Origin of the sequence: Neolewinella xylanilytica (genome assembly GCF_002934605.1) — a bacterium.
Lineage (GTDB): Bacteria > Bacteroidota > Bacteroidia > Chitinophagales > Saprospiraceae > Neolewinella > Neolewinella xylanilytica.
Genome location: NZ_PTJC01000007.1, coordinates 173,014 through 400,643 on the forward strand (window position 1 = coordinate 173,014; position 227,630 = coordinate 400,643).

183 protein-coding genes and 1 tRNA gene (1 of these 184 running past the window's edge) are annotated in these 227,630 nt (G+C 58.2%); 114 read left to right on the forward strand and 70 right to left on the reverse strand.

Annotation, left to right across the window (positions count from 1 at the left end):
• Window positions 1-2,373, forward strand: the 3' portion of a protein-coding gene (locus CLV84_RS18685) for a DUF5686 and carboxypeptidase regulatory-like domain-containing protein (RefSeq protein WP_104421354.1). The gene continues 258 nt to the left of window position 1, outside the view; 2,373 of the gene's 2,631 nt are visible here — the last part of the coding sequence; the start codon falls outside the window, past its left edge; its stop codon occupies window positions 2,371-2,373.
• Window positions 2,374-2,639: 266 nt separating this feature from the next.
• On the opposite strand, the gene hisH is transcribed toward CLV84_RS18685, so the two are convergent.
• Both hisH and mnmG read right to left on the reverse strand, forming a co-directional pair.
• Window positions 2,640-3,230: an imidazole glycerol phosphate synthase subunit HisH gene (hisH, locus tag CLV84_RS18690; protein ID WP_104421355.1), complete on the reverse strand. Its 591-nt coding sequence runs from the start codon at window positions 3,228-3,230 to the stop codon at window positions 2,640-2,642.
• A gap of 122 nt (window positions 3,231-3,352) precedes the next feature.
• Window positions 3,353-5,218, reverse strand: a complete 1,866-nt coding sequence (gene mnmG / locus CLV84_RS18695; RefSeq protein WP_104421356.1) for a tRNA uridine-5-carboxymethylaminomethyl(34) synthesis enzyme MnmG — start codon at window positions 5,216-5,218, stop codon at window positions 3,353-3,355.
• Between the two features lie 351 nt (window positions 5,219-5,569).
• Between mnmG and CLV84_RS18700 the strand changes: the two genes are divergently transcribed.
• From CLV84_RS18700 to nqrF, 6 genes are read left to right on the forward strand one after another with little or no spacing between them, the layout of a single operon-like run.
• Window positions 5,570-7,186, forward strand: coding sequence for a Na(+)-translocating NADH-quinone reductase subunit A (locus CLV84_RS18700; protein ID WP_104421357.1), 1,617 nt, complete (start codon window positions 5,570-5,572; stop codon window positions 7,184-7,186).
• Between the two features lie 53 nt (window positions 7,187-7,239).
• Window positions 7,240-8,643: an NADH:ubiquinone reductase (Na(+)-transporting) subunit B gene (locus CLV84_RS18705; protein WP_104421358.1), complete on the forward strand. Its 1,404-nt coding sequence runs from the start codon at window positions 7,240-7,242 to the stop codon at window positions 8,641-8,643.
• 18 nt (window positions 8,644-8,661) lie between these two features.
• Window positions 8,662-9,405 (forward strand): FMN-binding protein, encoded by a 744-nt coding sequence (locus CLV84_RS18710; protein WP_104421359.1) that lies wholly within the window; start codon window positions 8,662-8,664, stop codon window positions 9,403-9,405.
• Window positions 9,406-9,413: 8 nt separating this feature from the next.
• Window positions 9,414-10,178: an NADH:ubiquinone reductase (Na(+)-transporting) subunit D gene (locus tag CLV84_RS18715; protein WP_104421360.1), complete on the forward strand. Its 765-nt coding sequence runs from the start codon at window positions 9,414-9,416 to the stop codon at window positions 10,176-10,178.
• Window positions 10,179-10,234: 56 nt separating this feature from the next.
• On the forward strand, window positions 10,235-10,849 hold the full coding sequence (gene nqrE, locus CLV84_RS18720; RefSeq protein WP_104421361.1) for an NADH:ubiquinone reductase (Na(+)-transporting) subunit E: 615 nt from the start codon (window positions 10,235-10,237) through the stop codon (window positions 10,847-10,849).
• A 59-nt stretch (window positions 10,850-10,908) separates the two neighbouring features.
• On the forward strand, window positions 10,909-12,183 hold the full coding sequence (gene nqrF / locus CLV84_RS18725) for an NADH:ubiquinone reductase (Na(+)-transporting) subunit F (RefSeq protein WP_104421362.1): 1,275 nt from the start codon (window positions 10,909-10,911) through the stop codon (window positions 12,181-12,183).
• A gap of 357 nt (window positions 12,184-12,540) precedes the next feature.
• Here nqrF and CLV84_RS18730 read toward each other — a convergent pair whose 3' ends face one another.
• The 3 genes from CLV84_RS18730 to fabG are packed head-to-tail and all read right to left on the reverse strand — an operon-like array spanning window position 12,541 to window position 15,626.
• The gene (locus tag CLV84_RS18730) at window positions 12,541-14,142 is read right to left on the reverse strand and encodes a cellulose synthase family protein (protein ID WP_104421363.1); all 1,602 of its coding nucleotides are present in this window, start codon (window positions 14,140-14,142) and stop codon (window positions 12,541-12,543) included.
• Window positions 14,139-14,849, reverse strand: a complete 711-nt coding sequence (locus CLV84_RS18735; protein ID WP_211295304.1) for a glycosyltransferase family 2 protein — start codon at window positions 14,847-14,849, stop codon at window positions 14,139-14,141. Before CLV84_RS18735 ends, CLV84_RS18730 begins: the two co-directional genes overlap by 4 nt.
• Window positions 14,850-14,894: 45 nt before the next feature.
• Complete coding sequence (gene fabG, locus CLV84_RS18740; protein WP_104421365.1) at window positions 14,895-15,626, reverse strand: 3-oxoacyl-[acyl-carrier-protein] reductase; 732 nt, start codon at window positions 15,624-15,626, stop codon at window positions 14,895-14,897.
• Window positions 15,627-15,713: 87 nt separating this feature from the next.
• On the opposite strand from fabG, the gene CLV84_RS18745 reads away from it, so the two are divergent.
• From CLV84_RS18745 to CLV84_RS18765, 5 genes are all read left to right on the forward strand, one after another.
• A complete protein-coding gene (locus CLV84_RS18745) occupies window positions 15,714-16,025 on the forward strand; it encodes a YbaB/EbfC family nucleoid-associated protein (protein WP_104421366.1) in 312 nt (103 codons plus the stop codon).
• A gap of 38 nt (window positions 16,026-16,063) precedes the next feature.
• Window positions 16,064-17,956 carry a cation:proton antiporter gene (locus tag CLV84_RS18750; RefSeq protein WP_104421367.1) on the forward strand — a complete coding sequence of 631 codons (1,893 nt, stop codon included), beginning with the start codon at window positions 16,064-16,066 and terminating at the stop codon, window positions 17,954-17,956.
• Window positions 17,957-18,050: 94 nt separating this feature from the next.
• On the forward strand, window positions 18,051-18,470 hold the full coding sequence (locus CLV84_RS18755; protein ID WP_104421368.1) for a hypothetical protein: 420 nt from the start codon (window positions 18,051-18,053) through the stop codon (window positions 18,468-18,470).
• Window positions 18,471-18,506: 36 nt separating this feature from the next.
• Window positions 18,507-20,078 (forward strand): NAD(P)/FAD-dependent oxidoreductase, encoded by a 1,572-nt coding sequence (locus CLV84_RS18760; RefSeq protein WP_104421369.1) that lies wholly within the window; start codon window positions 18,507-18,509, stop codon window positions 20,076-20,078.
• The gene (locus CLV84_RS18765) at window positions 20,078-21,412 is read left to right on the forward strand and encodes a hypothetical protein (protein ID WP_104421370.1); all 1,335 of its coding nucleotides are present in this window, start codon (window positions 20,078-20,080) and stop codon (window positions 21,410-21,412) included. The genes CLV84_RS18760 and CLV84_RS18765 overlap by 1 nt, the downstream gene beginning before the upstream one ends.
• A 255-nt stretch (window positions 21,413-21,667) precedes the next feature.
• On the opposite strand, the gene CLV84_RS18770 is transcribed toward CLV84_RS18765, so the two are convergent.
• The gene (locus CLV84_RS18770; protein ID WP_104421371.1) at window positions 21,668-23,086 is read right to left on the reverse strand and encodes a CCA tRNA nucleotidyltransferase; all 1,419 of its coding nucleotides are present in this window, start codon (window positions 23,084-23,086) and stop codon (window positions 21,668-21,670) included.
• A 71-nt stretch (window positions 23,087-23,157) separates the two neighbouring features.
• Between CLV84_RS18770 and CLV84_RS18775 the strand changes: the two genes are divergently transcribed.
• Entirely contained in the window at window positions 23,158-25,014 is a 1,857-nt protein-coding gene (locus CLV84_RS18775) for a lamin tail domain-containing protein (RefSeq protein WP_104421372.1), read from the forward strand.
• On the opposite strand, the gene CLV84_RS18780 is transcribed toward CLV84_RS18775, so the two are convergent.
• Both CLV84_RS18780 and CLV84_RS18785 read right to left on the reverse strand, forming a co-directional pair.
• Window positions 24,957-26,276 (reverse strand): serine hydrolase domain-containing protein, encoded by a 1,320-nt coding sequence (locus CLV84_RS18780; RefSeq protein ID WP_170067775.1) that lies wholly within the window; start codon window positions 26,274-26,276, stop codon window positions 24,957-24,959. The two genes, CLV84_RS18775 and CLV84_RS18780, sit on opposite strands and share 58 nt — an antisense overlap.
• Before the next feature lie 49 nt (window positions 26,277-26,325).
• Window positions 26,326-27,147, reverse strand: coding sequence for an acyl-[acyl-carrier-protein] thioesterase (locus tag CLV84_RS18785; protein ID WP_104421374.1), 822 nt, complete (start codon window positions 27,145-27,147; stop codon window positions 26,326-26,328).
• An 84-nt stretch (window positions 27,148-27,231) separates the two neighbouring features.
• Between CLV84_RS18785 and CLV84_RS18790 the strand changes: the two genes are divergently transcribed.
• The 8 genes from CLV84_RS18790 (at window position 27,232) to htpG (ending at window position 37,044) form a co-directional block, all read left to right on the forward strand.
• A complete protein-coding gene (locus CLV84_RS18790; RefSeq protein ID WP_245911562.1) occupies window positions 27,232-27,636 on the forward strand; it encodes a hypothetical protein in 405 nt (134 codons plus the stop codon).
• A 209-nt stretch (window positions 27,637-27,845) separates the two neighbouring features.
• Window positions 27,846-29,525: a DUF6089 family protein gene (locus CLV84_RS18795; protein ID WP_104421375.1), complete on the forward strand. Its 1,680-nt coding sequence runs from the start codon at window positions 27,846-27,848 to the stop codon at window positions 29,523-29,525.
• Between the two features lie 293 nt (window positions 29,526-29,818).
• Window positions 29,819-30,763, forward strand: a complete 945-nt coding sequence (locus CLV84_RS18800; protein ID WP_104421376.1) for a tetratricopeptide repeat protein — start codon at window positions 29,819-29,821, stop codon at window positions 30,761-30,763.
• Between the two features lie 96 nt (window positions 30,764-30,859).
• Window positions 30,860-32,770, forward strand: coding sequence for an OmpA family protein (locus CLV84_RS18805; protein ID WP_170067776.1), 1,911 nt, complete (start codon window positions 30,860-30,862; stop codon window positions 32,768-32,770).
• A gap of 16 nt (window positions 32,771-32,786) precedes the next feature.
• Window positions 32,787-33,476, forward strand: a complete 690-nt coding sequence (locus CLV84_RS18810) for a hypothetical protein (RefSeq protein WP_104421378.1) — start codon at window positions 32,787-32,789, stop codon at window positions 33,474-33,476.
• Complete coding sequence (locus CLV84_RS18815) at window positions 33,476-34,465, forward strand: succinylglutamate desuccinylase/aspartoacylase family protein (RefSeq protein ID WP_104421379.1); 990 nt, start codon at window positions 33,476-33,478, stop codon at window positions 34,463-34,465. The genes CLV84_RS18810 and CLV84_RS18815 overlap by 1 nt, the downstream gene beginning before the upstream one ends.
• Before the next feature lie 9 nt (window positions 34,466-34,474).
• Window positions 34,475-35,056, forward strand: coding sequence for a nicotinate (nicotinamide) nucleotide adenylyltransferase (nadD, locus tag CLV84_RS18820; protein WP_104421380.1), 582 nt, complete (start codon window positions 34,475-34,477; stop codon window positions 35,054-35,056).
• Window positions 35,057-35,157: 101 nt separating this feature from the next.
• The gene (gene htpG, locus CLV84_RS18825; protein ID WP_104421381.1) at window positions 35,158-37,044 is read left to right on the forward strand and encodes a molecular chaperone HtpG; all 1,887 of its coding nucleotides are present in this window, start codon (window positions 35,158-35,160) and stop codon (window positions 37,042-37,044) included.
• Between the two features lie 13 nt (window positions 37,045-37,057).
• Here the strand turns inward: htpG and CLV84_RS18830 are convergent, their stop codons facing one another.
• Window positions 37,058-37,639 (reverse strand): VOC family protein, encoded by a 582-nt coding sequence (locus CLV84_RS18830; protein WP_104421382.1) that lies wholly within the window; start codon window positions 37,637-37,639, stop codon window positions 37,058-37,060.
• 91 nt (window positions 37,640-37,730) lie between these two features.
• Between CLV84_RS18830 and CLV84_RS18835 the strand changes: the two genes are divergently transcribed.
• From CLV84_RS18835 to CLV84_RS18845, 3 genes are all read left to right on the forward strand, one after another.
• Window positions 37,731-38,318 carry a hypothetical protein gene (locus CLV84_RS18835; RefSeq protein ID WP_146088875.1) on the forward strand — a complete coding sequence of 196 codons (588 nt, stop codon included), beginning with the start codon at window positions 37,731-37,733 and terminating at the stop codon, window positions 38,316-38,318.
• A 207-nt stretch (window positions 38,319-38,525) separates the two neighbouring features.
• Window positions 38,526-40,037, forward strand: coding sequence for an SUMF1/EgtB/PvdO family nonheme iron enzyme (locus CLV84_RS18840; protein WP_104421384.1), 1,512 nt, complete (start codon window positions 38,526-38,528; stop codon window positions 40,035-40,037).
• 156 nt (window positions 40,038-40,193) lie between these two features.
• Entirely contained in the window at window positions 40,194-41,513 is a 1,320-nt protein-coding gene (locus CLV84_RS18845; RefSeq protein WP_104421385.1) for a UDP-N-acetylmuramoyl-tripeptide--D-alanyl-D-alanine ligase, read from the forward strand.
• Window positions 41,514-41,516: 3 nt separating this feature from the next.
• Here the strand turns inward: CLV84_RS18845 and CLV84_RS18850 are convergent, their stop codons facing one another.
• Complete coding sequence (locus CLV84_RS18850; protein ID WP_104421386.1) at window positions 41,517-43,385, reverse strand: cation:proton antiporter; 1,869 nt, start codon at window positions 43,383-43,385, stop codon at window positions 41,517-41,519.
• A gap of 82 nt (window positions 43,386-43,467) precedes the next feature.
• Between CLV84_RS18850 and CLV84_RS18855 the strand changes: the two genes are divergently transcribed.
• The 3 genes from CLV84_RS18855 to ppgK all read left to right on the forward strand — a co-directional run bounded on the left by CLV84_RS18855 (window position 43,468) and on the right by ppgK (window position 45,539).
• Window positions 43,468-43,758, forward strand: a complete 291-nt coding sequence (locus tag CLV84_RS18855; RefSeq protein ID WP_104421387.1) for a hypothetical protein — start codon at window positions 43,468-43,470, stop codon at window positions 43,756-43,758.
• A gap of 34 nt (window positions 43,759-43,792) precedes the next feature.
• The gene (locus CLV84_RS18860) at window positions 43,793-44,668 is read left to right on the forward strand and encodes a peptidylprolyl isomerase (protein WP_104421388.1); all 876 of its coding nucleotides are present in this window, start codon (window positions 43,793-43,795) and stop codon (window positions 44,666-44,668) included.
• 73 nt (window positions 44,669-44,741) lie between these two features.
• Complete coding sequence (ppgK, locus tag CLV84_RS18865; RefSeq protein ID WP_104421389.1) at window positions 44,742-45,539, forward strand: polyphosphate--glucose phosphotransferase; 798 nt, start codon at window positions 44,742-44,744, stop codon at window positions 45,537-45,539.
• Between the two features lie 93 nt (window positions 45,540-45,632).
• Here the strand turns inward: ppgK and cysS are convergent, their stop codons facing one another.
• From cysS to CLV84_RS18880, 3 genes are all read right to left on the reverse strand, one after another.
• Window positions 45,633-47,123 carry a cysteine--tRNA ligase gene (cysS, locus tag CLV84_RS18870; protein WP_104421390.1) on the reverse strand — a complete coding sequence of 497 codons (1,491 nt, stop codon included), beginning with the start codon at window positions 47,121-47,123 and terminating at the stop codon, window positions 45,633-45,635.
• 128 nt (window positions 47,124-47,251) lie between these two features.
• Window positions 47,252-47,866 (reverse strand): DNA-3-methyladenine glycosylase family protein, encoded by a 615-nt coding sequence (locus CLV84_RS18875; protein WP_104421391.1) that lies wholly within the window; start codon window positions 47,864-47,866, stop codon window positions 47,252-47,254.
• 118 nt (window positions 47,867-47,984) lie between these two features.
• Window positions 47,985-48,521, reverse strand: a complete 537-nt coding sequence (locus CLV84_RS18880) for a flavin reductase family protein (protein ID WP_104421392.1) — start codon at window positions 48,519-48,521, stop codon at window positions 47,985-47,987.
• Window positions 48,522-48,704: 183 nt separating this feature from the next.
• Here CLV84_RS18880 and CLV84_RS18885 point away from each other — a divergent pair, with 183 nt between their 5' ends.
• From CLV84_RS18885 to CLV84_RS18905, 5 genes are all read left to right on the forward strand, one after another.
• On the forward strand, window positions 48,705-49,463 hold the full coding sequence (locus CLV84_RS18885) for an MbnP family protein (RefSeq protein WP_104421393.1): 759 nt from the start codon (window positions 48,705-48,707) through the stop codon (window positions 49,461-49,463).
• Window positions 49,464-50,510: a cytochrome-c peroxidase gene (locus CLV84_RS18890; protein WP_245911563.1), complete on the forward strand. Its 1,047-nt coding sequence runs from the start codon at window positions 49,464-49,466 to the stop codon at window positions 50,508-50,510.
• 20 nt (window positions 50,511-50,530) lie between these two features.
• Window positions 50,531-51,646, forward strand: a complete 1,116-nt coding sequence (locus CLV84_RS18895; RefSeq protein WP_170067777.1) for a cytochrome-c peroxidase — start codon at window positions 50,531-50,533, stop codon at window positions 51,644-51,646.
• 571 nt (window positions 51,647-52,217) lie between these two features.
• Complete coding sequence (locus CLV84_RS18900) at window positions 52,218-55,781, forward strand: T9SS type A sorting domain-containing protein (protein WP_170067778.1); 3,564 nt, start codon at window positions 52,218-52,220, stop codon at window positions 55,779-55,781.
• Window positions 55,782-55,933: 152 nt separating this feature from the next.
• Window positions 55,934-56,536 carry an LURP-one-related/scramblase family protein gene (locus CLV84_RS18905; protein WP_104421396.1) on the forward strand — a complete coding sequence of 201 codons (603 nt, stop codon included), beginning with the start codon at window positions 55,934-55,936 and terminating at the stop codon, window positions 56,534-56,536.
• A gap of 1,063 nt (window positions 56,537-57,599) precedes the next feature.
• Here the strand turns inward: CLV84_RS18905 and CLV84_RS18910 are convergent.
• Window positions 57,600-58,523, reverse strand: coding sequence for a DUF2167 domain-containing protein (locus tag CLV84_RS18910; protein WP_104421397.1), 924 nt, complete (start codon window positions 58,521-58,523; stop codon window positions 57,600-57,602).
• Between the two features lie 300 nt (window positions 58,524-58,823).
• Here CLV84_RS18910 and CLV84_RS18915 point away from each other — a divergent pair, with 300 nt between their 5' ends.
• Entirely contained in the window at window positions 58,824-60,554 is a 1,731-nt protein-coding gene (locus CLV84_RS18915; RefSeq protein ID WP_104421398.1) for a glycoside hydrolase family 13 protein, read from the forward strand.
• A 60-nt stretch (window positions 60,555-60,614) separates the two neighbouring features.
• On the opposite strand, the gene CLV84_RS18920 is transcribed toward CLV84_RS18915, so the two are convergent.
• A complete protein-coding gene (locus CLV84_RS18920; RefSeq protein WP_104421399.1) occupies window positions 60,615-61,784 on the reverse strand; it encodes a hypothetical protein in 1,170 nt (389 codons plus the stop codon).
• Window positions 61,785-62,012: 228 nt separating this feature from the next.
• On the opposite strand from CLV84_RS18920, the gene CLV84_RS18925 reads away from it, so the two are divergent.
• From CLV84_RS18925 to CLV84_RS18935, 3 genes are all read left to right on the forward strand, one after another.
• Entirely contained in the window at window positions 62,013-65,114 is a 3,102-nt protein-coding gene (locus CLV84_RS18925) for a SusC/RagA family TonB-linked outer membrane protein (protein ID WP_104421400.1), read from the forward strand.
• A gap of 40 nt (window positions 65,115-65,154) precedes the next feature.
• The gene (locus tag CLV84_RS18930; protein ID WP_104421401.1) at window positions 65,155-66,555 is read left to right on the forward strand and encodes a SusD/RagB family nutrient-binding outer membrane lipoprotein; all 1,401 of its coding nucleotides are present in this window, start codon (window positions 65,155-65,157) and stop codon (window positions 66,553-66,555) included.
• Window positions 66,556-66,744: 189 nt separating this feature from the next.
• Window positions 66,745-67,884, forward strand: a complete 1,140-nt coding sequence (locus CLV84_RS18935; RefSeq protein ID WP_104421402.1) for an Sb-PDE family phosphodiesterase — start codon at window positions 66,745-66,747, stop codon at window positions 67,882-67,884.
• Window positions 67,885-67,905: 21 nt separating this feature from the next.
• On the opposite strand, the gene CLV84_RS18940 is transcribed toward CLV84_RS18935, so the two are convergent.
• The 3 genes from CLV84_RS18940 to CLV84_RS18950 form a co-directional block, all read right to left on the reverse strand.
• Window positions 67,906-69,108 carry a hypothetical protein gene (locus tag CLV84_RS18940; protein WP_104421403.1) on the reverse strand — a complete coding sequence of 401 codons (1,203 nt, stop codon included), beginning with the start codon at window positions 69,106-69,108 and terminating at the stop codon, window positions 67,906-67,908.
• 272 nt (window positions 69,109-69,380) lie between these two features.
• A complete protein-coding gene (locus tag CLV84_RS18945; RefSeq protein WP_406603346.1) occupies window positions 69,381-70,526 on the reverse strand; it encodes an ATP-binding protein in 1,146 nt (381 codons plus the stop codon).
• Between the two features lie 332 nt (window positions 70,527-70,858).
• Complete coding sequence (locus CLV84_RS18950; protein WP_104421405.1) at window positions 70,859-74,149, reverse strand: VPS10 domain-containing protein; 3,291 nt, start codon at window positions 74,147-74,149, stop codon at window positions 70,859-70,861.
• 386 nt (window positions 74,150-74,535) lie between these two features.
• Between CLV84_RS18950 and CLV84_RS18960 the strand changes: the two genes are divergently transcribed.
• The 5 genes from CLV84_RS18960 to CLV84_RS18980 all read left to right on the forward strand — a co-directional run bounded on the left by CLV84_RS18960 (window position 74,536) and on the right by CLV84_RS18980 (window position 80,990).
• Entirely contained in the window at window positions 74,536-75,795 is a 1,260-nt protein-coding gene (locus CLV84_RS18960) for a hypothetical protein (protein WP_104421407.1), read from the forward strand.
• Between the two features lie 638 nt (window positions 75,796-76,433).
• The gene (locus CLV84_RS18965) at window positions 76,434-77,546 is read left to right on the forward strand and encodes a pentapeptide repeat-containing protein (protein ID WP_104421408.1); all 1,113 of its coding nucleotides are present in this window, start codon (window positions 76,434-76,436) and stop codon (window positions 77,544-77,546) included.
• Window positions 77,547-77,617: 71 nt separating this feature from the next.
• Window positions 77,618-79,132: a class I SAM-dependent DNA methyltransferase gene (locus CLV84_RS18970; protein ID WP_104421409.1), complete on the forward strand. Its 1,515-nt coding sequence runs from the start codon at window positions 77,618-77,620 to the stop codon at window positions 79,130-79,132.
• On the forward strand, window positions 79,129-80,385 hold the full coding sequence (locus CLV84_RS18975) for a restriction endonuclease subunit S (protein ID WP_104421410.1): 1,257 nt from the start codon (window positions 79,129-79,131) through the stop codon (window positions 80,383-80,385). The genes CLV84_RS18970 and CLV84_RS18975 overlap by 4 nt, the downstream gene beginning before the upstream one ends.
• On the forward strand, window positions 80,382-80,990 hold the full coding sequence (locus CLV84_RS18980; protein ID WP_104421411.1) for a GIY-YIG nuclease family protein: 609 nt from the start codon (window positions 80,382-80,384) through the stop codon (window positions 80,988-80,990). Before CLV84_RS18975 ends, CLV84_RS18980 begins: the two co-directional genes overlap by 4 nt.
• A 231-nt stretch (window positions 80,991-81,221) precedes the next feature.
• Here CLV84_RS18980 and CLV84_RS18985 read toward each other — a convergent pair whose 3' ends face one another.
• From CLV84_RS18985 to CLV84_RS18995, 3 genes are all read right to left on the reverse strand, one after another.
• Complete coding sequence (locus CLV84_RS18985; RefSeq protein WP_104421412.1) at window positions 81,222-81,818, reverse strand: helix-turn-helix domain-containing protein; 597 nt, start codon at window positions 81,816-81,818, stop codon at window positions 81,222-81,224.
• A complete protein-coding gene (locus CLV84_RS18990; protein WP_104421413.1) occupies window positions 81,815-82,054 on the reverse strand; it encodes a DUF4160 domain-containing protein in 240 nt (79 codons plus the stop codon). The genes CLV84_RS18985 and CLV84_RS18990 overlap by 4 nt, the downstream gene beginning before the upstream one ends.
• Window positions 82,055-82,147: 93 nt before the next feature.
• Window positions 82,148-83,266 carry an ATP-binding protein gene (locus tag CLV84_RS18995; protein WP_104421414.1) on the reverse strand — a complete coding sequence of 373 codons (1,119 nt, stop codon included), beginning with the start codon at window positions 83,264-83,266 and terminating at the stop codon, window positions 82,148-82,150.
• A gap of 293 nt (window positions 83,267-83,559) precedes the next feature.
• Here CLV84_RS18995 and CLV84_RS19000 point away from each other — a divergent pair, with 293 nt between their 5' ends.
• Window positions 83,560-86,997, forward strand: a complete 3,438-nt coding sequence (locus CLV84_RS19000) for a DEAD/DEAH box helicase family protein (RefSeq protein ID WP_104421415.1) — start codon at window positions 83,560-83,562, stop codon at window positions 86,995-86,997.
• Window positions 86,998-87,162: 165 nt separating this feature from the next.
• Here CLV84_RS19000 and CLV84_RS19005 read toward each other — a convergent pair whose 3' ends face one another.
• Both CLV84_RS19005 and CLV84_RS19010 read right to left on the reverse strand, forming a co-directional pair.
• Window positions 87,163-88,281 carry a hypothetical protein gene (locus tag CLV84_RS19005; RefSeq protein WP_104421416.1) on the reverse strand — a complete coding sequence of 373 codons (1,119 nt, stop codon included), beginning with the start codon at window positions 88,279-88,281 and terminating at the stop codon, window positions 87,163-87,165.
• Window positions 88,282-88,572: 291 nt separating this feature from the next.
• Complete coding sequence (locus tag CLV84_RS19010; protein ID WP_104421417.1) at window positions 88,573-89,340, reverse strand: helix-turn-helix transcriptional regulator; 768 nt, start codon at window positions 89,338-89,340, stop codon at window positions 88,573-88,575.
• Between the two features lie 629 nt (window positions 89,341-89,969).
• Between CLV84_RS19010 and CLV84_RS19015 the strand changes: the two genes are divergently transcribed.
• Complete coding sequence (locus tag CLV84_RS19015; protein ID WP_104421418.1) at window positions 89,970-90,830, forward strand: hypothetical protein; 861 nt, start codon at window positions 89,970-89,972, stop codon at window positions 90,828-90,830.
• Here CLV84_RS19015 and CLV84_RS19020 read toward each other — a convergent pair.
• Together CLV84_RS19020 and CLV84_RS21555 are read right to left on the reverse strand one after the other, a co-directional pair.
• Window positions 90,827-93,376, reverse strand: a complete 2,550-nt coding sequence (locus tag CLV84_RS19020; protein ID WP_104421419.1) for a CHAT domain-containing protein — start codon at window positions 93,374-93,376, stop codon at window positions 90,827-90,829. The two genes, CLV84_RS19015 and CLV84_RS19020, sit on opposite strands and share 4 nt — an antisense overlap.
• A gap of 246 nt (window positions 93,377-93,622) precedes the next feature.
• Window positions 93,623-94,264 (reverse strand): carboxypeptidase-like regulatory domain-containing protein, encoded by a 642-nt coding sequence (locus CLV84_RS21555; protein WP_146088876.1) that lies wholly within the window; start codon window positions 94,262-94,264, stop codon window positions 93,623-93,625.
• Between the two features lie 693 nt (window positions 94,265-94,957).
• Here CLV84_RS21555 and CLV84_RS19030 point away from each other — a divergent pair.
• The 3 genes from CLV84_RS19030 (at window position 94,958) to CLV84_RS19040 (ending at window position 101,121) form a co-directional block, all read left to right on the forward strand.
• A complete protein-coding gene (locus CLV84_RS19030) occupies window positions 94,958-95,146 on the forward strand; it encodes a hypothetical protein (RefSeq protein WP_104421421.1) in 189 nt (62 codons plus the stop codon).
• A gap of 122 nt (window positions 95,147-95,268) precedes the next feature.
• Window positions 95,269-97,101 carry a T9SS type A sorting domain-containing protein gene (locus tag CLV84_RS19035; protein WP_104421422.1) on the forward strand — a complete coding sequence of 611 codons (1,833 nt, stop codon included), beginning with the start codon at window positions 95,269-95,271 and terminating at the stop codon, window positions 97,099-97,101.
• A 147-nt stretch (window positions 97,102-97,248) separates the two neighbouring features.
• Entirely contained in the window at window positions 97,249-101,121 is a 3,873-nt protein-coding gene (locus CLV84_RS19040; RefSeq protein WP_104421423.1) for a DUF7619 domain-containing protein, read from the forward strand.
• Between the two features lie 98 nt (window positions 101,122-101,219).
• Here the strand turns inward: CLV84_RS19040 and CLV84_RS19045 are convergent, their stop codons facing one another.
• Window positions 101,220-102,587: an apiosidase-like domain-containing protein gene (locus CLV84_RS19045; RefSeq protein WP_104421424.1), complete on the reverse strand. Its 1,368-nt coding sequence runs from the start codon at window positions 102,585-102,587 to the stop codon at window positions 101,220-101,222.
• A 228-nt stretch (window positions 102,588-102,815) separates the two neighbouring features.
• Here CLV84_RS19045 and CLV84_RS19050 point away from each other — a divergent pair, with 228 nt between their 5' ends.
• Window positions 102,816-103,580 (forward strand): hypothetical protein, encoded by a 765-nt coding sequence (locus CLV84_RS19050; RefSeq protein ID WP_104421425.1) that lies wholly within the window; start codon window positions 102,816-102,818, stop codon window positions 103,578-103,580.
• Between the two features lie 8 nt (window positions 103,581-103,588).
• On the opposite strand, the gene CLV84_RS19055 is transcribed toward CLV84_RS19050, so the two are convergent.
• Window positions 103,589-104,059 (reverse strand): tryptophan-rich sensory protein, encoded by a 471-nt coding sequence (locus CLV84_RS19055; RefSeq protein WP_170067779.1) that lies wholly within the window; start codon window positions 104,057-104,059, stop codon window positions 103,589-103,591.
• A gap of 257 nt (window positions 104,060-104,316) precedes the next feature.
• On the opposite strand from CLV84_RS19055, the gene CLV84_RS19060 reads away from it, so the two are divergent.
• The 13 genes from CLV84_RS19060 to CLV84_RS19120 all read left to right on the forward strand — a co-directional run bounded on the left by CLV84_RS19060 (window position 104,317) and on the right by CLV84_RS19120 (window position 121,228).
• Window positions 104,317-105,951: an ABC-F family ATP-binding cassette domain-containing protein gene (locus CLV84_RS19060; protein WP_104421427.1), complete on the forward strand. Its 1,635-nt coding sequence runs from the start codon at window positions 104,317-104,319 to the stop codon at window positions 105,949-105,951.
• Between the two features lie 580 nt (window positions 105,952-106,531).
• Window positions 106,532-107,437: a hypothetical protein gene (locus tag CLV84_RS19065; RefSeq protein ID WP_104421428.1), complete on the forward strand. Its 906-nt coding sequence runs from the start codon at window positions 106,532-106,534 to the stop codon at window positions 107,435-107,437.
• 284 nt (window positions 107,438-107,721) lie between these two features.
• The gene (purH, locus tag CLV84_RS19070; protein WP_104421429.1) at window positions 107,722-109,248 is read left to right on the forward strand and encodes a bifunctional phosphoribosylaminoimidazolecarboxamide formyltransferase/IMP cyclohydrolase; all 1,527 of its coding nucleotides are present in this window, start codon (window positions 107,722-107,724) and stop codon (window positions 109,246-109,248) included.
• A gap of 80 nt (window positions 109,249-109,328) precedes the next feature.
• Window positions 109,329-110,081 carry a type III pantothenate kinase gene (locus CLV84_RS19075; RefSeq protein WP_170067780.1) on the forward strand — a complete coding sequence of 251 codons (753 nt, stop codon included), beginning with the start codon at window positions 109,329-109,331 and terminating at the stop codon, window positions 110,079-110,081.
• The gene (locus CLV84_RS19080; protein ID WP_104421431.1) at window positions 110,062-111,447 is read left to right on the forward strand and encodes a hypothetical protein; all 1,386 of its coding nucleotides are present in this window, start codon (window positions 110,062-110,064) and stop codon (window positions 111,445-111,447) included. The genes CLV84_RS19075 and CLV84_RS19080 overlap by 20 nt, the downstream gene beginning before the upstream one ends.
• Before the next feature lie 6 nt (window positions 111,448-111,453).
• Window positions 111,454-112,848 (forward strand): tetratricopeptide repeat protein, encoded by a 1,395-nt coding sequence (locus CLV84_RS19085; RefSeq protein WP_104421432.1) that lies wholly within the window; start codon window positions 111,454-111,456, stop codon window positions 112,846-112,848.
• Window positions 112,849-113,191: 343 nt separating this feature from the next.
• Window positions 113,192-114,217 carry an AAA family ATPase gene (locus CLV84_RS19090; RefSeq protein WP_104421433.1) on the forward strand — a complete coding sequence of 342 codons (1,026 nt, stop codon included), beginning with the start codon at window positions 113,192-113,194 and terminating at the stop codon, window positions 114,215-114,217.
• Between the two features lie 196 nt (window positions 114,218-114,413).
• Complete coding sequence (locus CLV84_RS19095; RefSeq protein WP_104421434.1) at window positions 114,414-115,406, forward strand: sensor histidine kinase; 993 nt, start codon at window positions 114,414-114,416, stop codon at window positions 115,404-115,406.
• Between the two features lie 5 nt (window positions 115,407-115,411).
• Window positions 115,412-116,512, forward strand: coding sequence for a glycine cleavage system aminomethyltransferase GcvT (gene gcvT, locus CLV84_RS19100; RefSeq protein ID WP_104421435.1), 1,101 nt, complete (start codon window positions 115,412-115,414; stop codon window positions 116,510-116,512).
• 10 nt (window positions 116,513-116,522) lie between these two features.
• Window positions 116,523-117,449, forward strand: coding sequence for a bestrophin family protein (locus CLV84_RS19105; RefSeq protein WP_104421436.1), 927 nt, complete (start codon window positions 116,523-116,525; stop codon window positions 117,447-117,449).
• A 623-nt stretch (window positions 117,450-118,072) separates the two neighbouring features.
• Window positions 118,073-119,044: a hypothetical protein gene (locus CLV84_RS19110; RefSeq protein ID WP_104421437.1), complete on the forward strand. Its 972-nt coding sequence runs from the start codon at window positions 118,073-118,075 to the stop codon at window positions 119,042-119,044.
• Window positions 119,045-119,061: 17 nt separating this feature from the next.
• Window positions 119,062-119,835 (forward strand): hypothetical protein, encoded by a 774-nt coding sequence (locus tag CLV84_RS19115; RefSeq protein ID WP_104421438.1) that lies wholly within the window; start codon window positions 119,062-119,064, stop codon window positions 119,833-119,835.
• Window positions 119,836-119,875: 40 nt separating this feature from the next.
• Window positions 119,876-121,228 carry a Gfo/Idh/MocA family protein gene (locus tag CLV84_RS19120; protein ID WP_104421439.1) on the forward strand — a complete coding sequence of 451 codons (1,353 nt, stop codon included), beginning with the start codon at window positions 119,876-119,878 and terminating at the stop codon, window positions 121,226-121,228.
• Here the strand turns inward: CLV84_RS19120 and CLV84_RS19125 are convergent.
• A complete protein-coding gene (locus CLV84_RS19125; RefSeq protein WP_104421440.1) occupies window positions 121,215-122,450 on the reverse strand; it encodes a LamG-like jellyroll fold domain-containing protein in 1,236 nt (411 codons plus the stop codon). The two genes, CLV84_RS19120 and CLV84_RS19125, sit on opposite strands and share 14 nt — an antisense overlap.
• A gap of 149 nt (window positions 122,451-122,599) precedes the next feature.
• Between CLV84_RS19125 and CLV84_RS19130 the strand changes: the two genes are divergently transcribed.
• The 14 genes from CLV84_RS19130 to CLV84_RS19195 all read left to right on the forward strand — a co-directional run bounded on the left by CLV84_RS19130 (window position 122,600) and on the right by CLV84_RS19195 (window position 137,246).
• On the forward strand, window positions 122,600-122,845 hold the full coding sequence (locus CLV84_RS19130; protein ID WP_104421441.1) for a GlsB/YeaQ/YmgE family stress response membrane protein: 246 nt from the start codon (window positions 122,600-122,602) through the stop codon (window positions 122,843-122,845).
• Between the two features lie 82 nt (window positions 122,846-122,927).
• Window positions 122,928-123,665 (forward strand): metallophosphoesterase, encoded by a 738-nt coding sequence (locus CLV84_RS19135; RefSeq protein ID WP_170067781.1) that lies wholly within the window; start codon window positions 122,928-122,930, stop codon window positions 123,663-123,665.
• Window positions 123,666-123,764: 99 nt separating this feature from the next.
• Window positions 123,765-123,836: transfer RNA gene (locus CLV84_RS19140), tRNA-Gln, on the forward strand.
• Between the two features lie 511 nt (window positions 123,837-124,347).
• Window positions 124,348-127,287, forward strand: coding sequence for a T9SS type A sorting domain-containing protein (locus tag CLV84_RS19145; protein WP_104421443.1), 2,940 nt, complete (start codon window positions 124,348-124,350; stop codon window positions 127,285-127,287).
• A gap of 333 nt (window positions 127,288-127,620) precedes the next feature.
• Complete coding sequence (locus CLV84_RS19150; protein WP_104421444.1) at window positions 127,621-128,199, forward strand: GNAT family N-acetyltransferase; 579 nt, start codon at window positions 127,621-127,623, stop codon at window positions 128,197-128,199.
• An 82-nt stretch (window positions 128,200-128,281) separates the two neighbouring features.
• The gene (locus CLV84_RS19155) at window positions 128,282-129,469 is read left to right on the forward strand and encodes an argininosuccinate synthase (RefSeq protein ID WP_211295305.1); all 1,188 of its coding nucleotides are present in this window, start codon (window positions 128,282-128,284) and stop codon (window positions 129,467-129,469) included.
• Window positions 129,466-130,431, forward strand: a complete 966-nt coding sequence (argC, locus tag CLV84_RS19160) for an N-acetyl-gamma-glutamyl-phosphate reductase (RefSeq protein WP_104421446.1) — start codon at window positions 129,466-129,468, stop codon at window positions 130,429-130,431. Before CLV84_RS19155 ends, argC begins: the two co-directional genes overlap by 4 nt.
• A gap of 107 nt (window positions 130,432-130,538) precedes the next feature.
• Window positions 130,539-131,681 (forward strand): aspartate aminotransferase family protein, encoded by a 1,143-nt coding sequence (locus CLV84_RS19165; protein WP_104421447.1) that lies wholly within the window; start codon window positions 130,539-130,541, stop codon window positions 131,679-131,681.
• A gap of 93 nt (window positions 131,682-131,774) precedes the next feature.
• Window positions 131,775-132,716 carry an N-acetylornithine carbamoyltransferase gene (locus CLV84_RS19170; protein WP_104421448.1) on the forward strand — a complete coding sequence of 314 codons (942 nt, stop codon included), beginning with the start codon at window positions 131,775-131,777 and terminating at the stop codon, window positions 132,714-132,716.
• 221 nt (window positions 132,717-132,937) lie between these two features.
• The gene (locus tag CLV84_RS19175) at window positions 132,938-133,780 is read left to right on the forward strand and encodes a hypothetical protein (protein ID WP_104421449.1); all 843 of its coding nucleotides are present in this window, start codon (window positions 132,938-132,940) and stop codon (window positions 133,778-133,780) included.
• Between the two features lie 127 nt (window positions 133,781-133,907).
• Window positions 133,908-135,326, forward strand: a complete 1,419-nt coding sequence (locus CLV84_RS19180; protein ID WP_104421450.1) for a nicotinate-nucleotide adenylyltransferase — start codon at window positions 133,908-133,910, stop codon at window positions 135,324-135,326.
• A 154-nt stretch (window positions 135,327-135,480) separates the two neighbouring features.
• Window positions 135,481-135,897, forward strand: a complete 417-nt coding sequence (locus CLV84_RS19185) for a BrxA/BrxB family bacilliredoxin (RefSeq protein WP_104421451.1) — start codon at window positions 135,481-135,483, stop codon at window positions 135,895-135,897.
• 92 nt (window positions 135,898-135,989) lie between these two features.
• Entirely contained in the window at window positions 135,990-136,412 is a 423-nt protein-coding gene (locus CLV84_RS19190; protein ID WP_170067782.1) for a DUF2141 domain-containing protein, read from the forward strand.
• Window positions 136,413-136,427: 15 nt separating this feature from the next.
• On the forward strand, window positions 136,428-137,246 hold the full coding sequence (locus tag CLV84_RS19195) for a sulfurtransferase (protein WP_104421453.1): 819 nt from the start codon (window positions 136,428-136,430) through the stop codon (window positions 137,244-137,246).
• Here CLV84_RS19195 and CLV84_RS19200 read toward each other — a convergent pair.
• Window positions 137,235-138,146, reverse strand: a complete 912-nt coding sequence (locus CLV84_RS19200) for a nucleotidyltransferase family protein (RefSeq protein ID WP_104421454.1) — start codon at window positions 138,144-138,146, stop codon at window positions 137,235-137,237. The genes CLV84_RS19195 and CLV84_RS19200 overlap by 12 nt on opposite strands.
• Before the next feature lie 28 nt (window positions 138,147-138,174).
• Window positions 138,175-138,840 (reverse strand): hypothetical protein, encoded by a 666-nt coding sequence (locus tag CLV84_RS19205; RefSeq protein ID WP_104421455.1) that lies wholly within the window; start codon window positions 138,838-138,840, stop codon window positions 138,175-138,177.
• Window positions 138,841-139,078: 238 nt separating this feature from the next.
• On the opposite strand from CLV84_RS19205, the gene CLV84_RS19210 reads away from it, so the two are divergent.
• From CLV84_RS19210 to apaG, 6 genes are all read left to right on the forward strand, one after another.
• A complete protein-coding gene (locus CLV84_RS19210) occupies window positions 139,079-139,708 on the forward strand; it encodes an SH3 domain-containing protein (RefSeq protein WP_170067783.1) in 630 nt (209 codons plus the stop codon).
• A gap of 20 nt (window positions 139,709-139,728) precedes the next feature.
• Window positions 139,729-140,646 (forward strand): LpxD N-terminal domain-containing protein, encoded by a 918-nt coding sequence (locus tag CLV84_RS19215; protein WP_104421457.1) that lies wholly within the window; start codon window positions 139,729-139,731, stop codon window positions 140,644-140,646.
• 63 nt (window positions 140,647-140,709) lie between these two features.
• Window positions 140,710-142,932, forward strand: coding sequence for a RelA/SpoT family protein (locus CLV84_RS19220; RefSeq protein ID WP_104421458.1), 2,223 nt, complete (start codon window positions 140,710-140,712; stop codon window positions 142,930-142,932).
• Between the two features lie 18 nt (window positions 142,933-142,950).
• The gene (locus tag CLV84_RS19225) at window positions 142,951-143,412 is read left to right on the forward strand and encodes a Fur family transcriptional regulator (protein ID WP_104421459.1); all 462 of its coding nucleotides are present in this window, start codon (window positions 142,951-142,953) and stop codon (window positions 143,410-143,412) included.
• A gap of 96 nt (window positions 143,413-143,508) precedes the next feature.
• The gene (locus CLV84_RS19230; protein ID WP_104421460.1) at window positions 143,509-143,886 is read left to right on the forward strand and encodes a DUF3127 domain-containing protein; all 378 of its coding nucleotides are present in this window, start codon (window positions 143,509-143,511) and stop codon (window positions 143,884-143,886) included.
• A 119-nt stretch (window positions 143,887-144,005) separates the two neighbouring features.
• The gene (apaG, locus tag CLV84_RS19235; protein ID WP_104421461.1) at window positions 144,006-144,398 is read left to right on the forward strand and encodes a Co2+/Mg2+ efflux protein ApaG; all 393 of its coding nucleotides are present in this window, start codon (window positions 144,006-144,008) and stop codon (window positions 144,396-144,398) included.
• Window positions 144,399-144,419: 21 nt separating this feature from the next.
• On the opposite strand, the gene CLV84_RS19240 is transcribed toward apaG, so the two are convergent.
• Window positions 144,420-145,181: a segregation and condensation protein A gene (locus CLV84_RS19240; protein WP_170067784.1), complete on the reverse strand. Its 762-nt coding sequence runs from the start codon at window positions 145,179-145,181 to the stop codon at window positions 144,420-144,422.
• Window positions 145,182-145,584: 403 nt separating this feature from the next.
• Window positions 145,585-146,100 carry a GAF domain-containing protein gene (locus CLV84_RS19245; RefSeq protein WP_104421463.1) on the reverse strand — a complete coding sequence of 172 codons (516 nt, stop codon included), beginning with the start codon at window positions 146,098-146,100 and terminating at the stop codon, window positions 145,585-145,587.
• 65 nt (window positions 146,101-146,165) lie between these two features.
• On the opposite strand from CLV84_RS19245, the gene CLV84_RS19250 reads away from it, so the two are divergent.
• Window positions 146,166-147,179 (forward strand): SDR family oxidoreductase, encoded by a 1,014-nt coding sequence (locus CLV84_RS19250; protein WP_104421464.1) that lies wholly within the window; start codon window positions 146,166-146,168, stop codon window positions 147,177-147,179.
• A gap of 177 nt (window positions 147,180-147,356) precedes the next feature.
• On the opposite strand, the gene CLV84_RS19255 is transcribed toward CLV84_RS19250, so the two are convergent.
• The 6 genes from CLV84_RS19255 to CLV84_RS19280 form a co-directional block, all read right to left on the reverse strand.
• Window positions 147,357-148,199 carry a DUF2911 domain-containing protein gene (locus CLV84_RS19255; protein ID WP_104421465.1) on the reverse strand — a complete coding sequence of 281 codons (843 nt, stop codon included), beginning with the start codon at window positions 148,197-148,199 and terminating at the stop codon, window positions 147,357-147,359.
• Between the two features lie 404 nt (window positions 148,200-148,603).
• Window positions 148,604-149,803, reverse strand: coding sequence for an ATP-grasp domain-containing protein (locus CLV84_RS19260; protein WP_104421466.1), 1,200 nt, complete (start codon window positions 149,801-149,803; stop codon window positions 148,604-148,606).
• Window positions 149,804-149,886: 83 nt separating this feature from the next.
• Window positions 149,887-150,321 (reverse strand): pyridoxamine 5'-phosphate oxidase family protein, encoded by a 435-nt coding sequence (locus tag CLV84_RS19265; protein ID WP_104421467.1) that lies wholly within the window; start codon window positions 150,319-150,321, stop codon window positions 149,887-149,889.
• 106 nt (window positions 150,322-150,427) lie between these two features.
• Window positions 150,428-151,702: a TRAP transporter large permease gene (locus tag CLV84_RS19270; RefSeq protein WP_104421468.1), complete on the reverse strand. Its 1,275-nt coding sequence runs from the start codon at window positions 151,700-151,702 to the stop codon at window positions 150,428-150,430.
• Window positions 151,699-152,175: a TRAP transporter small permease gene (locus tag CLV84_RS19275; protein WP_104421469.1), complete on the reverse strand. Its 477-nt coding sequence runs from the start codon at window positions 152,173-152,175 to the stop codon at window positions 151,699-151,701. Before CLV84_RS19275 ends, CLV84_RS19270 begins: the two co-directional genes overlap by 4 nt.
• Entirely contained in the window at window positions 152,172-153,155 is a 984-nt protein-coding gene (locus CLV84_RS19280) for a TRAP transporter substrate-binding protein (RefSeq protein ID WP_104421470.1), read from the reverse strand. Before CLV84_RS19280 ends, CLV84_RS19275 begins: the two co-directional genes overlap by 4 nt.
• 825 nt (window positions 153,156-153,980) lie before the next feature.
• Here CLV84_RS19280 and CLV84_RS19285 point away from each other — a divergent pair.
• The 3 genes from CLV84_RS19285 (at window position 153,981) to CLV84_RS19295 (ending at window position 156,125) form a co-directional block, all read left to right on the forward strand.
• Entirely contained in the window at window positions 153,981-154,790 is an 810-nt protein-coding gene (locus tag CLV84_RS19285) for a helix-turn-helix domain-containing protein (protein WP_104421471.1), read from the forward strand.
• Window positions 154,791-154,878: 88 nt separating this feature from the next.
• Window positions 154,879-155,268 (forward strand): ester cyclase, encoded by a 390-nt coding sequence (locus CLV84_RS19290; RefSeq protein ID WP_104421472.1) that lies wholly within the window; start codon window positions 154,879-154,881, stop codon window positions 155,266-155,268.
• Between the two features lie 302 nt (window positions 155,269-155,570).
• A complete protein-coding gene (locus tag CLV84_RS19295; protein WP_104421473.1) occupies window positions 155,571-156,125 on the forward strand; it encodes a thioredoxin family protein in 555 nt (184 codons plus the stop codon).
• Between the two features lie 68 nt (window positions 156,126-156,193).
• On the opposite strand, the gene CLV84_RS19300 is transcribed toward CLV84_RS19295, so the two are convergent.
• Window positions 156,194-156,766 (reverse strand): Crp/Fnr family transcriptional regulator, encoded by a 573-nt coding sequence (locus CLV84_RS19300; RefSeq protein ID WP_104421474.1) that lies wholly within the window; start codon window positions 156,764-156,766, stop codon window positions 156,194-156,196.
• Window positions 156,767-156,852: 86 nt separating this feature from the next.
• Between CLV84_RS19300 and CLV84_RS19305 the strand changes: the two genes are divergently transcribed.
• Window positions 156,853-158,163, forward strand: coding sequence for an NAD(P)/FAD-dependent oxidoreductase (locus tag CLV84_RS19305; RefSeq protein WP_104421475.1), 1,311 nt, complete (start codon window positions 156,853-156,855; stop codon window positions 158,161-158,163).
• A gap of 126 nt (window positions 158,164-158,289) precedes the next feature.
• Here the strand turns inward: CLV84_RS19305 and CLV84_RS19310 are convergent, their stop codons facing one another.
• A complete protein-coding gene (locus CLV84_RS19310) occupies window positions 158,290-158,742 on the reverse strand; it encodes an SRPBCC family protein (protein WP_170067786.1) in 453 nt (150 codons plus the stop codon).
• 172 nt (window positions 158,743-158,914) lie between these two features.
• Between CLV84_RS19310 and CLV84_RS19315 the strand changes: the two genes are divergently transcribed.
• Together CLV84_RS19315 and CLV84_RS19320 are read left to right on the forward strand one after the other, a co-directional pair.
• On the forward strand, window positions 158,915-159,769 hold the full coding sequence (locus CLV84_RS19315) for a helix-turn-helix domain-containing protein (protein ID WP_104421477.1): 855 nt from the start codon (window positions 158,915-158,917) through the stop codon (window positions 159,767-159,769).
• An 88-nt stretch (window positions 159,770-159,857) separates the two neighbouring features.
• On the forward strand, window positions 159,858-160,592 hold the full coding sequence (locus CLV84_RS19320) for an SDR family oxidoreductase (RefSeq protein ID WP_104421478.1): 735 nt from the start codon (window positions 159,858-159,860) through the stop codon (window positions 160,590-160,592).
• Between the two features lie 212 nt (window positions 160,593-160,804).
• Here the strand turns inward: CLV84_RS19320 and CLV84_RS19325 are convergent, their stop codons facing one another.
• A complete protein-coding gene (locus tag CLV84_RS19325; protein ID WP_104421479.1) occupies window positions 160,805-161,578 on the reverse strand; it encodes a DUF6584 family protein in 774 nt (257 codons plus the stop codon).
• A gap of 262 nt (window positions 161,579-161,840) precedes the next feature.
• On the opposite strand from CLV84_RS19325, the gene CLV84_RS21560 reads away from it, so the two are divergent.
• Window positions 161,841-162,032 (forward strand): hypothetical protein, encoded by a 192-nt coding sequence (locus CLV84_RS21560; protein WP_146088877.1) that lies wholly within the window; start codon window positions 161,841-161,843, stop codon window positions 162,030-162,032.
• Window positions 162,033-162,220: 188 nt separating this feature from the next.
• On the opposite strand, the gene CLV84_RS19330 is transcribed toward CLV84_RS21560, so the two are convergent.
• The 7 genes from CLV84_RS19330 to rpoN all read right to left on the reverse strand — a co-directional run bounded on the left by CLV84_RS19330 (window position 162,221) and on the right by rpoN (window position 169,362).
• Window positions 162,221-163,525 carry a DNA cytosine methyltransferase gene (locus CLV84_RS19330; RefSeq protein WP_104421480.1) on the reverse strand — a complete coding sequence of 435 codons (1,305 nt, stop codon included), beginning with the start codon at window positions 163,523-163,525 and terminating at the stop codon, window positions 162,221-162,223.
• On the reverse strand, window positions 163,522-164,319 hold the full coding sequence (locus CLV84_RS19335) for a hypothetical protein (RefSeq protein ID WP_104421481.1): 798 nt from the start codon (window positions 164,317-164,319) through the stop codon (window positions 163,522-163,524). The genes CLV84_RS19330 and CLV84_RS19335 overlap by 4 nt, the downstream gene beginning before the upstream one ends.
• Window positions 164,320-164,322: 3 nt before the next feature.
• Window positions 164,323-165,513, reverse strand: a complete 1,191-nt coding sequence (locus tag CLV84_RS19340; protein ID WP_146088878.1) for a hypothetical protein — start codon at window positions 165,511-165,513, stop codon at window positions 164,323-164,325.
• A 338-nt stretch (window positions 165,514-165,851) separates the two neighbouring features.
• The gene (locus tag CLV84_RS19345; RefSeq protein ID WP_104421483.1) at window positions 165,852-166,391 is read right to left on the reverse strand and encodes a PepSY-associated TM helix domain-containing protein; all 540 of its coding nucleotides are present in this window, start codon (window positions 166,389-166,391) and stop codon (window positions 165,852-165,854) included.
• Between the two features lie 34 nt (window positions 166,392-166,425).
• Window positions 166,426-167,520, reverse strand: coding sequence for a glycosyltransferase (locus CLV84_RS19350; protein WP_104421484.1), 1,095 nt, complete (start codon window positions 167,518-167,520; stop codon window positions 166,426-166,428).
• Window positions 167,521-167,811 (reverse strand): GNAT family N-acetyltransferase, encoded by a 291-nt coding sequence (locus CLV84_RS19355; protein WP_104421485.1) that lies wholly within the window; start codon window positions 167,809-167,811, stop codon window positions 167,521-167,523.
• 54 nt (window positions 167,812-167,865) lie between these two features.
• Window positions 167,866-169,362 carry an RNA polymerase factor sigma-54 gene (rpoN, locus tag CLV84_RS19360; RefSeq protein WP_104421486.1) on the reverse strand — a complete coding sequence of 499 codons (1,497 nt, stop codon included), beginning with the start codon at window positions 169,360-169,362 and terminating at the stop codon, window positions 167,866-167,868.
• An 85-nt stretch (window positions 169,363-169,447) separates the two neighbouring features.
• On the opposite strand from rpoN, the gene CLV84_RS19365 reads away from it, so the two are divergent.
• Both CLV84_RS19365 and CLV84_RS19370 read left to right on the forward strand, forming a co-directional pair.
• Complete coding sequence (locus CLV84_RS19365) at window positions 169,448-171,133, forward strand: M3 family oligoendopeptidase (RefSeq protein ID WP_211295306.1); 1,686 nt, start codon at window positions 169,448-169,450, stop codon at window positions 171,131-171,133.
• Window positions 171,134-171,183: 50 nt separating this feature from the next.
• A complete protein-coding gene (locus CLV84_RS19370) occupies window positions 171,184-172,395 on the forward strand; it encodes an MFS transporter (RefSeq protein ID WP_104421487.1) in 1,212 nt (403 codons plus the stop codon).
• A gap of 100 nt (window positions 172,396-172,495) precedes the next feature.
• Here the strand turns inward: CLV84_RS19370 and CLV84_RS19375 are convergent, their stop codons facing one another.
• The 3 genes from CLV84_RS19375 to CLV84_RS19385 form a co-directional block, all read right to left on the reverse strand.
• The gene (locus CLV84_RS19375; RefSeq protein ID WP_104421488.1) at window positions 172,496-172,876 is read right to left on the reverse strand and encodes a helix-turn-helix domain-containing protein; all 381 of its coding nucleotides are present in this window, start codon (window positions 172,874-172,876) and stop codon (window positions 172,496-172,498) included.
• 197 nt (window positions 172,877-173,073) lie between these two features.
• The gene (locus tag CLV84_RS19380; RefSeq protein WP_170067787.1) at window positions 173,074-174,069 is read right to left on the reverse strand and encodes a helix-turn-helix domain-containing protein; all 996 of its coding nucleotides are present in this window, start codon (window positions 174,067-174,069) and stop codon (window positions 173,074-173,076) included.
• 405 nt (window positions 174,070-174,474) lie between these two features.
• Window positions 174,475-176,991, reverse strand: a complete 2,517-nt coding sequence (locus tag CLV84_RS19385) for a TonB-dependent receptor (protein WP_245911564.1) — start codon at window positions 176,989-176,991, stop codon at window positions 174,475-174,477.
• 193 nt (window positions 176,992-177,184) lie between these two features.
• Here CLV84_RS19385 and CLV84_RS19390 point away from each other — a divergent pair, with 193 nt between their 5' ends.
• Together CLV84_RS19390 and CLV84_RS19395 are read left to right on the forward strand one after the other, a co-directional pair.
• Window positions 177,185-177,784 (forward strand): Crp/Fnr family transcriptional regulator, encoded by a 600-nt coding sequence (locus CLV84_RS19390; protein ID WP_104421491.1) that lies wholly within the window; start codon window positions 177,185-177,187, stop codon window positions 177,782-177,784.
• 64 nt (window positions 177,785-177,848) lie between these two features.
• Window positions 177,849-178,586: an SDR family oxidoreductase gene (locus tag CLV84_RS19395; RefSeq protein WP_104421492.1), complete on the forward strand. Its 738-nt coding sequence runs from the start codon at window positions 177,849-177,851 to the stop codon at window positions 178,584-178,586.
• A gap of 77 nt (window positions 178,587-178,663) precedes the next feature.
• Here CLV84_RS19395 and CLV84_RS19400 read toward each other — a convergent pair whose 3' ends face one another.
• From CLV84_RS19400 to CLV84_RS19410, 3 genes are all read right to left on the reverse strand, one after another.
• Window positions 178,664-179,365 carry a Sir2 family NAD-dependent protein deacetylase gene (locus CLV84_RS19400; protein WP_104421493.1) on the reverse strand — a complete coding sequence of 234 codons (702 nt, stop codon included), beginning with the start codon at window positions 179,363-179,365 and terminating at the stop codon, window positions 178,664-178,666.
• 14 nt (window positions 179,366-179,379) lie between these two features.
• Window positions 179,380-180,138, reverse strand: a complete 759-nt coding sequence (locus tag CLV84_RS19405) for an enoyl-CoA hydratase/isomerase family protein (protein WP_104421494.1) — start codon at window positions 180,136-180,138, stop codon at window positions 179,380-179,382.
• A gap of 261 nt (window positions 180,139-180,399) precedes the next feature.
• Window positions 180,400-181,464 carry an L-dopachrome tautomerase-related protein gene (locus CLV84_RS19410; RefSeq protein WP_170067788.1) on the reverse strand — a complete coding sequence of 355 codons (1,065 nt, stop codon included), beginning with the start codon at window positions 181,462-181,464 and terminating at the stop codon, window positions 180,400-180,402.
• Window positions 181,465-181,623: 159 nt separating this feature from the next.
• Between CLV84_RS19410 and dusB the strand changes: the two genes are divergently transcribed.
• Window positions 181,624-182,613 (forward strand): tRNA dihydrouridine synthase DusB, encoded by a 990-nt coding sequence (gene dusB / locus CLV84_RS19415; RefSeq protein WP_104421496.1) that lies wholly within the window; start codon window positions 181,624-181,626, stop codon window positions 182,611-182,613.
• Here dusB and ypfJ read toward each other — a convergent pair.
• The 5 genes from ypfJ to CLV84_RS19440 form a co-directional block, all read right to left on the reverse strand.
• The gene (ypfJ, locus tag CLV84_RS19420) at window positions 182,610-183,500 is read right to left on the reverse strand and encodes a KPN_02809 family neutral zinc metallopeptidase (protein ID WP_104421497.1); all 891 of its coding nucleotides are present in this window, start codon (window positions 183,498-183,500) and stop codon (window positions 182,610-182,612) included. The genes dusB and ypfJ overlap by 4 nt on opposite strands.
• 20 nt (window positions 183,501-183,520) lie before the next feature.
• Complete coding sequence (locus tag CLV84_RS19425; protein ID WP_104421498.1) at window positions 183,521-184,243, reverse strand: DUF4197 domain-containing protein; 723 nt, start codon at window positions 184,241-184,243, stop codon at window positions 183,521-183,523.
• An 82-nt stretch (window positions 184,244-184,325) separates the two neighbouring features.
• Window positions 184,326-184,796, reverse strand: coding sequence for a dihydroneopterin aldolase (gene folB / locus CLV84_RS19430; protein ID WP_104421499.1), 471 nt, complete (start codon window positions 184,794-184,796; stop codon window positions 184,326-184,328).
• 9 nt (window positions 184,797-184,805) lie between these two features.
• Entirely contained in the window at window positions 184,806-185,561 is a 756-nt protein-coding gene (locus tag CLV84_RS19435; protein ID WP_104421500.1) for an anti-sigma factor, read from the reverse strand.
• A 5-nt stretch (window positions 185,562-185,566) separates the two neighbouring features.
• Entirely contained in the window at window positions 185,567-186,127 is a 561-nt protein-coding gene (locus CLV84_RS19440; protein ID WP_104421501.1) for an RNA polymerase sigma factor, read from the reverse strand.
• A 167-nt stretch (window positions 186,128-186,294) separates the two neighbouring features.
• On the opposite strand from CLV84_RS19440, the gene CLV84_RS19445 reads away from it, so the two are divergent.
• Window positions 186,295-187,110: a septal ring lytic transglycosylase RlpA family protein gene (locus CLV84_RS19445; protein WP_170067789.1), complete on the forward strand. Its 816-nt coding sequence runs from the start codon at window positions 186,295-186,297 to the stop codon at window positions 187,108-187,110.
• 3 nt (window positions 187,111-187,113) lie between these two features.
• On the opposite strand, the gene CLV84_RS19450 is transcribed toward CLV84_RS19445, so the two are convergent.
• The gene (locus CLV84_RS19450) at window positions 187,114-187,575 is read right to left on the reverse strand and encodes a DMT family transporter (protein ID WP_170067790.1); all 462 of its coding nucleotides are present in this window, start codon (window positions 187,573-187,575) and stop codon (window positions 187,114-187,116) included.
• A gap of 38 nt (window positions 187,576-187,613) precedes the next feature.
• Window positions 187,614-188,864: an ABC transporter permease gene (locus CLV84_RS19455; protein WP_104421504.1), complete on the reverse strand. Its 1,251-nt coding sequence runs from the start codon at window positions 188,862-188,864 to the stop codon at window positions 187,614-187,616.
• A gap of 303 nt (window positions 188,865-189,167) precedes the next feature.
• Here CLV84_RS19455 and queA point away from each other — a divergent pair, with 303 nt between their 5' ends.
• The gene (queA, locus tag CLV84_RS19460; RefSeq protein WP_104421505.1) at window positions 189,168-190,232 is read left to right on the forward strand and encodes a tRNA preQ1(34) S-adenosylmethionine ribosyltransferase-isomerase QueA; all 1,065 of its coding nucleotides are present in this window, start codon (window positions 189,168-189,170) and stop codon (window positions 190,230-190,232) included.
• 91 nt (window positions 190,233-190,323) lie between these two features.
• Here the strand turns inward: queA and CLV84_RS19465 are convergent, their stop codons facing one another.
• Genes CLV84_RS19465 through CLV84_RS19475 form a run of 3 tightly spaced genes read right to left on the reverse strand, consistent with a single transcriptional unit; the run spans window position 190,324 to window position 192,778 of the window.
• A complete protein-coding gene (locus CLV84_RS19465) occupies window positions 190,324-191,178 on the reverse strand; it encodes a mevalonate kinase family protein (RefSeq protein WP_104421506.1) in 855 nt (284 codons plus the stop codon).
• On the reverse strand, window positions 191,175-192,191 hold the full coding sequence (locus CLV84_RS19470; RefSeq protein ID WP_104421507.1) for a Kelch repeat-containing protein: 1,017 nt from the start codon (window positions 192,189-192,191) through the stop codon (window positions 191,175-191,177). Before CLV84_RS19470 ends, CLV84_RS19465 begins: the two co-directional genes overlap by 4 nt.
• Window positions 192,192-192,241: 50 nt before the next feature.
• Window positions 192,242-192,778 (reverse strand): class IV adenylate cyclase, encoded by a 537-nt coding sequence (locus CLV84_RS19475; RefSeq protein WP_104421508.1) that lies wholly within the window; start codon window positions 192,776-192,778, stop codon window positions 192,242-192,244.
• 352 nt (window positions 192,779-193,130) lie between these two features.
• On the opposite strand from CLV84_RS19475, the gene CLV84_RS19480 reads away from it, so the two are divergent.
• Window positions 193,131-193,691: a hypothetical protein gene (locus tag CLV84_RS19480; protein WP_104421509.1), complete on the forward strand. Its 561-nt coding sequence runs from the start codon at window positions 193,131-193,133 to the stop codon at window positions 193,689-193,691.
• Window positions 193,692-193,693: 2 nt separating this feature from the next.
• On the opposite strand, the gene proS is transcribed toward CLV84_RS19480, so the two are convergent.
• Window positions 193,694-195,163 (reverse strand): proline--tRNA ligase, encoded by a 1,470-nt coding sequence (proS, locus tag CLV84_RS19485; RefSeq protein WP_104421510.1) that lies wholly within the window; start codon window positions 195,161-195,163, stop codon window positions 193,694-193,696.
• 177 nt (window positions 195,164-195,340) lie between these two features.
• Here proS and CLV84_RS19490 point away from each other — a divergent pair, with 177 nt between their 5' ends.
• The 13 genes from CLV84_RS19490 (at window position 195,341) to CLV84_RS19555 (ending at window position 217,322) form a co-directional block, all read left to right on the forward strand.
• Window positions 195,341-196,522 (forward strand): hypothetical protein, encoded by a 1,182-nt coding sequence (locus CLV84_RS19490; RefSeq protein WP_146088879.1) that lies wholly within the window; start codon window positions 195,341-195,343, stop codon window positions 196,520-196,522.
• Between the two features lie 146 nt (window positions 196,523-196,668).
• Window positions 196,669-198,165, forward strand: coding sequence for a hypothetical protein (locus CLV84_RS19495; protein WP_104421512.1), 1,497 nt, complete (start codon window positions 196,669-196,671; stop codon window positions 198,163-198,165).
• Between the two features lie 6 nt (window positions 198,166-198,171).
• Window positions 198,172-199,395, forward strand: coding sequence for a metal-dependent hydrolase (locus CLV84_RS19500; RefSeq protein WP_104421513.1), 1,224 nt, complete (start codon window positions 198,172-198,174; stop codon window positions 199,393-199,395).
• A gap of 578 nt (window positions 199,396-199,973) precedes the next feature.
• The gene (locus CLV84_RS19510) at window positions 199,974-203,051 is read left to right on the forward strand and encodes a SusC/RagA family TonB-linked outer membrane protein (RefSeq protein ID WP_104421515.1); all 3,078 of its coding nucleotides are present in this window, start codon (window positions 199,974-199,976) and stop codon (window positions 203,049-203,051) included.
• An 11-nt stretch (window positions 203,052-203,062) separates the two neighbouring features.
• Complete coding sequence (locus CLV84_RS19515) at window positions 203,063-205,009, forward strand: RagB/SusD family nutrient uptake outer membrane protein (protein WP_104421516.1); 1,947 nt, start codon at window positions 203,063-203,065, stop codon at window positions 205,007-205,009.
• Window positions 205,010-205,130: 121 nt separating this feature from the next.
• Entirely contained in the window at window positions 205,131-206,804 is a 1,674-nt protein-coding gene (locus CLV84_RS19520) for a glycoside hydrolase family 43 protein (protein WP_211295307.1), read from the forward strand.
• A gap of 157 nt (window positions 206,805-206,961) precedes the next feature.
• Window positions 206,962-208,206, forward strand: coding sequence for a serine hydrolase (locus CLV84_RS19525; RefSeq protein WP_245911565.1), 1,245 nt, complete (start codon window positions 206,962-206,964; stop codon window positions 208,204-208,206).
• 63 nt (window positions 208,207-208,269) lie between these two features.
• The gene (locus CLV84_RS19530; protein WP_104421519.1) at window positions 208,270-209,421 is read left to right on the forward strand and encodes an endo-1,4-beta-xylanase; all 1,152 of its coding nucleotides are present in this window, start codon (window positions 208,270-208,272) and stop codon (window positions 209,419-209,421) included.
• 38 nt (window positions 209,422-209,459) lie between these two features.
• Window positions 209,460-211,184, forward strand: coding sequence for an IlvD/Edd family dehydratase (locus CLV84_RS19535; protein ID WP_104421520.1), 1,725 nt, complete (start codon window positions 209,460-209,462; stop codon window positions 211,182-211,184).
• A 5-nt stretch (window positions 211,185-211,189) separates the two neighbouring features.
• Window positions 211,190-212,542, forward strand: a complete 1,353-nt coding sequence (locus CLV84_RS19540) for a GntP family permease (RefSeq protein WP_104421521.1) — start codon at window positions 211,190-211,192, stop codon at window positions 212,540-212,542.
• A 24-nt stretch (window positions 212,543-212,566) separates the two neighbouring features.
• Window positions 212,567-213,394 (forward strand): fumarylacetoacetate hydrolase family protein, encoded by an 828-nt coding sequence (locus CLV84_RS19545; protein WP_104421522.1) that lies wholly within the window; start codon window positions 212,567-212,569, stop codon window positions 213,392-213,394.
• A complete protein-coding gene (locus CLV84_RS19550) occupies window positions 213,391-214,971 on the forward strand; it encodes an aldehyde dehydrogenase (NADP(+)) (RefSeq protein WP_104421523.1) in 1,581 nt (526 codons plus the stop codon). Before CLV84_RS19545 ends, CLV84_RS19550 begins: the two co-directional genes overlap by 4 nt.
• An 80-nt stretch (window positions 214,972-215,051) precedes the next feature.
• Entirely contained in the window at window positions 215,052-217,322 is a 2,271-nt protein-coding gene (locus CLV84_RS19555; protein ID WP_104421524.1) for a PKD domain-containing protein, read from the forward strand.
• 83 nt (window positions 217,323-217,405) lie between these two features.
• On the opposite strand, the gene pyrH is transcribed toward CLV84_RS19555, so the two are convergent.
• From pyrH to CLV84_RS19570, 3 genes are all read right to left on the reverse strand, one after another.
• Window positions 217,406-218,122 carry a UMP kinase gene (pyrH, locus tag CLV84_RS19560; protein WP_104421547.1) on the reverse strand — a complete coding sequence of 239 codons (717 nt, stop codon included), beginning with the start codon at window positions 218,120-218,122 and terminating at the stop codon, window positions 217,406-217,408.
• 183 nt (window positions 218,123-218,305) lie between these two features.
• Window positions 218,306-219,439 (reverse strand): tRNA guanosine(34) transglycosylase Tgt, encoded by a 1,134-nt coding sequence (gene tgt, locus CLV84_RS19565; RefSeq protein WP_104421525.1) that lies wholly within the window; start codon window positions 219,437-219,439, stop codon window positions 218,306-218,308.
• A gap of 33 nt (window positions 219,440-219,472) precedes the next feature.
• Entirely contained in the window at window positions 219,473-220,720 is a 1,248-nt protein-coding gene (locus CLV84_RS19570) for a T9SS type A sorting domain-containing protein (RefSeq protein WP_104421526.1), read from the reverse strand.
• 99 nt (window positions 220,721-220,819) lie between these two features.
• Between CLV84_RS19570 and pth the strand changes: the two genes are divergently transcribed.
• The 3 genes from pth to CLV84_RS19585 are packed head-to-tail and all read left to right on the forward strand — an operon-like array spanning window position 220,820 to window position 223,731.
• Window positions 220,820-221,368 (forward strand): aminoacyl-tRNA hydrolase, encoded by a 549-nt coding sequence (gene pth / locus CLV84_RS19575; protein WP_104421527.1) that lies wholly within the window; start codon window positions 220,820-220,822, stop codon window positions 221,366-221,368.
• A 49-nt stretch (window positions 221,369-221,417) separates the two neighbouring features.
• Complete coding sequence (locus tag CLV84_RS19580) at window positions 221,418-222,902, forward strand: phytoene desaturase family protein (RefSeq protein WP_104421528.1); 1,485 nt, start codon at window positions 221,418-221,420, stop codon at window positions 222,900-222,902.
• Window positions 222,895-223,731: a phytoene/squalene synthase family protein gene (locus CLV84_RS19585; RefSeq protein WP_104421529.1), complete on the forward strand. Its 837-nt coding sequence runs from the start codon at window positions 222,895-222,897 to the stop codon at window positions 223,729-223,731. The genes CLV84_RS19580 and CLV84_RS19585 overlap by 8 nt, the downstream gene beginning before the upstream one ends.
• Before the next feature lie 156 nt (window positions 223,732-223,887).
• Here the strand turns inward: CLV84_RS19585 and CLV84_RS19590 are convergent, their stop codons facing one another.
• Entirely contained in the window at window positions 223,888-224,856 is a 969-nt protein-coding gene (locus CLV84_RS19590; protein ID WP_104421530.1) for an amidohydrolase family protein, read from the reverse strand.
• 119 nt (window positions 224,857-224,975) lie between these two features.
• Here CLV84_RS19590 and CLV84_RS19595 point away from each other — a divergent pair, with 119 nt between their 5' ends.
• Window positions 224,976-225,656: a carotenoid biosynthesis protein gene (locus tag CLV84_RS19595; RefSeq protein ID WP_245911567.1), complete on the forward strand. Its 681-nt coding sequence runs from the start codon at window positions 224,976-224,978 to the stop codon at window positions 225,654-225,656.
• The gene (locus CLV84_RS19600; protein ID WP_104421532.1) at window positions 225,653-226,786 is read left to right on the forward strand and encodes a lycopene cyclase family protein; all 1,134 of its coding nucleotides are present in this window, start codon (window positions 225,653-225,655) and stop codon (window positions 226,784-226,786) included. The genes CLV84_RS19595 and CLV84_RS19600 overlap by 4 nt, the downstream gene beginning before the upstream one ends.
• Before the next feature lie 529 nt (window positions 226,787-227,315).
• Here the strand turns inward: CLV84_RS19600 and CLV84_RS21920 are convergent.
• Window positions 227,316-227,630, reverse strand: a 315-nt coding sequence (locus CLV84_RS21920) for a hypothetical protein (RefSeq protein WP_170067791.1), incomplete at its 5' end; no start/stop codon positions are given.

Consider the following 227,630-nt stretch of genomic DNA (forward strand, 5'->3'; position numbering starts at 1 on the left):
GGCCGAGATAATCTGGACGTCTCCTTACTTCCCGAGGCGCTGCAACTGGACGAGGTTCAGGTAATCAGCGGCGCGGAGGATCTGAGTTACAGCGTCATTCGCCGGGCTATCGCCAAGGCCGACTACCACCGCAATCAGCTGGACCGCTATTCGGCCGACGTCTACCTGAAGGGTATCGGCAAGGTGGATAAGATCCCCGGCCTCCTGAAAAAGCTGGCCCCGAAGGAGGAGCGGCAGGAGATCGAGGAGGTGGTCGGACGCAGCTTCACCAGTGAAACCACCAGCAAAATCACTTACGAACGACCGAATACCTTCACGGAGGAGGTCGTATCGCGTTACGTCGTCGGCGAGGAAAACTTCGCCGTGAGCGGGTACGTATTCTCGAGCTTCTACCAGCCGGAGGTGGCGGGCATGGTCAGTCCGCTAAGCCCGAAGGCCTTTGGCTACTACAAATTCGAACACGACGGTGTCTTCGCCGACCAGGGCGAACTGATCAATAAGATCCGGGTAATCCCCCGGAGTAAGGGAGAAGGCGTTTTCGAAGGCGACATCTACATCGTCCAGGACGACTGGTCCTTGCACAGCCTCGATCTGCGGACCTACAGTACGGGCTTTACCATCGATCTGAAGATCAATTACAACGAGGTGGAGGATCATATCTGGCTGCCGACTACCACCGCCATTGCGGCTAGCGGAGGCCTTTTGGGCATCAAGCTGTCGATACAGTACATCGCCAATACCAGCAATTACGACATTGAGCTCAATCCCGACCTGGGCGGCTACATCGAAGTGATCGACGAAAAGACCCAGCCGGACGTCGCCGCCGCGACCCGCCGCGAAAACCGTACCCAGGGATACGAAAACACCCTGGAGGAAGGCGGCGAACTAACGCGGAAGGAATTGCGGCAGTTGCTCCGGTCGTACGAGGAGGAGGAACAGGAAAAGCAGGAGGAACCCGAGGTCGTGTCGAATTACACCTTTACGGACGACAGCGTGAAGACCATCCGCGACTCCGCGGCCTGGGAAGCGGTACGGCCCATACCGCTTACGGCGGAAGAGATCGCGGGCTATCGCTACCAGGATAGCGTGGCGCAGGTGGAGAAGCTGGATTCGATCGCGGAATCCCGGGGGCAGCCCACGGTAGCGGAAAACTACAAAAGAAAAAAGCCGGTTCCCGGATGGCTACGCTGGGACTGGATGCCCGATGCGGTCTTTAATCCCGTAGAGGGCTACGCCGTCGGGGTCAAACTGACCAAGCGGATCAACCGGACGGTCCGGGAAGACACCAGCGAGCATAAAGTGCGGATGGGGGATTTCAGTATCCGCAGCCGCTACGGCTTCGCCTGGGATCGCCTGAGCTGGGAGTTGGGCTACAGCAACTGGAGCAACGAGTCGAACAAGGGGCGTTACACCCTGACCGGTGGCCGCTACCTCAGCCAGTTCAACAACAGCCCCGCCATCGATCCGATTATCAACAGCTTCACCGCCCTGGTCTTTGGCGACAACTACGCCCGGCTCTACGAGCGCGCCTACGGGGAGGCTACCTACCGCAAGCGCTATAGCGACGCGCTCAGCCTCGGCGGCCGCCTTCGTTACGAAGACCGGCGACTGGTCACCAACCAAACCAATCACCGCTGGGGTGGAGACGAGGAATTCACCTACGCCGACAACAACCCCTTCAACGAGGAAACGGGTGAGATCACCCAGGTGCGCAACGCCGCGCTGGTCACCGTGAGTGCCGCCTGGCGGCCGGGACTGAAGTACATCGTCCGCAACGGCCGCCGGCAACTGGTGGACGGCTCCGCGCCGACGGTGGGCCTGCTGGTGGAGTCCGGTATCCCCTCCATCGGGGAGAGCGCCTCCGATTTTACGCGGCTCCAGGCCAGCTACCGCCATAAATTCGAGGCGGGGCCACGGGGCTCCGTGCATCTCCTGCTACGGGGCGGTGCCTTCATCGACAAGACTTACGTCGATTTTCCCGATTACCGGCACTTTGCTACCTCGGAGATATTCCTGACCCGGCTGGATCCCATCGGAAGCTACCGGCTCTTGCCCTACTACCGGAACAGCACGGCCGAGGAGTACGCGGAAGTATATGCCCACTACCAGTTCCGCAAGTTTTTGCTGACACAGATCTTCGAGCTCCACCTGATGGGGTTGAAGGAAGATCTTTTCGTTAACTACCTCTATACGCCGAGCTCCGATCACTATACCGAGGTGGGATACTCCCTCGACAACATCCTGCGGGTGCTCCGCCTGGAATTCGTGGCGGCCTTCCGCGATGGGGCCTACGATGATTTCGGGGTCCGGCTGAGCGTTACGACCACCTTCTTCGGAAATGACAACGCAGGTACGGAGACGGTGGAATTTTAGGGAGCGGGGGAAGTACGATGGTTAAAGTCGAAAGTACGAAGGTCAAGGGGCTGCCGTCCTGATCGCTATCGGGACTCGCCTTCGGCCCGTTTTCTCAACACGGATCGGCTTCGCCTTCACGGATCGCTTTGCCAGGGCACGGATGGACGCGGATTGGCTGCGCCGCTACTTCGTGGTCTTCCACGGCATTCCGTAAGAGTTAGCGTTTCGCTGCGCCTTTGCGGTACCCCTCCCGTCGCGCAGCGACTCCTTCGTTTCCTCCCCCCTTAAACCGCCAAAAAATCCCGAATAATCCGTTCCCCAACGGCCGCCGACTTTTCCGGGTGAAATTGGGCGGCATAGAAGTTATCCCGACGCATCATCGCCGCGAAGTCCGTGCCGCAGTAATTGGTGGTGGCGACCGTATCCGGGCCGGACTCGACGAAGTAACTATGGACGTAATAGCAATACCCACCGTCCACCTCGTCACTAAGCCAACCATTGCCATGCTTTACCTGCACGTCGTTCCAACCCATGTGCGGGACTTTTTCCCCGTTGACCGGTCGGAACTGCCGGACTTTTTCCGGGAAAATGCCCAGACAATCCACATCCCCCTCCTCGCTGTGGCTACAGAGCAGTTGCATCCCCACGCAAACGCCGAAAACCGGCTGGGTGAGGGAGCGGATGACGTCGGCCAACCCCGTATCGTTCAGGTGGGCCATGGTAGAGGCGGCGTGGCCGACCCCGGGGAAGATAACCTTATCGGCGGCGCGGATCTTGGTGGGGTCGGCGGTCAGTTCGTGGTCGACGCCGATGCGCTCGAGGGCGTAGAGGACGGAGCGGATGTTGCCGGCGTTGTAGTTGATGATGGCTACCATGGGTAAGATGCGGCCTCCGGCCGCGGGAGTAGGAAGCGCTCTCCGAGCGCGCGGGTGATAAATATTTCTGTGCAGCCGGAGGCTGCATTTTACTATCGCCCCGATAGCTATCGGGGCGCATTCTACCGGCCTAGGTGCACCAGCAGCACGCTCACATCCGCCGGGCTGACCCCACTGATGCGGCTCGCCTGACCGATGGTAACGGGCTTCAGGTTGTTGAGTTTTTGCCGGGCCTCCTTGCTGAGGCTGGTCAGCTGCTCGTAGTCGAAGCTCTTGCCGAGCTTGATCCCTTCCAGGCGGCTCATCTTCTCCACGGCCTGCCGCTCCCGCTCGATGTACCCTTCGTACTTGAGGGTGACTTCGGCCAGATTGATGATTTCTCCGTCGTACGGAACCAGAAAATCCTGAAGCGCGGGCACGGCGGAGGCCAATCCTTCCAGGCTGACGCCGGGGCGGGACAGGATGGAATCGAGCTTTACGCCTTGCTTCAGGGCGGCGGTGCCTACGCTTTCCAGGTAGCCGTTCATCTGGTCGGGAGTGACGCTGTGGGCGCGCAGTTCGCGGGAAATGGTTTCCACGGCCTCCCGTTTTTCGTGTACCCGGGCCATACGATCTTCGGTGCCGCGGACGCCCAGGGCGTGGGCCATCGGGGTTAGCCGCAGGTCGGCGTCGTCTTGGCGCAGGAGGATGCGGTACTCGGCCCGGCTGGTGAACATGCGGTAAGGCTCCTCCGTGCCCTTATTAATCAGGTCGTCGATGAGCACCCCGATGTAGGCATCGCTGCGCTTCAGGATGAAGGGATCGCGCTCCTGTACGGCCAGGGCGGCGTTCATGCCCGCGATCAGTCCCTGGCAGCCGGCTTCCTCGTAGCCTGTGGTGCCGTTGATCTGTCCGGCAAAGAACAGCCCGGGGATTAGCCGGGTCTCCAATGTCGGTCCGAGTTGGGTGGGGGGGAAGAAGTCGTACTCAATGGCATAGCCCGGGCGAAACATCTTCATGTTCTCGAAGCCGCGGACCTTGCGTAGGGCTTTGTACTGCACATCCTCCGGCAGACTGGAGCTGAAGCCGTTGACGTAAATCTCACAGGTGTTGCGTCCCTCCGGTTCCACGAAGAGCTGGTGCTGGTCGCGGCCGGCGAAGCGGTCGATCTTGTCCTCGATACTGGGGCAGTAGCGCGGGCCCAGTCCGCGGATACGTCCGTTAAACATGGGGCTGCGGTCGAAGCCCTCCCGTAGCGTCTCGTGTACTTCCGGGCTGGTGTAAGTGACGTGGCAGGGAAGCTGATCGGTCAGCGGCGGGGTATCGGTGTAGCTGAAGCGGCCGGGATCCTCGTCGCCGGGCTGCTCGGTCATGACGCTGTAGTCGAGGGTGCGGCCGTCGAGGCGGGCGGGGGTGCCGGTTTTCATGCGGCCGGCCTCGAAGCCGAGTTCCTGTAGCTGGGCGGTGAGGCCCGTGGCGGCCCGTTCGCCGGCCCGGCCCCCGCCGAACTGCTTCTCCCCGATGTGGATCGTCCCGTTGAGGAAGGTGCCGTTGGTCAGCACGACCGATTTGGCGGGAATCTCCATCCCGAGCCCGGTCTGTACGCCTTTGCACCGTCCGTCTTTAACCATGATGCCGGTGACCATCTCTTGCCAGAAATCGATATTCGGGTGGGCTTCGAGCATTTCCCGCCAGCGCAGGGCGAAGGCCATCCGGTCGCTCTGGGCGCGGGGGCTCCACATCGCGGGACCCTTGCTGCGGTTGAGGAGCCGGAATTGCACCATGGTCTCGTCGGTAACGATCCCGGAGTAGCCCCCGAGCGCATCGATCTCCCGCACGATCTGCCCCTTGCCGACCCCACCCATGGCGGGGTTACAGCTCATTTGGGCGATGGTCTGCATATTCATGGTGGCGAGCAGCACTTTCGCGCCGAGATTGGCGGCGGCTACGGCGGCCTCACAGCCGGCGTGACCGGCACCGACCACTATCACGTCGTAGGTTGGAAACATAGGGCTATCAACGTTTTACGAACGCGCAAAGTTACGCAATGTCATGGGTTACGGGATAGGCTTCCCGCAGCGGGTACGCTTTGCTCCCGCGCTCCGGCGCCATACAATCAGGTAGGAGGGTGGCGCCGGAGCGCAGGTGAAGGGGGATTACGGCGACAAGGCGATACGCATTTAAAATGGAATAGGTCTAAATAAGCTCCCAATTTTAACAAGCTAATGCGAGGGTGGCCCAGATGTCGTTGATGTCGTAACTTTGCGCCCAATCACGAAGTCCGTTCGAAATGAGCGGCTTTTATCCTCGTGTCGGTCACCGTTGACCGAGTCAATTGTTCTTAACGCACGCCTCCGCGTATGAAAATTTTACTAAGACCGGTCGGACTTACGTTCTTCTTCCTGGCCACGCATTTGCTCCAGTCACAGGCTAGCGCACCGGGCGGTAGTAACCTGCTCTTCTACGGTGTTGCGGCCCTCGCCCTGATCATCTTCTTCTTTATCGTAGTGAGCGTAGCCGATAACTTTATGGTTATCGAGTCGAAGCAGATGGGAATTAAGGACTCCTCCACGATGGGGCTATTCCCCAATATCCGGGAGTTCTTCCGCGGTAAGAAGCCCGGCTATTTGGATACGGCGCACGTCTACACCCTCACCAAGGGATACGACATCCCGATGGCCGGGGCGCCGCAGGACGTCATTCGCGAGCCCAACGTAACCCGCTTCGCCGTAACGCCGCCGGATTACTTCGGTCTGCGGCCCATCCCGAAGATGCTGGTCGAGGAAGGCGACGTCGTCAAAGCGGGCGACCCCCTGTTTTTCGACAAGAATATGCCCCGGATCAAGTTCGTGGCCCCGGTCAGCGGAGAGGTCATCGGTATCAACCGCGGACTGAAGCGCTCGATCTCCGAGGTAGTCATCCTGGCCGATAAGGAACAGGTGAGCCGTACCTACACCCTGCCCGGCCGGGAGGCTTCGCGGGAAGAACTGGTGGAGTTCCTGCTCGAAAGCGGCGTTTGGCCCGCGATCCGCCAACGTCCCTACAATCGCGTGGCGGATCCCGACATCGAGCCTCGTGACATCTTCGTCTCCACCTTCGACACGGCTCCGCTGGCCCCCGACCTGAAACTGGCACTCCGGGGTCGGATGGACGTATTCCAGGCCGGTATCGACGTGCTGCGCCGCCTCACCCCCGGTCTGGTCTACCTGGGCCTCGACGGACGTGGCGAAAAGGACAGCCCCTACAGTGTTACCCGTGGCGTGGAGAAACGCTACTTCCGGGGTGCGCACCCGGCCGGTAACGTCGGCACCCAGATTCACCACATTCACCCCTGCGGCCGCGGCGAGAATACCGTCTGGACACTTGGCGTCGAGGACGTTCTCCTCTTCGGTGAGCTCTTCCAGAACGGACGGTTCGACACCAGCCGCCTGGTGGCCCTCAGCGGCGACTCCTTCAGTGAGCCCTGCTACGTACGGACCTACGCCGGTGCCAACATCGGCGAACTGATCGCCGGCGAAAACGTACGCGAACACAGCCGGATCATCAGCGGCGACGTGCTTTCGGGCACCAAAAAGAGCACGGACAATTACCTGAGCTACTTCGATAACCAGATCACCGCCATCGAGGAAGGCGACCACGCCGAAGTCTTCGGCTGGCTGATCCCGAACAGCGCGAAAGCGTCCGTCTCGCCTACCGTGCCGGTACTGAGCAACGATCTCCACCTTACCACCCGTACGAACGGGGAAAAACGGGCCTTCGTGGTCAACAACGACTACGAGCAGGTACTGCCCATGGATATCTACATGACCCAACTGATGAAATCCATCATCGTCAACGATCTGGAGAGCATGGAAGGACTGGGCATTTACGAGCTGGTACCCGAAGACGTGGCCCTGTGTGAGTTCGCCTGCGTAAGCAAACAGCCGCTGCAACAGCTATTGCGTCAGGGTCACGACACCATGATTGCACAAGGATAACTATAGAAAACACGGGGTGTTACTTCTGGATAGCCCGTACTGATAAAGCCTACATGAAAGCCATACACGATTTTGTCACCAAGTTCGAGCCGGATCACAGCAAATCGCCCTTCCTGGCCACGACCTACGACGCTTTCTATACATTTCTTTTTCAGCCCCCTACGGTAACGAATGGCGGCGTGCACGTGCGCGATGCCATGGACCTGAAGCGGCAGATGGTGTGGGTGGTACTCGCGCTGCAACTGCTGTACGTCTTCGGCACCTGGAACATCGGCCAGCAGCACTTCGCGGCTCTCGGTGAGTTTACGGGGTACCTGGAAGGCTTCCACCTGAAGATCGTTTACGGCCTCATTCAGATCATTCCGATCTTCATCGTGACCCACCTGGTCGGGCTGGGCATCGAGTTCATCTACGCCGCAAAGAAGGGGCACTCCGTAGAGGAGGGCTTCCTGGTGTCCGGCGCCCTGATCCCGCTCATCATGCCCCCGGATATCCCCCTGTGGATCCTGGCGGTTTCTGTTGCCTTCGCCGTTGTTCTCGGTAAGGAGGCCTTTGGCGGTACGGGCATGAACATCTGGAACATCGCGCTCCTAGCCCGGGTATTCATCTTCTTCGCTTATCCGACCACCATTTCCGGTGACGAAGTCTGGGTAAGCGGTATAGAAAAAGTGGACGTCGGCCTGTACGCCAGCGAGGCCTATAACTGGGCTCACCACGCCTTCGACTGGGTCTTTGCCGGATTCGGATGGGCGCAGTTTGGTGCCGGCGGCCAGTTCGTGGTCGATGGCTGGACCGGTGCTACCCCCCTCGGCATTGCGGCTAAGGAAGGTTGGGAAGGCGTTTCCGCCGTCTACGACCAGAGCAGCATCTTCTGGGGCACCATTCCCGGCTCGATCGGCGAGTCGAGCGTACCGCTGATCCTGATCGGCATGGCCTTCATCATGTTCACCCGCATCGCCGACTACCGCATCATCGTAGGCGGCCTGATCGGCTTCATCGTGGCCGGTCTGATGCTTAACGCCATCGCTCCCGCCGAGCTGACGGACTCTACGCCGGGCATTTTCAAATTCATGGCCATCCACCCCCTGCGGCAGATGATCATGGGCAGCTTCCTGTTTGCGATCGTCTTCATGGCTACCGACCCCGTCAGTAGTGCCGATACGCCCACCGGAAAGTGGATTTACGGTTTTCTGATCGCCTTCATCGGGCTGATTATCCGGGTGCTGAACCCGGCCTATCCGGAAGGCTGGATGCTATCTATTCTCTTGCTCAACACCTTTGCTCCCCTCATCGACCACTACGTCTACCAGGCCAACATTAAGCGCCGGGCCAAGCGGACGGCCTCGATGGCCAAGACCCGCGACGAACTGATTACCAAGCGGAACGAGAATGTCGAGGTTTTCACCCCCCAGAATGCCGAAGGCTACCGACCCGTCGGAAACCTCGGTAATTATTAATTCAAACTTCACTCGATTATGAGTACGAAATACATCTATACCTTCGGTCTTATCATGACCGTGGTCGTAGCCTTGGTACTTGCGGGCTTCCGTACCCTTACGGCTGAATCTGCTGCGCTGAACGAGGACATCTTCAACAAGCGGGAAATACTGGCCACCGTAGCCGAACCCATGGCCGAGGCCGGATCTCCGATCGCTGAACTCAGCGACGCGGAGGTGCTGAACATCTTCTCGGAACGGGTGGATCAGATCGTCGTGAATTCCGCCGGTGAGCCGGTGGACGACGTGGATTTCGCTTCCATCGACCTGGCGAAGGAGTACAAAAAACCGGAAGGCCAGCGCGTCTATCCCGTATACAAGTTCAACCTGGATGACGAATACTATGTCTTCAGCGTACGGGGCAACGGACTATGGGATGCTATTTGGGGCAACATCGCGCTCGCATCCGATCTTAACACCGTTACCGGAGCCAGTTTCGACCACGCCGGCGAAACCCCCGGCCTCGGCGCCGAGATCAAGGACAATGCCGGCTGGAAGTCCCAGTTTAAAGGCAAGAAGATCTACGACGGTGACCAGTTCGTCAGCATAATCGTTCGCAAGGGCGGTGCCGTCGATATGGACCACGAGGTCGACGGCCTGAGTGGAGCCACCGTTACGGGCGACGGCGTCACCAAGATGCTGTACAACGGGCTCAAAGCCTACCAACCCTATATTGAAGAGCAGCGTGCCGGCGGGGAAACCACCGGTATGAACATGAAATAATTCGCACCATGGCAGAATCAACTGAAATCAGAACCGGCGTCGTAGCGGAACCTAAGAAGCCGGAATCCGAAAAGGAGCCGATATTCGGTAAGAAGGAAAAGATCCTCATTACCGACCCCTTGCTCGATAATAACCCGATCACTATTCAGGTGCTCGGGGTCTGTTCGGCACTGGCCGTTACCTCCCTCGTTTACCCCTCCCTCGTAATGGCGGTGGCGGTGGTTTTCGTTACCGCTTTCTCCAGCCTGTTTACCTCGCTGATGCGGAACATCATTCCGAAGCCGGTCCGCCTCATCGTACAGCTCGTCATCATCGCTACCCTGGTGACGCTGGTCAACGAAGCACTCAAGGTGCTGGCTTTCCCGGTGTACAAGCAGCTTTCGGTTTACATCGGACTGATCATTACCAACTGTATCGTCATGGGGCGTTTGGAAGCCTTCGCTATGGCTAACAAGCCCTGGCGGTCCTTCCTCGACGGCGTAGGGAACGGATTGGGTTACGGCTTGATTCTCGTAGCAGTCGGGGTCGTCCGCGAGCTCTTCGGAAAGGGAAGCCTGTTTGCCGGCTCGCCGATCGCCATGAACATCATCGGCCCCAGCAACGACACCACCCAGTACTGGATCAATACGGCCGCCGACAGTGGCGTAGGCACCTGGTTCGGATGGTACGCCAACAATAACCTCATGGTGCTGCCCGCGGCGGCCATGTTCGTGATCGCCGTATTCATCTGGATCCAGCGGAGCTACAACACCAAGCTCGTCGACGCTTCCTGATCGTAGGACCGTTAGCTATTTTCCGCTCTTCCTCAAGACTTTAAAATCACCCAATCATGGGAGAATTTCTGAATATCTTCATCAAGTCGGCCTTCATCGAGAATATGGTGCTGGCTTACTTTCTCGGCATGTGTTCCTTCCTGGCCGTATCGAAGACGCTTTCCACGGCCACCGGTCTGGGACTGGCGGTCATCTTCGTGCTCGGAATTACGATGCCGATCAACTGGGTCATCAACGAGCTGGTCCTGATTCCCGCGGAACTGGAGTTCCTGCGCTTCATTCTGTTCATCGCGGTAATCGCATCGACCGTTCAGCTGGTGGAAATGCTGGTAGAAAAGTTCAGCCCCGGCCTCTACGCCGCGCTGGGTATCTTCCTTCCGCTCATCACCGTCAACTGTGCCATCCTCGGGGGTAGCCTCTTCATGGTGAGCCGGGAATACAACCTGACGGAATCCATCGCTTTCGGCCTGGGTGGCGGTTTTGGCTGGTTCCTAGCCATTATCGCGCTGGCTGCTATCCGGGAGCGGATCCGGTACAGTAACGTCCCGCCAGCAATGCGTGGACTGGGCATGGCCTTCCTCATCACCGGACTGATGGGGATTGCCTTCCTCAGCCTTACCGGCATCGATCCGGCCGTTTTTGCCGGTTGGAGCGAGACGGTAGCCGAATAATTACCCCGAACTGATAAACCGGCCGGGGACTTCCCGGCTTACCTATAAAACACGGTACCATGATTACCATAGGATTAGCGATCGTCGTTTTCACCCTCATCGTGCTGGCACTCATCACGATGTTGTTGGTTGCGCGTCGCAGACTCGTCCCCCAGGGGGAGGTAAGTATCATTGTCAACGGTGACAAGGAGAACCCCCTCCGCGTTCAGCCCGGCAACTCCCTGCTTTCCGCCCTCTCCGATAAGAGTGTATTTCTGCCTTCCGCCTGTGGCGGTGGCGGAACCTGCGCCATGTGCGAGTGCCACATCACCAAAGGCGGTGGCGATGTTCTGCCCACGGAGCTCAACCACCTTACCCGCCGCGAGGTCGCTGAAAACAAGCGACTGGCCTGTCAGGTGAAAGTGCGCCAGGACATGGAGATCCAGATCCCCGAGGAAATCTTCGGTATCAAGAAATGGGAGTGTACCGTCGACCGGAACTACAACGTCGCTACCTTCATCAAGGAGTTCGTCGTGCGGTTGCCGGAAGGCGAAACCCTCGATTTTGAGTCAGGAGGCTATATCCAGGTGGACGTGCCGAAATGTGAAGTCCACTTCAAAAATTTCGATATCACGCCCCACCCGGTGTTCCACAAAGGAGCCCCCAAGGATAAATTCAAGGCCGACTGGGACAAATTCGGCATGTGGGATTTCGTCATGAAGAACGACGAAGAACAGTTCCGCGCCTATTCCATGGCCAACCACCCGGGAGAAGGTGACATCATCATGCTCAACATCCGGATCGCCCCACCGCCCTTCGACCGCCAGAAGAACGCCTATATGGACGTGAACCCCGGCGTCTGTTCGAGCTATGTGTTCAATCAGACCCCCGGCGATAAGGTGACGATCTCCGGCCCCTACGGCGAGTTCTTCATCAAGCCGACCGACAAAGAAATGGTCTACATCGGCGGTGGTGCCGGTATGGCGCCCCTCCGCAGCCACATCTTCCACCTTTTCCACACCATGAAGACCGACCGGAAGGTCAGCTACTGGTACGGTGGACGTTCGAAGGCCGAGCTGTTCTACACCGAGGAATTCCGCGAGATCGAGGAGAACTTCCCCAATTTTAGCTACCACATCGCCCTCAGCGACGCGCTGGAAGAAGATAAGTGGGACGGTATGACCGGATTCATTCACACGGCGGTGCTCGAGAACTATCTCAAGGATCACCCCGAGCCCGAAGAGATCGAGTACTACCTCTGTGGTCCTCCGCTGATGCTTCAGGCCGTCCAGAATATGCTCGACGAACTGGGCGTTCCCGAAGAAAATATCGCATTCGACGACTTCGGTTCCTAGTACGAAGCTGCCTCCGGCAGCGCCAGTAAGAAGCAGTCTCTGACTGCGCCTAGAGCCCGGTGAGATGAAATCTCACCGGGCTCTTCTGTGTGTAGGCTCTAGTGCCTAGTCAGGTCGATTATGTCGCAGTAGGTGCTGGTGTATTTACGTGGGTGACGAGGCGGAAAAAAGATTGCATACCCATAGCTACGGAAGCGTTTTTTCAACGAAGTCAAACGCGGAAAGGCGCCGCAGATACGGTGACAATTATTGCTTGAATAGGCTCTAGTAATATGACAGAATAGGGCCTCCTTTCAGGTGGAATTTTACCAGCGCTGCCGGAGGCAGCCTCTTGCTTGCGCTGCCGGAGGCAGCTTCCTACTTAGTAAGCCCCAAATGCTTCACGCTGTAAAAAAAGATCGCCCCGTACCCGATTGCCAGCAGGGCATGAAATACCACGAAGGTGGTATTTCCCACATAGAAGGCACCGGCTACGGCGAGCAGGAAGTACAGACTCAGCACGCCTTCCCCCAGCGTGATGCCGTTCAGGCGCCCGGAGAAATACTTTTTGGAGCGGAATTTGTCCCGCACCGAGCTAATATTGAACTTCGGCGTCCGTACGAAGGGGCTCTTTTGACCCCGGTAGCCCTGTAACACGGCAATGGAGTTATGCAGCGATAGCCCCATGCTGAGGGCCAGAAAAAGGGGGAAGAGGATAAAGAACTTTATCAGTGATTTACCGAAGCGTTTCTCCCGGTTGGCCACACTCCGCACGTTGGCCACGAAGTACACGGTCACTACGGATAGCAAGCCCGTGAGAAAGAGTGCGAAGAAATGCTTGCTGAAACCGAATTTCTCCAACTCTCCCAACAGGAATAGCAGGGGGACGCTGATCACGCCGCAAACGAATACAAAGAGGAAGATCGATGAGGCCAGCAGGTGAACCGTAGCGTGGATCTTGGTACCCAGCGCAAGCCCGCTGCGCCAGATGTCGGGCAGCATTTTCCGCGCCGTTTCCGCGCCGCCCTTCATCCACCGGTGCTGCTGGCTTTTGAAGCCGTTCATATCCACCGGTAATTCGGCCGGGCTGCCTTCACCTTCCAGGTAGCGGATTCGGTAGCCGGCCAGTTGGCTGCGGATGCTCAGGTCGAGGTCTTCGGTGAGGGTATCCGGTTGCCAGCCCCCACCGGCGTCGATCGCCTCCCGCCGCCAGATCCCCGCCGTACCGTTGAATTGGAGCAGATGCCCCCCCTTCATTCGTCCGACTTGCTCGACGGTGAAGTGTACGTTCAGTTGAAGTGCCTGCAGGCGGGTAATGAGGCTGTAATTCTCGTTCAAGTGTTCCCACCGGGTTTGTACCACGCCGATCCGCGGGTCGGCAAAGTGGGGAACCGTGCGGCACAAGAACGTAGGTGGCGGTACGAAGTCGGCATCGAAGATCGCGATAAACTCCCCTTTCGCCTCCCGCATCCCGTCGCGGAGGGCACCGGCCTTGAAGCCTTCCCGGTTGGGGCGGATAATCTGCCGGATACGGTACCCCCGGGCCCGGTATTCCGCTACCTTTTTCGCTACCAGATCGACCGTTTCATCGTCGCTGTCGTCGAGCACGTGGATCTCGTAGCGGTCCTTCGGGTAATCGAAGGCGGCTACGGCATCGATCAACCGACCGATGACGTAATATTCGTTGTAGATCGGCAGCTGCACCGTAACGAAGGGTAAGGGGGGCGCCGCCGGCGCAGGAGCAACGGCTACGTCGTCGGGGTAACGATCCGGCGGAGCCGAAGCCACCCGAGTGGAAGCCGAGCGGCAACCGGGGGTCGTCCACAGGGACTCGGAGCGGGTCACCGTCGCAGCGGGCGTCCATGGGCTCTCGCCGTACCGGTAGTGGTATAACAGGTTAAATTGTAGTAAGCAGTAAACCGTGATGTAAAGCAGGCTGATCGAATAAATGGCCAACACCAGGAAAGCGAGTATGGTCATGATCGGATCAGTTTGAAGATGGTCCAGAGGATTTTATGCCCGGCCAGCACCGTCCCCCTCACGGTTCCGGAAATCTTGGAAACCCCGATGCGGCGACGGTAGCCAACCGGTACCTCCGTACACTTCAGGCCGGCCTTGGCGGCGCGGACCTGCATTTCCACGGTCCAGCCAAAGTCGGGATCTTCCATCCGCAAAGCTACGAGGGCCGGGTAGCGGATGGCGCGAAACGGACCGAGGTCGGTAAACTCATAACCATAAAACACCCGAATAAGGTTTGTCGCCAACCAGTTGCCGAAGATCTGGGGGAAGGTCATGCTGCCCCTTTCGGCTTTTCCCAGCGCCCTTGACCCGATGACCAGATCGTAACCGAACCGCTCGATTGGAGCAAGGAGTTCCGGCAGCTGCCCGGGATAATCGCTATGGTCCCCGTCGATAAAAACCACCACGTCGGGTTGTTCCGCGGCGGGTCGGGTGGCGATATGCGACATTCCCCGTAGGCAGGCCGAGCCGTACCCTGGCCGGTTTTCCCGGACTACCGTTGCTCCTGCGTCCGCGCCCACCTGCGCCGTCCGATCCGTGCTGTTGTTGTCGCACACGATGACCTCCCGAATGAGGTGGCGCGGCAGCTCGTCGATCACCAAACCGATACTCCGCTCCTCGTTAAACGCGGGAATAATTACGTCGATGACCAAGGGACCGGCAGGCAAAGCGAGGGTTTACGGTAAAGATACGCCGGGGGCGGCCGCGTGTTGTTAGCTCAGTCCGCCGTCGACACTTAGCACCTGACCGTTGACGTAGCTGCTCATGTCGGACGCCAGGAAAATGCAGGCATCGGCGATCTCCTCTGGCCGGCCCAGTCGCTTAAGCGGAATGGTGGCCAGATAGGATTGTTTCACCTGTTCCGGCAGTTCGTCGGTCATATCGGTTTCGATGAATCCGGGAGCGATCACGTTGCACCGGAGGTTCCGGCTCCCCATTTCCTTGGCGATGGATTTGCTGAAGCCGATGATCCCGGCCTTGCTCGCCGCGTAATTGGCCTGGCCGGCGTTGCCCTGGATGCCGACGATACTGGACATATTGATAATGCTGCCGCCGCCGCGCATCATGCCGCGCATGGCGTGCTTGGTGAGATTGAAGACCGACTTTAGGTTGTTGTCCAGCACCGAGTCCCACTGCTCTTCATTCATCCGCAGCATCAGGGTATCGCGGGTGATACCGGCGTTATTGACCAGGACGTTCAGGCCACCCATTTCTTCCGTGACCGTTTTGATCAGTTGCTCGGCTCCGGCGTAATCGGAGGCGTCGCTCTGGTAGGCGCGTACGTTCTCGCCGAGTTCGCCGACCAGGGCTTCGGCGGGGCCGGCCGAGCTGCGGTAGGTGAAGGCGACTTTCGCGCCGGCCCCGTGAAAGGCGCGGACGAGCGCGGCACCGATGCCGCGGGAACCTCCGGTGATAAGTGCGATTTTTCCGTCGAGTAGTGCCATGGATGACTTATTTTTTGGTAGGCGGCCAAAGGTAGGGTAAACTTAAAAGCCCGCCCCCGCCTTTTATTCCCTCAAAACTACCTAGCCATGTTCGGAGATATGATGAAGCAAATGGAAGAGATGCAGGCCAAAATGCAGCAGCAATTGGCCCAGGAATCCTTCGAGGCGGAAGCCGGTGGCGGTGCCGTCAAGGTCACCTGCGACGGTACCCGTACCGTACAGAACATCAGCATCGATCCGGATCAGGTCGACCCCTCGGACGTAGAGGCACTCGAAGACCTGCTGGTGGTGGCCACCAACCGCGCCCTGGAAAAGGCGGCCGAATTCGAAGCCAAGCAGGCCGGTGGCATGATGGACAATATGCTTCCCGGCGGATTGGGGGGGCTTCTCGGCGGATAATGCTACTTTATCGCCTGATTTAGGCCATTCAATTTTTTATGGAAGAACTCGCAGGGATCATTATCCTGGGAATTTTCGCCCAGTGGTTCGCCTGGCGGGTGAAGATCCCCGCTATTCTCCCCCTGATCGTGATCGGCCTGCTGGTCGGCCCTATTTCCGCGCTTTTCACCGCGGACGGGGAGAAACTGATCAGCCCGATCTACCACTTGGTGGGGGAAGACGGGGAGGGGCGGGGGCTCTTTCCGGGGCAGTCGCTATTCTACTTCGTAAGTCTGGCCATCGGCGTCATACTCTTCGAGGGAGGGTTGACGCTGCAGTTCCGGGAGGTCCGGGAAACCCAACGATCGATCCTACGGCTTATCTCCATCGGGAGTCTGGTCACGTTCGTGGGGGCGGGCTTAGCCGCGCACTTTATCATGGGGCTGGGGTGGAGCATCAGTTTTTTGTTCGCCGCCCTGATCATCGTAACCGGTCCGACGGTGATCGCGCCGATCTTGCAGAACATTCCGCTCAACCGGAACGTGAGTACCGTCCTTAAATGGGAGGGAATCCTGATCGATCCGCTGGGTGCGCTGGTGGCGGTACTGGTTTTCGAATTTATTCGCTCGACGGACCACGGAATCGGCTTTACGGGGGAGGCATTGCGCACCTTCGTTCAGATCATCATCTACGGCGGTACCCTGGGGTTCCTAATGGGGTACGCCCTTTTCCACATCATCAAACGTGAGCTGGTGCCCCACTACCTGCTCAACGTATTTATCCTGGCTTACGTCCTGTTCATCTTTGTCGTGAGCGATCAGTTAGCCCACGAATCGGGCCTGCTTGCGGTGGTGGTCATGGGGTTGGTACTGGCTAATAAAGACGTGCCCCGGATCAAGGAGATATTGTCATTCAAGGAATCGCTCAGCGTCCTCCTGATCTCCATTCTGTTTATCCTGCTGGCCGCTAATATGAATATGGATGAGCTGCGCCTGCTGACGGAAGACTGGCGCCCCCTCGCGTTGTTCGGATTCGTCATTCTGGTCCTTCGTCCCCTCAGCGTTTTCCTGAGCACCGCCCGAGGCAACCTGAGCGTGAACGAGAAAGTGTTTATCAGCTGGGTAGGGCCGCGGGGCATCGTTGCGGCGGGTATCGCCTCGCTTTTTGGCTTGAACCTGGTGGCCGACGGCGTGCCTGGGGCAGAATACATTACGCCGCTGGTTTTCATGATCGTTCTCGGTACGGTGCTGATTAACGCGACTACCGCACGCCTGGTGGCGCGCTTACTCGGGGTTATCCAGGATACTTCCAGTGGCGTATTGATCCTGGGAGCGAACGACTTCGCCGTAACCATCGGAAAGTACCTGAAGGAACAGGGTCGAGAAGTCTTCATGGTCGACAGTAACGGCAGCAACATTCGCCGCGCCCAGGATCAGGGTTTGCGGGGCATCGTCGCAAACATTTACAACTCCGACCTCAGCGATGAATACGATCTCCTGGATGTCGGGTACATGCTGGCCCTTACGGGGAGCAACGACGTGAACGCTTACGCCATTCGCCGCTACGAAGACATCTTCGGCGAACGCGGCGCCTTCCGCCTCATTACCGCCGAGGAAATGAAATCCCGGGGTGCCACCGAAGACAGTGCGCACATATTCAGTCACGCCGACGACTTCATCAACCTCAGCGAGGCCCACCGGGAAGCCGCCAAAATTCACGAGCACGAATTGTACAGCCAGCGGGAATTGCTGGACCTGCTCGTTATCGCTCGGGAAGAAAAGTACTCCATTCCGTTGTTCATCAAATCGCCCGACGGGCAGTTGAACCCCATACCCTACGATGTGGAATCCATTGACGTAGACAGTGGTAATTATTCCCTGGTCTATCTGGGTGTCGAACTCCCGGAAACGGCCTCCCAGCCGCAGGTGGAGGAGGGGAAGAAAGCATTGTAAACGCTATCTTCGTCCCGAATACGCAAACTTTCAGCGGGAGGCACGATTAGGCCCCCGATTTTCGTTTCGGGAATAACTTTGGAATCTATACACCATGAAATTTTTCTTCACGCTGGCCCTATTGGGCTGGGCAGTAACGTCCTTTGCACAGGACCCTGCCGACATTTTTCACAAGACGGTTGACGTAGATCGCGTAAACGCGATTTCTTTCGACATCTACAACAAAGACCAGGTGGAATACCGTACCTGGCCGGGCGATGACCTGCTCATCGAGACGTCCGTGGAAATAAAGAACGTCCAGCAGGATATTCTCGATTTCTACATGAAACAGAATCGTTATGTACTCGAACCCCAGGTCAGCGGCGACCAGATGGCCCTCGTGAGCTACGACAAGACCCGCCGTACCGTAAAGGGGACCGAGGGTAGCGCCTTCGAGGATGTGATGATTGTCGTTTACATGCCAGAAGATTTCGCCGCCACTGGCGATGGCCGGTATACGCGTACCAGCCGATAAGCCAAGCTCCCGCCGGAGTGCCTACCTTTGCACTCCATGCCGACTACCCTGGAAATCAAGCTTGCCCCCTCTGAGCTGCACGATGCGGCCGCCCTTCGTCGTGCCGTCAGCCGCAAAGGAAAAATCGCCGAGGAAGACATCGGTATGCTTACCGTTAGCCGGCGCAGCATCGATGCCCGTGGCGGCCGGCCGGTATATCGGTTACGCGTAGAAGTTACCGACAGGAACGACCCCCCCGAAGCGGAAGCCCCCCCGGCTTTTCAGCTTCAGGACGTATCCGATGCGCCGACGGTGGCCATCGTCGGCTGTGGTCCGGCGGGGATGTTTGCCGCCCTGGAACTGATCGAGCTCGGTCTGCGTCCGGTGATCATCGAACGGGGGAAAGACGTTCGGGCGCGGAGACGTAGCCTGCGGGCCATCCAACAAGCGGGAGAGGTCGATCCGGACAGCAACTATTGCTTCGGAGAAGGCGGAGCCGGCACCTATAGCGATGGCAAACTGTATACCCGGAGCCTGAAGCGGGGCAATTACCTTAAGGCCTTGCAAACCCTGGTGGCCCACGGTGCGCAGGAGGATATCCTGATCGACGCCCACCCGCACATCGGATCCAACAAGTTACCGGGGGTCGTGGGTAATATGCGGGAAACCATTCTGGCCTACGGTGGCGAGATCCGCTTCGGCCACCGCTTGGAGGACGTGGAGCTTTCCGGCGACCTCCGCGCCCTGATCGTTCGGGACGAGCAAGGGCGGGAATACCGGCTGGCGGCCGAAGCGTATATTCTCGCTACCGGTCATTCGGCGCGGGACGTTTACCAACTCCTCCACCAGCGGGGCGTACGCCTGGAAGCCAAACCTTTTGCCCTGGGCGTGCGGATCGAGCATCCGCAGCCCCTGATCGACCAGATCCAGTACGGACAGTCTCAGCGGGAAGCGAACCTGCCGGCCAGCAGCTATAAGCTCGTCACCCAGGTAAAGGGTAGGGGCGTCTTCAGTTTCTGTATGTGCCCCGGCGGTTTGGTCGTGCCGGCGGCGACCGCCCCCGGCGAGATCGTCGTCAACGGGATGAGCCTGAGCCGCCGCGACAGTCCGTTCGCCAACTCCGGCACGGTAGTGGCCGTCGAACTCGAAGACCTCGCCCCCTTCGGCGCCCACGGGGTGTTTGCCGGACTGGCCCTGCAGCAGCGTATTGAGCAAACCATGTTCGCCAGTGGAGACGGTACCCAACGCGCGCCCGCCCAGCGGCTTACGGACTTCGTCGACCGGCGACTATCCACCGACCTGCCCGCGACCAGCTACATTCCCGGCCTGCACTCCGCCGCCCTCCATACCTTACTCCCCGACAGCATCTATTCACGACTCCAGCAGGGCGTACGTGATTTCAGCCGGAAGATGAAGGGCTATTACACGGGCGAGGCCAACGTGATCGGCACGGAAAGCCGGACCTCCTCCCCCGTTCGGATTCCCCGGGACCGGAAGACCTACGCCCATCCGGAGTTGCCCTCCCTCTATCCCTGCGGGGAGGGGGCAGGCTTCGCCGGCGGAATCCTCAGTGCGGCGATGGACGGCCAAAACGTAGCCCGGGCGGTGGCGGCAAAGGTGCTCGGGTAGTGCGGTCCGGATCCCGGATCGTGGGCGCGCTCTTGCTTTCCGGCGGCGTTCTCTATCTGGGCTTCGGTGTCGACCGCACGGAATTCTGGTCGCTCTTCACGGCCTTCACCGTTGCCTTTGCCGGGTACGCGCTCCTTATCGGTTCGCCCACCGACCGGCTGCTCCGACCCTTGCTCGTATTTGGCTTGTTACTCCGCCTGGCGCTGGTGTTTGCCTTCCCCCGCCTTAGCGACGATGTTTACCGCTTCATTTGGGACGGTGACCTTATCCTGGCGGGGGATAACCCTTACGTGCACACACCCGAAGATTACCTTATCGGTGGAGCGGACTTTGTCGATCCGCAACTGTTCGAAAAACTCAATTCTCCCACTTACCATTCCATTTATCCCCCGGTGGCTCAGGGCGTATTTACGCTGGCAGCATTCGTGAGCCCGGGTAGTTGGTACGGTGCCGCCGTGGTAATGAAACTTTTCCTGCTGATTACCGAACTCGGCTCCGTATACCTGCTTTATCGCCTGCTACGGGGTTTCGGGCTACCTCCCGGGAGAAGTTTGTTGTACTGGCTCAACCCCCTCGTCTTAGTGGAGGTGGTGGGCAACATCCACTTCGAAGGAGCGATGGTGTGCTTCCTCCTGCTCGCCCTCTTTTGGCTGAACCGGAGCGCCTACGGCCGGGCCGGATTTGCCATGGCCTACTCCGTAGCCAGCAAATTGCTGCCACTGATGCTGCTTCCCTTTTTACTGGGACGACTCTGGCGGCGCGCTTTCTGGCGATTCGTGGGGGCACTGGCCGTTAGTCTGGGCTTGTTGTTTCTGCCGGCGTTGGTGGGGAGCGGAGTGGTGGAGGGCTTTGGGGGGAGCCTGGAGCTATACTTCCGCAAATTCGAGTTCAATGCCAGTCTGTACTACCTCCTTCGTAGTTACGGTTACTATGCGGTGGGGTACAATCAGATTGCCGAATACGGGCCCCTCCTGGCCCGCGTTGCGGCCATGACCATATTCATCGTGGCCCTGTCCGACGAGCGAACGGACTGGAAGTCCCTGCCCGGTCGCTGGCTGGGTGCTTTCGTGATTTATCTCCTGTGTGCCACGACGGTCCACCCCTGGTACCTTACCGTTCCCATTGCGCTGTGTTGCCTTACGGATTGGCGGTATCCGTTGGTGTGGTCTTATCTCATTATGCTGACGTATACCAGCTACACGACCGTACCCTACCGGGAAGATCTTTTTTTGGTTGGTTTGGAATATTTCGCCGTCTTGGTTTATTTTGTAGCCGAACGACGCGGGAAAATTAAAAAAGGCCCGCACGGTGTACGTGCGGACCTTGTATTGTAGCTTTCAGACTACCGAAATAACTGGAATCTAGTGCGCCCTGGGGCGCAGGGATTATAATATAAACCTTCAAAAGTGCGGGAGGGAAAACCAACAATCCCATCCGCTATAGTGAACACGCTTTTTGGAAAGAATCGAGGAGATGTTGCACCACCTCCTTGCGATATGACAAAGATAGGCGTGGGGGTAGGGGGTGTCATACCCCACGATCGTGGGGTGGGCCTCAGAAAGTACGTTAATTTTAGTTAAAACCCGGCCTCACTTGGCTTGGGGGTGAAGGGAAAGCGCCGCCGCTACTTCCACCATCTTGTTGTAGGCCGCGTCGTACTCATTAGGGATGTCGCCGTCGAGGATGGCTTCGCGCACCCCATCCTTGATTTGGCCTACTTGCCGGCTGGGGGGGATGCCGAATGTCTCCATGATCAATTCTCCGGTGATGGGGGGCTGCCAGTTCCGCAGGTGGTCTTTTTCCTCGATCTCCTGCATGCGTTCCCGCAGGCGGCCGTAATTATCGAGGTACCGCTGCACCTTATTGGGGTTCTTGCTGGTAATATCGCTCTCGCAAAGCGTCATGAGGTCGTCGATGTCTTCACCCGCGTCGAAGAGGATGCGTCGCACGGCCGAGTCGCTGATTTCCTCCTGGGTGAGGGAAATGGGGCGCTGGTGGAGTGCCACCATTTTCTGGACGTACTTCTGTCGGTCGTTGGGAAGCCGGAGGCGGCGGAAGATCTTGGGCACCATACGTTCTCCAACGGCGTCGTGGGCGTGGAAGGTCCAGCCGGCATCGGCCTCCCAGCGCTTCGTCTTGGCTTTGCCGATGTCGTGCAGCAGGGCCGCCCAACGAAGCCAGAGATCATTGCTGCGATCGGCCAGGTTGTCGACTACTTTCGTCGTGTGGATGAAATTATCCTTGTGCTTCCGGCCATTCCGGCTTTCGACGCCGCGCAGGGCGGCCAGTTCGGGGAGAACGTAAGCAAGTAGGCCGCTGGCGTCCAACAGCCGCAGGCCAACGCTCGGCGCGGAAGACAGCATGATTTTATTCAGCTCGGTGGCGATGCGTTCCCAGCTGATAATCTTAATGCGCTCGCGGTGGTCCTTGATGGCCTGAAAGGTGACCGGGTCGATGCGAAAGCCGAGCTGGCTGGCGAACCGGATGGCGCGCAGCATCCGCAGGGGATCGTCACTGAAGGTCTTACCCGGCTCGAGGGGGGTGACGATCCGTTTGGCTTCCAGGTCTTCCAGTCCGTTAAAGGGGTCGATGATGGTGCCGTAGTCCCGGTCGTTGAGGCTGATGGCCAGGGCGTTGATCGTGAAGTCGCGGCGGTGCTGGTCGTCGCTGAGGGTGCCGGACTCTACCGTCGGCTTCCGGCTATCGCTGCGGTAACTTTCCTTGCGGGCACCGACGAACTCGATTTCCAGATCGCGGTGCTTGAGGGCGGCCGTGCCGAACCGCTTGTACACCGTCACTCGGCTGCGGGGGTGGAGGTTATCCCCTACGCGCTTGGCGAGTTCGATGCCGCTGCCTACGCAAACGATATCCAAGTCCTTACTCGGCCGGGCCAGCAAGCGGTCCCGGACGTACCCCCCCACCACGTAAGTCGGGAAGCCCAACGCGCCCGCCGCCTGGCCGATCACCTCAAAAATTTTGCGCTCGTCGTCGCGGATCTGAAAAATCATAGGGGCGCGAAGATAATTAACACGACTCTCACCACAGTAGAGTGACCAACTCTACCTATGCGGGAAAAAGTATGCGACGTATTTACTCCTTATTCCCGTGGTCCCTGTTCGTGGTTCTAATCCCTTGCACCCGCGCTCCGGCGCAAACCATATACTTACAGCAGGGCTTCGAGGAGGCGGCGGAGGAAAATTTACCCTACGCACCCGATATCACTCCCTACGGCTCGGGCGCCGTGCCCACCTGGAATCGGGTGGAGCAACTACCCGGTATCACCGCCCCCGCCAACGGCAATTTCTTCTGGGCGGCCCGGGACGTAGACAACGCCACCTCCGGCCGGGAGGTCGCCAGGTTGCGGTTCGAGGCCGGAAACATCTGTTCCCTGACGAGTGCCCGCTTTGTCTTCGCCTATAACGTGCAAGGTTACGATGCCGGCGACGACTTTGGCTACGAGCTCTTCCTCGATGGGTTTCCCGCCCAAAAAGAAGTCCTGATCGACGGCAAGAACGGCGGCGGCATCAGCACCGACGGCTGGGTGTACCATGCCGTTGCCATCCCCGGCACCGCCCAGACCGCGGCGCTGGAAATTTTCTTCGACCAGAACGGCGACGACGTGGCCGCCGTAGATCACGTACAGGTAATCGCCAGTGGTGACGACGGAAACTGCCAGCCGGTATGCGGTATCCGGCTCGGACAGCCACGCCTCAACTGCCTCAGTTTTACGGACGACCCGGATGTGATCCGATTGAGTCTGCCCTATTCCGGCGCGGAAATCGGCGCGGTAGTCTACTCCAGCGCGGGCACGGTAGGCGGTGACGATCCGGCCGTTCAGCCCGACGGAACCATTATAGTTGATGGCTACACCGAGGGCGGCTATGCGTTGCTCCGTATCCGCGGGGGCGATTGCGAAATCGACCTGCCCCTCGAGTTCCTCACGGATCAGTGCCTGCCCAGCGACGTCGTGATCAACGAGGTGCTTGCCGCTCCGGCCCACGACGCGAACGGTGACGGGGTAGTGGACGGCGGCGACGAATTCGTGGAAATCTATAACACGGGGGCGGGGCCCTTCGACCTGTCGGGGCATACGGTCCATGACGGGTCGAACAGCGGCCCGCGCTTCACCTTTCCTGCGTCGACTGAATTGGGAGCGGGCGAAAGCTTCGTCATTTTCGCCTCGGCCGCCGACGCGGGCAGCCTGCAGGACGGGTGCCGTTTCGGCACGGCCAGCGGGTTCCTCGGACTCAACGATGACGGCCCGGAGTCCGTGATCCTGCGCGACGCAGACGGCCGGGTCGTCGCCCAGGTGGATTTCGACGACGCTCCCGACGGAGAATCGCTGACGCTGTCGCCCGACGGCAATCTCGCCGGGGGGTACCACCCGCACGGCGCTATCGATGGGGGTGCCGCTTCGGCATGTGGCAGCTTCTCCGGACTGCCGGTGGTCCTGAAACGATTCTCCGCCACGCCACTCTACGACGCGGTGCGCCTCGACTGGGAAACGGCGGTCGAGGTCGATAACTGGCACTTCGTCGTCGAACGCAGCAAAGCGGGGGTTGCCTTCGAAGCGATCGGCCGCGTACCGGCCGGCAAGGGAAGCTACGTCTACGTAGACGAGAACCCCTACCCCGGTCAAAACTACTATCGGCTCCGGCAGCTGGATATGGACGGCCAGGAAACCCTGTACGGGCCGGTCAGCGTGCGGTTGGACAGTGGCCTGATCCGGCTGTTCCCCAATCCGACCAGTGGACGGATGCGCATTAGCGGAGACATCGACGAGGCGCAGGTATACGAGGTGTTCTACGCCGACGGGCGGCGTGCTCTGACCGGACGGGGTAACGTCCTCGAGGTTGCCCACCTGCCAGCGGGGGTGTACTACCTGCGTTTGCCCCGTAGGTCGGACGTAGCTTCCTTGCGGTTTATGAAGGAATAGATCAGCGAATGGATGCGGGGGCGAATGTTGAGCGTATAAATGGCCCGGCGGTCGCGGCTGGGGTGCACCCGGTTGCTCAGGAAGATGTAGAGCAGGTCGGCCTCCGGATCGGCCCACACGAAGGTTCCGGTGTACCCGCTGTGCCCGAAGCTGGCCGGAGAGGCCGCCTCGGCCACCGAGCTGCTGGCCGCGTCGTAGGTCAGCAGGGGCTTGTCGAAGCCGAGGCCCCGGTGGCTGCCTTCTTCCGGATACTGGTAGCTGGTAAAGGTGTCTACGGCCGCCTGCGTCAGATAGCGCCGGCCGCCGTACTCGCCGCCGTTGAGCAGCATCTGATATAGTTTCGCCAGGTCTTCGGCGGTGGAGAACAGGCCGGCATTAGCACTCACGCCGTCCATCATGGCCGCGCCTTCGTCGTGGACCACCCCGTGCAGGGTATCCATACGGAAGAAGGTGTCTACCTCGGTAGGTACGATGCGATCGAGGGGGATACCGCGGTCGAGCGGCCGGTAGCCCAGTTCGTCGGCGCCTAGGGGATCGTAAAAGTGTTCCCGCAGGTAAGTGCGGTAGTCCATTCCGGTGGTGCGCTCGACGTAGTCGGGGAGGAGGTAAAACAGCAGGCCCGAATAGACGTAGTCCCCCGGAGCTTTCACCGGCGATTTACGGATGGCCCGGTAAATGCTCCGCTCCCGAAACTTGCGGTGCAGCCACAGGTCGTCGGTGAGTTTGATGGGAAAGCGGCCGGTGCTGTCCCGTCGGATCGTGCGGTTTCGAAAGCGATAGTCGTTGATTCTGCCGGCGTCCCAGCGTTCCTGCCAGGGGTAACGGCCGTGGCCCCGGAGGGTGGTTTGCCAGTAGGGTACCCAAGGTAGCAATCCGGCCCGGTGGGCCAGGGCCGACCGGAGCGGGATCCGCTGTTTATCCGTACGCTTGAGTTCGGTGAACAGCAGGCCGAGGGGGGTATCCAGGTCTAGGTCACCTTCCCCGTATTGCTTCATCAGTACGAGCAGGGCGGAGGTGGTTTTCGTCACCGAGGCGAGGTCGTAGACATCGTCGGGACGCGTAGGCCGTAAGCGGTCGTAGGTGTGGTAGCCGGCGGTGACGTGTACCAACGGTTCCCCCTTGTGCCATACGAGCACCTGGCCGCCCGGGAAGGCACCGCCCTCGATACCTTTATTCAGCACCGACAAAATGGAGTCTTGGAGGTCCTGTTGAGCGTTAAGCGGGGCGGTCAGGAACAGCAGTAGCGGGAGCAGCAATCGCATGGGGTACATTTGGGCGCCGGAGCGCGGGAGCAACGAAAATACGCCAGCGTTAAACGATCGGGGTCCACCGGGTAGCCATGGAGGCCAGCAGCTCGCCTTCGCCCCGGTAGAGGCCATGGGCAAAGTGGCCGGAATGGGCGGCTTTGGCAGTAACGGCGGTGAGCAAGTCGCCATAGCGGGCCTCGCGGTGGTAGATCATATCGGCCCGAACCGGCAGGTGGGTGCTCAGGAAGGGCAGGTCCAGCGGTTCGAGCATCAGCTCGGGAAAGGCGGGGTTGGTCAGGTGATTGTTGAAGTCGAGGTGGGCGAACTGCACGCGGAACGTTCGCTCCGCCGTGGGAGATTCCGGCGGGGCGGGTTTCTCGCCGGGCACTGCCAGTCCGCTGCCGGCCGGTGGCAGATCCTGCAATTTGTCCGTAACCCGTTGCGGGATCGGTCGGATGCGCCGGCTGTTGAGGTCCATCACCGACCAGGTGGATGACGAGCAGGCCATGACCCGCTTCGCCGCGTCGAGGAGGTAGAAGTCGCGGTAGGTGATGAGTCCTCGTTGGATAAAGGTGGGGAGGGTAACGACGGAGACGGCATCGCCTAGCGCCGGCCATTCGGTAGCCTGGATGGATTGGCGGTGCAGTACCCAGGTAAGACCGAGGTCACGGGAGAGTGCATGACTGGAAATACCGAGGCGGTCGGTATTGCGCAGGGCCGCCTCCTGGAATAGCCGGATGAGGTGGGGGAGGGTTAGCCGGCCGTGCGGACCGACGGTAGCGGCGGCCACCCGGTCGTGCAGCGTCTCCGAAAGGGGTGAGGTCGGGGGAGCGGGCAGGGTATCAATGGTACGGGGGTTGTGGGGATCTTCCTGGCCGGCAATCATGATTTTCTAAACTTTTTGTTTAGTTTTGCATAACTCAAAACATACGACATGGCGCTAAGGGCGGTTTCACGACGACCGGTGTTCTTGGCATCTTACGACGATCCTGCTCCGGCGGAGGTGGAAAAGGTAAGGTTAAGGCAGGACTTTCCGGAAACGGGCAGCGATCGGTACGGCGGTTTGTCCGACGGTTACTGTTTTCGCATCGTATTTGCCGCCGGGCGGTTGGAGCGGAGTTACGACCTGCTTCGGCAGTTTTTACAGGAAGAAGGTTACGAAGCCGTACCGGTGCCGGCCGACGCCGACGAACTGAAAAAGTTCCGGCTGCCGCCTAAGCTCAGGCACCAGCTATCCTTATTCGGGGAGGACGGATACGTGCATAACCCCCTCAAGATCCTTTTTCCCCCCCAGGGCGGTAAGCGCGGAGCGGTCATCCTGGAGATCTACAACGAGGCGGAAGCGGGGCATTTGCTCAAATTTCACCGTCGGTAATCGGAAAATACGCGCGAAAAGCCGAGTATTTTCAACATGTTTGGACCAAAAGTTAGCTACAATACGGGATTAAGCCCTAAAATTGCACCTTGAAACTTACCGCCCTGAACAAATCGCTTTGCTAAGCGATAAAGCGGTAGACATCTCCGAGCCATCTGGCTGGGAGGAAACCAACTAATGTAAAACAACCACACGTCAAACCCGAAAATATGCTCAAGCAGTTATTACTCTTTTTCGTGGTACTCACTTGTATCAATGTATATGGGCAGGATATGCCTGCCAGTACGGAAATGCCCGAAAGTGCTTATCCGTGGGAATTCGGTCTCAAATTGGGAGGAACTTCCATGGGAGGCGATCTCAACGACAATAGTTTCCCGCTCATCGATCAGATCAGCCCCGCCGGAGGTATCTACCTGCGTCGCCGCCTTGGCAACGTGATCGCGCTGCGCCTCCAGCTGATGTACGGTTTTCTGCAGAACAATACGGACAAAGCCGACGACGCCGAGCTCACCGCCCTGGATGCTTCGATCGAGACGACGGTCTTCGAGCCCAGCCTGAGCTTCGACATCGAGCCCTTCTTCGCTAGCCGTTTTAACGACGACTATACCTTTAAGCCCGGCTTTTCTCCCTACATCAGCGCCGGTGTCGGCTACGGTCTGTGGGGCGACGATGAAGCTGAGTACGGTGCAGGCACCAGTGCCGTCCAAACCGACATCAACACGGACATCGAGGATCGCGCCGACGAAAGCGGTGGGCTCGTGATTCCCGTAGGTGTAGGTCTTCGTTACTACTTCTCCCCGAAATCCTCGCTCGGGCTGGACTATCGCTTCCGGTTCTCTAGCTCCGACCTGATCGACGGTGTCTCCGCCGCTTACGGTGATCCGGAAGAGAACGATCAGTACGCATTTCTCGGCCTGACCTACTCGGTCGGGTTCGGAGCCCGCGATGCTGACGGCGACGGCGTGAAAGACATGGAAGATGCATGTCCTACCGAAGCCGGCCCCGCCGCTACTAACGGTTGCCCCGATTCCGACGGTGACGGCGTTGCCGACCGCGACGACGAGTGCCCCAATGAAGCCGGTGTTGCTAACCTGAACGGTTGCCCCGACGGTGACAGCGATGGCGTAGCTGACAAAGACGACGATTGTCCTACCGAACCGGGTACTGCTGCCACGAACGGTTGCCCCGATGGCGACGGTGACGGTGTTGCCGATAAAGACGACGAGTGCCCCAACGAAGCCGGACTGGCGAGCCTGAACGGCTGTCCCGATGGTGACGGTGACGGTGTGGCCGACAAAGACGACGAATGCCCCGCCGAAGCAGGCCCCGCGGCTACCAATGGTTGCCCCGACCGCGACGGTGACGGTATCGCCGACAAAGACGACGAATGTCCCGATGAAGCCGGTGTTGCCGAGCGTAACGGTTGCCCCGTTCCCAACGACCGCCCCGAGAACCTCGAAGAGCGGATTGCCCGCTACGGCCAGCTGCTCGAAGGTCAAGACTTCCAGCACATCCGGATCGACAGCATCAACGGTACGATCGAAATCGATCGGATTTACTTCCCCACCGATATCTCTAGCCTGAACCGCCCCGATCGCATGGTCCTGGAAGAAATCGATCGCTTCCTTGCCCTCGATGGTGCTTCGGACTTCGATATCCGTTTCGAAGGTCACGCTGACCGCCGTGCTTCCGACGAATACAACCAGGCACTCTCCGAGCGTCGCGCCAGTTCCGCCATGGAGTACACTGCCGACCAGGAAGGCGCTAAGGCCGAAAACCTGACCATGATCGGATTCGGTGAAAACCAACCGGTGGGTAACACCCTCCGCGAGAACCGCGTAGTTATCCCGGTTGCTACCGAGCCTACCCGCATGATTGAACTGGACTAAGCCGTCCACGACCATCTGCCCATCGACAGGGGGTGCTTCCCAGCGGGGAGCACCCCCTGTCTTTTAGAATTCCTTAACTTTCCTCCCCGGCCGGCGCACTTTTTATCCTTTACGGTGTTCCAAATAACTGATTAGAAGCAAATCCGGGGGGATTCTTACCTTTTAATTGGTAATACTATTACGTTTGCACTCCTTCTACCGGGTACCTCATTCGGTCGGGTTGGCGTGTGATCTGGCGTAACACGCGGAGGTCGGGTACGCGTAACTGAAATTTTGCAAAAGCACTTCGGGAAATGTCTGAGTATAAGGTCATCATTGCGGGACAGCTCGAGTTCGGGTCTGAACGAGCGTATAATCAGGTTATGGAGCAGTACGCGCACCGCATGGAGAACTACTATAAAAACGACATTTTACTCAAACCCGAATCCATTTTTAAGGAGGACGAGATGACCCTCGACGTACCCCGCACCGTGATGCCGAGTACCGAGCGGTTGTGGTTGAACACCCTGAATTTACTCGAGCGCGTAGTCACCTTCAGTATCGCTGGCTCGCTCAATCTGTGGCGGCTGGATGCCGGCGTGATGATCGACCACTATAAGCTAGAGCCTAAGAGCGATCGCACCACGGTCCAGCTATTCAATCGCGGTAGAGAACTGGTCGACCAGCAAGACAACGAGGAAGAAGCCTTGAAAATGATGACCAAGGTCGTCTCCCGCTTCGAACGACACGCCCAGGCTTACGAACGGAGAGGCTTCGTCAATTACCGATTGGGAAATGACGAGGATGCTTACTACGACTACACGAAAAGCATCTCCATCAACCCGCTGATGCCGGAAAGTTTCTACGGTCGCGGACTGGTTAACGTCCGGCGTGGCGACGCGGTCAAGGCATCCGAGGATTTTGAGGCGGTGACCCGCAACAGCATTCCCCACCAGGCGATTTACTGGATGGCGCAGGTAGCCCTGGGCGATGCCTATATGGAAATCGGCCGGCCGAACGACGCCATGCGCATCTTCAGCATGTTTACCAAGCGCAAACAACGGATCGCCAGCCTCGAGCGCTACGATCGCCGGGTTGCCTACCAACTCGGTCAACTCTACATCAAGGCCGGTAGGCCCAACGACGCGGCACGGGCCTTCGAACTCTCCCTGAATGCGGCCACCGATCCGAAGGCGCCGAAGAAAGAGCAGATAGAAAGTGCGTTGGAGAGCTTACGGGCGACTCCTTCCAGCGGATAACCCGCCATCCCTAACGAACACTAAGGAGGGAATGGTAGCGTTATAGTAGCTACACTAATCATGCCGGTCATGCGCTTTATGGGACCGTTGCTGTGTATGCTCCTACTTTTGGGCACCACGGTTGGCTACGGACAATCCGCTCAGCGGGAAATGAAGAAGAGCGAGCTCAAGGAATTGGCCGCTACCCAATCCCTCATGACGTTGCGGAAGTATCCGGAAGCAAAAGAGAAGCTGGCTAAACTGATTAAGAAGTACGATGAGGTAGCGGAATTGTACTACCTCGATTCGGAAATCAGCCGGGGCCAGGAAAACTACCCGGAGGCCATCGCGTCCCTAGAACGGGGGCTGGAGCTGGAGGGGCGTAATGCCTCTGTTGCCTATCGCAAAGTCGCGGAGCTCTACACCCTCAACCAGGAGTACGAAACGGCTCTGACCTACTACGAAAGGTATCTGGATGCCCTTCAACAAGCGGGACGGAATGATCAATTGGTGGATAAGGCCCGAAACCTGGTCGAATCCGCCCGGGTGGTCTCCGATTTGGCCGCCAACCCCTATCCCTACGAACCTACTCCGCTCGGGCCCGGCGTCAACACCACCCACAGCCTGGAATACTTTCCGAGCCTGAGCGTGGATGGCCAGCGCCTCATCTTCACCCGCCGGGTCAACAAACAACAGGAAGACTTTTACCAGAGTGACCGGCAGCCCGACGGCTCCTGGTCGACCGCCGTGCCGCTTACCGGCGTCAACACCCCCATGAACGAAGGTGCCCAAACCATCACGGCGGACGGCAACTACCTCATCTTTACGGGTTGCGGGCGCCGGGATGGTATCGGATCCTGTGACCTGTACTATAGCGAACGGATTGGCGACCGGTGGGGCGAAGCGCAAAACATGGGTCCCACGGTCAACACCCGGGCTTCCGAGAGCCAACCGAGTTTGTCACAAGACGGCTCCCTACTCTTTTTCGCCAGCAATCGGGAAGGCGGGCTCGGCGGCGACGATATTTACGTTTCCGGCCGTCGCCCCGATGGGCAGTGGAGCCGGCCGATCAATCTAGGCAAGACGGTAAATACCAACGGTAACGATCGCTATCCCTTCTGGGCGGCGGACAATAAGACGCTCTACTTCACCTCCACCGGCTGGCCGGGAATGGGGGGAGCCGACCTGTTCATGACCTCGGTTGACGAGAACAACAACTGGCAACAACCGAAAAACCTGGGGTATCCCATCAACACGCCCGGCGAGGAAACGAACCTGTTTATCGGCCTTGATGGCCGTTCCGCCTACTTTAGTAAGGGTATCGCAGACGGTATCGATATCTACACCTTCGAACTGCCGGAGGAAGCCCGGCCGGCCCCCGCCACGTACGTCGAAGTACAGGTAGTCGACGATGAAACCGACCGGCCGCTGACCGCTAAGGTGCGCTTACAAGCGCAACAACGCGGGAGCCCCGTTACCGTCCGCAATACGGACACCCGTGGCCGGTACCTGACCGTCCTCCCTACGGGCCTGGATTACGGGTTCAGCGTCGAGAAAGAGGGGTATCTCTTTTACTCCGACCGCTTCATACTCGCCGGCGAACACTCCGCCAGTGAACCCTTCCAGTTGCGGATCCGCCTGCAGCCCATCGAGGAGCACGCCCTAGCGGAAGAGGCGGAAGCAGACGGGGCGATCGTACTCAGGAACGTCTTTTTTGAAACGGGCAGCGATGAGCTCCTCGAGTTCTCCACCGAGGAGCTGGATCGACTGGTTACTCTCCTGGAAAGCCAGCCAACGGTCGGGGTGGAGATTGCCGGACATACGGACGACGTCGGCTCCGACGTCGACAACCAGCGGCTCAGTGAACGACGGGCCGCATCGGTAAAACGCTACCTGGAATCCCAGGGCATAGCCGCCGACCGCATCCGTTCGGTGGGGTACGGGGAGAGCCGCCCGGTGGCCTCCAACGACAGCGCGGAGGGCCGGGCCAGCAACCGGCGGACAACCTTCCGGCTGCTCTTCGAATAGTCCTTATTTTTGCGGGATGTCCGCAGATATTCAGGTACCCGAATTATCCTCTTCCCGGCACTGGCCCGCGTTGGCCATCAGTGGGCTGTTCCATCCCCTGCTGATCCCTACCTATAGCTTTCTGATTTTGGCGGGCGTTAATCCCTATCTGTTCGGTACCTCCGACCTGGGCGAACCGAAGGCCATGAGCCACCTCATCCTGATCTTTCTCGACACCTTCGTCATCCCGGTCATCGCCGTGCTGATTATGGCTAAACTGAACATGATCAACAGCGTCATGATGCACGAGAAGTCCGAGCGCATCGGCCCGCTGCTGCTGGTCATGGTGCTCTACTTCTGGATTTTCTGGAATTTTAATAAGAGCAGCCAGACCCCGACGATATTTTCATCCTTTCTGCTGGGCGTGGTCATCGCCCTCATCCTCGTCTTCGTAATCAATCTGGTTGATAAGATCAGCCTGCACGCCACGGGGATGGGGGGACTGTTGGGCGTATGCATCATCATGCTCGGTCTTTTCGGGCCCAACGGCATCGCTATCGGTAGCCTGACCCTGGGCCTTCCCCTGCTGGTGGCCACCGTCCTCATCATTGCCGGCCTGGTCGGATCGGCGCGTCTGGCGCTCGGCGGGCACTCGCCCATGCAACTCTACGCCGGATACATGGTCGGATTCGTGGCCCAGTTCGTCGCCCTGAAATTTTACTTCTGATGCAGAGCAAACCCGAACCTTCCGCTCCCGACCCGCTGGGGGAAAGTCCCCGCGTAATCGGTCACTACATCGGTGAGGAACCCGGTCCGTTGGTCGTGGCCATCGGCGGTATTCACGGGAACGAGCCGGCCGGCGTCCAGGCGCTGGAGCAACTATTCGATCTGCTTAAAGAAGAGCCCCGCCTCAACCCCGGATTTACCTTCCGGGGTGAACTGCTGGCCCTGCGCGGCAACCTGGAGGCCCTACGGGTGGGCCGGCGTTACGTGGACATCGACCTTAATCGGATCTGGAAGCCCTACGTCCGGGGTACCGACAACACCTTTCCCACCGTGGAGGCCCGCGAACTGGACGGCATGCTTGCCGCCATCGAAAACGCCCTGGAAGATTCTTCCGCCCAGGAGCTCGTACTGATCGACCTGCATACCACCACCGCCACCGGGGGAATTTTCGCCATCACGGGCGATGACGCGCCGAGCCTCCTGCTGGCCGCCGAACTCGGGGTGCCGGTGATCAAGGGAATGTTAAGCGGATTGCAGGGGACGACCCTCAGTTACTTCCGGTCGGGCGAATACGACTTCGAGCATCCCTGCCGGGCCATCACTTTCGAGGCCGGTGCGCACACGGATGAGGAGTCCGTCGACCGGGCCCTGGCCGCCACCGTCAACCTGCTCCGATCCGTAGGATGCGTGCGGGAAGAAGACGTCAGTACGCACCACGAGGAGACGCTACGACGGGCGGCTGTGCCGGTACCCACCCTACTGGAACTCACCTACGTACACCACATCGACCCGGATGACCGGGCCGGCTTCACCATGCGACCGGGTTACCGCAATTTTCAGTCGGTCGAGGAGGGAACCATCATTGCCGAAGACGCCAACGGACCCATCGCGGCGCCCTGCTCCGGCTACATCCTCATGCCACTTTATCAGGACCAGGGGGACGAGGGATTCTTCATCGTTGCGGCCTACGAGGGCGGTACCGCTTATTAAAGGAAGCACATGAGCAGGCGTCAAGTGGGGCTATTTTTCGGATCGTTCAACCCCGTCCACATCGGACACATGATCCTGGCCAATTTCATGGCCACGCGCACCGAGTTGGACGAGGTGTGGATGGTCGTCAGTCCGCAAAATCCCCTCAAGCAACGGGGCAGCCTGGCCCGCGACCACGATCGGCTCCACCTAGTGGAATTGGCGATCGGTGACAACCCGAATCTGCGGGTGAGCCGCGTCGAGTTCGACCTGCCTAAGCCTTCCTACACCGTCGATACCCTGGCCGTGCTGCGGGAAAAGCACCCCAACTACGATTTCGCGCTCATCATGGGGAGCGACAATCTGGTATCCTTCGCGAAGTGGAAAAACCACGATATCATCTTGCGCGATTTCCGTATTCTCGTTTACCGGCGGCCCGGTTATGCCGACGGTCCTTTTGCCGAACACCCCTCCGTGCTCATCTACGACGCGCCGCTGATGCAGTTGTCGGCAACATACGTCCGCGACTGCCTGAAAAACGGCACCAGCGTTCGCTACCTGGTTCCTGCGGCGGTGGAGGAAGAACTGCTAAAATCGGGGATGTACCGCTAAGCAAAACCGCCGGTGCAACCGACATTCTGACAGGCGGCAGTAGGTGGAACAAAACTTGTCCTTTGCATGGGGGGCGGATCACGTCCGTAAAATTAACAAGTATGCAAAAAGGCAACATATCCGTACAGACGGAGAACATCTTTCCGATCATCAAGAAGTTTCTCTATTCCGACCAAGAGATCTTTTTGCGGGAGCTCGTATCCAACGCCACCGACGCTACCAGTAAGTTAGCCACGCTGGCTCGCAAGGGGGAAGCGAAGGGTGACTACACCGACAAGACCATCGATATCGTGGTGGATAAGGAAGCCGGAACGCTCACCATTCGCGACCGGGGCATCGGCATGACCGAGGAGGAAGTAAAAAAATACCTCAACCAGGTAGCCCTGTCCAGCGCCCAGGAGTTCGTGGATAAGTACCAGGATGATGCGTCCATCATCGGCCATTTCGGACTCGGGTTTTACTCCGCGTTTATGGTTGCCGAAAAGGTGGAGGTCGTAACCAAGTCTTATAAAGAGGATACGGCGGCGGTGCGCTGGATCTGTGAAGGCGATCCGAGTTACGAAATCGGAGAAGCCGAACGGCCCATGCAGGGTACCGACGTCATTCTCCACATTGGCGCCGATAGCAAGCAATACCTGGAAGAAGACGAGATCGAAGGGCTACTGATGAAGTACTGCCGCTTCTTGCCATACCCCATCCGTTTTGGTACGAAAACCGAAACCACCTACGAAGAAGTAGAGGACAGTGCGGAAGAGGGAGAAGAAAAGCCGAAACCCAAGAAGATCGAAACCGAGGTCGACAACTTCATCAATAACACCGACCCGCTCTGGAAAAAGGCGCCCGCCGACCTCACCGACGAGGACTATCGCGCTTTCTACCGCGAACTCTACCCGATGGGGGAACCCCCGATGTTCTGGATCCACCTCAATATCGACTATCCGTTTAATCTTACCGGCATTCTGTACTTCCCCAAGGTGAGTGGAAAGCTGGAGCTACAGCGGAATAAGATTCAGTTGTACAGCAACCAGGTGTACGTTACGGACAACGTCACCGATATCGTACCGGAATTCCTCACGCTGCTGCACGGGGTGATCGACTCGCCCGACATTCCGTTGAACGTTTCCCGGAGTTACCTCCAGGCGGATACGAACGTGAAGAAGATCACGGGATACATTACGAAAAAAGTCGCGGAAAAACTTAACAGCCTTTTTAAGGACGATCGCGAAGCTTACGAACAAAAGTGGCCCGACTTGGGAGTTTTCGTTAAGTACGGTATGGTCTCCGAGGAGAAATTCTACGATCGCGCCACGAAGTTTGCCCTGCTGGAAAATACCGACGGGAAGTTCTTTACCATTGAAGAGTACCGCGAGCGGATCAAGGATACCCAGACGGATAAATACGATCGGTTAGTGGCGATCTATACCGCGGATGCCGACCGCCAGCATACCCTGATCGAATCGGTGCGGGAACGCGGTTACGACGTCCTGCGGTTCGAGCACGCCATCGATGCGCCTACCATGCAGACGTTGGAGCAGAAGGAGGACAAACTCAACTTCGTACGGGTAGATTCGGCCACCCCGGACCAACTCGTTCAGAAAGACGAGGAAAAGGAAAACCTGCTGAGCGAGGAACAACAAGAAGTGGTCACGAACCTCTTCACCGGCGTCGTGCATCCCGGCAACAACGTCGAGCTGAAGCCCCTGGCCGTTCAGGATGCCCCCGTACAGATCGTGCGCAACGAATTCATGCGCCGCATGAAGGAAATGCAGATGATGCAGGGAATGGACGCCAATATGTTCCCCGACAGCTATCAGGTTGTGGTGAATGCCAACAGCCCGGTCGTGAAGGAGCGCCTTTTGGAGGTGGAAGATGAGACCAAGCGTACCGAAAACGCCAAATATCTGTACCAACTGGCACAGCTCAGCCAGCAGATGCTGAGTGGCAAGGAGCTAAAGGAATTCATCGACCGGTCCATGAAACTGATGTAATCAGCGGCAGGCATCACAGGGTGAATTCCCCTTTCGGTCCGCGGATCACGGCCTCGATTTTCGGGGCGGGTCCGCGGATCACTTTTTGGGGCAGTCCCAGTGCTGCGAGTTCGGCGTTGATACCGTCGGGAGCCGGGTGGTAGAGCCGCAGGGCGCCGAGCTGCAGCCCGAGATCGGGGAGGCCGTCGGCGGGATGTAGCCCATCCGTTCCCCAGTCGATAAGGAAGGGAAGGACGGCTACCGGAGGATCGGTTCCCGGATCGGTGAGGGTCCAGCGAAGGGTTGTTCCACCGGGCAATTCGCGGCTTCCGGACACCACCGGTCGCCCGTCGTGTATGGCACCCGCGCTCGCCGCCCACCTGCTGATGCGCGATTTTGTCGTGCGATCGACACCCATCCACCTGGGTGGAGGGATATCCGTTACCGGATCCACGGCCAACAGCTCCAGGTATTGGCGGTTGCCGAGGCGGAGTAGGGCGTTGTAGGTACCCCGCGAAAGGTGGCGCCCGCCTGGGGAAGGGGGGTAGCCGAGCGCGGTAAATCGGGTTACGGCAGCGGGAAGGTCGGGGACCAGGTAAACCAGGTGATCTAACATTTCCGAAAGGTAAGTGCTAACTTAGCGCCGCTTTCCGTTGATCTTCTTACTACGGGTCAGCGGGCGGCGGACTACCCCATAATCTCACATTATGCGTTGTATTCTTTATTTGTTCTTCTTGTTTCTCTGTGTCAACGTTTCCGCTCAGCGGCGTGGTAATCCGGCGGCCGCTACCGAAGCTCCCCTGCAACAGCAGTTTGACGAGATGCTCGATGCCTCCAATCGCTATCAGGAATTTAAGGTGGTACGCCAGGAATTCCTGGATGCGTTCATGGTCAACGTGAGTGACTCCATCAGCGGCTACACCGAGCGCATTTCCCAGCTAGAAGGTGAAATGGCCGAGTTGCGGAACGAAATCGACGCCAACTCCAACGAAGTCGCCGAACGCGATGCGACGATCGCGGAGCTGAACGACGAGCTGGACACGGTGAGCCTGCTGGGGATCCAACTTAGCAAAGGAACCTACAGCTTGATCATGTGGTCGCTGGTCATCGGTTTGCTGATTGCCCTGCTGGTCGCTTTGGCCAGTACCCGGATCGCGGCCGCCAACAATACCGAATTGAAGCGGGAGCGCGATAAGCTGGCCGCCGAACTCGAACAAAGCCGGAAGAGCCGCTTAACGGTGGAGCAGGATTTGCGCCGGCAGCTCCAGGATGAGATCAACCGCCGCAACGACTAATTTGTACCTTAATAGAGCGGATAAGTCCGCGGAGCGCAAGGAAGCCGACAAGGTTGGTTCAACCCCGGACCGGGCGCAAATATTAAGATTTCGAACACAATAGTTCGTCTGGCGATTCGGTTTAGTTAGCCGTAGGTCGGTGATGCACGCCGTATCCGACCGGACCGCCTCCACAAACCGACTTTAATTCAGGACGACCACCGCAATATGAAAATATTTTTCAAGACGCTTCCCTACCTCTGCCTCGTGCTGCTGGTAGCGAGCTGTAACCGCAACAACGACCGTTCCCGTACGACCAACTGGAAGTACAACGACGAGAAATGGGGCGGCTACGAACGGAACAATGACTTCGAGGGACAGGAAACTCCGCCCAACATGGTGCTGATTCCGGGCGGAACGTTCGTAATGGGATTCACCGAAGAGGACGTTCCCTACGACTGGGATAACATTCCCCGCCGCGTTACGGTCTCCAGTTTCTACATGGACCAGACCGAGATCAGCAACGAGGATTATCTGCTTTATCTCCACCACACGGCAGACGTTTACGCCGATTATCCCGAGGTACTTCAGGCCGCCTTGCCCGACACCCTCGTTTGGCGGGACGAGTTGTCCTACAACGAGCCCTACGTGACCGGTTACCTCCGGCACCCCGCCTACGCACAGCACCCCGTCGTGGGAGTAAGCTGGGTACAGGCCCGTGAATACAGCCGGTGGCGGACCGACCGCGTGAACGAAGCTATTCTAATCGACCGTGGCTACCAGGAGCAACGCCCCGACCAGTCCGGATCCGACGTATTCGTCACCGATGCCTATCTCGCCGGACAATACGAAGGCGTAGAGCGTAAGGGAATGAAGGACCTCCAGACCGGAGAAACCCGCCCGATCCGTCTCGAAGACGGTATCCTGCAGCCTGATTTCCGCCTGCCGACCGAAGCCGAGTGGGAATACGCGGCACTGGCACTCGAAGGCCTGCAGTCCAACGAGAAGGACGAGAACTACACCGACCGCCGCATTTACCCCTGGAGCGGTACCAGCATGCGCTACCGGGTGCACGACAAGAATCAGGGCAAGATGTACGCTAACTTCAAGCGTCGGGGTGGTGACTACAGCGGTCTGTCCGGTAAGCCGAACGACGAGAACATGATCACCAGTAACATCTGGGACAACTACCCGAACGACTTCGGTCTCTACAACATGGCGGGCAACGTCAACGAATGGGTACTGGACCTGTACCGCCCATTGACCACCCAAACGCTGGTGGACGTGGAGAACCACGACCTCAACAGCTTCCGGGGTAACGACTTCCAGGACCTGAAGCGCGACCAAGACGGTCGCCCGGTAGAAAAGGACAGCCTGGGTCGCCTGGTATACGTACCCGTCAACGACGCTGACGTAGCCGAGCGGGACAACTACAACCGCGGTCGGGTATACGACTACCTCGACGGCGATGAAGAGAGTGGTGCGGATTACGCCACCAACGAGCACACCCTGATCAGCGACAAAGCACGCGTATACAAAGGAGGAAGCTGGGCCGACCGTGCCTACTGGCTCAGCCCTGGAACCCGCCGCTACCTCGACCAGGATCGCGCCTCCCGTACCATCGGTTTCCGCTGCGCTATGGTTCGCGTGGGCAACAGCCAGGGTATCGACGATCCGCAAGCCAACCGTTTCGGCATGAAGCCTGGAAAAGACAAAAACCGTCGCCGTTCGCGTCGGTAGGACGTAAGCACCTACGATCAGAAATGCCCCGGCCCGTTTATCGGTGCGGGGCATTTCGTTTTGGGTGTCCCCGGATCCTGTTACTTGCCCCGGCCACCGCTTACTTCCCCGGCGGGATGCATCCGAAAAATTCAAACAAGCATGTAGCTTTGTAGCATGGAGATACCCCAGGCAAGCCTACCGGAGATATACCGGATTTACCTCGATCACCCTACGGTGGTCATCGATAGCCGGAAGGCTACAGCGGGTTGTCTGTTTTTTGCCCTTCGGGGAAGTACGGACGGAAACCGCTACGCCGCTTCCGCCCTCCGGGCGGGGGCGGCGTATGCGGTAGTAGACGACGCCAGCGTGGTGGAAGCCGGCGATGGCCGGTATCTGCTCGTAGCTGATTCACTGGCGACGCTACAGGCCCTCGCCAAGCGACACCGCGACGACTTCCGCATGCCGGTGCTGGCCATTACCGGTAGCAACGGTAAGACCACTACGAAGGAACTGATCACGGCGGTGATGTCGCGGCAGTATCGAGTACACGCTACACCGGGGAATTACAACAACCACATCGGCTTACCGCTGACCATCCTTTCGATGCCGCAGGGTACGGAATTGCTGGTACTCGAAATGGGGGCTAACCACGTCGGCGAGATAGCCCAACTCTGTGAGATCGGTCGGCCGACCCACGGTATCGTGACCAATATCGGGGAGGCACACCTGGAAGGCTTCGGCGGGAAAGCCGGTATCATCAAGGGAAAAGGGGAGTTGTACGATTTTCTCGGACTCACCGGTGGGGTGGCTTTCGTTAATACGGACGAGGACCATCTAGTCGATATGGCAGCGCGGGTGAAGCGGGTGATTCCTTACCTAACCAGTGAGCAACCTTCGCCCCTGGTACCGGGCCTGGAAATCAAGACGGTAGCCGTCCACCCACGGGTGGAGGTGGTATTTCTTTCCTCCGGCGAGCCGTTTCCGGCGGTAACCCAACTCAGCGGCCGCCACAATTTACAAAACATCAAATCCGCCATCGCGGTAGGTAAATACTTCAAGGTGCCGGGTAGCGCCATTGCCGAGGCGCTGGCCGCTTACCAACCGGCCAACCACCGCAGCCAGTGGCTCACCCACCGCTCCGTCGATTTTTACTGGGACGCTTACAACGCCAATCCGAGTAGCGTTCTGGCAGCTCTGGACGCGTTTGCCAGTTCCCATTCGGCGAACGACAGCGTGGTCGTGCTGGGGGAAATGCTGGAACTGGGAGTGGATAGCCAAGCAGCCCACCGTCGGGTGGTGCTGCGTGCCGGACAGGTGGCCCGTATTGTACTGCTGGTGGGAGAAGAAATGAAACCGGTCGCGCTGGAACTCGGCCGGCCTCATTTTGCTGACGTCCGAGCACTGGCCGAATGGTTTTGGGCACAGGACTGGTCGGGAAAAAAGATCTTCGTCAAAGGGAGCCGCGGTAATAAGCTGGAAGGACTGCTGGCCTAGCGGTTAGGCTTCCACCTCCCTGGCTACCTGCCGGGCGGAGCGCTCGTCCAGGTGCGTCAGCGGTTCCCCGATGTAATAGAGGGTATCGCCGGCTGAGACCGAAAGGGGGCGATCCTCCCGGGCCGTTACGAAAGTGATGTCACCGTGCTCGGTGCAGCGCAGGTAGAGGGGAATGGCCCGCTCTTCCCGCAGGCGTCCGAGCAGGCTGAGGAGATCCTCGGGTTTGAGGAGTTCGATGGCGTTTACGTTGCCGAAGTTGCGGGCGGCCCGGTTGAAGAGCAAATAACTGACGTAGTGCCCGAAGAGTGCCTCCTTACTGTAGCGCTGTACTTGAATCTCCTTGCGGGAGGGTAAGCGGTAAGCACCGCGGATGCCCTTGCGGCCCCGATAGTTATTGAGCAGGTAAAAGTTGTCCTCGTCGTTGCCGGTCATTGCCAGGATGTATCCGATATCGGTGAAGTCGAGCTTACTGTCTATTTCATCCGAGTCGAGCTGGGCCTGCACGGCGGTGAGGTTGTTTTCCTCGGCGATGTCGCATTCCGCGCGGTTGGCGGATACCAGGACGACTTCGCGGCCGGAATCTACCAGGGAGTGGGCCAACTGCCGCGACCCCTCGGAGGCGCCGAAGATGAGTACGCCGCTACCCTTGGGCAGGCTGACCTTCAATTTGTGGGCGATCAGGCCGGCTAGCGTCGCGTTAAGTAGTACGGTACCCAGCACGATGAGAAACACCAGGGGCGTAATGTATTCGGCGTAGGCTACGTTTTGTTCCGCGAGCTGAATCCCGAACAGGGAAGCGACCCCCGCGGCGACGATACCCCGCGGCCCCACCCAGCTGATGAAGGCTTTATCGCGCCAGGTCAGGTCAGAGGTGGCCAGGCTCCAAAACACGCCCAGGGGCCTAGCCACGAATACCACGATGAGAAACACCCAGAGGCTTTGCTCGTTCAGGACGAGCAGAATCTGGTCTACCGTCATATTCGCCGACAACAGGATGAACAGCAGGGAAATCAATAACAGGGTCAGGCTTTCCTTGAAGTCAAGAATGTCGTGAATGAAGGGCACTTCCCGATTAGCTAGGTAAGCACCCATGACGACCGTGGTCAGCAAGCCGCTTTCGTGGGCGATGGTGTCGGAGATGAGGAAGCCCGCGACAACGAATCCGAGAGTTACGATATTCAGAAGGAAACGGGGAACATAAAATCGGGAAATCAGGATAAACAAGAGGTGCCCCAGCACGAAGCCGAGGCCGATACCCACCAGCCCGGACTGAAAGAACTTGATCAACGAGTTATACACGGTGGCCGCCGGATCGTAGTAGGCGATGATGAAGTTGTAAAACAGCACCGCGAGAAAGGCCCCGACGGGGTCGATGATGATGCTTTCCCACTTCAATACGGTGGCTACCTGGCGCTTGACGTTGATCTGCCGCATGATCGGCGTAATGACCGTCGGGCCGGTGACCACGATGAGGGTAGAGAACAGAAAGGCGATCTGCCAGCTCAGCCCCATGATGAAGTGGGCGGCCAATCCGGCGATGATCGTGGTGGTGAAGGCCCCGTAGGTGGTGAGGCGCAGGATACTGTCCGCCATACCGCGGATCTCCTTCAGCTTGAGCGTCAGCCCCCCTTCGAAGAGAATGAGTCCGATAGAAAGGGAAACGAAACTATACAGCAGGTTGCCGGGAAAGAGGCCGGTGCCGGATTCTCCGTCGAAGCGGGGATTAAGCAGGCGGTGTCCGGAATACCATTCCCAACCGGGGCCGATAAGAATGCCCGCCAGGATAAGCGGTAAAATGGCCGGTACCCGCAGCCGCCATGCGATCCACTGCGCTAGCACGCCGATGATTATCAGGCTTCCGATTTCGTACATGGAAGTAAATCGCCTGGGTCGGGAAGTTGTTTTATGCCCGTGGCGCTATCTTCGCCGGAATCCGTTTGAAAACCCTCCACCTTTGACCCGCGCCGAATTCGATGCTTCCCTAACCGCCGCAGCGCCCCCCGAGGGCCTCTCCTTACAGCTTCAGGCCCTGTGGTGGATCGGAAAAAACAAATGGGACCACGCCCACGAACTCATCGATTCCGCCCCGGGATCGGACAACGCCTGGGTGCACGCCCACCTCCACCGCATTGAAGGCGACGAGAGCAACGCCGGGTACTGGTACCGTCGCGCGGGGCGGGATAAACCGAACTACGGACTGAGCAAGGAACGCGACGTACTTCTGGCATACTTTTTAGACAAGTAAGCTCCCTGCTGCGTTAGACCAAAAATACCCGACGATGCGTCTTCTTTACCTTCTGCTTCCCCTGCTGTGCTTCTCCTACTGTGCCCGACCGGTAGCTAGCTTCGCGGCACCCGAAAAAGCCGTGGAAGCGGCGGATACCGTTTCCTTCACCAATACCTCCGAAAAGGCTACCACCTACTTTTGGGAATTCGGTAACGGACAAACGAGTACGGAAGCCGAGCCCGCTATCCGCTACTTCCAGTCAGGCGACTACGCGGTACGCCTTACGGCGACCAATGAAAAAGGAAAATCCAGAACCACCACTCAAACTATCAACGTGACTCCACCCGAAGAATGCCTCATCCGTATCGAAACACCCCAGGGCGACATGCTCGCCCGGCTGTACGATGCTACGCCGCAGCACCAGGACAATTTCGTCAAGCTGGTACAGGAAAATTTCTACGATAGCCTCCTGTTCCACCGCGTCATCGAAGGCTTCATGGTCCAGGGCGGCGACCCCGACAGCCGCGGTGCCGGACCGAACGACCGTCTCGGAAGCGGCGGCCCGGGCCACCAGGTGCCGGCTGAATTCGATCCCACCCTGGCCCACGTCAAGGGTGCCCTCGCCGCCGCCCGGACCAACAACCCCCAGAAGCTCAGCAGTGGCTCGCAGTTCTACATCGTGCAGGGAAAGCCCGTCACGGAAGCGGAGCTTAACCGCCAGGAAGGGCAAACCGGCGTTCGCTACCCGAGCGAGGTGCGGGAGGCTTACCTCGACCGGGGGGGCGTACCCTTCCTGGATCAAAATTATACCGTTTTCGGTATGGTGATCGAAGGGCTCGACGTCATCGACAAAATCGCCGCCGTAGCCACGGGAGCCGGTGACCGCCCCAAGGAAGACGTGCCCATGAAGATTTCGCTCGTTCGCTAAGTCAGCGGCCGGGCTTCGGCGAAGGTTTTTTCACCGACCCCGGAAAAGCAAACAAGCCCTTATATTCACCCCCATGGGAAAAGACAGCGGACCACAGAGCACGACCATCCTAGGCGTGGACGTAGGAGCTACGGGATTCAAGGGAGGACTGGTAGACGTAAAAACCGGCACGATGCTTACCGAACGGCATCGCTTCGATACCCCGCAGCCGGCTACCCCCGCCGCAATGGCCTACACCTTTCGTAGCCTGGTGGATCACTTCGAGTACAGCGGCATCGTCGGCGTCGGGTTTCCGGCGGTCGTCACCCGCAACGTCGCGAAAACGGCCGCCAACATCGACAAGGGGTGGATCGGTACCTCCATTTCCGAAACCTTCGGACGGATGCGGGACGTGTCCATTTACGCCCTCAACGACGCGGACGCCGCCGGCATCGCCACGATGAACTACGGTACCGGCCGTTCCCACAAGGAAGAGGGAACGGTGGTCATGATCACCATCGGTACCGGCCTGGGGGGCGCTATGTTTCTCGATGGGGAACTGGTACCCAACTTCGAGCTGGGATCCCTCTATTTGAAGGGGATGGACATCATCGCCGAGAAGTTTATCTCCAACAAGATCCGGAAGGATAACGAGATGGACTGGAAGACCTTCGGTAAGCGGCTCAACAAGTACCTCAAGCACGTCAATGCCATCCTGAATCCGGATCTGATCATCCTCGGCGGCGGGGGCAGTAAGTATTTCCTCGACTACAAGAAGTATTTAAAAATCGACTGTGAGGTCAAGCCAGCGGAAATGCGGAACACCGCCGGCACCGTCGGTGCGGCTGTTTACGCCTACCAACGCCACCAACGGAAGTTGGGGCCGGGGTAGGGGAAACGAAGCGCATAAATCGTAACTAAAAGAACAAGCGTTCACGGTAGCCCATGACCGCTGAGGGAATCATCCGTATTCCGCCGGTTATCCTTATACCGACCAGGTAGCCCCGTCCTTACCGTCCTTGACCGTAACACCGGCATCCTGTAACGCATCCCGTAGCTTATCGGAGAGGGCCCAATCCTTATCGGCCCGCGCCTGTTGCCGCAGGTCCAGTACAATCTGCATCACTTTGTCGAGGGCTTCCCGGTCGGCCCCGTTGGCGGAGGCGCGGTTTTGTAGGCCGAGAATGTCGAAGAGTAGTTTCCCCAATCCGTCCCGGAATTCGGTGAGCTGCCGGGCGGTGATTTCATCCAGGCTGAGCTGCCCGCCCTGGAGGGCATTGATCCGGCTGACCAGTTCGAATACCCGCGCCAGAGCCTTGGGCGTATTGAAGTCGTCGTCCATTTCGGCGTAGGCGGCTTCCAGGCCGGCCGTCAATTCCTTTCCGACGGTGCCGTTCTGGGCGGATCCGCTCGCTTGCATCTCTTGCAGGCTATTCCAGGCTTCGAGCAGTCGCTGGTATCCTTTCTTAGCGGCCTGCAGTGCCTCGTCGCTCAGGTCGAGCGTACTGCGGTAGTGGCTCTGGAGCATGAAGAAGCGAATGACCATCGGGTCGTAGCCTTCGGAAACGTGGATACTGTCGCCGGTGAAAAGCTCCTCCGGGGAAATCGTGTTGCCGTCCGACTTGGACATCTTCTTGCCATTCATCAACAGCATATTCGTGTGCAGCCAGTACCGGGCACCCGCGTGCTGGCAAGCTCCGACGTTCTGGGCGATCTCGTTCTCGTGGTGGGGAAACTTCAGGTCGTTGCCGCCGCCGTGGATGTCGAATCGCTCGCCGAGGTACTTCGTGCTCATGGCCGAGCACTCGAGGTGCCAGCCGGGGAAGCCGGATCCCCACGGACTGTCCCACCGCAAAATATGGTCGTCCGAAGCATTCATCCAGATGGCAAAATCCGACGGGTTCCGCTTTTCGCCCTGGGCCTTGAGCTCCCGGCTTTCGGCCATGAGCTCATCGATGCGGCGGCCGGAGAGCTCTCCGTAGCGCTCGTCATTGCCATTATTATAGGCTTCCACGTCGAAGTAAACCGAGCCGTTTACCTCGTAGGCGTACCCATTCGCGAGAATTTCACGGACCATTTCGATCTGCTCGATGATGTGACCGGTGGCCCGTGGCTCGATGCTCGGCGGCAGGGCGTTGAAGGTCCGCATCATGTCGTGGAACTGGTTGCTGAACTTCTGGGCCACTTCCATGGGCTCCAGCTGCTCCAGGCGGGCGCCCCGGCTCATGCGATCCTCACCGTCGTCGGTGAGGTGGCCTACGTCGGTGATGTTGCGGACGTAGCGCACTTTGTACCCCTTTGCCATCAGGTAGCGGTAAATCACGTCGAAGCTGACGAAGGTGCGGCAGTTACCCAGGTGAACGGGGTTGTATACCGTAGGGCCACATACGTACAAGCCCACGTGCCCTTCCACCAGGGGTTGGAAGACTTCCTTTTTTCGGGTCAGGGTATTGTACAAGGTAAGCTCGCTGGGCATGCATAGTCGGTTGAGGGGGCGAAATTACGGGATTTTGAATGGTTGTCTGCTTGCAGTTAGCGTGGTGCTTGGTTTCCGAGCTCCGGCTCATAGGTACAGCTTACGTAGATAGGCGGGCTCGCGAGCCGCTACAACACCGTAGCCTCCATCTCCCACAAGTACCGACTAGCATAGCTGCGGTAGGGTCGCCAGGGCTCGGCGGCCGCGATCATCGCTTGGATCAGCTGTTTCCCTTTCAGGTGGTGGAGGTCGAAGAGGGAGATCAGGTTACGGCGTACGACCAGGTCGTCGAGCGGCAGGAGGTCGGGGCGGTGGAGGACAAACATCAGCACCATCTCGACCGTCCACTGGCCGACGCCCTTGATCTGGGTGAGCAGATCGATGATTTCCCGGTCGTCGTAGCGGCTCCAGTCTTCGTTAATCAGTTGATGCTCGAGCCAGAAGCCGGCCACGTTGTGGAGGTAGCCGGCTTTGGGGCGGCTCATGCCTACGGCACGCAGGTCGGCAACGGAAAATTCCAGTAGCCGCTCGGGGTGGGGGTAGCCATCCGGGAAAATATCCAGGAAGCGGCTGAAGATGGTGCCCGCCGCCCGTCCGCTCAGCTGCTGGTAGGTGATGGAACGGATCAGGCCGAAGTAAACGTCGCCGCCGTGGTCGGGGCGGACCTTCAGCGTGTGCTTTTTTACGATCGGTGCCAACCGCGGCTCGCGGCTGAGGTGGGCAATGATGGCGGGGTCGGTCATAGGTAGGACAAAATAAGACCGGGCCGAAGAGATCGTCTCTTCGGCCCGGTCGGTAGCCATTCTCGTCTGCCGAGCTCTGCTCGTCCGCCGAGAATGGCCGGGGATTTTCGTATCCGGATTAACTCCGTGGGCTGGTCCCCTCGTAGTGCTTGCGGGTATCCGCTTCGGTGATGGGCTGGCCGTCTTTGCTGGTGGCGCTGACGATGCGGCCTACGAAGAGCAAGTGGTCGCCGGGGGTGGTCAGGGCATCTTCCAGCTTACATTCCAGGGTGGCGATACCGCAGTCGAGAATGGGCGCGCCCGTTTCTCCTTCCTTGTATGATATACCGTTGACCTTGCTATTGCTGTAGTCTACTTCGGTCTGCTCGGCGAATTGCTTGATCAGCTTTTCGTCCGATTTTCCCAGAACGGTGAGGGAAAAAGACTGGGCCTTCTGGATGGTTTCGTTGAGGTCGCTGTCCTTCTGAACGGCGATCGTGATCAGGGGCGGATGGAAGCTCGATTGCATCGCCCAACTCACGGTGGCGGCGCTGACCCAATCCTCGTCGCGGGTCTCCAGGTCTTCCCCTCCCTTCCGGGTGGCAACGATATAGAATCCGTAGGATAATTGCTTTAGGGCTTTGTCTAGTTGTTGGTCGGCTACTTTGGTGGCCATAAATTATGATAGTTTACTTTGGTTATTAAGGTATTCGCTTATGCAACGAATGCAATTTCACGGTTGTTCGGCACTTTTGTCCGTAGCCACGCCGATAATTACCCGGGTTTTACGAAGCCTTAGCGGAAGATGTCGTGTTCTACTGCCGTTACCAAAAGATGCCGCACCCGCGCTCGCCGCCCTATGAAACACCTGTTGCCCCTCCTGCTGTTCCTGCCCCTTTCCGGCTGCCTCGACGACGATGACCTGCTCGAGCCGCTGCGGGAAAGCCCCGTTACCGTAGCCTTTCGCGCGGAATACGATGAAGCGCCGCTGGCGATCCAGCGGGAAGCCTACGCTTACCCCACGGGCGACTCGCTCAAGGTGCTGCTGTTCCAGTACTACGTTTCCGACCTCGAACTGTTGCCCGCAGGCGGGGGAGAGGCGGTGCGGCTGGCCGACATTGACCTGATCCGCTGGATGTCCGCCACCGAAGACGCCACCGTGGAACGTACCTACAGCGTGCCCGCAGGCAGCTACCGCGGACTGCGCTTCGGCCTCGGCGTCAAACCGGAACTGAACGCCATCGATCCCAGTGAATTCGCCGCCAATTACGTCCTGAACGAAAACGAATTCTGGGGGGAACAGACTCGTTACGTCTTCGCCAAGATCGAAGCCAACGCCCTGCTGGAAGCGGACGGCCGCTACGACACCGGCCTGAGCTACCATATGGGCAGCGACTCCCTGTACACCACCGTCACCTTCGACCGGACCTTCACCGTCGACGGCAGCGGCGTGCCGACCCTAACCGTCGTTGCGGACGTGCTCGAGGCGCTGAGCGGTACCGGACAAACCTTCGACATCACCGACCCGCAGAAGCAAACGGTTCACGGTGGCAATCAGGCCGTGGCTACCGGTATCTGGAACCGCCTGGCGGGGCAATTCACCCTGGAAACCGAGTAATTGCGCTACGCGATCGGCCTATTGCTGTTGCTCCTGGCCTGCGCCGACGACCGGCCGGAAGCCCCTGCGTACGCCGCTATCCTGTATCCCACGGATAATCCGCCGAACGCGGCCGCCGAGTACCTGGGCCGCCGGCTTTTCTTCGACCCCCTACTTTCGGCCGACGGGACGATCAGCTGCGCCAGCTGCCACCGGCCGGAACGCGCCTTCACCGACGGACGCCCCATTGCCGAAGGGATCGGCGGGCTGATCGGCACCCGCAACACCCCGGGACTCACTAATATCGGCTATTTCCACCGCCCCCTCTTCTGGGACGGCCGCGCGGACAACCTCGAGGCCCAAGCGCTGCACCCCATCGGCACCGCCCACGAAATGGGGGGAAGCTGGCCGGCGGTGCTGGAGCGCCTGCAAGCCGACCCCACCTACGTACGGGCCTTCCAAACCGCCTTCGGTAATGGACCGATCGATTCGACCCTGGTGGGCCGCGCCCTGGCCCAGTACCAGCGTAGCCTGGTGAGCCGCGACAGCAAATACGATCGCGTGCGGCGGGGCGAAGCAAGCTATACGGCGGCGGAAGCCCTGGGGCATGCCCTTTTCTTCGATTTCGGCGACGATCCGAACGGGCCCTACGCCGGCCTGCCCACGGCGGAGTGCGCCCACTGCCACACGCCGCCCCACTTCAGCAACGAGCGCTTCGAGAACAACGGCCTGGATGAGGCCGACGACCTGGCGGCTTTCCCGGATGCCGGTCGCGGGGCCATTACCGGTAACCCTTTCGACAACGGCCGCTTTCGCACGCCCGGCCTGCGCAACGTCGCCCTGACCGCGCCCTACATGCACGATGGCCGCTTTGGAACGCTGGCGGAAGTAGTCGACCACTACGCGACAGGCGGCCACTACGCGGAGAACCGGAGCCCAAACGTGCATCCGCTTGGGCTCGACGCGGAGCAAAAAGCGGCATTGGTCGCGTTCTTACACACCCTTTCGGATACGGCGTTTGTTACTGAGTCGGTTATTGCAGCGGGCGCCGGAGCGCAGGTGCAATGAATTTCGCGGAACGAATACCCATGACACGACCAGCTTTCCTTCTCGGCCTATTCCTTCTCTTCCTGGCCATCGGCTGCCGGGAGGAACCGGGCGGTAGTACGGTGGTGGACGAGGGCACGATCACCGGCCCGAATACGCCGACGCCCTACGCCCTGGAGGTGCCGGACTACTTTCCGGCCCCCGTCGTGGACCCGGAGAACCCGCTGTCGGAGGAGGGGATCGAACTGGGCCGCCACCTCTTTTACGACGCATCCATCTTCAGTACCGAGGGAAATATGTCGTGCGCCACCTGCCACCAACAGGAACTGGCCTTCACCGACGGCTTCGGCCGGGCGATCGGGGTACGGGGCGAGCCGGGGCCGCGCAGCGCCATGTCGCTGGTAAACCTGGCGTTCAATCCCAATGGCTTTAATTGGGACGGCGGCGAGGGGAAACTGTGGGAGCAAGCCATCCATCCCGTGGAGAATATGCTGGAGCTGGACAACGACTGGCAGGAGGTGATCCGTAAATTGCGGGAACACGGGGACTACCCGGCCCGCTTCCGGGCCGCCTTCGGTATCGATAAGGTGGAGGAAATCGACCCGGAACTTACCGTGAAGGCCCTGGCGCAGTTCGAGCGCACGATCATCTCGGCCGACAGTAAGTTCGACCGGGTGGTGTATAAGAATACCGACTTCTTTACCGAGTTGGAGCAGTTGGGGGCCGACAGCCTCTTTTTCGTGGAGAACGTACCGCCCGGAACCCTGCACCCGGGTTGCGGCCACTGCCACAACGCGCCCCAGTTCGGCGACAATAAATTCCACAACAACGGCATCACCGACGTGGAGACCATCAATGACTTCGTGGATAAGGGTAGGGGAGACATCACCGGCAATCCCTTCGACAACGGAAAATTCCGTACGCCTACCTTGCGCAACATCGCCCTGACCGCCCCCTACATGCACGACGGCCGCTTCGAGACCCTGGAGGAAGTGATTGACGACTACGCCGCCGGTGGCCACGGGGTAGAGAACGAAGACCCGAACATTACCGGCTTTTCGCTGACGGAGCGGGAGAAAGCGGCGCTGCTGGCTTTTCTGCATACGCTGACCGACGAGGCGTTGCTGACGGACCCGCGCTTGTCCGACCCGAAGTAGCAGGCTCGTTTGAACGGGTAGCGGGGATAGAAATAGGCGAAGGAAAAAATTAAGCCGGCCCGGAAAGCAATACATGTTTGCCCGGCGACGTAATCTGGTTGGATTACTTTATAGCAACTCCCAGACCTCGCCTGTCACCCATAATTCACCTCCCGCGGTATGCACCGCGGAGGATAGCCGCTCCCGTCCGCTGGTGCGGTAAAGTTTATGGGGGTTCCGGGTTCGGGTTTTCGGCCGTTGTCCTTTCTCGAACTCAATTCCTCTCATGAAACACCTTTACTTTGTCTTATTCTTCCTGATTTCCGGAGCGGGCGGCCTCTTCGCCCAAGCTGACAAAACGATCGACGTCGGCTATGAGGATGATATGGGTCGCCAATTCACCACATCCCTCTTCTATTACGGTGAACCAATTAATGGGAAATATCCGTATTGGGATGGGGCCAACCTTATAGCCGTTTTCGAAACTGATAGATGGGTTTTGAATTCTCCTGGGGGTGATTACTTCTTTTCGGAAGTAATTTCTGGAGACTACCCACCTGACTTGGCAACCGGGAATTGGAAACCCATAAAGATGGGATACGTGCTTACCAAATTTGGGGGTAGCGGTACCATTGAGGGTACCCTGACCCTAGCCCTCGACCTACAGGTAACCCAAAACGTAGCCTGTTTCGGCACAGCTACCGGTGAGCTTATGGGCACGGTAAGCAACGGCACCTCGCCCTACAGCTTTACCTATACGTTAGATGGGCAGCCCGCCGGTAGCGGGAGCACCAGTGAAGCGACGGAAACCCTGAGCGGGGTACCGGCGGGTACCTATGCGGTTACCGTTACGGATGCCAACAGTCAGACCGCCTCGGCTACGGTTACCATCAATCAGCCAGCACAGCCACTGGACGTAGAGCCTACGGAGAAGACCGACGTAGCTTGCTTCGGTGCCGCTACCGGAAGTGCCGCCGCCGTCGGAAAAGGAGGGACGTCCCCCTACACCTATGCATGGTCGAATGGCGCCACCAGCACCAGCATTTCGAACCTCGTGAAGGGAACCTACACCGTCACCGTCACCGACGCGAATAACTGTACGGCTACGCGAGATTTCACGATCAAGCAGCCGAATAATCCTGTGAAACTAACGGTCACTGCTTCGGAGGTCAGCTGCAACGGTGGCAGCAATGGCACGGCAAGCGTCGTAGCTAAAGACGGCACGGGACCCTACACCTATCTATGGTCGACCGGCGCTACTACGGCCAGCCTTACCGGTCTTTCGGCCGGTGCCTACGGCCTGACCGTAACCGATGCCAACGGCTGTGTGGCCATGACTTCGGCCACGGTTACCCAGCCCACGGCCCTTTCGGTTTTCCCGATGAGCCAGACCAACATCGGATGCAATGGAGATGCCACCGGCGCCTTCAGCGTTACCGCCCAAGGCGGCACGACTCCCTACACCTACCTGTGGTCGAACGGCTCCACGATGGACAATCTTTCCGGTGTTAAGGCGGGCGCTTACAGCCTGACCGTGACGGATGCGAACGGCTGCACCGCTACGACTTCAACCACGATCACCCAGCCGACGGCCCTGCTCGCCAACCTGCGGAGCCAGACCAACGTCGCCTGTAACGGAGATGACAGCGGTTCGGCCACCGTAGAGGCTAATGGCGGCATGGTACCCTACACCTACGCTTGGTCGAACGGCGCGGTGACGGCTGAAGCCACCGGACTTTCGGCGGGTAGCTATACGGTGACCGTCACGGACGATTACGGCTGTACGGCCACCGCATCCGTTACGATCACGGAACCGACTCTGCTGACCGCCTCCGCTACGGCGACGGACGTCAGCTGCAACGGCGGTAGCAACGGCGCGATTGACCTCACGGTGAGCGGCGGAACGGCCCCGTACACCTACGCATGGAACAACACGGCCACGACCGAAGACTTGAACGACCAGTCGCCCGGCACCTACAACGTGACCGTCACGGACGCCAACGGCTGCACGGCTACGGCTACGGCAACGATCACCGAGCCTACGGTAGTAACGGCCTCCATTCAGAGCCAGACCAACGTGAGCTGCAACGGCGGTAGCGATGGCGCGGTCGACCTGCTGGTAAGCGGTGGATCGGCTCCCTACACCTTCGTCTGGTCCAATACGGCCACGACCGAAGACCTGACCAACCAGTCGGCCGGCACCTACGGCGTGACCGTCACGGACGCCAACGGCTGTACGGCTACGACCTCGGCTACCGTCACCGAACTTCCCGCCATCGATGTGAGCGTTGAATTTACCAATGCCACCTGTAATGGTTCCGCCACCGGAACTGCCTCCGCTTCGGCAACTGGCGGTACGGGCTCCTTCACCTACGAGTGGACCAACGATAACGATCCCTGCACCATCCTGGGCAAATCCACCGGAAAGTGCGAACCCTTCGTGCTGATCGGTGAGGAAGTCACCGGCTTGCCGGCGGGGGCCTACACGCTGCGCGCGATCGATGGAAACGGCTGTGTAGCTACGGAATCCTTTACCATTTCCGAGCCCACCGCGCTGGTAGCCGAAATCGACACCAAGGAAGACGTAACCTGCAACGGCGGGAACGACGGAGCGGCTGCGATTCAGGTTAGCGGCGGCACGGCCCCCTATACTTACGCCTGGAGCAACGGTGCTACCGAAGCTAACCTGACGAACGTCAAAGGCGGAACCTACAACGTCATCGTAACGGATGCGAATGGTTGCACCGCCAGTCTCGCGATAACGATCAACCAGGCTAGCACGCTCAGCGCCGTGGCCTTCGTAGAGAACAACGCCAGCTGTAGCGGTAAGGCCGACGGAAGTGCCATAGTCAACGGCGTCCGGGGTAAACCTGGTGATTCGGAAGATTTCACTTACGCCTGGACCGTCGGTTCGGAAACAATCACGGGCGATATCCTCGCTAACGTACCCGCCGGCACCTACTCCGTCACCGTGACCGATGGCGTGGGCTGTACCGCCTCGACCGAGGTGACCATCACCGAACCGATTGTACTGACCTCCTCCCCGTCCCAGACCGACGTGACCTGCAATGGCGCAACTAACGGCACCGCGACCGTCAGCCTGGATGGTGGCACCGCCCCCTACACCTACGTTTGGTCCAACGGTGCGACTACCGCTACGACCACCGAACTGGCCGCCGGCATCTACAACGTAACGGCAACCGATAAGAACGGCTGTTTCACCACGAACGCCGTGACCATCACCGAGCCCACTATGCTGGCCGCCACGCCGGAAGCTACCCCGGACAACGGAATGGGTGACGGCACCGCCAGCATCACCGTCAGCGGTGGTACGACCGACTACACCTACCTGTGGAACGACGCTTCCGCTTCGACCACGGCGGAAATCGGCGACCTGTCCGCCGGTATCTACACCGTCACCGTGACCGATGCCAACGCCTGCATCCTGACCGATAGCGTCACCGTCATCCTGGCCGGCGATACCTGTACCACTGCCATGAGCATCGACAGCCTCTTCGGCGGCGAGCTCGACGTAATGGAATACAGCCGCTCCTACACCAACGGCGCCTACGGAATGGACAGCCTCTCCGACGAGGACCTCATCGCCTACTTCGGCACGGATACCCTCTACCACCCGGTATGGTTCCGCTTCACCGGCGACGGCAATATCTACCACATCCGTACCTCCGACTGCGACGACGATAGCGCCCTGGTCGATACCCGTGCCATCCTCTACGCCGGTGGTTGCAGCATCGACTCGCTGATCCGTCGTAGCGACAACTACTCCGCAACCGACTCCATGCCCCTCATCGAGGTGCAGACCAAAGAGGGAGAGGAGTACACCCTGCTGATCGACGGAGCGGACACGACCATGGGAAGCTTCTGCCTTTCGGTCATGCAAATGGCTACCGTCCCGACCCGGGAAGTTCGTCCACGCAACCTGGCGATCTACCCGAACCCCACCAGCGGAACGATCCGCTTCGGCCGTATCGAGGTGCGTGACGTGAGCGTGTTCGACGGCTACGGTCGCCGCGCCGCCCACTACACCAACCCCGGCAACGAAGTGGATATCGCCAACCTTCCGGCCGGCATCTACTACCTCCGGATCACCGACGTGGATAATGGCTTGTACACCTCACGGGTAATCAAGCAGTAGTCTTAACTACCCCTGATTACGGCAATGGCCGGTACGGTTGATCCCAACCGTACCGGCCATTTTTATTCGTGGCATCGGTGTTGGTCGGATAGCGGGACTGAGTTATTCGCCGGCAACCTATCTTCCAATTCCTAAAGAATCCTTCCCTTCACATGCAGCAACTCCGCTATCCCATCACCTTCACCTTCAAGGTCGCCACCCTGGCCAACGACTTCACGGCTACGGATGCCACGGGCCAGGTAGTCGCCTACGTACGGCAGAAGATGCTCAAGTTCAAGGAGGATATCCAGATTTACAGCGACGAAAGCCGCAGCCGGGTGGTATACAACATCCGCGCCGACCGCTGGCTCGACTGGTCCGCCGCTTATGCCTTTTCCGACGAGGGCGGCCGGGAGTTCGGGAAGGTAGCCCGCAAGGGCTGGCGCTCGCTCTGGAAAGCGGAATACGAGATCGTCGACCAGCACGACCAGGGGCAGTACACCATCCGGGAAGAAAACGGCTGGGTCAAGGTGCTGGACGGACTGGTGGGCGAGATCCCCGTGCTGGGCTACTTCACCGGTTACTTTCTTAATCCGACCTACGTGGTCACCGACCGCCGCGGCCGGGAAGTGGCCCGCCTGAGCAAGGAAGCCTCCTTTCTGGGCCGGAAGTTCGTGGTGGAGAAGCTCGTCCCCTTTGACGGAGGCAACGACGATGACGACCGCGTGATGCTCGGCTTGATGATGATGATCCTGCTGGAGCGGCGGCGGGGGTAGGGGCCTTGGCCCGCCCAGCGCTGGCTGGTCTGGCGGGTACTATATCGAGGGTAGTTTCGATCCACGTCGGCAGACGAACTCCGCTTCGCTGCGTTCGGCGGACGACGTTGGTGAGCCCTGGTCCGCCCAGCGCTAGCTGGTCTGGCGGGTACTATATCGAGGGTAGTTTCGATCCACGTCGGCAGACGAACTCCGCTTCGCTACGTTCGGCGGACGACGTTGGTAAGGCCTGGTCCGCCCAGCGCTAGCTGGTCTGGCGGGTACTATATCGAAGGTAGTTTCGATCCACGTCGGCAGACGAACTCCGCTTCGCTACGTTCGGCGGACGACGTTGGTAAGCCCTGGTTTGCCCAGCGCTAGCTGGTCTGGCGGGTATTATATCGAGGGTAGTTTCGATCCACGTCGGCAGACGAACTCCGCTTCGCTGCGTTCGGCGGACGACGTTGGTGAGCCCTGGTCCGCCCAGCGCTAGCTGGTCTGGCGGGTACTATATCGAGGGTAGTTTCGATCCACGTCGGCAGACGAACTCCGCTTCGCTACGTTCGGCGGACGACGTTGGTAAGGCCTGGTCCGCCCAGCGCTAGCTGGTCTGGCGGGTACTATATCGAGGGTAGTTTCGATCCACGTCGGCAGACGAACTTCGCTTTGTTGCGTTCGGCGGACGACGTTGGTGAGGCCCTGGTCCGCCCAGCGCTAGCTGGTCTGCCCAGGGTGCTCTATAGCGGGTGCTTTTAATCCACGTCGGCAGACGAACTTCGCTTTGCTGCGTTCGGCGGACGACGTTGGTGAGCCCTGGTCCGCCCAGCGCTAGCTGGTCTGCCCAGGGTGCTCTATAGCGGGTGCTTTTAATCCACGTCGGCAGACGAACTTCGCTTTGCTGCGTTCGGCGGACGACGTTGGTGAGCCCTGGTCCGCCCAGCGCTAGCTGGTCTGCCCAGGGTGCTCTATAGCGGGTGCTTTTAATCCACGTCGGCAGACGAACTTCGCTTTGCTGCGTTCGGCGGACGACGTTAGTATCCACGTCGGCAGACGAACTCCGCTTCGCTACGTTTGGCGGACGACGTTAGCTCTTTCCCATCATCTTCTTGATGCCCGCCCCCGCGGCCACCAGGGCGATCATCACCAGCTTCCAACCCTTGAGCAGGAAGATACCGATACTGGCCAGCAGACCGGTTTTGGCCAGCACCTTGCCGGCTACCAGGGCGGCAATGCCGTAGCCGGCTACCTCGTCGATGCCGGGGCTAAAATCGGCGTAGCGGTGGCCTTCGTTGTAGGCCACGCTGGCCAGGATGCCATCCAGGTTTTCGTTGACGCGGGGCAGGTCGGAAATGCCGCCAATGACGTTCATCGTCAGGTAGCCACGGCGGCCCAGGAAGCGGACGTTGTAGTTTAGGGTATTGCCTTCCTCGCCTTCGAAGTACAGTTCCTTGGCCCAGTGCAGCCGCTTATTCACCGCGTCGTAGCTCGGCGCTTGTGCCCAGCCGATGAGTTCGATGGTTTGGTAACCGGCTTCGGCGCGGGCTTCGTTTTCGGTCGCCATATCGTCCCGCATCTGGTCGAGCAGATCAGCATAGTCGATATCGGCGGCGTCGGCATCGTCGACGTAGCCGTCCTCGGTGAAGTAAATGTGGATACCGTAACAGGCGTCGTCCAGCACGGACAGGCTATCGGGAAACAGCATCCCGTACGAACCGTCGGCGATGCCGGGCATGTTCCCCCATAGGTCGACCAGCACCGTCTCCGCATCCGCCGCGTTCACGTAGCGATAGCCCGCCGGAATGGCCAGCGCGGCCAGGTTATCACCCAATTGAACGGTCGTATCGGCGAGGAAAGTAAGGGTCGACTCGATGCTGTCCGTGTGCCGCTGATAAGCAAGCATCATGGAATCGATGGACGTGACGGCTTCGGTAGAGCCAACTTCCTGGGCGTTGGTAGAAGCGGGGAGCAGCAACATCGCGCACGTGGCCAGGTACAGTAAATTCTTCATGGTGAGTGTAATGAAGGGAATAAAAATTCCTGGTAAACCGCCAACGATTAATGTGTGCCTGGTTTTTTGGCATGCCGAAGTACGCTAGCAACTATTGCGGCGGAGCGCAGGAAAAATGCAATTCAGGCGAATGAGCGGGTCGGGTAACTTTACTCCTCGCTCGTGGCCATCCACTGATTTAAAGCGATACCTCCCACCCGGCGTACACCCCCCCGGCCCCATTAACACTTTGCGGTTGGGGCCGTGCCTGCTGGCTACCGTGCTTTTCACCTGCGCTCCGGCGCCCTATCTTGCCAAACGATGAAACGAATCTGCGCACGCTTCGCCGCCGGCCTGCTGCTGGGGGTGCTTACTGCCTGTACCAGCGGACAAACGCCGAGTACCGCGACGGTCAGTGCCGGCGGGGTCGAGCCCGAATGGTGGAAGGAGATTATCGTCTACCAGATCTACCCCCGCAGCTTTCAGGATACCGACGGAGACGGAGTCGGCGACCTGAACGGCATCATCGAGCGGCTGGACTACATCGAAAGCCTCGGCGTTAGCGCGGTGTGGCTCAATCCGATCTACGCATCCCCCAACGACGATAACGGCTACGACGTCAGCGACTACCGCGACATCATGGCCGATTTCGGGACGATGGCCGACTTCGACCGGCTGCTGGTGGGCATGCACGAACGGGATATTAAGCTTATCATGGATATCGTGGTCAACCACAGCAGCGACGAGCATCCCTGGTTTCAGTCGGCCCGATCGAGCCGCGACAGCCCCTACCGCGATTATTATCACTGGTGGCCCGCCGAGCGGGGAAAACCCAACCACCGCTACAGTCTCTTCGACTCGGAGGGGGATGCCTGGAAGTACGACTCGACCACCAACAGCTACTACCTGCACTATTTCGCCGAAGGGCAACCCGACCTGAACTGGGAGAACCCCGAACTGCGGCGGGAAGTGTACGACATCCTGCGGTTCTGGGCCGAGAAGGGCGTGGACGGATTCCGGTTGGATGCCTTCCAGTTTGCCGCCAAGGATACCACCTTCCCGAAATTTCCGGACGACCTGGACGAGAACTTCATGCAGTATTACGCCATGCAGGACGGCCTGCACGACTATCTGCGGGAGATGAACGCCGAAGTCCTGAGCCGGTACGAGGTAATGAGCGTGGCCGAGGGAGCGGGCCGCAACTTCCGGGAGGCCCACGAACTGGTGGACGCCGACCGCAACGAATTGGATATGGCCTACGCCTTCGACGGGGTGGACATCCCGAAATACGGCGGCTACGCACTGACGACGATGAAGGAAGTTTTCAGCCGCTGGGATGCGGAGTTCGCCGAAAAGGGCTGGCTGTCCATCTTCCTGAGTAACCACGACCAAGCACGCATGGTAAGTCGCTGGGGAAATGATCGCCCCGCGTACCGCGCCGCCTCCGCCAAGTTGCTAAATACCTTCCTACTGAGCATGCGGGGAACCCCCTATGCCTACTACGGCGACGAGCTGGGGATGACCAACATCGACTTCGACGCGATCGAGGACTACCAGGATATTGCCGCGATCAACGGCTACAAAAGGGCCCAGTCGCAGGGGCGGGACATGGATCAATTCCTCGAAGAACTCAACTTCACCTCCCGCGACAACGGTCGTACGCCGATGCAGTGGAGTGACTCGACCTACGCGGGGTTCTCCAGCGCCGCGCCCTGGCTGCCGGTCAACGACAACTTCGAATCCGTAAATGTGCGGGCCGAGGACGCCGACCCGGAATCGGTACTGAACCACTTCCGCCGCATGACGGCCCTACGCAATGAGAACAAGGTGCTGGTCTACGGCGACTACGAGCTGCTGCTTCCCGATCACGAGCAGGTGTACGCCTACACCCGCACGCTGGGGGAGGAGCAAATGCTGGTATTGCTCAACTTCTCATCGGAAACGGTGACGATCGAACTGCCGCAGCTGGAGCAACTGACTGAGGTTGCCATCAACAACTACCCGGCTTTTACCGGCGAATTGGCGCCGTGGCAAGCGGTGGTCCTGCAGTAAAACGCTGCCTTCCGGTAGCGCGAGCAAAATGCGGTCTCCGACCGCGCTGGAAATAGCCGCTCAAGTCTCATCTCCCGCAAACAGCACATTCCGCACCACCGACCGCGAATCCGCCGAGCCGCCCAGGGAGCCCGAAAGCACACCCACCGCGGCCAGAAAAAGGACCAACCGCAGGTGCGCATCGGCGGACGATCCGTCCCGCGCCGAGGTCCAGGTACTCATCAAGGGATCCGGAAAGACGAAGATCACCACCCCGTACATGAGCAGGGCGAAGAATACGAAAAGGCAAAGGAGGGTCAGGATCAGCGCCAGCCCCGTTGCCCCGGCCGTGACGACGGAGCTCTCCGAAATATCGCCCCGTCGGGTCGCCACGAGGTGAAAGGAGAAGGCCCGGTACAGCACGAAGGTGCCCGCGAGAAAACTGGCGATTACGAAGACGGTGAGCTGAGTCGGGGAGACCGAGGCGGCGAAGTCCCAGGTTTCAGCACTGAAAATCAGGATGACGATGGCGGAAAGCGCCGTAGCGATCATGCGCGGCAGCCGGGTGGCGAGCCGGAGGGGGTTGGCCCGCCAGGCTCCCCGCAGGATGCGCGGAAGATTCACCAGCGACTGTCGGAGAAAAAACAGGAAATGATTCCCGCTCGAGTACCGATCGTTGGCTTCCCGGGGCAGCCGGTCCGCCATTTGCTGAAACTGGCGGTCGGTGAAGTGGCGCATTCGGTCCAGATCGGTCGGAACCTGGATGCGCGCCATGTAGTTGGTGGTATCCGCCCGGTAGCCCAGATTCAGCAGCCGGCCGAAGCAGTGCAGCATGAGGGTGCCGAGGCGTTCGGCCATTAATTGGTCGTCTTTCCAGTTAGCCGACCCGTAGTCGGATAACCGGCGGGTAGACAGGATAGCAACGTTCGTCAGTTGGGAGGGAAGCCCGAGCAGGTAGGCGAGCGAAGGGGCGGCAATTTCCACTTCGGTGACGATAAGGAGGAAAGCCAGGCGCCGTTCGGTCTTCTCCTGGATGCCGAGTTGCACGAAGTCGAGCGCGCGAAAGCCGTGTTCCCCGGGAGTGAGCGGCGGCCCGTCGAAGGTAAGGGAGGTGATCTTCAGGCGGGGCTCCCGATCGACCACATGGGTGAAGCGCTCGGTGGCCAGGCGGGTGAGTGCACCCAGGTCGCGGGCATCCCGTCCGGCGACGTCCATCTTCATAATGCCCACCACGATCGACTCCGCTTCCATACCGGTGAAGATCGGCGTAAACGGGCAATACGCCACCGCCCCAGTAAAACGCTGCCTCCCCGATAGCTATCGGGGCGCAAGTACAATGCTGCCTCCGGCAGCGCCCCGGCAAACCAGAATTCACCTAAACTTAATAACACCCGCAGTGGGGCATGCCTCCGGCACCCTACTTTTGCGCCACCGGCGGAAAACTACCCCAGGCAACCCCGCCGCGCTCGCTACTACCGTATGAAACACCCCATCGCACCCGGCCGGCCGCTACGGCAGTTGGCCCTCTTGGTTCTTTTCCTCGCCGCAGCGGGGCTCTCCGCCCAGGTCACCGTCACCGGGCGGGTCACCGAAGCGGCCGGGGGGGAGGCGCTGATCGGCGTATCGGTGGTCGAGCAGGGCACTGCCAACGGTACGGTCACCGACATCGATGGCAACTTCCGACTTACCGTCAGCGAACCGGAGGCTACCCTGGTCACCACCTATGTAGGCTACGAGCCCCAGGAAGTAGCGCTGGCCGGCCGCAGCCAGTTGGAGATCACCCTGCGCGAAGGCGTGAACCTCGATGAGGTGGTCGTCACCGCCCTCGGACTGAAACGCGAGAAGAAAGCCCTGGGCTACGCGGTGGAGGAAGTCAGCGGCGACGACATCGACGCCGTCCGCCCCGTCAATATGCTCAGCGGCCTGTCGGGCAAGGTGGCCGGCCTGACCGTTACCAACGCCAGTAACGGACTCACCAGCAGCTCCCGCGTGGTGATCCGCGGGGAGAACAGCCTCAACATCAACGCTAACGGTCCGCTGATCGTGGTCGACGGCATCCCCATCAACAACGAGATCTACGGCGTCGGCGGCGGCAGCACCTCCCAGAGCGACCTGCCCAGCGACTATGGCAACGGCGCCGCCGAGATCAATCCGGCCGATATCGCCTCCGTATCCGTGCTGAAGGGGGCGGCCGCCTCGGCCCTGTACGGATCGCGGGCCGCGAACGGCGTCCTGCTCATCACCACTAAGAGTGGCGAACGGCAGGAGGGGCTGGGCATCAACTTCAGCAGCAATACCACCTGGAGCAGTCCGCTCGTGCTGCCCGACCAGCAGACGCAGTACGGCGGGGGTTGGGGATTGGCATACGCCTCCGACTTCGGCACCAACTTCGGTCCGGCCTTCGACGAGGGGTTACAGATCGAGCAGGACGGCTCGCCATTGCCCGGCGCGCAACCCTTCGTGCAACGGTACAATATCGCGGACTTCTTCCAGACCGGCTTCACCACCACCAACCAACTGGCGATCAGCGGCGGCTCCGACCGCGGTAACTTCCGCCTCAGCTACGGCAACAGCCAGAGCGAAGGCATCGTGCCGAATACCGACCTGGACCGCAACACCATCAGCCTCAATACGGAATACCGCCCCGCCGACTGGCTGACGATCGACCTCAGCGGCAACTACATTAAAAGCGAGAGCGGCAACGTGCCGGTATCGGGCTACGGCAGTCAGGGCCTGATGTATGTCCTCCTGTGGAACTACAACAACGCCGACATGGACTGGTACCGCGATTACTGGGCCGAGGGCGGCGAGGACCGGGAGCAGACCTACATCTTCACCTGGGCCGACAACCCCTACCTGATCGCCTACGAGAACCTGAACGGATTCGAGAAGGACCGGCTGTTCGGCCGTATCTCGGCCACCGCGCAGATCACCCCCGACCTGAGCCTGCTGCTACGCGGCGGTACCGACTACTTCGACGACCTGCGTACCAGCCGCCGCCCGGTGGGTGCTCAGCGCTACGCCAACGGGATGTACCGCGAGCAGAACGTCAACTTCCGGGAGACCAACCTGGATTTCCTGCTTACCTACACCAAGCGCTTCGGGGAATTCAGTGCCGTAGTCAGCGGCGGGGGCAACCGCCGCGACGAGGAGTACCGCGAGAACTTCATCGAGGGGCGCGGCCTGGCCGTCCCCGGCATCTACAACCTCCAGAACATCAACGTCAACCCCACCACGCGGCGCATCCTGCTGCCCAAGCGGGTCAACAGCCTCTACGCCTTCGCCAACCTGGGCTACCGCGACTTCCTCTACCTGGACGTCACCGCCCGCAACGACTGGAGCAGCGCCCTGCCCGAGGCCAACAACAGCTACTTTTACCCCTCCGCTTCGCTGAGCTTCCTGCCTTCGGAGATCTTCGACCTGGGCGATGCGGTAGACTACCTCAAGCTGCGGGCGAACATAGCGCAAGTAGGGAACGATACCCGGGCCTTCAGCCTCATCAAAACCTACGAATTCGCTACCCTGCCGAACTCGGTGAGCAGCCCCTCCGAACTGCCCAACGCGAACCTCAAACCCGAGCGCACCAACAGCGTCGAAGTGGGCCTGACCACGGAACTCTTCGAACGCCGGCTGCGCTTCGACTTCACCTACTACAATAGCCTGACCAAGGACCAGATCATCCGGGCGGGCATTAGTCCGGCCTCCGGCTTCAACTCTACCGTCGTCAACGCCGGCGAGATCGAAACCAACGGCGTGGAGGTCGCCCTTGGGGTGAGCCCTTTCCGCAACCCCGAAGGCTTCAGTTGGGATTTGAACGCCAACTTCACCCGTAGCCGCAGCGTGGTCAACGCCCTGGCGCCGGGCATCGAAACCTTCATCGTTGCCAACGGCCCCGATGGCACCACCGTGGAGGCCCGGGTCGGCGGCCGGATGGGCGACATCTACGGCCAGGTCTTTAATCGCACCGAGGACGGCCGGATCATCTACGGCAGCAACGGATTGCCGGAAGTGTCTACCGACCGGCGGACGATCGGCAACTACAATCCGGACTTCACGGTGGGCCTTTCCACCGACCTGAGCTACCGCGGCGTTTTTGCCCACGCGCTACTGGACATCCGCAGCGGCGGCCGCATTTACTCCTACACCAACGCCATCGGCGCGGAGACCGGCCTGCTGCAGCACTCGCTGCCGGGGCGGACCGAAGGCATCGTAGGCGATGGCGTCACCCGCGACGATGATGGCAACTTCGTGGAGAACGCCACCGTAGTGGCTCCCGAAACCTGGTACTACGGCGGCTACTACCGCCGCGATAACGTGGAGGCCAACAGCTTCGACGCCAGCTTCGCCAAACTGCGGGAGGTAACCCTGGGGTACCGCCTGCCGCAGCGGTGGCTGGAGGGCATCGGCGTCGCCAACGCCAGCATCGCCTTCGTGGGGCAGAACGTGGCCCTCTGGACGGACGTCCCCAACATCGATCCGGAGGCCTTCGCCCTGAACGGCGGCACCCTGGTGCCCGGCTTCGAGGTGACGCAACTGCCGTCGACCAAATCCTTCGGGTTTCGGCTTAATCTAGGTTTTTAAGCTTTGCACCTGCGCTCCGCCGCTATTCAAATACCTATCCATGCGCATCTGCTTTTTCCTCCTCTCCCTGCTCCTCCTGCACAGCTGCACCGACGATTTCGCGGAGATCAACACCAATCCCAATGAAGCGGAGCGGGTGACCGGCGACCTGCTACTGCGCACCGTGACCTTCGACCTGGCCAGCAACCACGTGAATAACGTGCAGGCCTTCGGCGACGTGGTAGCCCAGTACGCCGCCAACTACGAATTCAACGATATCGACATTTATCAGTGGGGGGCCGACGCCCGCTTTTGGGGGCTCTACGCGGTGATCCAGGACGCGCGGGATATCCAGGCGTACGGCGTGGAAACCGGTCAGCCGGACTACGAGGCCGTGGCCCTGACCCTCCAGGCGTACATGTTCTCCATCCTCACGGATGCCTACGGGGACGTGCCGTATACCGAGGCCGGACGGGCCGAATCCGACGGCATCTTCGCCCCCGCCTACGACCCGCAGGAAGATATTTACGCCGGCCTGCTGGCGGACCTGGCCCGGGCCAATACCCTCTTCACCGGCGCTACGATCGCCGGCGATAACCTCTTCGGCGGCGACACCGGCAAGTGGCGGCGCTTCGCCAATTCCCTGCGGGTACGGCTCCTTCTGCGCGCTTCGGAGGCGATGGATGTAAGCGACGAGCTCACTACGATGCTGAACGATCCTACTACCTATCCGCTCTTCGCCGGCAATGCCGACAACGCGATCTACGACTTCACCGGCACCCTGCCCAACGTCGCCCCGATCGCCGCCCCGGTGGGCCGTACCTACGAGTACTTCCTGCGCATTCCGACGACGAACCTGGTAGAGCTGTTGAAAACCTACGAGGATCCCCGCCTCCAGGAGTGGCTGGACCCGAACGGCTTCCCCGACTACCTGGGCGTCGACCCCGGGCAGACCCTGGGCGACATCGGCCGGCCGGATGCCTTTAGTACCAAGGATACCAGTTACTTTTCCGACCCCGGCAAACTGGACGCCATCTTCATGACCTACAGCGAACTCAATTTTTTATTGGCGGAGGCGGCGGAGCGCGGGTTAATCGACGATGACCCCGAAGCGTACTACCGGAGCGGGGTGGCGGCTTCCTTCGACCAGTGGGGCGTGGCCCTGCCGGCGGATTACTTCAGCGGAGCGGCGGCCTGGATCGCGGACGACGCCCTGGAGCTCATCGCCCGACAGAAGTGGCTGAGCCTGTGGCACAATACGACCGAAGCCTGGTTCGACTGGAAGCGGACCGGTCTGCCTTCCTTTATCGCGGCCGGCCCGGGGACGGTGAATGCCGGCGCGGTGCCGGTGCGGTTACTGTATCCCAGTATCGAGCAGTCGGTTAATCCGGAGAACTACGCCACGGCGGCGGAGCGGATCGGGGGGGATGACATTAATTCGCGGGTTTGGTACGATCAATGATCCGCTTCAGGGTTGCCTGCGGCAAGCGGGTTTCAACCCGGATGGCCACGGATGGACTTCGCCGAACGTTGTTTCGCTTCGCGGCTGCCCGCGGCGGTTTGGGCACGGATTTCTGTTGCCTGTGGCAACGGCAGGTATACCTTAATAAAATAGATCGGGTAGCTTTACCCGACGTACAAGCACGATGATATGAAAGGATTTTTAGCGGTATACACCCTCTTATTGATGAGTGTGGGGGTGATGGCCCAGCATACCCACGGAAACGGGCTTGCCCATAGCCATACTTATACGCGGGTCATTGACTTCCCGGATACGGAGGAATACCTGACGCTGGCCTGCGATTTTCATATTCATACGGTATTCAGCGACGGTAGCGTATGGCCGGATATTCGGATCCAGGAAGCGCTGCGGGATAGCGTGGACGTGGTGGCCATGACCGAGCATCTGGAATACCAGCCCCACGCCGATGATATCCCGCACCCGGACCGGAACCGCAGTCACCACATCGCTACGGAGTCGGCGGCGAACACCGATATGCTGGTCATCCAGGGGGCGGAGATCACCCGCAGTATGCCGCCGGGCCATAGCAACGCCATCTTCATCGAGGATGCCAATGCACTGTTGATAGAGGATAGCCTGGCCGTCTTCGAAGAGGCCAACCGCCAGGGGGCCTTTACCTTCTGGAACCACCCGAACTGGACCGCTCAGCGGCCCGATGGCGTGGCGACCCTCACCCCCTTCCACGAATACCTGATCGCCAACGACCTGCTCCACGGTATCGAGGTGGTCAACGATCTGACCATCAGCGAAGAGGCCCTCCAGATCGCCCTCGATAACGATCTCACTATCATGGGAACATCGGATATCCACGGGCTGGTCGATTACCAGTACGGCATCGCCGAAGGCGGGCACCGCCCCGTCACGCTGGTCATGGCCGCAGCGCGTACTCCGGAAGCCATCAAGGAGGCCCTCGTGGCCGGACGTACGGTGGCCTGGTTCGAGAATACGCTGGTAGGCCGGGCGGAACACCTGGGGCCGATCGTGCGCGCCAGTCTGGACATCATCGATGCCAGCTACGGGGATGACACCGCCGTGGCCGAGATCAGCATCACCAACGCCAGCAATGCCGAATACCTACTGGAGAACATCGGTGCGTATTCCTTTCAGAGTGACCTCGGGCTGGTCCGCGTGCCGCCCCACGGCCGTACCACCATCAGCGTGATGACGGGCGAAGTGCTGGACAGCTTCGAGCTGCGCTTTCGGGTGCTGAATGCCGTCACCGCTCCGAAGGAACGGCTGGAGATCGGGCACACCGTGACGGTGGACTGAGCCGGGCCCCTGCCCACTCGCTTACGGCAAGGTGTACCCGGTCGTAATTTGTAGCCCCGAGGTGCTGCTGCGCAACGCTTCCCCACCCAGGCCGTTCCCCTGTGCTTCGTAGCCGATGGCCAGGCTCCACTGATCCCGGTAGCGAACCCCGATATCGGCGGTGGCCGAAAGGCGGCTCTTCAGCTTGAGCACTTGCTGGCCGTTTTCGTACAGCTCTCCGAAGGGTACGATGACGCCTATCCCTCCCGTAGCGTAGGCTTTTATGTCCTCGCGCACGGAACGGTAATAGCGGACCGCCAACGGAAGATCGAAGGCGCTGTAATCCATGACGAATTGCGACGCTTCCGGGGCACTGGCGTAGCCGGACGCGTAAAAGTGGTAATAACTGGGTCGAAACAGGACCGAAAGCATGTTCTCCGCGTAGGGAGTCACGTATTCCGCTTCCACACCCAGACGGAGGACCGTACGATTTTCTGAGTTCACTCGCACCGAATTATCCTCCCGCTCGATCAATTTGAAATCGGTACGATAGATGCCCTGGAGCAGGGTAATGCGATAGGGTTTTGTGGCTGGGGGAATGTTCTCGTAGACGGTCCGGGAGCCTCCCTCCATGCAGGAGTTGTAGTCGAGGATGACCTCCCGGAGTTCGGCGATCCGGTACTTCAGTTCGGAAGGGACGGAAAAATTACCATCGCAGGCCAGCAACCGGTCCAGCTGCCTTACGAAGGTCCGGCTTTCGGAAATGCTCCCGTCCGGAGCCCGGGTAATGGTGTAGACAAGCTGCTTCGGTAATCCGCTGTCCAACGAAAGGAAATATTTCTTCACCTTAGGGGCGAGGTAACTATACATACCGGCTTTCCCTTCGACCTCTACCCGTAAGAGCACCCGTTCGACTTGCTGCATCGGTGGGGTAGTCTCGCGGGTCGTGCGGCTAACGGAAGACTTTTCAATCGCCACCTCGAAGTTAACGTAACGGGATTTTCCCGGGATGGAAAATTCCCGCAGGGCTTCGGTGGGCACACTGATGCACTCCTGATCGTTTCCACGGCGGATCTGGATTTCCGAGGGATTATACCGCCAGTCCTTTTGCAGAATCTGCACCTCCTCCCGCTTGCCGTTGCGATCGATGAGGTAGCCGGGCGCGTAGGCGTCCTGAGTAAACAGGGTCAAGGGAAGCCCGAACAACAGGAACAGGATAAGGGGCTGGACGAAAGGGGTACGCATATCGTGGAAGTGGAAATCTACCTGTCTGAAACGGGGCAGTTGCCCTCCTTGTACCGGGCACGGAAACCTTAAGAGAAAAGGGAAGGCCGGTTAGGGCGCGAAGCGATGGCGGTTAGCGGACCTGCCGCTCTACGAACGCCCGTACTTCCGCTTTGTAGGCTGCACCGCCGGGGCCGGGGTACGTACCCCGATGGCCGCTTTGTCCCGTTGTACGTCCAGCTAGTGTTCCTTGCAGCCGGCCGCGAAAACGATCAACCACCGGAAAACACCCGCTATCCCCATTTGCCAATCCAGTCGCTCAGGTTATCTCGGTTGATAACCTCAAAGCTCGCCGCCGGATACGCCTTCGCCCACGCCGCGGGTGCTTGGGGCTGTTTTTTCGGATTCCATTTAAGCTCATAGGCGTACAGCTGCCCCCCACGATCCTCGATCCAGTCGATTTCTTGCTGGTCGTAGGTGCGCCAGAAGTAGTTATAACTGAGCATTCCTGTATACGACTGGTACTTTAGCCGCTCTGATAGGGCGTAGTTTTCCCAGAGCGCGCCTACGTCCTGGCGGGTAGCGAGTGGGTTCAGGTTTCCGGCCAGGGCATTGCGGATACCATTGTCGTAGAAGTACCAGCGTTTGCTCTTTACCACTTCCTTACGGAGGTTACGGCTGAAACCGCTGACTCGATGGATGATGAACACCTTGGTTAGTAGGTCTAGGTATCGGTCGACCGTTTTTTTGTCGAGACCCAATTGTCGACCGAGTTCGACATTGGATACTTCCGAACCGACCTGCAGGGCCAGCAAGCGAAGGAGTGAAAGTAGCTTGTCACTGTTCCGGATGCCCTCGAAGGTCAGGATGTCTTTCAGTAGATAGGTATTGACCAATTCCTGTAAATACAGCTGTCGTTCCTGGTTGGAGTCCATCTGGACTAGCTCGGGATAGTTGCCGAAGACCATCCGTTGTTCCAGTTGATCCCGGGCATCGAGCCGTGTTTCCACCTGCGTTAGCTCCTTTTCGGAGAGGGCGAAGAGGCGGAGGGTGTATTTTCTACCCGTCAACGGTTCACCGGTGAGGTTTTCAATATCGAAGGCTGACGAACCGGTGGCGACGATGCGCAAGCCCTCGATTTCATCGATCATCAGCTTGAGGATCAGTCCGATTTCGGGCACCTTCTGTGCTTCATCAATAATAAGAAGACGTCGGTCGCCCAAGAGGGACCGGTAGTTTGCCGGCGTTCTGCGTGCCAGTACCTCGGTGGTACTCATCGATTCTCCATTCAGCAACAAGTGGGGTTCCCGTAGCTCGTCGATGAGTTGCCGGAGCAGTACGGTCTTACCTACGCGACGGGGACCTACCAAGACAACCACCTTGTTTGGCCGTAAGCGATCTTGCAGGTTTGCTAATTGGAGGCGGCGCAGAAGCATAATTAGGAGATTGTAATCCCCTAATTAACGTAAATTAGGGGATTACGTTACCTAAATTATAGCTTATAGGTAGAATATGGCAGTGGAATTCCATAGATGGTGCTTTGGGATATAGCGTAAACGTATAAATCTGGCGATGAAGAGAGCGCTTGCATGGCTGTCGCCCCGCTACCGTATGGCGCCAAACGAAGTACGGTGGAGTTCGTCTCCTATTTGAGTGGTGATGTCGCCCCGATAGCTATCGGGGGAAACCGGGTTTTACTGCGCAGCCGGAGGCTGCTTCCTACTTCGCGGTCGGAGACCGCATTCTACTGCCGCTGCCGGGAGGCAGCATCCTACTCGCGGGACCAGTCGGGCCAGCGGCCGGGCGTGTAGGGGGCCCCGCCCGCTTCCAAATCCTGCTCTAGGTCACGGACGTCGGCATCGATGGCTTTGAGCTCGTCCAGGAGGGGCGCGAACTGTTCCGCTGCCACGCGGTAGCTTTCCTTGAAGGTCTCGGTGGGGTCGGAGGTCACGTTCCACATACCGTATTCGATGCTGCCGATGCGGCCGGCCACCGAGGGTAGGGTCTCCATTTCGAGCGAGCTGCGGGTACGGTCGCCGTAGAGTTTGGTGGTGAAGTCGGCAAGACGGTCGCGAAGATCGTATAGGGTGGTGAGGGCGGCTTCCGGGCTACCGGTGGTCTCCAGTGCGGCCGTTTCCAGGGCCTCCAGGCGGTCGCTGAGGTTGCCGCGAATGTCGGCGGCGGCGCTGAGAGCCTTGCTGAGGTCCATCACGTCGCGGACGAAGGCGTCGTACTCATTCCAGTCTTCCGTGGGCAAAGTAGCCTGATCGAGGTACTTGACGCGGAAGGCGACCGGCTCGGCCAGCTCGGTGAGTTCCCCGTCGAAGAATTGACTCATGGCGACGGTGTAGTTACCCGGAGGCACGAGAGGTCCCGCGGAGGCGCTGCCGAAGAGCTGATCGGGTGCCGGGGTGTAGCGACGATTGACCGGGTCCGCAGGGGGATAGCGCAGGTCCCAGTGGAAACGGCTCATTCCTGCGCTCGCCGCCCGCTTAATTTGCCGGACGACTTCGCCCGCCTCGTTGCGGATGGTGAAGAGGAGGTAGGGGTCCTGCTGCCGCTGCTCGAGGCGGAAGGAGTCGACGCTGGGGTAGTAGACGGATTCCTTGCGGTCCATGATCTCGCGCTCGCGCTCCTGGCGGAGTTCCTTGATTGTTTTCGGCTTTTCCTTGACGTAGTAGGTGAAGGCGGCGCCGAAGGGCGGGTTATCGGAGCGGAAGTAGCTGCTGCCGAGGTGGCCCTTGTCGCGGAGGCCGAGCGGCGCGCGCTCCACGTAGAGCCAGGGGTCGCGGGTGGGCATGAGGACGGCCTCTTCCTCGAAGGTCTGCTCGTCGATATTGCGCAGGCTGCTGTAGTCGTCCAGGACGTAGAAGCCGCGGCCGAAGGTGGCAATCACCACGTCGTTCTCACCGCGCTGGATCTCGATGTCGCGCACGGCTATGGTGGGCAGACCACTGCCGAGCTCGACCCAGTTTTCGCCGCCGTCGGGGGAGAAGTAGGCGCCGAACTCGGTACCGCAGAAGAGCAGGTTGGGATCCTCATGGTCCTCGGCGATGGTGTAGACGCTACCGCGCTCGGGGAGGGTACCGGCGATGTTGGTCCAGGTGGCGCCGCCGTCGCTGGTTTTGAGCAGGTATGGCTTGAAGTCGCCGTATTTATGGTTGTTGTAGGCGACGTAGGCCACGTCGCGGTCGTGGAGACCGGCGATGACCTGGTTGACGTAGCTCATGTCGGGAATGCCGGTGAGGTTATCGTAGGCTTCCCAACTGTCGCCGCCGTCCGTGGTCTTGTGCAGCAGGCCGTCGTCGGTACCGACCCAGAGCAGGTTCTCGTCCAGGGCGCTTTCGGCGATGGTGGTCGTCTGTCCGAAGATGGAAGTGGAGCCGTTCTTGGCGATGGCGTCGACGCTCCAGACCTGGTCCATGACGGGCAGGGTATTGCGGTCCACGCCGCGACTGAGGTCGGGGCTGATTACCCGCCAGCTGTTGCCGCGGTCGTCGGTGCGGAAGACCTTATTAGCGCCGTAGTACAGGCGCGTCGGCTGGTGGCTGCTGATGGTCAGCGGCGCATCCCAGTTCCAGCGCAGCGGCTCGTCGTCGGGGCCTTCGGTGGGCTGAATGAACAGGTACTCGCCGCTGCGGCGGTCGAAGCGGCGCAGGCTGCCGTACTGCGCCTGGGCGTAGATGATGTTCGGGTCGGTGGGATCTACCTGCGATTCGAAGCCGTCGCCGGTGCTGGTGATGTACCAGTCGGCGTTCACGATGCCGTTGATGCTGGTATTCTTATTGGGGCCTCCCAGACTGAGGTTATCCTGGGTACCGCCGTGGACGTGGTAGAAGGGCCCGGACTGGTCGGTAGCCACCTTATAGAACTGCGTGACCGGGAGGTTTTCCTTGAAGTGCCAGGTACCGGCGAAATCCCAGGTTTCGTAGATGCCGCCGTCGCATCCGACGATGAGGTGGTCGGTATCGGCGGGGTCGATCCAGATGGCGTGGTTGTCGATGTGCTTGTTGAGCTCGCCGAGATTGCGGACGGTCTTGCCGCCGTCGTCGCTGACTTTGTAGTAGGTATCGGTGATGAAGATGCGGTCCACGTTGACGGGGTCGCAGGTCAGCTCCTGGTAGTAATTGCCGCTGGTGAAGGTGCCGCTCTGCTTGCTCCAGCTGGCGCCGCCGTTGTCGCTGCGGTAGATGCCGCCCTTGCCGTCGGGGGCTTCGACTACGGCGTACACCACATCGGGGTTGACGGGGGATACGTCGATGCCGATGCGCCCGAGGTCACCGCCGGGCAGTCCACCCTTGAGCTGGTTCCAGGTGGCGCCGCCGTCGGTGGTCTTGTAGAGACCGGATTCCGGTCCGCCGCCGAGGTAGGTGTACACCTTGCGCTGCCGCTGGTGGAAGGCGGCGTAGAGCACGTTGGGGTCGCGGGGGTCCATGCGCAGGTCGTTGCAGCCGGTGTATTCGCTGATCTGCTTGCTGGCTTCCCAGGTCTCGCCGCCGTCGGTGGATTTGTAGACGCCGCGGTCACCGCCGTTGCTCCAGACGGGGCCGTAGGCGGCTACCCATACGATGTCGGAATCAGTGGGGTCGACAATCACGTTAGCGATGTGCTCGCTCTCCTTCAGCCCCATATTCTTCCACGACTTCCCTCCGTCGGTGGATTTGTAGACCCCGTCGCCGTAGCCTACGGAGCGCTGGTTTTGGTTCTCCCCGCTGCCTACCCAGACCGTCTGCGAATTATTCGGGTCCAGCGATACGCAGCCGATGGAGTAGGAGCCCTGTCCGTCGAAGAGCGGTTCGTAGGTGGTGCCGCGGTTGGTAGTCTTCCAGACGCCGCCGGAGGCGGTGGCTACGTAGTATTCGCTGGGGTTGGTGGGGTTTACGGCGAAGTCGGCTACTCGGCCGGAGGTTACTGAGGGGCCTATGCTGCGCCATTTCATCGCGCCGTACGTGCCGGATTGTAGGTGGGTGGGGGTTTCTTCCTCGGGGGTGGCTTTTTTGCTGCGTTGGGCGGTGGTGGGTAGGGTTAGGAGGAGGGCGGTTAGGAGGAGTAGGAGGCGCATTGGGAGGGAGGCTGGTGACTAAGGGGCGGAACGTCAGTAGTTTGGGTCAAACTTAAGAATTGCCGGGCAGTTTCCTCTCTCTACGGTAGCAGACAGACAAGGATAGCGGGTACTGCTCGGCTTTTCCTGTGCCTTCATTTTTTTGGCGACGGTGCGCAGGAAAAGGGGTATTACTGAAAGGCATCTGGATATATACTGGACTTGCCAGAGCTGCTCGAGAAGCCCCATCTTCACCTTCCTTTAAGGTAAATAGATGAGGCTCATTATATATAGTGATTGTTGAGGTTAACTTCCTTTGGCTTAGGTTAGTAGCGTGGGAACCCTTATTATTGTTAATATGAATTGACTTCTCGATAAACTTATCTCTATATTATAACCAGGTACACATGAATAATATACTCCTCCTACGTTCAAAAATACTCGTGCTCATTGTATGCTCAGTTTCGTCACTACTTGCGCAGGGCGAAGTTGAACAGCCTACACCGGAGGAGGTCACCACAGAACTAGTCAAAGCGCTAGATGAAGATAGGCAACAGACGATCGAAGCCTTGTCTGCTCAAGCCCAAGAAATTAGGAATAAAGTCAGCGAATCTGAAGCGGAAATTGAAACACAACGGAATATATTGGAAGAGTTGAGAGACAATACTGAAACCACTTCCAATGATTTAGCTGGCTTGAGGACCAGGATGGCGAGATTAGAACAAAAATTTCAAGCCCTTGAGGCTATTCAAGAACAGACAAGGTTGATTCAGGAGCAACAAGAAGTCTTAAAAGATAAGGCAAATGAGGTCTACTTAGCATCGATCCTCAATAGGTATGGTCATGCATTAGCAATTTCAACAAGAATTGAGGATGAAAGTGGAGATCTACTAACCGCCTTCGATTGGGGCGATGCGATGTCAGCAGTTTCGGAGTTGAGTAATCCTACTAATTTTGAGGCGTTCACAACTGGGTTGACTTATTTGAAAGACAATCAGAAAAAAGCGTTTAAATTGCCAGATAATATTCCAATACTCACTAATCCATATGTAAGTACCGTAGTCAGCTTTATCGGAGCTTTGGCGCCCAAAGGAGATTTAGAAGAGAGAAACAATAAGTTAGGGCGGTTAAATTGTATATTGACATTTGCTATGGAGGCTGACAAGCAAATGAACTTCATAGCGACAGAGCAGGAATATCTCAAAAAGCTTAGTACGGATCTAGCTGATCGGGCAGATAATGTGAAGGAAAACATGTTTGAATTGGTAAATATAGATCCATTATCCATTGATCTTCTTAGCGAATTAAGAGAGGTTATGGATCGAGAGTTTATCGATGACAACATTAAGCAACTGGAGCAGAACATGTATGATGTACTCGATCTATACGAGGACTACCAATTTATGGTAAATTCCGCCGTCGAGTCTCTTCAAAAAGCTGACTATGCCCTTCAAAACATAAAAGATACTTGCCCGGTAGATACAGATGGTGATCTTGAGGAATTATTAAGTTCTATTGATGACCGTAAGGATGAATTAAGTAATAAGCTGTTATCTGCCAGAGATAATACTGTTCAAAACTTCCAAAATGAACTCCGGAAGTTAAAAGCCTATAATGTCTTGATAACTCCCCTCAAAGCTTCAGTAGTAATTAATGAAACGCCATAGTGGGTGCCGCGTTTAATATAGTGGTTTATTAGATTTGACAATGGCAGTTTGTAGGATTAGGAGATAGTCTGGAATATTAATTCAGGGGCCATAAGTTAATTGAACTTGTTATTTTGACGTAAGTGCTTTTCTTCTTCCTGTTATTATAAATATTAGAAGCTCTAATGTTAAGTAAGCAGCAGATGGAATATTGGTATCAAGCTAAGCAGCCTGGCCTACAATCTGGTTCGATTTTGGCGAATAAAAGTGCATGTGGCGAATGTCTAGCACGGAATTTTCGACTTTGTGTTGATTTAATCTGATATCATTCCGCAATTACCTCGGACAACCAAGTTGTTGTCCAACAGCGCCTACCCCCCGGCCGGTTAAAAGACTTCATGAAGCGGTTGGACTTGGTGATTTTTTGTACTACGGTGCATGATTCTAATCGGCGGGGTTTTTTTTTGGAGGCTAATCGCTGGATAAGTAACTGGACCGTTGATGGAGCAATTGGTATCGAGGAATAAAGTAGGACTTTGAGCGAACAGTTGAAAATTTGGCGCTCTCCGGATCAGTAGCAAACATCCAAATGGTATTATTGTCATTAGTAACCGCTGTAGCTAAAATTTTAACATACAATTGGAACTTATACTTGCATTATGGATGCGAATAAAAAAAGAGAGGAAACTTCTTTTCTAGAAGAAGAATTATCAAACCTTTCTAAAAGAATGCTTCAGTTGGAAAATAGTCTAGCTGAAAGAAAGTCAAAATCGTCGAGTTCACAATTAAAAAGCAGAGGGGAGGCTCAGGAAGGTAATTTAACCTCAACTTATAATAAGTCAATTAATGCTCAGGCTATATTGGTACTAGAATTTGTAACCGTTTTAACCGCTATTGCGACGGTCGTTTTCTTATATATTCAGAACGGACAGCTGGTTGAATCTAATAGATCTATCGGACAGCAGACTGAGTTATTCAGAAAACAGAACCTTCAACAAGTCGTATCAACAAATAGCCAGATGGCCTCGGATTTGATTAGAGATTTATACGAGGCTAAATTGGCAGATCCTAAGGTAGGGCTGTATGATGTTTGGGAAGTCCCGCAGCCGCTCGTGCATAGGATAGCAACAGTATCTGAGGCTTTGGCGCCTTACGACACCGTTAAATATGAGATGGTGCTAAGCGATACTATTATAACAGGGAAAACTTTTGCAAGTCGTGAAAGAGGTCAACTGCTTGGAGCTCTTGCGTCACTTTTTGTAAAATTCCCATTACAACCGAATCCTAATTTTGAATACAGTTTTTTAGCCAATCAAGACATTTTACTTGCTCAGTTCAGAAAAGGTAATTTAGCGCATTCTTGCTTTGCAAACGCTACCATTCGTTATAGTAATTTTCAAAATTCTGATCTCACTAATTGTAACTTTGATTATGCAAATCTTTATACCTCTAAATATTACGATTCTGATTTCACAGGTTCTTCAATGGTTAGGGCGAGATTTTTTAAATTGGATACTTCAAGAATAGTCCCAGTAACAGATTTGACATCTAATGAAAGAGACATGCAGTGGGAACGCAGAGTGAAAAAGATCAGAGACCAAATAGCTCTAGAGCAAAATTTGACTGTGATAGACGAGATGTACAGAGATCGCAATATTGCAAGTTTTCATAACGCTGTATTTGATAGCGTAGATGTAATTAAGCCTATAAACTTTGACCGTCGTATTATTAGAAGCTTTAAAAGTTCTGTCGGCGCTAACTTCATCTGGTAGATCGTCACATTAAACGCGGGTAAGTTAGGGGGGGTGTCGATAGAATATTGAATTTCCCTACCTTACACCCCATGATCACCGGCCCCCTAAAGTCCCAGGTAGACGCCATCTGGAACCACTTCGCCAATGGCGGACTCACCAACGCCCTCACCGTCATCGAGCAGTTTACCTACCTGCTGTTTTTGCGGCGGCTGGACGAGCGGCAGGTCAAGGAGGAACGGAAAGCGAACCTGCTCGGCGAAGAGGTGGAGGATCCGATCTACGGACCGCGCGAGCAAGCCCTGCGGTGGAGCCAATTCGTGCAAATGGACCCGAAGTCGCTGCACGAGGTATTTACGCGGGGCGTCGACGTCCGTACCGAGGAAGAAATAGCCGCGAAGGAAACGCCCCGCCTGCTCACCGCCTTCGACAAGATGAAAACCGTAGGCAAGGCCGGCGGCGTCTTCACCGAGTACATGAAGGGCGCCACCTTTATGATCGACAAGCCGCGACTGCTCGACCAGGTCGTGCAGGGCATCGATAAGATCGAGATGGCCGACCGCGATACGAAGGGCGATCTCTACGAGTATATGCTCTCGAAGATCGCCAGCGCCGGCCGCAACGGACAGTTCCGCACGCCGCGCCACATCATTCGCATGATGGTGGATATGACCCGACCCACCAAAGACGATACCATCTGTGACCCCGCCTGCGGTACGGCCGGCTTCCTGGTTAGCGCAGGGGAGTACCTGCACGATCAGCATCGCGACTGGTTCAACGACCGGGCCTTTCGGGAGCACTATAACACGGAGATGTTCACCGGGGTAGAGAACGACCCCAGTATGCTCCGCATCGCCGCCATGAACCTGCAGCTGCACGGCATCGACGAGCCGAACCTCCACAATCGCGACAGCCTCAGCAACGCCAACGCCGATATGCGGGAGCAATTCTCCCTCATCCTCGCCAACCCGCCCTTCAAGGGGAGCCTCGACTACGACGCCGTGGAGCCCGGCCTGCTGCAGACCGCCAAGACCAAGAAGACCGAACTGCTCTTCCTCTCCCTTATGCTGCGCATGCTCACCACCGGCGGACGCGCGGCCGTGATCGTGCCGGACGGGGTACTCTTCGGCAGCTCGAAAGCGCACAAGACGATCCGGAAGGAGATCATCGAGAAGCATAAATTAAAGGCGGTGGTATCCATGCCCGGCGGCGTGTTCAAGCCCTACGCGGGGGTGAGTACGGCCATCCTCTTCTTCACCAAAACGGGCACCGGCGGCACCGACGACGTCTGGTTCTACGATATGCAGGCCGATGGCTTCAGTCTGGACGATAAGCGCGCCGCGATCGCCGAGAACGACATCCCCGATATTGTAGCCCGCTTCCACGACCGTGAAGCCGAAATTGGCCGTAAGCGCACCGACCGGAGCTTCTTCGTCCCGAAGGCTGAAATCGAGGAGCAGGACTACGACCTGAGCATCAACCGGTACAAGGAAATCGTGTACGAGGCAGTCGACTACGACCCGCCGGCCACCATCATCGCGCGCATCAAGGCGCTGGAGCAGGAGCGGTTCGAGGGATTGGAGGAGTTGGAAAGTATGCTAAAATGAAAATGTTGAGCACCGAGTGTATAGGGTGGGAAATCGTAAAAATTCCAAGAGTCCTTTTCTTTCAGGAAGGTCCAGGGGTCCGAAAGTGGCAATTTACCAACTCTGGAATCAAGCTTTTAAACGGTGGTAATATTAATGATAATCAAGTTGATTTAAGTACAACAGATAAGTACATCAGTGAAGAAGAAGCTTACGGAAAGTATGCTCATTTTTTGGCCGATGCTGGAGATTTAGTTATAGCATGTTCAGGGATAGTTGTCGAAAAGTTTTCAAAGAAGATAGCTTTTCTAGGACCGGAACATATTCCGATATGCATGAACACTAGCACAATGAGGTTTAGGCCAAAAAAAGAAGGCAAAATCACATTAGAATATTTTAAATACTTTTTGCAGACTCGTTTATTCACAAACCAACTACAAAAATTAATTACTGGATCCGCACAATTGAACTTTGGTCCCAGCCACATAAAAAAGATTCAATTACCCCTACCCCCCCTCCCCGTCCAGCGCCGCATTGCCGCCGCCCTGGACCTGGCCGACCGGCAGCGGCAGCTGCTGCGCGCCGAGATCGCGGCCTACGGGGAGCTGGGGGAGAGCTTGTTTTTGGAGATGTTTGGGGATGAACTGAGAGGGGGAAGCGATAATTGGAAAGTCTATTCAATGAAAGCTGTCGCTACTTCTCGGCTTGGCAAAATGCTAGATAAACGGCGGCAGCACGGAAATAGGCAGAGAATGTACTTGCGTAATGCCAATGTTCAGTGGTTCAAATTTGACCTCGATTCAATTTATACAATGGACATAGAAGAAGATGAGGAAGAAAAGTACGGACTTCAAAGAGGAGATATTTTAGTTTGCGAAGGAGGAGAGATAGGTAGGGCTGCAATATGGAAAGGAGAGATAGAAAATTGTTACTATCAAAAGGCCCTGCATAGACTGCGCGTGAACAATATGCTGGTGAACTCTGAATACTTAGTTAATTGGTTTTATTACCAGTCTAAAAACAATGGCTTTGGAGACTATAGCTCTTCAGTTACTATTGCGCATTTGACCGGGGCTAAATTGAAAACGATGAAAGTGAAAGTGCCTCCTTTACACCTTCAAAGCAAATTTGCTAAATTATTAAGTCAGAAAGAAATATTAAAAGATAAAGCCGAAACCGCCCTCGCCGAGGCTGACGACCTTTTTCAGGCGTTGTTGCAGCGGGCTTTTCGGGGGGAGTTGTTTGGGGCGGAGGTGCCAAGTGTGGAAGTATGACCCCAGAGGAATTAAAAAAGCTAGTCGACACTTCGGACCGCATTGCAACGGAGTGTTTGGAGCAACTTGCTAAAAAGAAAGCCCCGCAGCTAAAAGACTTTCATACATTGGTAAAGTCCTCAGATGGCAAGCTTGTAAAGTCTTTTCAGCCTATTACACTAAGTAGGCTAAAGCATGGTGCTTTTAATGCCAAGAATAACCAGGATCGAAAAAAGAATAATACCATTAGTGGCATATACGTCTTCGGCGAAAATACGTCTGAAGGTGTCAGGCCGGTCTACGTTGGAAGAAGTCGAGACATCTTCAGCCGATTCAAGCAGCATGGCCACGGTGGAGATCATTACCAAAGTTCTCTTGCATACTTGATTGCTTTCGATGGGATGTCGGAAGAAGATCATGTCAACCTTGCGGAAACGATGAAGGAAACCAATTCGCGAAGTAAGCGGGCGAGTATGTCGGATGAGCGATTGCAGGCGGCAATGGCGGAGGTTCGAGAGTTCAGAGTGTACATCTATCCAGAGCCAAATGATTATAAGCAGTATTTCTGCGAGGTTGCGGTTGCTGGTTTGCTTCGAGCAAAATGGAATAAGTTTAAGACCCACTAATGACGACCCGTCGACAGACCAGCTGCGCTGGGCGGACGACTGTTGCCAGCTTCGTCCGCCGAACGCAGCGTAGCGGAGTTCGTCTGCCGAAGCGGGTGGGTTTAGATCTTTAACCCTCCATACGCAGCGTGTGGAGCTCGCAAACCATCAGCTGCGGGGACATTAATACAGGACGTTACTTTACAACCCGGGGTGAAATAAATTCGTGACGGGCCAGGACCTTCGGGATACTTACCGCGGATGCGTTTTTTTTCGCCCACCCTTCGGCCGGCGGGTGGTGGACTCGCGGCGGACGACGGATGTGCCCCGCCCCGACTTTTCAACGAACTCAAGTCGCTTACCCAAACCTACCTCCGCTATTTTCCGGAGGGTTTTATAGCCGATGTCCGATTTTCCCCCTTCAATCCGACTGATGTAGTGCCGCGTGCTACCTACCTTTTTCGCCAGGGCCGCTTGCGTAAGTCCTGCGGCTTTACGGGCCTGCTTGAGCTGTCTGCCCAAGATGTGGGCACTATCGCGTTTTTGGTCAACCGTGCTGTTTTCATACAAGACCGCCGGATCGATGTCGAGGGGGACTTCTACTTCCTCCGGTCCCAGCAGGTGCATACAGGTGGTGATGTTCGGCCAGGTCAGCGTACCGTTTTCTACGGCTACCCCGCTGACTTTTTCCGCATCGTATAATTCCGCGGTCAGGCTCTCCGGCGTGGGTTTCCATTTGTCCAGCAAGTGGAGTAGATCGATGGTGCGGTACTCCCCGTTGTTGAAGACACAGGATATACGGTGCCCCTTCAGCTCGGTGATCTGTAGGATGTTGATCGGGCGGTTCATCGTTTGATGGGCGGGTTTAATCGGTTGAATAGCGCCAGTAAGTTCTCCTTATTCTCTTTGGCCCAGTCCCGTACTTTCTTCAACTTATTTTTTGGTAGCGTACCGTGCATAACGGCCTGCGTAGCGATTTCGACCTGTGCTTCGTGTTCACCATAGGCAACGTGAAAGTGGGGTGGTGGATGATCGTTCATGTACATCAGGACTTTGACACCATCCAAATGGTGAATGAGGGGCATCTTGTTATCTGGTTGGATAACAAAGATAAGGGGTGCGAGTTGTGTTTGCAAGCCGACCGATGAAGGTGGCACCCGAGCTGTTAGCTTGCCCGATCAGATGATCACGAATTCCCGAAAGTTATCCCGGTTGACGATGAAGCCGGTAGCCTCGTAGCTGTTGGTGAAGGTCTTTGTGATAGCCGCCTTGCGCTTGGGGTTCCATTTGAATTCGTAGGCGCCGATCCGGCCATTCACCACCTCGACGTAGTCGATTTCCTGCTGCTGGGTGGTACGCCAGAAGTAGCCGCGTGCCCCCGTGCCCTTGTACCGATTTTGTTTTAGTCTTTCCGCAATCAGGAAGTTTTCCCAGAGCGGACCGACATCGGCGCGGAGGGACAAATCGGTCGTATCGCCGATGACCGTGTTGCGGATACCGGTATCGTAGAAGTACACCTTCTTTCCCTTCTTGATCTCGTTGCGTACGTTCCGGCTAAAGCTGGGCAGCCGGAACACTACGAAAGCCTTCTCAAGCACGGAGATGTAGTTCTCCACCGTGATCCGGTCGATACCCACCAGGCCGCTGAGCTCATTGTAGTTGACCTCGCTGCCGATCTGTAGGGCCAGGGCCTGCACTAGCTTGTCGAGGACCTCGGGTTTGCGGATGCCCGCGAGCGCCAGGACGTCTTTGTACAGATAGCTGCCGACCAGGTTCCGGAGTACTTCGGCCTCCTCACCGGGATGGTTCATTACGTCCGGGTACATTCCGAAGATCAGGCGACTGGCCAGTTGCTGCTCCGCCTCCAAAAAACCGACGTGGTGCTGGTATTCTTCCCAGCTGATCGGAAATAACTCGTACTCCCATTTTCGGCCCGTCAGCGGTTCGTTGAGCTCGTTGAAAAGGGAGAAGGAAGAAGACCCGCTTACCCAGAGCTGCACCTCCGGAAATTGGTCCACAATGATCTTGAGCGTGAGGCCGATGTTGTTGATGCGTTGGGCTTCGTCGATGAAGACCACGGGCTTATTGCCGATCAGGTCCCGCAGGCGCGCGGTGTTGGGGGTGTCCAGTACGGCACGCACCGTCGGATCGTCGCCGTCGAAGAACTGTACATCGCTGCCCCGGAGAAAATCCCGGATCAGCGTGGTCTTGCCTACCTGCCGCGGACCGATCACCACGATCGCCTTGCCGCGACCGACTTTAGCAGCTATTCGGTGAGTTAGCGTACGCTCAATCATGCCCAAAAGATAATAAATCAAGATCGTAATCACATATTATTATGATATTTTGATATTACGATCACAGGATCTGATGTTTTATGCGAGCCGACCCGTCGGCGGACCAGCTACGCTGGGCAGACGACTGTTGTCAGCTTCGTCCGCCAAACGCAGCGCTAGCGGAGATCGTCTGCCGAAGCGGGTGGTTATAAGATCGATCGCTTCCCGGAATTGCATTTCTCCTGCGCTCCGCCGCCCAAATCCCCGCCTTAGCCAGTTGCTGCCTATATTTGAGCACTACGCACCCCCAGTAAGTGAGCAACTTCACCTTCCTCCGCGCCGAATGGCCGGAGCTGTACACCAAGACCCGCCGTGCCGAACTGCGCGCCCACCCGGAGCCGGTCAGCAGCCTGAGCTACTCACGCCTGGCACTGGAGCAGGCCATCCACGAGCTGTACAAGCTGGAAGTACTGGAGCTGCCCTACAATACCGGCCTGAACAGCCTGCTTACCGAGCCGGAACTGGAGCGGCTGCTGCCCCGGCAGTTTGTCGACGGGCTCCACATCGTGCGCAAGTACGGCAATACGGCCGCCCACTATGGCCGGCGGGTCACTAGCCGCGACGCCAACATTGCCCTGAAGTATCTCTTCCCCTTCCTGAAGTGGGTAGCCGGTAAGTACAGCGCCACCGAACCTGACCTGCCCGGTACCTTCGACGAGGCGCAGCTACCCAAAGAAGGCCCCACCCGTAAACTCCGCCAGCAACTCTCCGAGGCCGTCGAGATCGGTCTGACGCTGGAGCAACGACTCGCCCGACTGGAGAAGGAGCGCGACGAGGCGCGGGAGAAAGCCGCCCAAAGCGAGGAAAAGCTGGCCGCGTACCGGAATCAACAACAGGCCCAACGCGCGAAAATCTACCACCGCAAGGAAGGTCGCAGCGTACCGGTCGCCACCGAATTTACCGAAGCCCAGACCCGCACCCACCTCATCGATGCCGCCCTGCGCGAAGCCGGCTGGCTCGATCTGCGACCGGGTCGGGAACTGGAGTACCCGGTGAAGGGGATGCCCGTGACGGCCGATAACCCGCGCGGTAACGGCTTCGTCGACTACGTGCTCTGGGACACCAATGGCCTGCCCCTGGCCCTCATCGAAGCCAAGCGGACCAGCAAGAACACCGAAGTAGGGGAGCGGCAGGCCCGCCTCTACGCCGACGCCCTGGAAGCGGAAACCGGACAGCGACCCGTCATTTTCTACACCAATGGCTACCATACGCTGCTGTGGGACGATACCTTCTACGGACAGCCGCGGCGCGTGTATGGCTTCTATAGCCAGGCGGAACTGCAGTGGCTGGTAGCGCAACGTACCCGTCGCCAAGATATCCGCCTCGCTACGCCCGACCCCGATATTGCCGGACGCGACTACCAGCAGGAGGCCATCCGGCGGGTGAGTGAGCAATTTCTGGCGAATGCCTCCGGGCTCCGCGGCAACAAGCGCAGTGCCCTCCTCGTCATGGCCACCGGCAGCGGGAAGACTCGTACCGCCGCCGCCCTCGTCAAGCTCCTGGCGGAAAACGGATGGGTAAAGCGGGTGCTCTTCCTGGCCGACCGTAACGCGCTGGTCACCCAGGCCAAGGAAAGCTTCGCCGAGCACCTGCCGGACTACAGCTCGGTGGACCTGACGGAAGCGCAGGAAGACGAAGACCCCCGCCTCGTATTCAGCACCTACCCGACGATGATGAATAAGATCGACGGGATGCGGGAGGAGGATACCCGCTTCTACGGGGTGGGGCACTTCGACCTGATCGTGGTCGACGAGGCCCACCGCAGCGTGTACAACCGCTACCGGGCGATCTTCGAATACTTCGACGCGCTGGTGGTGGCCCTGACCGCCACGCCGAAGTCGGCCATCGACCGCAATACCTACGAACTGTTCGGCTGCTCGGACGACGACCCGACCTTCGAGTACCCCCTGGAAGCGGCCATTCCGGTGTACCTGAAGGGCTACGACAACTACGACGTCTCCACCCAGTTTCTGCGGGAAGGCATTCGCTATGCGGAGTTGAGCGAGCGGGAGAAGGAACGCTACGAGGAGGAGTTCCGCGACAATACTACCGGCCTGTTCCCGGAAGAAATTGCCGCCAATGCCATGAACAAGTGGCTATTTAACAAGGACACGGTGTACAAAGTCCTCGATGAATTGATGACCCACGGGCTGAAGATCGAGGGGGGCGACAAACTCGGCCGGACGATCATCTTCGCCGTCAACAAGCGCCACGCGGAGTTCATCACGACCTGTTTTCGCGAGCGGTACCCGGAACTGCCGTCGGACTTCGTCGCTACCGTCCACAACGGGGTAAGTCACTCCCGGAGCATCATCAAGAACTTCTGCGATAAGTACGTAGAGCGGGAGCCCATGGTGGCCGTATCCGTGGACATGATGGACACGGGCGTGGATGCGCCACGGTTGCTGAACCTGGTTTTCTTCAAGGTGGTCCGTTCCTACGCCAAGTTCTGGCAGATGATCGGGCGGGGTACCCGGCTGTGTCCGGACGTGTACGGCCCCGATCGGCCGAAGGAGCACTTCCGCATCTTCGACGTGTGCCAGAATTTCGAGTTCTTCGACGTGCACCAGAAGGGGAAGGACGGCAGCGCGCAGAAGTCCGTCACGCGGCAGATCTTTGAAACGCGGCTGCAGCTCAGTCAGCTACTACTCCAAACGGCGGATGCCGACGATCGAGCGCTGGCGACGGACCTGCTCGATGGATTACACGCGGAAGTGGAACATCTGAACGGAACGGAGGAGATGAAGCGCTTTCGGGTGTCCATGCAAAAGGAGCACGTCGACGCCTTCCAGGACCGCGACCGCTGGAACAACCTGAGTAACGACGATATCCACCGCATCAATACTTACCTGGCCGATCTGCCCCGGCCCGATTCGGTGCACGAGTCGGCCCGTCGCTTCGACCTCATGATGCTGAAAATGCAGGTAGCCAAACTGCTGCAAATGAACCGCGACGTCGAGCGGCTCGAAAACCGCCTGGTGGAAACGGCCAATGCTCTCGGTAAGAAGTTCGGCGTGCCGGAAGTCTACCGGCGGGCGGAGCTGATTGGCGCGCTGCAGGATCCGGACTTTTACCGCGACCTCAGTCAGCGCAAACTCGACGAGATCCGCACGGAGATCCGCGAGCTGCTCCAGTACCTGGAGCACGAGAAGCAGGCGATCGCCTATACCGATTTCGAAGACACGGTAGGGGAGATCACGTTGCAGGACCCGATCGCTCCGACCACAGGCGTGCTCTATCGCAAGCGCGTCGAATCCTTCCTGCGGGAGCACCGCCACCACGTCACCATCCGTAAGCTGTCGACCAACCAACCCATTACGGCCGCGGAGCTGGACGAGCTGGAGCAACTCCTCTTCGACGGCGGCGAGCGGGGCACCCGCGCGGACTTCCAGGCTGCCTACGGCGATCAGCCCCTGGGCAGGTTCGTCCGGAGTCTGTTAGGTCTCGACGAAGCCGCCGCCCGGGCCGCCTTCGCCGATTTCCTGCGCACCGCCCCCCTCCGCGCCGACCAGATGACCTTCATCGACAACATCATCCGCTACCTCACGCAAAACGGGACCATCGAGCCGAAGATGCTTTTCGAGCCGCCGTTTACGGATCAGCACGACGAGGGGGTGCTGGGGCTGTTTGACCAGGCCTCTAGTCGGCGGATCTTAGGGATTTTGCGGGAGGTTAATGGGAATGTGGGGTAGGGGGGGCACTCCAAAGATATTATTGTCCTAAATTGTCGACCCTGCTTGTGTGGAGTTGATGGAAAAATATCATTATACCCTTAAGGAAATGGGGAAGTTTGTGACAAAATCAGTTGCCTTTTTGGACATCACGCATGGCAGCGCGGCTCAGTTAAAAAAACCAAATTAATCGGCTAACCGGGCCGGATCAATTTGGAAGCCAACCGTAGCTATCTCAAGCTCGGGTACGGAGTCAATTGACAGGTACAGCGGGAAGTTGATAGCCATGCGCAGACTCTTTTTCACTTCGAATCCGGCCGTGCCGCGAACGATGGTGAATGCAGAACTAATATCGGGAAGTGAGGCGTAAAATCTGGAATTGCCACTAACGTGCGCAAATTCGGCATTGAAAAAGAAACTGGTTGAAATTTTGGCTCTCGTATTGGTAAGTGGAATACGGAGATAGGCAGAGGCAAAGAGTTCTCGAAAAAAAATGTTTTCGCTACGTTCTTCTTCGCTCTTAACAGTGTAATTATTATAGGAAGCTTTGAAGCCAACTGGAAGATAGAAGGACATATATGGGCCAGAGGCAAAGATTACTGGAAAGGTCAGTTTGCCGTTTAGGAGCCCGCCATAAAGAATATTATCGAAACTAGCCTCTTTAGTAGTGTCACTGTTCTGGGCTACGGCGGTAGATATGTCGGCCCGAAGCATAAGTAAATTGCCGCTTATAATATCTGATTTGGATGCTGTTTGGTCAATGTTGGTTTGTAGAATGACATTTGAAATGAAGTCTATGTTCGAGGTGTCAGGTTCATTGTAGAAGAATCTGGCTTGCCGTGGAGTCATTACGGGAAAGAAATTATCCCCACCCCTAGGTTTGGGACTCATTCGGTTGATTTTGGTGAATAGGGTCATTAAGGAATCAAAGTATAACTCCTTTCTCTTTAATTCCAGGGTTCGGTTGGCTTGTTCTGACAAAAGATCGCTGAGAGCCGGCCGCTGATACAGTCGCCTGTCTCTGCTCATCCTTCTTGCTTGGTTCCGCCGTGCTTTCGCTTCCTTGTATAAAGTGTAAGCGTAAGTCGTTTCGACATATTCGGTATCGATAGTTATTGCTGAGTCTTCTCTTCTCCAATCAGCCAGTAATGCTGACTCAACCGTATCTAGTTTGTAAATGTCAACGGGGTCGTAATTGTAGAAATCTGGAAATTGCGCGCTTAATGTATAGGGGATAAGTGCCAGTGCCAAAGAGCAAATCGTGAGTTTAGCGCAAATCCAAAGGGGGGCTATAAAAAGTTTCATGGATAGATAGGTTGTGTCTACAGAAGACAGGGTGAGCAGATAAGAGAATATCTACTAAGGGGCTAGTAAAAAATGAGTGTAAGGCAGAGCCTTAATCGGTCGGCGCTGCTATCAATAATAGTATAGTTGACATCGTTTTGGGGGTACGCGTACAGGTCATGTAGTAGCATAACCGGTTATTTGGTTGTGTCGCAAGACTATGATTAAAGTAAAAGTCGACACTTCAAATTTCCGTGACAATCGCTTGTGCTAGCTATTCTTGCATATACTAATCAAAGTATCATCCAACCCCTAAACCAACCCCACCAACCGCCCATACCCCACCAATTCCACCGGCCCCTTCACCCCCGCCTTATGCAGCAGGTTCTTCCGGTGGGTACACACCGTATGGTAGCTGATGAATAGCCGCCGCGCGATTTCGTGGCTTTCCACGCCCTCGGCCACCAGGCGGAGGATCTCGATCTCCCGTTTGGAGAAGGTGACGGCGCCGTGGCGGGCGAAGAGGAGCGTCTTGCGGGTGGCGGGGTCGGTGGCGGGGCCCTTGTGCACCTCTAGCTGACAGACCTGCGGTACCCTGAGCGACGTGATGTCCGATACCAGGGCAAAGTCGGCGAGGGGCTTACCGTAGCGGTCGATATTGGGGAAGGTGAGGTGGTGGCTCAGGTGGAGGTAGTGCCCCGGCTGCGCGCGTACACGACAGGTGAAAACGAAGTTCAGTTCTGCGCGGTCTTCCATGGAATGCCGTAGTAGCTCGCGGTTCATCTCGGCGTAGATGTCGGTTACGCAACTGCGGTCGTCCGGGTGTACGTGCTCGAAGGCCGCCTGCGGACCACCCATTTGCCACGCCGCCCGGTCGTAGCCCAGCAGCCGGTGGATACCCGGACTCACGTAGCGGAAACGACCGGTCTGGTAATCCACCGAATAGCAATACGCATTGGTGCGGGTGAGCAATTGTTCGAAAGCCGGATCGGGCTGGAAGGGGGGAAGAAGCTGGGCGGGAAGCCGCCGGGTCATCGGTGCGGATGGCCGCCGCTCCTGGGAGGACGACTGGGGGTGCATAGGCTAATGGGCTTAGAATACCGGATTAATGCCGGGCCAGATAGGTGGTAACCTGTATCCGCTCAGACAATTTACACCCTCCGTTCCGGTCCCGATCCGGGGGCGTAAATAAATATTTTCTCCCCCGGGCGGAAGGGCAGCTTGGCGCCGGAGCGCAGGAAGAAAAACAAGGGGCCAGGGCATCTTTCGCCCCGCCAACGAGACGACCCAGGCGCAGACCTTATCCCCTGCCTCGTCCCGAAGGGCGGCATCGAACCAAATAAGGTCTTCGAGCCTCCTGCTCTGAATCGACATAACGAACGGGGGGGCGTATATGGGGGCCGGCCGGCGGGTGGTTGGGCGTTTGCGGCAGGTTAACGGGAATGCGGCGTAGGAGGGTTACATTTCACCTATCTTCGGTATGTACAATTCGAAAGCAGGTCTGCTCCGTCCCCCGCTGATCGGAAGTCAGGGATGAGTAGCATTGCCAGTTTGTGCGTTGGGTGATAATCTCTAGTATCAGCCTAGCCTGCGTCACGAGTTGGTGTGTGGGCCATGCTTACCTATGTTAACTTCCCTGACCGACGAGGGGAAAGAGCAGCTGCCTCGATATATCCGCCATTTTATCAATTGAATCAAACTGTTTGCCCATGGCTTTGCAAAATTTGACCCTCACACGGATCGAGTCCATCGCGAACGTTGATCGCGAATGTTTTTTCGTATTCAAATCTAGCGAGGGAGACTATTATTTTACATTTAAGCCGGACTCCACAAGCCGTGAGCCGGTCACGAGCGAGCCCCCCGTGCCATATGACGCATTTCGTCGATTCAACTGCCGCGTCCATGACCTGGTCATTCCGCCGTTTACACGTCGGGTACCGTCGCTATTACACAGTGATCCGGGCGATGTCGGCCCGTACGGAGAAGAAGTTGTGGTGTCCAACGGCTTACCGCAACGGTTAAAGGTGATCACGCATTTCACAGTAATCGAGCCGGAGAATTACCGGGACATCGAGCATCCGAAAGAGGTAGGGTCGGTAGATTTTTCTTTCGAGCACTTTCACCTGATCGGCAAAACCGCCGACGGTAGTAATTCAGCAGACTCGGGGGTAGCTGTCGCAGCGCACCGGCCGGAGCAATCTTGTCCAAGGGCCGTTCATCCCTTCGGTCAACCTAACGAGGTCATCACCTTCTCTTTTTCTAGAGATCGCTTTCTACTGGCCTACGAGAAAGAAGTAACTACGCAGTGGATGGACTACATCCGGCCCGAATCGCCGATGTACTTCATATTGTTACGCCTGTCGAGCGACGATCTGGTGTACGGCTATTATCCAATGAATACCGCCCGCATTAACGGTAATGAATTGGGCGGTATAGACAACTTCAGGAAAGACTTTACGGACGCTGCCGGCGTCGTATACGGAATGCCTTTCGCCAGGAATATTGATTTGCTGGACATTTGGTTGATCCCGGTGGTCCTGGACGAGCCCATCACCAAGCCCCCCCGTTAACCGATGATCAAGCCGGCCCAGTAACCGGGCATGGTATAGCGTGCGCCATTTTCTCCGCTCCTCATGGACACTCTGGCCGTTTGTAGGGCCGACTCGACCGCTTTACCCGCAAACAACTCCCGGTAAAACACCTTCAGCATCGCGGCCGTAGCCCCGGCCGGAATGTCATACACCGATGACACTACGTCCGGTACCCCCGCGACGTGGAAGCTGCGTTGCAGACTGAAGGTGCCCTCCCCGGGGTTGGCATACCCGCGCGCGGTCGAGCAGGCGGCCAGCACGACGAGCCGGGCCCCGAGGGGCTGTTGACCGATCGCTATGCCGTTCAGGCTGTCGCTCGGGGAAAAGTACAGGTAGTTATCGTGCAGCCGGGCGGAATTCCCGCGCGCGTGTACCGACAGATGGATGATATCGGCCCCGGCGGCCTCCGCTAGGTCCGTGGAGGGAGGGAGGAAGTCTGCACGCCCCCGGGTGCCGAGATAATCGTTGAGTCCGAAAAAGTAGTGGGTCAGTTGCGGATGCGTCCAGACCGCCAGGCGCGGGGAGGCCCCTCCGGCAAATTGTCGCCGTCGTTCCTCGTGTTGTAGCTCCACCCGCCAACTCGGTATGTACCGGATCATCAGCCGGTCGAGAAGGTACCGGTCGGGGCCATCCATTAAGGCCGACAGGGGTAGGTCCTGCAGCAGGGGACTTCCCGCTATCAGTAATTCTTCGCGTTTCCGAACCGCACCGGCGATCGGACCCAGCAGGGTACGGTGAAGATCGCTGGCTACGGCATAGTAGCCTGCGGTATCGGCCGAGTGTACCACCGACATACGCAGGGCGGCTGTATACCGGCGAGCGAGCGAGTCTACCCGTCTGCTATCTACTCGGTAGCTCATCACCGTATCCGCATCTACGTAAAGACCGAGAATCGAGCTGCCGGATTCGGCAAATTCCAGCAGCGCCCGCCGGTCGCCCAGTTTACTTTGCACCTGGTCTACCGTTGGGTAATGGTCGTCGCTCCTGGCGTAGCGGGTCAGCAGGCTCCCGGCTTCCGGGGCCAAACTCGCGGACAAGCGTTCGTATTCCCCGCTGACTTGCTGGTAGCCTGCCAGGTCCGTCAGGGGAAGTCGGCCCTCGCGCAGATAACGATCCTTGAGTTCCTGCATTTCGGTGCGGCGTTCCCGCAGGTCCCGGACTATACGGGCATTGGCGGCGTCCGCCAGTCCTTCCCGCAGGTCCAACTCCAGCAGTAGCGCTTTCCCCCTTTCCATCGTGCGAAACAGCGCGTCGTGCCGCGGGGGGGCGGGGTCGCGTACCGCCGTGGCGTAGGCGGCCTCCAGCGAGGTGTTCAACATGCGCTGTCCGAGTACTTGGAGAACATTCAGGGCAGATTCTTCCTGCTCGTTGCGGAAATTCAGTTCGTACTGGTCCAGCGCCCACTGACTGAGCAGGAAGGCGGTATCCAGATCGCGGGCATCGTGTTCTGCGGCATAGCGTTGCATCCGCACGTTCGCGTGGCCGGTCATATAATTGGCACACCCGCGGGGACTGGGGCAAGGACGTTTCGTGCCCAGTAATTGGTCAACGGGGCAACAGCCGAAATGCCCGGCGCTGGCCTTACTGTCCCGTACGGCGATGTCGTAATTCCCCATTTGCAGGGCTGCCTGATACCGAATGTAGTCGGCGCCCGAGGTGTAACCGTAATTAAAGTGCGGTCCACCGTCGGCTAATTCGGTTGCTAGGGTATAGGCGAGTTCCGGTCGGTCGCCGTAAAAGTGGTAATAAGCGAGTACGTACAGACTGTCGGCGCTGGACGCAGTAGGGTCCAGCGCGCCGATCGTATCGACCGTTTGCCGGATTACGGCTTGGGGCTCGTCCATCCGCATGGCCAGAAAGCCAAGCTCGACCCAGGCATACCTTTGCCAGGCACGGTTGATTCCCGCACTGACATCGACGGCCCGGCGGACAAACTCGATACTTTTTCCGTACTGCTCCTGTCTGTCCACCGCGCTCGGGAGATCGTCGGCGTGTTTCTTCCCTCCTATGCCCCGCGCGATTAACAGCTTACCGTACAGCAAACGGTCGGTTAGTGCGTGTTCCTCCAGTAATTGCAGCCCGTGATCCGCCGTCATCATTACATCGACCCAGGTGCGATCGTAGGCGGTCCGACCCAATGATCTTACGTACAGTTGCCGGGCCCGCAGCAACACCGGTGCGTCGGTCGGAATAAGCTCTTCGGCCGAGCGCGTGAAAAAGGTAATGGAATCAAAGTGGGCGGAGTGCAGCGTATGCAGCTCGGCTAAATACTGGTACAGGCGGGCTCGCAGGGTGTCGGGCAGGCTGTCCGCGCGGGCTTCCACCCGGGGCCGTATGCGCCGCGCCGTACGCAGGGCTTCTTCCAAGCGGAAGGCGTCAATGGCAGCTCCTACGGAGTCAAGTGATCGTATGGCGCCGAGCGCAGGAGAATTACGTTTCGTAACGGGAAAGCGCTCCGGTTCCACCCCGCACGCCAACAGCAATAGGCAGTAACCAATAATAGTAACGGCTAAAGGATAGCGCATCCCGGTGACTTGGGCGGCTAACTTACGTATTAAGCAAAATATAGACAGGCGTTTGCTAATCTACTTATGTTGAAGAACATCTTCGCAGCCAGCTAAGCCGCGCACGACGGGACCAAATTTTAAGGGTTGGCTATCTTCCTGCGCTCCGGCGCCCACCTCCACTTACCGTTATCATAACTGTATTTTAGCCACAAGCACGGCTCCCCGTTGCACTTCCTGCAGAAAGCCATCGGTGGACGTTACCGGCTAGTGGGTCTGTCTATCCTCTGCCTCTCCTGCTTGGCCCCGCTCCTCAGCCAAACAGTGTTTCGTTCCTACGCCACCGGCCTGCACGCCTATCCCTGCCTCGGCGAGGCAATTCGTACCGTCCACGATACGCTGCCCGAACTGGTCCCGCGGTCGTCGGGGGCGGTATTTCTGGTTTACCGCGTCGATCAATCCGGGGCTGCTTCCTCGCGCCGCGCCGCTGCGGGGGGCCACCGACCAGCCCGAAACGATGGTGGCGGATGTGGAACGGTTGCCGTAGAGGCTTTCCCGCCGGAACCGTTTGGCGGAGGCCGTGGCGGTAGGTAGGGTATTCGCTAACGGTTGCAGGCAGATTGTCCATTCCTGGTTCTGGGCAGGTTCGGGTGGTGGCACGGTCATGGTCCGGTAGCCAACCGATGAAACGCATAAGCTGTCTCCCGCACCTTCGTCAGGCCAAATAAATCGCCCCAGTGAATCGGCCGTAACCCCTGCTCCCGATAGGGAAGTATAGACATTCGCATAGGGCACCTGCCGCCGGCTATCGCAATCGAGGACCTGACCGCCCCGGGTAGTCCGGGCGAAGAGGGCGCCGTTGCCGGCAACGAGCAACGAAATGATCCCGGTTATGCATTTGCGAATCAACGCGTGCTGGTATTGGTCAGCCGCCCTTCCAGGGGATCCGGGGTGCGCCTGGTGCCATTTCGGACTATTCCCAGGTAAGTGGCGGGAAGGCGATACCCGGAGTTGAAACCGGTGTCCATCGGTTGAAGGTTGGGTGGTGAATACCATACCGGAAAGCCACAGCCATAAACTCCCCGTTAGAGGAAACTTTTCAATTCCTTTCCAAGCCGGGTAAAGCGATAGTCGCTTGCTGCGGGACCTATGCCAAGGTAGTTACTTAATTCCTCTTTTTTCTTCATGTATGACTTCGCTTATCCGCACCTGTACGCCCCCTATCCCCGGACCAGGACAGCAGGGCGCCGGAGCGCAGGACAAGACGTTTCCATCCTCTGTGTATCCCTTCCCTCGCTGGGGACTTCGGTGATTCGATGGCGCTCTTCGCAGCCGGAAGCTGCTTCGAACTTCGCTGTCGGAAGACGTCATTTTACCTGCGCTCCGGCGCCCAAAGCTTCCGCCTTCGATTATTGAGTAGACTCCATTTACAGGAGCATTCCGGCACCCTTACGTTTCATTAACTACGGTTAAATAAGCATTAAGCAGGACCGACACACGCATAGGCTATGCGGGCTCAGCCTACCTTTTGGGGAACCAAGTTCCTATCCCATAAAAGCATTTTTACTTTGCCTACTGTGCGCCGCCACCTTTTCCGCCTGTATGGAATGCGAAACGTATACCCGGGTATCTACGATTACCCGCGACGGCGTACTCGAATCCACCACCACCCAAGAGCCCTATGAGGTATGTGGTCGTTTGGAAATCGAGCAGGAAGAGTTTACCAACCGGACGACCACCACGAATAGCCTGGGCACCACGGTGTTTACGATCCGGACTACCTGTAACTAGGTTCGGTGCTCGCCGGCCCATCCCCGATCGGCGGGTCTGCGCCAATCACCCGATGCTTCATCATATATAAGATTGTGACGTATGTGCCGTTATCACATATGTCACGTTGAACTTATACTAAAATGAAGATGCTTGGCCGATCCATCCGGGGTAGCCGCATACGCTACGGGGCCCTAAGCTGGCTGGCGCTGCTGCATTTGTCCTGCGTGGCGGCGCAGACCGGACCCGGCGGGGTAGGGCGTAGCGACGGTACGTCGGCCCTGGAGTTCTGGTACGTCGCCACCGGAGCCGACTTCCTTGACGGCGAACGGGTTAATGCCCTCCCCGATCGGTCCGGCAACGGCTGGGACCTCTTTGCCAGCGGCACCGAACGGCCCCGATTCGAACTGGCCAACACGGGGGCCAATCAGCAGTCCACCCTGGCTTTTTTCGCTAACGAGGAACTGGAATCCGCCTACCAGGGGAATTCCAACGAGACGATGACCTTCGGGATCGTGCTTTCCTACGTTCCCAACCCGGGGCTCAAGATCGCCATTCAGCACGGGGGCCGAAATACGATATCGGTAGACCCCAACGGCTTTTACCGGGACTACATCGGCGGATCCAACCACGTAAGCACTTCCGCTCCGGCCACCGCCGGCTTTTCGCTGGTGACGCGCCGCATCAGTAATTCGGGTGCGGATCGACTCCGGTATTACACCAACGGCATACTCACCGACGTCTTTACCCATACGATCGAAAATCGGGTCAGTAACACCTGGATCGGCGGCCACGGCGACGGCGGCGGTACGGGGTATTCCGGTAGTATTGCCGAAGTCTATAAGTTCTCGCGCCTAATCAACGAAGCGGAACGCATCATCATCGCGAACTACCTGTCGGCGAAGTACGCGATCACCCTGGACGACTATGATCTCTACGTTGGGGACGAGATCAGCAGGGGCAATTACGATTTCGACGTAGCCGGCATCGGTCGCATCGATGCGGCCACTCTACAGCAGGACGCGCGCGGAACGGGTATCGTCCGTTTTCGCAATCCGACCGACCTCGACGACGGCGAATTTCTCTTTTGGGGCCACGACGGTGCCGACCCCGGCGCCTACGAAACCGCCGACGTGCCCGCCGGGGTGGAGGCCCGCATGGTCCGCACCTGGCGCATCAGCGAACGCGATCTCTCGAACGCCCCCACCGACGTGGGAAACCTGGATATGGAATGGGATCTTTCCGGTCTCGGACCTGTCACGGCCGGCGACTTGCTACTGCTCATCGACACGGATAACGACGGCAACTTTTCCGATGAGGTAGGCATAGCCGGGGCGGTGGCCTTAGGTGGAAACACTTACGCCTTTTTCGACGTGGATGGAGGAGCAACGGGGCTCAGCGACGACCGGCGGTTTACGCTTGCCACGGTCGATCGGGTACAAACTCCGCTGCCGGTGGTGCTCACTTCCTTTCGGGCGGACGCAATTGCCAAGGGCGAAGTAGAACTGACGTGGGAAACGGCCTCCGAGCCCGAACACCGGAAGTTCGTGCTGGAAAGAGCGTTGAAGGCGCGGGATTGGCTGCCCATTTACGAAGTACTGGCTGCCGGGTCCATCATGACTGGTGCGCGCTACCGCTACCTCGACCCGGACGTTGCGCCCGGCCCTGCTTACTACCGGCTCCGCCAGGTCGATTTCGATGGTACCGTGACCTATTCGGAGGTCGTAGCCATAGATACCCCGACGTCCGCCCTGGTGGTCGCGCCGAATCCCGTGCACGATTGGCTGACGGTCTTTTGCTCCCGCGCGGACCTGGGCGCCATAACCCTTAGCGATGCTTTCGGCCGAGTTGTCCGACGCCTTCCCGAACCGACGGCCACCGATCCCCCCTTGCTGCATCTCGACCTCTCCGATCTTCCCGGTGGTATCTATTATTTCCGCTCACGGGCCGGTAATGTTCGGGTAGTCAAGCACTGAGTAAGGAACCGACGGGAAGTAGGTGCAATAGCCGAAGAAAGGGTGGCGACGGTCCGGGTGGCCGAATTAGAGACGCCATTGCTATTTTAGGTCGTCGATACGTAACGCCCCCTCACCCGTGGATATCAACGGTCAAATACACTCCCTATGTCCCGACGGTTACCCGTTCTGCAAGGCATGGCCATTTTATTTGGTCTGTGCTTATCCCCCAAATTAGTAAGCCAAGATATTCAGCGCATCGACCACTATCTGGTCGGTACCCGCATAAGTTACTTCACGGGCCAGTGCGGGGAAGACCTGCCCGAGGGCGAAGACCGCCTGACGTTCTGCGACGGGGCCGGCAACCTCGGCGTAGTGACGGAAAGCCTGGGCCTCAGCGGACGGGGCGTGCTGCGGATGCTGCCGAACTACTTCAACGACAGCGAGATATACGTCACCCGCGGGGGCATCAGCATCTACCATCCCGACGGCAGCTGGGAGAACCTCCCCAACATTGCCGTGGGCGTCCGCGACTCGCGGGATGACATCACCAACGAAGGGCAAATCGAAACCGGCCTGGTAGACCCCGGCGGGGTACTCCACTTCAACATCACCAGCACCGCCCGCCGGTTATACTATACCTACGATCTGACTACCAAGGTCATCACGGAAGTACTTCCCGAAATCAACCAGGGCATCGTCGCCTTCGCCTACGACCCGGACGATAACTACGTGTACGCCCTTGGCGAATCCTTTCTCGATACCCGCCTGTACCGCAACGACCGGAATACGGGCGTCGCCAGCTTCATCAACCCCCTCGACGACATTCCCGAATCGGTTGCCTCTAACATCAACAATACCTCCTTTGTCTTCCACGACGGACGGCTGTGGCTGGGCACCAACCTGGGACTCTACCTCATCGACCCGGCGGACGGCTTCTCCGCCGTCACCCTCGACGCGACGGGCGGCCAACTCCCCCTTGACGCCGTTAACGACATTGAATTCGCCCCCGACGGCACCGTCTGGCTCGCCCAGCGCGCTACGAACCGCGGCGCGCTCGTCGCCCTTGAGATCGGCGAGACAGATACGACCTACACGGAGTACACCCTGCCGCTCCCCGACAACGCCAACGTAGAGGTGTCGTTCCAGGACTTGGCCATCCTGGACGACGGGCGCATCACGGCGGTAGCCAACAACTTCTTCGGATACCTCGACCTGGACCCCTCCGGCGTCACCCCCTCCTGGACCCTGGTCGACCGCGACAGCCTGGAGGCACTCGGGCTGCCCATCACGTACACGCCGACTTCGGTCGAACGCCACGCCGGCCGCACCTTTTACCTCACGAATGACTTCTCAACCGGTAACACGGACCGGTCCGAGGTACTCATTCGCGATTCCGGTGACAATTTCGACACCCGCAACGACGACGTCCCGGCCAACTATAGTTTCTGGGAAACGGACCGCTTCAATTACCTGCTGCCCGACCACCGCGGAGGCCTGTATTTCTACAGCCACTTTGACAACATCATCTCCTACCTGAGTCCTTCGGACGGACTGGGGTCGCGTACCTTCGAAAATTTGCCGTCCGTAGTTCCGGCGGTAGATCAGGAGGGCCGCCTGGCGTACAGCGGGCGGGACCAAAATAACCGTCCCGCCTGGGATTTGCTCGACTGGCCCTTCGACCGGACTCTCACGGGCGTACCGACCAGCACCATCGTGACTGCCTACGGCAATACCCTGGCCTTTTTCAGCCAATCGAACGGAGAACTCATCCGTACCGTCAATGGGGTAGTGGTAGCCCGGGATACCCTGCCCGACCCGACTACCTACAGCAGTTACTTTACGATCGGCGCGGGCGACGACGGCCGCCTCTGGCTGGCCGGCCAGGACCGCGGACAGGGTATCCCGATCCTCAGCTACGACCCGGCTACCGGGGATACCACGCGGTTTACGCCCGGTCGGACCACGGGCAACCCGGTGCGTATCCTGGCCGGCCCGGACGGGGAAATGTATTTCCTCGCGCAGCGCGGCCTGGTCTACTTCGACGGGGCGGACTACTACGTGCACACCCAGCAGGACTTCAGCGAACTGTCCGGTATCCGCGACGGGGTAGTCGATACCCTGGGGCGCATGTTTCTGCTGGCTAACGGCGACGGGGCCCTCCACCAGGTGACGGACCTGGACGCGACACCTGCTTTTGCTACGCGTCGCCTCACCGAACTGCTCCCCTTCATCGACTCCCGGGGCGGCGACAAACTGGCCCTGGACGCGGATGGCGACCTCTGGATCGCGGGCGTGGCCGGCATTTTCCAACTCACGGACGAACTGACCGCCCCCGCCTTCCGCCCGCGCGGTACGGACTACGTGCTGCGTGGCCGCGTCTACGCCGACGTGAACGACAACGGGCGATACGACGCCGGGGAGGGCGTGCCCGGTCAGCCAGTGGCCATTACCGTCAACGGAGTAACCCGGTTGCGGCTGACGGATGATGCCGGGACCTATGCCTCCCTGGTCCGCGAGGAAAACACGGAGTACCGGGTTACCCTGACCTCGCTGAATCGCATCTACTATGCCTCCGACCGGCAGAAAGCGGTGACCGTGGGCGGGGCCGACCGGGACTATACCGTGCCGGATTTCCGCCTCGAGGTCAAGGACTACAGTAGCCTGTACTTCCAGACGGCAAACAAGCTGGGTGCCTGGGGCTTCCAGCGCCGGGGATTCGACAACGTCTTCACCACGGCGGTGACCAATCTGTCGACGACCAAGACCTTCCGCGACCTGGAGATCGGTTTCGTGTACTTCAACCAGCAGCCGGGTACGGATAACCCCCTGCCGGACGTACTCGGCGTACGCCTTACTCGCCTGACCCCTACCGGCGTGCCGCTGCTGGTGAATAACGTCGTTATACAGCCCCGCGATCACAGCTGGTTCGTGAGCGGCATCTCCCCTACGCAGTACGACCAGGAGTCCGTGTCCGTGCAGCCCGATATCGTTGCCGTCCCAGACTCGGTGACCACCTCGGTGACCCTGGATGCCCTCGCCCCCCGCGAAACGCTCATCATCGAAATCGAAACCGACCTGTTCCAGGCTTCCTCCAACGGGGTGGTCATCGGCTACACGCCGAGCCGGACGGAAAGCCCCGATCTGGACGGGGGCGGCAACGTGAATGAGAACGTCGTCATCATCTACCCGATAGACGACGACGGCGGCCCAAGCCCCGTCGACCTCTTCGGTGACCCCAACTCACCCTACATTTCTCCGGAGGACATCTACGAAGACCCTCCCTATCGGGACCCAACGGAGGTCTATGCCCCGGCGCCGTATCAAACGCCCATCTTAAGCAGCTACGACCCCAACGACAAGCTGGTGGACGGCGGCATCGCCACGGAGGTCAACGACACCGAAGCGGACCGGCGCTGGCTCACTTACACCATCCGCTTCGAAAACACCGGCAACTTCTCCGCCAAGGACGTCTGGATCGTCGACACCCTGGACGGCCGCTTCCTGCCGGGATCTTTCACCTTCCTCGGTGCCAGCCACGCCGCGGAGGCCGACTATTACAGCGCCGAAGGCGACAGTCTGACCGTCATCCGCTTCAGCCTGGAAGACATTTATCTGCCGTTCCAGGACAGCATCAACGACGGCTACGTCCGCTTCGCCCTTCGCGTGCGGGAGGACGTGTCTATCGGCGACACCGTGAGCAACCGGGCGGCCATCTACTTCGACCAGAATCCGCCGATCATTACCAACGTCGTGCGCAATCGCTACATCGAAGTGGAGGAGCCGAATAGCGTGGGCGGCGGAGCGCAGGAGCAGACCTGGCTGGACGTCTTCCCGAATCCCGCGACCGAGCAGCTTAGCCTACGGACCGAACGACCGGTGCGCGGCGTCCAACTCTTCGACCTCGGCGGCCGGCTGCTGGCGAATTATGGTCCCGGTACCACCACCGTCCCCCTGTACGATATACCGACCGGCGTTTACCTGCTGCGGGTGACCACCGACACGGGCGGGGTAGGCGTGAAGCGAATCGTGGTGCGGTAGCCGCTGCCGGCGGGTTTTGGAACTCGCTGCTGGAAGCAGCGTTTTTCCTGCGCTGCCGGAGACAGCTTTTTACTATCGCTGCCGGAGGCAGCGTTGTACTATCGCTGCCGAGAGACAGCGTCGTACTGGATCACCAGCACCCAATCGTTGCCCCGGGCCGGTTCGAAGGGCGGGTCGTAAACGTAGGCGTCGCCCACCGATTCCGGCGTTATGGAGATGGTTTCGCCCGAACGCGGATTGAACCATTCCGTTACGGCCCCGTCGCCGATGCGACCGGCGGGTAACCGCAATACGTCACCGTAGGGGGTGTAGGCGATTAATAGGGAATAATCTTCGTTACGGGCCAGTACCACCTCCCGGCCGCTGCTGTTGGGGGCATCGCGGAGCAGGTCAGGGTCGGGCCGGAGATCGTAGTAGGGTAGGGACTGCATGAGTCGTCCGAGGTGCCCGATCTGCGCGGCACCGGGGTAGTCGAGCGCCTCCGGCCAGGGGGTGCGGGAATGGCTGATGGGGTCGCGACCGGGGAGCCACATCTGCCAGATGTTGTGGTTGCCGAAGGTGTGACCGGCGGTACCCGAGAGCACGCTCCACCAGGCGGCCTGTCGCGCGTCGAAGTCGTCGAACCACCCGTTGGCCGGCCGCCAGTTGATGGGATGGTCCTCGTAGAGGGGCTCGCCGTTGATGACGGGTTTCCCCGGATCGGCGGCGCGCACCCGGGGCGGGAAGTCGTAGTTCTGCTTGTCTTCGCGGCGCCCGTGGCCGCTCTGGAACAGGTGGAAATCGATCCAGTCTTCGCCGGCGAAGAAATCGCTGGACCGGCCGCTGCCCTGGGGGTGGTACGTGATCAGCTGTCGGTCGCCGACGGCCTCCCGCAGCCCCGCCGCCATCGCCCGTACGATGGCCAGGTCCTCGGGGTTTTCCGGATTGCGGTCACCGCCGAGGATCCAGATTACATTGTGGTCGCCGTAGCGCTCCCCGAGCATCCGGCCGTAGGTGCGGGCATTCGCCGGGGTGAAGATCTCGGGGCCCACGCCCCATTTTTTATTGAATTTGTCGCCCCAGGTCGGGAGCAGACCCAGGAAGATCCCGAGGCTGTCGGCCATTTTCGCTACCCGGTCGACGTAGGTGAAGTAGGCTTCGTTCCAGCGGGTGGGGTCCAGCTCCTGCAGCGGTAGATCCCCGTAGCTGTTCGGTACGGTCAGTCCCTCCAACTCGGCGAGTACGACCGTCTGGATGACGTTGAAGCCTTTTTCGGCCCGGTCTTCCAGGTAGTTCCTTGCCTCGTCTTCCGTGCTACGGTGCAGCAATTCCCAGGCGGTATCGCCGAGGTAAAAGAAGGGCTCGCCGGTGGTGCGTTCGAGGTGGGTACCGCTTTTGCTGATGCCGAGGCCCGTCTGGGCGGATAAGGTGCCAGTGGCGGCACTCGCGATGGCGAGTATGAGACAGGTGATCGAAGCGATGCGCATAGGCCACCTAATATACGCCACGGGGCTGCACGGTGGTCGTTCCCGTGGCCCATTTCGTCCGCATACCCGCTCGTGTAGAATGGTCGAAAATGCAGGAGAACTGGTCGGTACACTGAAGCATTCAAGCGGATACCGCAACACGACGTCAGGCGGTCAAATATCTTTATTAACCATTCCGCAAAACTGTCCGGAAGACCTTCCGCGGTATGGTTTTTAAATATATACCTTATGCACACCAAACCCATTTTTATTTATTTATCGGCCGTGCTTCTTCTCCTGGGGATGGCTTGTGCCCCCCGGCAGTTGGAAAAGCCGTATCCCGCGCCCCGTACCGAGCGCCAATACACGAAGGCGGTGGCCGACGCCGCCAATCCGCGACCCGAAAAGGTTTACCGATCGTTGCTGCCGATCGTTCCCGATAATGGTGCACTTGTCCGCCGGGTGATTGCCGGGGAGGAGTATGTCCTGGTTTCATCCTGGAAGGACGACACCACCTTTTACCGCAACGACTCGGTAAGCGGATTCTACCATACCGGCAGCTACCCGATTTGGGTGACCGCCGCCCCCCAGTTGCGGGATATTTGCTCGCCTAAGCATTTCGGCCGCCGGGAGGGCGTCGATCTCCGACTTAAGCAGTTGTTCGGAATGCCGCCTACGGTCAGCAAGCGCTACTTCGTGGAATTCTGGGTGAGGCCGGCCGATCTCTACCGACCCTGCCCCGACCCGGAAGTGGAGGACGGCGAGTGCGGCCTCGCCTTTACCGACCGGTCGACGCCGGAACACCAAGAATGGATCAATACCCAGCGACTTGCGTCTTATTCCCATACTGATCGCTACGCCAATTACCCGTGGACGCAGTTGGGGTACACCTACGATTGGAGCCCGCGCAAACGGTCGACGGTCGGACTGAGCGAGTTCGTGATCGGCCGCAACAAACGAGTTGTAGTCAACGGAATTTATACCACGGCGGAATACTGTCAGGTAGCGCAGTAATACCTTCGTCAGTGGTGTTCCGCCCGGTGCAGCTCCCCGCCCACGATCGCCGTGGCGTAGGCCGTCCAGACGATGACGGGGGCCGTCAGGTAGGCCGCGACGGCGTTGACCGGCAGGAGCACGGTGACCACCAGCGTGGCGAAGGCAATGACGGTAAAATTGCCCCACAGGCCGTACCATAGGGCCGATACCCCCGTTAGTTTCTCCAATCCGAGGGTGTAATAGGCATAGCTGGCACACAAGACCGCCAGCGCAACCAGCCAGCCCTGCGCTCCGTCGGGTCCTTCAAGGCCCAGTCGGTAATGGGCTACCCCCAGCAAGGTGAAGAGCACGAACCAGGCCACGGGAATCAGAAAGCCGGGCGGCGCGTACCAAAGCCGGTGGCCGTCGTCCTGGTCGAATTTCAGTCCGAGGAAGGGGGCCGGCAGATTGACGCCGACCAGGATCAGGTAAAAGAGGGCGATGTGGAGGAGGAGCATGGCGATGGGAAGGGTTGGGTGGGAAGGGGCAAGCACCGACGGGTGCATTGGGGCGGTTGACCCAAGCTTGAGGAAATTACGGGAATTCTTGGACAGATTCTTCTCCCGCGCCCCGGCGCCCAAAAAAAATTCGGAGCTGAAGATCGGGCTGCGGCGATGCCCACGCATTCAGTCATTCACGAATTCAGCTTCTCGCCCATACAACTATTCTCCCGTTCACCAATTGATTACCTTTGCGCCCTTAAAATCAGCCATCTATGCTCTCCGTCCAAGACCTGCTCGTCCAATTCGGCAAACGCGTCCTATTCAATGAGGTGAACCTGAATTTCGTACGCGGCAATTGCTACGGGATCATCGGTGCCAACGGCGCCGGAAAGTCGACCTTTTTGAAGGTGCTGTCGGGCGAGCTGGTGCCCAACCGCGGCTCCGCCAGCCTGGAGCCCGGCAACCGGATGGCCGTGCTGAGCCAGAATCACTTCGGTTTCGAGGATAAGGTCGTGCTCGACGTGGTCAAAATGGGTCACGAAGAGCTCTACGCCATCGAGCAGGAGAAGAACGCCATCTACATGGATCCCGAGGCAAGCGACGCCGACGGAATGCGTGCCGCCGAGCTCGAGAACAAGTACGGCGAAATGGGCGGCTGGACGGCCGACTCCGACGCCGCCGAACTGCTCTCCAATATGGGCATCACCGAAGATCTCCACTACAAAATGATGGAGGAGCTCAACGGTTCGGAAAAGGTGAAGGTGCTGCTGGCTCAGGCGCTGTTCGGTAACCCCGACATCCTGCTGCTGGACGAACCGACGAACGACCTCGACGCCCACACCGTCCACTGGCTGGCCGACTTCCTCGCCGATTTCCCCAACACGGTGATCGTCGTGAGCCACGACCGCTACTTCCTCGACATGGTGTGCACCCACATCGTCGACATCGACCGTCAGCAAGCATCCATCTACACCGGTAACTATAGTTTCTGGTACCAGTCGAGCCAGCTCGCCGCCCAGCAACTGCAGAATAAGAACAAGAAGATGGAGCAGAAAAAGGCCGAGATGATGGAGTTCATCCAGCGCTTCTCCGCCAACGCCTCGAAGTCGAAGCAGGCCACCAGCCGCAAGAAGGCGCTCGAAAAGCTCGACTTCACCGAGATCAAGCCCTCCAGCCGGCGCTACCCCTTCATCGCCTTCCAGCCCGAACGGGAGCCCGGCGACCAGATCCTGAAGGTAACCAACCTGAGCAAGACCTCGCCCGATGGCACCGTACTGTTCAAGAACGTCAGCTTTACGATGAACAGTCCCGACAAGATTGCCCTACTCAGTAAGGACGCCGCGGCCCTCACCGCCTTCTACGAGGTGCTGGCCGGCATCGAAAAGCCCGACAGCGGCACGATGGAATGGGGGCAAACCATCACCCCTCAGTACCTGCCCAACGAGAACAACGGCTTCTTTACCGAGGAAGTCGGCCGCCTGGACCTGGTTGAATGGCTCCGCCAGTACAGCCAAAACAAGGACGAGCAATTCATCCGCGGCTTCCTGGGCCGGATGCTCTTCGGCGGGGAAGAAGTACACAAGCAGGTGAAAGTCCTCAGTGGGGGCGAGAAGGTGCGCTGCATGATGTCGAAAGCCATGCTCAACCACCCGAATTTCCTACTCCTGGACGAGCCCACCAACCACCTCGACCTCGAATCCATTACCGCCCTCAACAACGCACTGAAGGATTTCAAGGGCAACCTCATCATGAGCAGCCACGACCACGAGCTCACCAACACCGTCTGTAATCGTATCATCGAGGTCGGGCCCAAGGGCATGATCGATTCGCTGATGACTTACGATGAGTTTCTGGAATCGGACGTGATCGAGCAGAAGCGGGAGGGAGTTTATGCGTTAGTGGGGTAGGGGGGGCTCCCTTCGGTCGCGGTTAGTCTTTTAGTGGCTTCCTGCGGTCGCCTTTAGTCACTCCCTTCGGTCGTGGTTAGTCTTTTAGTGGCTCCCTGCGGTCGCCTTTAGTCGCTCCCTGCGGTCGTGGTTAGTCTTTTAGTGGCTCCCTGCGGTCGCGGTTAGTCTTTTAGTGGCTCCCTGCGGTCGCCTTTAGTCGCTCCCTGCGGTCGTGGTTAGTCTTTTAGTGGCTCCCTGCGGTCGCGGTTAGTCTTTTAGTGGCTCCCTGCGGTCGCCTTTAGTCGCTCCCTGCGGTCGTGGTTAGTCTTTTAGTGGCTCCCTGCGGTCGCGGTTAGTCTTTAAGTGGCTTCATGTGGTCGCGGTTAGTGGGTGTGGGCGACGACTGAAGCCGGACACTACGAGGTCTATCAACACGCGCAGGTCCTCTGCCACCGGTACCGGAAAAGCGTACGACCTCGAAGTGTCGCCGACGTCAGGAGGTACCTTCGAGTGTCGGGACGGGTCGGGTCAAAGCAACCCTGGCCCCGTGACCCCGTTTTCCCCTTAGCTTCCTTAGCCCCTTGTTGAGTACCTTTCCCCGATGCCCCCCTTCGACTACTTCGTGGCCATAGACTGGAGTGCCCGTAACAAACCCAGTCCGGCGAAACCGACCAAAGACGCCATCTGGATAGGCGAAGCGACGGCGACCGGGCCCGTGCGTACCCGATACTTTCGTACCCGGCAGGCGTGCTGCGATTACCTGGAAGAGAAACTGCTGCGGTACCGAAAGAAGCGGGTGCTGGTAGGATGGGATTTCGCCTTCGGTTATCCAAAGGGTTTAGCCAAGGCGCTACGGTTAGCGGACAAACCCGGCTGGCGGGCCGTCTGGGATCATTTGGCGGAGTACATCGAGGACGACGCCCGAAATGACAACAATCGCTTCCGGGTAGGCGCCCTCCTCAACGAACGCATCATGGCACTTAGCGGGCCGTTCTGGGGCGTTCCGATAGGACAGAGCGGTATCTTCCTGGGCAGCAAACGGGACTTCGAATACCCGGTGCGCACCAGAAAGGGCTTTTTGCGGGAGCGGCGCTACGTCGAGATGCTCAATTTGCGGCTGCAACCCGCGTGGAAGCTGGCGTACGCCGGCAGCGTAGGCAGCCAGGCGCTACTGGGTATCCCCCGGGTGCGGGCCCTGCGCGACCACGAAAAATTGCGGGACGTCTCCCGGATCTGGCCGTTCGAAACGGCTGCGGAAGGGGCAAACGCGGGCGCCGGAAGCGCGGGTGCGGCGATCGTCCACGCGGAAATCTATCCCAGCCTGTTAGCCGTTCCCCGCCGAAAGGGGCAGATCCTCGACCGGGAGCAGGTAAAAACGTTCGTGGAATGGCTACAGGAACAACAGCGCGCCGGCACCCTTCCCACCCTGCTGGACCGTCCGTGGGGGGAGGACCCGAAGCTGCACCGACGGGTGGTGAAGCACGAGGGTTGGGTGCTGGGGTTGTAGTGGTTCGTCAGCTCCGGCTCCGGAAGTGTTCCGTGGTATACGGTTTTGTATACGCCGCGCGCCGGAGCCCACGAGCCATAAGCTCCACTTAGCGATGCCAGCGTCCTTTTGATGTGGTTCCCCCGGTTCCCAAGCTCCGGCCCGGGAAGGCTCCAATCCGTTACTTCACCCATCGCCAACCGGAGCGCGGCAACCCGCAAAAGAAACCATAGAAATCCTTCGTATCTTTGCGGCCCCAAACCAACAGGTGTTCCACGCTAGGTGGAATTCACGAAAACGTGCCTATGACAACACGTAAGATAAAATCCGCCCTTATTTCCGTGTACCATAAGGAAGGCCTCGGACCCATCATCGATGGCCTGGCCAAGCTCGGCGTAACGATTTACAGCACGGGCGGAACGGAGACCTTCATTCGCGACCGCGGGGTGGAGGTCATTCCGGTCGAAGAGTTGACGGGTTACCCCTCGATCCTCGACGGTCGCGTAAAAACCCTCCACCCGAAAGTACACGGTGGCATCCTGGCCCGGCGGGAAGAGGATCACCTCAAGCAGCTGGCCCAGTTCGAGATCCCCGAGATCGACCTGGTGGTGGTGGACCTGTATCCCTTCGAGGAGACCGTGGCGAATACCGAGGAAGAAGACCTCATCATCGAGAAGATCGATATCGGCGGTATTGCCCTGATTCGGGCCGCCGCCAAGAATTACCGTGACGTGCTTATCGTACCCAGCCGGGAAGACTACGGCACGCTCCAGCAGATTATCGACGGTAAAGAAGGCGTCTCCGAGTTGGAAGACCGCCGGAAACTTGCCCGTCGCGCCTTTGCCGTCAGTAGCCACTACGATACGGCCATCTTCACCTACTTCAACGCCGACGGCGCGCTGCCCGTCTTTAAACGGAGCGAGATGAAGGCAAAGGAATTGCGCTACGGTGAAAACCCCCATCAGCAAGCCATCTTCTACGGACGGCTCAACGAGATGTTTACCAAGCTGAACGGCAAAGAGCTTAGCTTCAACAACCTGGTAGATATCGACGCCGCCGTTGGTATCATGAAGGAGTTCGAGGATGCCGACCCGTCCTTCGTCATCCTGAAGCACACCAACGCCTGCGGCGTCGCGGTGCGGCCCACCCAGCTCGAGGCCTGGCACGCTGCCCTGGCCGGCGATCCGGTGTCGGCCTTCGGCGGCATCCTGATCACCAACAGTCCGCTGGAACTCTCCACCGCCCAGGAGATCGATAAGCTGTTCTATGAAGTGCTTATCGCTCCCGACTTCACCGACTCGGCCCTGCAGCTGCTCAGTAAGAAGAAGAACCGCGTCTTGCTGCAGTACCACCACCTCCAGCAACAACCGCTCAGTTTCCGGAGCCTGCTGAACGGGGTGATCGTACAGGACACCGACCGGCAAACCGAAAGCGCCGACCAGTTCACGGTCGTCACCGAACGCCAGCCCACCGGACGGGAAACCGCCGACCTCGTTTTCGCCAACAAGTGCGCCAAGCACCTCAAGTCGAATACCATCGCCCTGGTGCGGGATAACCAACTCATTGGAATGGGCTGCGGGCAGACCAGCCGCGTAGACGCCCTGAAGCAAGCCGTTACCAAAGCCAAGAATTTCGGTTTCGAACTCCAGGATGCCGTCATGGCCAGCGACGCTTTTTTCCCCTTCGGTGACTGCGTGGAGATCGCCGCGGAAGCAGGCATTACCGCCGTCGTACAGCCCGGGGGGTCTATTCGCGATCAAGACTCCATCGACGCAGCAAATACGGCAAAGGTGGCGATGGTCACTACCGGCGTTCGGCATTTCAAGCACTAAGCCAAACGATCCACTCCGGAATTTAACTTCCGCTTAAGAACCGATTGCCCCCGAATCCGCGTCTTATAGCCGACTTTACGTTGAACCTCAGCACCCGTCAACTCGTCATCGACATCGGAAATTCCGGCATCAAGGCCGCGATCTTCGTCGAAGATGAATTGGAGTCTCCCGTCCACCGGCTCGACCGCGACGATTGGGCGGCAATCGACGGGCTGGCGACCAACCCTGGAGTGAAAAACATCATCTATTCCACCGTGGCAAACGTGCCACCCGACCGGTGGATCGATAAATGGAAAAACAGCGGTCGCGGTGTGTACACCCTGGACCGGCGGCGGAATTTACCCTTCGCCTCCGAGTACCGGAGCCCCGAAACCCTCGGTCAGGATCGTATAGCCGTTGTGGCCGGTACGCTCGGACGTTTCACCACGGCCCGCCTGATAGTCGATGCCGGAAGCTGCGTTACCCTGGATCTGGTAGATGCCGACGGCCGCTACCTGGGGGGCAATATCAGCCCCGGAGTAGGGATGCGCCTGCGTGCCATGCACGAGGGTACCGCCCGGCTTCCCCTAATACCGCCCGGCGTGGTGGAGGGGGAGGTAGGCCTGACGACCGAAACGGCGCTCCGGCACGGCGGATTGCTCGGGGTAGTTTACGAAATCGAAGGGCTCTTCCTGCGGCTACGGGAACGCCATCCCGAACTGCAGCTCGTGCTCACCGGTGGTGACGCCCCTTTGTTATCGCCCCACTTTTCCATTCCGTTTCACCACTCACCCCAGTTGGTCCTGCGCGGGCTCAATCAAATATTGTCATCTTATGTCAACGAAGCGTTTTAAATCAAGTCTGCCCCCGTTTGCCCTGCTGCTCGGCCTGCTGTTCGTCAGCGGCCAGGCGCTCGCACAGGTTGCTGCCACGGAATTCGTTGACATTCGCCCGAAACAAAACAGCCCCCTCAGTCGCTTCGGCCTCGGCGATCCCCTGGATCAGGTGCACGCGGCTCAGGCCGGTATGGGTGCGCTGCAATCTACCTTCCAGGATGCCTACCACCTCAATCTGCTCAACCCCGCCAGCCTGGCCAGCCTGCAGGCCACCAGTTTCGAGATCGGACTTTACGGGCGGTATTCCAATCTGGCCGACCGCACGACCACGGCAACGGCCTACCAGGGAAACCTGCGGTACCTCGCCCTGGGCTTCCCCCTGCGTAACCCCATCAACCTCAGTCTGGAACAGCAACAGAACTCCTGGAACGCCGGCATGGCGTTTTCCCTCGCACCCACCACCCTCGTTGGCTACGATCTGGAGTTGAACGCCGACGATCCCGAGGCCGGTCCTACCTCGAATAACCTCAAGGGAAATGGCGGCGCATACCGCGTGAGCTGGTCCACCGCCCTGCGGTTCCGCGGCCTCTCCGGGGGGGTGAACGTCAATTATAACTTCGGTAAACTGACCAATAGCCGCATCTTGGTGTTCGACAGCATTCCGGAAGCCCTGGCTACGGAATCCTTGGATGAGCTTAGCATTAGCGGTTTCTCCCTCGGCTACGGCGTACAGTACGCCTTCAACTTTAAGGACCTGAATGAGGAAGGACTACCGGTAGCCAACGGAAAACGCATTATCGTAGCGGCGAACGGTCAGTTGGGTGCTTCGGTGGACTCCGAGAGCAGCCTGCTTTTCCGGAAGTTCAGTCCCCTGGGTAACGTATCCATTCGCGACACCATCAGCTTCGAGGACAATATCGGCGGCACGGTGGACCTGCCGGCCAGCTACACCTTCGGGATTGCCTACGACGATTTCAATCGTTTCTTCGTGGGCGCCGAGTACGGTCGTACGGCCTACGGCAGTTATCGCAACACCGAACAGCCCGAACAATTAGCCGATGTCAACCGGTTCGCCCTAGGGTTACAGTTTATTCCCAACGCCACCTCTTACAATAACTACTGGGCCCGCGTTCGCTACCGGCTCGGTGCCCGCCTGGAAGACGATCCGCGGGTGATCGAGGGAGTGCAGGCTCGCCGAAATGCCGTTACTTTAGGGTTCGGATTGCCCATTCAATTGCCACGACAGCAGATCTCCTTCCTTGATCTTGCCGTCGAATATGGTAAATTTGGGGTGCCGGATATTCTTGATGAAAGCTATGTACAACTTACACTGGGTTTCAGTCTGAACGACAACTCCTGGTTCTTTAAACGCAAACTCAATTAAACCAATATGCAAACTCTAATCCGCACCTTCGCGCTGTTGCTGGTTTTCTGCGGCTCCGCTTCCGTAGTCAACGGTCAGTGCGAAACCTGGGTGGACTCGCCCCAAAAGGAGCAGGCGGAAAATGCGCACGTCGCATACCGCAACCTAGTCCGCAATAAAACCGCCGAAGACCTGGCCGCCCTGGGCGAAGAGGAATTCAATGCCGCCTTTAGCAACTGGCAACAAGCCTACGAGATCGCTCCCGCGGCCGACGGTCAGCGGGCCTTCCACTACCAGGACGGTCGCATGTTCTACAAGGCCCTGCGCCAGAAAACCGAAGATTCCGCTAAGAAGCAGGAATACACGGATATGATCTTTACCCTCTACGACCAGCAGGCGCAATGCTATCCTAAGGATGAAGCTTTTCTCCTAGGTCGCAAAGGCTCGGATATGTTCTACCTCGCCGGCTACAGTGAAGAGGCCATCGAAGTGCTGGAAGACGCCATCGATCAGGCCGGTAACGACACGGAATACGTCGTACTCGCCCCCCTGGGGAAGTTGCTCAACTACTACTTCAAGGAAGAGGTTATCGACAACGCCCGCGTCCGGGAGCTGTACGACAAAGCGGTAAAAGTAGCCGATTACAACATCGAAAAGGAGAACTACGCCGAGTACTACCAGGCCGGTAAGGACAACCTCGAAGCCGACGTGCTGGAGTTCGCTGACGAGATTTTCGACTGCGCATATTTCAAGGATATGCTCATCCCGAAAGCCCAGGAGAACAAGGACAGCCTTGACATCCTCCGCTACATTGTCACCAAACTCAAAGCGCAGGGTTGCGACAGCACCGACGCCGACGTAGTGATGGTACAGAATATGTACGACGAACTCTACGCCGAGAAAGCCGAGGAGTACGAGGCCGAACGGATCCGCTTGAACCCCGCCTACGCCGCTTCGGTAGCGTACGAAGAAGAGCGCTTCAGCGATGCCGTCGACCTCTACGAAGCTGCCGTTGAGAAGACCGACGACAACGAGAAGAAAGCACAGTACGTGTACCAAATCGCTCAGATCCAGTTGGGTAAGCTCGGCCAGTACAGCAGTGCCCGCTCTAACGCCAACCGGGCCGCCGAACTGAACCCCGGATGGGGCAAGCCCTACATCCTCATCGGTGACCTTTACGCCCGCATGAGCAGCGGTTGTGGTGACGCCTGGGACCAGCGCCTCGCCGTCCTCGCTGCCATCGATAAGTATAGCTACGCCAAGAGTGTCGATTCGGAAGTAGCCGGCGACGCTAACCGGCGCATCGCGAACTACAGCAGTTCGATGCCTATCCGAGCGGACGCATTCTCCCGTGGCCTCGAAGAAGGTGCCCGCCTCAAGGTGGGGTGCGGTATCGGAGAAACCGTTACCCTGCGCTTCTAGTCCCGTTCGACGACGCTTTACAAATCCCCTCCGGCAACTCCGCCGGAGGGGATTTTCTATTAGCGGCGGCCCGCCAGCTCCTCCCGGATCGCGGGGCGGCCTGATTTGCTTTGTCCGGCACGAATCGCTTAACGGGAAACCACGGGCACCGGACCGGTCACCAGGCCCGCCAACTTTTCCGGGAATGTGGCTGCACCTGCGCCCCGACGCCCTGGTGCATTTCGCAAATAGTCGATAAATTTCCCAGACTCGTCGAGGCGCGCAAACTAAGCGGGGGTTGCGGACCTTTTGTACACCACATGGGGATCGTTATCTTTGGCGAGTGCCCCTTAAACATAGAAAGATGGAAGCACCACAAATGAAACCGAAGTCATTCTGGAAACGGCCCGAGGGCGTAACGGGGCTGCTGTTCCTGGTAGCGATCTTTGCCGTGCTGGGCTTCGTGGTGGTCAATTTCGGAGCCGCGATCCTGAGCTTCATCAGTACCACGATCGGACTGGTGGTGGCGGGGTTGATCGTAGCCGGTCTGCTCTACATGGTTTTCGATCCGCGGATGCGCAACCTCGTATTTTACATGTACAAGAGCATCATGCGGGCCATCACCGGCGTCTTCGTACAGATCGATCCCATCGGCATCCTGAAGACCTACGTCGAGGAGCTCCAGGGCAATCTGCGGAAGATGAACAAGCAGATCAGCCAGCTGCGGGCCCAGATGCACAAGCTTAAGGAACAGATCGTGAACAACGAGCGCGATATCCGCAGCAATTTGCAGATCGCCGGTAAGGCCAAAGAAACCAACAAGCGCAACGTGATGATCCTGAAGAGCCGGCGCGCCGGCCGCCTCAAGGACAGCAACATCAAGCTGGAGGAACTCTACAAAAAAATGGAGGTGCTCTACCGGGTGCTTACCAAAATGTACGAGAACAGCCAGATTCTCGCCGAGGACATCACCGACCAAGTAGCCGTTAAGGAACAGGAGCGAAAAGCCATCCACGCCAGCCACGGGGCCATGAACTCCGCCATGAGCGTCATTCAGGGCGACCCCGACCAGCGCGCTATGTTCGATATGGCCATGGAGAACATCACCGAGGACGTAGCCAACAAAGTGGGCGAAATGGAACGTTTCATGGAAGTTTCCGCCAACTTCATGGATTCCGTCGACCTCCAGAACGGCGTTTTCGAGGAAGAGGGCCTTAACATGCTCGAAAAGTGGGAAAAGGAGTCCAACTCCCTGCTGTTGGGTGAAGAGAAGTCAGCGCTCCTCCTGCAGGCGAACAACGATAGCGAAGTCCTCGACCTGGATGCCCCCGTACCCGAACGCGCCCGCAAAACTGGCGAAAGCAATCAGTACGACTCGTTTTTCAATTGATGGTCGGTTGTCGGTTGTCGGTTGTCGGTTGTCGGGTGTTGGGTTGTCCGCTATACGATCAATGAATCACTAATTAGCGTAGTTAGCTGACTAAAACTAACCGCGACTGCAAGGAGCGACTAACGAACTAACCAGATGGCGAAGCCAGCTGACTAAAAGACTAAAAGACTAAAAGACTAAAAGACTAAAAGACTAATTGCGCAAGCTCCCCCTAATCAGCTACGCCATCATCGCCTACATGCTGCTCGCGTTCGGCTGGTGGTCCATCCTACTGCTGCGGAAGAACGAGGAAGCACATAATGCACGGGTCGATAAGCTGGCCATCGAGCTCGCGGTACAGAAGCGCATCGAACGCGCCAGTGATTTTCGGTTGACCGAGAATTACCAACGGTTGACCGACCAGTTCGAGCGGCAGCAGCGGATGATCCTTGGTGAGGCCCTGCTGCTGGTTGTCAGTCTGGCCGGAGGGCTCTACCTACTCTTTCGTAACCTGAAGAAGGAAATCAGTGCGGCCGAACAACAGCGCAACTTCTTGCTGAGCATCACCCACGAGCTGAAGTCGCCCCTCGCCGGAATTCGCCTGATCCTGGAAACCTTTCAGCGTCGCCGGGAACTCAAGCCGGAAATCCAACATAAGCTGAGCACCAACGCCCTGGCCGAAACCGATCGCCTTACCGCCCTCGTCAACGACCTCCTGCTGAGCGCGAAGCTGGAAAACGTGTATCAGCTCAACCGGGAGCCCATCGACTTCGGCCAGCTGGTGCAGGACGCCGCCGACCGGGTGGTGATGAAATACCGGGGAGCTAACGTCCACGTCGACATCGAGCCGGATATTCCGACCATCTTTGGCGATATGCCCGGACTGACCAGCGTCGTCGTTAATTTGTTGGAAAACGCGGCCAAGTACAGTCAGCCGGACCCGGTGATCCACACGGCCCTGGCCCGGGGCGGAGACAGCGAAATCGTGTGGACGGTGCAGGACAACGGCGTCGGGATCCCCGACCGGGAAAAGCGACGGGTGTGGACGAAATTTTACCGCGTCGGCAACGAGGATACCCGCAGCACCAAGGGCACCGGCCTCGGTCTTTTCATCGTACGGCAGATCGTGGAAAAACACGGCGGGCAGATTGAGCTGAAGGACAACCAGCCGAGGGGTACCGTGTTCCGGGTGTACCTTCCCGTCAAATAAATGCTATGCAAACCACTCCGCTCAATGATACCCACCGCCACCTGGAGGCGAAACTGGTAAACTTTGCCGGCTTTGAAATGCCGCTCGTGTATAGCTCCCTGAAGGAAGAGCACCACGCCGTGCGAGAGGCGGCCGGGATCTTCGATGTATCCCACATGGGGGAGTTCATTGTACGGGGCGCCGGAGCGCAGGAACTAGTGCAATACGTAACCAGTAACGACGTCCGAAAACTAGCCGAGGGCCAGGCCCAGTACAGTTGCCTCCCCCGGCCCGAGGGGGGTATCGTCGACGACCTGCTGGTTTATCGACTCCCGCATAACCCCCGCATGGGTAAAGGCAGCGAGCACCCCACTTACATGCTGGTAGTCAATGCCAGCAACATTCAGAAGGACTGGGACTGGATCGCCAGCCACAATACCTTCGGTGCGGAGATGCTGGACATCAGCGACCACACCGCCCTACTGGCCGTCCAGGGCCCGAAGGCCACCGAAATACTGGAGCCGCTGACCGACGTGGATCTCGCCGCCATACCCTATTACCACTTCGTGCGGGGTAGCCTGGCCGGGGTCGACAATGTCCTCATTTCCGCCACCGGATACACCGGCGCGGGCGGTTTCGAACTGTACCTGGATGCAGACCATGCCAAGACGGTCTGGAATGCCGTCATGGACGCCGGCAAACCCCACGGACTCCTCCCCGCCGGCCTCGGTGCCCGCGATACCCTGCGGCTGGAAAAGGGGTACTGCCTGTATGGCAACGACATCAACGATACGACTTCTCCCCTGGAGGCCGGGCTGGGGTGGATCACCAAACTCAGTGGTGACGATTTCGTAGGGAAAGACTTCCTGCTCCGGCAAAAAGAAGCGGGCATTCAGCGGAGGCTCGTCGCGTTTCGGGTGCACGACCGCCGTGCCCCCCGTCAGGGATATCCGATTCTAAGCCAGGCCGGAGAACGAATTGGCGAAGTGACCAGCGGTACCCACGCCCCGAGCCTGGATTACCCCCTGGGATTGGGCTACGTAGCTTCCGGTCACCACCAGGTAGGCACGAAAATTCAAATCGACCTCGGACGTAAAACGATGCAGGCGGAGATTGTGAAGCTATAAACGCGCGAAGATGATCGTCTACAAATCCAACGGTAGCTGGTTCGGCCACGTAGGTCACCTCACGACGAGCTACACCATGAAGCGCATCCTTATCGCTACGATGGTGATGGGGGCCTATGCCATGCTGACCGTAGGATCGATCAAATACTTCGATTTGCACCGTTACCTGCAGGTCGATAGCACCATCTTCTCCCTGCTCGCGGTCATCCTCTCCATTTTCCTGGGCTTCCGCACGACCACCGCCTACGACCGGTGGTGGGAAGGCCGCAAACAGTGGGGCGCTTTGGTCAATAACTGTCGCAACCTCGCCCTCTACGTGGATAGCGTATGGCCGCCTTCGGACCATGAGATCAGGCGCTTCATGGCCAAACACATCGCCAATTTCTGCCTTGCCCTCTCCGAGCACCTGCGCGACGGCACGAAGCTGGACAAGCTCGTCTACCTGGCGGAGGAAGAGATCGCCTACTATGAAACCAAGGACCACGTCCCCAATTTCATCGCTCTGCGCATCTACCAGCGCATCGCGGAGGCGCACCGCAACGGCGACATCAACGAAGGCGATTACATCAATATCAAACCCCAACACCAAAGCCTGCTGGATATCCTGGGTGCCTGCGAGCGGATCAAGAAGACGCCGATCGCGTTCAGCTACGCCGTTTACCTGAAAGTGTTGGTCACGGCCTACGCGGCGCTGCTGCCCTTTGGCTTGTCGGAGCAGTTCGGGTGGGGCGCCATTCCCCTCAGCATGCTGATCGTGTTCGCGCTCATCGGGGTGGAGTTGATGGGGGAGGAGATCGAGGATCCCTTCGGGCTCGATTGCAACGACCTTCCCACCGGTGACATCGCGCACACCATCAAGCGCAACGTTTTCGAAATTCTGGAAGACCGCTCGCCCGCGAAGGAGCACCAGAAGGAACTGTACGAAAAGGTCTTTTGACCTGGAAGCTAGGAGGAACCTCCTCATTGGCCGTACTTGGCCCCGCTCACCAACCACCTTCCTGCCCGCGCGGAGGCAGCCGGATGGTGGTACGGTGGCTATAGAATGGGAAAAAGTAGAAAGCGATCCTGGTAGCACGTTGCGCGACTACGGAAGGCGCCATGCCCCTGGCCGCACATGCGTAGGCCATCGATCCGATTAGTCTTCCCGCCGATTGTTCTTCGACCAGCCGAAAACGGCCGTCGAGCCCCCAACTGCCGCGGAGTGGCCCGGCCCTGAAAGGGGTATTCCGCACACGGAGGTCTGCCCCAAGCACAGCGGAGGGGAGAGCCTGGCGGGCAAAACAACTATAGCGTCGTAACCATCTGCCAATACCGGAGTAAGCCCACTCAAGGGTCCCCTTCAGCGGCATCCCCCGCCATTCGTCGATGAAAATCGCCACCGATCGCCGATTCCTAGCATTGGTCGATGCGTTCCTAGGGCTGCTCGAACGGATTTGCGGTTGGCCGGGGCGCGGACGACATTTGGTTCATAAGCGTTGAGGAACAGATAAATAGCTGGGAATCAACGTGCAACCCGGGGAATTTCCCCCCGTCTTTTCCACACCATCCGATTCCGCCACTATGTTACGCTTCACGATCCTTTTCCTCTCTTTGCTCTTCGCTTCGGCCACTGTTTCCGCGAAAAAGGGGGAGAGCATCTTCGACCGCTGGAGCCGTACAGCGGAAAAAACCATTGAAATTCATCTGAACTTCGATACGCTGCTGGCCAACCGTAAAACCGAACGGGAAATGCGTGGGGTGGTCATTGATAACGGTCAGGCCTTCGGGGTCGATATATCCGTTCGTGGCCGTTACCGCCGCCGCACCTGCGTGATGCCGCCCATCAAGTTACAGTTTGACAAAGATCTCCTGCGCACCGCCGGACTAAACACCCACAACGACTACAAACTGGTCACCCACTGTACCGTCGGGGAGCGGGGGCAGGATGCCCTGGTCCGGGAAGCACTGATCTACGAACTCTACCGTACCCTCGAGCCGGAAGCCAGTTTTCGTACCCAGCTGCTCACCATCAACTACGTCAATACGGCCGACGGGTCGACCTTTACCAGCTACGCGATCCTCATTGAGGATACCGACGAGCTGAAGGATCGCCTCGACCGCGACAACTGCAAAGATTGCTACAACGCACCCTACGCCACCTTCACGAATATTGAGAAGGTTACCCTCTTTCAGTACATGATTGGCAACCTCGACTACAGTACCAAGCTAGGCCGTAACCTCAAGCTTATGCAAGACGAGCAAGGCCGGATCACCGCCGTACCCTACGACTTCGACTTCAGCGGACTGGTCAGCCCCGAATACGGCCGCCTGATGCATCCCGATCAGCAGGCAATGACCGACCGCATCCTGGTCTGGGAGTTTCCCCACGATCCCGAATTCGACCGGGCCGCTGACGAGATGTTGTTGCTGGAAACAGATCTGTTACAGATGGTAGCGACGTACCCCGAGCTAAACAGTCAAAGCAAACGCGAGATTACCCGCTACCTCAAGTCGTTTTACAAGGAACTCCACCGCGGCAAGATTGGGCGATAATCGGGTACCTTCGTCCCATGAGCACGACCCGGCTGTTGTTCTTTTATCTGCCGATCGGCCTGATGGCCGCCAGTACCCTGGCGGCCATTGCCATTGGTGGGCTCTTTTTCCTGAAAAGCAGTGGCGACCGGCGCGCCAACGGCCTTTACGGAGGCCTGCTCATCGCCGGTGGGCTCACCCAGTTGCACTTCCTGATGCTTTTCACCGGGATGTTCGATCAGCGTCCGGCCCTCGAATTTTTACCTATTTACTTTACCCTCTGGCTGCCGGTGCTGCTCTTTCTGCACGTCAAGATCAGCCTATACCCGAGTTACCGCTTCCGCATCGGCGATCTGAAACACTTCATTTTTCCGGTTGCCCAACTGTTGTTCTTCGTTTCCATCTGGCTGATGCCTTCCTTCCGCCGGCCGGAGGGGCGTTACTTCTACAGTCCGTTTTATGGTGGGTTGGAGCAGGCCCTATACCTAATCGTGTGGCCCGCCTACATCGTGTTCAGTTATCAGTATCTTCGACGTAAACGCCGTCAGCTCGGGCGCCGCACCCTTCCCCGCCTCCTGTGGTACATCCGGAAGTTGCTGAAGGGGAGCATGCTTTTCGTCATTGCCTACGCGATTCTGGCCATCAGCGATTTTATCGGCTTTAACTACTTCTTCGTGGACATGCGCAGCCAGGAGTGGTACGCTGGGGCGCAGTCGCTGTCGTATACCGTACTCCTGATGTGGCTGACCACCTACGGCTTCCAGGTGCTGTTGTGGGGCAGGCGATTGCTGCGGGCCGGGCACGAAAACTGAACTTTCGTTATTTTGGGGAATATCCGCAACTTCTCCGCCAATGCCCCTCGATCGCCGCAGATTTTTTCAGACTTCCCTCGGTACGTTAGCCGCCAGCGTGGTTCCCGGGGCGGCGAGCGCAGGTGCAACGAATTTTCGGGAGGGAGAATTACGGGTTGGTATCCTCGGCAGCGGTTTCCGGGGCCAAAGCCATATTCGGGAGCTGTTTTCCCAACCGGAGGTCCGCGTAACCGCCATTGCGGACATCGATCCACGCATGGTCGAACTAACCCAGGCCCTTTTCGACGAGCGTAAACTCGACCGACCGGAAGTGTACGACCGCGGGCCGGAAGATTACCTGCGGTTGCTAGCGGAGGCCCCCGTCGACGCGATCATCATTGCCACTCCCTGGCGGTGGCATACGGTGATGGCCGTCGCCGCCATGCGGGCGGGTAAGTATACCGGCCTGGAAGTCGGCGGAGCCTTTAGCCTTGAGGAGTGCTGGGAACTCGTGCAGGCACACGAAGCAACCGGTACCCATCTCTTCTTCCTGGAAAACGTCTGCTACCGACGCGACGTCATGGCCGTGCTCAATATGGTGCGCCAGGGACTGTTCGGGGAGCTGGTGTACCTCGAGGGTGGCTACCAGCACGATCTCCGGGCAGTGAAGTTCAACGACGGGAAATCCGCCTACGGTAACGGGGTGGAATTCGGAGATAATGCCTTCCACGAAGCCCGCTGGCGTACCCGACATAGCCAGCACCGAAACGGAGATTTGTATCCGACCCACGGGCTCGGACCGGTTGCCACCATGATCGACATCAACCGGGGCAATCGATTTGTAGGTCTCACCTCGACGGCTACCAAGTCACGGGGCCTGCATAAGTACATCGTCGACCAAGCCGGTCCCGATCATCCGAATGCCTCGGTCGCCTTTAAGCTGGGGGACGTGGTCACCACCATGTTAACGACCGCTAATGGGGAAGTGATTGTACTTCACCACGATACCAACCTTCCCCGCCCCTACAGCCTCGGGTTTCGCGTACAGGGTACGGAAGGCTTGTGGATGGACGTGAACGAAAGCATTCACCTGGAGGGTAAATCACCGGCCCACCAGTGGGAGAAAGCCGCCCCTTACCTCGAGCGGTACGATCACCCCTACTGGCAGCAGGACGGGGAGGTGGCAGCCGGTGCCGGCCACGGCGGGATGGATTATTTTCTGATCCGGGATTTCGTGCGGTTCGCGAAGGCCGGCACCCGACCACCCCTCGACGTTTATGATGGGGCTACGTGGCTGGCGGTTACCCCGCTATCGGAACAGAGCATCGTGGCCGGGGGTACCCTGCAACAGTTTCCGGACTTCACCCGGGGGAGGTGGATGGATCGACCGGACGATTTCGCTACCGCAGGATAGTCACGCTGCCGGTGCGGACAATCTCCTGTCCCTCGCAGCGGTAGACGACCCGCCAGAGCATTACCCCGGGGCTCACGGGCTCGTTGCGGAAGCTTCCATCCCAGCGTTCGAAGGCATCCGCCGTCGAGAATACGGTTCCGCCGTAACGATCGAATATTTCCAGGCTGACGAGCTCGCCGACCGCGAAAGGATTGGATATACCGAAGGTTTCGTTTTGTGCCGGGCCAATGCCATTCGGTGTGAAGGCGCGGGGAAAGTATACCTTATCGCAACTCAGGGAGTTGGGATCGATAACCTGAATTTCGATGCTGTCGGTGGCGATGCAGGCGTACTGGTTGTCGGCAATACTTACCCGGTAAATCCTCCGGCCGGCCTGGGTAGGCGTGATTAGGGGGTCGGGAACATCGCGGGGCGTTACGTCAGCGGCGGGCGTCCAGCTGAAGTCCGTGCCACAATTGCTGTTCAGTTCGATCTGCACGCTCTCACCCAGGAAGATGCGGGTATCGGGAGTTAGGATCTGGTCGGGCCTCCCGTACAGGCTAGCTACGACGTCGTCATCCAGGGCAACCCCGTAAAACTGTAGCTCATCGATCAAGCCGGTAAAGTTCTCCTCCGCCGCCGAGCGACATTCGCTCCCACCGATGAGCAGATCGCCGTCGTTGTCGACGTCGATGCGGCCGGGGGTGGTTTCGGACGCCACGGATTCTCCGTTCAGGAATAGCCGAAGTTCCCGGTCCCGGCGGCGTACCGTCACGTACTGCCAGCAGCTGGCATTTTCGATGGTATATTCCAGTGCGATCTCCGCGTTTCCCTGCTTAAGCACCGCGCGGAGGGTGCGGGAGCCACCGGCGTAGCTGATCTGGAAGTACTGCTCGGAGGTACAGTCCGTCGACCGCTTCGAGAGAAGATATTGCGTTGGGTTGGTGCCGATGGGCTTGAAATAGAAGCTGACCGTAAAGTCCAGATCGGCGAAGATGCGATTGACGTTCGTGGTGGCGCCTCCGGGTATGCGAACCAGGTCCGGAGCGGTAGCCAAGTAGAGGGCTTCCCCGTTAACGCCGCAATCAAAATCGATCGCGCCCTCGCCAACCCCCAGATTTTCCGAGCCACCCCCGGCGTCGCCCAGGTTGCTCTCGAAGGGATAATAGGCCACGAGCCCATCGGCCGTTTGTCCGAGCAGGTAAACGGGAAAAACGAAAAGGGCAAGGAGCGATGTACGCATGGTTTGGGGGCTATACGAAACTGCGAAGGTAATGGAACGGTAGGTAGGCGGGTGGTTGCGACGATTTTGACACTTAACTGACGTGTAGCGAACATTTCGTCATTTTTCGGGCTCTAGTAGAGAATCATTAAAACACAAACACACACCACATGGGTATTCTTATCTGGATTCTTCTCGGCCTAGTAGCCGGCGCGCTTGCTAAATGGATTATGCCAGGCCCCGACCCCGGCGGTTGGATCGTTACGATTCTGATCGGTATCGTAGGCGCCGTTATCGGCGGATTTATCAGCAGCGCACTCGGTTTCGGAGCGGTTGATGGCTTCAATATCGGCTCTATCCTGATCGCCGTTCTCGGTGCTATTATCCTGCTATTCCTTTACCGGAAGCTGGCGTAGGTATCACCTCCAAAAGTCAATCGGCCTTCCCGCACTAGCGGGAGGGCCGATGTTGTTATATTGACTACCTATCCTGACTTTCGTGGCTTTACGCATTGTACAAATTACCGATCCTCATCTGTTGACCCCGGGGGAGCTCCTAATGGGCCTCGACGTCGAAAGACGGTTCGCTGCCGTACTGGAGGATGCCCGAAAGATGGCCCCGGATGCCTACTTTATGACCGGTGATTTTTGCGCGCATGACCCTGTAGCAGCCGTCTACCGTCGGCTGAAAGCGATGTTGGACCGACTGGACGCTCCCTACCACATCATCGCGGGCAATCACGATGATCGGGAAATGCTGCGAACCACCTTCGGATTAAGTGGTGCAGGGGCATCTCCGATCTACTATCGGCAATCGATTGGCGGGCAGCCTTTCCTCTTCCTCGATACCAGCCCCGGCCTGCTCGAACCGATCCAGCTAGCGTGGTTGGCGCGGCAGCTGCGCCGGCATCCCGGGGCCGACCTCATCATGCACCATCCGCCGGTGCCGCTAGGGGTAAAGTTTATGGACACGAAGTACCCGCTCCGCGAAACGGATCAGCTGTACGACTTACTCACCGGAGACGGCCGGCGTCGACGCATCTACTGTGGGCACTATCATTCCGCCCGGGTAGTGACTCACCGTAACTTGGAGGTTTACCTCTGTCCTCCGACTAGCTTTTTCATCGATCCCGCGGCGGATGAATTCACCTTGCGCGAGCGAAACCCCGGTTACCAGTACCTGGAATGGACGGAAGCGGGTGATTTTCGCTGCGCTACCGTAGAGGTCAATCCATGAGGCGAGGCAACTTCTGGCCGGGAGAAAGAGTTACAAAATTATCCCGCTGCTTGTGGGATTATCGGCTCTGATGTATATTTGCGGCCGCTAAGGACATTCAGACCCATGGTGTAATTGGCAACACAACAGATTTTGGTTCTGTCGTTCAAGGTTCGAGTCCTTGTGGGTCTACACCAACTTTTAAAAAGGCCCGAAGCATGCGCTTCGGGCCTTTTTCTTTGTTCCGGTACCGTCCGATCGTTAACTCCACGCGCTGGAAGCGGTGCAGTCCACGGGTATAGCATATCCCACGTCGTACCAGTTCCCCGATACCCACCTCGAATCCTAATGTAAGGTACGCCAACCGGCCACCCGGTGGGCGTTCAGCTCGGTACCCACGAAGCGGAGACATACTTCCCTACCGGAATCTCCGGAGAAGGGGGTGGGGCGGACGTGCGGCGTCGGTTCTTCCTTGGCGGCCAGGCCGGAGATGCACGAATTATTGTGTTCCGACTTGCATAATTTGTCATACCTGCTGCCTCACCCGGAAAATTTTCGTTTTCTTGTCCCTGAAGTGCAATCTTGACGAGCGTGCACGACCAGTCCTCGTGGTTACCAATCAGGATGCGGCTGGACCGAGCCCGTGGGCAACCGATTTCCAGGACTTACCCGGGCTACCTGACCAACAATTCAAAAATTCGCTATGCCAAAACTTTTACTTTCTTTCGGCCTGCTGCTCGTGGCTATTGCTTCCCAAGCACAGGTGATTTACGTAGATGCCGATGCCGGGGGCACCAATGATGGTAGCAGCTGGGCGAACGCCTACACTGACCTGAGTGTCGCCATTGACAGTGCCGAGGCCGGTAGCGACCTCTGGATTGCCGCCGGCACCTACGTCACGCCGGAAACGTCACCCTTCTTCATCGATCGGGAGCTATCGCTGTACGGCGGGTTCGCGGGAACCGAAACCAGCGCCGGGGAAGCCGATCCGAGCACGAATGTCACTGTCCTCAGTGGCGACGTAAGTGGCAACGACGTAGTGGGCAGCTACGACAGTTTGCTAGCAGTGGATAATAACCGGGTACTGGTAATTATCGATACCAACGAAACCAGTCAATTTACCGTGACCATTGACGGATTGACCATCAGCCACGGCGTGATCGCTCCAAACTTTCCCGGGTCCGTACCCCTGTTTCCGTATGCGGGTGGTGGAATTTACTCCGAAGCCAAAACGATGGTGAGCCGCGTGACTTTTTCCGACAACCGCGCCCCTTTTGGTTCCGCAGCCGCCTACATCTTTACTACGGCTTCCGGATCGACCTTCGACGACATAAGCCTGATCAATAATCCCACGTCGGTGGCTAATGCGATGTATTTCAATTTAGCGGATTCCATTTCGATACGGAACAGCTCCTTTACCGAGGGCACCACTTCAATGGAAACGGGGATGATTTTTGCAGCCAACTTGACCGGACTGACTATACAGAACTCAATCTTCGACACCATTTCCATCGCGGGGAGCGCCGCTGCCCTGGAAACGGCTAACGTGCTGGATATCGACGTGCGGGGTAGCGAGTTTACCGACCTTTCCGCAGGTGGCTTTGGCGGAGCGATGTATATTTTTAATGACCCCAACTTCATGTCGGATCGGGAAATCGACCCGACGGAACTGACCATCGATAACTGTAGTTTTACGAATAACTCCAGCGCAGGACGCGGTGGCTCCCTTGCCCTGTTCAATCTAAGCAATACGGTCAGTAATTCCTCCTTTGTTGATGGCGTAGGTCAGTTGGGAGGAGCCATATATTATGTGACGTTCGATACACTGGAGTACCGCCAGGTGGTAACCAATAATTTGTTCAACCGAAATGTCGGAGCAACCGGTGGGGCGATTTGCTACCTTACGGATTATGCCGACCTCGATATTATAGGCAATACCTTCACCGCCAATATCGACGATACGGAATTTGGCGGCGGCGCGATTTATTTGCAGGCGACCCCCGACCTTGACCGAAATGCGCGGTTAGAGAACAACATTTTTCGGGGCAATCAGTCCCTAAATGGCCCCGGCGCCGCGCTTCGGATCAGGCGCATCAACAGCGTGCTTCGCGGCAATTCATTCTCGGGCAACTTGGGGCAGGATGGTACCGCGGAGTTTGACGGTGCGGGAGTAAGTACCCGGATCGTATCGTCTTCCTTCATCGATAACGGCAACGCCGAGAACCCCTTCTTCCGCGGTGCGGGTATCGCGCTATTTTACAACGAGGTGGATCAGCCGACTTCCTTGGTCGTGGATAGTTGCACTTTCCGGAACAATTACACAGTAAATCAGTCGCAACGCCTTAGTGGCGGAAGCGGAATTTATCTGGAAGCGGTAGCCGATTCTACTTTTACGCTTTCCGTGCTGAATTCGCGCTTCGAGGGTAACCGAGTAGTGGGTGCCGCCGGAGGTGCCGTGCGGGTGATCGAGAATGTCGACCTGATCGTAGACAACTGTGATTTCTTTTCTAACTTTTCCTCGTCGGGTGGAGCCATTGACGCTACCCGGTATTTAGTGCGCGATACCCTCGGGGACGTGATTGAGCCCAGGCGGTACGATAGTCTGATTGCGCCTTCCCTGGATCTTGGCCGCAGCATCTTCGTAAACAATGGTGCGCAACCCGCCACCGATCGTGACTTTAGTCAGGGCGGGGCCATCAATCTGGGAGATTTTAGCCTGCGATCCACCAATTCCCTGTTTGTCAATAACCGGGTTCAAAGCGGCGGAAGCGGCGGCGCGATCATCATCAATGGATCCTCGGCCAGGAATTCGGTCCTGGATAACTACCTCATCAATAATACCTTTTTCAATAACAGCGATGGCAACCGTCCGGAAAATGCGGCAGACAGTATCCCCGGCAGCGTAGGCAACGCGGTGGCTATCTTTCAACCCGGGAATACCGATCCGTTGGTAAACGCCGTCACGCTTACGATCCAGAACAACGCGCTGTTTATGGAGGCGACTGATGAAGAAAGTATTGGACTCGAAAGGAACGTCGGATACCTGGAAGATCCGACCGGATTCGGTGAGATCAGCCTGATTTCCCTCGGCGGAAATTACTTCAACAGCACCTCGGACGTTGCCGCCGAATTCACCGACGACGAAGCCGATATCCTGGACGTCAATGCGGATCTCGAAAGCATTTTCATCGATCCTTTTGAAGCTGATCGCGCTTCGGAATTTCCTAACTTAGGTCTGGCCGGTGATGCATCCACGAATCCGTTGGTTGATGCCGGTACCACCGGACCATTGGTGCCGGAAGTAGACTTGTACGGCACCGAGCGCGACGACATGCCCGACATCGGCGCTCTCGAGCTAGGGAGTATCGCCCCCGTAGGCATAGCCGAACCGATCGAGGAAAGCGGACTGTCCTTCGAGTTCTATCCGAACCCCGCCGTGGACGCCCTCAACATTATCAACAACGACGCCGGGGTACGGGACTTTACCGTCCTGCTTTCCGATGCCCAGGGCCGGCTGATCAGCGGTCAGCAGTACAGTGCCGAACGCAATACCCTGCAGGTGAGCCGGCTACCGGCCGGCGTGTACCATTTAACACTGATCGTAAACGACAAGCTCTACAGCAAGCAGTTCCTGAAGCGGTAATGCACCTAGGCAGTCCGTCGCCCCGAAACCGGGCCGTCCAGGGTGGGCGGCCCGGTTTTTATTTACGGTCGCTAACGATGGCCTCCTGCTCCTGCGCTCCGCCGCAAAATGAACTTTGGCGTGCGCGAATCGTATTAATTCCCCTAACTTTGCAGCATGTCTCAGGTATCCAATCGCATCCGCCTGCTTAGGCGAAGGATATAGTACGCTTCCCGTCCCGATCGTTCTCGGGACCCGGAGGCCCCGGCATGCGTTGCCGCCCCTCTCCCGATACCCCCACTTAATAACTCCCTTCGACCCGCCACCCCACCGGTCGTCCTTTTTCCTTTCCCTATGCAAATTAAGATACTGGTCGCCCAGCCGGAACATACCGTATTCGCCCGGGCAATTTGTGATTTGATTGAAGAATCAGCGCGTGCACGCGGTACGGGTATTGCTAAGCGAAAACCGGAATACGTAGAGGAGAAAATGCTTACCGGCAAGGCGATCATTGCGCTGGTGGACGGTGAGATCGGCGGCTTCAGCTACATCGAAACCTGGGAGCACGGCAAGTACGTGGCCAACTCCGGCCTGATCGTTAATCCCGCGTTCCGCCGGCACGGACTGGCGCGGCGAATCAAGGCGGCCATCTTCAAGCTATCCCGCACCAAGTACCCGGAGGCAAAGATATTCGGCATCACCACCAGCCTGCCGGTCATGAAGATCAACAGCGACCTGGGATACCGTCCGGTCACCTTCAGCGAGCTCACCCAGGACGATGCCTTCTGGGGTGGTTGCAAAACCTGTCCGAATTACGATATCCTGGAGCGCAACCAGCGCCGGATGTGCCTCTGCACCGCCATGATGGCCCCCAGCGCCCTACAGGCGAAGAAGATGGAGGTAGACCTGACCGATATGATCGTGGAAGGGTAGGGGAAGGACGATGCCTGAAGTTTAACCTACGAAGTATTCAGGTCCCGGAGTGATCTGCGGACCGCCATAAAACCAGCTTATTTTGAAGAAGATCGTTCTGGCTTACTCCGGTGGCCTCGATACCAGTTTTTGCGTCAAGCACCTCACCGAAAAAGGATACGAGGTGCACGCCCTGACCGTCGATACCGGTGGGTTTTCTCCATCGGAGCTGAAAGAAATGGAACAGCGCGCCTTGAAACTCGGGGCCGCTTCCTACAAAAGCGTCGATGTAACCGGCGAATATTACGATGAGTGCCTGCGCTTTCTGGTTTACGGCAACTGCCTCCGCTACCAAACCTACCCGATGTCCGTAAGTGCCGAGCGGATGTTCCAGGCCATGACCACCGCCCGCTACGCCGTGGAGATCGGAGCCGACGGCGTGGCCCACGGTAGTACCGGCGCCGGCAACGATCAGGTGCGCTTCGACCTGGCCTTCGAACTGAGCGGACGAGAATTGGAGATCATCACGCCCATCCGCGACCTGAAGTTGTCGCGGCAGGAGGAAGTCGATTACCTCGCCAAGCACGGGCTGCAGTGGCCTGAAAAGAAGGGAACTTACAGCATCAACGCCGGACTGTGGGGAACCTCGGTCGGAGGAGCGGAAACGCTGACGAGCGATAAATCACTTCCGGAAGACGCCTGGCCCGTCCAGGTTACGGAAACCGAGCCCCGCAAACTGGACCTCCACTTTACCGAGGGCCAATTCACCGGCTTCGACGATCAGGAATTCGACGGACCGGTAGCCGCCATCAAGGCGCTCGAAAAACTGGCCGCCCCCTTTGGCATCGGACGGGACATCCACGTCGGGGATACGATTATCGGTATCAAGGGGCGGGTAGGCTTCGCCGCCGCCGCCGCCGTGCTCATCATCAAGGGCCACCACCTCCTGGAGAAGCATACCCTGGGTAAATGGCAGCTTTTTTGGAAGGAGCAACTGAGCAATTGGTACGGTATGATGCTCCACGAAGGGCAGTTCCTGGACCCGGTGATGCGGGACGTAGAGGCCTTCCTGGAAAGTTCGCAGACGACCGTCAACGGAACGGTTCACGTCACGCTACACCCCTACCGCTATGTGCTCGACGGCATCAACTCCAGCGACGACCTGCTGGGCGGTGGCTTCGGCTCCTACGGGGAAATGAATAATGGCTGGTCGGGCGAAGACGTCCGCGGCTTCACCAAGATCCTGAGCGTCCCGGGGCGCATTCGGAACGCCGTACAACAGAACAAATGAAACGCATAGGCATCATCGGCGGGGGCGGATATACGGCCGGGGAGTTGCTGCGCATCCTGGTGCACCACCCGGAGGTGGAGATCGCCTTCGTGGAGAGCGGCAGCCAGTCCGGAAAGGCCATCACCGAAGTGCATTCCGACCTGGTGGGCGAAACGGAGCTGACCTTCACGGGCTCGGCGGGGACCGCCCTCGGCGACGTAGACGCCATTTTTCTCTGTATGGGCCACGGCAAGTCACGTGGCTGGGTAGAAGCCCATCGCCCCCGGCAGAGCCAGTTGGTTGTAGATTTAAGCACCGACTACCGGATTGACGAGAGCTGGGTCTATGGACTCCCCGAGATCAACCGGGAAGCCATTACCACGGCGAAACGTATCGCCAACCCCGGGTGCTTCGCTACGGCCATCCAGCTGGCGCTGCTCCCCCTGGCGGCGGCCGGGCTCGCGGAAGGGGAGGTGCACGTGAACGGCATCACCGGCAGTACCGGGGCGGGACAGAGCCCCTCACCCACGACCCACTTCAGCTGGCGTAACGCCAACGTGAGCGTGTACAAACCCTTCGGGCATCAGCACCTCGCGGAGATCGGTCGCAGCGCCGGACAAGTAGGCCGAACAGCCACCGAAAATATTCATTTCCTGCCGGTACGCGGCCCCTTCGCCCGCGGCATCCTGGTGACCTGCTACCTCGACACGGACCGGTCGGAAACCGAGCTACGGCAAATCTTCCGCGACTTCTACCACGGTGCCGCCTTCACCCACGTCACCGACGACACGATCAACCTCAAGCAGGTGGTCAATACCAATAAGGGACTCGTACAGGTAGAAAAGCACGGCGACAAGGTGCTGGTCACCTCCGCCATCGACAACCTGCTCAAGGGGGCCAGCGGCCAGGCGGTACAGAATATGAACCTGGCTCTCGGCCTGCCGGAAGACCTGGGACTTAGACTTAAGGCCTCCATGTTTTAGTCACACCGAACTCGGCGGACGAAGCCGCGAAGCGCGCTTCGGCAGACGAGTTCGGATGACGACCGCAAATTCAGTCCCTCAATAATTCACCCATTCACCATTCCCCCATGCAACTCTTCGACGTCTACTCCCTCTACCCCATAGAGCCCGTCCGCGGCGAGGGCGCTTACGTATTCACCGAGGATGGGACGAGGTACCTCGATTGTTACGGCGGCCACGCGGTGATCAGCATCGGACACGCCCATCCCCACTACGTGAAGCTGATTTCGGAGCAGGTGGCTAAGCTGGGCTTTTACAGCAACAGCGTGGAAAACCCCCTGCAGCGGGAACTGGCCGATAAACTCGGGCGGCTTTCCGGTTTGGACGATTACCAGCTCTTTTTGGTGAGCAGCGGAGCGGAAGCGAACGAAAACGCGCTGAAGCTGGCCAGCTTCGAGACCGGGCGCAGCCGGATCATCGCTTTCAAAGGCGGTTTTCACGGCCGTACCTCGGCCGCGGTCAACGCCACGGATAACGAGGCTATCAAGGCACCGATCAACAAGAACTACCCGGTTACCTTTCTCGAAATAAACGATTTGGGCGCCGTAGCGCGGGAGCTGCAGAAGGGCGACGTGGCGGCCGTCATCATCGAGGGTATTCAGGGTATCGGTGGCATTCACGTACCGGACGCCGACTACCTGGAGGCCCTGCCCGATCTCTGCCACGAGAATGGCGCGCTGCTGATCCTGGACGAGGTCCAGTCGGGATACGGGCGGAGCGGTAAGTTCTTCGCCTTCCAACATAGCAAGGTGCGCCCCGATATCATCACCATGGCCAAGGGAATGGGCAACGGCTTTCCGATCGGGGGGGTACTCATCGCTCCGGAGATCGAAGCGAAGTCCGGCATGTTGGGCACCACCTTCGGGGGCAGCCACCTCGCCTGCGCGGCGGGCATCGCCGTACTGGACGTGATCGAACGCGAGGGCTTGCTCGAAAATGCCGTGGAGCAGGGCAATTACCTAATGGAAGCCATGCGCGCAACCGGCTCCTTCCAGGAAGTCCGGGGCCTTGGCCTGATGATCGGCCTACAGATGGAGGAGCCGATCGGGGAACTCCGTAAAAAATTATTATTCGAGGAAAGCGTCTTTACCGGTTCGGCGAAGGATCCGAATACGATCCGCCTGTTGCCGCCCCTAAACTTTACCCAGGAACAGTGCGACCGGGTGGTGGAAGCGTTTGCATCGGTGTCTGCGCTCCGTACCGTCAAATAAGCATTCGCCCGGGCCTGGGGATGGCCGCCGGTCGTGCTTCAGAAACTCCCGGATTTTCAGATTTAACCCAGACAGCCCGATACGCTACAAGCCATGAACAACTTCCTTTCCGTTAAGGACGCCACCGACATCAACCACCTCATCGAGCGGGCACGCTACTTCAAGACCCACCCGCACGAGAACGCTTACATCGGTCAGCACAAAACGCTCATCAACCTCTTCTTCAACCCCAGTCTGCGCACCCGCCTCAGCACGGAAAAGGCCGGGACTACCCTAGGTTTCCAGGTAATCACCATGGATATGGCCGGTGGCTGGAAGCTGGAATTCGAAGACGGCGTCGTGATGAACTTGGACCGCGCCGAGCACGTAAAGGAAGCCGCCGGCGTACTGAGCCAGTACTGCGACATCCTGGCCGTACGCTCCTTCCCCGGCCTGGAAGACCGGAATGCCGACTACGAGGATCGCATCATCCACGCCTTCCGGAAGTACGCTACGGTACCGGTGGTTAGCCTGGAATCGGCCACCCGTCACCCCCTGCAGAGTCTGGCCGACTGCATCACCATCGCCGAACACCGCAAGACGGAACGCCCGAAGGTTGTACTCACCTGGGCCCCCCACCCCCGCCAATTGCCCCAGGCCGTGCCGAATAGCTTCGCGGAATGGATGACCGGCTGGGACGAGGTGGATCTCGTGATCGCGAACCCGGAAGGCTTCGACCTGGCACCGGAATTTACGGCCGGGGCGGAGGTCCTGCACGATCAGGCGGAAGCCCTGCGGGGCGCCGACTTCGTCTACGCCAAGAACTGGTCGGCCTATGAACCGTACGGCGCCACCACCGATCGGACTGACTGGCTCGTCGACACCGACAAAATGGCCCTGACCAACGATGCCTACTTCATGCACTGCCTGCCCGTGCGGCGCAACGTAGTCGTCTCGGACGGGGTGCTGGATAGCCCGCGATCCTTGGTGTTGCAGCAGGCGAATAACCGGACGTGGTCGGCGGCGGCGGTGTTGGAGGCGTTGCTGGTGAGGTAGCAAGATCATTATAGGCGAAGTCCTATGTTTTCAGTCTATCGAATAGTAACACAAGATTGCCGGGATCAGGTATTTTCAGGGCTATCGTAGCTTGCCTTTTCAATATTTGCGAACAAAATGTTGCCTGGCTTTTTTTGCCGGGAATCCTGGATGTGGCATGTTGATTGAAAAGGTTTGGCTGAGGTATTTTATGGTGAATATGCCATCTAAATACCCAATGAATGAGAAGCATTTCGACTGCCCTGAAGATCCTGTTCGTCGCCTTGCTTTTCGGGGCGATTAGCTGTAAACGGCTGCCTGCTAGAGTGTCCGTCGACACCGGTGACTTTTACACTTTCGGCCAGGCCAGCAAAGCGAACGCGAATATCATCCAGGATACGTCGGTCTACGAAAAGCAAGCGTTTCGCGAGATGCGACAGAAATTCGGCATGTTGCCGGAAGGGCTGCGGGAAAAAATTGCCGAAATGCAGTCGGGGATCGAAAAGGAATTTCCTGCTGCATCGATTGAAAAAGCCCTTGGCGTAGGTCTCCCCGTCTGGGAGCGGTCACGCGCTCAGGCGGATCACGAAAAGGGTGAGCTACTCTTAGTTCCCCTAGTCACCAAAAATAGCAAACTGTTGACCGGACTGCTGGTTTTTCGCCTGCGCGACGAGCACCTGGATACCTGGCACCTCATGGAGAGGGCGGGCCTGCTGCATCCGCTCCTGGAAGACCGTCCGGTGGAATCCCGATCGGAATACGTCAATCTTTTACTAACGGCTGCTTTTGATCATTACCTCTTCGATTACCAATTTTTGCCCGACCGGTATACGATCAATCCGAATCGGGGCGAGTACGAACCGCTGTTTTCGTCAACCAACAATGATCCGGCTACGCTTTCGACCGGCATTCACTTTATGCAGGGTTGCTTTGAACAGTACAGGCATGATGTGGAGGGTAACAGAAGCTCTACCAGCAAATTTATCTGCGAGCCATATTATTTGGTGGATTATAACCCGACTGTACTCCTAGACCAGGGTCCGACCCGTTCCCCTGCTGCTGACCCCGAACAGGGAGGGGGCTGATAGCGGGTACCTAATCGAACGATTAAACGTTTGGATACCTTTGACGGGTAGGGATAAAATTGCCAGACGTCCGGGAAGCACGGGCAATTCGCATATCGTACCTTGAAATTCGTAAATTGTCTATCCTATGGCCCGCCAACTCCTAGAAACCGAACAGAAAGCCCTGGAAATCAACCTCGATCCCAAGATTTACGGCACCTTCGCCGAGATCGGCGCCGGGCAGGAGGTGGCCCGTCATTTCTTCCAGGTGGGGGCCGCGGCCGGTACCATCGCCAAGACGATGAGCGCCTACGATAAGGTGTATTCCGACCAGATTTACGGCACGGAGCCCAGTGGGCGCTACGTTTGCGAGAGCCGGATCCACAAAATGATGGACCACGAGTACGACCTGATGGTGGACCGGCTACGGCACGACCGCCCGGAAACCAACTTCTTCGTTTTCGCCGATACCGTGGCCGCCATCAACTATACCCGCACGATACGCGGGAATGGCTGGCTGGGCCTGCGCTTCGAACTCACCCCCAATGGGGGTGCCAATGACATACTCCTCCATGCCCGCATGCTGGATAATGACAACCAATTGCAACAGCAGGCCATCGGCATCCTGGGCGTGAACATGATTTACGGGGTCTATCACTTCCCCGACGACCCGGAATCGTTGGTGGAGAGTTTACTCGACGGACTGAAGGGGCGCATCGCTATCGATATGATCGTACTCAGCGGACCGGATTTCCAGGTCGATAACCGGCTACTAAGCCTATGGCTGGTGAAGCACGGCCTGACGGACATCACGATGTTCGACCCCCGGGGACGGAGCATTCACCCCAGCGAATTCCTGTACCGCAAGGCCGTGATGGTGGTGCGCGGCAGTTTCCGACCCACTACCCTGGTCAACGCCGATATGCTGGAGGCGGGGTACCGGCAGTTCCGCTCCGAGGAGGGCATAGACCCTTCCCACAGTTTTCTCCTGACGGAGTTGACCCTCGATAACCTGCAACATAGCGCCGAGATGAACGAGCGCGATTTTCTGCACCGGGCTACCCTGTTGAACGCCATGGGACAGACGGTCATCATCAGCAATTACAACCGCTACGGCGACCTGATCGAATACCTTTCCCTCTATAAGGTGTCCCAGTTGGGTATCGTGGTGGGCGTCAACGACTTGCTTACCCTCATCAGCGACAAGTACTACGCCAATCAGGACGGCCGGCTACTGGCTGCCTTCGGTGAGATCTTCACCCGCAACGTTAAACTCTACGTTTATCCAGCTCAGCAGGAAGGAAGCGCCGATCTGATGACGGCCGAGAATGTGCCGATTCCGGAAGGCGTAAAATTCCTTTACCGTCACTTAATCGACAGCGGTCAGATCGTCGATATCGACCACTTCAAGGCGGACAACCTGCATATCTATTCCCGCGACGTCCTGGAGATGATCCGCGCCGGGGAAGACGGTTGGGAAAAGATGGTACCCGACCGGGTGGCCAAACTGGTGAAGGAAGACTGCCTCTTCGGCTATCCGAGCGAGAAGCTGGAATTTGAGTACTAGTAGCGACGACTTTCGTTGTCTGGCTGCTTTGCCCGCTTTCAACCCTCACCGCAAGCCACTCCACTGCAGTGGACGCTACTCGCTTACCACAACCAAAGCAAGTCCCTAGTTGTAGATACAAAAGTCTCCATCAACAACAAGAAAAGAAGCATCTATGTATCCAGTCGAGCTAACCACGCCGATGTCCAAAGATCTGACCAACTTTGGATTTGAGTCACTGACCACCCCCGAGGAAGTCGATAATGCCCTTGGCCAGGAAGAAGGCACCGCCCTGATCGTCGTCAATTCCGTCTGCGGTTGCGCGGCGGCTAACGCTCGCCCCGGCGCGAAAATGGCCGTACGCAACGAGGCGAAGCCCGATCGCCTCTACACCGTCTTTGCCGGTGTCGACCGCGACGCTACGGCCCAGGCCCGCGAGCATCTACTGCCTTACCCTCCCAGCAGCCCGAGTATCGGTCTCTTTAAAGACGGTAAGCTCGTTCACTTCCTGGAGCGTCACCACATCGAGGGACGGCCCGCCGAGGTAATTGCCCAAAACCTGAAGATGGCCTTCGATCGCTACTGCAAGTAGCACCACAATAAGATAGGTTTAACGCCCCGGGGAACACATCTCCGGGGCGTTTTTTGTTAAACCCGTATCGTCGAAACTTAACCCACTTTATCTTGATTAGCCTTTACGCCCTGCTGCTCACCCTACTGAATTGTGCTGCCCCGCAAACCCTGAACGTGGAGGTACTCGTACCCGCCACGGGGGGAGCGATTTACCTGGCCGCCTACGATACGCCGGAGGCTTTCGATGAAAAGGAGGAAGTTTCCCGCATCATCCGTCCGGCAACCGCCGCGTCGCAGCGGGCGGAATTGAGCCTGGAGGTTCCCGCCGCGGGGGAGTACGTCATAGCGGCCTTTCAGGACCTCAACGGCAATGGTAAACTGGATACCAATTTATTCGGGGTACCCACCGAACCCTACGGATTTGCTAAAACGCCTCCCACCAAATGGCGGGCTCCTTCCTTCGAAGAGATTGCTACCCAGGTAGCCGAAGGCGACCAACTTAAAATAGAATTGAAAAGCTGGGACCAGTACTGATCGTACCTTAGACGTATGAACACACCCATTCTTTCCGCCGAGGAGCTCGACGATCTTCTCCCCGAGAAGCCCCTTCTTCTCGACTGCCGTTTCGATCTCTTTCACCCCGATCGGGGCTATGAGCAATACCTCGCCGGGCACATTCCGGGTGCGTACTACGTGCACCTGGACCGGGATCTCTCCGGTACGAAGGTGGAAGGAAAAACGGGGCGTCACCCCCTACCGGACCGCAATGCCTTTGCCGCGAAGATGGGCGCCCTCGGTCTTACCCCGCACCGACCGGTGGTCGCCTACGACGATAAAGGCGGCGGTATTGCCGCCCGCGGCTGGTGGTTACTTCGCTATCTGGGGCACGAGCGGGTATCCGTGCTGGACGGGGGGTACCCGGCCTGGTTGGACGCGGGGCTTCCAACCGAAACGGAAGCGCCGGAACCCCGGCCCACCGATCCGTATCCGGTGGCTCCGACCCAGCTTGCGGTACCCGATTTAGCGGATATACACCGGATGCTCGACGATGAGGATTACCGGCTGATCGATTCCCGCACCGCGGAGCGCTACCGCGGCGAGGTCGAGCCCATCGACCCCGTGGCCGGTCACATCCCGGGTGCCATCAATTTGCCCTGGCCCGACAATCTGGGGAAGGGAGACAAATTCAAGTCGCGGGAGGAACTGCAGAAGCGCTTCGCCGGACTAAAGAAAGAGCCGCAGCAGAACGTGTTCTACTGCGGCTCCGGCGTGACGGCCTGTCACAATATCCTGGCGTATAATTACGCCTTCGGCGAGCTGCCGGCGCTGTATCCGGGCAGTTGGAGTGAGTACCTGTTAACTAAATAACGGAGTAGGGTAGGTATTCTCCGCTACCAGCATGGAGAAAGCCTCCTGCACCTTGGGCTTATCCTCCTGATAGGTTACGCCGTACCACTTGTCTTCGCTGACGAGTACCTTGACCGTAGCGCTGCCATCCTTGATCATACCGTCGACGAGCTCGGGGATGAGGTATTCCGCGCGCGGGTTTTCCTTGTTGTCGCGGGCGAATTCCTGAAATCCTTTTTCCAACCGGTCGAAGATGGAGGGATGGAAACCCCAGAAGTTCATGGACACTACGGCGTTGTCGGCCAGTTCGTAGCGGTGGCCGTCCTCTCCAAGGTAGGTGACTTTGCTATCGGTGCCCCGCTGGATCTTGAGGCGCTCGTTGACGTCGCGTAGCAGGTAATCTTCGGCAACGACGGTTACGCCCCGGTTTACGGTACCGTGATCGGAGAGCGTCCGGTGGAGTACGTAACCGACCATGGCGAAGGTTTCCGCGTCGGCTTCGGCAACCAGGAAGGAAGCCATCTTCTGAAAGGCTTCGACTCCGTAGTAGTCGTCGGCATTGATGACGGCGAAGGGTTCCTGCACGACATCCTTCGCCACGAGCATGGCGTGGGAAGTTCCCCAGGGCTTTTCCCGTTTCGCGGGGTCGATGCCCTCCGGAACGAAACTGTCCATACCCTGGAAAGCGTACGCTACCTCGATATCGTCCTTAAATTTACCGTCGAATTTCTCCCGGAAAGGGGCTTCGATGTCCTTACGGATCACGAAGACTACCTTGCCGAAGCCGGCCCGGATGGCGTCGTAGATAGAATATTCGATGATGCCCTCTTCGCTGGGGCCTACACCGTCGATTTGCTTCAGACCGCCGTAGCGGCTGCCCATTCCGGCGGCCAGAATGACTAAGGTGGGTTTGTTTGCCATGTAATGTGTGGTTTTTCCTGTATAGCGGCTAGTCGCGCCGTTTGTTTAAGCGGGCGGCGCGAAATTGACTGGCCGTTCGCCAGGAAAGGTAGTAAGCATAACCGTATGCCGCAAATAGCGCCAGTAAGCCGATCACGAATATGTCCAGGCTGATCCAGGTCGTGGCCGGCGCGTGCTCGGGGTAAAAGTTTTTCACTACCAACAGGTTGACCGTGACCACCAGGGCGGTCAGCAGCATGCAAAAGATGCAGGCGGCCCGGCCGAATTGCAACACCTTCGTCTGCCGCCGGAAGAGGGTCGTACGCAAAAAACGGAAGTACACTTCCTTGCCGGGTCGCATGGCTACCAGCTCGCGCAGGACGTGCTCGGCCGTGGCGTGATCCTGGATCCGGAAAGCACTGGCCGCCTTCCGGAAGAGTTGGTATTCGAAGATCTCCTCCTTTCGGCCGGGTACCCGTCGGATGTCGTGACGGATACTTGCGTGGATCACCAGATCCACCATCAGCTGGTGCTCCCGGTAAGCTCCCGTCTCGAAGAGCGCATCCACGTACCAGACCGTCAGTTCGAAGTTTTCCACTACGTCAAGCCGGCCGATCTCCTGCTCCCGCTCCTCGTACGTCCGGATGATGCGGTGGTAGTCCGTAGGGTCGACGGCCCGGAGTTCGCGGTACAACTGGGAGTAGTGGCGGGGCATGTAGGAGGTACGATTTACTGCGATGTTTCAGTAGCGGAACCCCCGCCGGAGGAGAAGGGTTCTCGATTTTCTTCGTCGTGTTGGGTAGGGGAAGACACATCGACACTTTTGACCGCCAGCCGTTGCGTCGTCTGGCACCGCGCATCAAACACAACACTCGTACCTTGCGGACGGATAAGCGATGTGTAGGCCCCCCAATCGTAAATCGTACTCCCAGAATTGTAAACCAATCATCACCATGGCCACGCAAAAGCGTTCTTCCTCCCAAGTAGTTCCCTTCGTGATCGTGTCCCTCGTCACCCTGATCTTCATGATCTGGGCCATGCGGCAGTGCAGCCAGAACGAAAGTGATTACGCCATGATCGAGGAACAGGAAACGCGGGAAGATTACCTGGAACGTCGCGACAGCATCCTCCGCGACTCGATCCGCAAGCTCCGGGAGGCGCAGCCCCAGGTTTCGGCGGCCGAATCCCTGCTTTCCGATGCCGAGCAGGAGCGCTTGGCCCGGGAAGCCGCCCTCCTGCGGGCGCGTACCCAGCCCCTCCCCGGAGACAGTAGCGTTTACCTGCCCGGTCAGGTAAACCGTCCCGTAGTGGTGCAAAAGGAAACGACGCTGTATAGCACGATCGACGGACTGAACGTACGCGTACAACCGAAACTCGGCGCACCCATTATCGGTAGGCTCAATCTCTACGAGCAGGTTACGTACATGAACGAAGTAACGGACTCCCTCTTCACCATCGATTTGGGTGAGGTAACCCCCACCGAACCTTGGGTGAAAATCCGCCTGGACAACGGAAAGCAAGGTTGGGTGTACGGCGCCGGGGTCAGTTTCTATAAGTATAAGCTGGAAGGCGTCCTGAATTAACTAATCCGCTCCCATCTGCCATGAAACTTACCACGCCCACCACCGCGGCCGCTTTGGCCGAGCAATTCGGCGCAGACCTTTTGGGCGACGGAGCGCAGGAGGTAACCGGCCTCAACGAAATTCACCACGTCGAACCCGGAGACCTCTGCTTCGTCGATCATCCCCGCTACTACGCGGCCACCCTGGCGTCGGCGGCATCGGTCATTCTGATCGACCGTCCCTACCCCTGCCCGGAGGGAAAAGCACTGCTCGTTCATCCCCAACCATTCGCGGTGTATAATGGCATCGTGTGGGGGCAGCGGCCACGGGCCGACGAAACGGCCGAACGGAGCGAAGCGCCCGTCGTCGGGGCCGGCACGTACGTCGCGCCCGGAGCCCACTTGGGGCGTGGCGTGGTGATCGGCGACCGTTGCCACATCGGACCGAATGCCGTGATCGGCGACGGCTGCACCCTGGGCGACCGGGTGATCGTCAGCGCGGGAACCGTAGTCGGCGGGGAGGCCTTCTATTTCAAGCGGACCGCCGACGGCCTCCTTCCTTGGCGGAGCGGGGGCAGCGTTCACCTGGAGGACGACGTTTTCCTGGGCCCCTGCTGTACGATCGCCCGTGGCGTTTCGTCTACGACGGTGATCGGAGCCGGCAGCAAGCTGGACGCCCAGGTGCAGATCGGACACGATTGCAAGGTCGGCCGCCACGTGCAGATGGCCGCCCAGGTCGGCGTAGCGGGTAACTGCACCATTGGGGACTGGTCCATTTTGCAGGGGCAGGCGGGCATCGCCCAGAACGTCAAGCTCGGTGAACGCACCGTGATCATGGCGCAGAGCGGAGTAGGCCGCGACCTGGAAGGGGGCAAGAGCTGGTTCGGCTCGCCGGTACAGGAAGCCCGAAAAGCTTTTCGCGACATGGTACTGGTAAGGAAATTAGGCGACAAAGCCTGATCCCCGTGAGACCTTTGGTGCGGTTGCTCGTCCAAATGAAGCTAATGATTGTTAATAAAATATATGGCTGAAGTACTGGACATTACGGTAGAGGAACAAACGGCGATCGACCACGCTTACGAGGACATGATCGCCAGCCTGCGTACGCCCTATTCCCAGGAAGACCGGGAGCAGATGAACCGGGCCTTCCGCCTGGCGAACTTCAGCCACCGCCACCAACGGCGCAAATCCCGGGAGCCCTACATTTTCCACCCCATCGCGGTAGCCAAGATCTGCGCGGAGGAGATCGGCCTCGGACCGACTGCGATCTGCGCCGCGTTGCTGCACGACGTCGTGGAAGATACGCCGGTTACGATCGAGGAGCTGCAGGATCAGTTTGGCGACCGCATCGCTCAGATGGTGGGTGGCCTGACCAAACTGGACAGTGCCTACCAATCCGAAAGCAAGCAGGCGGAGAACTTTAAAAAGGTACTCAGTACGCTGATCGTCGACGTACGTATCGTACTCATCAAGATGGCCGACCGCCTGCACAATATGCGGACCATCAAGAGCATGCCGGAGCACAAGCAGCTCAAAATTGCCGCCGAAACGAGTTACATCTACGCCCCCCTGGCCCACCGGCTCGGCCTGTACAACTTCCGCTCGGAATTCCTCGACCTGTGCATGAAAGTGCTCGAGCGGGAAGACTACAGCGCCGTAGCGCGTAAGCTACAGGAAACGAAAGCCGCCCGGGAAAAGTACATCGAAAGCTTCATCGCCCCGCTGCGGGCCAAGCTCGACGAACTCGGGTATCCGTACCGCATCTTCGGAAGGCCCAAGTCGATCTACAGCATCTCGAACAAGATTAAGAAAAAGCAGGTCCCCTTCGAGCAGATTTACGACCTGTTTGCCGTGCGGATCATTCTGGACGTGCCCCGGGAAAAGGAAAAACTCGCCGCTTGGGCCGTGTACAGTACGATTACGGACGCCTACCAGGCCGTGCCTTCCCGGCTTAAGGACTGGATCACCATTCCCAAATCGAACGGGTACGAGAGCCTGCACACCACCGTAGTGGGCCCCGCCGCCCGCTTCGTCGAAGTGCAGATCCGGAGTGAACGGATGAACGAGATCGCCGAACGCGGGTTTGCCGCTCACTGGAAGTACAAGGGGGTTACGAACCAACGCGACGTTTACGAGCAGTGGTTCGAGAGTGTCCGGGACATCCTGGAAAATCCGAACAGCGACACCGTCCAGTTTCTCGGTGATTTCCGGGCGAACAGCTTCTTCAACGAGGAAGTCTACGTCTATACGCCAGACGGGGATATGAAAGCCCTGCCAAAGGGTTCGACTGCCCTGGACTTCGCCTTCAGCGTCCACAGCATGGTGGGCTACCACTGCCAGAGTATCCTGTGCGACGAGCGCATCGTACCGATGTCGTACGTGCTCCGCAACGGCGACCGGCTCAAGGTCAACACCAATCCCCAGCAGAAGCCCAACCCGAACTGGCTGGATATGGTGAAGACCGGCAAAGCCAAAGCCAAGATCCGGCAATCGCTGAAGGAGGAGAAGCGGCAGCAAGGGGAGCTGGCCAAGGAGGCCCTGCACCGCAAACTGAAGAAACTGCACGTGGAAGACGAAAAGGCGGCAGTGGAAACCCTGGCCAGGCACTGGACGGAAGGAAGCCACGTCGATCTTTTCTACGATCTCGGCCGCGAGGCGCTCAGTATCGCCCAGGTACTCAAACCCTTCGCGGTGGAGCACGGTAAACTGACCATTGCCGCTCCTGCGCCGCTGCCGCAAGAAAAAGAACCCGAAAGCAAGGGCCGCCGCAACGGGGCCAACCGGAAGAAAGGGACCACCAAGCTGCTGATCAACGGAGAGCCCGGCGACCAGCTGGAGTATACCATGGCCAGCTGCTGTAATCCCGTGCAGGGCGACCAGGTGTTCGCCTACCTCACGTCCAACGCCGGACTGAAGATCCACCGGGTCATCTGCCCGAACGCGGAGAACCTGATGGCCAACTACGATTACCGGATCATGAAGGCGGAGTGGGTAAGCACCACCGACCACAGCTTCGTAGCCGAACTGAAGCTAACCGGCCTGGACAGCGGCAAGGGGGTAATCGAAACCATCAGCCACGAGATCACGCAGATGGACCTCGACATCCGCAGTTTCAACATCGCCGCCGAGAGCGGCACCTTCACCGCCCGGATCAGCGTGCTGGTGCGCAATACCGATCAGTTGCGGCTGGCATCCAGGGCTTTGCAAAACTTAGACAACGTCTCAACCGTTTCCCGGGTAGAATAACGATTTTTTCCACGACGCATGCAATCCAATCCAACCACCGACATCCAACAGGTCAAGGACATTTTTTCCGAGCATTTGCGCGAGCGCAAGGCCCGCCGCACGCCGGAGCGCTTCGCTATCCTGGAAGAAATCTACAACCGCGACGACCACTTCGACGCCGAGTCGCTCTACATCCACATGAAGACCAACAATTACCGGGTGAGCCGGGCAACGGTCTACAATACGCTCGAGTTGCTGGTCAGCTGCGACCTGGTTAAAAAGCACCAGTTCGGCAAAAACCTGGCCCAGTACGAAAAGAGCTACGGCTACAAGCAGCACGATCACCTGATCTGCAACACCTGTGGCCGGGTCACCGAGTTCTGCGATCCGCGGGTGCAGCAGATCAAGAACATGATGGGCGACATCCTGAGCTTCCGGGTCACCGGCCACAGCCTCAATCTGTACGGCGAGTGCGCGGGAGCCTGCGAGCGGACCCAGTAAGCCCTCGTAATGTAATTCCACTCCCTAATTGTCGTGGCTTTCCGAACCGGAAGCCCGACTAAATTGCTAGATTAGCGAAAGACCAAAATTCAACTTATGTCATTCGAAATTACCGGAGAGCTCGTCAAGAAATACGAAACCGAAACCAAAGGCGAAAGCTTCCGCGTCCGTGATTTTGTCATCAAGGCCAACGACGGCGGGCAGTACGACAACTTCGTTAAGTTCCAGTGCACCCAGGACCGCACGGCCATCATCGACCAGTACAATGAGGGCGACGAGATCAAAGTCCACTTCGACCTCCGCGGCCGCCAGTGGCAAGACAAGTACTTCACCAACCTCAACGCCTGGCGCGTCGAGGCGTCGAGTAGCGACAACGCTTCCGCCCCGGCCGCAAATAACAACGACGCCCCCGGCGACTTCCCCTCCGCCCAGGATGCCCCCGTCGTCGAAGCCGATGACGACCTGCCCTTCTAGGCGTCAGGTAGCAAAGCCGCCGCCTACCGGACTATCGAGCCGACGAAATCGGCTCACTACCCCACTAACGAATCGGCGGAGCCGATTACTAATAAGCTGGCGCAGCCAGCGAACCCACTATGACCAGCCAAACCACCCAACGCATTACCGTCAGCGCCGAGAGCTTCTACCAGGAGCAATACTCCCAGCCCGAGCAGGAGCAGTACGTTCACGCGTACCGGATCCGCATATCGAATAACAGCGCCTTACCGATCAAGCTGTTGAGCCGGTCGTGGGAAGTGATCGAAGGCACCGGCGAACGCAGGCTGGTGGAAGGCGAGGGCGTGGTTGGCAAGCAACCCCTTATTGCCCCCGGAGAATCCTACGAGTACAACAGCTGGGTGCAGTTCAGAACGCCGATCGGTGCCATGCAGGGCAGCTATGTGATGTACCGTGAACACGGAGGAACGGAGAACTACTTCCAGGTGGAGGTGCCCCGCTTCTTGCACCTTACGCCGGCGGTCCTGAATTAGAACCGTAGCAAAGGAGGCGTTTTATTCCTCCTCCAGGCTACCCGCTTCCAGATAAAAATCGTTTACCCCCGCAGCGCCCACCAGTCTTACCTGGTGGGCGTTTAGTAATTCCAGTAGGCCCAGGAAGGTAATGATGGCGTGGAGCCGGGTCGTGCACACCCCGAAAATGGCTGCGAAGCCCGGTTTTTCTTTCCCAAACTGGACACCGTGAACCAGCGCGAGAATGCGGTCCTGCTGCTCCTCGATGGTGTGGGTAAACTGGGCCACTTCGTGGATCACCGGCCGTTTGCTGGCCTCTTCCAGCCGCGCCATCATGCGTTCGTAGGCGCGTAAGAGCTTGAACAGGGTGACACTTTCCAATTCGACGTCCACGAGGGCTTTCGTGGCGAGTTGCTCGAGCTCGTCCTCCACGTTGCCCCGGTAATTGCGTAATCCGCGCCGGGTCTCCAATTCGCGGAGTTCCTTTAGTACGCTTTTATAGCGTTTGTACTCTAGCAGTCGCTGGACCAATTCTTCCCGGGGGTCTATTTCGTTGCCCTCCTCGTCTACGGGCTTGCGGGGGATCAGCATCTTAGCTTTGATCCGGCAGAGGGTGGACGCTACCAGGACGAACTCGCTGGCCAGGTCGATGTCCATTTGCTCCGCCGCCCGCATGTAGTCGAGAAAGTCGTTGGTTACCTGGGAGATGGGAATGTCGTAGATATCCAGCTCGTCCCGCTCGATGAAGAAGAGGAGCAGGTCGAAGGGGCCTTCGAATTGGGGGAGCTTGATGGTGTAGCTCAAGGGGATTTGTGATACTTGATTTGCGGTTTACGAGGTAGGATTTGGTGGGGATGCTCGCTTTGCTCGTGGGGCTAAGGTACGCTTCATTAGTTGTCCGTCCAGCGTAGCTGGCCTGCCGATGGGTGGGTGTTGAATAGACTCGCTGCGCTCGGTGCACCTGCGGCGGGGGTTCACACTGATTCCACGGATTCGCTTCGCGGCTGCCTTCGGCGCTTCGGATACGGATTGAATTTGCTAGTGGTCTGCCGAACGCAGTGTAACGGAGTTCGTCCGCTCACGGGTCCTGGAGGCTGACAAGCTTCGCTCGTTGCGAGTATTAGTCGTCCGCCCACGGTTCCGACACCAGGCATTTTCTGGCATAGGCTTTTTTGGGCAGACGAGCTTCGCTCGGCGGACCAAAAAGCTACCCGAATATCGACAGGATCCGCTCCAGCCACTGCTGGTCTATTTCGTCAAAGCTGTCCTCAACGGAGCTATCCACGTCAAATACGCCTAGCAGGCTTCCATCGGCCCGGCGGACGGGCAGCACGATCTCCGAGCGGCTGTTGGGATCGCAGGCGATGTGCTCTTTACCCTGTTCGAGGGCATGGGTATTGCCGACGATCTTGGTCCGGCCGGTGGCGGCGACCGTACCGCAGACCCCCCGCCCGAAGTCAATGTACAGGCAGCCAAGGGTGCCCTGGTAGGGCCCGACCACCAGCCGTCCGTTGCGTACGAGGTAGAATCCGACCCAGTAGTAATAGGGGAGGAAGGTCTTAAGCAGGCAATTGATTGTCGCCATTTTCATGGTATCGTCCGCCTCGTCACCGATGGTGGCAATGATCGCGGCGTAGGCCTGATCGTAGGCGGTTGCTTTCTCCTCCGGGGAAAGATTTACGGAGGGTTTGACGAAGTAGGGCATTTCGGAGCTGGCGGACATGCGTATCCGAACAATGTAACCCGGCCACCCGGTTGTACTAAGTATATACTAAACGTCTTTAAGCTATGTCAACAACACAATTCGAACGTCCCCGTACCATCGTGATCACCGGAGCATCGGCCGGTATCGGTCGGGCCATCGCCCGGGAGTTCGCCAAGGAACACGCCCGCATCGGCCTGATTGCCCGCAATAAGGAGGGCTTGGAAGCCGCCCGCCGGGAGGTGGAAGCACTGGGTGGGGAGGCCCTAGTACTGCCGCTTGACGTTTCCGATTTCCGTGCGCTGGACGAAGCCGCCAGTAAGGTGGAAGAAACTTACGGCCCGATCGACGTGTGGGTGAATAACGCGATGAACAGCGTCCTGGGTTTATTCAAGGACATCGATATGGACGAGTTCAAGCGGGTCACCGAAGTGACGTACCTCGGCGTAGTCTACGGTACGAAGTGCGCCCTCAAGCGCATGCAGCCCCGTAACCGGGGGAGCATCGTCTTTGTAGGTTCCGCGCTCGCCTACCGGGGCATTCCGCTGCAAACGGCTTACTGCGGGGCCAAGCATGCCATAGAAGGCTTTTACGACAGCATCCGTTCCGAGCTGAAGCACGAGAAAAGCAACGTTAAAACTACCATGGTACAGTTGCCGGGCATCAACACCCCCCAGTTCAATATGGTGCGGAACAAGTTGACGAAGCAGCCCCGGCCCATGGGAACAATCTACCAGCCGGAGGTAGCCGCCCGGGCAGTGGTGTCGGCCGCTAATACGAACGATCGGGAATACTACGTCGGGCTGCCCGCCGTCCAGACCATCCTGGGGAGCAAGCTATTCCCGGGCCTGATGGACCTCTTCCTCGGTAAAACCGCCGTGGAAGGGCAGCAAACCGAAGAAGCCGCCACCCACAGTCAGGACTACCTCTTCGAAACCGTCCCCGGCGACCACGGCAGCCACGGCGACTTCGACGATAAAGCCAAGAAGAGTGGCATTGTGATGAAGGGGTCGACGGTACGGGTGTTGGCATCGGCCGTCGTCTTTGGCACGGTGATCGCGGCTACCAGCCTGATCACGAGTTCCATTAATCGGCGGTAGGGGACGGAGACCGGTACCGGACACTCAAAGGTGGCTTCGCCAACACTTTGAGGTCATTCCTTATGCTCCTGGTAAAAGCACAGGACCTCGGAGGGTGCTTGCACCTGCGCGTGTCCGGACAATAAAAAGGGCGCACCGGAATCTCCGGTGCGCCCTTTTTAATTGCAGTAAAGGATCCTATTTCATATCCCACTCCTCGATCGAGGCTTCGTTCATGCGCACGTAGTCCATGTTGCCGGCTTCCTGGGCTAGCTCCATCGACTTGCGGGCTACTTCCACGGCTTCGTCGTTGCGGCCGAGGTCGTGCAGGATCACGGCTTCGCGGCGCAGCATCCAGTAGGCGGGGTTGTCGCTCATGCCGTTCGCTTTCTGGACGTACTCCAGGGCCTTTTCGTTTTCGCCTACTTCGTTGAGGAAGGTGGCGGCCTGGAAGTAATCGTTGGTGCTCGGTCCGGCCATTACCCGGTCGATGGTGGCCATCACGCTCTCCTTGGCGTTCGACTGAACGGGCAGGGCAACCATCGCTTCTCCCCACTTCATGGTGAGCTCGGCACCGTCGAGACTGTAGTTGGCTACGTCGATGGTGAAGGTTTCGGCTTCGTCTTCGGCTTCGACTACTTCCGCGGTGACCGTTACGGCGGGTTCCCGTTCCACGTAGGCGGTCCACTGTCCGCCGGCATAGTCATAAAACATCACTTCCCACTGATCTTCGGTGGGGCGGGTGAGGATGGCGTAGGCTCCGGCGGGAACTTCTTGGCCGGCTAGGGTAACGGCATCGCTGAAGGTAATCTTGGTGGCTTGGTTAGCACCGGTGCGCCAGATTTCGCCGTAGGGTACCAGTCCGCCCTCGCCGAAGAGGTCGCGGCCTTTCTTTCCGGGGCGGCTGTACTCGATTGCTACGTCGGTGAGTCCGATCGTGGTCTCCACTTTAGACAGGGGTGACGGGGGCGGTGACTGGATCTGAGCCGTCAACCCGGCCGTAAGCAACGCAAAACAAAGGGTGAGAATACGTACGCGCATTGGTTGTTAGTTGGTTTGGGCGGCAAAGATAAGCTTTCCGGGGCGCCGGCGCGCAGGTGAATCGCTCAACAAAAAGAGTAGGGGAGATGACAAATTCGATCCGGTTCGGTCCTGCGGAATAGTATCCTCTCGGGTCAAAGGCCACTCGACCTTTTTACGTACTAGGGAGGCTCTCTGAGTTGAGTTGTCCTGCGCGGCAGTATCATCCCGGGCTGGAAGCCACTCGACCTTTGTGCGTGGCTGAGGTCGAGGCTTTCCGAGCCGAGTTGTCCTGCGGGAAACCATTATCTCGCGCTAAAAGCCACAAGACCCCCACAAGTGCTAAAGCCCAATCCACCCCCTAAAAATAGATCTTATCTCCTCCAAACTGCCCCTCTATCACTTATCCCCTGCATACTACCCACCTAGTGCAAACTCTTACTAGCCGGCGGAGCCGAAGCATGAAAGTCCCGGCCAATCCGACCGGCGTAATCGTCGAGCAAGTCTAGAATCCGCTGCGTAGACTCCGAGGCGACGATCAGGCCGATATGCTGCTTTTTGTCCATCCGCCAGACGATCTCCGGGTCGGTGAAGCCGGCCGTATCGGGATGCTCGTAGCGAGACAGGCTGACAATGATGCCCGACTGGTCGTAGCGGCGCTGGGGGACGCTGTAGGGCTTCTCCTGCGCCATCGCCGTTTCGAGTTTGGCCCATTCTTCCCATAGGCTCACGCCCGTGGCCGCCTCCACCATTTCGGCGAGGTGGGCGCCGCCGACCCGACTGGCGGTTTCCAGGAAGACGAACTGGCCATCCTGGGTCTTAATAAACTCCGTGTGGGAGGCACTGAATTGCATCCGGAAGGCGTGCATTACGTCCTCGGTAAGGCGACGCAGGATTACGGCGTCCTCGTCGTGGTAGGGTACGCTGACGGAGCGGAAGATGCCGCCCCCGTGAGCTACTTCGAAGGGGGTGCTGAGGTAACGGGATACCTGGCAGAAAACGATCTCGCCATCTACGGAAAGGGCATCCACGTGGTAGACATCGCCCGGACGAAACTCCTCGACGAGGAAATCTTTCCGGCGTTCCCCGAGGCTGTGCACATGGTCCCAAAGCTCCTGGGCGGAGTGGACCTTCTTGATCCCGGTGGCGCTGGCTTCCCCGCGGGGTTTCACCAGGCAGGGATAGGTAACGGTATTCGCGTATTGGGTCAGTTCCACGTCGTTGAAGAGGTCGGCAAAGCGGGGTACCGGGATACCGTTCTCCCACGCTCTGACGCGCATAGCTAATTTATCACGAAAATGGCGGGCGGTGGTTTGCCCCATACCCGGAATGCGAAACTCCTCGCGCAGGTAGGCGGCCTTCTCCACGTCGAAGTCGTCGAGGGCGACGACCCGGTCGATCTTTCGGCTGCGGGCCATCCAGGCAAATCCCTTCGCGAGGTTGTACAGGTTGGTGGGGGAATTGCTGTCGTCCTCCAGGTAGAAAAACTCGTCGATCGATTCCCGGGGCCAGAACTCGTGCTCCAGCTTCTTAGCCGTCAGTAGGTAGACGGTATTCCCGGCGGCCTTGGCGGCACGGAGGAAGGGAGCGCCCTTGTAATAGCAGGTAATGCAGAGGATGGTCATGGGGATCGGTTTACGCGGTGCTTGGGAAAGGTAGGCAACTGTCCGCAAATCCGTCCGACCCCGCTGACTGCTCCCCGCGCCGCCTAAGGGATCAACTCGCCCTCGTCCTCACCGTCCCAGTAGTGGATGCGCTCGGCCTGCACCCGGATCATCACCAGCCCCGGGGTGTCGATGCCCTGCTTGAACCACCGTTCCAGGTCCTCTACCCAGTGTTTGGCGAAGCGGGCCTTGTCGCGGATCAGTTCGGCGGTACCCACGATTGCAATGAAGATCGGTGGCTTGCCCAGCAGTCCCTTCTTACCGGTAAAGGTCAGGCCGACGTGGGCGTCGCCCTCGATGTCGCTGACCATCCTCGTGGATTCGTGACAGAAGAAGTAAGAATCGCCGTCGTATTCCACCTCTCCGTTATTGCTCATCGGGCGGCTGGCAACAGCATTGCCTTCAGTGCGCGTCGAAAACATGCCAAAGTCGATGTCCCGAATCTTTTCCGAAAGTTGTTCCAGCGTCATGTCGGCCATAGTGTGCGTATTGTCAGTTGAGCACATAGAACCATACGGCCCGGGCCGATGTGCGGTGACCATCGTCGTCCCACTGCCCCTGCTAGGCTGCCGAGGCCCGGATTCATCAGTCCGCGAACAGCTCCGGTAGCCACAGCGAAAGGCCCGGGAACAGGGTCACCAGCGCCAGTACGAGCAGGCTCATCAGCAGGAAAGGAAAGCCCGCCCGGGCCACGCTGCCGATGGAGGTCTTCCCGATGCCGGCCGCCACGAACAAGCAGACGCCCAGCGGCGGCGTGGTCAGCCCGATCATCAGGTTCAGGACGGCCACCACCGCGAAGTGAATGGGGTCGATCCCCACCTCCATGGCTACGTTCAGGAGGATGGGAAACAGGATCAGCAGCGCCGCGATCGTCTCCATGAAGGTGCCCACGAAGATCAGCAGCAGATTGATCAGCAGCAGGACCAGGTACGGATTACCGGTCAGGTCCAGGATGCCCGCCGACACCGCCTGCGGCAGCCGCTCGATGATCAGGATCCACCCGAAGAGGTTGGCGAAGCCGATGAGGACCATGAGGGCGGCCGAGGTCTTCATCGAGTCCAGGAAGACGACCAGGGCCTTTTTGACGGTCAGTCGCCGGTACACGAACAGCCCGACCAGCAGGGCGTAGATCACCGCCACGATCGAGGCCTCCGTGGGCGTGAAGAAGCCGCCGATGATCCCGTAGAGGATCACCACCGTCATCAAAAGCGCCCAAAAGGTGTCGAAAAAGCTGCGGGCGATCTGCCGCAGGCTGCTCCGGTCGTGTACCGGGTATTTCCGCTTCCGGGAAATGTAATAGGTGAGGCCGAGGAGCGACAGGCCGAGCAGCAGGCCCGGAATGGCCCCCGCCAGGAAGAGTTTGCCCACCGACAGCCCCGTCAGCGTAGCGGCGATGATCATCGATACGCTCGGCGGAATGATGGGGCCTACCGTAGAGGAGGAAGCCGTCACCGCGCAGGCGAAGGGCGCGTCGTAGCCCTCCCGCTTCATGGCCGGGATCATGACCGACCCGATGCTGGCCGTATCCGAAATGGCCGTGCCCGAAATCCCGGCGAAGAGCATGGAGGCCGCGATGTTGGCCAGGGCCAGTCCCCCGCGGATGTGCCCCACCAGCCGGTTGCAGAAGGTGATGATCTTTTCGGTCAGTCCGCCCTGGTTCATGAGGTTGCCCGCCATGATGAAGCCGGGAATGCTCAGCAGGACGAAGACGTCGATGCCCGAGTACATCTTCATCGGCACCACGATCAGGGGAATGTCCGCCACCACCAGATAGAGCAGGCACGACAGCCCCAGGGCGAAGGCGATCGGAAAGCGCAAACCGAGGAAAACCACGAAGCTGCCGAGGAGTAACCAGATCATGCCTGCCCCGAATTAGCCGGTAAGTGCGCCAGTAACCGCTTCACGGCGTAGAGCAGGACGGAAAGCGCCAGCACCACCATACTCCCGAAAGCGATCACCATCGGAAACTGCATGCTCGGTGACCGCTCCGCCAGTCCCATCACCGTAAAGGCCACGGCGTGGTACAGGAAAAGCAGAAAGAGCAGGACGGTCAGGGCGTCAATGGCCACCAGCAGCGGGCGGCGCCACCGGGGGGCGAGCCGGTCGTAGACGAAGTCGAAGTACACGTAGTAGTCCCGCTTCAGAGCCGGCCCCGCGGCGAAGGCGATGGCCAGGACGAAGAACAGGCGCGCGGCTTCCTCCGTCCACGAAGGAGCGGTGGTCATAAACAAGCGGGCGTAGATCTGCACCAGGATACAACCGATGAAGGCCCCGGTCATCAGCAGGGTGCCCCATTTGAGGACGGTATCGGCGATGCGGACGAACGGCCTCACTGGGCGGGGGATTTTAGTTGACGGTACAGCGCCTGCATATCGGGAGAAAGGGTGTTGTATACCGCGTCCCCGCAGCCCGCCACGAAAGCGGGGCGGTCGACCTCCAGAAATTCCATGCCGGCATCCTCCAGGAACTGCCGCGTCTCCTCGGCGTTGGCGTAAAAGAGTTCCCTTTCGTAGGCCTGCATGTCCCTCGCGCAGTCCAGGAAGATCGCCTTCAGGTCGTCGGGAAATTCCTGGAACTGCTTCTCCCCGATCACGGGGTGGGTCCACCCGAAGACGTGGCTGGTCAGGTTGACGTAGTCCTGTACCTCGTAGAAGCCGGCCATCTTGGTGAGGGGCAGGGGATTCTCCTGGGCGTTGATGACGCCCTGCTGCAGGGAAGTGAAGGCTTCGGAAAAAGCCATCGGCGTGGCTTTGGCGCCGAGGGCGTCCCAGGCGGTCACGAAGGCGGGGATGTTCGGGATGCGGATCACCAGCCCCGTCAGGTCGTCCGGGGTCCGGATCGGGCGATTGGAGGTCAGGTGGCGCGGACCGGCCTGAAAGTAGCCGACGGGCCGCAGACCGGTATCCCGGATCATGGCCTCCTCGATCCGCTCGCCGAGCACGCCGTTCATCAGGCTGTCGACCTCCTCCATGCTTTCCATGTAGAAGGGCATTTCGCAGAAGGCCATGATCTCCGTCCAGTTGCTCAGCAGACTACTCGTACTGGTCATATCGATCACCCCGGTCTGGATCATCCGGATGGCCTCGATCTCCTTCGCCAGTTGCTCGGAGGGGTAGGTCTGCAGCACGATCCGGCCGTCGGAGCGCTCTTCCAGGATCTCCCCGAAGTATTCGAAGGCCCGGTACCAGGTGTGGTCTTCGGCCACCAGCAGACTGGCCCGCAACAGAAACTCTGGCTGCCGCTCCTTAGGACGGCACCCCCCGCTTCCTAGCAGGATCAGTACGGGCCAGAGAAGCAGAACGAGTGGGCGCATAGCGCAGGTGCGGTGTTTTCGGGAAGGTAAGCAAAGATGTGTATGGGCGGTTCAATCCGAACCCCCGAAACTGCCTTACGATAGCAACCTGTAACTTCCGCTTCGGTCATCCGTCGTCACCTCAGCGGGGCCGGAATTGATGAAGATGTCTCATCGGTCAACAGTAGCCTCAGGCGTGACGGTGCCCTATACTGGCAGGTTGTATTACCACCAAAATCATCATCAATAGTGATTTTAGGCGGTCGTTTTGGTACTATCTTAGTCTGGTTATCGACAAATAAAATTCACAGCGGACAGGGCAAATGACCCACTTTCACCTATTGGGTGCTTCCGGCTCGCGTCGGTTCCGTCAGCAACCGTGCGGGTTAAGCGGAGCAGTACAACACGGTGCAGGCGGCCAATGCGGGGATACCTTATACATCCGTGGTTCCGAAACGTAGTACGCCGAAACGACCATTGGCAAATGACTAAGCCTGATCCGGCCGGGCTATAAGGTGGAGCGGGCAGATGCTCTCCGCGCGGGGATTCATTCCCACACAATAAAAATGGAAAGTTCCGGCAAGTCACTTGTGGAAGTTGCTACGAAAAGTGGAGATTGATTCCATTAGTACGAGGCATACAGTGAGTTCCGAGAAGCAATGAGCGGGCGCCTGAAGCAAGCCAAGAAGTCTAGGAACAAACTGCGCGCTATTGACGCTGAACTTCAGAACCCTAGGTAACAGTGCGTTTTGCCCGGTTCCAAACCATTCCGTGGTGAGTATAGCGGGCTCAAGTCATACTATCGGTTACTTTTTGGGCTCTTGTCCACTATATTGAAGGACTGCTATGGTATACCGTAAATATCAACCCTCGATAGCCTTATTGCCGTTCGTTAGGTGCTATTACGTCTGGGAAAGCCACCGGGCAATGGAAGGCGCGCTTGAAGTGCATTCACCTCCTAATGGTCTGGGTGGTATGGTGTTCAATTATGAAGACCCCTATCAAGTTCAAGATGCAAAGGGTAGGTGGGAAGACGTTCCTCGCAGTTTTATAGCAGGGCAGTTTACCAAGAGCTACACGCTGCGCCTTAAGGGCCGACCGGGGATGATCGGTATTGCCTTTGGGCCTGCCGGTCTTGCAAATGTTTTGGGAGTGCCCATGATCGCATTCACGAACCTGCGTATTGAATTGAAATTGGTCCTGGGAAGTGAAGCCGACCAATTGGAGAACCGGATATTGGAAAGCAAAACCAGCCAGCAACGCATTACCCTACTGGAAGAATTCTTGTTAAAGCAACTTTGCAAGTCTCGCCTTGCTATAGATAGGGAAGATTATGCTTTAGCTTCCATTGTGCAGCAAAAAGGCATGCTGTCCATCAGCAAGCTATCCGATGAACTCTGCATCAGTCCCCGACAACTCAGGAGGCGATTCACTGAAAAAGTGGGGGTAAGCCCGAAGTTGTTTTCCCGCATCAAACGGTTCAACTACGTCTCCTACCTATCGACTTCTGCTTCAAGTAACTGGATGGACATTGTCGATGAAGGCGGATATTATGATCAAGCACACTTTATTAAGGACCTCTACGATTTTTCCGGAAAAAAGCCGTCGGATTTTATAAACTACTACCGTGCCATGCCAGCCCTGATAGGTGCCTGAGAATGTCCTTTTTTTACAATAGCAGGTGACACCACGGTCCTATTTTTACCGAAACTCATCGCTACCATTTTAAAACAAGCACACGACCATGAGCACTACGGAAAAAAGTAAAAAGCTGATCCAGGATTACGCGCAGGCGTTAAACACGGACAAATCACGCGCCACCCTTGATAAGTTCATTGTGGACCGCGAACTAAGAGAACATATAATCTTGTTCGAGGCGGGATTGCCTAATTATCAGCTTGGCATAAAAGACCTCGTTGCAGAAGGAAACAAAGTGGTGTGTCGAGCAACCGTCCGGGGACAGCATAAGGGGGAGTTGTTCGGTATCGCGCCAACCGGTCAGGAGGTAAATGTGGATGGCTTTATCATGTACGAGATAGAAGATAACATGATAGTGAACCACTGGATGCAGTTCGACACTATGGCCCTGATGCAGCAGATCGGCAGCAAACCCGTTGCGGCTGCCGCACATTGAGGTTGAGCCCACCACACTTCCGCGTCGTCGCGCTCAACGGACTTGGAGTAGCAACTTGAGCGACGGAAAGGTTGGAGAAGGTGGCCGGACTAATGTCCAGTTTGCGGCAGATCTCCCCGACCCTGAGCCGGATAGAAAAGCCCGGTCGACAGCAAGACAGCGGATGGGGGGAGCACCTGCATCGGGAATACTTCTGGTGGAGGGTGGGTATCCGTAAATCCGCGATGGTGGAAAGGAGGGGGCCAAGTCAACCCCGGCGCCGTTAAGTGCCTTATGATAGCTAACCTCAATTCGAAGCCCACATGGCACTGACAGAATCCACGATGGTAGACATCGGCACTACGGCACCCGATTTCAAACTGGAAGACACCATGTCCGGCGCCAAGCTGACCTTCGACGACGTGAAGGGCGAAAAGGGCACCCTGGTCTACTTCATCTGCAACCACTGCCCCTACGTCATTCACACCATCGACGAGCTGGTGGACGTGGCCAACGACTACGAGCCCAAGGGGATCGGCGCGGTCGCCATCAGCAGCAACGACGTGGAGAAGTACCCCGTCGACAGCCCCGATAATATGGAGGCCTTTGCGCTGAATAACCTGTTCACCTTTCCTTACTTGTACGACGAGGACCAGTCCGTCGCCCGCGCCTACGATGCCGCCTGTACGCCGGACCTCTACCTCTTCGACGGCGAAGGGAAGCTCTACTACCGCGGCCGCCTCGATGAAAGCCGTCCGAACTCGGGTAAGCCACTCACCGGGGAAGACCTGCGCGGTGCCCTCGACGATCTGCTGGCCGGCAAGCCGAGCCCGGAGAAGCAATATCCCAGCGCCGGCTGCGGGATCAAGTGGAAGTAGAGTAGGGGGGGGCGATCTCTTTTCCTGCGCTCCGGCGCCCTACAAACGATAGGCGATACGTAAACTCTTCATTTGTTGCGTTGGTGCCGCAGCTTGCTCAGGTACTCGGGGGTCAGCCCCAGGTAGCCGGCGAGCAGGTACTGGGGGACGCTGTTGGCGATCTCGGGGTGGGCATCGCGGAAGGAGAAATAGATCTCCTCCTTCGAGTAGTCGAACATGAATTTGATGCGCCGCTGCGCCGTTCCGTAGGCCGTCTCGTAGATTTTGCGGAAGTAGGTTTCGAGCTGGGGGTAGCGGTGAAGTAGCTCCGCCTGTCGGTCGCGGCTGATCTCCAGCACCACGGACTCCCGTACCGCCTGGATCGAAAATTCGGAGCTCCTGCCGTGGTGCCAGGCGCGGTAGTCGGTCAACCACCAGTCGGGGATCGCGAACTGCAGCGTTTGCTCCTGTCCGCGCTGCGTGATGAAGTACATCTGGAGGCACCCGCTGACCACGAAGTAATGGTGGAGGTTGGGCCGGTCGGCCTCGTAGACGATCTCTTTTTTGTCGAGGTGCCTTTCCGTGAAGTAGGTCCGAATGTGACGGTAGTCCTCCTCGCTGACGGTGCAGTACAGCTTGAGGTTAGCGAAAAGCTGCTCCATGACGTGTCGGTAAATTCATTTCTTAATCCAGCTTAACTTTATTGGTAGCCGGGGGGCGGACCTTTGCAGCAGCAATACGCTAAAGTATGAAAGCTGCACAGAGAATCGTCATCGTCGGAGGGGGCTTCGCCGGCCTGGAGCTGGTCAAACGACTGGGTAACGCACCCGGCATAGAGGTCATCCTGGTGGACGGCAACAACTATAACTTCTTCCCGCCCCTGATCTACCAGGTGTCCACGGGTTTCATGGAGCCGTCCGCCATCAGTTATCCCTTCCGCAAGATCATCCGGGACCTGAAGAACGTCCGCTTCCGCTTGGGCCGCCTGCAACGGGTAGTGCCGCAGGAAAACCGGATCATCCTGGACAACGGAGAACTGACCTACGACGTGCTGGTCATGGCCACCGGTACCGAACCCAACTACTTCGGCAACGAACACATCGAGCAACTCAGTCTGCCGATGAAGACCATCAGCGACGCGCTCTCCCTGCGCAACGTCATCCTGACTCGCCTGGACCGGGCTACCCGCATCGCGGACCCGGTGGAGCGCAAGAAGTACCTGACCTTCGTCATCGCCGGTGCCGGGCCGACCGGGGTGGAGCTGGCGGGCATACTGTCGGAGATGAAAATATCGGTTATGCGCAAGGATTACCCGGAATTGAACCAAATAGACCTGGGCGACATCGTCCTGGTGGACGGGCTGGGTTCCCCCCTGGCCAGTATGTCGGCCGAGTCACAGGCGTATACGACCCGCCAGCTGACCCAACTCGGCGTGAAACTGATCATGAACACCCTGGTGTCCGACTTCGACGGTAATACCGTCTACCTGGCCAACGGCGAGGAAATACGCACCAAGAACCTGATCTGGGCGGCCGGGGTAGCGGCGAAGTCTTTCCCCGGCTTCTCCGCGGAGAGCTTCGGCGGGGGCCGACGACTCAAGACCGACCGCTTTAACCGCCTGCCGGCCTACGGGAACATCTTCGCCCTGGGTGACTGCGCGCTGATCGTCGGCGACGAGGAATATCCCCGAGGCCACCCCCAACTGGCCCAGCCGGCCCTGCAGCAGGCAGCCAAGCTGGCTGACAACCTGCTGCGGAAGCCCGGCGAATGGACCCCCTTCCGCTACACGGACAAGGGATCTATGGCCATCATCGGCCGGAACAAAGCCGTACTCGACCTGCCGAAGAACCGGTATACCGTAACGGGCTTCCTGGCCTGGTGCATCTGGATCTTCGTCCACATCGCCGGCCTGATCAACTTCCGCAACCGGATCCGGACCCTGCTGAACTGGCTGGGCTACTACGTCAATAAGGACCAGTACTTCCGGATGATCATTAAGCCGAACGAACGGCCGGAGCGGGAGGAAGTTGCGGAGCCGGAGCTGGAGTCGGTGGTCTGAACGGAAGTCCTGCCGTTCGGGTAGCGCACGGAGAAGGGCATATCCTGATCACCACAGTCTAGTTCCTGTTAGACAATTAGCTGAGTTAGCTGGAATTTCAAAGGTTTTGAGGAACACTAAGCAGTCTCACATCGACGCCACCAACTCCTTCAATAAGGCACCAGACCGATCGCGCCAACCTCCGGCTAACAGATTATAGATCCCGTCGTCTTCCGGCCGAAAACCCTCGTGCGACAGCTTTAGGCGGGTGGATCCGCTGTCGGTTGACTCCAGCGACCAATTAACTACCGTATCGAGTGGGCCGGTCTGCCAGGTATACACCAGACGGCGCGGCGCCTCCACCTCCTTCACCTCGCAGTTGATAAGACCGTCGAAACCCGGTGCCGGCGTAGTACGGAACGTAAAGTGCCGGCCGACCTCCGGGGTGATATCGTTGGGGAAGAGCCACTGCTCTACCAGCTTGGGCTCGGTCAGTGCTTTCCACACTTTTTCCCGGCTTGCGTCGAGGTCATAGGTGACGTGAATCGCCCGATTTTGATCGGTGGCCTTGTCGTCACTACTATCGTTTACTGTTGCCATAGCCCGTCTTACTAGTTTCTCCTCAAACCCTGTGGTAAGGAGTAAGTTTGGGTGGGACGGCAATCGGCTACAACGGGCGGACCATCCCCCCGCCCCAAAACTTTTCCCCACCCCCAGGCCTTTTTTCTCCGCGATCCACGCATGGTGCTGGACCGGTGAAGATGTGTATCCCATGAACGACCAGGCAATGAATATCCCGGCACAGCGGAGCAGCTTACCGGTCTGTATGGCCTCCCGGCAGGGCGTTGTGCTACCCAACACGGGCTGCACGGCGGACGAGCAGGCGGAACGCTCCGTAGGCTACTACCTCTCCTTCGTGAGCAAGGGCACCTCGAGCTACGAAGTGGATCTGGAAAAGGTATCCGTCACCGACGGGCAGCTACTTTTCGTCCGTCCCAATCAGCTCTTGACGCACCCCACCTCCGATACGGCGGAGGAGTACTACCAAATCGCCTTCGACGACCGTACCCTGGCCCTGCTGCCCCGGCAGTTTGGCTTCCTACTCCATCCGAACCATACGGCCGTCGTCGACTTCGACGAAGCTACGGCCGCGCGGGTGACCGCTGCCTTCGCGATCATCGAAAACCTGCTGCGCCACCCCAAGGGCGCGCGTACGGATTCCCCCATTTTCCTGTCTTACCTCACCAGCCTGTTGACGGAGTTGGAACACGCCTACAGCCTGGTTGAAAAGCGGCCCGTCAACGCCCGGATGGCCAAATTCGCCGAGTTTAAGGACGCCGTGGAGCGGCACCTGACGGAGCAGGTATCAGTGAGCCATATCGCCGAGGAGCTGGCCACGAGCCCGAGTACGCTGTACGGGATCGTGAAGGAAGTGGCGGGCACCTCCCCGAAGGAGTACATTACCAACCGCCTGATGCTGGAGGCGCAGCGGCGGCTCTACCTCGAGCAGCCCAGCATCAAGGAACTCGCCTACGACCTGGGCTACAGCGACCCGGACTACTTCTCCCGGCAATTCAAGAAGTTTACGGGCAAGAGTGTCGGACAATTTATGGAGTCCGTAAACTGATTTGTCCGGGTTTCCGAATGATTTCTCCGGTATAGTCGACCGGTACCCCCGGTAGTTTTGCCCTATCAATTAACGCAATACTACCCCCATGAAAACTGCATTAGTCACCGGCGCCAACAAAGGCATCGGCCTCGGAATCGCTCGCCAGCTGGCCCGGGAAGGCATTTACGTCTACCTCGGCAGCCGCAACCCGGAGAACGGCCGGAAAGCGGTCGAACAACTGAAATCAGAAGGTTTGACCAACCTCGAAACCGTCCAGTTGGACGTAAGCGACCAGGCCTCCGTCGACGCCGCCCGGGCGTACATCGCCGGCAAGGTCGATACCCTCGATATCCTCATCAACAATGCGGGCGTCGGCGGCGGCACCGAGCAGCGCTCCCTGACCATGGATCCCGACGCGATCAAGGAGATATTCGAGACCAATTACTACGGCGTGGTCCGCATGACCCAGGCCTTCGTCGACCTGATGCAGGGCTCCGACGCCCCGCGGATCGTCAACGTGAGCACGGGCCTGGCCTCGCAGACCGTGGCGACCGATACGACCAACTCCTACTACGACTACAAGCTTACGGGCTACCAGTCTTCCAAAACCGCCCTGAATATGTACACCATCCAGGTCGCCTATGACCTGCGGGATACCAACTTCCGGGTGAACGCCGTCTGCCCCGGCGCCATCGACACCGACATGAACCGGAACCCGGGCACCGAGCCGGTGGAAGTCGGTGCGGCGCGTATCGTCAAGTATGCGCTGATCGGGGAGGACGGGCCTACGGGAAAATACTTCAGCGAGGTGCTCTTCGGGGACGATGAAGGCAAATGGTAGTGAAGACGAACCAGGCCGTCAGCCTGCTTTGATCTTTAATACGACACCCCCGTGCGCGGTATATGCGGGCGGGGGTGTTTTGTATTTGGGCGGCGGGGCGCAGGAGAAGGGAAATGACCCGGAAGCTAGCTCACCTGACAAATGATTTGTCCACCCGAAATGGGTGATACCTGACTGTCAAAGGCGCCACCGCAAGCCGGCTGCACCCATATTCATCCGGATCGGGACCAGCCGTAGATCAGCCGTTGCAGACTTCTTCGACGCCTACAAGGCTCTCCGCCGGCTTGACGATAGCGCAGTGTCCATACCATGTAAAACAGCCACCTGAACGTAGTTACCGCTCCAACCAGTAAAAAGACAACTACAAGAATCAGCATAAGAATCACCGCACCGATAAACGCTGAATCTTTGAATTTCTGAACGGTCGTCCTTTTGTCTACAGGCGATTCGTTTTTCTTTCCACCGTACGTAGGAATATGACCTACTTCTTTCTCGGCCTTGGTCTGCAGCGAGGAAAGAAGGTGTTTGACGCCGTCGGGTAAACGGTTTTCCTCGCCGTAAAACTTGAGGTCCCGCAGCGCTTTGTACCCCGATCCGTTTATACTCTCCAAATACAAGCTTACCGCCTCCTTTATCCTTGGGTCATCGTCTTCAATCAGCAGCCAATAAAGGCCGGCCTTGTCGATTCTTCCTACCTGAAAGTATATTTCTCCAAGTTTTCTTCTGAATTCCAAGTTGTTTGGATAGGCACGGATAAATCCATGCGACCGGTCAATAGCCTTCGAGACTAAGCCTCTCTTTAGATCTTTATCTATTCTTGCTAATCTATCATTAACCTCAAACCTGTCTAGCACCTTCATTTTTGCGTATGGAACCTGGTTGGGTAATTGATCGCGTTGGCTAAAAGTAAGGGTTGGTCTTTTTGGAAAGGTGAGTACCACGGGTAAAACCCAGAAGGGTATCGTGGCCAGCTTAGCCTTTTGCAATCAGCAAGGTGGCCCGGCGACCTGGCGAAAGAAGATACTGGTTTTACTGGAGCAGGCGCTGGAGAGCCTACTCGACGCCCCCTGGACCAAAAGCGAGGTAAGCAATACCCAAAAATCATCGCCTCCCGGCGCCGCAACTGGGACAATCTGACCCTCATATTTAACTATAGTCCGCTTATCCGCCGCGTCACCTGGGGAAGGCCCCCTAGATGTAAGCTCAATCACGAACGCCATGTAGGCCTTCCACCGGCAGTTCGGGCGGGTGACCAAGACAAAGGCTTCTTCTACCTCCGATACGGCGCTGATGTCCGCCGAAGGCAGCAGCGAAGCTAACCTGCTCTACCTCGTCCAGCGCGTCGTCACCGCCAAAGGGCATAAGCCTATGCACAACTGGAACCGGATCTTATCGCAACAGGCCATCCTCCACGATGACCGATTGCGCCTGGACCTTTGAGCCGGGGAAGATGGCCTATTCACTTTTTAACTTAACCTTTAATCCTAAAAAGAATTACTGACACACTTTATGCAATACTCTCTAAGGCGGCCGGATACGGCCTAAAACCGGGCAGCAACTGAGGATGAGGTATTATGAGTGAACTCTTAACTTAATGGTATTGGCGCGGTGTTGCGCGCATTTTTAACTTAAATTAAAGATAATTGCTTGAATTCCTTTTTTACTTTCCCAAATTCTGTCACTAGGTTTTGGCAGACCAATTTTACTACTTTAGAGTTCACCGCATTTCCAAGGGCATAGAAAGCGGAAGAAGGATGGTCTGGCATTTTTAACTTTTTCATACTCTGCAATTTTTTTCCTTCTTCTATACTCAGATACCTTAACCTACTTGCGACTATTGGAATTTGTGTGCTTACTGTGACTAAAGACGGAAAATAATCAGTTCTTTTGACTCGGACTCCAGATCCACGAAATTGAATGAGGTATCTAAAAATATTCCTTTCTCCACCTTTTACATTCCATTCAAATTTTTGCCAACTAGGTACTCCTAAATTTTTAATATGTGGAACTAAGTCATTAAATAAATAACCATGCTCAAGATAAAAGTTCCTATTTTTCCTAATAAAATTCTCCTTCCAAACTGGAAATCGATTGACCTCATGCCTAGCATATGACGGTAAACTAGCAAACGTTTCATTTAAGCTTAATCCTTTAAGAGAAACGCCAAAATTACCTTTACTTTTCCCAAGTTTGATCGAACTTACAGAATAAGGTGTTTCTCCTTCGAATGGGTAAGTAGCACCAAACTCCATAGACCAAAGCGGGCCAGGGATTGCCAAACCTTTAGGTAATCTTTCAAGAAACTCTTGCCAAAGTTGCAGTACGAATATTTTTTCTTCCTCTAATTTTAAAGAATCAAAGTTGTCATATTTTGAATCTAGAATAGACTCTATATTAGTTTCTTGTTTGCTCTTTCTAGGCCATTCAAAATGATCAATATCATCAGTACTCCCTACTACAAAAAATCTTTCACGATGCTGCGGAACTCCAAAATTATGCGGGGACAAAATAGAGCATTTTACGGTATACTCTAGTTCGTTTTCTAGTTTGTCAATTATATATTTATATGTCTTACCACTTTCATGTTTTTCAAGATTCCTGACATTCTCAAGAATAAAGTATTTAGGTCTTTTAAGCCTTAAAATTTCAACAATATAATCAAATAAGTATCCGTTCTTTTCGTCACGTAATCCATTTTGCATACCAGCCTTAGAAAATGGCTGACAAGGAAAACCTGCACACAAAATATCATGGTCAGGAATACAACTCAAATCAACTTTAGTGATGTCTCCTTCTGGGTATATCCCAAAGTTTTCCTCATACAAATTCCGTAAAGTTTGCTTTTTTTCAGATGCAAAAACGCATTCAGCTCCCAATTCTTCTAGTGCATTATGAAACCCTCCCAACCCCGCAAAAAGATCAATAAACTTCATTCTTCAATTTTCACACTGCACCATTCTAAAGTGTCAGTGCGCAAAGATACGTCAACTTCTTCTTTATACAAAAAGTTGTAAATTCTAAGACGATCTAAAACCATGCCATAGTCTGAAACTCTTTTCACCCAATCCTTCTGAACCACATAGTCGACAGTGGATATAGAGCAAATTATATTAGTGTTGAACCATTGTATGTAATTAGTCCAGCGACCTAAATTGATAGCTTTTTTCTTTGTCCAATGTATTCCCGCCGCACATTGCATCAAAACGTAAAAATTACCGCTTCTGCCGTCGTCAAAGGTCTTATAACCAATAGCATCTACCCCATCGTCTTTATAATCATTTGAAGCGAGTAATCCTCTTTCTTCAATACATCTTACGGCCAATTCATCTAAATAAGTATTTAAATTTTTACTTGCTGGAAATCCGAGGACGTATACATTTCCGTCAATGAAATTTTTCAGAGCATATGCACTAAGAATTTCAAACAATTTAGTTCCGTTAGAAGTATCTGATGCGCCATAAAATGAATAATATACACACAAGAAATATTCAGGAACTTCTGTGTAGCTTTTCAAAGGCCTGATGATATTATTCTCGATTTCGTATAAAGGGTCTTTATAAAATCGCGATCTTTCTTCTAATTCAGAAATCCAACTATCGACTATATCTTCGTCTTCTTCACCACTAATAGTGATAATCTTACTTTTGGACATAAATCGTCCAGTCTGCAAAAGATTAAGTTCCAGCCATTCAATTGCTTTTCCTTCTTTGAAATCAACGTAATCCATAGCCTAATGAATATTCTTTTCGAGGACTTCAATAGCTTCTTTCAGTAACTCTACTTCATCAAGCAACTGTTCTTCGTTTCTATATTTATATGCGTACTGCAATGAAGATTTTATAGCTCTTGTTGCATTTCTTATTTTCTTAAGTAAAAACTCTTTCTCGCCGCTAGTTCTCTCATATGCACCATCTAAATCCTCATACTGCATAAGGTACTCAACTGCTTCTTCGTGCTTTACGACATAACTTAACTCACTGGTAATTTTCCTAGAGTCGGAGAGAACACGGTTTTTATTTCTTGATTTATCTCCGTAGATCCAAGTAAGTATGTTTCTAAATTCTTCAAGTTTATCATCGGGAACTAAATCCTGTCCAAAATTTACATCTTTATATTTTGGCAGTCCTACATAATCTCTGATTGCTCCACTATTGTAGGCAACAGTTAATAGACTAAATTTATTTATTATAGGTTTGGTGTCAAAATCTAAATCCTCATTAGCCTGCTCATATAGTTTAAATGCTACATATTGCTTGACCAATTTATCAGATCTGTGAGCAATGATTTGTTGAACCTCTTTTATAGCTTCACTCACTGATTTATCTTGCTTGACATAAAAGTCGATCATATCAGCTGTATATGATGCCTGCGCAAAAGCTTCCCATTTAAGATTTCCAGCTATATGCCTTATTCCTAAATAGGTATATACATCTTCCCTTTTAGGGTAGATAATTGAAGGAATATTTGTTATATCATAGAGTATGTATTCATCATTCGTTTTGGGAAAAATTTTATCGAGTTTCAATTCATCTCTAAGAGCCTTATTAGAAATTAATTTTATAGCTGACAAACGACGATTTCCTTCAACAACAGTAAATGTAATTTCACCCGCCTCTATAAGTTCTTTATATTTTTCAGCTAAATCATCGACGTTGTCATATGCGTTGGGATCAAAATCTTTAGGCTTTTTATCAGGAATTACTACAATGGGCTCTTCGTCAAAATATCCGTTTTGAACTAGTGATAACCCAACATTCTCAGAATCAAAGTGCTCGTATAGCACCCTTACCAAATCTGACTGAGAAGCATCTTCTGCTTTAGGCAAATAAGGAATTAATCTAGGATTATTTCGATCTAAGGATATTATACTAGAACTTAAATCTAGAAGTGGTTTTCTTCCTCCTTTACCAGGGAATTCCATAGCTTATTAACTTTTAAACATAGATAAACTAACAATTCAAAGTAATCAAATTTCCCAACACATTTTCTTTCTGAACATCAGTTTGAACACTTTAAGTTTAATTTTTCAGAATCGCACACTTTTTTGTTTGCGCGTAACACAGTGATCAACGCATTGCGCATACAACCATAAACTGACAGAAATTGACGTGTTTACGTCCTGTATATCCGCCGATGATGAAAGAGTAGTCAAGGTAGAACAAATTGACGGTTGTGGGTCCAATTAGTGGATCCTCGCCCTTTTCGGCACCCAAAACCACCAGTTGGATAAGGAGACTACCTACTTAGCTCCTACTATCTCTACCCACGCCGCATTACCTTAGGCCCATACCACAACCAAAACCCACTAACCGTAAACACCACCGTAGCCAGGCCCATCAGGGTGGAATAGACCAGCTTGAACGGGTCGTTCACGATACTACCGTCGTGGATGTGCTCGATGAAGTCGGCGCGGCGGATGCCGATGCTGAGGACTTCGCCGGTGGCGCCGTCCAGTTGGACTTCGCCGTAGTGGTTTTCGAAGAGGAACTTGATGGAGCCTTTACCGGGGCGGTAGTCGATGCGATCGATGGTGGTACCGTAGTCGGGGCCGAGCGAATCCACCAGGGCGGTCTGGGCAATCGTCAGCAATTCATCCGGGGGCAGCCATTCGGATAGGGGGCGGTCCGTGCCAGTTGCGGTGGATGGCATGATCCATTCGCTGTCCTTCTTCCAGCCCAGCAGGACGCTGGTGACCCCGATCACGAAAAAGAAAACGAACAGCGCCAGCCCCGTCCAGCGGTGTACGCTGCGGGTGCGGCGCAGCCATAGGGCCTGGCTTTTGCGGCGGTTCTTCTTCATGCAATCGCTAAGATACCACGGTTAGGGGAGCCGCTTACCAGCTCTTCGAACTGGAAAAGCTGGCGGTCAGCAAAAACACATAATGCCAGGAGTACAGTAAATCAAATACCAAAATCATGGGCAGTTTCAGGAAAAACAGGACACCTGCGTCCCCGCCCAAAAACTGGCGCACCGGCTTGCGCCAAAAAGTTGCCGCTACCACGAGCGCGCGGAGGGCGTAGGCCAGCAGCGCCCACTTCCATACCGCGGTGAAGAGTAAAAAGAAGCCGGTCAGGTAAAAGAGGCCATGACTTAGCGCCAGCCCCACCAGCAAGGCCTGGTGGGCGCCGCGGTAGTGCAGGCCTACCGACTGGTGCCGAAGTTTTTGCTTGATGTAGCCGACCAGGGTAGGGACGGGCGTGCTGAACGTCCAGGCCGCCGGCTCGGTGACGCGGGCCGTGGTGCGCGCCCGGGAATAATAACCGACGATCAGGTCGTCGTCGCCACCGGGCAGGTTGTCGGGGCCGGGAAAACCGCCCGCCCGTCGGAAAAAGGTGCGTTGGTAGGCCAGGTTCCGCCCCACGGCCATGTACGGGTAGCCGCGGCGGGCCAACCCCTGGTAGTGGAGGGCGACGTGGGTTGCCTCGTACCGCTGCCAGGCGGCCAAAAGGCTCCTGCCGCCCCGGAGCGGCGCGCAGCCGAGGACCACCTCGTCGGATTGGGCGAGGGGAGCCGTCATACGCGTGAGCCATTCATCGCTGGCGGCTATGCAGTCGGCGTCGGTGAGCAAAACGATATCGTGATTCGCGGCCCGGAGCCCGGCGCGGAGGGCATCGCGTTTGCCGGGGTTGGTATCGCCGGGGTCGATGATGCGCAGGCGGTCGTCTTCACCGGCCAGCTTCGCGGCAATGTCGCCGGAGCCGTCGGTGGAGTTATCGTCGACGGCGAGGAGTTCGAAAGCGGAGTGCCGTTGGGTGAGGATGGAGCGCAGACAGGCCTCCAGCGTAGCCGCTTCGTTATGGAAGCAAACCAGGACGGAGACGGGCTGCTCATGGCTAGCCGGCCCGGGGGCGGGATCGAGGGCCCGGTAAAAGATAAACAGCCAGGCGGCGACCTGAACGGTTAGGGCAACCAGCAGCAGGGTCAGCATTTACGGCGCTACCGTAACGTCTTCCCACTCGGGGTGGCGGCTCACGTAGGAGGCCACGAAGGGGCAGGACGGGATAGCCTTCAAGTTGTTGTCGCGGGCGTACTGGAGGGCGGTGCTGACGAGACTGCCACCAATGCCCTGACCGGAGAGCTCGTCGGGAACTTCGGTGTGTACCAAGTCGATGAATTCGTCATCCTTCATGCGGTACTCGAGCTTACTCAGTTGGGAACCCTGGCTAATTTCGAAACGGTTTTTATCGGGGTTGTTGACGACGGACTCGGAATTGGACATAGGCAGCTGGTTTATTGGGGCCGCAATAGTACGTACAATACCGGGAGATGTTTGTTACAATTCCTTGCGTAATCGGGCTACGGGCTGGCCGAGCTGTTCCCGGTATTTCGCCACCGTTCGCCGGGCGATATCGTAGCCGGCATCCTTCAGCGCGCTTTGCAGTTTGCTGTCGTTCAGGGGCTTGCGTTTGTTTTCCTTGTCGATAATTTCGCCCAGTACCTTCTTTACCTGGGTCGTACTCACTTCCTCGCCTTCCTTATTGGTCATGCCTTCGCTGAAGAATTCCCGCAGGGAGAAGGTGCCGTAGTCGGTCTGGACGAACTTGCTGTTCACGACCCGGCTCACGGTACTGATGTCCAGCTCGGTGGGGGCGGCAATGTCCTTGAGGATCATGGGCCGGAGGGTCTTCAGGTCACCGGTGCGGAAGAACTGCTCCTGGTAGCGGACGATGGCGTGCATTACGCTGTACAGGGTCTGCTGCCGTTGTTGGATGGCCTCGATGAACCAGCTGGCGGAATCGATATTCTGGCGGATGAAACCGGCTGCCTGTTTCTGGGCGGTCGTCAGTTTCCCGCTTTCCTTTTGCTTCCGGCGGTATTCGGCGAGCTGTTGCTGGTAGTAGTCATTGATCTTCAGGTCGGGGGCGTTGCGGGAGGTGAGGCGGAGTTTGAGCTCACCGTCCTGCACCGTGACGAGAAAATCCGGCACGACGACACGTGCCGCCCTCCCCCCGGCACGGCCGCTGAGGCCCGAAGCCGGTTTCGGGTTGAGTTTCAGAATCTCGTTGAGGGCGTCCCGGAGTTCGTCTTCGTCGACCTGTAGTTTGTCCCGGAGCTTGTCGTAGTGCTTTTTACTGAAGAGCTCGAAGTACTCGCGGATGATGGTCTGGGCGAGCACCAGGTCGGCGAAGTGGTGGGCATCCAGGTCTTCGCCGTTGTCGACCTTGTTGTTGAGCTGAAGCAGCAGGCATTCCCGGAGGTTGCGGGCGGCCAGGCCCGGCGGGTCCAGAGACTGGACGATCTTCAGTACGTCCTTGATCCGACGGGTGTCGACCTCGACGTTGTAGTTGATAAGCAGGTCGTCGGCAATGGCGGAAGGCAGCCGCTGTAGGTAACCGTCGTCGTCGAGGTTGCCGATAATCTGCAGGGCGATGGTGCGGTCGAGGGGGGTATCGAACTCCAGACTGGAGAGCTGTCCTTCCAGGTACTCAAAGAAGGAGTTCTCGTCGGCCGTGTAGCTGCCGGGGGCGTCGTAGGTTTCCTCGTTGCTTCCGGACTGCTGGTAGTTAGTGGGGTCGTCGTCGATGTACTGCTGGAAGAGCTCCTCCATTTCGAAGGGGTCGTCTTGCTTTTGATCGGCTTCCTGGGCGTCGTGATCGAGGGGGTCGTTGGCGGATTCCGGCGGGGCTTCCTCGAGGGTGGGGTTGCGTTCCAGCTCCTCCTTTACCCGCTGCTCCAACTCATACAGCGGCAGCTGCATCAACTGCATCAACTGAATCTGACGCGGGCTGAGCTTTTGGAGCTGGGATTGCTTGAGCGACTGTCCGAGCATAGGTGAACTATAGGGTAGCGGTGCGTGGTTAAGGTTAGGGCGCCGGGGCGCAGGTTCAATCACCCTTCAATTCATACCAGTCTACATGGCACAAATTACTTTTCCGGACTTTGAATATAATCGACCGGACTTGGATCGGCTAGAAAATGCGTTTCAGGACGTACTTGTTGTATTGCGCAAGGCGGAAACCGTCAATGATGCCATTGCGGCGGTAGAACAGATCGACGCGATTCGGGCGACCGTAGCTACGGCTTACAATATCGGTTATATCCGCTACAGCATTAACACCCGCGACAAATTTTATAAGGAAGAAAAAGAGTGGTTCGACACCCATCTCCCCCGCACCGAGCAGTGGCGCATCGATTACTATCGGGCGCTGCTGGATAGCCCGCACCGGGAGTCCATCGAGCTGAAGTTCGGTAAGCAGCTGTTCGATTCCGCCAAAGTCAGCCTCAACACCTTCCGCCCGGAGATCCTGGAGGAATTGCAGGCGACCAACAAGCTAAGCAGCGAATTCACCGAAATGCGCGGTGGGGCCGAGATCGAACTGGACGGAAAAATTTACAACCTCTCCAGCATCGCCCCGCTCGAGCAGGTTCCCGACCGGGAGAAACGCAGGGAAGCCAGCACCGCCAAGTGGAACTGGTTCGCCGACCATCGCGACCGCCTGGAAGCCATCTACGCGGAAATGGTGCAACTCCGGACTACTATGGCCCACAAGCTCGGATACGACAACTACGTGGAACTCGGTTACGCCAATATGAACCGTACGGACTACGGGCCCGAAGAAGTGGCCAATTTCCGCCGGCAGATCCGCGATCATATCGTGCCCATCGCCCAGCAGCTATACGAAAAGCAACGCGAACGACTAGGGGTAGACCGGCTGCGGTACTACGATCTTGCTTTCCGGTTCCCCGATGGGAATCCTACCCCCAAAGGCAGCCCGGAGGAGATCGTGGCCCACGCCGACAAGATGTACCGGGAGCTGAGCGAGGAGACCGGTGACTTCTTCCGAATCCTCCAGGAGCGCAAACTGATGGACCTCGAAGCCAAGGACGGCAAGGCCCCCGGTGGGTACTGCACCTACATCAACGAGTATCAGACGCCCTACATTTTCAGCAACTTCAACGGTACGAGCCACGACATCGACGTACTCACCCATGAGTTCGGCCATGCTTTCCAGGTGTACAGCAGCCGCGACCAGCGCCCGATGGAGTACAACTGGCCCACCTTCGACGCCGCGGAGATCCACTCGATGAGCATGGAATTCTTCACTTACCCCTGGATGGAGGGCTTCTTCAAGGAGGATACCCAGAAGTATTACTTCAGCCACCTGTCCGGTGCCTTCCGTTTTCTTCCCTACGGTTGTGCGGTAGACGAGTTCCAGCACTGCGTGTACGAAAATCCGGACCTCGACAACGCCGGCCGCAACGCGATCTGGAAGGAAATGGAGGCAACCTACCTGCCGCACCTCGATTACAGCGATAACGCCCACCTGCAAGCCGGCACCTTCTGGCAGAGCCAGGGGCATATCTACAGCGTGCCGTTTTACTACATCGATTACTGCCTGGCCCAGATCTGTGCCTTCCAGTTCCACTTGATGGACGAAAAGGACCACGCCTCGGCCTGGAACAGCTACGTCCAACTCTGTAAGGCCGGTGGGTCGAAGTCCTTCCTCGAGCTGGTCAAACTGGCCGGCCTGGAAAACCCCTTCGAGGACGGGGTGGTAAAGAAGATCGCGGATCGGCTGGTCGACCGGTTGGAACTGTAATTACGTCTACTACCCGTATCGGCCGAAGACCTTAAACGTACTTTTGCCCCGTGAGTGGTCAAAAGGGCGGAAACCGGCATGCTTTAGGGTATCTGAAAGGGAGGCTTTCCGTACTGCTCTTCCTCCAATTTGCCGTTTGGTCGAGCTGGCTGATCAATTTGGGGACTTACCTGCTCGATACCCTCGAGTTTACGGGCCTGCAGGTAGGCATGATTTACGCGACTAACGCCATTGCCGCTACGGTAGCTCCGCCGCTAATGGGCTGGTTGGCCGACCGTAGCTACCCCTCCGAACGCCTGATGGGGGTACTGAATGTCATCGGTGGATCGGCGCTGATCGCCTGCTACTTTACGACCAGTTTCGGATGGTTTTACGGCTGGATGCTGCTATTCAACCTTTGCTTCATCCCCACTTTCAGCCTCGCGGCGGCCATGTGCTTCTACCACCTGGAGCGGCCCGCCCAGGAATACCCGCTGATCCGGGTGTGGGGAACGGTATCGTTCATGCTGGTCGGAGTAGCGCTGAGCGTTTTCCAGGTGGAGTACTCCGCCTTGCCGATACTGTCGGGAGGTATCGTAGCCCTGTTACTGGCGGGGTACTCGTTCTTTTTGCCCCACACGCCGCCGGAACCGGGCTTCAACTGGGCTGCGCTGCGGGGAGAAGAGGTCCGGAGTATTTTCCGCGAACGGGGCATGGTGGTACTGCTGATCGCGCTCCTGGCAAGTTGCATTCCCTCCTCCTTTTACTATAGCTTCCTGAATCCATTTCTGAACGAGGTGGGCTGGGAGGCCGCGGCGGCTAAGATGGCGCTCGGGCAGCTGTTCGAGATTGCCGTGGTACTGGCGATGCCGATCATTTTCCGGAGGTTTCGTTTTCGGGGCATCATCTTCTGGGGGCTGATGGCCTGGGGGTTGCGCTACTTCGCCTTCGGGATCGGCCGGCCCGGCGACCAGGAATGGTTACTCTACGCGGGCATCATGGTGCAGGGCGTGGCTTTCGCCTGGATCATCATCGCGGCCCAAATCTACGTCAACAACCGGGTGCCCAGCTACCTCCGCAATACCGCCCAGGGTTTGATATCCTTCGCCAACCTCGGGCTTGGCGCCTTTCTGGGAAGCTGGATCGCCGGGGAGACGGTGAGTGCGAACCTCCTGGCGGACGGTACCCATGACTGGTGGTCGATCTGGGTAGTGCCGGGTACGGTAGGAATCGGGGCCGCGGTGTTTTTCTGGGTAGCTTTCCCACGTTCCGGGAGGTTGTAGGAGCCGTTTTCTCTCCTGCGCTCCGGCGCCAAAAAAAACCGCCGCGACCTGTAGAGGGCGGCGGCGGGGCAAGGCTACAGAGACACTAACAAACACAATTTCAGTAGTTCTTTCTCGGATTGGCCCGGAACTGAGCGGGGCTCATTTTTTCCATATTGGTGAAGCAGCGGTAAAAGACGGCGCGGCTATTAAAGCCCGCCATTTGGGCGACGGCTTCCAGGCTAAGGTGGCTCAGATTCTCGTTCCGCAGTAGCAGACGGGCCTCTTCCACGCGGAATTGGTTGATGAAGGCGCTAAAATGCAGATTGGCTTTTTCGCCAAGGGTTCTGCTCAGCGTTCGGTTGCTGACGTGCAGTTGTCGGGCGATATCCTGCTGTACGAGTTTGGTGTCGAGGTAGGGTTTTTTCTCCTGCATCAGTCGCAGCAGCCGTTCCCACGTCGCATCGCGCTTCCGATAGGAGCGAGGTGGGTCGATAGGCAAAATGAATGAGTTTAAAGGTGGTTTCAATAGTCATCCAAAGGTCTTCCATCGTGAGGGTCCATTGGTCAGGATACCCGCCAATTGACTAAAATTGGCTGAAATCTGACCGGATCGGCCGGAATCTTTACACCTTTCGTAACAATACGGACCGCCGGGCCGCGATGGAAGTACGCCGATTATAGAGTCGGTCGGGACGCTCAGTTCAATCCGGACCGGGAATCGCGGACCTTGCGCAGGGTTCCGGGACTGAGTTTGGAGTACCGCTTGAAGGCCTGGTAAAAAGTGGCTTTGTTGTTGAAGCCAGATTCCGCGGCGATGCCCTCCATGTTGTAGTGATCGTAGGCTTCGTCCAACAACAATCGCTTGGCGTGCTCCACGCGATATCGGTTAATGTATCGGTTGAAGTGCTGGCCGCTGCCGGAGTTGATGATGCGGCTCAAATTTCGTTCGCTGATGCGCAGCGCTTCGCTGAGGTTAGCGATCGTCAGCTGTGGGTCGAGATAAGGCTTTTGCCCGCGTACGTGCCGGTCTACCGTTTCGAAGAGGTGGGGCTGATCGCCATCGGTGTTCGTCCGGGAAATATCGGGCGGCAAGGTCACCGGCTCCTGGAGGTGAATCGTGTCGGCCAATGCGAACTGCCGCAAGCCATTGATGCTGACGTAATAAATAGAGAGCGTATTCAGCACGGCCCCGAAGATCGTGACGGTGTCCCACTCTACCGCTATGGGGCCGAAGCGGAGAAAGCTGTAACTGGCGGCCAGGGCACTGATCAAGATTACGGAGATCTTCAGCCAGGTAAGGTTTTTGCCGGAGAGATCGGAGTAGTACTGCTTGATACCTAGTTGGCTTCGGTTGAGTAAGCGGATAACGAGCCAGGCATAGAGGAGATTCGGGACGATCCCAATTACGGTATACACCGAGAAGACGCGCTCGGCCGTCTCCGGATCCCATAAGGGGCCGGAACGGGTGTATTCCACCAGGAATACCGCGGAAACCAACAGGAATTCCGCCGCGCCGGGTAGGAGGTGCCGCCAATCTCTACGCCAGGACAACTGTCCAGTCAGCGTTCGGATATAGAGGTACAGCAACGGCAGCGAGCTATGCCAGAAGTAGAGGGGCAACCACCGAAGTTCCGGATAGGCGGTTCCGATAGGAAGCCGGAACAGGAGGAAGGGGACGATGCGCAGGCTCAACGTGAGAATGAAGCATCCGAGAAGGAGGGTTGGACGCCGGGGTCTGTGGGCCCATAGGATGACCGCGACCAGTAGCAGGCCTTGGATTAAGCCCAGGAGGCTTATCAAGTTGGCTAAGCGCATCGGGTTTTATTGGTGTTTTTCGCAAGAGCGGGCAACCAATATAAAAAACAAGCCAGTCTTTTCGGAGATGAACCCGAAAAAACTGGCTTGGAACACGTTTCGATCCTGAGTTAAACTGAGGAGTACCGATTCGCTTGAGACACTTTGAACAAACACTGTTCAATCTACGCGGCAGCGGGGCCAAATCTTGCGTGGGTAACTTTTCCTTTTGCCGCTTTGGCGGAAAGCGGGATGGAATGGCCGGAATCGCAACAGACCGGGACCTCCTCGTTCAGCCAGCAGCTAGAATTCCATGAGCAGCCGCAGATTCACCCGGCGCCCCGTAAGCCGGTTCGGAACCGCGTATTGCTGCTGGAAAATGGTTTTGATCCAGGTGTTACCGGCCTGGTTGCCTACGTTCATCAGGTTGTAAGCTTCCAGGCTAATGAAGGTCGAACGGGTGAAGCGCAGGGGAGACGTAAGAGCGTTGCGGGAGTCTTCGCGGTCGAAGAGGCGGAGGCTGAACCCGATGTCGATGCGGTGATAGGTATCGAAGCGGAGGGTATTGCGGGTGACCACATTATTACCCTGAATGCCAAAGGGGAGCCCACCGCCGACAGTTAGGTTTACGTGGGTGCGGAAGTTGGGATTATCCCGGAGATAGTCCTGGAAGAAGAGCGAGAGCTGGAATAGCTGGTCGGTAGGTCGCGGAACGTACGCCTTGTCTTCGTAAATCGGTTCACCGTCCTCGCCCCGGCCGATTACCTCGCGATGCTGTACACCCAGCAAGGTTTCGCGGGCACGCAACAGGCTAAGGTTGAGCCAGCTGTCGGCTCCGGGTACGAACTCGCCGTTGAGTCGGAAGTCGAGTCCCGCCACGTACCCGCTGGCGTCGTTGAGGCCCGAGTACTGGATGCGTACGTTCTCGATCTCGTAGCTGACGAGGTCCCACAGTGATTTGTAGTAGGCCTCGGTGATGAGCCGGAACTTTTTGGGATTCCGCTTGCCGTAGTAAAAGTCGCTGGTTATGCCCCCTACCACGTGGATCGATTTCTGGCTGCGGAGGTCGGTATTCACGGTACCGTCGGGCGCGCGCATCTCGCGGTAGAAGGGTTGCTGGACGTACAGTCCACCCGCCAGCTTATAAGTGATGTCGGCTGCCTTGCCCAGGGGCTTGTAGAGGAGTTGGGCGCGGGGGCTGACGTCCACCTGTCCGTTTAAATCCCAGGCTACCGCACGCACGCCGGCACTGAGGCGAATGTCGCCTCGGTCTTCCTGCCGCCAGGTGTAGGTATCCTGGAGAAAGGCACTGAAACGGTTGCTAACGATATCGTTCTCCGTTTTCAGGACGCTGAATAGGCGCACCCCGTCTTCGTCGAACGGCAGGCTGTACCCGGCGGAGTCGAGCCGTTCCCATTCGTTGATGTAGTCGTTCACCCGTTCGTGCTGCGCCTTTACGCTCCACTGGAGGAAGTGGGCCCGGGTGGTGGCTTCGTCGCCGCCGTTCAGTTCGAGGCCGCCGCGCAGCTCGGCGTTGTACACCTGGATATCCAGGAGGTTGCGGACGTTTTGTTGTTGCAAGCCGGTCCCCACGATGCTCGTTAGCTCGCCGAAGGTTTCCGAGCCCAGGTTCGAGTCCAGTTCGCCGAGTACGTAGCGGCCGCCGATGCTGATGGATTCGTTTTCGTTGCTCCGGAAGGCGGAGGTCAGGAACTTGAGGAAAAGGGGATTCTCGCTGCGTTCCGGAATGTACGTCAGGGAAAGCCCACCCATCTGGGTGAGGAAGTCGTCGCGTTCCGCCCCCTCGAACTGGCTTTGGAGGACGAGCGTCTGGAAGAAGCCGCCGAAGGCCGTCTGCCGCTGATCGGGGTTGAAGTTGTAGATGCTTTGGTTGTAATTACCAAGCAGGCCGAGTTGCAGCGTTCGGTTGAAGTCGTAGGTGACGTAGGCCTGGAGGTCAAAGAAGTTAGGCAGGTACTCCCCGGTGGTTTCCAGGGAGCCGAGTAGGTAGCGGGTGGTTTTGTAGCGGGCGCCGACCAGGTACCGCAGTCGCTGGTAGCTGCTGCGGCCCAGCCGTTTGCTGCCTTCCACGTGGGCGGAGGCGCCGAGCAGGCTGGCTTCGAGGGAGGCACGGAGGCTATCCGGCCGCTTGTATTTGATGTCGAGTACGGAGGATAGCTTATCGCCGTAGCGGGCCTCGAAGCCCCCGGAGCTGAAGCTCAGGCTGCGCATCAGTTTGGGGTTGGCGAAAGTGAGTCCTTCCTGCTGTCCCTGGCGGATAAGTTGGGGGCGGTAAATTTCAAAGTCGTTGACGTAGACGAGGTTTTCGTCGTAGTTGCCGCCGCGCACGTTGTACTGGCTGGTGAGCTCGCCGCCGGCCCCGCTGCTTACGCCGAGCGCGATACTGGGGAGCAGGCTTTCCAGGTTGCCGGTTACGGAAGGCAGGAGCCGGAGCTGAGCGGGATCTTCCCGGATCATGCCGCCTTCCTCCACCTTACTTTCCCGCACGATGACCTCCAGGTCGCTCTCCACGGGGGCCAGGGCCACGTCGATCTGCTTGCGGGAGCCGGCGGGGATTTCCTCGACGCTCACTTCCGTTTCCCGGAATCCGATACGGCTGAACACGAGCACGAACGCTTCTCCCGCGGGCACGGTGGCTACGTAGCGGCCGGTTTCGCTGCTTTCCACGGCGCTGGTTGCCCCCCGGACGTAGATGGTCGCGAAGTCTACCGGCAGCTCGGTGACCAGGTCGGTCACTTTTCCCGTTACGGTCGCCGTCTCTACTTGGGCGCGGACGCAGGTGCAAAGAAGTACCAACAAAGTAAAGAGGGTAGGGCGTAACCGCATCGGTAAGGAGTAAGAGAAAACCAACGCCGAAAGTACGACGCTTGGTGCTCGTGCCGCGACAAACCCGGCTCCCCTGTAAGTACGCCCCACCCGCGCGCCGCCGCCCGTTGCGCAACCTACGCCGAAGGCGAGGCATTATGGTAGTATACACCAGGCATGCAGCATCATGGAGCACTTCATCACTTACCTACAGCGATACGGCCACCTTACCCCACAGGATAGCGCGCGCATCCGGGAGGTAACCCGGTCCATCAGCCTGCCCAAAGCGACCAAGCTGTCGGAAGCCGCCCGAATCCCCCAGGAGCTCTGGTTTGTGGTGGATGGCGTGACCCGGGTGTACTACTACACCGACACGGGAAAGGAAGTGACCAAGTACTTCATCGACAATGGGAACATCACGACGGACGGTAGCAGCTACCTCTACCGTTTGCCGACGACGGCGTACGTAGAAACGGTCACCGACTGTAAGCTGCTGTCTATTTCCCGCTCGGCGTTTGAGAAACTGGCAGAAAGCATACCCAGCTGGAACGAGCTCTTTCTACACCTTCTTGCCCACGGAATGACCCAGAAGGTGGATCGCATCAGTCCCATGCTTTCCGAAACCGCGGAGGAACGTTATCTCCATTTTCTGCAGCGTTTTCCCGACCTCCATAACCGCATTCCGCTGCACCTGCTCGCCTCGTACATTGGAGTAACCAAATCCTCGCTCAGCCGTATCCGTCGTAGCCTGGTGCCAACGCAGAACGGGGTAGGAACGGATGATTAGTTGCCATTTGGCAACGGGAGCCGGATGGTGACCCCAGACCTTTGGGGAAACCAAACGATTCAATATGAAATACGCATTCGTAACCGGCGCCAACCGCAGTATCGGACTCGAAGTGACTCGCCAGCTCCTACAACGGAACGTCTATGTTTACCTCGGGTGCCGTGACCTTGACAGGGGGCAAGCCGCGGTAGCCGAACTGAAGGAGCAGGGACTCTTGCAGGTGGAAGCCGTCGTCGTAGACATCAGTAATCCCGACAGCGTGCGGGCCGCGAAGGAAACCGTAACCAACCGGGGGACCGGACTGGATATCCTGATAAACAACGCCGGTATTTCGGGCGGTATGCAGCAAGGGGCCCTGACGATGGACGTAGCCGCGATCAGGGAGGTTTACGATACCAATCTCTTCGGGACGATCGACATGGTACAAAACTTCTACCCCCTGCTACGGGAGTCGTCGCAGCCCGTAATCGTGAATGTTACCTCCGGGCTGGGCTCACTGACGCTGCACCACGACCCGTCGTGGAAGTACTACCCATATAAGCACCCTGCCTACGGGCCCTCCAAGACCGCGCTGAATGCGTATACTACCGTGCTGGCATACGAGCTGCGCGACACCGCCTTCAAGGTCAACGTGGTAGATCCGGGCTACACAGCCACGGCATTCAATAACTTCTCGGGGCCGAATGACGTATCCGTCGGTGCCGGCCGCATCGTGGATTTTGCTCTGCCGGGACCCGATGGACCGACGGGGCAATTCATCAGTTACGATAATAATCCGGAGACGGGCATCAGTCCCTGGTAATTTATCGTCCTGATTTACACAAATGACGCGCGCCGCCCGGTACCGGACGGCGCGCGTGGTGTTTCGGCGGGTAGCGTTTACAGGAGTTCCCGCAGCAGCTTGGCGGCTTCCGTCATTCCTTCGCTCCCACCCATTTCCAGGACGTGCAAATGCTTACGGGCTCGCAACTCGTAACTCACCGACGGGCTGGGATCGATGTAAATGACCGGTGCCGTGTCGGGCGCAAAGCCCACCAGTCCCGCCGCGGGGTACACCTGCAGGGAAGTGCCGATGATGATCACCGCATCGGCGGTCTGCACTTCCTCTGCCGCCCGCTCGATCATGGGTACGGCCTCGCCGAACCAGACGATGTGGGGGCGAAGTTGGTTGCCCGCTTCGTCGAGGTCGCCGATCGCGAGATCTCCGGTCCAGCTGATTTCCCCGTCTTCGCGGTGGACCGGCCGCACCTTGGTCAGCTCGCCGTGGAGGTGCAGCACCCGGGTGGAGCCGCCCCGCTCGTGGAGATCGTCCACGTTCTGGGTGATAACCGTAACCCGGTAGTCTTTTTCCAGCGCTGCGATGCGGCGGTGACCCGGGTTCGGCTGAGCCGCGGACAATTGGGCACGGCGCAGATTATAAAAGCGCATGACCAGTTCCGGGTCACGAGCGAAGGCCTCGGGGGTGGCTACGTCCTCCACGCGGTGCTCTTCCCACAGGCCGTTGGCGTCGCGGAAGGTCTTCAGGCCGGATTCGGCGCTGATACCGGCGCCGGAGAGCACTACGAGGTGGGACTTGGGCATGGGCAGGGACGACTTTACTTTTTCTTTAGCTTGGCCAGGGCGGCCTTGGCATCCGGTTGCAGCACGAGTTGCCCGGTTATGCCGGCCCGTTCGGCGAGGTCTTGCGGCCAATGATCGGTGCCGCTCCAGAGACTGCGCTTGAGTCGGGTGGTGGCGGTGGCGCTTTGATTGGCCAGTCGGATGACGAATACCCGGGCGTTGCGGAAAAGTTCCTCGGGGCCGTCGTAGACCTTTTGGTACAATCCTTTTTCCCGTGCCCACTTGGCTTCTTTCCATTCGGTGTCGAGGCACATCTCACTGGCGGCGGCCAGTCCCATTTTGCGGATCAGGGCGGGCAGGATCACGAAGGGGCCGATGGCGATAGCGAGTTCACTTAGTTTGACCTGAGCGGCGCGGCAGCCGATGCAGTAATCCGCCGCGGCGGCTATACCGACTCCGCCGCCGATGGCTTTACCCTGCACGGCGACCACGATCGGCTTGGGGCAGCGGCGCATGGCGAGGATCACGTTGGCAAAACCCATGAAGAACTGCTGCCCGGCCTCTTCGTCCTGGATGGTTAGTAATTCGTCAAAATTAGCACCGGCGCAGAAGGTATCCTCTCCCGCGCTCCGGAGCAGGATCGCCTTTACTTCGTCGTTCCGGCCTGCCGCGTCGATGTGGTTGACGAGCTCCGCCAGTAGGTGGGCGGGCATGCTGTTGTGGGCGGGGTGCGAGAAAATGATCCGGACCCAATTGTCGCGGTGGTCGGAAATAACACTGCCTTGGTTGCTCATGGGGGTGAAGGTAGGGGGTGGGTGACACATCGGATGTGTCAGGGGGTGGGTTTCCGCCAAATTGGCATGTATAATTATTTATTTCAAATGTAAAGTACGGATAATCAAATGGAACGGATTTATTGTCGCGGGGGCACATCGGATGTGGCAGGCAGCATCGCGATCTGCCACAGATGTCTCAGGGCCACCAGTTCAGCAATCGGCAAGAAAGTCAGTACGGTCACATCCGATGTGTCAGGTATTATAATGACGCCGCGGCGATCACCGAAGCGGCAGTCGCCAAATTGGATACAGCATACCCGCCACGGTAGAATCGGATTCCGGAATTCTGGAGTTCGTGAAGTACAGGTAGCCGTCGTATTCCGTGAAGGTGTCGGCCCAACCCACGCCTTCCCCTTCGACGAGGGTTGTGACGTTGCCGCCGTCCGTTACCCGCACGACCGACTGGTTCTCCAGGTCAGCCATAAGGGTTGCGCCCGGCACCCGCCAGAGCCCGTCCGGTGCGGGGGTGGTGGCTACCGTGGTTACCTCCGAGCCGACGTCGGTCGCACTGCTATCGGCGAGCGCATCCAGCGGAACGGAGTAAAGGGTGTAGCCCGACAGTGCGTGATAGAGGAGGCGGTCGCCCGTACTGTCTAGGGCGATACCGTCGGAAGGGGTTTCCATCATAAATGGGTCGCCGTCAATCACGAGCGTATCGAATTCCGCCTGCACGGACGGATGCCCGTCGAGCACGCGCCAGCTGTTCCCCGTAGTCAGGTCGAGCACCATCAGGCCGCCCCGCCCGGAGTCGGTGAAGTAGACCAGCTGCCGGGTGCGGTCGACCCGCAGGTCGTTGACGTAGGTTTCGGGGTAGGTCGTACCGTCCGGCAGGTCGTAGGTGCGTAGGAGGGAGTTCGTACGTAAATCGATCAGGTGGATCCGGGGGGCGGTGATCAGCCCGTTCATGAGTGGATTCCGGGTGTCGTCGACGTAGAGCGTATCGCCGACGGCTATGGCGCTTTGTACGTTTACCAGTTTATCCGTCGGGGCGTCACCGATATCCCAGTTGTTCATCTCGGTGCTAGGGTAAGGGACCGGTTGCCCGTCCACAATCTCCGCCAGGGTATACGGTACGCCCTCCCGCCAACGCGGAAAGGTTCCGAATACACGCCCCTCATCGGTGACGGTAATGCCGGTGATCTGTACGCCCTCGATCTCCGCTACCAGTTCCAGTGCGTCACTGGCGGGGGCAAAATCATCATCGTCGTCACAGGCGGTGGCGAACGCAGTGGTGAGCAGCCCGAGGAGCAATAGGCATAGCAGGGTAGGGCGTGGGTGGTACATAGTGTTGGGTTTTTTATGCACAACCCGCCCCGCCATGCTTAGGTTCCCCTTCCATGCAACCAGCGTTTTGCCCTATACGTTACCTTTGAACCGCGGTACTTGCGGCCCCGACGGCCGAGCGGTACCGCATTGCCTACCAACCGGAATTCTACGTTACTTATGGTCAAGATCGCCGATATCGAACTCGGAGCATTTCCCCTCCTGCTCGCCCCCATGGAGGACGTCAGCGATCCGCCCTTCCGTGCCCTCTGCAAGGCGCAGGGTTGCGATATGATGTACACGGAGTTCATTAGCGTGGAGGGATTGATCCGCGACGCCGATAAGAGCGTACAAAAGCTCGACATCTACGACTACGAACGCCCTATCGGCATTCAAATCTTCGGGGCCAATCTGGACAGTATGGTCCAGGCCGCCGACATCGTCACCGAAGCCAGGCCGGAAGTGCTGGACATCAATTTCGGCTGCCCGGTCAAAAAGGTGGTCTGCAAAGGCGCCGGCGCGGGCATACTGCAGGATATTCCGAAGATGGTCGAGCTTACTAAAGCCATTGTCGACCGGACGGACTTGCCCGTCACGGTAAAAACGCGTCTGGGTTGGGATGACAATACCAAGTACATTGAAGAAGTGGCCGAACGGCTACAGGACGTGGGGATAAAGGCCCTCAGCATTCACGGTCGAACTCGCAAGCAAATGTATAAGGGGGAAGCGGACTGGACGCTGATCGGTAAGATCAAGGACAACCCGCGAATCCAAATACCCATCTTTGGCAACGGCGACATCGACAGTCCCGAAAAGGCCGCCGCCTACCGGGATCGCTACGGCGTGGACGGTATCATGATCGGACGCGCCGCCATCGGCTATCCGTGGATCTTCCGCGAGATTAAGCACTACTTCGCCACCGGCCAACTGCTTGACCCGCCCACTACGGCCGAACGGGTAGCTGCCGCCCGCGAGCACCTGGACCGCAGCATCGCCTGGAAGGGAGAAACGCTGGGTATTCTGGAGATGCGCCGGCACTACACGAACTACTTCCGGGGGCTGCCGCACATCAAGCAGTACCGGAAGGTGCTGGTCAGCGAGTTCGATACGGAAAAGCTGTATGCTACCCTCGAAGAGATCGGGGAGATTTACAGCGAGGCCAGCGTTTAAAGATTCCGGGCGCTGAAGTATTCGTCCAGTGCCCCCTGGCTCGCGTCCCCGGTTTGGTAGCCAGCCGTGAACGCCCGGACCCGCTGCTCTGACGTGCCGTGGGTGAAGCTTTCCGGGACTACGTAGCCTTGGGATTCCATTTGCAGGCGGTCGTCGCCGATGGCCGTGGCGGCCTGGATACCTTCCTGTATGTCGCCCTGCTCTAAAAGGTCAGCATTTTGTTTCGCGTCGTGGGCCCATACCCCGGCGAGGTAATCGGCTTGTAGTTCCAGTCGTACCGACATGGCGTTCGCATCTTCCTCGCTCATCCGGTTGCGGGCCTGGCTGACCCGCTGGCTGTAGCCCAATTGGTTCTGGATGTGATGGCCCACCTCGTGCGCGATCACGTAGGCCAGCGCGAAATCGCCGGGCGCGCCGAAGCGCTGCCGTAGCTGATCCGCGAAACTGAGGTCGATGTACACTTTCTGGTCGGCCGGACAGTAGAAGGGACCCGTAGCCGCGCTGGCGAATCCACAGGCGGAGCGGACCTGGCCGTCGAACATCACCAGTACCGGCTCGCGGTATTGGCCCTCGTAGAGTTGGGGAAAGAGCCGGTTCCAGGTATCCTCGGTTTCCGCTAGCGTGACTTGCACGATATCCGCGTTGGTCTCGCCGGTAGCGACTCCACCCTCCGACCGGGTGGTTTCGGTGGGGGCCGGTGTCTGGCCGCCGCCGCCACCTATGCCCAGGTAGTCCAGTGGGTTGCCACCCAGGAAGAAAACGACGATCATGATGATGACGGTGCCAATGCCGAAGCCGCCGGTCTTACCCATGCCGCCCATCATACCGCCCCCGCTGCCGCGGCGATCTTCAACGTTGCTACTCTTTCTTCTGCCCTGTATTTTCATGTGTTGTTTGCTTGGCTTGGTTAGTTAACTGCGTCCTGCTGGGCAAACACCCGCCGGAGCAAATCCGTGGTGCGCGCCGCTACGTTTTCGCGGATGTCTTCCTCCTTCAGGGCCACTTTCTTGAATAGCCCGTCCAGCGCTTGTTGGGTGACGTAGGCGCCGAGGTCGGTTTCTACCTTGTTCCGGGTAAGCGGGAAGTTATTGTAAGCCGTAGCGGCGTCCAGCCAGAGTTTATTGGCGTCGTACTTATCCAGGCTGGTATTGATCACGGGGGCGAATTCCGCCCTCAGCGCGTCGGAGGTGTTCTGCCGCAGATACTGGGTGGCGGCATTATCGTCGCCCCGCAGGATGCTCACCGCGTCTTGGATGGTCATGCTCCGGATTGCGTCGACGAAGATCGGAGCGGCCTTGCTGGCGGCGTCTTCCGCCCCCTGGTTGATTTTTTTGAGGATCACGGCTTCCAGATCGCTGAATCCGGGTACCGCCTGGAGCCGGTTGGTCACCTGCTGGACTTCTTCCGGCAGCAGGATACGGTAAGTCAGGTCGTCGAAGTAGCCGCCCGGTTCGGACAGTTCGGCCGCCCCCTCCTGCGCCCCGATGCGCAGCGCTTCCTTTAGCCCGTTGGCAATGTCCTGGGAGCTAAGCCCGCCGTTCAGCACGGTTTGGAGGGTTTGGTTGATTTGCTGGCTGGTGCATGCCTGGAAGAACAAGGGGAAGAGTAGGAGCAGGAAACGGCGGTACATGTAAGGTGATTGTTGAGGCTTTCCTATAAGCCTTTATCGACCCCATTGGTTTGCTGCCGCCCCGATTGCTATCGGGGGCGCCCTAAAGCTTAAACCCGCTGAAGTCGAAGTTCCCACCCCCGAAGTCGTCGTCGAAGTCATCTGCATCGTCTTCGAAGGTGTGTTGTCCGGGTACCGCGGCCATGCCCTGGGAGGCATCCGACAGCGTAACCTCCACGAAGGCGGCCCCCACGCGTCCCCCCAGGGGCGGATGCAATTTGCGCAGCTTAAGGGTTACGGAAAGTACGCCGTCGAACTGGTGCATAATGCGTGCCGCCATGCGGTGGGCGAGGGCTTCCAGCAGGCGGGTCGGCTTTTTCATTTCCGCCTGGAGCAGGTAATAGATGGTGGCGTAATTGACCGTTCCCCCCAGGTCGTCGTGCTCGGCCGCATCGGCCACCATGGCCTCGACGGCCACGTCGATGCTGAATTCATTGCCCATCAACTGCTCCTCATCGAAAAAACCGTGGGGGGCGTGAAAGCGGACGTCTTCTAGCCCGATTTTGGCGGTCATGGGAATGCTTTACAATTCCTCGAGCAAGTCGACCGCCTCCGCATAGCTGGAGTGGTTCGCGTCGGTGGTGATGCGCTGCAGGGTCGCTTCGGCCCGTTCGCGCTGGCCGAGGCCGAGCCGGGAGAGGGCGGCGTAGTATTCGGATTCCTGAGACAAGTTGAAGTCGTCCAGGCCGGCAAGTTCCTCGAAGAGGGGAGCGGCCTCGGCAAATTTTTGCTGCGCCAGGAGGCTCTGCGCCAGGTAGAACCGATCCGGCGCGCTCGGGCTGGAAAGGCTGCGGAAGGCCGCTTCGGCCTCGTCGAAAGCCGCCCGTTCGTAGGCGATGTAGGCCGTTGCGCGGTCTTCCCCGGCCGTTGCGCCTTTCGTAATTGTAAAGGCGATGTTGTCGTAGGGTTCGAAAGCGGCCATCGCCAGAACGGCGTCGTTTTGGGCGGCGGGGCGCAGGAGGAAATAGGCGGCCACCACGATCAACACCGTCGCGGCGGCAGCGTACGAATACCGCGAGCGATTTCGCTTGCGGTTGATGGAGACGACCTTGGCCTGCGGAGGTTCCTGGCGGTTGACGGCCTCGTTTTCCAGCTTCTGCAAGCGGCGCTTCAGGCGGTTGGTTTCGCTAATGTGGATGGCATCCAGGGCCATACGGGTTGCTTCCATTTCAGATTGCAGTTGTGGGTCGGTGCGCATTTCCCGCTCGAAGCGCTCCGGATCGGTCAGCTGGCCGCTCAGGTACGCATCGATCCGGTCTTGCTGGTCTTCAGGGTTCATGGGGGTTAGGGTTTTACGAGCTTCTTTAGCTCTTTTAAGCAACGCATTTTCTTGATCCGGGTGGCACCGTCCGAGGGCAGGCCTACGGATTCGGTGATGCTCTCAATCGGGTAGTGGTGGTAGTAGTAAAGCGTCAGGATTTCCCGGCAGGGAGAGCCGATCTTGTTCATCGCCGTTTGCAACACTTCCTGCTGGTGAGCATGCTCGAAGCGATCAATCAGGCTCCAGTCGAGTTCGTCGGCCGGGTTGATCCCCGCCTCGTGATCGGTCGCGGGCTCCCGCTGCCGTTTTTTGTTGCGCCGGTATACCAGCCGTTTGCCGATGCTGAACAGGTACGTGCGGATGGAGCACGTCAGCTCCTGCAACTTGCCGCTTACGATGTTCTTGTAGAAAGCGATTACGGCGTCCTGAAAGCAGTCTGCCGCATCCGCTTCCGTGGCGTACAGCTGACGTTGGGCATAGGTCACGAAGGCATCCCGATGTTGCAGGTAAAGCTGGTCGATGAGGTGGTGGTCCCCCCTCTTGATGGCCTCGAACAGGGTGGTATCCTCAAGTTGCGTCTGCATCGGACTGCCGTTGCGTGAAGAAAATGGTTCACCTCAAATGTACTGTTTTAGTGTGCGAATTCCCATTCACGATGGGCTTTACTCCTCAATGGCCGGCCGTTCCCTTTTGTTACGTCGGTCAACCTTATTTACATTTTTCCCTTATCTTTTTCCGTCAACCCCCGCATATGGCCTTCTCTCCGTTCCCCACCCGCGCCCTGTTTTTGCTCCCCGCCTGTCTTCTGTTGTCCTTCTCCGTCATGGCCCAGCAGGCAGAGGGAATGGCCAGCTACTACGCGGATCGCTTTCATGAAAAACCTACCAGCACGGGGGAAAAGTATAGTAAGGAGGCCTACACGGCCGCCAGTAAAGACTATCCGTACGGTACCCGCCTGGAAGTAACTAACGTCGTCAGCGGGCAATCCGTAGAAGTCAGGGTCAACGATTGCGGCCCCCACAATCCGAAACGGATCATCGATTTGAGCCGCGCCGCAGCCGCGGACATCGGCCTGCTACGAATGGGCGTGGCCAAAGTGCGGCTGCGTGTCCTCGAGCTGGGTACACTCGGCCCTACCTGCGAGCGGGCCGCTTGGTCCCGGGCGGAAAAACGGCGGGAATCGCGGGAGGAAAATGGCGGTGGCCCCATGGTCGAAACCGGCGCCGCGACGCCGCCCCCCGCCCCCACCGTACCCGCTAGCTCGCCGCCCCCCGCCCCCCCGGAAGCGACGGCCGCCAAAGGCCTTGCCACCGAGGCTTCGGAAACCTTTCCGGAGGACGTGATGCTGTTCGGGGTTCAGGTCGGTGCCTTCGGCAACGCCACCAATGCCAGCGCACTGGTGGAACAACTGAAGGCGAAGGGATTTGCCGACGCGTGGATGGCCAAGGTCGGCAGCGTACATCGGGTGTTTACCGGCAAGTTTTATTTCCAGGACGAAGCCACCGCGTTGCAGGAGAAGGTCCGCGCCGCCGGATTTACCGGAGCCGCCGCCCGCCGGGTGCAGTAGGGCTCACTCGGCCGAAGCCGCGTTGCCCAGGGCTACTAGTAAAACGCCGCCGATGGAGAGCACCACCCCGACCACCTTCTGCCAGTTGATCGCGTTTTCTTCCACTCCAAACAGGGCGAAGTGCGCCAGCAGCACCGAAACGATCACCTGGCCGGCCACCCCGGCCACGAAGTAGCGGTCGGGACCGATTTCCTCGATCAGAATATTGGAAAGCAGTACGGCCGCCGCGCCGCCGATACCCGTGAGCAAGGCCCACCATGGCACCTCCGACAGCTTGGGTAAACCAGCCGGCGACTCCCGAATGAGGAAGACCGCCAGCGTAATCGTAAAGGCAAGTAGGAAGTACGGCAGGCTGGCCAGTACCGGCGATCCCACTTTTTCGGTTACCAGGGAATTCACGGTGAGGTATAGCGACACCAGGGCACCGGCCCCGAAGGCGCCGGCAATAAATAAAGCTTGCTGCATGGTCCAAGCAACCCCGGCGAACCGGTACATTGTTCAGACTAGCTCCGCATCGCCTCCACCGGATCCATCCGCGCCGCCAGCAGCGCGGGAATCAAGCCCGCCAACACGCCCACGATGGCCGAAATAACCACCCCAGTAATGGCATAGAACAGGCTGAGGCTGATCTGAAAGGCGGGAAGGAACATATTGATGATCGACGTGATGCCCACCACCATGGCCAGTCCGATCATGCCCCCGATGATGCAGAGGATGACGGACTCGGTAAGAAATTCGAGCAGGATAATGTACTGTCGCGCACCGAGGGCCTTCTTTACCCCGATCAGGCTGGTCCGCTCCTTGACACTCACGAACATGATGTTGGCCACGCTAATGGCGCCGACAATGATCGAAAAGCCACCGATGACCAGCCCGATCAGGTTGAGTACTCCGAAGAAACTACCCAGGGCATCGGCGGTCATGCTCAGCTTGTTGAGCGCGAAATTGTCCGTTTCCCGGGGCCGCAGCTGACGCGCCGATCGCAGGATCCCCTGGATATCGTCCTCCAGGCGCTGAATCTCTACCCCCTCCTTCGCCTTCACGCCAATGGTGCCGCCGTATTGGTTGCGGTTCTTGAGGTTGATGAAGCGTGCGGCATTGTTGTAGGTCACCATGATGGCGTCGTCGAAGTCCAGCGGATTGATTAGGTCGTCGCCCGCCGGCGCGAGGGTACCGATCACCTGGTACTTCCGGCCGCCCATCTTCACCTCCCGCCCGATGGGGTCGATGGGCCCGAAGAGTTGCTCGGCAATGGAGTAGCCCAGCAGGATCCGGTCGGTACCGTTACGGTACTCGGTAGCCGACCAATACCGACCGCGGTCCACCTCGATGTTGAATAAGCGGTCGAGTTCGTAGGTCGTCACGAAGAGGTAGCCGCCTTCCACGGCCTTTCCCTGGTATTTGATGACCCGGGTGTCGGGTACGGTCCAGTAGTTGACCAGTTTTCCGGTAGCCAGGTTGTCGCGCAGGGCCTCGTAGTCGTCGTGGTCGGGGTAGGGGCGTTGAAAGTATTCCCACCAGTCGTCGCTATTGTCCTTCCAGGGCCACTTGTCGATGTAGACCACGTCGTCGCCCAACTTGGCGAGGCTGCCGGAAACATTATCTTGTAACGACTGCACCGCCGAAAGCACCCCGATGATGCAAAAGATGCCGATCGAGATGCCTAACAGGGAAAGAAAGGTGCGCAACTTGTTCCCCGTCAGCTGGGCGCGGGCCTGCCGGAAGCTTTCCGCGATGACTTTAGAAAGTACCATGTGGGCTGAGTTAAAGGACTAAGGTAAGGTGGCGCCGGCGCGCGGGAGCCCCATTCTCGACGAACGGTAAGCATCAGCGGACGGGGAAGGCACGGACAGAAGGATTTTCTCCCACCTCGGCCTGGTCCCAAGCATTCGGCGACCTTCCAGGGAACCGGCCCGATCGACCCATCCACCAAGCGGCCGGGGAGGCGTGCTCGTGCGAAGGTCAAGCCCCGCAGCGGATCAGGTGCACCTTTTCACCCGAAACCCTTACCTTTGCGCGCTGTTTCGTATATACGCTAGCTAAAACTAAACCCTGGGATGAGGACCAAACTTTCGCAATTCAAGTTCGAACTAAACGATAAACTGATCGCGCGCACCCCGAGTAAGCGGCGGGACGATAGCCGGCTGATGGTCGTCAACCGGGCAACCGGCGCCATCGAGCACAAGCAGTTTACCGATTTGCTGGACTACTACAGCGAAGGTGATACCCTGGTTTTCAACAACACCAAGGTCTTCCCCGCCCGCCTTTACGGACTGAAAGAAAAGACCCAGGCCCGCATCGAGGTCTTTCTGCTGCGCGAGCTTAACAGCCAGGCCCGGCTGTGGGACGTACTCGTCGATCCGGCTCGGAAGATCCGCGTTGGCAACAAACTCTACTTCAACGACAAGCGGGGCAACAACCGCCTCGTTGCCGAAGTAGTCGATAATACCACCAGCCGCGGGCGGACCATTCGTTTCCTCTACGACGGCCCCAACGACGAGTTCACCAAGGAACTGCACGGGCTCGGCAATACCCCCCTGCCGAAACTCCTCGAGCGGGAGGCCGACAGCCGCGACGCCGAACGGTACCAAACCGTATTCGCCAAGGAACTCGGTGCCGTCGCCGCCCCCACCGCCGGTCTTCACTTCAGCCGGGAAACGCTGATGCGCATGGAACTCGCCGGGGTCAAGAACGCGGAGGTCACCCTCCATCTCGGCTTGGGCACCTTCCGCGATATCGAGGTCGAGGATCTGTCGAAGCACAAGATGGACGCCGAATACTACAAGATCGAGCAACCCGCCGTCAAGACGGTCAATGCGACGAAGAAGGATGGCGGCCTGGTATGCGCCGTAGGAACCACTACGCTGCGCGCCCTGGAAAACAGCGTCAGCGCCGAGCGCCTGCTGGCCACGAGCGAAGGATGGACCAACAAGTTCATCTTCCCTCCCTACGATTTCCACATCCCCGATCACCTGCTCACCAATTTTCACCTTCCCAAGAGCAGCCTGTTCATCACCACCTGTGCCTTCGGTGGCATCGAGCTTATCCTCGAAGCCTACGCCCAGGCCCAGAAGGAGAAGTACAAGTTCTTCGCCTACGGTGATGCGATGTTGATCATTTAAGGTACTACCCCGATAGCGTTCCCGATCGCTCGTCCGTAGTGAGTTTCGGCCGATCCGCCTGGCGTTCAGCCTTCGGGCTCCGGGAAAACCCTTATGCTGGATCAGCCAGCCAAATGGCCTGCTTCCCCAGCAGCTGCCGCGTACGGTCAATCTCCTCCGCAAGCCCCAGTACCATACCACCCCCGCCGGCACCGCAGAGTTTGAGGCGGTAGGTAGCGCCACCGTCCCATAACGAACGGAAAGGGGCCGGAATGAATTCCGGGAAGCGAGCCAATTGAAAATCGGACAAGGTGACCAGGTTTCGGTATACCGCCCCGCGGTTGCCGGTCATCAGCGCCGCAATTGCCCGGTCGGCGGGTTCCAGCCATCCGGACCGGATCGCGGCCGCGTCGCGTTCGTACGCCTCCAAAAATTGTTGAATGTAGGGCGAGCCGCTGCGTGTCGCGCCGGTGTCAAGGAGGAACCAACCGGAATCCCATCCTTCGGGGAGTTCTGTTACTCCTGCGCTTCCGTCGCCCCCAAGCAGCAGTGGTTGTTGGAGATAGGCCAGGAGCGGGTCGGTACCCGAGCTGCTGCCGTGAAAGTAGCTTTCCATTTGGGCCAGGGTAGTGCGCAGCTCGGCGGTGGTCCGGTTGCGGGCTTCGGGCAAGGCGTAGCGGTCGAATACCGCGGCGCATACCGCTCCGCTACTGCCGAGTCCGTAGCCCAGGGGTATATCGCCCGCTAATTGCCAGCCTGCTTCCAACTCGCCGACCAGGCGGTCGAATTGGAGGGGCAGCTCCAGTTGGCCCAAGGCCGCGGCCAGGTTCCGCAGGCGGTCGTCCGGCTCATCATCGCGCGCCCAACGCAGTCGGAAGCGGTCGTAGGGTACCGCAAGTCCCCGCCCGCCCCGCAGTACGGTGTGCTCCCCGAAGAGGAGCAGTTTGGCCGGAAACGCCTCCTTCATCGGTCGATGGAAGCTCCGATCAGGTCGTCCAGTTCCGGTTCGCCACCGCGCTTGCCACAGCCGGCGGCCATGTATAATTGATCGCCGAACTGCACCACCCCCGTGCCGTGGCGCCCCCGGCTGAGGGGCGGGAGGCTGCGCCAGGTACCGGTTATAGGGTCGAGGGCTTCTACGTCGGCGTGGGCTAGCTCCTGGGCACCGCTTTCCCCGCCGATTACGAGGATCTTCCCGTCGACCACTGCCGCCGCGTTGCCGGCCCGGGGGGTTGGCAGGGTATCGGGCAGGGTGGTCCAGGTTTCGGAGGCGATGTCGTAAACGTCCACTTCACCGATGGTGGTGGAGAAGCCGTTCTCTACCTGCGAGCGCCGGCCGGCCACGGCGTAGATCTTGCCGTCGTGGACCACCGCCTGGAAGTGATCGCGTGCACGCGGGGCATCGGCCAGGCGGGTCCAGGCGCCGGTTTCCAGGTCGTAACGGTCCAGCCAGGCGACGTGGCCGCTGCGGTGGCCGTCTTGGATACCGCACACCAGATAAATGCTGCCTTCGTGCAGTACGGCTCCGGCCCCTCCGCGGCGGCGATCGGCGGGAATTTCCGGCCCCTTCCGCCAGCTGTTTTCCTCCGTATCGTAGATCCAAATATTGGGCAGCGGGGGCTCTCCGGGCCAGCCGCCGGTCATGGCGCCCATGAGGTATACCTCTTGGCCGACGACCACGGGTTGAAAGTGGTGGATTTCGACGGGACTTTCGGGGCCCTGCGACCACGTCGTCGTTTTGGGGTCGAGAATGTCCACCGGTTTGATTCCGCGTCCCCCCAGCAGGTAGGCGTAGTCGCCGGCCCGGGTGAAGGCGGCCTCGTGGCGGGCGGTAGGCCGGGTTTGCACGGATACGGGCGACCAGCGCGGTGCCAGGGTACTGTCGGTAGCGGCCGGAGCTTCCGCCTGCCGGTTGCTGCTGCAGGAAATGACGCAGGCCAACAGGCCCAATCCGAGGAGGTGGGGGAGCGGGTTTTTCATGGCGTAAGGTTACTAAATTTTTCGGGCGACGGAGCGGGGGAACCGTGCCATCACGCCGCACGGTCAGCCGGCGGCAACAGCAAGTCACTGTAACTCCCGGAAACGAAATCCGCCTCCGCGATATCCAGCAGCTTACGGTAGCGGTCGACCTGTTCGAGCAACCGCCCCCGCTCCGCTTCCGCATCGCCGATCGCCTCGATCTCCACGAAGGTGCCCAGACCGGCCACCGTATCGAGGTGGAATTTGACGTTGTCGATGAAATAGATTTCCCGTTGTTTGTCGACGGTAACCCACAGGCCGAGGGCGCGCTCCAGGGTACGCGCTAGGCTGACGGCCTCCCTTTCCGTTTCAAGTACCGTCAGCGACACCGAGCTATCCTTCGGGCCCGCCTGGTTCGGGCGGCGGTAAAAGATCAGGCTCCGTTCGATATTGCCGATCCGTAGCTTCAGCCGGCCCTCCGGAACCCGGAAGTAGCGGTCGATCTGGTGGTCGGTACCGCGGAAGTCGGCGCCGGCCTGGGTTAGGGTGGCGCGGAGGTGGTGGTGGTCTTGGGTGCGGGCTTTGATTTCTACCAGGTGCTTTTGCATGGGGTGAAGATACTCGTCAGACGAGCCCCGTGCGCTGCGCGCCCAGGGGACTCCGCTGACGAGAAGCGAGCCCCGTGCGCTGCGGCGAAAGCTGCTGAACAGGCGTGCTGGGGGGGCTCGTCAGCCGGATGCGTTTAGCGCAGCTAAAAGTCCGTCTGACGAGTAAACCGGGTACTATGCGCTGCGGCGAAATCTGCTGAACAAGCGTGCTGGGGGGGGCTCGTCAGCCGGATACGTTTAGCGCAGCTAAAAGTCCGTCTGACGAGTAAATCACCACCCCCGTCCAAAAAGCTTTACTCCCGCGCCCCGCCGCCCTATTTGTGTGGCCGGAACCACCTAAAAATACCTGCCCATGTCCTACACCGCCGGTGAAGTTTACCACCTCTGCAACCAAAGCAATAGCTATGTTCGAATCTTCCGCGAGGCGGAAAACTACCGCTTTTTCCTCCAGAAGGTCACCACCCACCTCCTGCCGGTAGCCGACGTGCTTTGCTACTGCCTGATGCCGGATCACTTTCACCTGATGATCCACGTCAGGCCGGAGGGGGCTGCCCCCAGCGCCAGTATTAAACCGCAGTCGGATCCCCAAAAAGGAGGGCAATTTCAGAGCGGCGTTTCCCACGCGATCCGCATCCTGCTCAGTAGCTATACGCGGGCCTATAATCGGCGCTACAAGAATCGGGGGACGCTTTTCCGCTCCCGTACCAACGGAATATGGGTAGACTCTCCGGGTTACCGGCTCCGGTGTTTTCACTACATCCACGAAAATCCCGTTAAGGATGGACTGGTCGCGATTGCGACGAAATACCCCCATTCCTCCGCGGCTGCGTGGGCCGACCTGCGCGATGACCAGCTTTGTAATTTCGTAGCGGGGGAACGGCTTTTGGGCGTCCGGCGGGGCCGCGCTGCCTGAGGCTAGTACGCCTTCGCGAATACCACCCGGCCCCGGCTGGGCTTGCCGGTGAGGACACACTGGCCCGCCTCCTCCGGCTGATCCTGGGGAATGCAGCGGATCGTGGCCTTGGTCAGTTCCTTGATTTTTAACTCCGTTTCGGTGGTGCCGTCCCAGTGGGCGTAGATAAAGCCAGGGATGTCGCGATCGATGACCTCCTGAAACTCCTCGAAGGTATCGACGTAGGTAGTGTGTTCTTCCCGGAAGCGGAGGGCGCGGTCGAAGAGATTTTGTTGGATTTCGTCCAGTAGGCGGGTTACGTAGTCTACGATTCCCTCCAACGGCTTGCTTTCCTTGGTCTTTTCGTCACGGCGGGCCACTTCGATGGTGCCATTTTCCAGGTCGCGGTTACCGAGGCCGAGCCGGACGGGGATTCCCTTGAGTTCGTTCTCCGCGAATTTGAACCCGGGACGCTGCTTGTCGTCGTCATCGTAGCTGACGCGAATGCCCCGTGCCTTTAGCTCGGCCATGATTTCCTTGGCCTTGGCGGTGAGCGTTTCGTTGGGTTTGGGAATCGGAACGATCACGACCTGAATGGGAGCCAGCTTAGGGGGAAGGACCAGCCCTTCGTCGTCACTGTGGGTCATGATCAGCCCGCCTACCAGGCGGGTGGAGACCCCCCAGCTGCTGGCCCAGACGTACTCTTCCTGGTTCTCGGCGTTACTGAACTTCACGTCGAAGGCCTTGGCGAAGTTTTGTCCGAGATTATGACTGGTGCCGGCCTGCAGGGCTTTGCCGTCCTGCATCAGTGCCTCGATGGTGTAGGTGTCCAGGGCGCCGGCGAAGCGCTCGTTGGCGGTCTTGACGCCCCGCAGCACGGGCATGGCCATGTATTGCTCGGCGAAGTCGGCGTAGACCCCCTGCATTTTAAGCGCTTCTTCGAGGGCTTCTTCCGCCGTAGCGTGGGCCGTGTGCCCTTCCTGCCACAGGAATTCGGCCGTGCGCAGGAACAGCCGGGTGCGCAACTCCCAGCGGACCACGTTCGCCCACTGGTTGATGAGCAGGGGCAGGTCGCGGTAGCTGGTGATCCAGTCGCGGTAGGTGCTCCAGATGATCGTTTCGGAGGTCGGCCGCACGATCAGTTCTTCCTCCAGTTTGGCTTCGGGATCGACGATTACGCCGCTTCCGTCTTCGGCGTTTTTTAGCCGATAATGCGTGACCACCGCACATTCCTTCGCGAAGCCTTCCACGTGAGCGGCTTCCTTGCTAAGGAACGATTTGGGGATGAACAACGGAAAATAGGCGTTGACGTGGCCGGTTTCCTTGAACATATCGTCTAGCTGCCGCTGCATCAGTTCCCAGATGCCGAAGCCGTAGGGTTTGATGACCATGCAACCCCGTACCGCGCTGTTGGAGGCCAGATTAGCCTTCTTTACGATGTCGAGGTACCACTCGGAATAGTTCGTTTCTCTGGGGGTTATTGCTTTGGCCATCAGTCAACTATGTAGGGGGGTAACGTGTTATTATATTAGGTACTTTGGTCAAAGGCAGGGCATTTAACGGTTTAAACGCCGTGTTTAAGCCTACTTTAACCAAATGAGGGGCACAAACTTACTACTTTCGACCTTGTGATAAGTGGCAGACTCACGGATTACAAAAACACCAATATCATGCTTAAGCAAAAATTACTCTTCGCCGTCGGCTCGCTTTGTGCGATGATGCTAGTTTCCACTAGCATGAATGCCCAGTACGACGACATGTACTACGATCCGGATGAGTTTCGCAGCACCGAATCTTCCCAAGGCTACTACGACCAGCCCGTAGAAGGAGACCGCATCAACGGTCAGGAGGAGCGCCGCCGGGTATCCAACAACAATAACAACGATTACTATGATTACTACTATTCTAGCCGCATTCGCCGCTTTAACCGGCCTTACCGTGGGTTCGGCTATTTTGACCCCGTCTACGTCGATATGGCGTACTACGATCCTTTCTACCGCCCCGGTGCGAGTACGGTCCTGATCTATAACGGTTTCAACCGCTTCGGTAACCCTTGGGTACAGCCCGTGGCTACCCCCTTTGGAATCCAGTTCGTAGATACCCGGTTCAGCCGCTTCAATCGCTTTAACGGCGGATTCGGCAGCCCCTACGGCGGATGGAACGATCCCTTCTACGGCAATGCCTACGCCGGTGGCTTTAATCGCGGCTTCGGTGGCGGTGGCTTCTACGGTGCTAACGCCTGGGGAGGCGGATTCGCAGGTGGTGGTGTAGGGTACTACTGTCCCCCCGCATGGGGAGGTGGCAACACCTACGCCGTTCCCAATAGCGTGAACAGCCGTCCCGTATCCAACGTACCCCGCGCCAGCAGCGTATCGATCGCCGATCGTGTCGAGCGTGCCCGTCAAACCCGTAACGTGGTTTCCCGGTCCGCCGGCAGCGCCGCCCGCCCCGCCGCAACCCGTACTGCGGTAGATAACAGCCGTGCAGTAGGTCGTACCCGCTCTTCGGATGACGGTCGGAGTATCGATCGTACCCGTACGACCGTGCAGCCGCGGAGTACTACCCGCAGCGTGGAACCCAGTCGTTCGGCTACGCCCCAGCGGCGGACCTATACGCCTAGCCGTTCCACTACGCCCCAGCGTTCCGCCACGCCCAGCCGCAGCACCGTTCCTAATCGGAGCTATACCCCGAGTCGGAACAGCACGCCTACCCGGAGCTATACCCCGAGTCGTACCCCTTCGCGTAGCGTAACGCCCTCGCGTAGCGCCAGTCCTACCCGCAGCGCCGCGCCCAGCCGCAGCAGTGGAAGTACCCGCAGTGCGGCTCCTAGTCGCCGCGGAGGAGGTAAATAAGATTTATCAGCTCGAAGTACAGAAAGGGATGAGAACCGTTGTTCTCATCCCTTTTTTCGTGTTTGTCCTTAAAGAATCCATAATTATCCGAGGGGGCCCAAACCTTACTACTCCCCCGGGATTAATTGTATGGTCAAGCTTTTGATATGAAAACCTTCCTCAGTGTTCTCTTCATTTTCGTGACGGTGGTTACGGCTTCCGGGCAATCCTATACGGATGCCCTGCGGTATTCCTTTATATCGCCGCAGGGGTCGGCCCGTTTCGCCGGTACCGGTGGTAGCCTCACGCCGCTGGGCGTCGACGTCACCACCTTGCACACCAACCCCGCCGGTATCGGATGGAACCGCTACAACCTCGCACAGATTACGCCGGGCTTTTCCCTCACGAATTCGGACGCGCTGCTGCAAGGCAGTGAAACGGGCGATCGGGTAGCGGAAGCCGCCGCGACTTTCACCCTGCCGAGTATTGGGCTCCTCCTGGCGGGAAATACCCGTTCGGTGAATATGTCGACCCTCAACTTTGGCGTCAGCCTGACGCGGATGGCCGATTACAACCAGGAGCTATCTTTCGCCGGACGTACGCCAGGCGGCCTTATCGAGAAATTTGCGGAAGACGACCGAGACGGGATTTTCGATCCCTACGGATCCGATCTCGCCGTACCCTTTCTGATCCGTAACGAGGACGACGGACTCAACTACAGCGATTTTTACAACTTCGATACCCAGCAACCCTACCCGGGCGCCATCCAGCGGGAAGGCGTCTACGACCGTCGCGGGAGCATGTCCGAAGCGGCGATCGGCTTCGGCGGCAACTTCAAGGAGACCCTGCTGTGGGGAGTCAGTATCGGTATTCCCTTTTTCAACTACGAACAGAACTACAGCTACGAGGAGGTGGACGACCAGGACGTCATTCCCGCCTTTGAAAACACCACCTACAACGAAAGCCTGACATCTTCGGGCACCGGTTTTAACCTCAAGGCGGGTATCACCGTCTTGCCCACCGAACAGATCCGTATTTCGGCGGCCGTGCATACGCCAACCTTCTGGTCCATCAGTGAGCAGTATAGTAACTCCTTCGGGTACTTTTACTCGGAGAACGGCGAGGCCCTCGGAGGAACGGAACTCAGTCCCCTTTCCGATATTGCCTATAATCTGCGGACCCCCTGGCGCTTTATGGCCGGTATCGGTACCCTGGTGGGTGAACGGGGCTTTATCAGCCTCGACGCAGATTACGCCCAGTACGCCAGCAACGAATTCAGCTTTGACGACTTTGCCTCGGCCGATGCAGTGACCGATGCCGCCAATGCCGACATTGACGCGCTGCTTGGTAATAGCTTCGGGCTGCGGGCGGGCGGTGAGCTCAATCTGGATCCCTTTCAGGCACGTATCGGAGTCGGTTACCGTCAGGTGCCCTACCAGGAGTACGTGAACGACGAAGATGAAGGTATCCTGACGTACAGCGCCGGCCTGGGCTATAGCAAAGGGAAATTCTTTGCGGATGTGGCCGCCCAGGTGGAAAACTATTCCAGCTTTCAATACCCCTACCAGACCTTCGCTATCCGACAACAAAACGTTCTGTACGACCGGACCCGGGTTTCCGTACTCCTTACCGTAGGGTTCCGCGGCTTCGCCTCCGGATTTTAGGCCGGCGTGGATTCCCTTACCCAAGTCGTCCTCGGCGCCGCCGTGGGTGAAGCGGTCCTCGGCCGAAAGGTCGGTAACCGCGCCATGGTCTGGGGCGGACTCGCCGGTACGCTTCCCGACCTGGACGTCCTGTCCGGCCTGGTCACCGATCCGATGAGCGCGCTCGCATACCACCGCGCCTTCACCCATAGCCTTCCCTTCGCCGTACTTGCCGCTCCCGTCATTGGCCTGGCCGTACATCATCTGTACGGTGGCCGGGATGTCAAGGTATCCGGAAAGCTACTCTACCCGGCGGCATTGCTCGCCTTTTGGCTGATCTTGCTTGTAGGTAGCTATCTGATGCCCATTCAGCTATTCGCTATTCCGGCTATTGTATCGGCCATCACGCTGGTTTTCACTGGTTTGTCGGGCCTCATCGTGGGGATACATGTTTGGCGGGGTACCCGCACTAAAGGTTCCAACGCTACCTTCCTCCAGTGGACGCTCCTCTTCTTTCTCGCCATCGTTACCCACCCCCTGCTGGATTGCTTCACCTCCTACGGGACCCAGTTTCTGGAACCCTTCTCTTCCGTTCGATTGGCGTGGAATACCGTATCCGTAATCGATCCCCTGTATACCTTTCCCTTTCTATTGCTGCTGCTTTTGGCGGCCAGGCAGGGGCGCCGGGCGCGGGTGCGAAGAAATCTGAATCGGGCGGGGCTTTTAATTTCTTCCGCTTACCTCTTCCTCACCGTAGTCAACGCGGTCAACGTGGGTGGGGTGGTCGACAACAGTTTGCAACAGCACGGTATCGGGTCGCTGCGTAGTATCCACAGCCCCACGCTCGGTAACAACCTGCTGTGGTCGGCTACGATCCAAACCACCAACGATACCTTTTACCTGGGGCAGTATAGTTTGCTGGATAGCACAAGAACGCTCAATCCGTTACTCCCCATTGCCGGGAACCACCGACTCCTGGTACCGTATTCCGAAGACCGGGAGCTCGAAATACTGACCTGGTTCACGGACGGGTACTATACGGTCTTACCGGGCGGTGCGGGCCGGGTCGTGCTCTGCGATTTGCGGTACGGTTTGCTGGGGCGGGATCCCTCCGATCCGGGGTCTTACACCTTCAACTGGACGATCGACACGACCCGCCGTCCGGTCAGGGTCGTAGTCGAGGCGGGCACTTCGCGGCCTGAACCTTCTGGCGCACTTAAGGATCTGTGGTCACGCATGCTCGGGAAGTAGAATCTACGGAAATGGAGGGGTGTTTCCTTTGAAATTATGGTAAGTCGCAGGGTTAGGGAATTTATTGCCGGGAATAGCCCAGTAGACAAAAAGAGGATGGTACGGCGGCAAAATGGTTTGATAGGATGTAGTCATTTTGACAATTAATGTTAATTTTGCTTGGCAATTGCCAGAGATGACGTATCTATGAACCCCATGCGCAATCGATTGCGAATTGCGCGAATGGAAAGGAGGCAATTTTAGCTTCCTGGTTGTATGATTTCAAAGTCGATTGCATTGCAAAAACATCTAACTCATTCTTCGCGGGGGCAACCTGTCGCACCGTCTTCCCTCCAGGGATTACGGATCATTTCCGCTTTCCAACCCGATTCATTAGCGGGATTGAAAGGGCGCACGACTGCCGCTAGGCGTGGTGTTGCCGGAATTGTATACCACAAGCGGGCGCTCCGACGGTTTGCCCGCGAATACCTCCACCAATAACATCAGTAATTGCTCACTGCGAGAAAAGCAGTCTCCGGTATTTTCCCCGCCCCGAAGCGGGAGCTCCTTCAATCAATAAGTCAATTTTGCAAAAAAGTATGAAACAGAAAAACTACCCGAGTTGTCGCGCCCATTGGAAACCGCGACTCATTACCCTACTTGCGCTTTGCTTCTTTTCCGTTGCCCTAGCCGCCCAACGTACCGTGACCGGGCAGGTTACGGACGAAACCGGAACCCCACTGATCGGTGCTACTATTCTGGTGTTGGAAACCGACGGGGGAACGGCCACCGACATAGAAGGTAATTACTCCCTGGAGGTCGCCGGCGAGGATGCGGTGCTCGTGTTCTCCTACTTGGGATACGCCTCGGAAGAACAGCAGGTCGGCAACCGCAGTGTCGTTGACGTGGAGCTGCAGCCCAACGGGCAATTACTGAACGAGGTCGTTGTAGTTGGCTATGGTACCCAGCGTAGCGAAGCCGTAACGGGTTCGGTCGCATCCATCAATGGCGAAGAACTCACGAACGTATCGGCCACGAACGTCACCCAATCGCTGCAGGGGCGTCTGCCCGGAGTAGACATCTCCTCCACTTCTTCGCGGCCGGGTGCATCGGCACAGATCCGGATTCGCGGTACGCGGTCCCTTACCGCCAGCAACGATCCGCTCATCGTACTCGACGGTATTCCCTTTGCCGGCTCCCTGACCGACATCAACCCCAACGATATCAAAAGCGTCGACGTACTGAAGGATGCTTCCGCCACGGCTATTTACGGTTCGCGGGGTGCCAACGGCGTCGTATTGATCACGACCCGTACGGGCTTTGAAGGCCAGCGCCCCCGCCTCAGCTACAACAGCTTCGCCGGTGTGAACACCATCTTCTCCAAAATTCCGCTGATGAGCGGCGACGAGTTCGCGCAGCTGCGGGACGATGCCGGCATTTACGATGCTGACGGCCAGGATGAGATCCGTGGTACCAACACCGACTGGCAGGACCTCTTCTACCGGGACGGTCTATTCATGAACCATAGCCTGGGACTGGCCGGCGGTACCGAAAGCGGTTCTTACAGTTTCAGCGCCGGCTACAACACCGACCAGGCGGTCATCCCCGACCAGGGTTTCCGCCGTTACTCCCTCCGCGGCTCCCTGGACCAGCGGATCGGTTCGGCCCTACGCATCGGCTTCACCACCAACAATACGTACACCCACTCTTACGGCAACGACCTGAGCCCGGGCAACGTCCTGTTCCTTTCGCCCCTGGCCAGCCCCTACGATTCTACCGGCGCCCCGCGCCGCACGATCCGTACCGCCCTCGACGAACCTTTTGTGGTGACCCGCGATGTGATCGACCGCTTGGGTGAGCGCCGCATCAGCGAGAACAAGGGCATCGGTTCTTACAATACCCTGTTCGGGGAGCTGACCATTCCCGGTATCGAAGGACTGAGCTACCGCCTGAACCTGGGCCTCAACGTCCGCAATAACACCAACGGTAACTTCACCGGAGAGGGCGTATTCGCTACCAACCCCACCACGCCCTCCGGCGCCGGTATAGGCAACTCCTTGCTGACCAGCTACGTGCTGGAAAACCTGCTGAACTACAACCGGACCTTCGCCGAGGTGCACAACGTGAGCGTTCTCGGTCTCTTTTCCGTTCAGGAGGACCGCTTCAACAGCTCCTCCCTCGGTGCCCGGGACATCCCCAACGAGGCCTTCCAGTACTTCAACCTCGGTCAGGCGGCCGGGGAGATCACCGTGAACCCGAACAATCAGGACTACAGCGTGACCGGCCTGGTCTCCTATATGGGACGTATTCAGTACGATTACAACAACCGTTACCTCTTTTCCGCGACGCTGCGGACTGACGGTTCGAGCCGCCTCGCCGAAGGCAACAAATGGCACACCTACCCGGCACTCTCCGCGGGCTGGAACATCGGTCAGGAGGCCTTCATGCAAGACCTCGGTTGGCTGAACCGCCTGAAACTGCGGGTCGGCTGGGGACAAACCTCCAACCAGGCCATCAACCCCTACTCCACGCTGGGTAGTCTGGCCACCCGTCCCTACAACTTCGGCTCGGAGTTCTCGACCGGCTATTACGTCAATACGCTGCCCAACGCCGACCTAGGCTGGGAGTACTCCGTAACCACCAACGTCGGTGCCGACTTCGCACTGCTGAACAATCGCCTGAGCGGCACCCTCGAGTATTACGTGACCAATACCGAAGATATCCTCCTGGGCGTCAACCTGCCCAGCACCGCCGGGGTAGGTAGCTATACCGCCAACATCGGTACCACGAAGAACGAAGGTTTTGAGTTCTCGCTGAACGGTCTGATCATCGATAATCCCGAGGGACTGAGCTGGGAAGCCGGCTTCAACGTCTACCGCAACGTTAACACCCTAACCTCGCTGGCGTCCGGCCAGGAGCGCGACGAGGGCAACGGCTGGTTTGTCGGATACCCCATCAACGTAGTTTACGACTACAACCGAATCGGCCTCTGGCAGGAAGGCGACCCCTACCTGGATATTCTGGAGCCGGGCGGCAACGTCGGCCAAATTAAGGTAGAGTACACTGGTGAATACGGTGAGAACGGCGAGCCCGTCCGCGCCATCGGTCCCGACGACCGGAAAATCCTCGACCTGACCCCCGATTTCCAGGGCGGCTTCAATACCCGCTTCACCTTCCGCGGCATCGACCTGACCGCCGTGGGGGTATTTCGCAACGGAGGTACGCTGATCAGTACCCTGTACGGTTCGGGTGGATATCTCAACCTGCTCTCCGGACGGCAGACGAACGTCGACGTAGATTACTACACCCCAGAGAATACCGATGCCCGCTATCCGGCGCCCAGCGGCGCACGTAGTGGCGATAACCCCGAGTACGGTTCCACCCTGAGCTACTTCGACGGCGGCTACCTCAAGTTCCGCACCATCACGCTCGGATACGACCTAACCCGGACCCTGTTCACCTCCGGTACGTTCAGCCAGTTCCGCATCTACACCTCCGTACAGAACCCCTTCGTGCTGTTCTCGCCCTACAACGATATGACGGGTATGGACCCCGAGACGAACTCGCGGGGCGACGAATTCCAGGCCGTGGCGAGCTATAACCGCCGCCTGCTGACCATCGGCGCCAACAACCCCGCCACCCGCGTCTTCCTCCTGGGCCTTAACGTAACCTTCTAAACTGTCGAATCATGAAACGCATATCCATAAAAAACATCCTCGCTTCCCTGGCGGTGGTCGTCTTCGCGGCCGGCTGTCAGGACGTGCTGGAGGAGCAACCGCGGGACTTTTACGAGCCCGGATTTTTCCAGACCGAACGCGGTGTACAGGGTGGCCTTACCGCCCTTTACGCCAACCTGCGCAGCCTATACGGACAGGCTTATTATTACAACGGCCTGATCACGGGTACCGACGAAGCGACCTACGCCCAGAGCGCCGACGGAAACTTCCTAGTTGCCGACCTTACGGGGCAGGGGGAGCTCAACTCCACCTGGTACCCCGCGGCTATTCTGTGGGACGTGGCCTTCGGTAACATCAATACCGCCAGCGGAATCATCGAGAACGCCCAGGAAGTAGGCATTTCGGATGCGCTGATCGCGGAAGCTCGCTTTTTCCGCGCCTTCGACTACTTCAATCTGGTGCAAACCTACGGCGGTGTACCGCTCGACCTGGGTTCCGGTCCCCTTACCTTCAACACGAACCCCGTACGCGTCTCCACCCGGAATACCGTACCCGAAGTGTATACCCAGGCCGTTTTCCCCGACTTGCTGCAGGCAGTGGAAGACCTCCCGGACGCGCCCCGCGTAACCGGTGCGGTCACCAAGCCCCTAGCCCGGCTGATGCTGGCTAAAGCCTATCTAACCTACGGATGGTGGCTCCAGAACCCCAACAACATCCCGACCTACCCCGAAACCAGCCGCACCGACCCCAACGGCCACGATGCCGCCTGGTATTTCCAGGAAGCCTACGATATGGCCATCTCGGGTATCGAGAACCCCGGTATCTTCTCGCTGCAGCCGACCTTCTACGACGTCCACTACGCGCCCAACGACCGCAATAGTGAGATCATGCTCTACGCGGACCATACCGAGGAAAGCGAATTTTACAACGGCGGCAGCCTGACCTACGGCAGCGGTGGCGCTCCCGACAACTTCGCCGTCTGGATGATGACCTGGAACTACACGGTTATTCGCAGCGGACTGGATCCTGACTTTACCAATACCGTGTCTTCCGTACAGCGCGAAGCCGCCCAGCCCCTGGGCCGCCCCTGGACGCGCATGGCTCCGACCGTTGAGGTATTGACCGAAACCTTCGAAAATAAGGATCAGGACAGCCGCTACGACGGAACCTTTACCTCGGTCTACCGGGGTAACTGGCAGAAGGGCGGAGTACCCGAAGAAGTCCTTTACAATGCCAACGGACTCCCGGTAACCCCCGGCGATGCTATTCTCAGCTTCCTCGACGAGCCGGAGCCCAGCATCGACTACCCCGATGGAGCAGGCCTTAACGGCATCGGTGCCGGCACCCTGCCCGGCCGTTCGGATTTCGTCATCGGCCCCCTCGGCGTCAGCCGGGTGGTCTACCCCGGCCTCTGGAAACTGGGTACCTATCGTACCGACAATAACGGCGGTCTCGGTCAGCCCAACGCCGGCAGTACCCGTCCCTTCAATATCGTCAAGTTCTCGGAGTTCTACTTCGTCGCCGCCGAAGCCGCCATCAAAGGGGCTACGACGCAGTCCGGCTACAGTGCACGCGAGCTGCTGAACGTCATCCGGGCTCGGGCAGGCATGTGGCGCTACGACAACGGTGCGGACTCGACCTACAACGCCGACTTCAGCGAAGAACTGGTGGCGGCCACTCCTGAAAATCCCGATATCTATTTCCTGCTTATGGAACGCTCGCGCGAGTACTACGCCGAAGGTATTCGGTGGTACGACCTGGTGCGGACACAGACCTGGGAAGAGCTGGCCGGAGAGTACTCGATCGCCGGACGTAATTACGGTGACCATACCGCCGAAACCTTCCAGCGTAATATTGAACCCTACCTCTACCTCCGGCCCATCCCCCAGGGGCAGCTCGACGGTATGGAGTTCGATGAAGAGATGACCGACGCTTACCAGAACCCGAGATACAACTAATCCTTAATTAATCGCTAAATACGTTACGTTGAGTCAGCGCTATCCGGCAGGTAGCGCTGACTCCATTTTTATACCCGGTTGCTACCCGTATGCCTGCATCCGGACGTTACAAACCAACGCAATGACTCCGAGATTTTTCCTTCTTATCAGCCTCATGGCCGCATGCCTGGTCGGCTGTCAACGCACCGCTGAGCCCGGCGCCGAAACCTCCGCTCCAACCGATGGTACCTTCCAGAATCCCATCCTGGCCGGCTTCAATCCCGATCCGAGTATCTGCCGGGTAGGGGAGGACTATTACCTTACCACCTCCACTTTCGGCTACTTTCCCGGATTGCCGATCCTGCACAGCAAGGACCTGGTCAACTGGGAGCAGATCGGTGCGGTGCTGGACACCAACCAGCAAATGAATCTGGACGAGCAGCGCATCACCCGCGGCTTCTTCGCTCCCGCCATTACCCACCACGACGGTTGGTTTTACGTCATCTGCACCCTGATCGACGGGTACGGCAACTTCGTTTCCCGCACCCAGGACCCGGCCGGACCCTGGTCCGACCCGATCTGGCTACCGGAGCTGAACGGCGGGATCGATCCCAGCCTGTTCTTTGACGACGACCGCGTTTACGTAGTGTATAACCTGGGGCCACCGAATAACGAACCCCTTTATTCCGGCCACCGGACCATCCGCATGCGGGAGCTCGATCCCAACACCTTTAAACCCATCGGAGAAGAACGACTGCTGGTGAACGGCGGCTCGGATATCAGCCAGGAACCGGTATGGATCGAAGCGCCCCATATCTACAAAACAAAGGGGTACTACTACCTGATGTGTGCCGAGGGCGGAACCGCCTATAACCACTCCGAGGTGGTCTTCCGGGCGAAAAACCTGACCGACGACTTCGTCCCCTACGAAAACAACCCGATCATCACCGCCCGTACGCTGGATCCCGACCGCCCGAACCCGATCACCACCGTCGGCCACGCGGATATGGTGGAGCTACCCTCCGGGGAGTGGTGGGCCGTCTTTTTGGCCTGCCGCCCGTACGAAGGCAACCACTTCAATACCGGCCGGGAAACCTTCCTGGCCCCCGTGGAGTGGACCGAAGACGGCTGGCCCGTCATCAATCCCGACTTCGAGGCCGTACAGTATGAGTATCCATTACCCAATACCGGCGCCACCAGCCCGTCTCCCGTTCCGTTAAATGGCGAGTTCACCTACCGGATAGATTTCGACGAGCCCCTCGACAATCGCTGGATGTTCCTGCGCAACGTCCGCCGACCCTGGTACGAACTCAATACGGAAGTCGGTAACGTAGCCCTGGAACTGCGCCCCGAAGCCATCGACATCCGCGACAACCCCTCGCTGATGCTCCGTCGCCAAACTCACCTGAACGGTTCCTTTGCCACTCACCTGGACTTTACTCCCGAATCGGCCAACGAGCAGGCCGGCGTTGTCATCCTCCAGAGCGAAACCCACTACTACTTCGTCAATAAGACCGTCGATCAGCTCCGGTTGCTGAAGCAAACCGAGAACGGTCAGGAGGTGCTGGCCGAGGTACCCTACACGGACGAAGGCGTACATCTGAAAGTCGAAGCACATGAGGACGTTTACAACTTTCTGTACAGCGAGAACGGCGAGACTTACGATTCCCTGGCGGATGGCGTAGACGCCAAATATCTGAGTACCGAAACGGCCGGTGGATTTACCGGCTGTATGTACGGCCTGTACGCTACCGCCCGCGGAGAAAGCTCCTCTAATTCCGCCGTATTCGACTACGTGGAGATCGTGAACGAATAGACCGATACTTCTCTTCTTCCGGATGGGAATACACGTGCAGGGTCACCGTTCCGAACTCCGGGCGGTGACCCTTCTTCTTAGGGCGCAAAGCGCGTAGCGCGGGCCGTTCCAGCCACCCATGCCCCCTAAATTGGTAAAGCGGGTAATACGGACTAGCTTGAGAGCCAACCTGCAATTGCTCCACCCGATGCGACAAATCTGCTGTCTCCACACTATCCTGTTCCTACTCTTGTTGGTTGCCCCCCTGGGAAGGCAGGTCACGGCCCAGCCCAACGAATTGGAACGTATCATCGAGGACAACCGCGATAGCCTGAGCCGGTGGATCGACGGAGTAGACAGCTTCGAGATTCAGGTACTCTACACCCGTATCGATCGGAGTGGAGATTCGGTACGGCTGACCACCCACCGTTGGGGCGCGGATTCCACCCAGTATTTCTATCCGGCCAGCACCGTCAAGATGCCGGTGGCCGCCCTGGCGCTACAGCGGCTGCACGAATTGGGGGTGTTGGGGTTGGAGGAAGGGACGCCGATGTTCCACGGGAAAGGGCTTTCTTCCCGCGCTCCGGCGCAAACAGCCGTTTCCTCCGATACGAGCAGTGTGACCGGTTTGCCCAGTGTGTCCCAGTACGTGCGCAAGATCTTCCTGGTGAGCGACAACGACGCCTACAACCGGCTGTTCGAGTGGCTCGGCCCGACCTACCTCAACGATGCCCTCCACCGCGTCGGTATCACCGGCGGCCGCATCCTCCACCGGGTAGGGGTGGCCGGATTTGACGACACCACTCACGCCTATCTGAATCCGGTAAAGTTTGCCGACGGCTACGAAACCTTATACCAGACCGGCGAGCGGCACGACCCTTACTACGATCCGCTGCCCCGGGTGCAGGACCAGGAACGGGGCGTAGGCTACACCCGAAACGATACCCTCATCGACGGCGCCTTCGACTTTACGCACAAGAACTACCTCTCGCTGCGCAACCTCCACGATATCCTGGTGCGGATTGTCGTGCCCGAAGCGGTAGGGGCGGACACCTTCCGGCTCGATTCGGCAGCCTACGCCCTGCTGCGGGAGGCCATGTCCCAGCGGCCGCGCGAAAGCATCTCCCCACGCTACACCGAGCCCGACAACTACGTCAAATTCTGGATCTACGGCGACCGGCCCGATGAATTCCGGATTCCCGACGACGTCCGCATCCTGAATAAGGTCGGCTGGGCCTACGGCTACCTGACCGACGTGGCGTACGTCACCGATGGCGACGTCGAGTTTATCCTGGCCGGCACCATTCACACCAACGCGAACCGCATTTTCAACGACGGCGCCTACGAATACGAAGAAGACGGCATGCCCTTTTTCGGGCGATTGGGTCGGGCGGTGCTCGACTACGAACGCGCGCAACGGTAGCCGACCTCCGCATTCGATTGTGTAAGCCGTTATTCTTGCTATTTTACCCCTAAATCCGTTGACATGCACATCCCCTTCGTTCTGTTTTGCCTGCTGTTTTCTTTTTGCGCCGGAGCGCAGGAGAACGCAAGCCAGGAACTCGTTCCGCTCAAAACGGCCTACGAAGGGGCCTTTCTCATCGGCACGGCCGTCAACCCCGGCATCACCTCCGGCCGGGATACCGCGCTGAACCGGATCGTACGCGAGCAATTCAATGCCATTACGGTCGAGAACGTGATGAAGGCCGAGGAGATTAATCCCGAACCCGGCGTCTATAACTGGGCCCCGGGCGATGAATTCGTCGCCTTCGGGAAGGAGCACGATATGTTTATCGTTGGCCACACCCTAATCTGGCACAACCAGACCCCCGCCTGGTTCTTCACTAACGATGCCGGCGAGCCGAATACCCCCGAACAGCAGGCCGAGCGCTTGCGGTCGCACGTCGAGGCGGTAGCCGGCCGCTACGCCGGTCAGGTGGACGCCTGGGACGTCGTGAACGAAGTGATCGACAACGACGGCTCCTACCGGCCCACTACCTGGGTGAACGGCATCGGTAACGGCGACTCGCTCGTGGCCATGGCCTTCCGCGCCGCCGAGCAATACGCTCCCGGCACCGAACTCTACTACAATGACTTCAACGCCTGGCGACCCACGAAGCGGGACGGGATCGTACGCATGGTACGCATGCTGCAGGAGCAGGGCATCCGAATCGACGGCATCGGCATCCAGGGGCACTGGGGCCTCAACTACCCGAAGAACGAATACATCGAAGCGGCCATTGATTCCTTCGCCAGTCTGGGCGTGAAGGTGATGATCACCGAACTGGACGTGGACGTGCTGCCGCTGACCCGCGAGGGGCAGATCATCGGTACCGGTATGATGCACCCCCAGTACGAACTCGAGGAATTTAAGACCTACCTGGATCCGTACTCCGACGGGTTGCCGGAGGAGGTACAGCAGCAACTCACCGACCGCTACCGCGAGCTTTTCGAGATCTTCTACCGCAAGCGCGACAAGATCGACCGCGTCACCTTCTGGGGCGTGGAGGACGGCATGTCGTGGAAGAACGGCTACCCGATCCCCAACCGGACAAACTACGTGCTGCCCTACAACCGGGACCTGACCCCGAAGCCGGCCGTAGAGGCGATCCTGGCGGTGCCCAGGAGTATGGACTAAGACCGTAATCGGTCGGTGATATTATTTTAAAGCAGATTATGCAAAAGAAAGAAAAAGGCCTCCGCAGCCAGGAATGGTTCGGCGGCAACGACAAGATGGGATTCGTCCACCGCAGCTGGATGCGTAACCAGGGCTACCCCGACGACTACTTCCGTGGCAAGCCGGTCATCGGTATCTGCAACACCTGGTCGGAACTCACCCCATGCAACGGTCACCTGCGCGAGGTGGCCGAACGGGTGAAGCGGGGCGTGATCGAGGCCGGCGGCTTCCCCCTCGAATTTCCCGTGATGTCGCTGGGCGAAACCATCATGCGGCCCACCACCATGCTCTTCCGCAACCTGGCGAGTATGGACACCGAGGAATCCATCCGCGCCAATCCGCTCGACGGCGTGGTGCTGCTCACCGGCTGCGACAAGACTACCCCCTCGACCATCATGGGCGCCTGTAGCGTAGACCTGCCGACCATCGTGGTGCCCGGCGGGCCGATGCTCAACGGCCGTTTCCGGGGCGAGACCATCGGCTCCGGTTCCTTCAACTGGCTCATCAAGGAAAAGCTGACCAACGACGACTTCGGCGGCGACGACCTGCGCGAAGCCGAGATCTGCGCCGCCCGCAGCATCGGCCACTGCAATACGATGGGGACGGCATCGACGATGGCCGTGATGAGTGAAGCCCTGGGACTGACCCTGCCCGGCATCGCTTCCATTCCCGCCGCCGATTCGCGCAAGCGGGTCATGCAGCAACTTTCCGGCCGCCGCATCGTGGAGATGGTGAAGGAGGACCTGACGATGTCCAAAATCCTCACCCGCCAAGCCTTCGAGAACGCCATCGTAACCAACGCCGCCGTAGGAGGAAGTACCAACCTGATCATCCACCTGACCGCGATTGCCCGACGGATCGGCGTCGATCTGGTGCTGGATGATTTCGACCGCCTGGGTAGCGGCGTCCCGTTACTGGTCAACCTAATGCCGTCAGGGAAATTCCTCATGGAAGATTTCTACTACGCCGGCGGACTGGGCGTCGTCATGAAAGAACTCGGCGATCTGCTGCACCGCGACGTCGTTACCGCCAATGGCCAAACCCTGGACGCTAACTACCGCGACGCCAAATGCTACAACGAAGGCGTGATCGTAGGACGGGATGCACCTCTGCAGTCGAACGCGGGCATCGCCGTCCTCCGTGGCAACCTCTGCGAAAACGGCGCCGTCATCAAGCCCAGCGCCGCCACCCCCCACCTGATGCAGCATACCGGGCGGGCGGTGGTCTTCGAGAGCATGGAGGATTACCACGCCCGGATCGACGACCCGGACCTGGACATCGACCCGGACTGCGTCATCGTCCTAAAGGGCGTCGGGCCGAAGGGCTACCCCGGCATGCCGGAGGTCGGCAACGTGGACCTACCCGAGAAAATACTGAAGCAGGGCGTCAAGGATATGGTCCGCATCTCCGACGGTCGCATGAGCGGCACGGCCTACGGCACCGTGGTACTGCACGTCTCCCCGGAGTCGTCGGTCGGCGGCACCCTGGCCGTCGTGCAAAATGGTGACCTCATTACGCTGGACGTAGAAAAGCGGTTGCTCCAGTTGGAGATCAGTGACGAGGAACTACAGCGCCGGAAGGCCGAATGGACCCCGCCGGAGCCCCGGGCCACCCGTGGCTGGGTACGCGTGTACCTCGATCACGTAGAGCAGGCCGAACTCGGTGCCGACCTCGATATCCTGACCGGGAAGTCCGGAGCTATCGTCGACCGCGACCTACACTGATCGCCATGCTCACCGTATTCCTACTGCTGCTCAGTGTAGCCATGATCATCTTGCTGACCGCCCGGCTGGAAGTACATCCCTTCGTGGCCCTGATGCTGGTGGCCATCGGGTATGGGATGCTGGTGGGCATGCCGCTGGACGCGGTCGTCGCCTCGGTGAACGCCGGCTTCGGGAACACACTGGGTGGGATCGGGCTGATCATCATTCTCGGGGTCATCATCGGGGCCTTTCTGGAAAATACCGGGGCGGCTTATACCCTGGCCGACCGGGTGCTGCGGCTAGCCGGGAAGGACCGGGTCACCGTGGCGATGGGGCTCATCGGTTGGGTGGTGTCGATCCCGGTCTTTGCCGATAGCGGATTCATGTTGCTGTCGCCGCTCAACCGCAGTCTCTCGAAGAAGGCCGGCCTCTCGCTGGCGGGCACGGCCATAGCCCTGGCCATGGGATTGATGGCGGCGCACACTATGGTACCGCCGACGCCTGGCCCGATCGCGGCGGCCTTTTACCTCGACGCGGATCTTGGTATAGTGCTGCTGTTGGGCATTCCGATCAGCCTGATATCTCTGGGGGCCTGTCTGATTTTCATCCGGCGCTACGTCGCCAAGACCTACATCGATCCGGCCCCGGAAATTACGCAGGCCGAGATCGACGCGCGGCTGACCCGGGCCCCGGGAGCCCTGCTTTCCTCCGTGCCGATCTTCGTACCGATCGTGCTCATCGTGGTCCGCTCCATGCTGGTGGCCTTCGGCGGCTTTGAGGCCGATGGTTACGGTGATTTGCCCTTTGCGCCGCGGGTGGTTTTTTTCCTGGGCGAGCCCTTTATCGCGCTGACCATCGGCTGCTTGCTCTCGCTGCTCCTGCCGAAAAAGCTGGAGCGGGAGATGTTTTCCACCGACGGGTGGATCGGCAAGGCGCTGACCGGTGCTGCGTCCATTTTGCTGATCACCGGGGCGGGGGGCGTTTTTGGGCAAATTCTCCGCGATTCCGGCATCGCCAACGTACTCGGTGATGCCTTGGCGGGCCTCAGCCTCAACATCTGGTTGCCCTTCATTCTGGCGGCGGCCATTAAATCGGCGCAGGGTTCTTCCACGGTGGCGCTCATCACGACGGCCTCCATCATGGCACCTATGCTCGACGATCTGGGCTTTACGGAGGGGATCGACCGGGCTTTGGTCGTAGTGGCCATTGGTGCCGGCTCGGCGGTGGTGTCGCACGCCAACGACAGCTTCTTCTGGGTGGTCACCCGGCTCTCCGGCATGGACGTGAAAATGGGCTACCGCTTCATGTCGCTGAGTTCTTTCGTCCTGGGCATAACGGCGGCCTTATCCGTTTTTATCGTCTACCTTCTGGCCGGGTAAGCCCCGCGAACAAACCTTCACACCATGAAATTATTCCATACCGATCACGGCATCATCCTTGAATACGAGGGGCGCTACTATTCCATCGAGGACGACTGGGCTACCTTCGTCAACGACGACGATCTATACCAAAAGCTGCGCGTCATCGCGGAAGGGGAGGGCGACGGAGCGCAGGTGCAAGCGGGAACCCTGCGGAGCGTAGCCGCCGGTCAACAGGAGGTCTGGGCCAGTGGCGTCACCTATTTCAACAGCAAACTGGCGCGGCAGGAAGAATCGGAGAAAGCCGGCGGCGGTACCTTCTACGAGCGGGTGTACGTGGCCGACCGCCCGGAACTTTTCTTCAAGGCCACTCCGGCGCGTACCGTGGCCTCCGGGGGACTGGTCCACATCCGGAAAGACAGCAGCTGGGACGTACCCGAACCCGAACTTACCCTCGTTGTCACGTCCAGTGGAAAAATCGTAGGGTATACCATCGGCAACGATATGAGTTCCCGCAGCATCGAGGGGGAGAATCCGCTCTACCTGCCGCAGGCCAAAACCTACGATGCGTGTGCCGGGTTGGGGCCCTGCATTCTCGTTACCGAAGCTCCCTTACCCCCCGCTACGGTGATCTCCATGAGCGTGCTGCGCGGCGGTGCTTCCGTCTTCAGCGGGGAAGTCAACCTCGGACAAATGAAGCGGAAACCGGAAGAATTGGTGGAATACCTCTTCCGGGAGTGCACATTTCCCTACGGTTGTTTGCTCATGACGGGAACGGGCATCGTACCGACCGCGGATTTTACCCTGCAAAGCGGTGACGAGATCCGAATCACCATCGAACCCATCGGAACACTACTAAATACTGTGAAATGACACTGACAGGAAAGAACTACATCGCCGGCCAAGCAAGTGCCGCCGGCTCCCAGACCTTTACCGGAACCAACCCCGCCACCGGAGAGGAATTGCCCGGCCATTTTCACGTGGCTAGTGAAGCGGAAGTGGATCGGGCCGCCCGGGCCGCTATGGAGGCCTTCGCGACTTACCGGAATAGCTCGCCGGATGTCCGCAATCGATTCCTCAACGCGATCGCCGACGAGATCATGGCGCTGGGCGACGACCTCATCGACCGCTGCTGCGCGGAGTCCGGACTCCCACCCGGCCGCATCACCGGAGAACGGGGCCGGACCGTCAACCAGCTCCGGCTGTTCGGCGAAGTAGCGGGAGAAGGTTCCTGGGTGGATGCCCGCATCGATTTCCCCGACCCGGACCGCCAGCCCCTCCCAAAGCCCGACGTACGCTCGATGCTCCGGCCGCTGGGGCCAGTAGGTGTATTCGGCGCCAGCAATTTCCCGCTGGCCTTTTCCGTAGCGGGCGGCGATACTGCTTCCGCCCTGGCCGCCGGCTGCCCGGTGGTGGCTAAGGGGCACCCTAGTCACCCCGGAACCTGTGAGCTGATTGCCGTAGCGATCAATAAGGCCGTCGCAAGTTGCGGACTTCCCGCCGGCACCTTTTCCCTCATCCAGGGCAACAGCAACGAAAGCGGCGCCTGGCTGGTGCAACACCCCGCCATTAAAGCGATTGGTTTCACCGGCTCCCACGGTGGGGGTACGGCGCTCCAACGGATCGCTAACGAGCGTCCGCAACCGATCCCGGTCTACGCCGAGATGGGCAGCACCAATCCGGTCTTCATTTTGCCCGGGGCCCTGGAGGAGCGCGGGGAGGAAATCGCCGCCGGCCTGACGCAATCCGTAACGCTGGGCGCCGGACAATTCTGCACCAACCCCGGCCTGGTCTTCCTGGCCCCGACCGCCAACCCCGCCGCCTTTACCGACCGGGTAGCCGAAAACTTCCGTGACGTGGAGGCCGCCGCCATGCTCAACCAGAGCATCCAGCGTGCTTACGAAAAAGGTGTATCCACCCTGCGCGCAAACGGTGCCGTGACCCTGCTATCGGAAGGCAAAGCGGCGGACAAGGGATACGCAGGCACGGCGCGGGCTTTCGTCGCTTCCGCCGAGCATTACCTCGCGGGCGAGAACTTCGAGGAGGAGGTGTTCGGACCCAGTACCGTTTTGGTGAAGGGGCACAGTAAAGACGAGTTAGTAAAAAGCGCGGCCCGGCTGCACGGCCACCTCACCGCCACCCTGTTTGCCACCGACGCCGATCTCGGAGAATACGCCGATCTCGTGGCCGTACTCGAAGAAAAGGTCGGCCGGTTGATTATCAACGCTTTTCCGACCGGGGTCGAAGTGGGGCACGCCATGGTGCACGGTGGACCCTTTCCCGCTACGACCGACAGCCGGATGACCTCGGTGGGTACCCGCGCGATAGATCGATTCGCTCGTCCCGTCTGCTACCAGAATTTTCCGCAAAATCTGCTTCCTCCCGCGTTGCAGGATAGCAACCCGCTGTCCATCCACCGGATGATCGACGGCGTTCGCCAGGCTCCCTGATTGTATTCCCTGAACCCATTCGGCGAGCCGCTCCCGCCTGGCGTAGTGGTTCCGCCACCACCTTGTTAAGTCGATTAATTGTGAAAAAGACCTTTATTTCTTCCCGCCTCGTGGCCGGGGTGGCCGGGCTATGCCTACTCTTGCTACCCGGACGAGCCTTCGGGCAGCAAGTCATCGTAGATCCCGCTACGGAATACCAAACCATCACGGGCTTCGGCGGCGTCAACATGCCGGACTGGATTGCCAACCTCGACTCCTCCCTGGTCGCAAAGGCCTTCGGCAATGAGCCCTGGCAAATGGGCCTCACCATCCTCCGCATCAAGGCACCGTCGGATTCCGGCATTTACGAGCTACAGGTACCCGCGGCGCGGCAGGCGCATGATCTCGGCGCCATCATTCTGGCAAGCCCCTGGTCGCCCCCGGTAAACATGAAGACCAACAACGATATCGTACGCGGTGAGCTGTTACCCGAATACTACGACGATTATGCCGACCACCTGATGGGCTTTGCCGACTTCATGGAGGAAAACGGCGCCCCCCTGCACGCCATTTCGGTACAGAACGAGCCGGACTGGTCCGGAGCCACCTACGAATCCTGCGACTGGACACCCCAGCAACTGCTCACCTTCGTGAAGGAGCAGGGTGATAAATTCGCGGGCATCAACCTGGTTGCCTCCGAATCGCTGGGTTTCAACCACGCTTATACGGACCCCATCCTAAACGATCCGGACGCGGAGCAGCACCTGGACATCGTCGGTGGTCACCTCTACGGAGCGACCATCCGCGACTATCCCCTCGCCCGCGAAAAGGGAAAAGAAGTTTGGATGACCGAGCACTATACCGACAGCAATACCGACGCGAACGAATGGCCGAACGCCCTGGCCGTCGGCACCGAGGTGTCCGGCACCATGCAGGCCAACTTCAATGCCTATATCTGGTGGTATATACGTCGCTTTTACGGGTTGATCCAGGACGACGGAAACATCTCCAAACGGGGCTACGTCATGAGCCACTTTTCCAAGTTTATTCGTCCGGGAGCCGTCCGGGTCGATGTTACCCACTCCACCGGGGCGGATATCACCGCCTATAAAACCGATTCTACGCTGGTGGTCGTAGCCGTCAACTCGAGCGGCAACGAACTGAGCCTCGATTTCAACCTGGGTACGAACGCCTACGCCGAAATGACCGGCTACGCGACGGCGGCAACCATGAATATGGAACCGATAGGTACCTACCCGGTAGCCGATGGTGCCCTGGCGGTATCGCTGCCGGCCAATAGCATCATGACCTTCACGACCTTCACCGGTAAGGCGGGCGCGGTGGAAAACGTGCCCCCGGTCGCCGACGCCGGAGAAGATCAGCTGCTGACGGATAGTATGAATACCCTGGCGGTGACGGTTCATCTTGACGCCTCCGGCAGCAGCGACGCGGACGGGACAATTGCATCCTACAACTGGTCGCTGGTGGACGAACAGCTTTCCGCCGGGGCCATGGACTCCGTCGCGCTGGCACCGGGTAAGTACGACTTCGTCCTGACGGTAACGGACAACGACGGTGCCCGGGCCATGGACACCCTTTCGGTAACTATCCAGCGTAGCGATAGCTACGTGGATCCCGGGGTGTGGTTGGACGTGGAGTGCGGTACGGTCGGTAGCAACTGGGTGATTACGGAAGACACCGCCGCTTCCAACGGTGCCTATGCGGCCACGGCTACGGGCGTACAGATACTCGAGACCGCCTCCGAGGAAGCGGAGGATCAGATCGTGCTGAATTTCACCGTCGTCGACTCTACGTCCTATACCCTTTTCGGCCGGGTAAACGCCCCGTCGGCCGACGACGATTCCTTCTGGATCCGGATGGACGACGGCGACTGGATACTATGGAACAGCATTACCGGCGGCCCGGATTGGACCTGGGACGATGTTCACGATACCGATCCCGGAAACCCGGTCACTTACACACTCGACTCGGGCGCGCATACGCTGTACGTGGTCTTCCGTGAGGATGGAGCGCTCCTCGATAAGTTTTATCTAAGTCCCGGAACCACGCCGCCGACCGGCAAGGGAGAAGCTTCTGCGCTCTGCGAACCGACGAGTGTGGCCCGCGAGCCGCTTACGGAAACGATCGGGCTGTTCCCTAATCCGACGACCTCGACCTTCACCGTTGAAAGTCAGCGGGCATTCAGTGACCTCCGGATTATGTCGATTGACGGTCGGGAAGTTTGGAGCCAGCGCTTCCGTGAACCGACGTACCGCACCAAGGCCACACCGAATCTGCCGGTCGGTACCTACATTATCGTCACTTGGGGCGCCGAGGGAATGGGTACCGGCAAGCTACGCGTTGACCGCTAAGCGAGCAAGCCGTTAACGTACCACGCAGCGCCCGCTGGCTCCCGTCGTTTGTCCGGCGGGCGTTGGCGGGCGCTTGTTCGTGGTTAAATGTTGCTAACCAATGTCCCGACCTTCTCTCCGAAGATGATCTTCCGCAGGTTACTTGGCTCGTTGATATCGAAGACAATAATGGGCAGGTCGTTCTCCGCGCAGAGCGCGAAGGCGGCCTGGTCCATGACGCGCAGGTTCTTGTTCATGACATCCCGGAAGGAGATCTTGTCGTACCGAGTGGCGGTAGGATCTTTCTCGGGGTCGGCGGTGTAAATTCCGTCCACCCGCGTGCCTTTGAGGATGACATCGGCTCCGATCTCGTTGGCGCGGAGGGCGGCGGCACTGTCGGTGGTAAAGTATGGGTTGCCGGTACCTGCGCTGAAGATGACGACCCGCCCCTTCTCCAGGTGGCGGATGGCGCGGCGGCGGATGTAGGGCTCGGCGATCTGTTGCATCTCGATGGCAGACACCAGGCGGGTGAAGACGCCGTGGGTTTCCATCATGCTCTGCAGCGCCATGCCGTTGATGACGGTAGCCAGCATGCCCATGTAGTCGCCCTGGGTACGCTCCACCCCGGATTCGGCGGCGGATAGGCCCCGGAAGATGTTGCCGCCACCGATGACTACCGCTACTTCCACGCCGATATCGATTAATTCCTTGATCTGCTTGGTGTAGTAGGTAAGCATCTTCGGATCGATGCCGTACTGCTGGTCACCCATTAGGGTTTCACCGGACAGTTTGAGCATGATGCGGCGGTATTTCAGGGCCATGGTCATTCGGGATTTTGGCAAAGGTAGTTATTAGCCGCAAGTCGCTTTGCTCCTTGCTTGGTAGACGGGCTTTTGGCCCTTGGTAGACGCAAAGGCGCGTCGCTTTTTGCTTGGTAGACGGCCTTCGGCCTTGGTAGGGGCTTATTTCCTGCGCTCCGGCGCAAAAAGGAACGTTAGATTTGGCTAGAGGCGGCGCTCGAGCTGGGGGACCAGTTCATTTTTCCAGCTCAGAAAACTACCATCCAGGATGCGGGTGCGGGCTTCGCGGACCAGGGAAAGGTAGAAAGCCAAATTGTGCAGGGTAGCCAGTTGGCCGGCTAGCAACTCGCCGCAGCGGATTAGGTGACAGAGATAGGCCTTGCTGTGCACCTGAGAGGTCGGGGCTGCGTCGGGGCGGGCGTCGATGGCGGAATGGTCGTTCTTCCACTTCGCGTTCTTGATATTAATGATGCCGTCGCGGGTGTAGAGCATGCCGTGGCGGGCGTTGCGGCTGGGCAGGACGCAGTCGAACATGTCAACACCGCGGGCGATGCATTCCAGGATGTTGGCGGGGGTGCCGACGCCCATCAGGTAGCGGGGTTTCTGCTTTGGCAGGATGTCGCAGCACAACTGGGTGATGCGGTACATATCGGGGATGGGCTCGCCGACGGAGAGGCCGCCGATGGCGTTGCCGGGCTGGTCCTGGGAGGCAATGAATTCGCAGGATTGCTTCCGCAGGTCGTCGAAGCTTCCGCCCTGAACGATGGGAAACAACGCCTGGGAATGGCCGTACTTCGGCTGGCTATCCTGCATAAACCTCACGCAGCGTTCCAGCCAACGGTGGGTGAGGTGCATGCTGTCTTCGGTGTACTGGCGGGTGGAAGGGTAGGGGGGGCACTCGTCGAAGGCCATGACGATGTCGGCCCCGATGCTGCGCTGGATGCCCAGGCTACTTTCGGGGCTGAAGAGATGGCGGCTGCCGTCGATGTGGCTGGCGAAGGTGGCACCCTCCTCCGTGATTTTTCGTCGGTGTGCCAGGCTAAATACCTGGTAGCCGCCGCTATCGGTGAGGATAGGCCCGTCCCACTGCATAAACCGGTGGAGGCCGCCGGCGGCCTCGAGTACCTCGGTGCCGGGGCGGAGGTAGAGGTGGTAGGTATTGCCTAATATGATCTGGGCCTTTACCTGCTCCTTCAGTTCACGTTGGTGAACCCCCTTGACGGTCCCCAGGGTGCCTACCGGCATAAAAATGGGGGTCTGTAGGGTGCCGTGGTCGGTGGTGACGACGCCGGCCCGGGCGCCGGTTTCCTGATCGGTATGTAAGAGCGAAAACTGCATGGGGCGCGAAGGTAGTAAGCTTCGCCCCGACCGCTACCGTTTCAGGAGTCGGCCGCGGTAGCGATCGCCCTTTCCGGTCCGCAAGGAAAGAAAATAGGGACCGGGAGGGAGTTGGCGCAGATCGATTTGCATCCGGTCGTCGGTAGGCCGTCGGTGGCCACGCTGTACTTCCCTTCCCAATGCATCGATGATCGAATAAGCTATATCCAAGCCGGAAAAATCACGGTCGATGACCACTTGCTCCCGGACCGGATTGGGGTAAAGCCGCAACGTCTCCTCGAATTTGGCGGTGGTAGCGGACGTCAGGCCGCAGGCGGCTCCGGTAAGTTCCGCCAGGGGACGCTTCCAGATTCCGTTATCCACGGTGGACGCGTACAGGAAGGTGTCATCGGTGGCCAGGTGAATGAAAACCTGGGTGTTTTCCTCGCCGGCGCATAGTTGCTGCCATCGCTCGCGCTCTGCACTAAATTCATAGAGGTTGGAGGTTTCGTCGTCGGCATTCGTGGTGATGTAAACGGTGTTTCCCCCGACGATCTCCAGGTCCTGAATGTTTCGCTCTCCGTCGGGTAACCCTTCGCTGACGGTTCCCCACGTCACGCCACCATCCCCCGAACGGAATACCCCGTCCCCGGTGGTGGTAGCATACAGCTGCCCAGCCGCGGTGGTTGCGAGACGGTTGACCTGTAGCCCGCGTTCGGACATGCTGTGATAGGCCCAGGTCGCGCCATCATCGCCGGAGCGGAATACTCCCCCCGCCAATCCAAGAAGCAGCGTATCACCCAAGGCAAGCCCCGAGAGCAATACTTGATTAGGGTAGAGGTCCGGCCCGTCGACGGTGACTTCCCTCCAGGCGAGTCCGTCGGCGGAGCGGTATAGTTGGCCCCCGTCGGTAACGGCGAAGTGTTCTCCGTCGTCGTTGATGAAGATGTCAGTGAAGTGTGACAGCGAACGCGGGGCGGGATCGAAAGCGGCCGGCTGCCAGGTGTCTCCCCAGTCGGTCGTACGATACAGGCGGTTCGTACTGGTGGTCAGGTACAGCGTAGACTCCGTAACCAGTGCGTACGGCGCGAAAGGAAGACCGTCGCCTTCGGTGATCCATTCGGTGGTTTGCCCGCCATCGGAGGAAGTAAAAACGGCCCCACCGATGTTGACTACGATCTGATTACCGAATACATTTAGGTCGGTAGCGTAGTATCCGGACACGAAATTGGTCTGTGCCCATTGGCCAAACAGGGAGAGTTGACACAACAGCATAAGGGCGGTGTAGCCATACCGGGTCATAAAGTGAGCTTTAGGTAAGTACGGTGAAAATAGCCAACCTGCCAATTCCAAGCAGATTTGTCAATCGAACCACCGGCGGCATACGATTACCTTCGCACCATGAAATTCCTCATCGCCGGCCTCGGCAACCCCGGCCCCAAATACGAAGACACCCGCCACAACGTCGGCTTTCGGGTGCTGGAAGACCTCACCGACGACTGGAAATCGGAGAATCTGGGTGATGTCGCCCGCATCCGCCACCGGGGAAAACAGATCGTGCTGCTCAAGCCATCTACCTTCATGAACCTGAGTGGAAAGGCGGTCCGCTACTGGTTGCAGGCCGAAAAGATTCCTAAGGAAAACCTGCTGGTGGTCATGGACGACCTCCACCTGGAGTTTGGGCGCCTGCGCCTGCGCGGTAAAGGCAGCGATGCCGGTCACAACGGTTTAAAGGACATCGACCAGATGACCGGGGGAAACAATTACGCCCGCCTGCGGGTGGGGATCGGCAAGGATTTTCACCCGGGTCAGCAGGCCGATTACGTCCTCAGCGAATGGAATCCCGAAGAACGGGACGCCCTGCCGAAACTGGTGGAGGATGCCGCCGCCGCCTGCCTGAGTTTTTGTGCCCACGGGCTGGCCAATACCATGAGCGCGTACAACCGATAAACCGTTCCGGTAAATCGGTGTTACGCCCATACATTAACCCTCGCCCCGTTTGAAGTCAATTGCTACCGTGGTAGGGGCCGGTTTTGCCGGCCTGTCCGCCGCCGCCTACCTGGCGAAGGAAGGTTTTCAGGTGCGCCTCCTGGAAAAGAATGACGGCCTCGGTGGTCGTGCCCGGCAGTTTACCGCCGAAGGCTTCACCTTCGATATGGGACCCAGCTGGTACTGGATGCCGGAAATCTTCGAACAGTTCTTCAACGCCTTCGGGCACTCGGCGAGCGATTTTTACCATTTAGTCCGGCTAGATCCCAGTTACGAAGTCGTCTTCGGGGCCGAAGACCGGGTAGAGTTGCCCGCCTCCACCACCGAATTATTTGCCCTCTTCGAACGGCTCGAGCCCGGCAGCTCCGCCAACTTGCGCAAGTTCCTGGAAGAAGCGGAGTACAAATACCGGGTGGGGATCAGCGAGTTCGTCCACAAACCCGGCCACAGCATCCTCGATTTTGCCGACCTCCGGGTAGTGAAATCGGCCTTCCGCCTGCAAATGCTTACGGATATGGCCTCCTACGTCCGGAAATTATTCAAGCACCCCCAGCTGATCCAGCTGCTGGAATTTCCGGTGCTGTTTCTCGGCGCCACTCCGGCAAATACGCCCGCCCTATATTCCCTGATGAATTACGCCGATCTCGAGTTGGGTACCTGGTATCCCATGGGCGGGATGCACAAAATAATCGAAGGCATGGCCGCGGTGGCAAAAGAGCAGGGGGTGGAGATTATCGCCGGTTCGCCGGTGGCGGAAGTCCTGACCCGGGGGAACACCGTAACGGCCGTACGAACGGCCAACGGCGAGCAATACGCCACCGACGTGCTTGTCTGTGCCGCCGACTATCACCACTTCGAGCAGCAGGTGCTGGCGCCCGAGGACCGGGTATACACGGAAAAGTACTGGTCGCAGCGCACGATGGCACCTTCCAGTTTGCTCTTTTACGTGGGGCTGGACCGGAAAGTGCCGGACCTCCACCACCACACCCTTTTCTTCGACGCCGACTTTAACCGCCACGCCCACGAGATCTACGAGGAACCGGCCTGGCCGGAGGATCCGCTGTTTTACGTGTGTAGTCCTTCGGTAACCGATCCCGAGGTGGCCCCGGCGGGTTGCGAGAATCTGTTCTTTCTGCTGCCCCTGGCCCCGGACCTGGACGACAACCCGGACCGCCGCGAGCATTACTGGAACCTGATGTGCGACCGCCTGCAACAGCGTATCGGATTCGATATCCGGCCCCACGTGGTGTACCGTCGGGGCTACGCCCACCGGGAATTTCGGGAAGATTACAATGCTTTTCGGGGGAATGCCTACGGTCTTGCAAATATCCTGACGCAGACGGCCTTCCTGAAGCCTAAATTGCGGAGTAAGAAAATTAAGAACCTTTGGTACGCCGGCCAACTTACTACACCAGGCCCTGGTATGCCACCGAGCATCATCTCCGGCCAGGTGGCCGCCCGTGACATTATTAGAGCCCAGCCCGTCCATGCTTAATCTGTACCACCAAGTTTGTCGGGAGTGCGCTTCGTTGGTTACCCGCCGATACAGCACTAGCTTTAGTATGGGCATTCGCGTGTTCGACAAACCCCTCCGCGCACCGATTTACGGTATTTACGGCTTCGTGCGCTTTGCGGACGAGATCGTGGACACCTTCCACCACAAGGACAAGCAGAGGCTTTTCCAGCGGTTCCGGGAGGATACGTACCACGCTCTGGAGGAGGGGATCAGCCTGAACCCCATTCTCCAGGCCTTCCAGGAGGTTGCCCATCGGTATGGCATAGGCCGTGACCTGATCGACCCCTTCCTCGATAGCATGGAAATGGACCTGGACAACACCCGCTACGATCCATCCTTATATAAGGAGTACATCTACGGGTCGGCCGAGGTCGTCGGGCTGATGTGTTTGAAAGTCTTCGTGGACGGGGACACCGAAGAATACGATCGGCTCAAGGACTCGGCCTGCTCGCTCGGGGCCGCTTTTCAAAAGATCAATTTCCTGCGGGATATCCGCTCGGATTACCACGATCGCGGACGGGTTTACTTCCCAGGGGTCGATTACGAGAAATTCGACAACGATGTAAAGGCCTCCATCGAGGCGGATATCAAGGCCGATTTCGACCACGCCTACCAGGGGATTAAACAACTTCCCCCGAGCGCCCGTCTCGGGGTCTACCTCGCCTACGTATACTACACCAAGCTGTTCCAGAAGATCCGCAATTCCCCGGCCGGGCACGTCACCACCCGTCGCATCCGCGTAGCCGACACGCGAAAGGTGTACCTGCTGGCCAGCTCGGCGGTGAAGCACCGCTTCAACCTTATATAGGTATGGGTTCGGGCGCCGGAGCGCGGGAGAAACCTCCCTCCACCGGAAAGGAACCGTTCATAAAATTCATTCATGGCGAGTCCCGCGGTTTCTGTTTCGGGCGGATGCCATGCCTGCGTCACCGGGTGGCGAAGCTGAAGCTTCGCCACCTAGTTATCAGTCCAGGCGCAAGAAGCGGGCGGCATTGTTATAGAGGATGTCGCGTTTCTGATCCGCGGAGAGGTAGTCGGCCTCCTCGATCACCCCGAAGGAAGTTTCGAACATGCGGGGCCAGAACAGGAAATCGGTGCCGTACATGATCCGTTTGCCGAAGCCGGCCCGCACTAATTTTTCGATGACGTGGTTGACCTCGGCCAGCGGATAGCTCCAGATGAAGCCGGAAACATCCAGGTATACGTAGGCATGGGCCCCCATCAGCGCAATTAGCTCGTCTACCAGCGGGTAGCCGGCATGCATCACCCAGATTTTGAGCTTTGGATGCCGGGCCAGCATATCCTCGAGCAAGAGCGGATTGCCAAGCGACGCCCGGTAATTCGGTTGGGTAAGATTCGCCACGCCGTTGCCACCCGTTCCCATGTGGATGCCGACCGGTATGTTTAGCTCTTCTGCCACCGCGAAGTAGGGGGTGTAGATGGAATCGCTCGGAGACATACCCTGGTACTGCGGGGCTACCTCGGCGACCACTTTATAAAAGCCACTGCTTAGCGAATCCCGGAAATCGGCCACCGGCATATTCGGGTCAATGCCTATACCCGGAAGGATCCGTCCCGCTGGAGCGGCGTCGTGCCACTTATGCAGAATGGTCGGCGCACCGAAGGCCACCATGGTCATATTCATATCCCGGATCCGCCGCATGGCTTCCTCTTGCATCTCCCGGTCGTTGGCCGCGGCCGGCAGCGGGTCCGCGCAGTCGTCGGTAAAGAAGGCCGGCGCCGGATCGTTGGGGTCGCCACCCGGCATGTCCGTGAGGAACCAGGGACACAAGGCGCTGGAAAACGTCGGACTCACCGGTAGGGCATGCACGTGAATATCGATGATCGGGGGCGGGGAAGCGTCATTCTGCCCAAAAAGGGAGAAGGGCAAAGCGTAAAACGGGATACCGAGGGCAAGGGATAGCCGATACATAGGCGGAGGGATAGTGAATTTTGGTAAAAAGTACTGCGCCTTCGGTAGATTCAATGAAGGAAGTAACCCAACCATTTAGGGAATATGGCGTCTTTACCCTATCCGAAAACCAGGACGTCTTGCCGCACTCCCCCCCTTCAAACACCGCTTCCGACTTCCATAGCCTTGTTCCGGCCGAGCGATATCTCGCGGCGTTTCTCGTTTTCGCCTTCGCTTCCGGCGCTCTGGCGCATACCCTTCCCGCCGTTCTGCCCGTAACGCGGTATACAACGGATGGCCTTTTACTCGTACTGAACGGCCTGCTGATCTTCAGTCTGTACCGGCGTAATGGGGATGTTCGGTTGTGGCGCTGGTTATTCCTGGCTTACGCTTTCACCTTCGCCACGGAAGCCGTCGGGGTGGCTACGGGAGCCGTTTTCGGTGAGTACGCTTACGGGGCCACGATGTGGTGGCAGTGGTTGGGGGTCCCCTTCGTCATCGCGCTGAACTGGTGCGCCCTGACCCTCGCGACGAATGACCTGGCCGCCAGGGTGGTCGACGGCCCCCTGCCAACGGCCCTGCTCGCCAGTGCGGTCATTGCACTGTATGACGTTGCTATCGAACCGGTAGCCATCAGCCTCGATTACTGGCAGTGGGCGGATAACGTGGTACCCCTGCAGAATTACCTCATGTGGGCGGTCGTGGCCTTTGTCATTTCGCTACCCCTACAGTGGCTCCGCATCCGGTACCGAAGTCCTTTATTGCCCGTATATTTATTTGCGCAGCTGTTCTTCTTCATTGTCCTCAACGTCGCCCTATGAAATCGTATGATCTGGCCGTGATAGGAGGGGGACTGGCCGGTCTTAGCCTGCTCTACCACCTGCACCGTGCCGGTAAATTAGCGGGGCAGCGGGTACTGCTGGTGGATCCGGAGCGTAAGCAAGCCAACGACCGGACCTGGTCGTTTTGGGAAGCGGGAAGCGGGCCCTTTGAAGATATCGTGCTGCAGCGGTGGAAGGGCGTTACGCTCCACAATGCCGGGGCTAATTTGACCTGTGACTTGGGGGCCTTTACCTATAAGTTGATCCGTAGTACACACTTTTACGCGAAGACACAGGAGGCCATCGCCGACGTGGCCGGCCTGGAGCGGCGCTACGCACGGGCCACCGATATACGGACCATTCCGGAGGGCGTTCGGTTCGCGGTTGACGGCGAGACGGTTGTTGCAAAGCAGGCCTTCAGCAGCCTGCCGCATCCTTTGGATCACCGGGCGGTAAAAGCGCCCTACCTGGATCAGCACTTCCGGGGATGGTACGTGGAAACCGAGGAGGATACCTTCGATCCGGCCGTGGCTACCCTAATGGACTTTCGAACGCCGCAGCTCGGGCAGACGCGCTTCTTCTACGTCCTACCCTTTTCCGAGCGCCGCGCCATGGTCGAGATCGCCATATTCAGTAACGACCACCTAGAAACGCAGGAATACGATCGCCTCCTTGGGGAGTACGTCGCTGCTTACTGGACGAAGGGGGGCTACCGCATCGAGCATACCGAGGCGGGCAACATCCCGATGACCACCTATTCCTTTCCCCGGCGGGAGGGTAAGCTCATCCACATCGGCCTGGGTGGGGGAGATGCCCGCCCCTCCACCGGTTATACCTTTTATAACGTACAACGGAAGATGATGCAGATCGCGGAGGCTTATCCCCGCTTGCCCGATCTCTCCCCGTGGCCGGAGCGGCATCTACTTTACGATGCGACCTTGCTACGTCTCCTACAGAATGGTGTCCTCCCCGGCGATCAGGTGTTTGTCGGCTTGTTCCGTAACAATCCTCCGGAGCGGGTACTGGCTTTTCTGAATGGCGAGAGCAGCCTGGTGGAGGAACTGCGACTCATGTCGACGGTACCCCTTGCACCGTTTGCTTCGACTTTTGCAAAGGAGTTGCTTCGCTGATCGGATTGATGCGTACCCTCGCAGGTCGCCTCCTTCGTACAAGTATCGGGTGACGTTATCGCCGGACCTTATATACCCCCTGCTTAGATGCCGGAGAGGAGGCCAGGACTTCAGAGTGTGCTTGCACCTCTGAGTGTCCGAGAAGATGCGGCTTGGGTGCCGGGTAGCACCCTCGCAGGTCGCCTCCTTCGTACAAGTATCGGGTGACGTTATCGCCGGACCTTATATACCCCCTGCTTAGATGCCGGAGAGGAGGCCAGGACTTCAGAGTGTGCTTGCACCTCTGAGTGTCCGAGAAGATGCGGCTTGGGTGCCGGGTAGCACCCTTGCAGGTCGCCTCCTCCCCCTTGCCACCCTCCGAGGTGCTACAACCTTTGGGTGACGTTATCGCCGGACCTTATATATACCGTCTGATTAGATGCCGGAGAGAAGGCCAGGGCCTCAGAGTGTGCTTGCACCGCTGAGTGTCCGGGTAAAAAGGAATAAGGAAAAATTCGCCCATCGTTCAACCAACCTTTAGGTGGGGCGTTTACAATCCTGCGCCCCAACACTGGCAACTGCTTGCCGAATTGGCGCGCTCCCTTTTCAGGATGCTTTTCATCAAAAGCGTATGTGGCAACGGCCCCAGCGCGATGAATCCTTCGCCCCGAAAAGAATTGAAAGAAATAATCCAAAGGGCTTGCAAGTACGCGATCGTTGATCGTACCTTTGCGGCCCCCGCGAACGAGCGGCGGATGATTTTAGCTTGCGCGGATGTTTTCGAAAAGAAATTTTCCCAAACAGTTGCACGGTTAAAAAACTTGCTGTACTTTTGCAGCCGCTTTGGAAGCAAGGCGAACAAAAG

What these genes read in the sequence shown, in the direction of transcription:
- hisH (WP_104421355.1), bottom strand. Translation starts at nt 3,230, where the DNA reads ATGGTAGCCATCATCAACTACAACGCCGGCAACATCCGCTCCGTCCTC.
- mnmG (WP_104421356.1), bottom strand. Translation starts at nt 5,218, where the DNA reads ATGTTTCCAACCTACGACGTGATAGTGGTCGGTGCCGGTCACGCCGGC.
- CLV84_RS18700 (WP_104421357.1), top strand. Translation starts at nt 5,570, where the DNA reads ATGAAAATTTTACTAAGACCGGTCGGACTTACGTTCTTCTTCCTGGCC.
- CLV84_RS18705 (WP_104421358.1), top strand. Translation starts at nt 7,240, where the DNA reads ATGAAAGCCATACACGATTTTGTCACCAAGTTCGAGCCGGATCACAGC.
- CLV84_RS18710 (WP_104421359.1), top strand. Translation starts at nt 8,662, where the DNA reads ATGAGTACGAAATACATCTATACCTTCGGTCTTATCATGACCGTGGTC.
- CLV84_RS18715 (WP_104421360.1), top strand. Translation starts at nt 9,414, where the DNA reads ATGGCAGAATCAACTGAAATCAGAACCGGCGTCGTAGCGGAACCTAAG.
- nqrE (WP_104421361.1), top strand. Translation starts at nt 10,235, where the DNA reads ATGGGAGAATTTCTGAATATCTTCATCAAGTCGGCCTTCATCGAGAAT.
- nqrF (WP_104421362.1), top strand. Translation starts at nt 10,909, where the DNA reads ATGATTACCATAGGATTAGCGATCGTCGTTTTCACCCTCATCGTGCTG.
- CLV84_RS18730 (WP_104421363.1), bottom strand. Translation starts at nt 14,142, where the DNA reads ATGACCATACTCGCTTTCCTGGTGTTGGCCATTTATTCGATCAGCCTG.
- fabG (WP_104421365.1), bottom strand. Translation starts at nt 15,626, where the DNA reads ATGGCACTACTCGACGGAAAAATCGCACTTATCACCGGAGGTTCCCGC.
- CLV84_RS18745 (WP_104421366.1), top strand. Translation starts at nt 15,714, where the DNA reads ATGTTCGGAGATATGATGAAGCAAATGGAAGAGATGCAGGCCAAAATG.
- CLV84_RS18750 (WP_104421367.1), top strand. Translation starts at nt 16,064, where the DNA reads ATGGAAGAACTCGCAGGGATCATTATCCTGGGAATTTTCGCCCAGTGG.
- CLV84_RS18755 (WP_104421368.1), top strand. Translation starts at nt 18,051, where the DNA reads ATGAAATTTTTCTTCACGCTGGCCCTATTGGGCTGGGCAGTAACGTCC.
- CLV84_RS18760 (WP_104421369.1), top strand. Translation starts at nt 18,507, where the DNA reads ATGCCGACTACCCTGGAAATCAAGCTTGCCCCCTCTGAGCTGCACGAT.
- CLV84_RS18770 (WP_104421371.1), bottom strand. Translation starts at nt 23,086, where the DNA reads ATGATTTTTCAGATCCGCGACGACGAGCGCAAAATTTTTGAGGTGATC.
- CLV84_RS18775 (WP_104421372.1), top strand. Translation starts at nt 23,158, where the DNA reads ATGCGACGTATTTACTCCTTATTCCCGTGGTCCCTGTTCGTGGTTCTA.
- CLV84_RS18780 (WP_170067775.1), bottom strand. Translation starts at nt 26,276, where the DNA reads ATGCGATTGCTGCTCCCGCTACTGCTGTTCCTGACCGCCCCGCTTAAC.
- CLV84_RS18785 (WP_104421374.1), bottom strand. Translation starts at nt 27,147, where the DNA reads ATGATTGCCGGCCAGGAAGATCCCCACAACCCCCGTACCATTGATACC.
- CLV84_RS18795 (WP_104421375.1), top strand. Translation starts at nt 27,846, where the DNA reads ATGCTCAAGCAGTTATTACTCTTTTTCGTGGTACTCACTTGTATCAAT.
- CLV84_RS18800 (WP_104421376.1), top strand. Translation starts at nt 29,819, where the DNA reads ATGTCTGAGTATAAGGTCATCATTGCGGGACAGCTCGAGTTCGGGTCT.
- CLV84_RS18805 (WP_170067776.1), top strand. Translation starts at nt 30,860, where the DNA reads ATGCTCCTACTTTTGGGCACCACGGTTGGCTACGGACAATCCGCTCAG.
- CLV84_RS18810 (WP_104421378.1), top strand. Translation starts at nt 32,787, where the DNA reads ATGTCCGCAGATATTCAGGTACCCGAATTATCCTCTTCCCGGCACTGG.
- CLV84_RS18815 (WP_104421379.1), top strand. Translation starts at nt 33,476, where the DNA reads ATGCAGAGCAAACCCGAACCTTCCGCTCCCGACCCGCTGGGGGAAAGT.
- nadD (WP_104421380.1), top strand. Translation starts at nt 34,475, where the DNA reads ATGAGCAGGCGTCAAGTGGGGCTATTTTTCGGATCGTTCAACCCCGTC.
- htpG (WP_104421381.1), top strand. Translation starts at nt 35,158, where the DNA reads ATGCAAAAAGGCAACATATCCGTACAGACGGAGAACATCTTTCCGATC.
- CLV84_RS18830 (WP_104421382.1), bottom strand. Translation starts at nt 37,639, where the DNA reads ATGTTAGATCACCTGGTTTACCTGGTCCCCGACCTTCCCGCTGCCGTA.
- CLV84_RS18835 (WP_146088875.1), top strand. Translation starts at nt 37,731, where the DNA reads ATGCGTTGTATTCTTTATTTGTTCTTCTTGTTTCTCTGTGTCAACGTT.
- CLV84_RS18840 (WP_104421384.1), top strand. Translation starts at nt 38,526, where the DNA reads ATGAAAATATTTTTCAAGACGCTTCCCTACCTCTGCCTCGTGCTGCTG.
- CLV84_RS18845 (WP_104421385.1), top strand. Translation starts at nt 40,194, where the DNA reads ATGGAGATACCCCAGGCAAGCCTACCGGAGATATACCGGATTTACCTC.
- CLV84_RS18850 (WP_104421386.1), bottom strand. Translation starts at nt 43,385, where the DNA reads ATGTACGAAATCGGAAGCCTGATAATCATCGGCGTGCTAGCGCAGTGG.
- CLV84_RS18860 (WP_104421388.1), top strand. Translation starts at nt 43,793, where the DNA reads ATGCGTCTTCTTTACCTTCTGCTTCCCCTGCTGTGCTTCTCCTACTGT.
- ppgK (WP_104421389.1), top strand. Translation starts at nt 44,742, where the DNA reads ATGGGAAAAGACAGCGGACCACAGAGCACGACCATCCTAGGCGTGGAC.
- cysS (WP_104421390.1), bottom strand. Translation starts at nt 47,123, where the DNA reads ATGCCCAGCGAGCTTACCTTGTACAATACCCTGACCCGAAAAAAGGAA.
- CLV84_RS18875 (WP_104421391.1), bottom strand. Translation starts at nt 47,866, where the DNA reads ATGACCGACCCCGCCATCATTGCCCACCTCAGCCGCGAGCCGCGGTTG.
- CLV84_RS18880 (WP_104421392.1), bottom strand. Translation starts at nt 48,521, where the DNA reads ATGGCCACCAAAGTAGCCGACCAACAACTAGACAAAGCCCTAAAGCAA.
- CLV84_RS18885 (WP_104421393.1), top strand. Translation starts at nt 48,705, where the DNA reads ATGAAACACCTGTTGCCCCTCCTGCTGTTCCTGCCCCTTTCCGGCTGC.
- CLV84_RS18895 (WP_170067777.1), top strand. Translation starts at nt 50,531, where the DNA reads ATGACACGACCAGCTTTCCTTCTCGGCCTATTCCTTCTCTTCCTGGCC.
- CLV84_RS18900 (WP_170067778.1), top strand. Translation starts at nt 52,218, where the DNA reads ATGGGATACGTGCTTACCAAATTTGGGGGTAGCGGTACCATTGAGGGT.
- CLV84_RS18905 (WP_104421396.1), top strand. Translation starts at nt 55,934, where the DNA reads ATGCAGCAACTCCGCTATCCCATCACCTTCACCTTCAAGGTCGCCACC.
- CLV84_RS18910 (WP_104421397.1), bottom strand. Translation starts at nt 58,523, where the DNA reads ATGAAGAATTTACTGTACCTGGCCACGTGCGCGATGTTGCTGCTCCCC.
- CLV84_RS18915 (WP_104421398.1), top strand. Translation starts at nt 58,824, where the DNA reads ATGAAACGAATCTGCGCACGCTTCGCCGCCGGCCTGCTGCTGGGGGTG.
- CLV84_RS18920 (WP_104421399.1), bottom strand. Translation starts at nt 61,784, where the DNA reads ATGGAAGCGGAGTCGATCGTGGTGGGCATTATGAAGATGGACGTCGCC.
- CLV84_RS18925 (WP_104421400.1), top strand. Translation starts at nt 62,013, where the DNA reads ATGAAACACCCCATCGCACCCGGCCGGCCGCTACGGCAGTTGGCCCTC.
- CLV84_RS18930 (WP_104421401.1), top strand. Translation starts at nt 65,155, where the DNA reads ATGCGCATCTGCTTTTTCCTCCTCTCCCTGCTCCTCCTGCACAGCTGC.
- CLV84_RS18935 (WP_104421402.1), top strand. Translation starts at nt 66,745, where the DNA reads ATGAAAGGATTTTTAGCGGTATACACCCTCTTATTGATGAGTGTGGGG.
- CLV84_RS18940 (WP_104421403.1), bottom strand. Translation starts at nt 69,108, where the DNA reads ATGCGTACCCCTTTCGTCCAGCCCCTTATCCTGTTCCTGTTGTTCGGG.
- CLV84_RS18950 (WP_104421405.1), bottom strand. Translation starts at nt 74,149, where the DNA reads ATGCGCCTCCTACTCCTCCTAACCGCCCTCCTCCTAACCCTACCCACC.
- CLV84_RS18960 (WP_104421407.1), top strand. Translation starts at nt 74,536, where the DNA reads ATGAATAATATACTCCTCCTACGTTCAAAAATACTCGTGCTCATTGTA.
- CLV84_RS18965 (WP_104421408.1), top strand. Translation starts at nt 76,434, where the DNA reads ATGGATGCGAATAAAAAAAGAGAGGAAACTTCTTTTCTAGAAGAAGAA.
- CLV84_RS18970 (WP_104421409.1), top strand. Translation starts at nt 77,618, where the DNA reads ATGATCACCGGCCCCCTAAAGTCCCAGGTAGACGCCATCTGGAACCAC.
- CLV84_RS18975 (WP_104421410.1), top strand. Translation starts at nt 79,129, where the DNA reads ATGAAAATGTTGAGCACCGAGTGTATAGGGTGGGAAATCGTAAAAATT.
- CLV84_RS18980 (WP_104421411.1), top strand. Translation starts at nt 80,382, where the DNA reads ATGACCCCAGAGGAATTAAAAAAGCTAGTCGACACTTCGGACCGCATT.
- CLV84_RS18985 (WP_104421412.1), bottom strand. Translation starts at nt 81,818, where the DNA reads ATGAACCGCCCGATCAACATCCTACAGATCACCGAGCTGAAGGGGCAC.
- CLV84_RS18990 (WP_104421413.1), bottom strand. Translation starts at nt 82,054, where the DNA reads ATGCCCCTCATTCACCATTTGGATGGTGTCAAAGTCCTGATGTACATG.
- CLV84_RS18995 (WP_104421414.1), bottom strand. Translation starts at nt 83,266, where the DNA reads ATGATTGAGCGTACGCTAACTCACCGAATAGCTGCTAAAGTCGGTCGC.
- CLV84_RS19005 (WP_104421416.1), bottom strand. Translation starts at nt 88,281, where the DNA reads ATGAAACTTTTTATAGCCCCCCTTTGGATTTGCGCTAAACTCACGATT.
- CLV84_RS19010 (WP_104421417.1), bottom strand. Translation starts at nt 89,340, where the DNA reads ATGCACCCCCAGTCGTCCTCCCAGGAGCGGCGGCCATCCGCACCGATG.
- CLV84_RS19015 (WP_104421418.1), top strand. Translation starts at nt 89,970, where the DNA reads ATGGCTTTGCAAAATTTGACCCTCACACGGATCGAGTCCATCGCGAAC.
- CLV84_RS19020 (WP_104421419.1), bottom strand. Translation starts at nt 93,376, where the DNA reads ATGCGCTATCCTTTAGCCGTTACTATTATTGGTTACTGCCTATTGCTG.
- CLV84_RS19030 (WP_104421421.1), top strand. Translation starts at nt 94,958, where the DNA reads ATGGAATGCGAAACGTATACCCGGGTATCTACGATTACCCGCGACGGC.
- CLV84_RS19035 (WP_104421422.1), top strand. Translation starts at nt 95,269, where the DNA reads ATGAAGATGCTTGGCCGATCCATCCGGGGTAGCCGCATACGCTACGGG.
- CLV84_RS19040 (WP_104421423.1), top strand. Translation starts at nt 97,249, where the DNA reads ATGTCCCGACGGTTACCCGTTCTGCAAGGCATGGCCATTTTATTTGGT.
- CLV84_RS19045 (WP_104421424.1), bottom strand. Translation starts at nt 102,587, where the DNA reads ATGCGCATCGCTTCGATCACCTGTCTCATACTCGCCATCGCGAGTGCC.
- CLV84_RS19050 (WP_104421425.1), top strand. Translation starts at nt 102,816, where the DNA reads ATGCACACCAAACCCATTTTTATTTATTTATCGGCCGTGCTTCTTCTC.
- CLV84_RS19055 (WP_170067779.1), bottom strand. Translation starts at nt 104,059, where the DNA reads ATGCTCCTCCTCCACATCGCCCTCTTTTACCTGATCCTGGTCGGCGTC.
- CLV84_RS19060 (WP_104421427.1), top strand. Translation starts at nt 104,317, where the DNA reads ATGCTCTCCGTCCAAGACCTGCTCGTCCAATTCGGCAAACGCGTCCTA.
- CLV84_RS19065 (WP_104421428.1), top strand. Translation starts at nt 106,532, where the DNA reads ATGCCCCCCTTCGACTACTTCGTGGCCATAGACTGGAGTGCCCGTAAC.
- purH (WP_104421429.1), top strand. Translation starts at nt 107,722, where the DNA reads ATGACAACACGTAAGATAAAATCCGCCCTTATTTCCGTGTACCATAAG.
- CLV84_RS19080 (WP_104421431.1), top strand. Translation starts at nt 110,062, where the DNA reads ATGTCAACGAAGCGTTTTAAATCAAGTCTGCCCCCGTTTGCCCTGCTG.
- CLV84_RS19085 (WP_104421432.1), top strand. Translation starts at nt 111,454, where the DNA reads ATGCAAACTCTAATCCGCACCTTCGCGCTGTTGCTGGTTTTCTGCGGC.
- CLV84_RS19090 (WP_104421433.1), top strand. Translation starts at nt 113,192, where the DNA reads ATGGAAGCACCACAAATGAAACCGAAGTCATTCTGGAAACGGCCCGAG.
- gcvT (WP_104421435.1), top strand. Translation starts at nt 115,412, where the DNA reads ATGCAAACCACTCCGCTCAATGATACCCACCGCCACCTGGAGGCGAAA.
- CLV84_RS19105 (WP_104421436.1), top strand. Translation starts at nt 116,523, where the DNA reads ATGATCGTCTACAAATCCAACGGTAGCTGGTTCGGCCACGTAGGTCAC.
- CLV84_RS19110 (WP_104421437.1), top strand. Translation starts at nt 118,073, where the DNA reads ATGTTACGCTTCACGATCCTTTTCCTCTCTTTGCTCTTCGCTTCGGCC.
- CLV84_RS19115 (WP_104421438.1), top strand. Translation starts at nt 119,062, where the DNA reads ATGAGCACGACCCGGCTGTTGTTCTTTTATCTGCCGATCGGCCTGATG.
- CLV84_RS19120 (WP_104421439.1), top strand. Translation starts at nt 119,876, where the DNA reads ATGCCCCTCGATCGCCGCAGATTTTTTCAGACTTCCCTCGGTACGTTA.
- CLV84_RS19125 (WP_104421440.1), bottom strand. Translation starts at nt 122,450, where the DNA reads ATGCGTACATCGCTCCTTGCCCTTTTCGTTTTTCCCGTTTACCTGCTC.
- CLV84_RS19130 (WP_104421441.1), top strand. Translation starts at nt 122,600, where the DNA reads ATGGGTATTCTTATCTGGATTCTTCTCGGCCTAGTAGCCGGCGCGCTT.
- CLV84_RS19145 (WP_104421443.1), top strand. Translation starts at nt 124,348, where the DNA reads ATGCCAAAACTTTTACTTTCTTTCGGCCTGCTGCTCGTGGCTATTGCT.
- CLV84_RS19150 (WP_104421444.1), top strand. Translation starts at nt 127,621, where the DNA reads ATGCAAATTAAGATACTGGTCGCCCAGCCGGAACATACCGTATTCGCC.
- argC (WP_104421446.1), top strand. Translation starts at nt 129,466, where the DNA reads ATGAAACGCATAGGCATCATCGGCGGGGGCGGATATACGGCCGGGGAG.
- CLV84_RS19165 (WP_104421447.1), top strand. Translation starts at nt 130,539, where the DNA reads ATGCAACTCTTCGACGTCTACTCCCTCTACCCCATAGAGCCCGTCCGC.
- CLV84_RS19170 (WP_104421448.1), top strand. Translation starts at nt 131,775, where the DNA reads ATGAACAACTTCCTTTCCGTTAAGGACGCCACCGACATCAACCACCTC.
- CLV84_RS19175 (WP_104421449.1), top strand. Translation starts at nt 132,938, where the DNA reads ATGAGAAGCATTTCGACTGCCCTGAAGATCCTGTTCGTCGCCTTGCTT.
- CLV84_RS19180 (WP_104421450.1), top strand. Translation starts at nt 133,908, where the DNA reads ATGGCCCGCCAACTCCTAGAAACCGAACAGAAAGCCCTGGAAATCAAC.
- CLV84_RS19185 (WP_104421451.1), top strand. Translation starts at nt 135,481, where the DNA reads ATGTATCCAGTCGAGCTAACCACGCCGATGTCCAAAGATCTGACCAAC.
- CLV84_RS19195 (WP_104421453.1), top strand. Translation starts at nt 136,428, where the DNA reads ATGAACACACCCATTCTTTCCGCCGAGGAGCTCGACGATCTTCTCCCC.
- CLV84_RS19200 (WP_104421454.1), bottom strand. Translation starts at nt 138,146, where the DNA reads ATGGCAAACAAACCCACCTTAGTCATTCTGGCCGCCGGAATGGGCAGC.
- CLV84_RS19205 (WP_104421455.1), bottom strand. Translation starts at nt 138,840, where the DNA reads ATGCCCCGCCACTACTCCCAGTTGTACCGCGAACTCCGGGCCGTCGAC.
- CLV84_RS19210 (WP_170067783.1), top strand. Translation starts at nt 139,079, where the DNA reads ATGGCCACGCAAAAGCGTTCTTCCTCCCAAGTAGTTCCCTTCGTGATC.
- CLV84_RS19215 (WP_104421457.1), top strand. Translation starts at nt 139,729, where the DNA reads ATGAAACTTACCACGCCCACCACCGCGGCCGCTTTGGCCGAGCAATTC.
- CLV84_RS19220 (WP_104421458.1), top strand. Translation starts at nt 140,710, where the DNA reads ATGGCTGAAGTACTGGACATTACGGTAGAGGAACAAACGGCGATCGAC.
- CLV84_RS19225 (WP_104421459.1), top strand. Translation starts at nt 142,951, where the DNA reads ATGCAATCCAATCCAACCACCGACATCCAACAGGTCAAGGACATTTTT.
- CLV84_RS19230 (WP_104421460.1), top strand. Translation starts at nt 143,509, where the DNA reads ATGTCATTCGAAATTACCGGAGAGCTCGTCAAGAAATACGAAACCGAA.
- apaG (WP_104421461.1), top strand. Translation starts at nt 144,006, where the DNA reads ATGACCAGCCAAACCACCCAACGCATTACCGTCAGCGCCGAGAGCTTC.
- CLV84_RS19245 (WP_104421463.1), bottom strand. Translation starts at nt 146,100, where the DNA reads ATGTCCGCCAGCTCCGAAATGCCCTACTTCGTCAAACCCTCCGTAAAT.
- CLV84_RS19250 (WP_104421464.1), top strand. Translation starts at nt 146,166, where the DNA reads ATGTCAACAACACAATTCGAACGTCCCCGTACCATCGTGATCACCGGA.
- CLV84_RS19255 (WP_104421465.1), bottom strand. Translation starts at nt 148,199, where the DNA reads ATGCGCGTACGTATTCTCACCCTTTGTTTTGCGTTGCTTACGGCCGGG.
- CLV84_RS19260 (WP_104421466.1), bottom strand. Translation starts at nt 149,803, where the DNA reads ATGACCATCCTCTGCATTACCTGCTATTACAAGGGCGCTCCCTTCCTC.
- CLV84_RS19265 (WP_104421467.1), bottom strand. Translation starts at nt 150,321, where the DNA reads ATGGCCGACATGACGCTGGAACAACTTTCGGAAAAGATTCGGGACATC.
- CLV84_RS19270 (WP_104421468.1), bottom strand. Translation starts at nt 151,702, where the DNA reads ATGATCTGGTTACTCCTCGGCAGCTTCGTGGTTTTCCTCGGTTTGCGC.
- CLV84_RS19280 (WP_104421470.1), bottom strand. Translation starts at nt 153,155, where the DNA reads ATGCGCCCACTCGTTCTGCTTCTCTGGCCCGTACTGATCCTGCTAGGA.
- CLV84_RS19285 (WP_104421471.1), top strand. Translation starts at nt 153,981, where the DNA reads ATGGTATACCGTAAATATCAACCCTCGATAGCCTTATTGCCGTTCGTT.
- CLV84_RS19290 (WP_104421472.1), top strand. Translation starts at nt 154,879, where the DNA reads ATGAGCACTACGGAAAAAAGTAAAAAGCTGATCCAGGATTACGCGCAG.
- CLV84_RS19295 (WP_104421473.1), top strand. Translation starts at nt 155,571, where the DNA reads ATGGCACTGACAGAATCCACGATGGTAGACATCGGCACTACGGCACCC.
- CLV84_RS19300 (WP_104421474.1), bottom strand. Translation starts at nt 156,766, where the DNA reads ATGGAGCAGCTTTTCGCTAACCTCAAGCTGTACTGCACCGTCAGCGAG.
- CLV84_RS19305 (WP_104421475.1), top strand. Translation starts at nt 156,853, where the DNA reads ATGAAAGCTGCACAGAGAATCGTCATCGTCGGAGGGGGCTTCGCCGGC.
- CLV84_RS19310 (WP_170067786.1), bottom strand. Translation starts at nt 158,742, where the DNA reads ATGGCAACAGTAAACGATAGTAGTGACGACAAGGCCACCGATCAAAAT.
- CLV84_RS19315 (WP_104421477.1), top strand. Translation starts at nt 158,915, where the DNA reads ATGAACGACCAGGCAATGAATATCCCGGCACAGCGGAGCAGCTTACCG.
- CLV84_RS19320 (WP_104421478.1), top strand. Translation starts at nt 159,858, where the DNA reads ATGAAAACTGCATTAGTCACCGGCGCCAACAAAGGCATCGGCCTCGGA.
- CLV84_RS19330 (WP_104421480.1), bottom strand. Translation starts at nt 163,525, where the DNA reads ATGAAGTTTATTGATCTTTTTGCGGGGTTGGGAGGGTTTCATAATGCA.
- CLV84_RS19335 (WP_104421481.1), bottom strand. Translation starts at nt 164,319, where the DNA reads ATGGATTACGTTGATTTCAAAGAAGGAAAAGCAATTGAATGGCTGGAA.
- CLV84_RS19340 (WP_146088878.1), bottom strand. Translation starts at nt 165,513, where the DNA reads ATGGAATTCCCTGGTAAAGGAGGAAGAAAACCACTTCTAGATTTAAGT.
- CLV84_RS19345 (WP_104421483.1), bottom strand. Translation starts at nt 166,391, where the DNA reads ATGAAGAAGAACCGCCGCAAAAGCCAGGCCCTATGGCTGCGCCGCACC.
- CLV84_RS19350 (WP_104421484.1), bottom strand. Translation starts at nt 167,520, where the DNA reads ATGCTGACCCTGCTGCTGGTTGCCCTAACCGTTCAGGTCGCCGCCTGG.
- CLV84_RS19355 (WP_104421485.1), bottom strand. Translation starts at nt 167,811, where the DNA reads ATGTCCAATTCCGAGTCCGTCGTCAACAACCCCGATAAAAACCGTTTC.
- rpoN (WP_104421486.1), bottom strand. Translation starts at nt 169,362, where the DNA reads ATGCTCGGACAGTCGCTCAAGCAATCCCAGCTCCAAAAGCTCAGCCCG.
- CLV84_RS19365 (WP_211295306.1), top strand. Translation starts at nt 169,448, where the DNA reads ATGGCACAAATTACTTTTCCGGACTTTGAATATAATCGACCGGACTTG.
- CLV84_RS19390 (WP_104421491.1), top strand. Translation starts at nt 177,185, where the DNA reads ATGGAGCACTTCATCACTTACCTACAGCGATACGGCCACCTTACCCCA.
- CLV84_RS19395 (WP_104421492.1), top strand. Translation starts at nt 177,849, where the DNA reads ATGAAATACGCATTCGTAACCGGCGCCAACCGCAGTATCGGACTCGAA.
- CLV84_RS19400 (WP_104421493.1), bottom strand. Translation starts at nt 179,365, where the DNA reads ATGCCCAAGTCCCACCTCGTAGTGCTCTCCGGCGCCGGTATCAGCGCC.
- CLV84_RS19405 (WP_104421494.1), bottom strand. Translation starts at nt 180,138, where the DNA reads ATGAGCAACCAAGGCAGTGTTATTTCCGACCACCGCGACAATTGGGTC.
- CLV84_RS19410 (WP_170067788.1), bottom strand. Translation starts at nt 181,464, where the DNA reads ATGTACCACCCACGCCCTACCCTGCTATGCCTATTGCTCCTCGGGCTG.
- dusB (WP_104421496.1), top strand. Translation starts at nt 181,624, where the DNA reads ATGGTCAAGATCGCCGATATCGAACTCGGAGCATTTCCCCTCCTGCTC.
- ypfJ (WP_104421497.1), bottom strand. Translation starts at nt 183,500, where the DNA reads ATGAAAATACAGGGCAGAAGAAAGAGTAGCAACGTTGAAGATCGCCGC.
- CLV84_RS19425 (WP_104421498.1), bottom strand. Translation starts at nt 184,243, where the DNA reads ATGTACCGCCGTTTCCTGCTCCTACTCTTCCCCTTGTTCTTCCAGGCA.
- folB (WP_104421499.1), bottom strand. Translation starts at nt 184,796, where the DNA reads ATGACCGCCAAAATCGGGCTAGAAGACGTCCGCTTTCACGCCCCCCAC.
- CLV84_RS19435 (WP_104421500.1), bottom strand. Translation starts at nt 185,561, where the DNA reads ATGAACCCTGAAGACCAGCAAGACCGGATCGATGCGTACCTGAGCGGC.
- CLV84_RS19440 (WP_104421501.1), bottom strand. Translation starts at nt 186,127, where the DNA reads ATGCAGACGCAACTTGAGGATACCACCCTGTTCGAGGCCATCAAGAGG.
- CLV84_RS19445 (WP_170067789.1), top strand. Translation starts at nt 186,295, where the DNA reads ATGGCCTTCTCTCCGTTCCCCACCCGCGCCCTGTTTTTGCTCCCCGCC.
- CLV84_RS19450 (WP_170067790.1), bottom strand. Translation starts at nt 187,575, where the DNA reads ATGCAGCAAGCTTTATTTATTGCCGGCGCCTTCGGGGCCGGTGCCCTG.
- CLV84_RS19455 (WP_104421504.1), bottom strand. Translation starts at nt 188,864, where the DNA reads ATGGTACTTTCTAAAGTCATCGCGGAAAGCTTCCGGCAGGCCCGCGCC.
- queA (WP_104421505.1), top strand. Translation starts at nt 189,168, where the DNA reads ATGAGGACCAAACTTTCGCAATTCAAGTTCGAACTAAACGATAAACTG.
- CLV84_RS19465 (WP_104421506.1), bottom strand. Translation starts at nt 191,178, where the DNA reads ATGAAGGAGGCGTTTCCGGCCAAACTGCTCCTCTTCGGGGAGCACACC.
- CLV84_RS19470 (WP_104421507.1), bottom strand. Translation starts at nt 192,191, where the DNA reads ATGAAAAACCCGCTCCCCCACCTCCTCGGATTGGGCCTGTTGGCCTGC.
- CLV84_RS19475 (WP_104421508.1), bottom strand. Translation starts at nt 192,778, where the DNA reads ATGCAAAAGCACCTGGTAGAAATCAAAGCCCGCACCCAAGACCACCAC.
- CLV84_RS19480 (WP_104421509.1), top strand. Translation starts at nt 193,131, where the DNA reads ATGTCCTACACCGCCGGTGAAGTTTACCACCTCTGCAACCAAAGCAAT.
- proS (WP_104421510.1), bottom strand. Translation starts at nt 195,163, where the DNA reads ATGGCCAAAGCAATAACCCCCAGAGAAACGAACTATTCCGAGTGGTAC.
- CLV84_RS19490 (WP_146088879.1), top strand. Translation starts at nt 195,341, where the DNA reads ATGCTTAAGCAAAAATTACTCTTCGCCGTCGGCTCGCTTTGTGCGATG.
- CLV84_RS19495 (WP_104421512.1), top strand. Translation starts at nt 196,669, where the DNA reads ATGAAAACCTTCCTCAGTGTTCTCTTCATTTTCGTGACGGTGGTTACG.
- CLV84_RS19510 (WP_104421515.1), top strand. Translation starts at nt 199,974, where the DNA reads ATGAAACAGAAAAACTACCCGAGTTGTCGCGCCCATTGGAAACCGCGA.
- CLV84_RS19515 (WP_104421516.1), top strand. Translation starts at nt 203,063, where the DNA reads ATGAAACGCATATCCATAAAAAACATCCTCGCTTCCCTGGCGGTGGTC.
- CLV84_RS19520 (WP_211295307.1), top strand. Translation starts at nt 205,131, where the DNA reads ATGACTCCGAGATTTTTCCTTCTTATCAGCCTCATGGCCGCATGCCTG.
- CLV84_RS19530 (WP_104421519.1), top strand. Translation starts at nt 208,270, where the DNA reads ATGCACATCCCCTTCGTTCTGTTTTGCCTGCTGTTTTCTTTTTGCGCC.
- CLV84_RS19535 (WP_104421520.1), top strand. Translation starts at nt 209,460, where the DNA reads ATGCAAAAGAAAGAAAAAGGCCTCCGCAGCCAGGAATGGTTCGGCGGC.
- CLV84_RS19540 (WP_104421521.1), top strand. Translation starts at nt 211,190, where the DNA reads ATGCTCACCGTATTCCTACTGCTGCTCAGTGTAGCCATGATCATCTTG.
- CLV84_RS19545 (WP_104421522.1), top strand. Translation starts at nt 212,567, where the DNA reads ATGAAATTATTCCATACCGATCACGGCATCATCCTTGAATACGAGGGG.
- CLV84_RS19550 (WP_104421523.1), top strand. Translation starts at nt 213,391, where the DNA reads ATGACACTGACAGGAAAGAACTACATCGCCGGCCAAGCAAGTGCCGCC.
- pyrH (WP_104421547.1), bottom strand. Translation starts at nt 218,122, where the DNA reads ATGGCCCTGAAATACCGCCGCATCATGCTCAAACTGTCCGGTGAAACC.
- tgt (WP_104421525.1), bottom strand. Translation starts at nt 219,439, where the DNA reads ATGCAGTTTTCGCTCTTACATACCGATCAGGAAACCGGCGCCCGGGCC.
- CLV84_RS19570 (WP_104421526.1), bottom strand. Translation starts at nt 220,720, where the DNA reads ATGACCCGGTATGGCTACACCGCCCTTATGCTGTTGTGTCAACTCTCC.
- pth (WP_104421527.1), top strand. Translation starts at nt 220,820, where the DNA reads ATGAAATTCCTCATCGCCGGCCTCGGCAACCCCGGCCCCAAATACGAA.
- CLV84_RS19585 (WP_104421529.1), top strand. Translation starts at nt 222,895, where the DNA reads ATGCTTAATCTGTACCACCAAGTTTGTCGGGAGTGCGCTTCGTTGGTT.
- CLV84_RS19590 (WP_104421530.1), bottom strand. Translation starts at nt 224,856, where the DNA reads ATGTATCGGCTATCCCTTGCCCTCGGTATCCCGTTTTACGCTTTGCCC.
- CLV84_RS19600 (WP_104421532.1), top strand. Translation starts at nt 225,653, where the DNA reads ATGAAATCGTATGATCTGGCCGTGATAGGAGGGGGACTGGCCGGTCTT.